Raw genomic sequence first — 223,192 nt, forward strand, 5'->3', positions numbered from 1 at the left:
CAGGCCGCCGGCGCCGATCACCGCGGCGATGGTCATCACGCCGATGTTCATCACCACGGCGGTGCGTACGCCGGCGAGGATCACCGGCACCGCGAGGGGAATGTCGACCATCCGCAGGCGTTGCCAGAAGGTCATGCCGATGCCCTTGCCGGCCTCGCGGATGCCCGCTTCGACGCCGGTCAGGGCGAGGTAGGTGTTGCGCAGGATCGGCAGCAGCGAATAGAGGAACACCGCGGTGATCGCCGGCAGCGGCCCGAGGCCCTGGCCGAATACCGAGTAGACCGGCATCAGCAGGCCGAACAGGGCGATCGAGGGGATGGTCAGCATCACCGTGGCGGCGCCCTGCAACGAGCCGGCCAGCCACGTGAAGCGGGTCATCAGCACGCCCAGCGGCACGCCGACGAGGATCGCCAGGCCTACGGCGACCAGTACCAGCAGCAGGTGCTGGAGGGTGAGCTGGCCGACCTGGGACCAGTCGAGATGGGAAAGCACGCTGAAGAAGTCCATTACTGGCTACCTCCCTGGCCGGCCTGGCCGTCGTCGAGCAGGTGGTGTTCGCGGAGGAAGTCGGCGGCGACCTTCTGTGGCGTCTGCTGCTCGATATCGACCCGCGCGTTGAGCGCCTGCATGGTGGCGTCGTCGAGCCGCTCGATGATCGGATCGAACAGCGTGGCGAACTCCGGATGGCGCTGCATGACCTCCTTACGCACCACCGGGGCGGCGTTGTAGAAGGGGAAGTACTGCTTGTCGTCCTTCAGCACGCGCAGCTTGAAATCCTTCAGGCGGCCGTCGGTGGTGTAGACGAGGCCGAGGAACACCTGGCGGTTCTTCAGCGCGGTGTAGACCAGCCCGGCGTCCATCTGGCGGATGTCGTTGCGGGTGAAGTGCAGGGCGTACAGCTCGCTCATGGGGCCGAGGCCGTCGGGGCGGCCGGCGAACTCCGGGTCCATGGCGAACAGGTGGGTGCTCCCGGGCTCGGCCTCCTGCTGTTCGGCGAGCACCCGCGCGAGATCGCTGACGCTCTGGATGCCCAGGCGCTCGGCCTGTTCCTCGGGCATGGCCAGGGCATAGGTGTTGTTGAAGCGGGTCGGCTTCAGCCAGACCAGGCCCTGGGCTTCGTCGAGTTGCTTGACCCGGCGGTAGGAAGCCGCGGCGTCGAGCTTCTCGTCGATGTGGTTGTAGACGATCAGCGACGAGCCGGTGTACTCCCAGACGATATCCAGTTGGCCGCTTTCCTGGGCGGCGCGGGCCAGGGTGCTGCCCAGGCCGGTGGTGACCGTCACGTCGTAGCCGCGCTTCTGCAGGAACTGCGCGGTGATGGCGGTGAGGATGCGCTGCTCGGTGAAGGTCTTGCCGCCGATGCGCAGGGTTTCCGCCTGCGCCAGGCCGGCGGCGAACAGGCCGGCGCAGGCCAGGCAGAGTGAGCGGATCAGTCGGTTCATCAGGCCTCCTTGGCGGTCAGGCCGCGTTCCAGGAACATGCGGCTGAACAGCACCACCAGGGCGTCCAGCAGCAGGGCGAGGAGCGCCGTGCAGGCGGCGCCGAGCAGCAGTTGCTGGTGGTTGTTCAGGTAGATGCCGGGGAAGATCAGGCTGCCCAGGCTGTTGGCGCCGATCAGGAACGCCAGCGGCGCGGAGCCGACGTTCAGCGCCAGGGCCACGCGCACGCCGCCGACGATGATCGGCACCGCGTTCGGCAGTTCCACCCGCAGCAGCACCTGGTTGGGCGTCATGCCGATGCCGGTGGCGGCTTCCTTCAGCGCCGGCGAGACATTGCGCAGGCCCTCGTAGGTGTTGCGCACGATCGGCAGCAGCGAGGCGAGGAACAGGGCGAGGATTGCCGGGCCGTTGCCGATGCCGATGATCGCCAGGGCGATGGCCAGCACCGCCAGCGGCGGGATGGTGTTGCCGACGTTGAACACCTGCATCAGGCGTTCGGCCTGGGCCTGCATGCCGGGACGGCTGAGCAGGATGCCGGCCGGCACGCCGACCAGCAGGGCGGCCGCCATCGAACTGAAGACCAGCACCAGGTGGGCCTGCAAGTAGAACAGCAGGTCCTCGCGGTAGTGGAGGATGGTCGCGGGGGTGATCCAGTGGATCAGCAAGGCCAGTACGGCGGCTGCGGCGCAGAGGCCGAGCAGGGCCTTGCCACAGGTTTTCACCATGGTCGGGACTCCCTTCGGAATGAGCGTTGGCTACGCTGTCGGGCGCTTCGTCGAAGCGCGGAAACAGGCCGGAAATCAAAGGCTTCGGATGGGCACCGAATTGCCGACCCTGAAAGGGTTGACCGTTCGTCGTTCGCGGAGGTTCAACGAAACGGCCATGCTTGTGCCATGACCGGGCCTGGGCAAGCGGCCGCAGCCGCCGTCTCGCCTGGGCTGGCGGCGAACGAAGAAATTTTCCCGGGGGAGCGGGCGAGAAGGGCGTTGCCGCGTCGGCGGCGCGCCATGCACCGTATCGGTGCGATCGACGCCCAGGGCTTTTCTGCGGTTATGATGCGGGTTCCGAAATTTTCTCGGGCTTTTCCAGACATTCGCACCCCACGGTTCACGGATCGGCCTTTTGGGGTAGGTGTTTTACCTTCTGCTAAGGGAGTACCCCGCGTCATGCTCGATCTCGTCGCGGCATTCATTGCCTTGACCACCTTGCTCACCTACGTCAACTACCGCTTCATCCGCCTGCCGCCGACCATCGGCGTGATGGCCACGGCGCTGGTGTTCTCGCTGATCGTCCAGGGTCTGTCGGAACTGGGCTATCCGATCCTCGAGGTGGAGATGCAGGAAATCATCCGCCGCATCGACTTCTCCGAAGTGCTGATGACCTGGTTCCTGCCCGCGCTGCTGTTCGCCGGCGCACTGCACGTCGACCTCTCCGACCTGCGCAGCTACAAGTGGCCGATCGGCCTGCTGGCCACCGCCGGGGTGCTGATCGCCACCTTCGTCATCGGTGGCCTGGCCTACTACACCTTCCCGCTGTTCGGCTGGCAGGTGGATTTCATCTACTGCCTGCTGTTCGGCGCGCTGATCTCGCCGACCGACCCCATCGCCGTGCTCGGCATCCTCAAGTCCGCCGGCGCGCCGAAACCGCTGGCGACCACCATCGTCGGCGAGTCGCTGTTCAACGACGGCACCGCGGTGGTGGTGTTCGCCATCATCCTCGGCATCCTCCAGCTCGGCGAGGCGCCCACGGTCAGCGCCACGGCGATCCTCTTCGTCCAGGAAGCCATCGGCGGCGTGCTTTTCGGCGCGGTGCTCGGCTACGGCGTGTTCGTGATGATGCGCGGCATCGACCAGTACCAGGTGGAGGTCATGCTGACCCTCGCCCTGGTCATCGGCGGCGCCGCGCTGGCCGCGCGCCTGCACGTATCGGCGCCGATCGCGATGGTGGTGGCCGGGCTGATCATCGGCAACCACGGACGCCACTACGCGATGTCGGACGAGACCCGGCGCTACGTGGACAAGTTCTGGGAGCTGATCGACGAGATCCTCAACGCCCTGCTGTTCGCCCTGATCGGCCTGGAGCTGCTGCTGTTGCCGTTCTCCTGGCTGCACGTGGCGGCGGCCTTCGCTCTCGGCGGCGCGGTGCTGGTCTCGCGCCTGCTCACGGTGGGGCCGGCGATCCTGGTCCTGCGCCGTTTCCGTGGCGCCAACCGGCAGGTACCGGCGGGCACCATCCGCATCCTGGTCTGGGGCGGGCTGCGCGGCGGCGTCTCGGTGGCGCTGGCGCTGTCCCTGCCGCTGGGGCCGGAGCGCGACCTGATCCTCAGCCTGACCTACATCGTGGTGCTGGTATCGATCCTGCTCCAGGGGCTTTCCATCGGCCCGCTGGTGCGTCGTATCTACGCCGGCCAGCCGCTGGAGAAAAGCGAGGGGGCGCACTGAGCGCGGCCTTCGCAAGGCGAGCGCCCGCCGTCATGGCGGGCGTTTTCGTTGGCGGCCATCAGGCGCTGTCCTGTGGCGCTTCGTTGCGATGGGTGCCGCGCAGGTTCATCGCCGCCAGGCAGACCTGCAGCAGGATCAGCGCATAGGCCTGGGCGTACAGGCCCCAGGCGATCCACAGCAGGTTGCTGGCGAGGAACACCCAGAAGCCGACCTTGCGTCTTCGCCGGTGCGCCGACGCCACCAGCCAGGCGGCCACCACCGTGACCAGCATGGCGGGCCATTGCAGGTAGTCCAGCCAATGCATGCGCGCATCCTTTTTCCGACCTTTGAGGGGTCAGACCAGCCCTGGCGCGGCAAAGTGCGGTCGGATCGGATAGCCGTGCAGCAGCGACCTGACCCGTTCCTCGTCGAGCGCCCCGTTGAACTCGGCGCCCAGGGCTTCGCGGTGGATGCCGGTGGCGCCCAGCCAGAGGGTATCGATGCGCGCGGCGAGGGCGCCGGGGACGTCGGTCACCAGCGAGTCGCCGACGAACAGGATGTGCCGCGCGCCGCGCGCTTCCAGTTGCCGCTGGGCGATGCGGAAGGCCGCCGGGTCGGGCTTGCCGTACCAACTGACCTGGCCGCCTTCCTCGCTGAACAGCTCGGCGAGCATACCCGCGCCGTATACCGTGCGGCCGCCGGAAACCACCACGCGGTCCGGGTTGGCGCAGAGGAACGGCAGGTCGGTGGCGCCGCGCAGGGGCGCGAAGCGCTGTTCCAGTTCTTCCTGGGGAAAGCTGCCGACGCCGACGATCAGCGCCGCCTGGGCGATGTCGTCGACGAAGCGCTCGCGGATTTCCGCCGGCCAGCTCTGCTGGGCCAGGCCGACGCCGGCCAGGTAGATGCCGCCACGCCGGTAGTCGGCGGTTTGCAGCAGGGCGTCGATGGTCAACTGGCCGGAGGTGGTGATGCCGGCGAACCAGTCGCGCTGGATGCCCAGGCGCTCGAGCCCGGCGCTCATTTCCACCACGCTGCTGGACGAGTTGCTGAGGAACCAGACCGGGCGGCCTTCGGCGTGCCGCCGGGCGAGCCAGGCGAGGGCGCCGGGGAACGCCTCGGCGCCGTCCATCACTACGCCCCAGAGATCGAGAAGGAAGCCGTCATAGTCGGCGCAGAGCGCTTCCAGTTGCGCATGGTCGAGCAGGCGGGTGCTGGTGGCGGCGCTGAAGCGCGGGGAGGTCGGGGCATCGCTCATGGGAGTCTCGTCGCGGCTGTCGAAGTGGGCCGCCGCGTGCGGCGGCGAGCCCCAAGGGTGCCAAACTTGCGTGACGGGACCAAGCCTTTCGGCCCTGCGCGTGTTTACGGCCGGTCGAGCGCCTGGGCCATCCACTCGCGCACATGGCAGAGGGCGAAGCGCGATGGGCTGCATTCGCCGTTGGCCATCGCCAGGCGCAGGCCGTCGACGTCGGCGCCGCGCACATAGGCGCTGGCGTCGCGCATGTCGTCCTCGTCGCCGAACCCGCCGCGCTGCATTTCCTCCAGCGCGGCCTGCTTGTCCCAGCCCTGCACGACGATGCGGTACATGGCGGCGAACAGTCCGGTGCGGTTGTTACCGTGCTTGCAGTGCATCAGTACCGGGCCTTCGCGCTCGGCGGCCTGCAACTGGCGGAGGACGCTGAGCACCTCGGCGTCGTCGACCCGGTCGGCGTGGGTCGGCAGGCTGACCACCCGCACCGGAGCCTGGCCCAGCCAGGCGCGGTCGTCGTCCTTGATGAAGCTGACCACCGTCTTCACCTGCAGGCGTTGCAGCAGCGCGACGCTCTGTGCGTTGGGCAGCGCGCTGCGATAGAGGGTGGGGCTCATGCGGTAGAGGTTGATCGACGGGTCGACCGCTTGCGCCCAGGCTGGCGAACGCGGGGCGGCAGTCTCGGCGGCATGCAGCGGGCCGCCGAGCAGGAAGGCGCCGAGCACGGCGGCGAGGAGCAGGCGGAGCCAGGCGAGCGGTGAACGGTGCATGTCGGCCTCGTGCGGTGGGTGGCCAACACTAGGCGAGGGCGGGTCAAGCCGAGCTGAAGAGAATGTGAAGAATTCGTTGAGGCAGCTTCACCCGTCACGCAGGAAGAATCCATAGACCCTGCCGGAGAAGAACACCAGCAACAGCGCCGGATAGCACAGGTAGTGCAGCACCACGATGAGCAGTGCCGCCGGGCTGGGATCGCCTTTCAGCGAGGCGAGGCCGACCAGTAGCAGGTAAAGGATCCCGAGCACTCCGCCATACAGGGCGACCAGGCGCAAGCGCTCGCCCCAGGTCGGCCAGCGCCGCTGCGCGCGGGCGAACCACCAGGCCAGGCCGCCGGCGACCAGCGCGGCGATCAGCAGGCTGGCCGGCAGGCCGCCGAAGCGGACCACCCCGCGCAGCAGCACGTTGAGCAGGATCGCCGCGGCGATCCCGGCCAGGGCGTAGTAACGGATGGGTACGGCAAGGCGGTCGCCCATAGCGGTATCTCCTGGCGGTTTCAGAGGCGCGTGTCGAGGCCGAAGCGCTTCTTCAGCAGCCGCTCCAGCAGGCCGCGCGGCATCCAGCGGGCCAGCGCCGGCAGGGCCCGGCTGCCATTGCCGATGCGCACCAGCGGCGGGCGCGGACGGCGCTGCACGGCGGCGAGCAACTGGCGGGCGAAGTCTTCGGCGGGCGTGGGATTGTCCTGGGATGCCGCGGCGCGCGCCTGGATCTGCCGGCGCAACGGCCACCAGGGCGAGCGTTCGTCGACCACGCTGTCCATCTCGCGGCTGGCGCTGGCGCCGAAGTTCGAGGCGATGGCGCCCGGCTGCACTTCCAGCACCTCGACGCCGAACGGTGCCAGTTCCAGGCGCAGGGCATCGCTCAGCGCATGCACCGCGGCCTTGGAGGCGCAGTAGGCGCCGGCGAAGGGCGTGACCAGCACGCCGGAGACGCTGCCGACGTTCACCACCAGGCCGGACTTGCGCCTCAGTAGCGGGAACAGTGCGCGGGTCACGCCGACCACGGCGAACACGTTGGTCTCGAACTGCCGGCGCATGGCGTCGACGCCGCCGTCCAGCAGCGGACCCATGGCGCCGTAGCCGGCGTTGTTGACCAGGACGTCGAGGCCGGCGGCTTCGACTTCCAGCTCCTCGGCCAGACGGGCCAGCGCGGCGGCGTCGTTGACGTCCAGTTGCACCGCCTGGAAGCCGGCCTTGGCCAGGGCGCGCACGTCGTCTTCCTTGCGTGCGCTGGCCCAGACCCGGTAGCCGGCGCGCTGGAAGGCGTCGGCGAGGGCGCGGCCGATGCCGCTGGAGCAGCCGGTGACGAAGGCGACGGGTTGGCTCATGGGGCGGCGTTCCTTGGCTGGGAGTTGGAAGGAGGGCGGCCTACCGTACTGGATTCGCCGGCCGCGGAAAACCGCCCGAAGGCTCGGTCAGGCGTCCTTGCGCGCGATCCGCAGCGCCAGCGGCATGCGAACCCTGCGTGTCGAGGTCGGCTCGCCCCAGAGCGCGGCGACCCGTTGCAGGGCCTGGCGCACGAAAGCGTTGCCCTGCGCCTCGCGGCACAGGCGGCTGGCCGACCAGGTGGCCATGTAGTCGAACAACCGGGCCAGGCTCCATTGTTGCTCAATGACGAAGGCCGGCGCGGGGAGTTCGCCCAGCGGCAGCTCGACATCCCGGTAGGCGTTCCACAGCAGGCGGTTCTGTTGCGCCCAGTACGGGCCGATCGGGCGCAGGTATTCCTCGTCGATGGCGGCATCGATCTGCGCGTCGATGCTGAACCAGCCGTAGCCCCAGGCGGCGAATACGCCGCCGGGACGCAGCACGCGCAGCAGCTCGCGGTTGAAGCGCGAGTGGTCGAACCAGTGCCAGGCCTGGGCTACGCAGACCAGGTCGAAGGCGGCGTCGGGATAGTCGGTGGCTTCGGCGTCCTGCACGCTGTAGCGGATACCCGGATGGACAACGGCGTGTTCGATCTGCTGCGCGCTGGTGTCGCTGGCGAGGACTTCGCCGAAGTGCTGCGCCAGGCCGAGCGCGGCCTGGCCGGTACCGGTGGCGCAGTCCCAGGCGCGCCGGCGCTGGCCGCAGAGCCCGGCGAGATGGCGGTAGAGCGCATCGGGATAACGCGGGCGGGCGCTGGCGTAGGCAGCGGAGCCCTGGTCGAACAGACGGCGGGTTTCCATCGGGTCCTCCCTCGGTCAGTTGCCGAAACGCCCGTCCAGGCGTTCGGCGCGGAATTCCAGGGTGCTGGCGCGATAGCCCGGACGCAGCGGCGGCAGCGGCAGGCAGTCGTGCCAGCTGTCGCCGCCGAGCAGGGCGTTCGGCGCCCGGTAGCGCGGGCTGTCGAAGCTGGTGTCGGCCAGGTTGACGCTGTCGCCGGGGCGGTAGGCGGCGATCCTCCAGCGTAGCTCCAGCAACGGACGGTCGCTGCCGTTCTTCAGCTCGACCGCCAGCGGCCGGTCCACCGGACAGCGTTCCGGCGCATAGCTCAGGCGCAGTTCCTGGCGTTGCAGGTGGCGGCTTTCGTCGTTGTCCTGCCAGATCACCCAGGCCGCCACCAGGCCCAGCCCGGCGAGAGCCGCCAGGGAGACCGGCAGGGCCTTGGCCGGGTATCGGACGAGGAGGATGACCCAGGTGAGAACCAGCAGCGCACCGATCAGCATTGAAATGTCCTTTCTTCGAAGCCGAGGGGACATCCTAGCGCACTGCTGCGTATCGCAGGCGGTACGGGCTCGCTTACGCGGCGGAGGCGCCGCGATATGCGCGAGGGAGGCCGAAAGGCGGGGATGCGGGTTTCGGCAGGATAGCCGCCGCCCCCGGCCGCGCCGTCATTCGCAGCGGCGCTTGCCGCCCGGCGTCAGCAGACGCTCCAGCTCGACGAACAGGCGCTCGGCGTCCTGCGCCTCGCAGTCCTCGCCGTAGCGCTTCTTCAGGCCGTGTTCGCTGAGGGTCAGGTGCAGGGTCGGGACTACCTCGTGGCGCGCCAGGCAGCCTTTCACGCAATGCAGCGGGCAACCGTCGAGGGCCAGGATCGGTCGCCCGGAGCGGGCCCGGCGGACCAGCAGCGGGACGTCGCCGCCGACTCCGGCGATGCAGGACATCTCCGCCAGCCGGGCGCGATCCAGGCGCAGCGCGAGATCGTTGGCCAGTTGCGCCACGTTGGAGCAGCCGGAGCAGGCGTAGACCAGGGGAAGGGGATCGTCGGGGCTGCGTTCGAACATCATGACGGGCGCCTCGTGGAAGGAAGCCGCCAGTATCGACGCAGCGCCGCGGTGGATTTCTTGACCGGAATCAAGCCCGCGCGCGGCTTACACCAGGTCGTTCTCCACCGCCCACACCGCCGCCTCGACCCGCGAACGCATGCCGAGCTTGTGCAGCACCCGCTTGACATGGACCTTCACCGTGCCTTCGGTGATGTCCAGCTTTCGCGCGATCATCTTGTTGCTGTAGCCGTGGGCGATCTGGCGGAGGATCTGCCGTTCGCGCTCGGTCAGCTCGTCGAGGCTCTTCGAGCGGTCGTCGCCCCGCAGGGCCTGGGCGAGGATCTGGGTCAACTGCGGGCTGAGGGTCATCTGTCCGGTGGCGGCCTGGCGGATGTGCTCGAGCAGGCGCTCCGGCTCCATGTCCTTGAGCAGGTAGCCGTCGGCGCCGGCGCGCAGGACGTTGACCACGTCGCCCTTGTCGTCGGACACGGTGAACACCACGATGCGCGCGTCGACTCCGGCCTCGCGCAACGCGCGCAGGGTGTCCAGGCCGTTCATGCCCTTCATGTTCAGGTCCAGCAGGATCATGTCCGGGTCCAGCTCGGCGGCCAGGCGCAGGGCCTCCTCGCCGCTGCCGGCCTCGCCGACCACGCTGAGGTCGTCTTCCAGTTCGAGCAACTGGGCGACGCCCTTGCGCATCATCGGATGGTCGTCCACCAGCAGCAGGCGAACCGGTTCGTCGGCGGTGGCTGGCATGTCCGTCATGGGGTCGGCTCCTTGGCGGCGGAGGGTTGCAGGGCGGTCGGCACGAAGCTGAAGAGCACTCGCGTGCCGTGGGGCGCGCGCGCTTCGAAGCGTAACTGGCTGCCGAGGGTCTGGCCGCGCTCCTGCATGATGGTAAGCCCATAGTGGCCGCTGCGGTTCTGCTGCGGATCAAAGCCGACGCCATCGTCCTCTACGGCGATGCTCACCTGGCCGTCGGCCTGGCTGCTCAGGCGCACCCAGGCCCGTTGCGCCTGCGAATGGCGAACCACGTTGGAGAGCGCCTCGCGGACGATCTGCAGGACGTGGATTTCCTCGTTGGGGCTCAGCGGCACGTGTTGCAGGCGGTTGTCCAGTTCGATCGCCACCTCGCCGCGCTCGCCGAACTCGGCCACGGCGTTCCCCAGCGCGGCTTCCAGGCTCGGCTCGTCGAGGCTGAGGCGGAAGGTGGTGAGCAGTTCGCGCAGTTGCCGGTAGGCGCCGTTGAGGCCTTCGCGCAGTTCGTCGAGGGTGTCCTCGATCTTCTCCGCCGGCGCCTCGCGCTTGAGCAGGGTGCCCAGGCGGCTGACCTGGATCTTCAGGTAGGACAGCGACTGTGCCAGCGAGTCGTGCAGTTCACGGGCGATGGTGCCGCGCTCGGCGAACAGGGCCAGGCGGCTTTCCTGTTCCTGTTGCAGGGACAGGGCGAAGGTGCGGGCGATGTTGTCGCAGAAGGTCTCGATCAGTTGCTGCTGCCAGTTCTCCAGGCGGCCGCTGCGGCTTTCGATGAACAGTTCGCCGAAACGGTGGCCGGCGATGGACAGGGGCTGCATCAGCAATGGCTGGGCCAGGGACGAGGGTTGGTCGCAGGCGCTGGCCTGCTCGCGGCAGCTACCGCAGTCGCCCTGCAGGCAGAAGTCCGCCGGGCGCTCGGTGGTGGTCAGCGAACTGTAGGCGCGCTCGACCCCGTCCTTGTTCAGGCAGAGGGTCACGCGGCCGGCGTCTAGCACTTTCTCCAACTGGTTCAGCAGCGGTTGCAGGGTGCGGCTGTCGTAGGGGTTCTCGCCCAGCCGGCGGGCGCTGGCGTAGAGCAGTTCGAGGCGCTGGTGGCTCTGCGAGAGGGCGCGGGTCTTGTCCTCCACGCGCTCTTCCAGGTCGCCGTAGATGCTCTTCAGCTCGCCGGCCATCTGGTTGAAGCGCTCGCCCAGTTGCGCCAGTTCGTCCTCGCCGCTGTAGGTGACCCGCGCGTCCAGCTCGCCGCGGCCCAGGCGGCGGGCGGTGCTGGTGAGTTCGCGCAGCGGGCCGATGACGTGGTAGCTGAGGTCGTAGAGGGTGACGAACACCACCAGCAGGCTGAGGAACAGGCACAGGCCCTGCACCGTGCTGAGCAGTTGCGAGCGGCGCTCGGCCTTGGCCTGGAGGATGCCGACGAAACGGTCGATGTCGCCGACGTAGGCGTCCAGCACGGCGCGTCCGGGCAGCGCGCGCGGGTCCAGGCGCGCCAGGCCCTCGCGCAGCTCCTGGTGCAGCTGGCGGATCGGGTCGTCGGCGTCCTGGCGTTGCAGCAGGCGGCGGATGTCGCCGCTGTCGAGGCGTTCGCCGAGGGTCCCGAGCAGCGCCTGGCGGCCTTCCAGGCTGGGCTCCAGGGCGACCCGGTAGGTGAGCATGCGCAACGAGCCGGCGTGGTTGATCACCGCGGCGTCCTGGTGCGTGTAGTCGGCGAAGAGCAGGGCGCTGAACATCCCGATCAGCGCCAGCGATACCAGCAGGGTGAGGTAGCAGCCGAAGCGGACTACCAGGGAGCGGCGCAGGATCGGCTTTCCGGCCCTGTCACTACCTCCAAAGAATCTGTCCCGCTGGTCAGCGTCCGGCGCGGTCGCCTTGTTCATGTAAAAAGCCTTTTAAAACAGTGGGTTGCGCAATAATTCAGACCATACCTCTTTCGAGGTAGGGGCGCGCATCTAGGCACGGAACGGCCGGTATTTCATTGATTCCTATCAAATTTGCATAGGAACACCTTCCCTAGGCTCTCGCTGAACGCTGTCCGTGCAGAGAGTTTAGCCATGGCTTCCCTACGTCAGAAACAGTACTCCGTCCTCGGCATGAGTACCTTGTCCTTCGCGGTGAATTTCGCCGTGTGGACGATGTTTTCGATCATCGGCATCCGTATCAAGGACGAGCTTGGCCTGAGCGAATCCCAGTTCGGCCTGATGGTCGCCCTGCCGATCCTCACCGGCTCCCTGGTGCGCCTGCCGCTGGGCCTGATCACCGACCGCTTCGGCGGCCGCATCGTGTTCTTCATCCACATGCTGCTGGTGGCCATCCCGATCTACGGCCTGGCCTTCGCCAGCCAGTACTGGCACTACCTGGTGCTCGGCCTGTTCGTCGGCCTGGCTGGCGGCTCCTTCGCGGTCGGCATCGCCTACACCTCGGCCTGGTTCGAGAAGGAGCGCCAGGGCACCGCGATGGGCATCTTCGGCGCCGGCAACGCCGGCGCGGCGATCACCAACCTGGTGGCGCCGATGATCGTGGTCGCCTTCGGCTGGCGCATGGTGCCGCAGGTCTACTCGGTGGCCATGCTGGTCACCGCCGTGCTGTTCTGGCTGTTCACCTGGACCGATCCGGCGCACCTCAAGGGTGCCGCCGAGGCCAGCCAGCGGCCGAGCCTGGCCAAGCAACTGGCGCCGCTCGCCGAGCTGCGCGTCTGGCGCTTCGGCCTGTACTACTTCTTCGTCTTCGGCGGCTTCGTCGCCCTGGCCCTGTGGCTGCCGAAGTACTACATCGCCGAATACGGCCTGGACCTGAAGACCGCGTCCTTCATCACCATGCTGTTCACCCTGCCGTCCGGCCTGATCCGCGCCCTCGGCGGCTGGTTCAGCGACCACTACGGCGCGCGCTCGGTGAACTGGGGCGTGTTCTGGGTCTGCCTGGTGTGCCTGTTCTTCCTCTCCTACCCGCAGACCACCATGACCATCCACGGCATCCAGGGCGACCTCAGCCTGGGCATCGGCCTGAACGTCTGGCTGTTCACCTTCCTGGTGTTCGTCGTCGGCATCGCCCAGGGCTTCGGCAAGGCCAGCGTGTACCGGATCATCCACGACTACTACCCGAGCAACATGGGCACCGTCGGCGGCATGGTCGGGGTGATCGGCGGCCTCGGCGGCTTCTGCCTGCCGATCCTGTTCGGCTACGCCGCCGACCACATCGGCGTGCGCTCCTCCTGCTTCATGTTGCTGTTCGGCCTGACCGTGGTCTGCATGGTCTGGATGCACTACGCGATCAAGCAGCAACGCCGCATCGACGGCCAGGCCGCCTCGGCCGACGTCGACCTTCCTCCCACCCTTCCCACCCACTCCTGAGGTAATGCCGTCATGGGCATGATCGCCAATACCCAACTGAAAGCCGCACGGGGACCGCTGCTGCTCGACTGGCGCCCCGAGGACCCCGAGTTCTGGGCGCGCAACGGCAAGCGCATCGCCAGCCGCAACCTGTGGATCTCGATCCCCGCGCTGCTGCTCGCCTTCGCCGTGTGGATGATCTGGAGCACGGTGACCGTGCGCCTGAACAGCGCCGGCTTCGCCTTCAGCAACGACCAGCTGTTCCTGCTCGCGGCGCTGCCGTCGATCTCCGGCGCCACCCTGCGGGTGTTCTATTCGTTCATGGTGCCGATCTTCGGCGGCCGTCGCTGGACCGCCCTGAGCACCGCCTCGATGCTGATCCCGTGCATCTGGCTGGGCTTCGCCGTGCAGGACCCGAGCACCCCGTACTGGGTGTTCGCCCTGATCGCGCTGCTCTGCGGCTTCGGCGGCGGCAACTTCGCCTCGAGCATGTCCAACATCAGCTTCTTCTATCCGAAGAGCCAGCAGGGCACCGCCCTCGGCCTGAATGCCGGGCTCGGCAACCTCGGCGTCTCGGTGATGCAGTTCGCCGTGCCGCTGGCGGTGGCCGGCGGCCTGTTCGGCGCCTTCGGCGGCGAGCCGCAGCAGCTCGGCGACGGCGGTCGCCTGTGGCTGCAGAACGCCGGCTGGATCTGGGTGCCGTTCATCGCCGTGGTATCGGTCGCGGCCTGGTTCGGGATGAACGACATCGCCGACGCCAAGGCCTCGTTCCGCGACCAGGCGGTGATCTTCAAGCGCAAGCACAACTGGCTGATGTGCTGGCTGTACGTGGCCACCTTCGGCTCGTTCATCGGCTTCTCGGCCGGCTTCGCGATGCTCAGCAAGACCCAGTTCCCCGACATCAACCCGCTGCAATACGCCTTCCTCGGTCCGCTGGTGGGCGCCCTCAGCCGGCCCCTGGGCGGCTGGCTGGCGGACAAGTTCGGCGGCGCGCGGATCACCCTGTGGAACTACGCACTGATGATCGGCGGGGTGTTCACGGTGATCGCCTTCCTGCCGGGCGACGGCGGCCAGGGCAACTTCTTCGGCTTCCTTGGCGCCTTCATCCTGCTGTTCTTCTTCGCCGGCATCGGCAACGGCTCAACCTTCCGCATGATCCCGGTGATCTTCCGCAACGAGTGGGCCCGGCGGGTGCGCGACGGCCAGGCCGACGAAGCCGGCGCGGCGCGCAACGCGAGCATGGAGTCGGCCGCGGTGATCGGCTTCTCCGCCGCCATCGGCGCCTTCGGCGGGTTCTTCATCCCGAAGGCGTTCGGCACCTCGCTGCACATGACCGGCAGCGCCGAGGGCGCCCTCTACGTGTTCATCGCCTACTACCTGAGCTGCATCGTCGCCACCTGGTGGTGGTACGCGCGCAAGGGTGCGGAGAGTCCCTGTTGAGTCCGTCGGCAGCAGCCCGCGGCAACCCCTGATTAGCGTTGTAACGCCCGGCACAGACCGGGTGAGGAGATCAAGATGAGTCACCTGCTCGACCGCCTGCAGTTCTTCAAGAAGAAGCAGGGCGAATTCGCCGATGGCCACGGCGAGACCAGCAACGAGAGCCGCGCCTGGGAAGGTGCCTACCGGCAGCGCTGGCAGCACGACAAGATCGTGCGCTCCACCCACGGGGTGAACTGCACCGGCTCCTGCTCCTGGAAGATCTACGTGAAGAACGGCCTGATCACCTGGGAAACCCAGCAGACCGACTACCCGCGCACCCGTCCGGACCTGCCCAACCACGAGCCGCGCGGCTGCCCGCGCGGGGCCAGCTATTCCTGGTACATCTACAGCGCCAACCGCCTGAAGTACCCGAAGGTGCGCAAGCCGTTGCTCAAGCTCTGGCGCGAGGCGCGGGCGCAGCACGGCGACCCGGTGAACGCCTGGGCCAGCATCGTCGAGGACGCCGCCAAGGCGAAGAGCTACAAGAGCCAGCGCGGCCTGGGCGGCTTCGTCCGTTCCAGCTGGGACGAGGTCACCGAGATCATCGCCGCGGCCAACGTCTACACCGCCAAGACCTACGGTCCGGACCGGGTGATCGGCTTCTCGCCGATCCCGGCCATGTCGATGGTCAGCTACGCCGCCGGCGCCCGCTACCTGTCGCTGATCGGCGGGGTCTGCCTGAGCTTCTACGACTGGTACTGCGACCTGCCGCCGGCCAGCCCGCAGATCTGGGGCGAGCAGACCGACGTGCCGGAGTCGGCCGACTGGTACAACTCCAGCTACATCATCGCCTGGGGCTCCAACGTGCCGCAGACGCGGACCCCGGACGCGCACTTCTTCACCGAGGTGCGCTACAAGGGCACCAAGACCGTCTCCATCACCCCGGACTATTCCGAGGTGGCCAAGCTCACCGACCTCTGGCTCAACCCCAAGCAGGGCACCGACGCCGCGCTGGGCATGGCCTTCGGTCACGTGATCCTGAAGGAATTCCACCTCGACCGGCCGAGCGCCTACTTCGTCGACTACTGCCGCCAGTACACCGACATGCCGATGCTGGTGTTGCTGGAAGAACACGCCGGCGGCGCGTTCAAGCCGACCCGCTACCTGCGCGCCGCCGACCTGGCGGACAACCTCGGCCAGGACAACAACCCCGAGTGGAAGACCATCGCCTACGACGAGCGCAGCGGCGGGCTGGTCTCGCCCACCGGCGCCATCGGCTATCGCTGGGGCGAGTCAGGCAAGTGGAACATCGCCGAGCTGGACGGCAGGAGCGGTGACCAGACGCGCCTGCAACTGTCGCTGCTCGATGGCCCGGAACATGCCTGCGAGGTGGCCTTCCCGTATTTCGCCGGGCAGGAGCACCCGCACTTCAAGGGCGTCGCCAACGACGAGGTACTGCTGCGCCGGGTGCCGTTCCGCGAGATCGTCGCGGCGGACGGCAAGCGCCTGCGGGTGGCCACCGTCTACGACCTGCAGATGGCCAACTACAGCATCGACCGCGGCCTGGGCGGCGACAACGTGGCGACCTCCTACGAGGACGCCGACACGCCCTATACCCCGGCCTGGCAGGAGCGCATCACCGGCGTTCCGGCGGCGCGCGCGACGCAGGTCGCCCGCGAGTTCGCCGACAGCGCCGACAAGACCCGCGGCAAGGCGATGGTGATCATCGGCGCGGCGATGAACCACTGGTACCACATGGACATGAACTACCGCGCGGTCATCAACATGCTGATGATGTGCGGCTGCATCGGCCAGAGCGGCGGCGGCTGGGCGCACTATGTCGGCCAGGAGAAGCTGCGCCCGCAGACCGGCTGGGCGCCGCTGGCCTTCGGCCTGGACTGGAGCCGGCCGCCGCGGCAGATGAACGGCACCAGCTTCTTCTACCTGCACAGCTCGCAATGGCGCCACGAGAAGCTGTCGATGCACGAGGTGCTGTCGCCGCTGGCCGACGCCAGCCGCTTCGCCGAACACGCCCTGGACTACAACATCCAGGCCGAACGCCTCGGCTGGCTGCCGTCGGCGCCGCAACTGAACCGCAACCCGCTGCGCATCGCCGCCGAGGCCGAGGCCGCCGGCCTGCCGGTCGCCGACTACGTGGTGCGCGAACTGAAGAGCGGCGGCCTGCGCTTCGCCAGCGAATCGCCGGACGATCCGCAGAACTTCCCGCGCAACATGTTCATCTGGCGCTCCAACCTGCTGGGCTCCTCCGGCAAGGGCCACGAGTACATGCTCAAGTACCTGCTCGGGGCGAAGAACGGGGTGATGAACGATGACCTCGGCAAGGCCGGCGGTCCGCGTCCCACCGAGGTCGACTGGGTCGACGACGGTGCCGAGGGCAAGCTCGACCTGGTCACCACCCTGGACTTCCGCATGTCCTCCACCTGCATGTACTCGGACATCGTCCTGCCGACCGCTACCTGGTACGAGAAGGACGACCTCAACACCTCCGACATGCACCCCTTCATCCATCCGCTGTCGGCGGCCACCGATCCGGCCTGGGAAGCCAAGAGCGACTGGGAGATCTACAAGGCCATCGCCAAGAAGTTCTCCGCCGTCGCCGAAGGCCACCTCGGCGTGGAGCAGGACCTGGTCACGGTGCCGCTGCTGCACGACACCCCCACCGAGCTGGCGCAGCCGTTCGGCGGCGACGGCCATGACTGGAAGAAGGGCGAGTGCGAGCCGATGCCGGGACGCAACCTGCCGACGCTGCACCTGGTCGAGCGCGACTACCCGAACGTCTACCGCAAGTTCACCTCGCTCGGTCCGCTGCTGGACAAGCTGGGCAACGGTGGCAAGGGCATCGGCTGGAACACCGAGAAGGAAGTGAAGCTGGTCGGCGACCTCAACCATCGCGTCGTCGAGAGCGGCGTCAGCCAGGGCCGGCCGCGCATCGACAGCGCCATCGACGCCGCCGAGGTGGTCCTCGCCCTGGCTCCGGAAACCAACGGCCAGGTCGCGGTCAAGGCCTGGGAAGCGCTGTCGAAGATCACCGGCCGCGAGCACGCCCACCTGGCGCTGCCCAAGGAAGACGAGAAGATCCGCTTCCGCGACATCCAGGTGCAGCCGCGCAAGATCATCTCCAGCCCGACCTGGTCCGGCCTCGAGGACGAGCACGTCAGCTACAACGCCGGCTACACCAACGTCCACGAGCTGATCCCGTGGCGCACCATCACCGGTCGCCAGCAGTTCTACCAGGACCACCCGTGGATGCAGGCGTTCGGCGAAGGCTTCGTCAGCTACCGGCCGCCGGTCAACACCCGGACCACCGAGAAGCTGTTGAACAGGAAGCCCAACGGCAACCCGGAGATCACCCTGAACTGGATCACCCCACACCAGAAATGGGGCATCCACTCCACCTACAGCGACAACCTGCTGATGCTCACCCTGTCGCGCGGCGGTCCGATCATCTGGCTCAGCGAGCACGACGCGGCCAAGGCCGGGATCGTCGATAACGACTGGGTCGAGGTGTTCAACGCCAACGGCGCGGCGACCTGCCGCGCGGTGGTCAGCCAACGGGTCAAGGACGGCATGGTGATGATGTACCACGCCCAGGAACGCATTGTGAACGTACCCGGCAGCGAGACCACCGGCACCCGTGGCGGCCACCACAACTCGGTGACCCGCGTGGTGCTCAAGCCGACCCACATGATCGGCGGCTACGCCCAGCAGGCCTGGGGCTTCAACTACTACGGCACGGTCGGCTGCAACCGCGACGAGTTCGTCGTGGTGCGCAAGATGAGCAAGGTCGACTGGCTGGACGAACCCCGCCACGGCGGACTCGGCGGCGACGCCCTGCCGCAACCGCTGCCCCAGGACATTTGAGGAGAGACGCCATGAAAATTCGTTCGCAAGTCGGCATGGTGCTGAACCTCGACAAATGCATCGGTTGCCACACCTGCTCGATCACCTGCAAGAACGTCTGGACCAGCCGCGAAGGCATGGAGTACGCCTGGTTCAACAACGTCGAGACCAAGCCCGGGATCGGCTACCCGAAGGAATGGGAAAACCAGGAGAAGTGGAAGGGCGGCTGGGTGCGCGCGGCAGACGGTTCGATCCGCCCGCGCATCGGCGGCAAGTTCCGCGTGCTGGCGAACATCTTCGCCAACCCGGACCTGCCCGAGATCGACGACTACTACGAACCGTTCGACTTCGACTACCAGCACCTGCATACCGCACCCAAGGCCGAGCACCAGCCGGTGGCGCGCCCGCGCTCGCTGGTCTCCGGGCAGCGCATGGAGAAGATCGAGTGGGGCCCGAACTGGGAGGAGATCCTCGGCACCGAGTTCGCCAAGCGGCGCAAGGACAAGAACTTCGACCAGGTCCAGGCGGACATCTACGGTGAGTACGAGAACACCTTCATGATGTACCTGCCGCGCCTCTGCGAGCACTGCTTGAACCCGGCGTGCGTGGCGTCCTGCCCGAGCGGGGCGATCTACAAGCGCGAGGAGGACGGCATCGTCCTGATCGACCAGGACAAGTGCCGCGGCTGGCGGATGTGCATCTCCGGCTGCCCGTACAAGAAGATCTACTTCAACTGGAAGAGCGGCAAGTCCGAGAAGTGCATCTTCTGCTACCCGCGCATCGAGGCCGGCCAGCCCACCGTCTGCTCGGAGACCTGCGTCGGGCGCATCCGCTACCTCGGCGTGCTGCTCTACGACGCCGACCGCATCCACGAAGTGGCCAGTTGCGAGAACGAGCGCGAGCTGTACGAGAAGCAACTGGAGATCTTCCTCGATCCGTTCGACCCGGCGGTGATCGCCCAGGCGCGCAAGGACGGGGTGGCCGACAGCGTCATCGAGGCGGCGCAGAAGTCGCCGGTGTACAAGCTGGCGATGGACTGGAAGCTGGCCCTGCCGCTGCACCCGGAATACCGCACGCTGCCGATGGTCTGGTACGTGCCGCCGCTGTCGCCGATCCAGAACGCCGCCGCCGAGGGGCACATCGGCAGCGACGGGGTGATCCCGGACGTCGAGTCGCTGCGCATCCCCGTGCAGTACCTGGCCAACCTGCTCACCGCCGGCGACACCGCGCCGGTGCTGCTGGCGCTCAAGCGCCTGCTGGCGATGCGCGCCTACAAGCGCGCCGAGCACGTCGAAGGCCGCCAGGACCTGGAGGTGCTGGCCAAGGTCGGGTTGAGCGTGGAGCAGGTGGAGGAGATGTACCGCTACCTGGCCATCGCCAACTACGAGGATCGCTTCGTGATCCCCAGCGCGCACCGCGAGGAAGCGCTTTCCGATGCCTTCGCCGAGCGTTCCGGCTGCGGCTTCAGCTTCGGCAACGGCTGTTCCGGCGGCAGCAACTCCGCCGTCAACCTGTTCGGCGGCAAGCCGACCAACCGCCGCGACGTGATCCAGGTCGTGCAGATCCAGGAGTGAGCGCCATGAACGATCACAGCCAACTGTTCCGCCTGCTCGCCCTGCTGCTCGACTATCCACGCGCCGAGCTGCGCGAGGAGAGCCTCGGCCTGCATGCGCTGATCCGCACCTGCGAACTGCCGGAAGCGCTGCGCGACGGCCTCGCGGCGCTGCTCAACGAGCTCTGCCAGGGCGACCTGCTGGACGTCCAGGCGCGCTACGACGGTCTCTTCGAGCGCGGCCGCTCGGTCTCGCTGCTGCTCTTCGAGCACGTCCACGGCGAGAGCCGCGATCGTGGCCAGGCGATGGTCGACCTGCTCGACCGCTATACCGGGGCTGGCCTGCAGATCGACGTACCGGAGCTGCCGGACTACCTGCCGCTGTACCTCGAATACCTGTCGCTGCTGCCGTTCGCGGCGGCCAGCGAAGGGCTCGCCGAAGTGGCGCACATCCTCGGCCTGCTGGCGCTGCGCCTGGAGGAACGTGGCAGCGCCTACGCGGCGATTTTCGAGGCGTTGCTGGAACTCGGCGGCGAGCGCCCGGACCTCGGCGCGTTGCGTCGCGACCAGGCCCAGGAACAGCGCGACGACAGCCTGGAGGCCATCGACCGGGCCTGGGAGGAAACCCCGGTGAGCTTCACCGACCCTGCCGGCGGTTGCCCGTCGAGCAGCGGCCGCCGTCCGACGGCGTCCACCGAACAACCATTGCAATGGGTCGCCCAGCCGGTACCGCAGATGCAGTACCGCGCGGCCCGCGAAGGAGTCTGAGCATGTCGACCAATCTTCTGTTCTTCGGGATCTATCCCTATGTCGCGCTGCTGATCTGCCTGGTCGGCAGCTGGGCGCGCTTCGACCTCTCGCAGTACACCTGGAAGGCCGGTTCCAGCCAGATGCTCAGCAAGAAGGGCATGCGGGTATACAGCAACCTGTTCCACGTCGGCGTGCTGTTCATCCTCGCCGGCCACTTCGTCGGCCTGCTGACCCCGGCCTCGGTCTACCACCACCTGATCAGCACCGAGAACAAGCAACTGCTGGCGATGGTCTCCGGCGGCTTCTTCGGCGTGCTCTGCTTCATCGGCCTGAGCGGACTGATCCTGCGCCGCCTGACCGACGCGCGGGTGCGCGCCACCGGCAACGCCTCTGACCTGATGATCCTGCTGGTGCTCTACGCCCAGCTGATCCTCGGCCTCTCCACCATCGTCGCCTCGACCCATCACATGGATGGCTCGGTGATGGTGATGCTCGCCGACTGGGCCCAGGCCATCGTCACCCTGCGTCCGCTGGCGGCGGCCGAAGCCATCGCGCCGGTGGGCCTGGTCTACAAGCTGCACGTCGGCCTGGGCCTGACCCTGTTCGTGCTGTTCCCCTTCACCCGCCTGGTGCACATCGTCAGCGCGCCGGTGTGGTACCTGGGCCGGCGCTACCAGATCGTGCGCCAGAAACGTCCTGCCTGAACCCTGGGCGGCCGGCGCATCCGGCGCCGGCCCGCCGAACCGAGGTGATCGATCATGAGTTGCTCCCACTACGAAGAACGCGTCGAGAAGGTCGAACTGCCGCAACTGAAGGTCAACGGCGTGGCCATCGGCGAAGACCTGCTGGCCCGCGAGCTGCAATACCACCCGGCGGACAGCTACGCGCTGGCGCTGGAGGCCGCCTGCCGTGCGCTGATCGTCCGCCAGTTGCTCCTGCAACGGGCCGACGCGCTGGGCATCGAGGCCCGCTGCGAAGACGGCGAGACGCCGGAGGAAGCGCGCATCCGCCAATTGCTGGAGGAAGAGGTGCAGGTCCCGGAAGCCGACGAAGACGCCTGCCGGACCTGGTACGCGGCCAATCCGGGGCGCCTGCTCGGCCCCTGGCGCCTGCAATTGCGCCATGTGCTGCTGGCCTGCGCGCCGGACGACCTGGAAGGCCGCGAGACGGCGCGCAAGCAGGCCGCGGAGCTGCTCGACGAGTTGCGCGGGCATCCCGAGCGCTTCGTCGACCTGGCCCGGCGTTTCTCCGCCTGTCCGTCGAAGGAGGCGGGCGGCGACCTCGGCTGGATCGAGCCGGGGCAGACCGTCCCCGAATTCGAGAAGCGCCTGCTGCGCCGCGCGCCCGGGCTGCTCGAGCATCCGCTGGAAAGCCGCTATGGCCTGCATGTGGTGGAACTGCTGGGGCGCGAGGGCGGCGAGCCGCTCGACTTCGACGCGGCCCGCGCGCAAATCGCCGCGCACCTGCAAGCGCAAGTGTTGCAGCGGGCCGTGGGGCAGTACATCGGCGTGCTGGCGGGAGACGCCTGCATCGAGGGCTTCGCCTTCGAGGGCGCGGATGGGGCGCTGGTGCAATAGGTTTCGGCGCCGTTGTTTCCCTCTTCCTCCCGCACATCAATCGGAGTACCCAGGACATGACCGACTGGATCGATGGCCAAGGCCGACAGATCGACTACCTGCGCCTGTCGGTCACCGACCGTTGCGACTTCCGCTGTGTCTACTGCATGGCCGAGGACATGCGCTTCCTGCCGCGCCAGCAGGTGCTGACCCTGGAGGAGATCGAGCGGGTCGCCCGGCTGTTCGTCGCCGGCGGTGTGCGCAAGCTGCGCCTGACCGGCGGCGAGCCGCTGGTGCGGCCCGGCATCGTCGGCCTGTGCGAGCGCCTGGCGGCACTGCCGGGGCTGCGCGAACTGTGCATGACCAGCAATGGCTCGCAACTGGTGCGCTACGCCCGGCCGTTGTACGACGCCGGCCTGTCGCGTCTCAACATCAGCCTCGACACCCTCGATCCGCTGCGCTTCCGGGCGATCACCCGCAACGGCGAGCTGGACAAGGTGCTGGCCGGCATCGACGCCGCCCAGGCCGCCGGTTTCCGCCGGATCAAGCTGAACGCGGTGGTGATGAAGGGGCGCAACGCCGATGAGGTGCCGGCGCTGGTGGACTTCGCCATCGCCCGCGGCCTGGATATCAGCTTCATCGAGGAGATGCCGCTTGGCCAGGTCGGCCGCGAACGTGGCGAGAGCTTCTGCTCCAGCGACGAAGTACGCGCGCTGATCGCCCAGCGCCACGCCTTGCTCGACAGCGCCGAGCAGAGCGGCGGGCCGGCGCGCTACGTGCGCCTGGTTGAGCATCCGCAGATACGCATCGGCTTCATCTCGCCGCACTCGCACAACTTCTGCGCCACCTGCAACCGCCTGCGCCTGACCGTCGAGGGCCGCCTGCTGCTGTGCCTCGGCCACGAGCATTCGCTCGACCTGCGCGCGCTGCTGCGCCGCCACCCGCTGCACGACGGGCCGTTGCTGGAAGCGATCGGCGAGGCGCTCCAGCGCAAGCCGGCGCGCCATGAATTCAGCGCCGCCGGCGAGGTGCAGGTGCTGCGCTTCATGAACATGAGCGGCGGCTGAGGCGACTCAGGGCGTAGCCAGCGGGCCTGGTGGCAGGCGCACCACCTCGAGGCCGTCGAGCCACTTGACGTGGCGCGGGCCGCTGCGCAGATCGCTTGTCGAGACCAGCGCCAGCGGGCCTTCGCCAGGATCCAGGGCGAGGCCGTTCTTCTGGTAGGCCACCAGGATATCGTCGCCGGCCTCGCTGTTGTACAGCTCGCCCCAGGAAAACACCACGGCATAACCGTCCCTGGAACTGCGCGCGACCACATAGCTGCGCCGCGCGTCCTGGTGGCCGGGCATGTCCAGCCCGGCCTGGTCCAGCACGTCGCTCAGGCGCACCCCCCGGTACTCGCGCTCGGCGCCGACCTGGGCGCCAGACTGGCAGACCATCGCCAGCTTGCCGCTGTCTTGCGCCGGTAGCTGGCGTAGCGCGGCGAGGTCGAGGCGCAGCTCGCGCTGCACCGCGCCGTACACGTGCAGCGAGGCGTCCGCGGCGACGCCGAGGGCGGGCAGGGCCGTGCACAGGGCGGCCAGTGCGAGGCGTTTCAATAGCGGTATTTCATGCCGAGCCATAGGGTGCGTCCTTCTTCGATGAATCCTTCGTTGTAGGCGTATCGGCGATCCGCCAGGTTGTTCAGCGCCAGGCTCAGGGCCAGTTCGCGGCTGGCCTGGTATTCGCCATGCAGGTTGAGCAGCGCGAAGCCGGCGGCGCGCCGGCTGCCGCCGGTATCGCTGTAGGTCCGGGAACGGGCTTCGCCGCTGAGCACCAGGTGCAGCGGCTCCAGGGCTTGCCAGTCGGCCCAGGCGAACAGTTTGTGGCGCGGCAGGCCGGTGACCACGCCGGCCTCGCTGCTGCGCCAGTCGCTGTCGATCCAGCTGTAGTTGGCGCCCAGCTCCAGGCGCTGCGCAGGCCTGCCGCGCAGGCCCAGGTCGAGGCCCTGGTAGACGATCTCGCCGACATTGCGGTTCTGCGCCAGGTTCGGCCCGAGGTCGGTGGCCTGGATGGCATCGCGCACCCGGTTGTGGAACAGCGCGAGGTCCAGCGTGGTGTCCTGGCCGAAGGCGCGGCGGTAGCGCAGTTCGACCAGGCGCGCGCGCTCCGGGTCGAGGTCGGGGTTGACCAGCACGGTCTGGCCGACGGCGGGGCGGAAGGTGGTGTAGCGGTCCTTGAGGGTGGCGAAGCGGCTACGGTCGGCCAGGTTCAGCTGGACTTCGCTGGCTTCGTCGAGCGGATGCACCAGGCTCCATTGCCAGTTGAACGCCTCGGCGTCGTTGTCCGGGTATTCCTTCTCGCTGGTCCGGCCCTGGCGGTCGGTCTTGTACTCCCGTGCCTCCAGGCTTTCCCGCCAGTCGTAGCTGACCCCGAAGATCATCCGCGTGGCCGCGTCGAGGGCCCACTGGTATTCGCTGGAGAGCGACCAGGTGCGGTCTTCGAAGCGCCCCCAGGGTCCGCGGTCCTGGCGTTCGCGGTGGACGTCCTGCTTCCAGTGCAGGGCGAAGGCCAGGCTGTCGTCCTCGCGCAGGCCCTGGCTGAGTTCCACCCCGGCGCCGTCGGACCAGTCGTCGTACTGGCTGCGACTGCCCTTGCGGGCCTCCAGGTCGGCGCGACTGTTGTACTGCTCCAGGGTGTTCTGGAAGGTGTCGCGGTAGAGGCGCGTACGCAGGCGCGTGCGTTCGCCGAGCTGGGTGCTGGAGTTGAAGTACAGGCCTTCCTTGTTCCAGTCCGGCCAGCGCCAGTAGCGGCTCTGGAACGACGGATCGCTGCCGGCGTAGGGTGGCGACTGCTTGTCGCCGTCCTGCTTGAAGTAGGTCAGCACGTATTCGTCGCTGGCATTGGGCGTCAGGCCCAGCTTCAGGGTGCCGCGGGCGTCGCGGCTGGCCGAGTTGGCGCGTTCGCCGTGGCTACCCAGGTCGTCGCTGTCGCGCAGGCCGCCGGGGAGGGCGCGGGCGTCGCGGTCGAGCCAGGCGCCGCTGGCCTGGAAGAAGCCCTGGCGGCCCTTGCCGCCGAGGGAGAAATCCGCCGCCCGGCCGACCCGCCCTGCGTCGCGCGCCCAGCCCTGGCTGAGGCCGAAGCCGGCCTCGAAGGGGCGGGTCGGGCGACGGGTCGCCAGGTTGATCGCCCCGCCGAGCATGTTCGGCCCCTGCAACAGCGAGGCGTAGCCCTTGGACACTTCGATGCCGGCCAGGTCCGAGGTGAGGAAGCGGCCGAGGTCGATGTTGCCGTCGTAGGGCACGTAGACCGGCACGCCGTCGATGAACAGCGGCACCTGGCGCGAGTCGAAGCCGCGTACGCTGACCTGGCGTTCGTTGCGGTTGCCGCCGCCTTGCAGGTAGACGCCGGGGAGGGTGTTCAGCGCCTCGCCGACGTCGCGGCGGTCGAAGCGCTGGAAGTCTTCGCGGGCGACGCTGTCCGGCGGGCTGAGGGAATTGCCCCAGGTGCTGACTTCCATGTCGGGAAGCGCGATCGGCGTCTCCGCCTGGGCAGTGGCAGCGCCCAGCAGGGACAGTGCCAGGCTGGGGACCAGCCGGTTGGAAAGAAGGTTTTGCATGGTAGCGGCGATCTCGTTATGTATTTTTTTACATAACGATCTATGAAATATTCATCAGGGTAAATACCCATTAAGAGCAATTCGGAATTATTTATCTATATAGCGAATTCGGAAGGGCGGCGGCGGGACGAAAAAATCCCCGCGGCATGAGCGTGACGCGGGGATCCAGGCGTAAATAGAGCCTTAACCGTGATAGCTGAAATGGAGCAAGGGGGTGATGTCTGCGTAGCGGAACACCTCGCGGGTGGCTGTGTATGGCTCAAGACTAAGTCCCGCGGGCCGGCGGGCCTATTCCTCGAAGGAGGTAAGGAGGGGTAGCGGAGGAGGGACGGCGATTGACGATGTATACTTTTTGGTCCAGATTGGACGAAAAGTATAAAAGCGGATCACCGTCTGTTTCCCGCCCGGGCCGCGGGCGCACCTTCGTCACCCCTGGAGTCGTCCATGATCAAGTCGCTGAACACCAAGAACCTGCTGGGAGGCCTGCTGCTCGGCGTGCTCGCCAGCGGATCCGCCGTCGCCGCCGATGGCAACCTGCGAATCGGCATCGAGGCCGCCTACCCGCCGTTTTCCTTCAAGACCGCCGAAGGCGAACTGGCCGGCTTCGACTACGACATCGGCAACGCGCTGTGCGCGCAGATGCAGGTGAAGTGCCAGTGGATCGAGCAGGAGTACGACGGCCTGATTCCCTCGCTGAAAGTTCGCAAGATAGACGCCGCGCTGTCCTCCATCACCATCACCGAGGAGCGCCGGCGCTCGGTGGACTTCACCCACAAGTACTACTTCACGCCGGGCCGCCTGGTGATGAAGGAAGGCGCCCAGCTCGACGACAGCTTCAGCCAGTTGGCCGGCAAGCGCATCGGCGTGCAGCGCGGCGCTACCGCCGACCGCTTCGCCAGTGCGGTGCTGGCCAAGGTCGGTGCCGAAGTGGTGCGCTACACCAGCCAGGACGAGATCTACCTGGACCTGGTGGCCGGCCGCCTCGACGCCACCTTCGCCGACTCCATCCCGTTGCAGACCGGCTTCCTCGATACCCCGCGCGGCAAGGGCTACGCCTTCGTCGGGCCGGAGTTCAAGGACCCGAAATACTTCGGCGAGGGCGCCGGGATCGCGGTGCGCAAGGGGGACGCCGAGCTGGTCGGCAAGCTCAACGCGGCGATCGACGCGATTCGTGCCGACGGGACCTACAAGCGCATCGAGGGCAAGTACTTCAAGAGCGACATCTACGGCGACTGACCGCTCGCCGGCGGCGGCTGCCGTCAGTCGCCGCCTTCCTTCAGCTCCTTGAGGTGCTTGTAGACCGTCGCCCGGCCCATGTTCAGCACGTTGGCCACATAGTTGGCGGCGCTCTTGCCCTTGAACGCGCCCTCGGCGTGCAGGGCCAGGACCAGTTCGCGCTTGTGCTCGCGGGTCAGCAGGTTCAAGCCGAGCTGGCGCTGCCGCAGCCAGCCGTGCAGGAAGGTGTTGATGCGCTCCTGCCAGTCGTCGCGGAACAGCGCGTCCGGTTGCGGGATCAGCTTGCTCGGCGAGAGGAACAGGTCGAGCGCCGCCTTGGCGCTCTCGAACAGGCTGATATTCAGGTTGATGCACAGCACCGCCAGCGGCTGGCCGGCGGCGTCGAGCAGCACGGTGCTGACCGAGCGGATCTTCTGCCCGTCCCAGTTGAGCTTCTCGTAGGGACCGATGTTGCGCTCGTCGCTATCGCCTTCGAGCATGTCTTCCAGCGCCGAGTCGTCGCCGACCTCGCGCTTGGACAGGTTGTTGGCGATGTAGTCGACCCGCTGGCTGCGCAGGTCGTGCAGGACCACTTCGGCGTGGGGGAAGAACAGGGTGGCGATGCCGTCGGCGATCGCCCGGTAGTTCTCCAGGCTGGGGTCTTGGCTCGGGCTCATGCGCAGGAACTCTCGTGGGACGGCGGGCGAGGCGAGTGTGCCGCAAACCCGCCGCCGGGTCATCAGGGAGACAGGCGGCGCGGCGACAGCATCGCCTCGTCCAGGCCGTGCTCGCGCAGGTGCGCCGGCAGCGGCTGGTGGCGGATCAGCGCGGCGCTGGCCTCGCCCATCGCCGCCGAGGTCTGGATACCGTAGCCGCCCTGGGCGGCGACCCAGAAGAAGCCTTCCGCATCGGCGGCGTAGCCGGCCACCAGGTCGCCGTCGGCGACGAACGAGCGCAGCCCTGCCCAGGTGTGTTCCGGGCGGCGAATGGTGAGGGTGGTGGCTTCTTCGATCAGGTACATGCCGGTGGCGATGTCCAGTTGCTCGGGCTGCACGTCGTGGGCCTCGACCGGATCGGCGTTGGCCGGCGAGCCGAGCAACATGCCAGCGTCCGGCTTCAGGTAGAAGGATTCGTCGAGGCTGACCAGCATCGGCCAGTCGTGGCAGTCGATGCCCGGCGGCGGGGCGAAGATGAAGGCCGAGCGGCGCTTGGGTTGCAGGCCCAGCGGGCGGACGCCGGCCAGCCCGGCGATGGTGTCGCACCAGGCGCCCGCGGCGTTGACCAGCACCGCCGCGCGGTAGCTGCCGGCGGCGCAGCGGACTTCCCAGGCGCCGTCGACCCGGCGGATCTCCAGCGCTTCGTGGTTGCACAGGACCTGCCCCTGGTTGCGGCGGATGCCGCGCAGGTAGCCCTGGTGCAGGGCGTCGGTATCGATGTCGGCGCCGGTGGGGTCGTAGGTGGCGCCGAAGACCTTGTCGCGACGCAGCACCGGCACGATCGAGCAGGCCTGTTCCGCGTCCAGCAGGCGCATCTGCGGCACCAGCGCCTTGCCGCTTTCGTATTGACGGCGGAGTTCTTCCGGATCGTCGCTGAAGTCGACCACCATTTCCGGACGCGGGCTGAGCAGCTGATGCTCGCAGAAGCCGGCCGGCGGGTTGTCGAAGAAGGCCCGGCTGGCGGCGGTGAGCGCGCGCACCTGGGGTGTGCCGTAGGCCACCGTGTAGTGCGCGGCGGAGCGGCCGGTGGAGTGGTAGCCGGGCTGCGCCTCGCGCTCCAGCACCACGACCCGGCCGTGGGCCGACAGCCAGTAGCCGGTGGATGCGCCGGCGATGCCGGCACCGATGACGAGGTAATCCGCTTCGATCATGCTGCTCTCCTGCATCGCGCGATCAGCCTGCCTGGCGCAGGCGGTAGAGGGCGTTGGCCAGGGCTACGTCTTCCAGGCCCAGGCCGATCGAGCGGAAGAACGCCGGGCGCCGGTATTCCGGACGTGGCGCCTGGCCGCCGAGCAGCTCGGCGAGGTCGCCGCGGATCGCCTCGGGGCTCCAGCCATGCTGTTCGGCGGCGATCAGCATCTCGCCGGCGGAGCCTGGGGTGGTGTGCCGGTAGTCGCAATAGACGTCCATGGCCGCCAGGCTTTCCGCCGGTACCTCATGGGCGCGGGGCGCGTTGGTACTGATCGAGGTGACCAGCGCCGGGCGCTCGAGTTGGCGCGGGTCGATCACCGCTCGGGCCGAGGAAGTGCAGAGCAGGATCACATCGGCTTCGTCCAGCGCTTCCTCCAGGCTGCCGGCGGCTTCGGCGCGCGGGTCGATGGCGCGCAGGCTTTGCAGGCGGCGCTCGTCCAGGCACGGCGAATGGACTCGCACGCCCTGCCAGTCACGCAGGCCCTTCACGTATTGCAGGTGGGCATGGGCCACCGGTCCGCTGCCGATCAGAGCCAGGCGGCCGGCTTCGGCCGGAGCCAGGGCATCCACCGCCACCGCGGTGGTGGCGGCGGTGCGCGCGGTGGTCAGCCGGGCGGCATCGCAGAGCAGCAAGGGCTGGCCGGTCTGCATCGACATCAGCAGGGTCCAGGCGGTGACCAACGGGCCCTGTTCGCGGACGATGTAGGGCGAAGTCTTGACCCCGTAGACCTGTTCCTGGGCGAGCACGCCGAGGTAGTTGATGAAGTCGCCGCGACCGGCGGGGAACTCCACCAGTTGCTGGGCCGGCTGGAGCGCCTGGCCGGCGGCCAGGTCGAGGAACAGCTGGCGCATGGCCTGGAGGACGTCGATACGGGCGAGCAGTTGCTCGGCTTCGGCCTGCTGGACGATCAGGGGAGTGGCGGCGCTCATGCGATCTCCGGAATGGATGTAAACAATTTGTCCATTCTGGACTTTAAGGTATTGCCGGGCAAGCGCCGACCCGCCTCGATGACCGACGGCGGCACCTGCGTGTCGCAGAAACGAAAAAGGCGAAGCCGGATGGCTTCGCCTTTTTTCTCCACGCCTGCGTTCAGTGCTTGCGCGGTACCGGCTTGAGCAGTTCGGCCGGCGGCATCTCGCAGGTGATCTTGCGGCCCAGCAGTTCTTCGATCGGCGGCAGGGCGAAGGCATCGTCCTCGCCAGCGAAGCTGATCGAGGTGCCCGAGGCGCCGGCGCGGCCGGTACGACCGATACGGTGCACGTAGTCGTCCGGGTCCTCCGGCAGGGTGAAGTTGATCACATGGCTGATGCCGTCGATGTGGATGCCGCGGCCGGCCACGTCGGTTGCCACCAGGACGCGGATCTTGCCTTCGCGGAAGCCTTCCAGGGTGCGGATGCGCTTGTGCTGCGGCACGTCGCCGGACATCTGGGCGGCGCTGATGCCGTCCTTGGTCAGGCGTTCCTCGATGCGGCGGACTTCGTCCTTGCGGTTGGCGAAGACCATCACCCGTTCCCAGTTGTTCTGTGCCACCAGGTTGTACAGCAGCTTGTACTTGTCGCTGCCGGCCACGGCGTAGACATGCTGCTCGACGGTGTCGCTGGCGACGTTCTCCGGCTCGATCTCGACGATCGCCGGATCGACGGTCCACTGCTTGGCGAGGTTCATCACGTCGTCGGTGAAGGTCGCCGAGAACAGCAGGGTCTGGCGTTCGCCCTTGTGCGGGGTCTGCCGGATGATCTGCCGGACCTGCGGGATGAAGCCCATGTCGAGCATGCGGTCGGCTTCGTCGAGGACCATCACCTCGACCATGTCCAGGTGCACCTCGCCGCGCTGGTTGAAGTCCAGCAGACGGCCGGGGGTGGCTACCAGGATGTCGCAGAAGCGCGCTTCCAGCTGCTTGAGTTGCTTGTCGAAGTCCATGCCGCCGACGAAGGTCATCACGTTCAGCCCGGTGTACTTGGTCAGCGCCGCGGCGTCCTTGGCGATCTGTACCACCAGTTCGCGGGTCGGGGCGATGATCAGCGCGCGCGGCTCGCCCATGTAGCGCTCTTTCGGCGGCGGGGTCTGCAGCAACTGGGTGATGATCGAGATGAGGAACGCGGCGGTCTTGCCGGTACCGGTCTGGGCGCGGCCGATGGCGTCCTGGCCGCGCAGGGTGAAGCCCAGTACCTGCGCCTGGATCGGCGTGCAGTAGGGGAAGCCGAGGTCATGGATGGCGTGCATCAGGCTCGGGGCGAGGTTGAAGTCGTGGAAGCGGGTCTTGCCTTCCTGCGGTTCGACCACGAAGTCTTCCAGCTTCCAGTTGTCCACCGGCTTCGGCTTGCGTTCGCGGCGCGGCTTGTCGCTGCGCGGCTTGGCGTCCCGGCCTTCTTTGGCGGCGGGTTTGGCGGGCTTTTCGCTTTTCTCGGCCTTTTCAACGGCGCGCGGGGCGCCGGACTCGTTGTCGGCGCGCGGGGCGCGCGGTTTGCGTGGGCGTTTCTCGGTCGGCTTTTCGCCGGTGGGGGCGGTACCTTTCGCGGTAGCGCCGGCAGGGCCTTGCGGGACCGGGGAGGAACCGCTCTGCGGCTGGGTTCCGTCGGCCTTGCCGAAGATTTTCTTGAGTGCTTTGAGCACGGCGATCTCGTAGTGGTTAAGGAATGAACGGGCGCCAGTGTAAAGCATGTTGCCAGCGGGGAGAAATCCATGCTTGGCCGGTCACCTCCAGGCTTGGCCGGACGGGGCCTGGAGGCGGCTGCGCGAAGCTCCCGGGGCAGCCTCCGGGAGGGCTCGTACGCGCGACCGGCGGCGCGCTACAAAAAGACAACGGTAGGGCGACGACGGGGGTGGCATCTTCGGGACGGTGCCGGAGCGATCCGGCGAGTGTCCGCCCACTCACCAACGGAAGAACAAGAAAACCATGAATCCGTCCCCATCGATCGCCGGGCTGAGCGATATCGAAGCCCTGGAACGCGTGCCGCTGGAACAGCGCGACCTGCCGTCCAGCACCTACGAACTGTTGCAACGCTCGGCCCAGCGCCACGGCCAGCGTATCGCCCTGAGCTGCCTGCTGCATGGCAGCGCCGCCGAAGAACCGTTGCGGATCAGCTATGCCGAGCTGTTCGCCCGCGTCACCCAGACCGCCAACGCCTTGCACCGGCTGGGCCTGGAAAGCCACCAGGCGGTGTCCTTCCTGCTGCCCAACCTGCCGCAGACCCACTACGTGATCTGGGGCGGCGAAGCTGCCGGGATCGTCAATGCGATCAACCCGCTGCTCGAGCCGGAGCACATCGCCGAGCTGATCCGCGCCTCCAACACCCGGGTGCTGGTGACCCTGGCGCCGTTCCCCGGCACCGACCTGTGGCAGAAGGTCGCCGGCCTGCGCGCGCAGCTGCCGGAGCTGTACGCGATCGTCGTGGTCGATCCGGCCAACCTGTTGCCGGCGCCGCAGCGCGAGGCGCTCAAGGCCCAGCGCGGGCCGCTGCCGGAGGGCGTGCTGGACTTCGATACGCTGATCGCCGACTGCCCGGCAGACCGCCTGGAGAGCGGACGGGCGATCCATCCGGACGACGTCGCTTCCTATTTCCACACCGGCGGCACCACCGGCACGCCGAAGCTGGCGCCGCACAGCCACTTCAACGAGGTGGCGATGGCCGAGATCATGGGCCTGAACGCCGACTACGGGGTGGACGACGTGCTGCTCTGTGGCCTGCCGCTGTTCCACGTCAACGGCGTGATGGTTACCGGCCTGGCGCCCTTCCATCGCGGCGCCCAGGTGCTCCTGGCCGGGCCCCAGGGCTACCGCAATCCGACCCTGATCCAGGACTTCTGGAAGCTGGTGGAGCGCTACCGGGTCACCAGCTTCAGTGGTGTGCCGACCATCTACGCGGCGTTGCTGCAGGTCCCCAGCGATGGCCGCGACCTGTCCAGCCTGCGTTTCGCCCTGTGCGGCGCGGCGCCGATGCCGGTGGAGCTGATCCGCCAGTTCGAGGCGCGTACCGGGCTCAAGGTGATCGAAGGCTACGGCCTCACCGAAGGTACCTGCGGCACCAGTTGCAACCCACGTGGCGGCGAGCGCCGGCCGGGTTCGATCGGCCTGCGCCTGCCGTATTGCCAGGTGAAGGTCGCGGTGCTCGACGGCGAGGGCAATTACCTGCGCGATGCCGCGCCGAACGAGGTGGGCAACCTCTGCCTGAAGGGCCCGACGGTGTTCAAGGGCTACCTGCAACAGGACCGGAACCGCGATATCTGGGTCGGCGATGGCTGGTTCAATACCGGCGACCTCGGTCGTATCGACGAGGACGGCTACATCTGGCTCACCGGGCGCAGCAAGGACCTGATCATTCGCGGTGGCCACAACATCGACCCACAGATGATCGAAGAAGCGCTGCACCGGCATCCGGCCGTGGCCCTGGCGGCGGCGGTGGGCAAGCCGGACGCCAAGGCCGGCGAGCTGCCGGTGGCGTATATCCAGCTCAAGCCCGGCGCCAGCGCCAGCGAGGAAGAGCTGCTGGAACACGCCAGCCGCCACGTACCGGAGCGCGCGGCGGTGCCCAAGGATGTCTGGCTGATCGAGAGCATGCCGGTCACCGCGGTGGGCAAGACCTTCAAGCCGGCGCTGCGCCTGGACGCGATCCGCCGGGTGCTGGAGGAGGAAAGCCGGAGGATCGCCGAGGATATCCGCGTGGAGGTGGTCGCCGACGAGCGCCACGGCCAGCTCGCCCACCTGCACGTTCCCGCGCTCGACGAAAGACGCCGGGCGGCGCTGGAAGAGCTGCTCGGCGGCTACGCGCTGAACTACCGGCTGCACGCCGTCTGAGAGAAGCTGCGCGCGTCAGAGGCGCTTGCGCAGCCAGGCGCCGATGTCGTGGATTTCCTCCAGGGACACCTCGTGGCCCATCGGGTAGTCGTGCCAGCCCACCTCCACACCCTGCGCCTGCAAGGCGTCATGGGCCGCGCGGCCGAGCGCCGGGTCGACCACGTCGTCCTGGCTGCCATGCAGGTGCAGGACCGGAATCCGCTTGTGGCGCTCGTCCAGCGCCAGGTCGTCGAAGGTCGGCGCGTAGGTGGATAGCGCCAGCACCCCGCCGAGCGGCTGGGCGTAGCGGCGGAAGGCGGTATGCAGGACCACCGCGCCGCCCTGGGAGAAACCGGCGAGGATGATCCGCTCGGCGGCGATGCCCTTGGCGCGCTGTTCATCGATGAGGGCGATGACCTGGTCGGCGGAGGCGTTCAACTGGTCTTCGTCGATGGCCCGCGCCGGACTGAAGGCAAGGATGTCGTACCAGCTCGGCATGACCCAACCGCCATTGACCGTCACCGCCTGGCTCGGCGCCTGGGGAAGGATGAAGCGGGTGCTCGGCAGGACCACCTGCAGGGCTTCGGCCACCGGCTTGAAGTCGGTACGGTCGGCGCCCAGGCCGTGCAGCCAGATGATGCAGGCGTCGGCATTCGGGGCATCGAGGATCAGGGGTTCGCTCATAACGGCTCCAGGCAGGGGGCATATGCGTTCGGAATGGGAGGACCATTCGACAACAGGCGCTTTCCCGCTCGCAAGTCGGCCAGATTGTCGCAGATCATGCATTCGCCAATTTCCCGCGGATGCGCTTTGCTAAGGGAAGTGCGCCGGGCACGCCGTTCGTCGCCCGCCGCCGTCGCACCGCCGGCTGCCCCTGCCGGTGCCGCGGCGCTTGCGGTTACAGTGCGGCGACCGGCCCGGGAAGCGACCGGCGCGGGGCCGGCGGTTCACCCAGGGGCGGCGAAGGGAGTGGCGAACAGATGACAATAATGAAAGGTACCTGGCTGCTGCTGGCCGCCGTCTGCCTCGGCGCCAGCGCCACGGCCGAGGCCGGTGCGACGCTGGATGCGGTGAAGCGCAAGGGCTACGTGCAGTGCGGCGTCAGCGACGGCCTGCCGGGGTTCTCCTACGCCGACGCCAAGGGCCGTTTCAAGGGGCTCGACGTCGACATCTGCCGGGCGCTGGCCGCCGCGCTGTTCGGCGACGCCGGGAAGGTGCGCTTCACCCCGCTGTCCGCCACCGAGCGGTTTTCGGCGTTGCAGTCCGGCACGGTCGACCTGCTGTCGCGCAACACCTCATGGACCAGCTCGCGGGATACCGCGCTGGGCATCCACTTCACCGGCGTCACCTATTTCGACGGCCAGGGCTTCCTGGTCAATCGCAAGCTCGGCGTGTCCAGCGCCCGCGAACTGAAGGACACGACGGTGTGCATCCAGTCCGGCACCACCAACGAGCTGAACGTGGCGGACTACTTCCGGGCCCACGGCATCCGCTACAAGGCGGTGCTCGACGACAGCTACGAGAAGAGCGCCCGTGCCCTGGAGGCGGGGCAGTGCGACGTGCTCAGCTCCGACCAGTCGCAGCTCTACGCCCAGCGCCTGAAGCTGGCCAAGCCGGACCAGTACGTGGTGCTGCCGGAAGTGATCTCCAAGGAGCCGCTCGGCCCGGCCGTGCGGCAGGGCGACGAAGCCTGGTTCAACATCGTCCGCTGGACCCTGTACGGCCTGCTCAACGCGGAGGAGCTGGGGGTCACCTCGAGCAACGTCGAGCGCCAGGCCAGGGACAGCCGCAACCCGGACGTCGCCCGCCTGCTCGGCAGCGAGGGCGACGCCGGCAAGGACTTGCAACTGCCGCGCGACTGGGTGGTGCAGATGGTGCGCCAGGTCGGCAACTATGGCGAGATCTTCGCCCGCAACGTCGGCGACGGCAGCCCGCTGAAGATGCCGCGCGGCCTCAACGCGCAATGGAATCTCGGCGGCCTGCACTATGCGCCGCCGATCCGCTGACCGGCGGGGGCTGGCTGAACTCTCGCCAGCACCGACAATCCGATAACAGACAGACGCACCGGTGCCGGTGCACTATAGAGCGACGCGTCATGCCGAACACCGAACAAGAGAATTGCCCGTGAACCTATCGATGACTCCCATCAACAAAGCCAAGGCCTGGGGCGTCCACGCCGTCACCGCCAGCGGCGTGATCCTGGCCTTGCTGGCCCTGCTCGCGCTGGTCGACAACAAACCCCAGGCCTGCCTGCTCTGGCTCGGCCTGGCCCTGCTGGTGGACGGCCTCGACGGCACCCTGGCGCGCAAGTACGAAGTCAAGGAAATGCTGCCGCATTTCGACGGCTCGGTGCTCGACCTGGTGATCGACTACCTGACCTACGTGTTCATCCCGGCCATCTTCATCTACCGCTACATCCCCCTGCCGGAGCATTTCGAACTGCTGGCGGTGGGCGTGATTCTGGTTTCGTCGCTGTTCTGCTTCTGCAACGTCAACATGAAGAGCACCGACAACTACTTCGTTGGCTTCCCGGCCGCCTGGAACGTGGTGGCGGTGTACTTCTACGTGCTCGACCTGCACCCCTGGGTCAACCTCGCCACGGTGCTGGTGCTGGCTGCCCTGACCCTGACCCGGATGAAGTTCCTCCACCCGTTCCGCGTGCGCCAGTTCATGCCGTTGAACATCGCGGTGACCTTCGTCTGGCTGATCAGCAGCGGTCTGCTGATCGTCCAGCAGCCGGCCGACCTGCCGATCCTGCTCGGCCTGTGGTTCGCCGCCTCGGCCTATTTCGTCGGTATCTGCCTCTGGCGCAGCGCCCGCGAGTGGTTCGGCTGAAACGACCCGGCGCGACGGCGTTCCCGCCTGGGGACGCCTGGCAAGTCCCTCTCATCGCAAGGAACCCCGCATGGCCCACCCCAACGCCGAACTGATCGAGCGCTTCTACCAGGCCTTCCAGCGCCTCGACGGCGAGGCCATGGCGGCCTGCTACGCCCCCCAGGCGACCTTCCACGACCCGGCCTTCGGCGAACTGCGCGGGCGCGAGGTGGGCGACATGTGGCGCCTGCTGACCAGCCGGGCGCGGGACTTCCGCCTGGACTACGCGAACGTCCGCGCCGACCAGAACGAGGGGCGTGCGCAATGGGTGGCCCACTACCTGTTCACCCAGACCGGGCGCAGGGTGGAGAATCGCATCGAGGCCCGTTTCCGCTTCGCCGACGGTTTGATCGTCGAGCATCGCGACCAGTTCGACCTGTGGCGCTGGAGCCGCCAGGCGCTTGGCGCCAAGGGCCTGCTGCTGGGCTGGGCGCCGCCGGTGCAGCGGGCGATCCGCGGGCAGGCGCGCAAGGGCCTGGCCGCCTACCAGGCTGCCCATCCGGCGGCCGGCTGAGGCTGTCGGTGGCCGAAGCGCGGATAATCTCCTAAGCTCGCCGCGGACAACCCGCAGGACGCCGCGATGATCACGCTCTTCCAGTTCCCCGCCGCATTCAACGTACCCAATGCCAGTCCCTACTGCCTGAAACTGGAAACCTGGTTGCGCCTGGCCGGCCTGGAGTACCAGGTGAAGGTCGTCAGCGACCCACGCAAGGCGCCCAAGGGCAAGCTGCCCTACGTGCGTATCGAGGGCGAGGCGATCGGCGACAGCGAGATCGTCATCCGTACCCTCGGCGAGCGCTACGGGGTCACTCTCGACGCTGGCCTGGACGCCCGGGGCAAGGGCTGGGCACGGGCGATCACGCGCCTGTGCGACGAACACCTGTACTACCTGATGCTGTATTTCCGCTGGTTCGACGAGGACAGCTGGCGCGTGCTCAAGCCGGTGTTCTTCGGCTCGCTGCCATTCGGCGTGCGCGACGCGGTGGCCTGGGCCATGCGCCGCAAGGTCCGCGCTACCCTCAGGGCGCAGGGACTCGGGGTCCACGGCAGGGACGAACTGCTGGCCTTCGCCCGCGACGACCTCGATGCCCTCGACGGCCTGCTTGGCCAGGTCCCGTACTACGGCGGCGAACATCCGTGCAGCGCCGATGCTGCCGCTTACGGTATCCTCGCCAACCTCATCGAGGCGACCCTGGATACCCCGCTCAGCCATGTGGCGCGAGGCTATCCGCGCCTGGTGGCGTATTGCGAGCGGATGCGGGAGCGGGTCTGGAGTGAGTGAGGCGACGGCCGCCACGGCGGCGATCGGGAAGTGTTGGTCGGTCTACCTGGTGAGGGCGGAAAACGGCGCGTTGTACTGCGGCATCAGCGACGATCCGCTGCGCCGCTTCGACACTCATTGCAGCGGCAAGGGCGCGCGGTTCTTCCATTCCAGCCCCGCCCGCGCGCTGGTCTACGTCGAGGCCTGCGCCAGCAAGGGCGACGCCCTGCGCCGCGAGCGGGCGATCAAGGCCCTGAGCAAGCGCGCCAAGGAGCGCCTGTTGGTCGGCGTACCGGTGTTGCGCGAGGTCGGCGAGCCGGCAATCTAGGACGTTCATCTGCGGTCATGGGGTATTCGTGGGTTACCTGAAGAATCATTGGTGGAAACGCTGGATCCGCCGCCGCGGCTGCAAGCTGGCCGGCGGCCCGGCCAGTGTCGGCAAGCGCACCACGCTGGTGCTCGAGGAGCAGGTCGAACTCGGCCACCTGCGCATCGTCCCGCCGAGGCTGGAGATCGGCGCCTACAGCTATGTGCGCAGCGGCACCGACCTGTCCCTGGTGGCGTCCATCGGGCGTTTCTGCTCGATCGGCTCGGACTGCTTCATCGGCCAGGAAAAACATACCCATCCCAGCGACTGGGTGAGCAGCCACCCCTTCCAGCACACCGGCACCGCGCTGCGCTACGAGCCGGCGCTGAGCTACGCGGAAATCGGCCACGACGTCTGGATCGGACACAGCGCGATGGTGATGGAAGGGGTCAAGGTCGGGACTGGGGCGATCATCGCCACGCGCGCTGTGGTCACTCGCGACGTGCCGCCCTATGCCATCGTCGCCGGGACTCCGGCGCAGGTGATCCGCTACCGGCATCCGCCGGAGATCATCGAGGGCCTGCTCGCCTCACGCTGGTGGGAGCTGGATAGCGCCTTCCTCACCGGCCTGCCGCTGGACCGACCCCGGGAGTTCCTCGCCGCCCTGGAGGCGCGCGAGGCGCCGCGTGCGGCGTACCGGCGGATGACCATCACCCGCCAGGGGTGCCGGCTGGATTGAGCGCGCCCATCGCCAGGCCCATCGGGCCAGGCGATGGGGTGCCCTTCATGTCCCGGATTGTCATAGGCGCGTTTTCCCAGCCGCGCTAAGCTGGTGCCTCACATCCGCCCGGAGGCGCCCATGTCAGAGCTGATCCTGCATCACTATCCCACTTCGCCCTTCGCCGAGAAGGCGCGCCTGCTGCTCGGTTTCAAGCAACTGTCCTGGCGCTCGGTGATGATTCCGCCGGTGATGCCCAAGCCGGACCTGGTGGCGCTGACCGGCGGCTATCGGAAGACCCCGGTGTTGCAGGTCGGCGCCGATGTGTATTGCGATACCGCGTTGATCGCCCGTCGCCTGGAGCAGGAAAAGGCGGTCCCGGCGCTGTTCCCCGAAGGCCAGGAGATGGTCGCCGCGAGCTTCGCCCAGTGGGCCGACGCGGTGCTGTTCCAGCACGCGGTAAGCCTGGCGTTCGCCCCGGAGTCCATCGCCGTGCGCTTCGGCAAGCTGCCGCCGGAATTCCTCAAGGCCTTCATGGCCGATCGCAGCCAGCTATTCAGCGGCGGCAGCGCCGGCCGCCTGCCGTTGGAACAGGCGCGCCACCAGTGGCCGGCATTCATGGCGCGACTGGAGCGCCAGTTGTCGCGCGAGGACGGCGATTTCCTGTTCGGCGAAGCGTCCGTCGCCGACTTCGCCGTGGCGCACTGCCTGTGGTTCCTCAAGGGCACGCCGGTCACCGCGCCGCTGGTCGACGATTACCCGCAGGTGCAGGCCTGGTTGGGCCGGGTGCTCGGCTTCGGCCATGGCGCGCCAGCCGAGATGAGTGCGGAGGAAGCCCTGGAGGTGGCTCGCGGCAGCCAGCCCGCGGCATTGCCGGACGAATCCTTCAGCGACCCCAACGGTTTCCGGCCCGGCCAGGCGGTCGCCATCGCCGCCACCGACTACGGTGTCGACGCGGTACAGGGCGAACTGCTCTTCGCCGGCAGCGAGGAACTCATCCTGCGCCGCGAAGACCCGCGGGCGGGTACCGTGCATGTGCATTTCCCGCGCCTGGGCTTTCGCATCGAGGCGCGTTGAGGCATGCCGGCGGAGACCCCGCCGCCGCGCCCGGACGCCGATCCGCCGCAGTGCGCGTTGCCCGAGGCGAGGCCGGACCGCGACGCTGGCACCAAGCTGCGCGCCGCGGTGCTCGGCGCCAACGATGGCCTGGTGTCGAACCTGTGCCTGGTGATGGGCGTGGCGGGTGCGAGCATGGCGCATTCGTCCATCGTCCTCACCGGGATGGCCGGACTGGTGTCCGGGGCCTGCTCGATGGCCCTCGGCGAGTGGCTGTCGGTGACCAACGCCCGCGAGATGGCGAGCAAGCGCATCGCCGAGGAAGAACGCTTGCTCAGGCTCTGCCCGGACACCGAGACCCAGGAACTGATCGATATCTTCACCGCCAAGGGGCTGAGCGAGGTGTCCGCCCGGCGCGTGGCCCTGCAACTGATGAACGACGGTCGTGGCGCGCTGGACACCTTGTCCCGCGAGGCCCTCGGCATCGATCCGACGGAGTTGGGCGGCAACCCGTGGAACGCGGCGGGTACGTCGTTCCTGCTGTTTTCCCTTGGCGCTCTGGTGCCGGTGGCGCCGTTCCTGTTCCTTGACGGTGCCGCGGCGCTGGTCGCAAGCCTGCTGTTCAGCCTGCTTGCGCTGCTGTTCAGCGGCGCGGTCACCGCCCGTTTCACCGGGCGGCCGCTGGCGTTCTCGGCGTTGCGCCAGGTGCTGGTCGGTACCCTTGCCGCGGCCTTCACCTATGGGTTGGGTACCGCGCTCGGCGTGGGCCTGGGCTGAAAGTCCTTCGCCTGCGGGGGACTCCGTTTTACACTGCGACACCCGGCCGGCGTGGCCGGGACCAGGAAAAACCGACCAGGGAGTGGCCATGAACGCCTACGACATCGAAATCGTCAACGACGCCGCGCACGCCGGCGAAGCCAACCACGGCTGGTGCTTCGGCCTGCCGCCGGGCATCCGTCCGGAGCAGTGGCCGCTGGATCCGGACACCGGCTATCCGCTGATGCACGGCTTCACCCTGCTGCTGCCGGAGGACTACCGGGTGCATGGCCCGGAGATCGTCGCGCTGAGCTTCTTCTCCCTCGCCCCGGACCAGAACGACGGTGGACCGACCAGCGTCGACGGCATTCGCGAGATGCTCATCGATCCGCCCGCGCAACCGCCGGCCGACGCGGAACTGCGGCCGTTCTGGGAGGCCGGGCGCAATAGCCATCCGCGTCTGCACCGGATGGAGGACATCCTCGGCGGTGCCTATGCGTTGATCCTGCTCGACGCCGCTGAATTCAGCGGCGCGCCCTGCCAGCCGCCGGCGCTGCCGGCGGGCAACCCGCTGCTGGCGCAGACCGAGCCGCCGCAGTGGCTGGAGGCTGGTTCGGCGGCCAGCTTCGTGCCGGACTGGGCGGAGGACGACTACTACCTGCTGCGCGCCCTCGGTGGTCGCCCCGCGGCCGGCCACCAGCAGCGCTACCCGCTGCGCTGGACGGCGCGGGCGCAAGACCCCAACGCCGGGGTGGTGCCCAGCGAATACGGCGACGGCGGCTACCAGCTGCCGCACTACTGGCTGGACGGCAAGATCGAGCGCGACAACTACCGCGAGCATCCCTGGGTGGAAGGGCACCTGCCGAACCATATCGGCGGCACCATGCGTCCGGTGCAGGGTGTGCCGGAGATGAGTCCCTTCTACGTAGAGTTCGAGGAATACCTGGGCGGCTACAACTTCGGCGGCGGCAACGCCCAGCTCGATTTCCGCGACATGCGCTTCGACTGGGCCTGCGGCTGAGGAGGGAAAGGGAGCGCCGGCGGCGCTCCGGGGCGGCGCGGGTCAGTCCATGCGCCGCTTGAGCTGGTCCTTCAACTGGGTCGGCAACTGGCGGATGATCAGCATGTCGCGCTCTTCGTCGTATTCCACCTTGGAGCCCAGCAGGTGCGCCTCGAAGCTGATCGACAGGCCTTCGGCGCGGCCGGTGAAGCGGCGGAACTGGTTGAGGGTGCGCTTGTCCGCCGGGATTTCCGGCGACAGGCCGTAGTCCTTGTTACGGATGTAGTCGTAGAACGCCCGCGGTTGCTGGTCGTCCATCAGTTCCGAAAGCGCGTCGAGGGTCATCGGCTCGCCGATGCGCGCCTGCGAGGTGGCGTAGTCGACCAGCGTCTCGGTCTTCTCGCGGGCCTGTTCCTCGGCCATGTCCTCGCTTTCCACGAAATCGCTGAAGGCTTTCAGCAGGGTGCGCGTCTCGCTCGGCGAATCCACCCCTTCCTGGCAGCCGATGAAGTCGCGGAAATAGTCGGAGACCTTCTTCCCGCCCTTGCCCTTGATGAACGAGATGTACTGCTTCGACTGCTTGTTGTTGCGCCATTCGGAAATATTGATCCGCGCGGCCAGGTGCAACTGGCCGAGGTCCAGGTGGCGCGACGGGGTGACCTCCAGCGACTCGTTCACCGCCACGCCTTCGCTGTGGTGCAGCAGGGCGATCGCCAGGTAGTCGGTCATGCCTTGCTGGTAGTGGGCGAACAGGACGTGGCCGCCGGTGGAGAGATTGGACTCCTCCATCAGCTTTTGCAGGTGCTCGACCGCTTCGCGGCTGAAGCCGACGAAGTCGCGGTCGCCCTCCAGGTACTCGCCGAGCCAGCCGCTGAACGGGTAGGCCCCGGACTCGCCCTGGAAGAAGCCCCAGGCCTTGTTCTTGGCGTTGTAGCTTTCGTTGAGGTCGGCCAGCAGGTTCTCGATGGCCTGGGAGTCGCCCAGCTCGGCGTCGCGCGCGTGGAGCACGGCCGGGGTGCCGTCGGGCTTCTTCTCGATCAGGTGGACGATGGCGTGATGGATCGGCATGTCAGGTTCGACCTTTCAGGTAATCGGCGGCGCCGCGCAGGTTTCCGCGACGCTGCGGGACACGCCGCTGGCGCGCCCGCGGATCGGCCAGTTTACCCGAGGTTGCCGGCTTCTGCCTGCGTCGCCTGGCGTTCCTGCAGACCGTGCAGGCGCTTGATCACGAAGTTCAGGTGCAGGTGCAGCTCGTACAGCTCGTGGTAGTAGGAGAGCGGCACCTCCACGGTGTTCAGCTCGCTCTCCAGTTTCTCCAGCCGCTCGATCTCGCTTCTCAGTTGCTCGGCGTCGGTGCCGCTGTCGAGCTTGCGGTCGATGTCGCGGATGTAGCGGTACCAGCGGTAGATGCGCGCGCGGATGCGCCAGCGATACAGCGGGCCGATGGACTTCATCAGCGGGATGAGGATGGCGATGAACGGGATCAGCAGGATGATGTAGCGGTCCGCCAGGGAGGCGATGCGGAACGGCAGGTAGCGCTGCAGCAGCGGCAGGCCGCTCTTGTAGTAGCGCTCGGCGTCCTCGTGCAGGCGCAGGGTGCGCGGCTCGGCGCTGGGGAAGGCGCCGGGCTTGTCGAGCAGGCTGCCGTCCTTCATCACCTCGCGCGCGGCTTCCAGTACCAGCGGGATCAACGCCGGGTGGAAGCGCTCGTTGATCACCAGGGTGGCCACCGGCGACAGGGTGCTGATGTTTCGTTCCGGCACGTTGCGCGGCAGGTTGAGCAGGCCTTCGCCGACCTCGACCCGCTTGAGGAACGGCAGGCGCGCCTCGTAGGCGGCGCTGCGGCGGAAGTTGACCAGGCGAAGCTGGTCGTTGTCGGCCAATTTCTGGATCGCCGGGTTCTCCGCCGGCCCGACGATGAACGCCGCGTCCAGCTTGCCGGCCAGCAGGTCGTCGACCACCGCGTTGCCGCCGCGGGCTTCCCAGGTGATCGGATAGTGTCCCGGGGCGATGTCGTTGGCCTGCAGGATCGCCTCGGTGGCGGCGCGGGTGCCGCTGCCGTCGCTGCCGATGGCCAGGCGCAGGTGCAGCAGGTCGCTGAGCTGGTCGATGTGCACGTTGCTGCGGTGGAACAGCCAGAGCGGCTCCTGGTAGACCGCGCCGAGGGTCTGCAACTGGCGCGCCTGCCCGGCTTCGAGCTGGCGCTCCTGGCCGCTCTGGACCAGGGCGATGTCGACCTCGCCGGTGCCGAGCAGGCGCTCCAGGTTGTCGCGCGAGCCGGCGCTGGGCACCAGCTTCAGTTCGAAGCCCTGCTCCTTGAGCTTTTCCCGGAGCTTGCCGGCGAACACGGCGTAGCCGCCGCCCTCGGCGCCGGTGGCCATGGTCGCGCTCATCGGCGGCGGCGGGGCGACGAAATAGAACACCGCGGCGACCAGGGCGGCGATCACCGGGATCAGCCAGAGGTTGGCGCGGATCAGGATGGCGAGGTCCTTGAGCAGGTGCTTGATGCGATTCATGAGCGGTCCTTGTGCTGCTCTCCAGAAGGGTATGGCGGATGCGGGCGGGCGTACTCCTCAGCGTAGCCGAGGGTCACCGGCGGTCCGTGCGGAACTGCCGGCAGAGCACCCGGTGGCGATGCCGGAAGATGCGGGTGAGGAACCAGCGTACCAGCCCGGCGGCGAATAGCGGGCGCACGGTCAACTGGTCGACCAGCAGGCATTCCCCGGCCTCGCCCGGAGCCGGCAGGATGCGTCGCTCGTGGCGCCAGAGGCGCATGCCGGTCATCGGCGACTGTTCGATGAAGCCGCGGCCGGGCGTCAGCTCCAGCAGGGTCAGTTGCGAAGTGCCCAGCGGCAGCAAGCCGAACAGGCGCATGTGGCTGCGGAACAGCGGGCGCCGGGGCACCACCTCCAGGTCTTCGAGGCTGTGGATACCGGGCGGTACGCTCATGCTCAGCAACGGGCGTATCTCGCGGAGTATCCCGTCAACCGAGGTGATCCACCGCCAGAGCTGTTCGGGGCTGGCCTGCAGGCGCGATTCGAAATGCAGGCTGATATTCATCGCAGGCTCCTGCTAGGGTTGTGGGAGGACGCGCTGTCCATGGCGCCCGTGCCGTGCAAGCCTAAGACAGACGAACCGAGACGTCGAACCGAAGGAGGACGCCATGCTGATCCGCGCCGCAACCTCGACCCTGCTGGTGGTCGATATCCAGGAACGCCTGCTGCCGGCCATCGACGACGGCCCGGCGCTGGTCGAGTACAGCCAGTGGTTGTTGCGCGTGGCCCGCGCACTGGGCGTGCCGGTGCTGGCCAGCGAGCAGTACAGCAAGGGCCTGGGGCCGACGGTGGCGCCCCTGCGCGATGAGCTGGACGCCACGCAGATCCTCGAGAAGCTGGACTTCTCGGCCGCCGCCGACGGCGCCCTGCTGCGCGCGCCCGGCGGCGACCGCCGGCAGTTCGTGGTTTGCGGCAGCGAGGCGCACGTCTGCGTGCTGCAGACCGTGCTCGACCTGCTTGGCCGTGGTCGCGAAGTGTTCGTCGTGGAGGAGGCGATCGGCTCGCGGCGGCCGAGCGACAAGGCGCTGGCCGTGGAGCGGATGCGCCAGGCCGGGGCGATGATCGTGTCGCGGGAGATGGTCGCCTTCGAATGGATGGAACGCGCCGGCAGCGACCGCTTCCGCGAGATCAGCCGCAACTTCATTCGCTGAGCGGCGGTTGCTCGGCCTGGTAGCGCCGGGCCTCCTCGCGCAGCCAGTCGGCGAAGGCCTGGTGGCGGTCGCTCGGCGGCTCGCGCTGCGGCCAGACCAGCCAGTAGGGATAGGGGTAGGGCACGCGGATGTCGCCCAGTTGCACCAGGCGGCCCTCGGCGAGGGCGCCGGCGACCAGGCTGCGACGCTCCAGGGCGATGCCCTGGCCCAGGCGCACGGCTTCCAGCAGCAGGTTCGAGTCGTTGATCAGCAGTCCGTGCTGCGGTTCCGCCACGCCGGCACGCTGGCACCAGAGTGCCCAGGATTCGGTGGAGCGCAGGGTAGGGCAGGCGACGATCTCGCTCGGCGTGCGCGGCAGGCGGCCGCCGTTGAAGTCGGGCGCGGCGACCATCAGCAACTCGTCGTCGAACAGGCGTTCCCGACCGACCCCTTCCCAGTCGCCCTTGCCGATGCGTACGCCGAGGTCGGCCAGGCCCTGGCGCAGGTTCTGCACGTCGAGACTGGCCACCAGCCGCACGCGACAGTGCGGATGGCGCTCGCGAAAGCGCGGCAGGCGCGGCAGCAGCCAGTTCAGGCCGAAGGACGGCATCACCGTGACCACCAGCTCGCCCTCCCGCGGACGCGCCCGCACCACCCGCGTGGCGTCGGCGATCTCGCCCAGAGAGGCGCGTACCTGCAGGGCGTAGAACCGGCCGTTCTCACTCAGGCGCAGGCCGCGCCCCTCGCGGACGAACAGGGCCAGGCCGAGGAGGTTTTCCAGCAGCTTGATCTGCTGGCTGATCGCCGAGTGGGTGACGTGCAGCTCGCTGGCGGCCTGGCTGATGCTGCCGAGCCGGGCGACCGCTTCGAAGCTGCGCAGCGCGGTGAGGGGAGGGAGGTCGCTCATGTAAGTTTTTCTAAAGGGTTCGCTGAATTTATCTCGATATTTTTCGCGTTGTGCAACGACTAGAGTGATTTTCCCAGGCGTCGCCCTCTTAGCGGCGCTTAATCATCGACAAAGGATGCCGCGATGCAACTGATCGGTATGCTGGATTCGCCTTTTGTGCGCCGGGTCGCCATCGCCCTGCGCCTGCTGGACCTGCCCTACGAGCACCGGCCGCTGTCGGTGTTCCGCAATTTCGAGGCGTTCAGCCTGTTCAACCCGATGGTCAAGGCGCCCACGCTGGTGCTGGACGATGGCACCGTGCTGATGGACTCCAGCCTGATCCTCGATTACCTGGAGTGCCTGGCCGGCCGCGAACGCAGTCTGCTGCCGCAACGGCCGCAGGCCCGTGCACGGGCGCTGAGTCTGATCGGCGCGGCGCTGGTGGCCTGCGAGAAATCCGTGCAGATCTACTACGAACTGAACCTGCGTCCCGAGGAACGCCGCCATGGCCCCTGGCTGGAGCGGGTGGAGGGGCAGTTGCTGGCGGCCTACGACTGGCTGGAGGCAGCGCTGCGCCAGGAGCCGCTGGCACGCGACGGCGGCATCGAGCTGGTCGGGGTGACTGTTGCAGTGGCCTGGCGCTTCAGCCAACTGGTGGTCGCGGAGCGGGTCGCCGCCAGCGAATACCCGGAACTGGCAAGCTATTCGGATTATGCGGAAGGGTTGCCGGTGTTCCTCGAGACGCCGCCGGTCTGAGCCCGCGAGGGGCCAGGCTGGCGCCCCTCGAACGGCTCGATTCCGCCTGCGCCCGGCCTCGGTTCGTCGGCTGGCCGCCCCGACCTGGGTGCTGCGGGTCGGTACCGGGCACATGCCGGGGCGGGCCGCGATCGGGGCCCGTTCCGCGCCGTGGCGTCAGCGGGCGAACGCCTGTGCGGGATCGACCGACGGCTCGACCGCGATCGCGATTTTTCCCCGGATGCCATTGTCGCGACTCTCCAGGCGGGCGTGGGCGAGGGGGATGTCGGCAAGCGAATAGACGGCGCCGACATGCGGGCGCAACCGGCCGCGCTCGACCAGGGCGCTCAACTCGTCGAGCTTGCCGCGGTTCTGCCGGGTGAAGACGAAGTGATAGCTCGCGTTCCGGCCCCAGGCCTGGAGGAGGTTCTGCGGCTGGGCGAGGTCGACGATGCTGACCACGCGGCCGAGCTGCGCGAGTACCTCGGGGCTGCGCGACAGGGTGTCGCCGCCGATGCTGTCGAACACCACGTCGACGCCGTGGCCTCCGGTTTCCCGCAGGATGGCCTCGACGTAGTCCTGCTTCTGGTAGTCGATGAGCACATCGGCGCCCATCTGGCGGGTGAACTCGAAGTTGACCTCGCGCACTGTGGTGAAGACCCGGGCTCCCATGGCCTTCGCCAACTGGATCGCGACATGCCCGACGCCGCCGGCGCCGCCATGCACCAGGATGCTTTCGCCGACCCTCAGCGCCGCGCGTGTGACCAGCGCTTCCCAGGCCGTGCCGCCGACCAGGCTGAGGCTCGCCGCCTCCAGGTGGCTCAGCGCGGCGGGCTTCCTGCCGATGATGCCTTCCGCTGCCAGGTGGTACTCGGCATAGCTGCCCTGGCCTTCGAAGATCTGCGGGGTGTACCAGACCTCGTCTCCCGGTGCGACGGCGGTCACTCCCGGCCCTACCGCTTCGACGACGCCGGACACGTCATGCCCGGTGATGGCCGGAAGCGCTACCAGGTCGGGGTAGTCGCCGCGACGGACCTGGTAGTCCAGCGGATTGATCGAGGTCGCATGGACCCGCACCAATACCTGTCCCGCCTGCGGCACCGGTTTGGGCACTTCGCGCAGCTCGAAGGATTCCGGACCGCCAAACGCCTTGAGTATCAACGCTTTCATTGCATATCCTCGTTTCGGTAAAAAGGGATATCGGGAATTTTCGATATATTGTGGTGTAGAAAGAACTACAGTTCCGCGCCGATTAGCTCGACGAGGGCACGGATATTCGCTTCGTTGCGCTTGTAGTAGGTCCATTGGCCGATCCGCCTGACTTCGACCAGGCCCGCCCGTTGCAGGATCGCCAGGTAATCGGACACGGTCGACTGCGACAGGCCGACGCCCTCCTGGATACTGCTGACGCAGACGCCCACGGTGTCGACGTCGCCCTCGTCCTGCGGAGGAAAGTTCTTCGCCGGGTCCTTCAGGCCTTTCAGGATTTCCAGGCGTGTCCGATTCGACAGGGCTTTGAATGTTTCGAGCAGGTCCATGGCGGCGAGGATATCGGGAATTTCCGATTTGTCAATCCGGGACGACGGAGACCTGCCGTCGCTGTTGACCTCAAGTTAGGTTCAGGTCCTAGAGTGCCATCCGGCGTTCCCGCCGTTCCTCCCGATCAGCGCAGGCCCTGCGCTCGTTGGCGCCGGAAGGGCGTCGAGCGACGACCGCCCGTACTCTGCAAAGGACCCGGAATGGACACCCAGACTTCATTGATGATCTTCCAGCTCACCTGCTGCCTCGGCTTCGCCCTGTGGCTGAGCCTCGCCCTGATCAACAACCTGCAGGCCTTCGCCAGCTCGGTGGGGGCGATCGGCGTGACTATGTCGATGGCTCCCCTGGCCCAGCCGCCCGCGATCGACATGCCCTTGCTGGCGCGGGCGGTGCGCTCGCCGCTCATGCACCGCCTGGCCTTGTCGATCATCGTCGCGCTGCAGGTCGCTGCCGTCGTCACGGCCTGGACCGGCTGTTACGAACTGCTGTTCGGCGCCGGCCTGGAGACGGCCCGGCCCTGGCTCAACCTGGCCCTGAGCGCGGCCCTCGGCTTCCTCTTCGGCATGCTGCTGGGCGGGCTCTGGTTCGGCTATTGGATCCGCCAGGAGGGATTGCAACTGACCCACCTGCTGCTGGTGGTCTGGGTGCTGGCGAACTTCTTCGTGCTCAACGTCCGCTGAAGCTGACGGGGACTGCCGGTACGAGGGCGCAGGGCGCGAGGACGGCGACGGTGGAGCGAGCCGGACGCCCGTCGATAGCGCGAAGTCGCATCTCGCTCCTGCCACCCGGTCCCTCGGCTCCCCTCTGTTCGCACGCGCTGCATGGGCTGACGCAGCTGGAACTGCCCCCGGGCAGTGGCAGCCGGCTGCCTCGAGGACAGGTGCTCCGGCTGGCTCGGCATGGTCACTGGAGTTCAGCCCCGGGGTTCTTCGAGGAAAGCAGAACCTGCGGCATCGGCTCCTTTCGCCCGACTGGGCTCAGCGCAGCTCTTCGGCGGCGGCGACCAGTTGTTCGAGTTGATGGTGGATCTGGGCCCTGTCCAGCAACTGCAAGGGCTGGCGGTTCCAGAGCAGCCGTTCGCCGCTTTCGGGGTCGCGGCCCAGGATCGGCTTGCAAGGGTCCTGGCTGAACAGGTTCTGCTCGCTGGCCGTAGCGTCTCCTTGTCCTTCCAGGCGGGTGAACATCAACAGGTGATCGGTCGGATGTTCTGCCAGATGGCAGAGATGCGGGCCCACCTGCAGGCTGAGTACGCTCTCCTCGTCATTGGGCGTCGGGAGATCGAGAGCGAGAAAAAGCTGGTGGATGGTGGCGCGGTAGAGTGGATTCATGGCGTGTTCCGAGTCACTGGAGGCAGCCATTAGAGCAGTGCCAGCCCGGAGAAACTGTTAATCGGGGTTCTCTTTTTTTAGGTTTTGCCGCTGCCGATTCCAGTGGAAAAACGGTGGCCGATCCTGATAGGCGATGGGGTGTCCGTTTTTGGGCTCGGCAGCGGAGCCGGGTGGCGAGGCGTGCTGGCTATTCGCCCAGTGGTTCCAGGAGGGCTGCTGTCCAGCGCTCCTTGCGCCAGGCCCGGCGCTGCTTCTTGTCGAGGTAGGTCCAGGCGACGAAGCGACTCTGCTTCTGTCCCTGGGCCATGTCCACCACGCGGATATCGCTGGCGCCCAACGTCTTCAGGCGCTCCTGGAGGTTCGGCAGGTTGCTCGCCTTGGACACCAGGGTGGTGAACCAGAACACCTGCGTGGCGAACGCCCGGCTTTCCTCGGCCATGCTGGCCAGGAAGGCCGCTTCGCCGCCCTCGCAGTACAGCTCGGCGCCCTGGCCGCCAAAGTTCAGTAGCGGCAGGGTACGGGTCGGGTCGAGCTTGCCGAGGTTCTTCCACTTGCGCCGGCTGCCGCGCGTGGCTTCGTCCAGCGAGGCGTGGAAGGGCGGGTTGCAGAGGGTCATGTCGAAGCGCTCATCGACGCCGATCAGGCCCTGGAATATCTGCCTGCGATCAGGCTGCCGGCGCAACTCGATGGCAGCGGCGAAGCGTGGGTTGGCGGCGAGGATCGCAGCGGCCGAGGCCAGCGATTGCGGGTCGATGTCGGCGCCGACGAAGCGCCAGCCGTATTCGTGGTGGCCGAGCAGGGGGTAGATGCAGTTGGCTCCGGTTCCGACGTCCAGCGCACGCAGGCTGGGACCGCGTGGAATCAGGCCATCGTGGCTGGCGCCGAGCAGGTCGGCCAGGTAGTGCAGGTAGTCGGCGCGACCGGGAATGGGCGGGCACAGGTAACCATCGGGTATATCCCACTCGCGTACGTCGTAGAACTGTTGCAGCAGCGCGCGGTTGAAGGCTTTCACCGCCGCCGGATCAGCGAAGTCGATGCTCTGCCTGCCGTACGGATTGAGGATGACGAAGCGCTCCAGTTCCGGGCTGCCGGCGATCAGGCGCGGAAAGTCGTAGCGTCCCAGGTGGCGATTGCGCGGGTGCAGCGGGCTGGCGCTCTTGCGCTCGGCGTCGGGATGCGGGCTGGTCGGGCGGGGCATGTTCTCGGTTTCCGTGACGGCGAGGCGGGCATTATTCACATCCGCCGGAGGCTGGCCAGTGTTTCTGCCGAGCGGCGCGCTCCTGGCCCGGTCACAATGGAAACAGCCACGGAATCACCAGCACGCAGACGAACATCACCAGCAGGGTAAATGGCACGCCGATCCGGACGAAGTCGCCGAAGCGGTATTGGCCAGGGCCCAGCACCAGGGTGTTCACCGGCGAGGAAATCGGCGTCATGAAGGCTGCCGAGGCCGCCACCGCCACCACCATGGCGAAGGGGTAGGGCGAGGCGCCGATCTGGTTGGCGGTGGCGATGGCGATCGGCGCCATCAGCACCGCGGTAGCGGTGTTGGAGATGAACAGGCCGATGGCCGCGGTGAGCAGGAACAGGCTGGCCAGCAGCACGCGCGGGCCGGCGTCGCCGAGGGCGTCGACCAGCAGCGAGACCACCAGGTCGATACCGCCGGTCTTCTGCAGGGCCAGGGCGAAGGGCAGCATGCCGACGATCAGGACCAGGCTTTGCCAATGGATGGCGCGGTAGGCGCCGTCCATGTCGATGCAACGGAACAGGCCCATCAACAGGCAGCCGACCAGCGCCGCGACCACGTTGGGAACCACTCCGCTGACCATCAGCGCCACCATCACGGCCAGGCTGAGCAGGGCGTGCGGCGCCTTGCTCAGGGCCGGCGCCACCTCGTCGATCTCCGCCGGCAGGCTGAGCACCAGGAAATCGCGGTTGCGTCCCTGCAACTGGCGGATCGCCTTCCAGGCGCCGATCACCAGCAGGGTATCGCCCAGGCGCAGCTTCTCTTCCAGCATGCCGTCGGTGAGCGCTTCGTGGTCGCGACGCAGGCCGACTACGTTGAGCCCGTACTGCGAACGGAAGCCCAGCTCCAGGACGCTCTTGCCGAGCAGGGTGGAGTCCGGCGGCAGAGTCACCTCGGCCATGCCGACCTCCCGCGACTGGTCGATGAAGTAGCTGGCGCGGAACGGCAGGCGCACCAGGTTCAGCTCGGCGCAGCGCCGGTCCATGTCCTCCGGAGGGGCGAAGACGTCCAGCAGCAACACGTCGCCCGCCTTCAGCTCGGTGCTGCCGCCGACCTTGACCACCTCGCTGTGGAACTTGCGCACCCGCTCCAGGCCGACCACGTTGGCGCCCAGGCGGGTGCGCAGTTGCAGTTCTTCCAGGGTGCTGCCGATCAACGGCGAGCCGAGCTGGACCTGCAGGCGCCGTTCGCGGCCGGCCAGGCGATAGTCGCGGATCAGGTCGCGCAGGGTCCGCCGTGCCTTCGGCGCGCCGACTTCCGCCGGGCTGGCGGCGTTCAGCCAGTTGCGCGTGAGCAGCATGTAGGCTACGCCGATGGCGAGCACCATCAGGCCTATCGGGGTGAAGGCGAAGAAGCCGAAGCCGGCATGACCCTCGCGCGCCAGCTCGCTGTTGACCACCATGTTCGGCGGTGTGGCGACCAGGGTCATCATGCCGCTGATCAGTCCGGCGAAGGCCAGCGGCATCATCAGCCGGCCCGGAGGGATCTTCAGCTTGGCGGCGATGCTCAGGACCACCGGGATGAAGATCGCCACCACCCCGGTGGAACTCATCACCGAGCCCAGCCCGGCCACCGCCAGCATCAGCAGTACCAGCAGGCGCGCTTCGCTGCTGCCGGCGCGGGCGATCAGCCAGTCGCCGACCTGGTAGGCCACCCCGGTACGCACCAGGCCTTCGCCGATCACGAACAGCGCGGCGATCAGTATCACGCTGGGATCGCTGAAGCCGGCCAGGGCTTCGTTGAGGGTAAGGGTTCCGCTGACGCTGAAGGCCATGATCACCAGTAGGGCGATCACGTCCAGGCGCAGGCGGTTGTGGATGAAGAGGGCGACGGTGGTGGCGAGCAGGCCGACCACCCAGAGCAGTTCGAGGTTCATGCGGGCATCTGAGCGGGAGGATGCCTGCGAGTGTGGCAGACGGACGCGGATCGCGCCTTGATCTGCTGCAGGTCGACGGCGCCTCCCCGCTTCGCAGCGGAGAGGCGCCGTGGCCCTGTCAGCCGAGGAGGAGGGCGTCGTCGGCGAGCTTCTCGCCGCGCACCTTCTCGAACATCGCCAGCAGGTCCGGTACGTCGAGGCCCTTGCGTTGCTCGCCGGAGACGTCCAGCACCACCTGGCCCTGGTGCAGCATCACCGTGCGCTCGCCCACGTCCAGCGCCTGGCGCATGCTGTGGGTGACCATCATGGTGGTGAGTTTCTTCTCGGCGACGATCCGTGCGGTGAGATGCAGGACGAAGTCGGCGGTGCGCGGGTCGAGCGCCGCGGTGTGTTCGTCGAGCAACAGGATGCGCGACGGCTGCAGCGCCGCCATCAGCAGGCTGACGGCCTGGCGCTGGCCGCCGGAGAGCAGGCCGATGCGGTCGCCGAGGCGGTTCTCCAGGCCGAGGCCGAGGGTCGCCAGGCTTTCCCGGAAACCGTCGCGCATCGATGCCTGCACCGCCCTGCCGAGGCCGCGACCGGTACCGCGACGCTGCGCCAGGGCCATGTTCTCCTCGATGGTGAGGTCCTCGCAGGTACCCGCCATGGGGTCCTGGAACACCCGCGCGACGCGGTTGGCGCGGGCCCAGACCGGCTTGCGGGTGACGTCTTCGTCGTCGATCAGGATCTGCCCGCTGTCGATCGGCAGGTCGCCGGATACCGCGTTGAGGAAGGTCGACTTGCCGGCGCCGTTGGAGCCGATCACGGTGACGAACTGGCCGGCCGGGATGTCCAGCGACAGGCCGCGCAGGGCGCGGGTCTCGATGGGGGTGCCGGGGTTGAAGGTGATCTTCAGGTTCTTCGCGCTGAGCATGGTCAGGCTCCCTTCTTGCCGAGCAGGCGTTTCTTCATCATCGGAATCACCAGGGCGATGGTGACCAGCACCGCGGTGACCAGGTTCAGGTCCTGGGCCTGCAAGCCGATGAAATCGCTGTTCAGCGCCAGGGCGATGAAGAAGCGGTAGACGATGGCACCGAGGATCACCGCGAGGGTCGCCAGGATCAGCCGGCGCGAGGGCAGGATGCTCTCGCCGACGATCACCGCGGCCAGGCCGATGACGATGGTGCCGATACCCATGGAGATATCGGCGCCGCCCTGGGTCTGCGCGAACAGCGCGCCGGCCAGCGCCACCAGCGCGTTGGAGATGGCCATGCCGAGCAGGATCATGCCGCCGGTGTTGACCCCCTGGGCACGGGCCATCCGCGGGTTGGAGCCGGTGGCGCGGATCGCCAGGCCTTTCTGGGTGGTGAAGAACCAGTCCAGCAGCAGCTTCGCGGCGATCACGATGAACACCAGCAGCAGCGGGCGGAACACATAGTCGCTGAGCCATTCCGGCTGCAGCAGGGTGAACAATGTCGGCTCGGCGATCAGCGGTACGTTGGGCTTGCCCATGATGCGCAGGTTGATCGAGTAGAGCGCGATCATCATCAGGATGCTGGCGAGCAGGTCCATGATCTTCAGCTTGACGTTGAGCAGGCCGGTGGCCAGCCCGGCCAGTGCGCCGGCGGCGGTGGCCGCCAGGGTCGCGCTGTACGGGTCCCAGCCAAGGGCGATGAGGGTCGCGCAGACCGCGCCGCCGAGCGGGAAGCTGCCGTCCACCGTGAGGTCGGGGAAGCGCAGCAGGCGGAAGGAGATGAACACGCCGAGTGCCACGAGGCTGAAGATCAGGCCGATCTCCAGGGCACCGAACAGGGAAAACAGAGACATGACTTCGTAACCGAGTGCGTGAAGGCAGGATTATCGTGCCGTCCGGCCACGGGCGGGACGCCCGCGGCCGGCGGCCGCTTTTTTTACTTGATGACTTCCGCGGCCGACTTGAGCAGTTCGTCGGACAGGGTCACGCCCTGCTTCTGCGCGGCCCCGGGATTGACGAACAGCTGCAGGTTGTCGCTGGTCTCCGGCTTGATCTCGCCCGGCTTCTCGCCCTTGAGGATGCGCACCACCATGCGGCCGGTCTGCTTGCCCATCTCCTTGTAGTTGATGCCAAGGGCGGCGATGGCGCCGCGCTTGACGCTGTCGGTGTCGGAGGCGATCAGCGGGATCTTCGCGTCGTTGCCGACCTTGACCAGCGCCTCGTAGGCGGACACCACGTTGTTGTCGGTGTTGGTGTAGATCGCGTCGACCTTGCCGACCAGGCTGCGCGCCGCCGAGCTGACGTCCACCGAACGCGGGGCCGAGGCTTCGACCAGGCTCAGGCCCATCTTCGGCAGCAGCTCCTTCAGCTCCTTGACCACCACCACGGAGTTGGCTTCGCCCGGGTTGTAGACCATGCCGATGCGCTTGGCGCCCGGCACCACTTTCTTGATCAGCTCGATCTGCTTGTCCAGCGCGAGCATGTCGGAAACCCCGGTGACGTTGGTGCCGGAGGCTTCCCAGCTCGGCGTCAGGTGCGCGCCGACCGGGTCGGTGACGGTGCTGAAGACGATCGGGATGCTCTTGGTCGCGGCCACCAGCGCCTGGGCCGACGGAGTGGCGATGCCGACGATCACGTCGGGCTTGTCGCCGATGAACTTGCGGGCGATCTGCGCGGCGGTGCCGGTGTTGCCCTGGGCGCTCTGGTACTGCCACTTGAGGTTCTTGCCGTCTTCGTAGCCGGCCTCCTGGAGGGCCTCCTTGACCCCGTCGCGAGCGGCGTCCAGCGCCGGGTGCTCGACGATGGCGGTCACGGCCACCGACTTCTGCTCGTCGGCGTTGGCGCCGAAGGACAGGGCCATGCCAAGGGCCAGGGCACTGAGGGGCAACCATTTATTCTTATAGGCCTGCATCATGCGGCGATCTCCTGATTGTATTGGCGCGCTGTAGCGAATTGTTCTGATTGGGCGGTGCGGGTACAGCGTGGCCGAAACATCGCATTTTTCGCGCAAGTCGTCAGCAGGTTTGATGTTTTTTCTTGCGGTGGGATTACCGCTGGGGGTGATCCGGGTAAGGTGTCGGCGTCGGGCCGTGACCGAAAGGAGGCGACATGCTCACGACCATCGGCCGTTTTTCCCATCCCCTGGAGGCGCAGATCGCTCGCGCCCGCCTGGAGGCCGCTGGAATTCCGGCGTTCGTCGCCGACGAGCACACCATCAACATGCAGTGGCTGTACTCCAACGCACTGGGCGGCGTGCGCCTGCAAGTGCCCATGGTCTGTCGCGAAGACGCGGTGGCGCTGCTGGCCACCGATGAAAGCGATGCGCTGCGGGCCGAGCAGGGCAGCAGCGAGTTCCAGTGCTTGCGTTGTGGCAGCGACCAGGTGGCCTGGAAGGTGGACGGCCGCCGCCTGGCCTTCCTTGGGATCCTGCTGCTCAACGTACCGCTGTGGCCGATCCGGCGTCGGTTGGTGTGCGAGGTCTGCGGTTTCCGCAGCGAAGTACCGATGCCTCTAAGCGAGTGAAAGCAAAACGCCCGCCTCTGGGAGGCGGGCGCTGGAGTTAGAGCGCGGCGATCTTTTGCCGTTGCTCGGCCAGCTTGGCCAGGGCCTGTTCGGCCTCGGCGAGCTTGGCGCGTTCCTTCTCGATCACGTCGGCCGGGGCCTTGGCGACGAAGCCTTCGTTGGACAGCTTGCCGCCGACGCGCTTGACCTCGCCTTCCAGGCGCTGGATCTCCTTGTCCAGGCGCCCCAGTTCGGCGCTCTTGTCGATCAGGCCGGCCATCGGCACCAATACTTCCATGTCGCCGACCAGGGCGGTGGCGGACATCGGCGCTTCCTCGCCGGCTTCCAGCACGCGGATGCTTTCCAGCTTGGCCAGTTTCATCAGCAGCGGCTCGTTGTCGGCCAGGCGGCGGTGGTCGCTGGGCGAGGCGTTCTTGAGGATGATGTCGATGCGCTTGGCCATGGAGATGTTCATCTCGCCGCGGATCTGCCGCACGCCGAGCATCAGCGCCTTGACCCATTCGATGTCGCCTTCGGCGGCGGCGTCGATCCTGCCTTCGTCGGCCACCGGCCAGGGTTGCAGCATCAGGGTCGGGCCTTCCTTGCCGGCCTGGCCCTTGATGCGTTGCCAGATTTCCTCGGTGATGAACGGCATGAACGGGTGCGCCAGGCGCAGGGCCGTCTCCAGCACGCGGATCAGGGTGCGACGAGTGCCGCGCTGGCGCTCGATGGGGGCGTTCTCGTCCCACAGCACCGGCTTGACCAGCTCCAGGTACCAGGCGCAGTACTCGTCCCAGATGAACTCATAGAGGGCCTGGGCGGCCAGATCGAAGCGGAAGGCGTCGAGCTGGCGGGTGACTTCCTGCTCGGTGCGCTGCAACTGGGAGATGATCCAGCGGTCGACCGAGGACAGCTCGACCGGCTCGCCGTTGACCCCGGTGTCCTGGCCATCGGTGTTCTCGATGACGAAGTTGGCGGCGTTCCAGATCTTGTTGCAGAAGTTGCGGAAGCCTTCGACGCGGCCCATGTCGAACTTGATGTCGCGGCCGGTGGAGGCCAGCGAGCAGAAGGTGAAGCGCAGGGCGTCGGTGCCGTAGCTGGCGATGCCTTCGGGGAATTCGGCGCGGGTCTGCTTGGCGATCTTCTCCGCCAGCTTCGGCTGCATCATGCCGCTGGTGCGCTTTTGCAGCAGGGTATCGAGGTCGATGCCGTCGACGATGTCCAGCGGGTCGAGCACGTTGCCCTTGGACTTGGACATCTTCTGGCCCTGGCCGTCGCGCACCAGGCCGTGGACATAGACGGTCTTGAACGGGATCTGCGGGGTGCCGTCGGGGTTCTTCACCAGGTGCATGGTGAGCATGATCATCCGCGCGACCCAGAAGAAGATGATGTCGAAGCCGGTGACCAGCACGTCGGTGGGGTGGAAGGTCTTGAGGAACTCGGTCTGCTGCGGCCAGCCGAGGGTGGAGAAGGTCCACAGGCCGGAGCTGAACCAGGTGTCGAGAACGTCTTCGTCCTGGCGCAACTCGACCTCGTTGCCGAGCTTGTGCTTGGTGCGCACCTCGACCTCGTCGCGGCCGACGTAGACGTTGCCGGCCTCGTCGTACCAGGCCGGGATGCGGTGGCCCCACCAGAGCTGGCGGCTGATGCACCAGTCCTGGATGTCGCGCATCCAGGAGAAGTACATGTTCTCGTACTGCTTGGGCACGAACTGGATACGGCCGTCTTCCACGGCGGCGATGGCGTCTTCGGCCAGCGGCTTGGTGCTGACGTACCACTGGTCGGTCAGCCAGGGCTCGATGACGGTGCCGGAGCGGTCGCCCTTCGGTACTTTCAGTGCGTGGTCGTCGACCTTCTCGAGCAGGCCCATGGCCTCGAACTCGGCGACGATGGCCTTGCGCGCGGCGAAGCGGTCCATGCCGGCGTAGCTCTGCGGCAGGCTGGGGTCGAGGTTCGGGTTGACGCTGCCGTCGAGGTGGAACACCTGGGCCTGGGCCAGCACCGCGGCGTTCTTGTCGAAGATGTTGATCAGCGGCAGGTCGTGGCGCTTGCCCACTTCGTAGTCGTTGAAGTCGTGGGCCGGGGTGATCTTCACGCAGCCGGTGCCGAATTCGCGGTCGACGTACTCGTCGGCGATGATCGGGATGTGCCGGCCGACGATCGGCAGTTCGGCGAACTGGCCGATCAGCTTGGCGTAGCGCTCGTCTTCCGGGTGCACCGCGACCGCGGCGTCGCCCAGCAGGGTTTCCGGACGGGTGGTGGCGACCACCAGGTAATCCAGGCCTTCGCTGGTCTTCGCGCCGTTCACCAGCGGGTAGCGCAGGTGCCAGAGGTGGCCCTTCTCGTCGTGGTTTTCCACTTCCAGGTCGGAAATCGCGGTGTGCAGCTTGGTGTCCCAGTTCACCAGGCGCTTGCCGCGGTAGATCAGGCCGTCTTCATGCAGGCGCACGAAGGCTTCCTTGACCGCTTCGGAGAGGCCGTCGTCCATGGTGAAGCGCTCGCGCGACCAGTCCACCGAGGAGCCCAGGCGACGAATCTGCCGGGTGATGTTGCCGCCGGACTGTTCCTTCCATTCCCAGATCTTCTCCAGGAACTTCTCCCGGCCGAGGTCGTGGCGGCTCACGCCCTGGGCGCCGAGCTGGCGCTCGACCACCATCTGGGTGGCGATGCCGGCGTGATCGGTGCCCGGCTGCCACAGGGTGTTGCGGCCCTGCATGCGGCGGTAGCGGATCAGCGCGTCCATGATCGCGTTGTTGAAGCCGTGGCCCATGTGCAGGCTGCCGGTCACGTTCGGCGGCGGGATCATGATGGTGTAGGGCTGGCCTTCGCCGCTCGGAGCGAAGTAGTCGTTGGACTCCCAGGTCTCGTACCAGGAAGTCTCGATGGCGTGCGGCTGGTAAGTCTTGTCCATGCGAAAGGGGACCAAAGCTGAATATGGCTGGGGAAAATGCGAAGAAAGTTCGGGAGTATAGCGGGGATGGCGGCCCGGGGGTAAGGCCGCGGGCCGCGGCGGGCGCCCGCCGCGTCCGGATCAGCCGTTGCGTTGGCCGAGCAGGCGACCCAGGCGGGCTTGCAGGCGGCGGCGCAGTTCGGCTTCGATCTGCGGGGCGAAGTCGTCGATGACTTCCTGCAGGATCAGTTCGGCGGACGCTCGCAACTCGTCGTCCAGGCGCTCCTGTTCGGCGGGCGCCAGCCCTGCCGTGGTAGGTGCCGCGGCCTGCGGCTCTGGCGCGCGCGGGGCGGTACCGGGGGAGACGACGTCGGAGAGCAGGGGAATGTTGTCTGGCTCGAAGGATTCGGTCAGCAAGGGCGGCTCGTTCCGTTCGTAGAGCAGGTCGTGGATCGACTCCAGGTCATCGAGCAACTGCTCCGGGGGTTGTGTCGGTTTGTGGCTGTCCATGGTCGTGCACTTCAGATACGCGGCAGGCGATGGTCCTGTAGAGGATAGCCCTGCTCCCGGTAGAAGCGGAATTTATCCCGTGCCGCCTGGCGGATCGCCGGCTCCTCGACCACCAGTTCGGCCACCCGCGAAAAGTTCGCGACGAAGCCGGGGGCCTCGAGGGTCAGGTTGATCAGCAGGTCGCGATGGTTCCCCGGGGGCTCGCCCAGGCCCAGGGCGACGGGCGCCTCGGCGTCTTCCTCGGCCAGGCTGTGAGGAATGAAGGCCTCGCCGCGGAAGCTCCACAGGCGGCCGTCCAACTCGCTGCGCTGCGCCTCGTCGGCGCAATGCAGGTAGACCTGCATGCCCTGCCGCCAGGCCTTCTCGGCCAGGCGGCAGGCGACCTGCAGGCGCGCCGACGGATCGGCGCTGGGGATCACGTAGAAATCGACCCGGGTCACTTGGCCCGTTCCAGCAGGTACTGGGTCAACAACGGAACCGGGCGGCCGGTGGCGCCTTTGTCCTTGCCGCCGCTGATCCAGGCGGTGCCGGCGATGTCCAGGTGCGCCCAGTGGTATTTCTTGGCGAAGCGAGAGAGGAAGCAGCCGGCGGTGATGGTGCCGGCTTTCGGCCCGCCGATGTTGGCGATGTCGGCGAACGGGCTGTCCAGCTGTTCCTGGTATTCGTCGAACAGCGGCAATTGCCAGGCGCGGTCGTCGGCGAACTCGCCGGCCTTGAGCAGTTGCCTGACCAGCGCTTCGTTGTTGCCCATAAGGCCCGAGGTGTTGCTGCCCAGGGCGACGATGCAGGCGCCGGTGAGGGTGGCGATGTCGATCACCGACTGCGGCTTGAAGCGCTCGGCGTAGGTCAGTGCGTCGCACAGCACCAGGCGCCCTTCGGCGTCGGTGTTGAGGATCTCGACGGTCTGCCCGCTCATGGTGGTGACGATGTCCCCCGGACGGGTGGCTCCGCCGCTGGGCATGTTCTCGGCGCAGGCGAGCAGGCCCACCAGGTTGATCGGCAACTGCAGTTCGAGCACCGCGCGGAAGGTGCCGAAGACGCTGGCGGCGCCGCACATGTCGAACTTCATCTCGTCCATGCCCAGGCCCGGCTTGAGGCTGATGCCGCCGGTGTCGAAGGTGATGCCCTTGCCGACCAGCACGTGCGGGGCCTGGTCCTTCTTCGCGCCGTTGTATTGCAGGACGATCAGCCGCGGCGGCTGGTCGCTGCCCTGGGCGACGGCGAGGAACGAGCCCATGCCCAGCTCGCGCAGTTTCTTCTCGTCGAGAACCTCGACCTTCAGGCTCTTGAACTCCTTGGCCAGGCCCTTGGCCTGCTCGCCGAGGAACGTCGGATGGCAGACGTTCGGCGGCAGGTTGCCGAGATCGCGGGTCAGGGCCATGCCATTGGCGATGGCCTGGGCTTCCTTGCTGCCTTGCTCGACGGCGGCGCTGTCGGCCTTGTCGGCGAGCAGGGTCAGCTTCTTCAGTTTCAGCGGCTCGGCTTTCTGGCTCTTGTAGCGATCGAACACGTACAGGCCGTCGGCCAGGGTTTCCACCAGCAGACGCGCCTTCGCATGGGCATCGCGGCCTTTCACCGCGAGATCGCCGAGGGCCAGCGCGGCATCGGCGCCGGCCAGGCCCTTGAGGGTCGACAGCACGGCGGAGGCCAGCTTGCGGTACTGGCGGTCGCCCAGTTCGCGCTCCTTGCCGGCGCCGACCAGCAGCACGCGCTCGGCCTTGAGATTGGGCAGGCTCTGCAGGAGCAGGGTCTGGCCGACCTTGCCGGCCAGGTCGCCACGCTTGAGCACTGCGCTGATGGCGCCGCCGGTGGCGTCGTCGACCGCCTTGGCGCTGGCGCCGAGCTTGCGGCCTTCGCCTACGGCGAGCACCAGGGTGGCGGTTTTCAGGGTTTCCGGGCGTACGCTTTTAACAAGGAATTCCATGGAAGAGGTCCCCAATACAGACAGTCGGGATGGCGCAAGGGGCGGCATCCGTTAGCGGTAAGCGATTGTTCCGAGCACGATTCGTCCCGAGGACTGACGGTCGCCGCCGGGGCGGTGACGCAGGCAGCGACAGCTTAGTCGTTGCGGCGGGGGTCGTTCCATGCCGAGGATGGCAACCGAGGTTCTACAGCGCCGGAGCCGGGTTGGCGGTGCCTCCCGGCCGTTGCCGCACATGGTCGCACAACTGCGGCGTGTCTGGCACGACTGTGTACGCACGGGAACCCGCGGCCATGCCGCGTCCCTATAATGAACGTTTCGTTCCGCAGGAGTCGCACCGTGCCCGCCAGCAAACCTGTCGCGGATCCCGCCCGGAGTACCGACCCACGCGATTACCAGCGAGTCGGCCGGCCGCTCGGGGTCATGGCCAAGACCTTCCCGGCGGGTTTCGTGGTCGCCGAGCATCGGCACGAGCGGGCGCAGTTGATCCATGCCCTGTCGGGCGTGATCGAACTGCATATCGGTCGCACGCTATGGCTGGTCCCGCCGCAGCGCGCGGTATGGATGCCGGCGGGGATGGCCCACGCGATGCTGGCGCGCGGCGAGGTCCGCTTGCACACCGTCTATGTCCGGCCGCAGTCCTGCCCGCCGGAATTCCCCCGGGTGCCGCGCGGAGTGATGGTCAGCCCATTGTGGCGCGAGTTGATCGTGCGCGCCGCCGGCCTGCCGTTGTTGTACGACGAGCGCGGCCGGGAGGGGCGGTTGATGGCGGTGCTGCTGGACGAACTGGAGTGGTCGCGGGAACAGCCCCTGGCCTTGCCCGACCCCGCGGACCGACGCCTGGGAAGAATCTGCCAGGCGCTGCTGGAGAACCCGGCCGACCCTCGCGGGCTGGAGGAGTGGGCGCGCTACGTGGGGGCGTCCTCGCGGACCCTGGCACGGCTGTTTCTCTCCGAACTGGGAGTGACCTTCGTCCATTGGCGCCACCAGGTGCGCCTAGCCGCCGCCCTGCCACGCCTGGCGGCTGGCGAAGCGGTGGCGCGGATCGCCGTGGATCTCGGCTACCAGACGCCCAGCGCATTCAGTGCCATGTTCCGACGCCTGACCGGGAGCACGCCGAGCCGCTACTTCGCCTTGTCCGATTCGGCGTAGCCTTCGTCCGTTGGCGGACGGCGCCGACGCGGCAGGATTCCTATGCTGGGCCCGTTTCTAGACGACTGCCCCGGGAGGCAAGCATGCAACGACTGAACGTGGAATTCCGCTCCGAGGGTGTCGCCCTGCGCGGCTGGCTGTATTTGCCGGAGGCGCGTGCCGAGCGGCCGGCGATCGTCATGACGCACGGTTTTTCCGGGGTGAAGGAGCAGTACCTGGACCGTTACGCCGAGGTATTCGCCGCCGCCGGCTTCGTCGTGCTCCTCTACGATCATCCGAACTTCGGCGACAGCGACGGCGAACCGCGTCAGGAAATCGATCCGGTGATGCAGCGCCGTGGCTATCGCGACGCGATCACCTGGTTGGGCGCCCAGGCCCGGGTCGACGCCAGCCGCATCGGCATCTGGGGAACCAGCTACAGCGGCGGACATGTGCTGGAAGTGGCCGCACTGGATCGGCGGGTGAAATGCGTGGTGGCGCAGGTGCCGACCGTCAGCGGCCATGCCTCGGCGTTGCGCCGGACCCGCGCCGAGCAGTTGCCGGCATTGCTGGCAAGCTTCGACGCGGACCGCCAGCGGCGCTTCGAGGGCTTGCCGCCGGCGCTGTTGCCGGCGGTCGCCGCGAGCCCCGACGAGCCTTGCGCGATGGCCGGCGCGGACGCCCACCGGTTCTTCACCGACAGCGCGGCGCTGGCACCGAACTGGTGCAACCGGGTGACCCTGCGTAGCGCCGAGCTGGCGCGAGAGAACGAGCCGGGCATTCACATTGGGCGGATCAGCCCCACGCCGCTGCTGATGATCGTTGCCGACCGGGACCTGCTTACGCCCACGGACCTTTGCCTGGAGGCCTACCAGCGGGCGTTGCCGCCCAAGCGGCTGCTGATGCTCGCCGGCGGCCATTTCACGCCGTACATCGAGCATTTCGACGCCACCAGCCAGGCTGCGGCAGACTGGTTCGTCCGTCATCTCGGAGAAGGCGGCGAGCAGCCAGCGACAGTCGTCGAATAAATCGGCAAGCGCTGAACGAGCGTTCGCCTCGACGGTCTATCGGGCTCTTGGTTCGGCCTGCGCAGTGACAGGCCCGCCGAATCGCAGGATAATGCCGGCTATTTTCTCCGCGCCATGCCGCCATGGCCGGAAACGCGTGATGACGGGGCCGACGGGCCCCGTCAGAGCCTGGCAACCCAGGAGTGTCCGGATTGATCGTTTTCCGTTATTTGTCCCGTGAAGTGCTGGTCACCATGAGCGCCGTCAGCGCCGTGCTGCTGGTGATCATCATGAGTGGCCGTTTCATCAAGTACCTGGCGCAAGCGGCGCAGGGGTTGCTCGACCCCGGTTCGCTGTTCCTGATCATGGCGTTCCGGATTCCCGGCTTCCTGCAGCTGATCCTGCCGCTTGGCCTGTTCCTCGGCATCCTCCTGGCCTACGGGCGACTCTATCTGGAAAGCGAGATGACTGTGCTCTCGGCGACCGGCATGAGTCAGAAGCGCCTGCTCGGCTATACCATGGCCCCGGCGCTGCTGGTGGCGATCCTGGTGGCCTGGCTGAGCCTGTTCCTGGCGCCCCAGGGCATCAACCAGTTCGCCCTGCTGTTGAACAAGCAGGATACCCTGACCGAGTTCGACACCCTGGTCCCGGGCCGTTTCCAGGCAATGCGCGACGGTACCCGGGTGACCTATACCGAGGAACTGTCGAAGGATCGCGGCGAACTGGCCGGCATCTTCATTTCGCAGAAGGACCTCAACAGCAGCAACCAGGAACGCGGCATCTCCATCCTGGTGGCGGAGAAGGGCACCCAGAACATCCAGGCGGATGGCAGCCGTTACCTGATCCTGCACAACGGCTACCGCTACGACGGCAATCCCGGGCAGGCCAACTACCGGGCGATCCAGTACGACACCTATGGCGTGATGCTGCCCAAGCCCGAGGCCAGCAGCGAGGTGAGCGAGCGCGACGCGGTGCCCACCGCCGATCTGTTCGGCAGCGACAACCCACGCTACCAGGCCGAATTGCAGTGGCGCCTGTCGACACCGCTGCTGGTATTCGTGGTGACCCTGCTGGCGGTGCCGCTGTCGCGGGTCAACCCTCGGCAGGGGCGCTTCCTCAAGCTGCTGCCGGCGATCCTCCTTTATATGGGCTACCTGGCTCTGCTGATCGCTGTCCGTGGCCAGTTGGACAAAGGCAAGATCCCCATGGCCATCGGCCTGTGGTGGGTCCACGGACTATTCCTGGCGATCGGTCTTCTTCTGTTCTATTGGGAACCCTTGCGCCTGAAGCTGGCGTCCTCCCGTGCCGGTCGCGAGGTGGCGCATGGTTAAGCTCGATCGTTACATCGGTGTCACCGTCTTCGTCGCGATCCTCGCGGTGCTCGGGGTGATCCTTGGCCTGGCGCTGCTGTTCGCCTTCATCGACGAACTCAACGACATCAGCGCCAGCTACGGCATCGGCGACGCCCTGCGCTTCATCTTCCTCACCGCGCCACGGCGCGCCTACGACATGCTGCCGATGGCGGCGCTGATCGGCTGCCTGGTCGGCCTCGGCACCCTGGCCAGCAACAGCGAACTGACCATCATGCGCGCGGCCGGGGTATCCCTGTCGCGGATCGTCTGGGCGGTGATGAAACCGATGCTGGTGCTGATGCTGGCCGGCATCCTGGTTGGCGAGTACGTCGCGCCCTGGACCGAGAACATCGCCCAGAGCGGCCGCGCCCTGGCCCAGGGCGGCGGCGATTCGCAAAGCTCCAAGCGCGGTCTGTGGCATCGCCAGGGGCGCGAGTACATCCACATCAACGCGGTGCAGCCCAATGGCGTGCTGTACGGCGTGACCCGCTACCGCTTCGACGAGCAGCGTGGCCTGGAATCGGCCAGTTTCGCCAAGCGCGCGCGCTTCGAGACCGATCACTGGCAACTGGAAGAGGTCACCACGACCTTGCTGCATCCGAGGGAAAAGCGTTCCGAGGTGGTCAAGCTGCCGACCGAACGCTGGGATGCCCAGCTCAGCCCGCAACTGCTGAACACTGTGGTGATGGAGCCCGAGGCGCTGTCTATCAGCGGTCTCTGGCAGTACATCCACTATCTCGCCGACCAGGGCCTGAACAACAACCGCTACTGGCTGGCGTTCTGGACCAAGGTCCTGCAACCGCTGGTGACCGCCGCGCTGGTGCTGATGGCGATTTCCTTCATCTTCGGTCCGTTGCGCTCGGTGACCCTGGGCCAGCGGATCTTCACCGGCGTGCTGGTGGGCTTCGTCTTCCGCATCGCCCAGGACCTGCTCGGACCCTCCAGCCTGGTGTTCGACTTCCCGCCGCTGCTGGCGGTGGTGATCCCCGCCTCGATCTGCGCACTGGCGGGTGTCTGGCTGCTACGCCGGGCGGGCTGACAGGCCCGGCAGGCCGGGTATGAAAAAAGGCCACCCACGGGTGGCCTTTGTGCTTCCTTGTCGCGTCGGGCTGGAGCCTGGCCGCCGGCGCGACAAAGGCCAAAACAGCGCGTTCTGCGGACCTGTTTCGCTCACTTCTTGTGAGTGTTCTTCGGCAGCCTGACCACCTGGCTCTCCGAATAGCGGTCGTGCCAGGTACGCTTGTCCTTGTCCCAGAGCATCCAGAGGAAGCCGAGGCCGAGGCACAGCCAGGAGGCGATGGCGATCATGAAGCGCAGCAGCGCCTGGAGCAGGCTGATGGCGCTGCCGTCGCGGTTCTGCACGCGCAGTCCCCAGACCTGCATGCCCAGGGTCTGGCCGTTGTGGGTCCAGAATTTGGCGAAGAAGCCGAACAGGGCGAACACCAGCAGGGTCGAGAGCAGCGGGTCGCCGATCAGCGCGCCGCGGTCGGCCAGTTCGCGCAGATGCTCGCTGCCGTAGATCAGTCGAAGGATGCCTTGCTGGTAAACCAGGGTGACCACCATCATCAGCGCCACGCAGAGCAGGAAGTCATAGAACATCGCCGCCAGGCGGCGGACCAGACCGGCAGGGGCATAGTCGCCCTGGGGAGAAAGCATGTGTTTCGGCATCGGCGTGTTCCGTGCGGGGCAAAGCCGGGGATTATACGTCCATCCGCAGCTTGCGCCGCCCACCCGGGCAACGCTTTTCCCCGGCTGTTCTAGTCTTTGCGCAGACCCCAATCATTACGAGTCTTTTCTATGCCGATTCCGGTGAAGCGAGCCAGGAGAAAGGCGCTCCGGCTGTCGTTGTCCGTGCTGGTCGGGGTGATGCCGATCGTCCTGGGGCTGCTCATCCTCTACTGGCAGGCCGAGCGAAGCCTCCAGGAGACGTCCGAGCAGGCAGCCGGGAATGCGGTGCGGCAGTTCGAACGGATGCTCTACAACGCTGCGCTGGCGGCGCGCAAGGTCATGCCGGTGGCGGGGCGCCCCTGTCCCGAGGCCGAACTGGCGCTGCGCGAGCAAGTGGCGATCATGCCGTTCGTACGCTCGGTCAATTTGACGCGCGACAATACGATCTATTGCACGTCGTTGTTCGGCGGCTTCGACGAGCCGGTGCGGATCGAGAACTATGTCGACGGACGCCTCTTGCTGATGCCCGGCAACCAGGTCACGCCGGACGCCGCGCTGCTGGTCCTGCGGGACTCCGACGGCAAGCGCGGGGTATTGGCGGCGATCGACGGGCGCTACTTGAGCTACGTGCTGGACCTCGTCGACCGACGTAGCCGACAGGTGCTGGTGGTCGGTCCCAATTGGCTGGATGCCGAGGGCCGCACCCACCGCGACGCGCCGCCCACCTATGAGGTCGCCGCCGTATCGCTCGCTTCGCAGCGTTATCCGTTGCGGGTGCTGTCGGGCTTCCCCGAGGGCGAGGAATGGCGATCGATCCGCTCGCAGAACCCGGCGATGTTCGGCCTGCTACTGTTCTTCGGACTGCTGGCCGGCACTCTGTGCTACTGGCTATCCAGGCGGGTCGCCTCGCCCAGCAGCGAACTGCGCCGGGCCCTGGAGGCCAACGAGTTCATTCCCTACTACCAGCCGCTGAGTCCCGGCCAGGGCGGACGCTGGATAGGCGTCGAGGTGCTCATGCGCTGGCGTCATCCGCGCGAGGGACTGATCCGGCCCGACCTGTTCATACCTTTCGCCGAGCGCTCGGGACTGATCGTACCGATGACGCGCGCGCTGATGCGCCAGGTCGCGGAAGACCTGGGCGGGCATGCCGGGAAGCTGGAGCCAGGCTTCCACATCGGTTTCAACATCAGTGCCACCCATTGCCACGAACTGGCCTTGGTGGACGACTGTCGCGAGCTGTTGGCGGCGTTTCCGCCCGGGCACATCACCCTGGTCCTGGAACTGACCGAGCGCGAGCTGATCGAGTCGAGCGAAGTCACCGACCGCCTGTTCGACGAATTGCATGCCCTGGGAGTGAAGATCGCCATCGACGATTTCGGCACTGGACATTCCAGCCTGGCCTACCTGCGCAAGTTCCAGGTGGACTGCCTGAAGATCGACCAGAGCTTCGTCGCCCGCATCGGCATCGATACTCTTTCCGGGCATATTCTCGACAGCATCGTCGAGCTGTCCGCCAAGCTCGACCTGGATATCGTCGCCGAAGGCGTGGAGACCCCCGAGCAGCGTGACTACCTGGCCGCCCGCGGGGTGGATTACCTGCAGGGCTACCTGATCGGCCGGCCGATGCCGCTGGAGAGTCTGCTTTCCAGCCTGACTGTGCAGGAAGGGCAGGGGGCTTCCGTCGTCGCACTGCCGGCGGACCGAGGCTAGCGGCTGAAAGTCCCGCGCCAGGGGCGAGCTGCCAGCTTATTCGTCACGGATGAGCAAAAGACCCGCAGACCGAACAGGTGCAAACCGCCCCTGGCGCGACAAGAAGCCCGCATCCGCGGGGCTTCTTTTTGGCGTCGGCTGTGGTAGATTTTTTTCGCCGAGCTGGGAAGACAGCAGCTCGGGTAAAAGGCAGCGTCTCGACTCCAGCGCTGCCTTTTTTTATTTGCAGGCCGGATCAGCCAGATCGCAGACAACAAAAAACCGGCGCGAAGGCCGGTTTCTCTGCTGTCCTGTGCTCCCCTGGAAACGCTTGGGAAGTCAGGATGGTGCCTCGGGAGAGACTCGAACTCTCACTCTGTCGCCAGAAACGGATTTTGAATCCGCCGCGTCTACCGATTCCGCCACCGAGGCAATGGCGGCGCAGTATAGGGAGGCGCCTACCGTTGGTCAATCGGGTTCGTGGCGGGGAAAACACATTTCCGGTAAGCTACGCGGCCTTTCGAGAGTCTCCCCATGCGTGTCGCCGATTTTCATTTCGACTTGCCCGAGGCCCTGATCGCCCGTCATCCCCTGCCTGAACGCCGCGCAAGCCGCCTGTTGGCGCTGGATGGCCCGACGGGAACCCTCGCCCACAGACAATTCGCCGATCTCCTGGACTACCTGCGTCCGGGCGACCTGATGGTGTTCAACAATACCCGGGTGATCCCGGCGCGCCTGTTCGGTCAGAAGGAATCCGGCGGCAAGCTGGAAGTCCTGGTCGAGCGCGTGCTCGACCAGCACCGGGTGCTTGCCCACATACGCGCCAGCAAGGCGCCCAAGCCCGGTACGCGGATCCTCGTCGAAGGCGGTGGCAGCGCGGAGATGCTGCAACGCCACGACGCCCTGTTCGAACTCGCTTTCGCCGAGCCTGTGCTGCCTTTGCTGGAGCGGGTCGGGCACATGCCGTTGCCTCCCTATATCGACCGACCGGACGATGCGGCCGACCGCGAGCGCTACCAGACCGTCTACGCCCAGCGCGCCGGTGCGGTGGCGGCCCCGACCGCCGGCCTGCACTTCGATGAGGCGCTGCTCGAGGCGATCCGCGCGAAGGGGGTGGATACCGCCTTCGTTACCCTGCATGTCGGTGCCGGTACCTTCCAGCCGGTGCGTGTCGAGCGTATCGAGGACCATGTGATGCACCGCGAATGGCTGGAGGTCGGCCAGGACGTGGTGGACGCGGTTTCCGCCTGCCGGGCCCGCGGCGGCCGGGTAGTCGCCGTCGGCACCACCAGCGTGCGCTCGCTGGAAAGCGCGGCACGCGACGGTGAGCTGAAGCCCTTCAGCGGCGACACCGACATCTTCATCTACCCGGGCCGGCCGTTCCATGTGGTCGATGCTCTGGTCACCAACTTCCACCTGCCCGAATCCACCCTGCTGATGCTGGTCTCGGCCTTCGCCGGCTACCCGGAGACCATGGCCGCCTACGACGCGGCGGTGGCGCAGGGCTATCGCTTCTTCAGTTACGGTGATGCCATGTTCATCACCCGCAATCCCGCGCCCCGCGGACCCGAGGACTGATCCATGAGCTTCATGAACTTCGAGCTGCTGGCGACCGACGGCAAGGCCCGTCGCGGCCGCCTGACCTTCCCCCGCGGCGTGGTCGAGACCCCGGCCTTCATGCCGGTGGGCACCTACGGCACGGTGAAGGGCATGTTGCCGCGCGACATCGAGGACATCGGCGCGCAGATCATCCTCGGCAACACCTTCCATCTCTGGTTGCGCCCGGGCACCGAGGTGATCCAGCGCCACGGCGACCTGCACGACTTCATGCAGTGGAAAGGCCCGATCCTCACCGACTCCGGCGGTTTCCAGGTGTTCAGCCTGGGAGCCATGCGCAAGATCAAGGAGGAGGGCGTGACCTTCGCCTCGCCGGTGGACGGCGCCAAGGTCTTCATGGGGCCGGAGGAGTCCATGGCGGTGCAACGCGCCCTGGGCTCGGACATCGTGATGATCTTCGACGAGTGCACGCCGTACCCGGCCGACCATGACGTCGCCAAGCGCTCCATGGAGCTGTCGCTGCGCTGGGCCAAGCGCTCGAAGATCGCCCATGGCGATAGCCCGTCGGCGCTGTTCGGCATCGTCCAGGGCGGTATGCACGAGGACCTGCGCCTGCGCTCGCTGGATGGCCTGCAGGAGATCGGCTTCGACGGCCTGGCCATCGGCGGCCTGTCGGTGGGCGAGCCGAAGAAAGAGATGATCCGCGTGCTCGATTTCCTGCCGCCGCAGATGCCGGCCGACAAGCCGCGCTACCTGATGGGCGTGGGCAAGCCGGAAGACCTGGTGGAAGGCGTGCGCCGCGGCGTGGACATGTTCGACTGCGTGATGCCGACGCGCAATGCGCGCAACGGCCACCTGTTCGTCGACAGCGGGGTGATCAAGATCCGCAACTCGGTACACAAGCACGACGACTCCACGCTCGACCCGACCTGCGACTGTTACACCTGCAAACATTTTTCCCGCGCCTATCTGCACCACTTGGACAAGTGCGGGGAAATGCTCGGTAGCATGCTCAATACCATCCACAACTTGCGGCATTATCAGCGGGTTATGGCTGGTTTGCGCGAGGCAATCCAACAGGGTACATTGGCCGCCTTTGTCGATGCCTTCTATGCCAAGCGCGGCCTTCCCACGCCGCCGCTGGATGCCTGACTTTCCTTTATCCAACTCTATTGCTTTGTGACAGGAGTGCTACATGAGCTTTCTAATTCCCGCTGCCTACGCCGACGCAGCCGCTCCGGCAGCCGCTGGCCCGGCCGGCACCGGTTTCGAGTGGGTCTTCCTGGTTGGTTTCCTGGTCATCTTCTACCTGATGATCTGGCGTCCCCAGGCCAAGCGCGCCAAGGAACACAAGAACCTGCTGGGCAACCTGCAAAAAGGTGACGAAGTCGTCACTTCCGGCGGTATCGCCGGCAAGGTGACCAAGGTCGCCGACGATTTCGTCGTCGTCGAGGTTTCCGACAACGTCGAGCTGAAGTTCCAGAAGGCCGCGATTGCCGCGACCCTGCCGAAAGGCACCCTGAAAGCGATCTGATTTTCACCTAAACACATGACGGGGCGCGCAAGGCGCCCCGCGTCATAACGGGCGGTGTCATGCTCAACAAGTATCCTCTGTGGAAATATCTGCTGATCCTGGCGGTCCTCGCCGTCGGGTTCATCTATTCCGCACCCAACCTCTACCCGGACGACCCGGCGGTGCAGATCAGCGGCGCCAGCACGGCGCTGCAGGTCACCCAGGCCGACGTCGACCGCGCTGCCAAGGCGCTGACCGACGCCGGTATCGCGGTGAAGGCCAACAGCCTGTCGAAGAAGGGCGGCCTGATCCGCCTGGTCAAGCAGGACGACCAGCTTCCCGCCAAGGAAGTGGTGCGCCGGACCCTGGGCGACGACTACGTGGTGGCGCTGAACCTGGCCCAGACCACTCCCGAGTGGCTGCGCAAGCTGGGCGGCAGCCCGATGAAGCTCGGCCTGGATCTGTCCGGCGGTGTGCACTTCCTGCTGGAAGTGGACATGGACAAGGCGGTCGATGCCCGCCTGAAGGTCTATGAAAGCGAAGTGAAGAGCCTGCTGCGCAAGGAGCGCGTGCGCTACCGCAGCCTGCCGATCCAGGATCGCGCGATCCAGCTCGGCTTCACCGACAGCGAATCCCTGGACAAGGCGCGCAGCCTGATCGCCAAGGACTTCCGCGATTTCGAGGTCGTGCCCGAAGAGCGCAACGGCCTGCAGGTCCTGCGCGTCGCCCTGACCCAGGCCAAACTGGCGGAAATCCGCGAATACTCCATCAAGCAGAACCTCACCACCGTCCGCAACCGGGTCAACGAGCTGGGCGTATCCGAGCCGCTGGTGCAGCGCCAGGGCGCCAATCGTATCGTGGTCGAGCTGCCGGGCGTGCAGGACACCGCGGAAGCCAAGCGAATCCTCGGCAAGACCGCCAACCTCGAATTCCGCCTGGCCGCCGAGCCGGACGCCCTGAAGTCCGCCACCGAGACCTTCGAGTTCCGCGAGCCGCGCCGTCCGCCGGTGCCGCTGGAGCGCGGGGTGATCATCACCGGCGACCAGGTCACCGACGCCAGCGCCAGTTTCGACGAGAACGGCCGCCCGCAGGTGAACATCCGCCTGGATGGCCACGGCGGCGAGCTGATGAACCGCGCCACCCGCAACAACGTCGGCCGCAGCATGGCGGTGGTGTTCATCGAGCAGAAGCCGGTGACCCGCTACACCAAGCAGATGGTCGATGGCGTCGAGAAGGAGGTCGCGGTTCCGGCGTTCAAGGAAGAGAAGCAGATCATCAGTCTGGCGACCATCCAGTCGCCGCTGGGCAACCAGTTCCGCATCACCGGCCTCGATGGCCCGGGCGAGTCCTCCGAACTGGCCCTGCTGCTGCGTGCCGGCGGCCTGGCTGCACCGATGTACTTCGCCGAAGAACGCACCATCGGCCCGAGCCTGGGGGCGGACAACATCGCCAAGGGTGTCGATGCGTCGCTCTGGGGCATGCTCTTCGTATCGCTGTTCATCATCGTCATCTACCGTTTCTTCGGCGTGATCGCCACCGTTGCGCTGGCCTTCAACATGGTCATGCTGGTAGCGCTGATGTCGATCCTCGGCGCGACCCTGACCCTGCCGGGCATCGCCGGTATCGTGCTGACCATGGGCATGGCGGTGGACGCCAACGTGCTGATCTTCTCGCGGATACGCGAGGAGCTGGCCAATGGCATGTCGGTCCAGAGGGCGATCCACGAAGGCTTCAACCGTGCCTTCACCGCGATCCTCGACGCCAACCTGACCTCGCTGCTGGTCGGCGGCATCCTCTACGCCATGGGCACCGGCCCGGTGAAAGGATTTGCCGTGACCATGTCGCTCGGCATCATCACCTCGATGTTCACGGCCATCATGGTCACCCGCGCAATGGTCAACCTGATCTTCGGCGGGCGTGACTTCAAGAAGCTGTGGATCTAAGGGGACTGAGATGAATATCAAGATCGGTACCATCAACTTCATGGGCATCCGCAACATCGCGTTTGCCGTCACCCTGATCCTGACCGTCATCGCCCTGGGCAGCTGGTTCACCAAGGGCATCAACTTCGGCCTCGACTTCACCGGCGGTACGCTGATCGAGCTGACCTACGAACAACCGGCCGATCTCGGCAAGGTGCGTGGTCAACTGGTCGGCGCCGGCTACGAGGACGCCGTGGTGCAGAGCTTCGGCGACGCCCGCGACGTGCTGGTGCGGATGCCCAGCGAGGACCCGGAACTGGGCAAGAAGGTCGCTACCGCCTTGCAGCAGGCCGATACCGGCAACCCGGCGAACCTGAAGCGGGTCGAGTACGTCGGCCCGCAGGTGGGTGAAGAACTGCGCGACCAGGGCGGCCTCGGCATGCTCCTGGCGCTGGGTGGCATCCTGCTGTACGTCGGCTTCCGCTTCCAGTGGAAGTTCGCCCTCGGGGCGATCCTCTCGCTGGTGCACGATGCGATCATCGTGATGGGCGTGCTGTCGTTCTTCCAGGTGACCTTCGACCTGACCGTCCTCGCCGCTGTGCTGGCGGTGGTCGGTTACTCGCTGAACGACACCATCGTGATCTTCGACCGGGTGCGCGAGAACTTCCGCGTGCTGCGCAAGGCCAGTCTGATCGAGAACCTGAACATCTCCACCAGCCAGACCCTGTTGCGCACCATCGCCACCTCGGTCTCCACGCTGCTGGCCATCGCCGCGCTGCTGTTCTTCGGCGGCGACAACCTGTTCGGTTTCTCCATCGCCCTGTTCGTCGGTGTAATGGCGGGTACCTACTCGTCGATCTACATCGCCAACGTGGTCTTGATCTGGCTGAACCTGACCAGCGAGGACCTGATCCCGCCGCAGGCCAAGGACACCGTCGACGATCGCCCCTGAGGCGCTCTGGTTCGGCACTCCGGCGCCTGCCGGTCACTCGAGGACTCCCGCTTTTGGCGGGAGTTTTCGTATCTGCGCCAACGAAACGTTTGCCGGGAGCCTGGAACTTGGTGGTTTTTGCCCAGTCCTAGGCAAGGCAAAGGGCGAACATAGCCCGCATTGGATGAAAGCCAGGAGGTACATGTGAACAAGTCGATGCTCGTCGGGGCCGTTCTGGGTGCCGTAGGCGTGACCGCAGGTGGCGCGGTAGCCACCTATAGCCTGGTGGATCGCGGTCCCGACTACGCCGAGGTCGTCGCTGTCCAGCCGGTCAAGGAAACCATCAAGACGCCGCGCCAGGTCTGCAAGGACGTGGCCGTGACCCGCCAGCGTCCGGTCAAGGACCAGCACCAGATCGCCGGTACCGCCATCGGTGCGGTGGTCGGCGGCTTGCTGGGCAACCAGATCGGCGGCGGTACCGGCAAGAAGATCGCCACCGTGGCCGGCGCCGTCGGCGGCGGCTACGCCGGCAACAAGGTGCAGGAAGGCATGCAGGAGCGTGACACCTACACCACAACCGAAACCCGCTGCAGCACCGTGCATGACAGCAGCGAGAAGGTCGTCGGCTATGACGTGAAGTACATGCTCGACGGCAAGGCCGGGCAGATCCGCATGGAACGCGATCCGGGCAGCCAGATCCCGGTCGACAAGAATGGCCGGCTGATCCTCAGCCAGGGCGAAACGCTGCGCTGAGCCTGACTGTCGCAATGATGCACAAGGGCGCCCGCGGGCGCCCTTGTGCATTTTTATGGAGATGAAAAACCCGGCGCCAGGCCGGGTTCTTCGTCAGCGGCGGATCAGCGCTTCAGCGACGGCGGCAGGTGCGGCTGGATGGTGGTCAGCAGTGCCTTGAAGCATTTGGTGTTGCCGGCGACGATGTGACCCTTCTCGAGGAATTCGTGGCTGCCGGTGAAGTCGCTCACCAGGCCGCCGGCTTCCTGTACCAGCAGGGCGCCTGCCGCCATGTCCCATTCGGACAGGCCGAATTCCCAGAAGGCGTCGTAGCGTCCGGCGGCGACGTAGGCCAGGTCCAGGCTGGCGGCGCCGGCGCGGCGGATGCCGGCGGTCTGGCCGACCAGGCTGCGGAACATGTTCAGGTAGTTGTCGAGATTGTCGATCTGGTTGTCGCGGAACGGGAACCCGGTGCCGAGCAGGGCGCCTTCCAGGCTCTTGCGGCCGCTGACGCGCAGGCGGCGACCGTTGAGGGCGGCGCCGCGACCGCGGCTGGCGGTGAATTCTTCCTGGCGTACCGGGTCGAGGACCACGGCGTGCTCCAGGCGGCCCTTGTACTTGCAGGCGATGCTCACGGCGAAGTGCGGTACGCCATGGATGAAGTTGGTGGTGCCGTCCAGCGGATCGATCACCCAGAGGTAATCGGCGCCCTCGCCGCTGCCTTCGATGAAGCCGCCTTCCTCGCCCATGATCGCGTGAGTCGGATAGGCCTTGCGCAGCGCGGCGACGATGGTCTGCTCGGCGGCGCGATCGACTTCGGTCACGTAGTCCTTGGCATCCTTCTCGTTGACCGAGATGACATCCAGGCGTTCGATGGAGCGGAAAATCAGTTCACCGGCGCTGCGAGCGGCGCGCAGGGCGATATTCAGCATAGGCTGCATGGAGAGGTCACCTGGGTCGTTAAAGAAAGCCGGCCATTCTAGCAGAAACCGATGGCGTTTGAAGGGCGACCTGTCGGCCGCATGGTATAAAGCTGACCTCTGCTGTAGGATTTCACACCCTTCAGTAACTTGGCGTTGGAGAGCATCGGCGTTGCTCGACCGTATTCGTGTGGTGTTGGTCAACACCAGTCATCCCGGCAACATCGGCGGGGCGGCCCGTGCCATGAAGAACATGGGCCTGTCGCAACTGGTGCTGGTGCAGCCGGAAAGCTTTCCCCACGGCGACGCGGTGGCGCGGGCTTCCGGCGCCACCGACATCCTCGACGCCGCAAGGGTGGTGGACACCCTGGAAGAGGCCCTGAGCGGCTGCAGCGTGGTGCTCGGCACCAGCGCCCGCGACCGGCGGATTCCCTGGCCGCTGCTGGATCCGCGCGAGTGCGCGACGACCTGCCTGGAGCACCTGGAGGCGAATGGCGAGGTGGCCCTGGTATTCGGGCGCGAATATGCGGGTTTGACCAACGAAGAATTGCAGCGCTGCCAGTTCCATGTGCATATCCCCTCCGATCCCGAGTTCGGTTCGCTGAACCTGGCGGCCGCGGTCCAGGTGCTCACCTACGAGGTGCGCATGGCGTGGCTGGCGGCCCAGGGCAAGCCGACCAAGATGGAAAAGTTCGAGTCCACCTCGATGCTCAACACCGAGCTGGTGACGGCCGACGAGCTGGAGCTCTATTACGCGCATCTGGAGAGGACGCTGATCGATATCGGCTTCCTCGATCCGGAGAAGCCGCGCCACCTGATGTCGCGGTTGCGGCGCCTGTATGGGCGCAGCGCGATCAGCAAGCTGGAAATGAATATCCTGCGCGGGATCCTGACCGAAACCCAGAAGGTGGCCCGAGGCCTGTCCTACAAGCGGAGTGACGACTGATGTTCGAACGTGTGCGTGAAGATATCCAAAGCGTATTCCACCGTGATCCGGCGGCTCGCAACGCACTCGAGGTCCTCACCTGTTATCCGGGCCTGCACGCCGTCTGGCTGCATCGGCTGGCCCACGGCTTGTGGACGTCCGGCTGGAAGTGGCTGGCGCGCCTGGTGTCCAATTTCGGCCGCTGGATGACCGGCATCGAGATCCACCCGGGGGCCAGGATCGGCCGGCGCTTCTTCATCGACCACGGCATGGGCATCGTCATCGGCGAAACCGCCGAGATCGGCGACGACGTCACCCTCTACCAGGGCGTCACCCTGGGCGGTACCACCTGGAACAAGGGCAAGCGCCACCCCACCCTCGGCAACAACGTGGTGGTCGGTGCCGGTGCCAAGGTGCTCGGCCCGTTCACCGTCGGCGAGGGCGCCAAGGTCGGCTCCAATGCCGTGGTGACCAAGGAAGTCCCGCCGGGTGCCACCGTGGTCGGCATTCCCGGGCGGATCATCATGCGCGAGGATACCGAGCAGCAGGCCAAGCGCCAGGCGATGGCGGAGAAACTCGGCTTCGATGCCTACGGAGTCAGCCAGGACATGCCGGACCCGGTGGCGCGTGCCATTGGTCAGTTGCTCGATCACCTGCAGGCCGTCGACGGCCGGCTCGAGGGCATGTGCCAGGCGCTCACCGCCTTGGGGAGCGACTACTGCGCGAAGGATCTGCCGGTATTGCGCGAGGAGGATTTCGCCGGGGTCAAGGACGAGGATGGCAATCCGGCCGCGTAATGCGCGGCCGGCGGCTTTCTGCTAGCATGTAGCGCCCTGAATTTGCCTAATCCTGAGTAATTTGATCGGTCTTATAGTTGACCTAATTACTCGGATAAGAGCATAATCCGCGTCAACCCCGAATGATCCCGATGGGAAAAGCCCATGCGTCTGACCACCAAAGGCCGCTACGCCGTAACCGCCATGCTCGACCTGGCGCTGCATGCTCAGCAAGGTCCGGTCTCGCTGGCCGATATCTCCGAACGCCAAGGCATTTCCCTGTCCTATCTCGAACAGCTGTTCGCCAAGTTGCGCCGTGGCAACCTGGTGACCAGCGTGCGCGGCCCGGGCGGCGGCTACCAGCTGTCCCGCCATATGTCGGGCATCCATGTGGCGCAGGTGATCGACGCGGTCAACGAATCCGTCGACGCGACCCGCTGCCAGGGGCAGGGCGATTGCCACTCCGGCGATACCTGTCTGACCCACCACCTGTGGTGCGACCTCAGTTTGCAGATCCATGAGTTCCTCAGCGGCATCAGCCTGGCCGATCTGGTCAGCCGCCAGGAGGTCCAGGAGGTCGCGCTGCGCCAGGACGAACGCCGTTGCTCAGGCAAGACGCCTCGTCTCGACAAGATTGAAGCGTCCGCCATCGACTGAGCAGGGCGCCAGCCTGTAGGAGTTACCTGATGAAATTGCCGATCTACCTCGATTACTCCGCGACCACTCCCGTCGATCCCCGCGTCGCCCAGAAAATGAGCGAATGCCTGCTGATGGACGGCAACTTCGGCAACCCGGCTTCGCGTTCCCACGTGTTCGGCTGGAAAGCCGAGGAGGCCGTGGAGAACGCCCGTCGCCAGGTGGCCGAACTGGTCAACGCCGATCCCCGCGAGATCGTCTGGACCTCCGGCGCCACCGAGTCCGACAACCTGGCGATCAAGGGCGTTGCGCACTTCTACTCGGGCAAGGGCAAGCACATCATCACCTCGAAGATCGAGCACAAGGCGGTCCTCGATACCTGCCGCCAGCTGGAGCGCGAAGGTTTCGAAGTGACCTACCTGGAGCCGGGCGAAGATGGCCTGATCACTCCGGCACTGGTCGAGGCGGCGCTGCGTGACGACACCATCCTGGTCTCGGTCATGCACGTGAACAACGAGATCGGCACCGTCAACGACATCGCCGCCATCGGCGAGCTGACCCGCTCCCGCGGCGTGCTGTTCCACGTCGACGCCGCACAGTCGACCGGCAAGGTCGAGATCGACCTGGACAAGCTCAAGGTCGACCTGATGTCCTTCTCCGCGCACAAGACCTACGGCCCGAAAGGCATTGGCGCGCTCTACGTCCGGCGCAAGCCGCGCGTCCGCATCGAGGGCCAGATGCACGGCGGCGGCCATGAGCGCGGCATGCGTTCCGGCACCCTGGCCACCCACCAGATCGTCGGCATGGGCGAGGCGTTCCGCATCGCCAAGGAAGAAATGGCCCAGGAGAACGCCCGCGTGCTGGCGCTCCGCGACCGCTTCTTCGCGCAGATCGACGGCCTGGAAGAGCTCTACATCAACGGCAGCATGACCTCCCGCGTCCCGCACAACCTCAACGTCAGCTTCAACTACGTCGAGGGCGAGTCGCTGATCATGGCGCTCAAGGACCTCGCGGTCTCCTCCGGTTCGGCCTGTACCTCGGCGTCCCTGGAACCGTCCTACGTATTGCGCGCCCTGGGCCGCAACGACGAACTGGCGCATAGCTCCATCCGCTTCACCTTCGGTCGCTTCACCACCGAGGAAGAGATCGACTATGCCGCGAAGAAGGTGGTCGAGGCCGTTTCCAAGCTGCGCGAACTGTCGCCGCTGTGGGATATGTACAAAGAGGGCGTCGACCTGTCCCAGGTCGAATGGCAGGCGCACTGAGCGCCTCGTGCCCCGGAAAACGTGAGGATTAGCCATGGCATATAGCGAAAAGGTCATCGACCACTACGAAAACCCGCGCAACGTCGGCAAGCTCGACGCTGCCGATCCCAACGTCGGCACCGGCATGGTCGGCGCGCCGGCCTGCGGCGACGTGATGCGCCTGCAGATCAAGGTCAACGAGCAGGGCGTGATCGAAGACGCGAAGTTCAAGACCTACGGTTGCGGTTCCGCGATCGCCTCCAGCTCCCTCGCCACCGAGTGGATGAAGGGCAAGACCCTGGACGAGGCGGAAACCATCAAGAACACCACCATCGCCGAAGAGCTGGCCCTGCCGCCGGTGAAGATCCACTGCTCCGTTCTCGCCGAAGACGCCATCAAGGCCGCCGTTCGCGACTACAAGCAGAAGAAGGGTTTGCTCTAAGCCGCTCGTGACGAGTAAGGAGTTGCAATGGCCATCAGCATGACCGAAGCCGCCGCCAAACACGTGCAGCGCTCCCTCGAGGGGCGCGGCAAGGGCGAGGGTATCCGTCTTGGCGTGCGCACCACTGGCTGTTCCGGGCTTGCCTATGTCCTCGAATTCGTCGATGAACTGGCGGCCGAGGACCTGGTCTTCGAGAGCCATGGCGTGAAGGTCATCATCGACCCGAAAAGCCTGGTCTATCTCGATGGCACCGAGCTGGACTTCACTCGCGAAGGGCTCAACGAAGGCTTCAAGTTCAACAATCCCAACGTTCGTGGCGAATGCGGCTGCGGCGAAAGCTTCAACGTCTGAGGCCGGCGTGGGTAAACCCTGTCATTTCGCCCAGTTCGACCTGCAACCGGCTTTCCTGGTCGATCTCGACGAGCTCGGCCAGCGCTATCGCGAGTTGGTGCGCAGCGTCCATCCCGACCGTTTCGCCGATGCTCCCGAGCGCGAGCAGCGTCTCGCCCTGGAGCGCGCGGCGCAACTGAACGAGGCCTACCAGACCCTGAAGAGCGCTCCGCGCCGGGCCTTGTACCTGTTGACCCTGAGTGGTCACGAGTTGCCCTTGGAGGCTACGGTGCAGGATCCGGAGTTTCTCCTGCAGCAGATGCAGCTGCGCGAGGAACTGGAGGAGTTGCAGGACAGCGCCGACCTGGCCGGCGTGGCGACCTTCAAGCGTCGGCTCAAGGCCGCCCAGGCCGAGCTGGAGCGCGAGTTCGCCGCGTGCTGGGACGATGCGCAGCGCCGCGAAGAGGCCGAACGCCTGGTCCGTCGCATGCAGTTCCTCGACAAGCTCGCGCAGGAAGTGCGCCAGCTGGAAGAGCGACTCGACGATTAATCCCTGCGGCCCCCGGGTCGCACCCCATAGTTAAGACAGAGCATGGCCCTACTGCAGATCGCCGAGCCCGGTCAGAGTCCCAAGCCCCATGAGCGTCGCCTGGCGGTTGGGATCGACCTGGGTACCACCAATTCGCTGGTCGCCGCGGTGCGTAGCGGCGTCGCCGAGCCCTTGCCGGATGCGCAGGGGCGCCTGATCCTGCCTTCCGCGGTGCGTTATCACGCCGAGCGGGCGGAAGTGGGTGAGAGCGCCCGCGCGGCCGCCGCGAAGGATCCCTTCAATACCATCATTTCGGTCAAGCGTCTGATGGGGCGCGGCCTGGAGGACGTCAAGCAACTGGGCGAGCAATTGCCCTACCGCTTCCGCCAGGGCGAGTCGCACATGCCCTTCATCGAGACCGTACAGGGGCTGAAGAGTCCTGTGGAAGTCTCGGCGGACATCCTGCGTGAGCTGCGCCAGCGCGCCGAAACCACCCTCGGTGGCGAGCTGGTGGGTGCGGTGATCACTGTGCCGGCTTATTTCGACGACGCCCAGCGCCAGGCTACCAAGGATGCCGCGCGCCTGGCCGGACTGAACGTCCTGCGCCTGCTCAACGAGCCGACCGCCGCCGCCGTGGCCTACGGCCTGGACAAAGGCGCGGAAGGCTTGGTGGCCATCTATGACCTGGGTGGTGGAACCTTCGACATTTCCATCCTGCGCCTGACCCGCGGTGTCTTCGAAGTCCTGGCCACCGGCGGCGATACGGCCCTGGGCGGCGACGACTTCGACCATGCCATCGCTGGCTGGGTGATCGAGCAGGCTGGCCTTTCTGCCGATCTGGACCCGGGCAGCCAGCGGCAGTTGCTGCAAATCGCCTGTGCGGCCAAGGAGCGTCTTACCGACGAGGCGTCGGTCCGGGTCGCCTACGGCGACTGGAGCGGCGAGCTGAGCCGGGCGACGCTCGACGAGTTGATCGAGCCGTTCGTCGCTCGCAGCCTGAAGTCCTGTCGCCGAGCGGTGCGCGACTCCGGTGTCGATCTGGAAGAAATCCGCTCTGTGGTGATGGTCGGTGGCTCGACCCGCGTGCCCCGTGTGCGCACGGCGGTTGGCGAGTTGTTCGGCTGCGAGCCGCTGACCGATATCGATCCGGACCAGGTGGTCGCCATCGGCGCGGCCATCCAGGCCGATGCCCTGGCCGGCAACAAGCGCGGCGAGGAATTGCTGCTGCTGGACGTCATTCCGCTGTCGCTCGGCCTGGAAACCATGGGCGGGCTGATGGAGAAGGTGATTCCGCGCAATACCACCATCCCGGTGGCGCGCGCCCAGGAGTTCACCACCTACAAGGACGGCCAGACGGCCATGATGATCCACGTGCTGCAGGGCGAGCGCGAGCTGGTGAAGGATTGTCGTTCGCTGGCGCGCTTCGAGCTGCGCGGCATTCCGCCGATGGTGGCGGGCGCGGCGAAAATCCGGGTGACCTTCCAGGTCGACGCCGACGGCTTGCTCGGCGTGTCCGCACGCGAACTGAGTTCCGGCGTCGAGGCCAGCATCCAGGTCAAGCCGTCCTATGGGCTGACCGACGGCGAGATCGCGCGGATGCTCAAGGACTCCTTCGACTACGCCGGCGACGACAAGGCTGCCCGCGCCCTGCGCGAACAGCAGGTCGAGGCGCAGCGGCTGCTGGAGGCCGTGCAGTCGGCGCTGGACGTCGACGGCGAGCGGCTCCTGGACGAAGAGGAGCGCCTGGCCATCGCGGCGCAGATGGACACCTTGCGTGAACTGGCCGGTGGTAGCGACACCGCGGCCATCGAGAACCAGATCAAGCGCCTGTCCCAGGTGACCGACGCTTTCGCCGCACGGCGGATGGACGCGACCGTCAAGGCCGCGCTCTCCGGCCGCCGGCTCAACGAAATCGAGGAATAAGCGAAGATGCCGCAGATCGTGATTCTGCCCCATGCCGACCACTGCCCCGAGGGGGCGGTATTCGAGGCGAAGCCCGGCGAAACCATACTGGATGCCGCGTTGCGCAATGGCATCGAGATCGAGCATGCCTGTGAGAAATCCTGCGCCTGCACGACCTGCCACGTAATCGTCCGCGAAGGCCTCGACTCCATGGAGCCGTCCGACGAACTCGAAGACGACATGCTGGACAAGGCCTGGGGCCTGGAGCCCGATTCGCGGCTATCCTGCCAGGCAGTGGTGGCCGACGAAGACCTGGTGGTCGAGATTCCCAAGTACACCATCAACCAGGTGTCGGAAGGCCACTGAGCCCGGCGGTAGAGAGGAGCGTGCAATGAGCCTGAAATGGACCGATGTGCTGGAAATCGCCATCCAGCTCGACGAAAGCAAGCCGGAGGTCGATCCGCGATACGTCAACTTCGTCGATCTGCGGCGCTGGGTGGTGGAACTTCCAGAGTTCTCCGACGATCCTCAGCGTAGCGGGGAGAAAGTCCTGGAGGCCATCCAGGCCGCCTGGATCGAGGAACGGGACTAGCCATAGGCCCGCCCTACGCATTTGCCGGGAACCCGCGTATAATTCGCGGGTTTTATTTTAGGTAAGGCCTGAAATCGTCCGCGGGCGCATTCCAGGCTAGGCGCGCCGGGCCCGATGCCAGGCGCAGCCACGCTGATTCCGGCCCTTTCGGGCCGTTTTCGTCAGCGTCCTGAACGAATCACGGCGTCCCGCCCCGCTGGCGGGGCCGCCCATGCTAGACAACCTTGTTTCGGAGTTTTACCAATGGCACTGCAACGCACCCTGTCCATCATCAAGCCGGACGCCGTTTCCAAGAACGTGATCGGCGAAATCCTGACCCGCTTCGAGAAAGCCGGCCTGCGCGTCGTCGCCGCTAAAATGGTTCAGCTGTCCGAGCGTGAAGCCGGCGGCTTCTATGCCGAGCACAAAGAGCGTCCGTTCTTCAAGGACCTGGTTTCCTTCATGACTTCCGGTCCGGTTGTAGTCCAGGTCCTGGAAGGCGAGGACGCCATCGCCAAGAACCGCGAGCTGATGGGCGCCACCGATCCGAAGAAAGCCGACGCCGGTACCATCCGCGCCGACTTCGCCGTCTCCATCGACGAGAACGCCGTCCACGGTTCCGATTCCGAAGCTTCCGCCGCTCGCGAGATCGCCTACTTCTTCGCGGCTACCGAAGTCTGCGAGCGCATTCGCTGATCGAGCGTGGGTGAGGGTGAAGCCATGACAACGACCACCGCCGGCAAGGTGAACCTGCTGGGCCTGACCCAGCCGCAGCTGGAACAGTTCTTCGAGTCCATCGGCGAGAAGCGTTTCCGGGCCGGCCAGGTCATGAAGTGGATTCACCACTTTGGCGTCGACGATTTCGACGCCATGACCAACGTCGGCAAGGCCTTGCGCGAAAAGCTCAAGGCCTCAGCCGAGATACGCGGTCCCGAGATCGTCAGCCAGGACATCTCCGCCGACGGCACCCGCAAGTGGGTGGTCCGGGTGGCGTCCGGCAGTTGCGTCGAGACCGTGTACATCCCCCAGGGCGGACGCGGCACCCTGTGCGTGTCCTCCCAGGCGGGCTGCGCCCTGGATTGCAGTTTCTGCTCCACCGGCAAGCAGGGTTTCAACAGCGACCTCACCGCCGCCGAGGTGATCGGCCAGGTGTGGATCGCCAACAAGTCGTTCGGTACCGTTCCGGCCAAGATCGACCGCGCCATCACCAATGTCGTGATGATGGGCATGGGCGAGCCGCTGCTGAACTTCGACAACGTGGTCGCCGCCATGAACATCATGATGGACGACCTCGGCTACGGTATTTCCAAGCGCAAGGTGACCCTGTCCACCTCCGGCGTGGTGCCGATGATCGACAAGCTCGGCGAGGTGATCGAAGTGTCCCTGGCCCTGTCGCTGCACGCACCGAACGACGAGTTGCGCAACAAGCTGGTGCCGATCAACAAGAAGTATCCGCTGGGCATGCTGCTGGATGCCTGCCGCCGGTATATTTCCCGGCTCGGCGAGAAGCGCGTGCTGACCGTCGAGTACACCCTGCTCAAGGATGTCAACGATCAGCCCGAGCATGCTGAGCAGATGATCGCATTGCTGAAAGACACGCCTTGCAAGATCAACCTGATTCCGTTTAATCCATTCCCGCACTCCGGCTACGAGCGCCCGAGCAACAATGCCATCCGGCGTTTCCAGGACATGTTGCACAAGGGCGGCTTCAACGTGACCGTGCGTACCACCCGCGGCGACGACATCGACGCGGCCTGTGGCCAGCTGGTCGGCCAGGTCATGGATCGTACCCGCCGGAGCGAACGTTATATTGCCGTGCGCCAACTGGCCGAGTCCGAGTCGGCGGCGAATCGAAATTGAGTGAGAGGAGGGTTCCGATGACTGTACGCGCCGCGCTGGTGTTCCTGTTGGCAGTTGGGCTGACAGGCTGCGTGACGAGCGGAGATCAGAATCCCCTGAAAACCGACAAGGGCCGTGACGAGGCGCGCAATGCCTATATCCAGCTCGGCCTCGGCTATCTCCAGCGGGGGAACACCGAGCAGGCCAAGGTGCCGCTGCGCAAGGCCCTCGAGATCGACCCTTCCAGCGCCGACGCGCATGCCGCGCTGGCGGTGGTGTTCCAGACCGAGATGGAGCCCAAGCTGGCCGACGAGGAGTACCGCAAGGCGCTCGCCAGCGATAGCCGCAATGCCCGGGTACTGAACAACTACGGCGGTTTCCTCTACGAGCAGAAGCGCTACGAGGAGGCCTACCAGCGTCTCCTGGAGGCCAGCCAGGATACCCTCTATCCCGAGCGCTCGCGGGTCTTCGAGAACCTCGGCCTGGTTTCGCTGCAAATGAAGAAACCGGCCCAGGCCAAGGAGTACTTCGAGAAATCCCTGCGTCTGAACCGTAACCAGCCCAGCGTCGCGCTGGAGATGGCCGACCTGCTCTACAAGGAGCGCGAGTACGTGCCGGCTCGCCAGTACTATGATCTCTTTGCCCAGGGCGGCGGGCAGAACGCCCGCAGCCTGTTGCTGGGCATTCGTCTCGCGAAGGTCTTCGAGGACCGCGACACGGCCGCCAGCTATGGCCTGCAGTTGAAACGCCTGTACCCAGGCTCTCCCGAATATCAGGAATTCCAGGCGGAAAAATGATGAAAGCGCCGCAGCCCGAAGTCGTAGCCACCGCTTCCCGTCAGAACCCCGGGGAAACCCTGCGCCAGGCGCGCGAGCAGAAGGGCTTGTCGTTGTCGCAGGTGGCCGGGCAACTGAACCTGACCGAGAATTCGCTGCGTCAGCTGGAAAACGGCGCGTTCGACAAGCTGCCGGGGCACACCTTCTCGCGCGGCTACATCCGCGCCTACGCCAAGCTCATGGGCCTCGACCAGGCCGAGCTGGTCAACAGCTTCGACCATTTCACCGGCACCAATGCCAGCGGCAGCACCGTACAGAGCCTGGGACGGGTCGCCGAGCCGGTGCGCCTGTCGCGCAACGTGCTGCGTATCGTCAGTCTGTTACTGCTCGCCCTGCTGATCGGCTTCGGCTACTTCTGGTGGCAGGAGCATTCCGCGCGCACGCCGGAAACCGCCGGTCTGAGCCTCGAGCATGTCGAAGTGGAAAGCGCCGACGGCACCACCGAGATCCATACCCTGGACGAGCCTGAAGACCAGGCGGTGATCGAAGCGCAGAAGGAAGGCGAGCAAGCGCCCGCCGAGGTTTCTCCGGAAGTCGCCGCCCAGGCCGAGGGTTCGCCGCCGGTGGCGAGCGAGGGCGCGCAGGTTCCCGCCGCTCCGGCCCAGGGCACCCCCGCCGCGCCCCAGCAGCCCGTTACCGCCGCGCCTGCCGGCACGGCTCCCGCTCCCGGTACTGCTCCAGCCGTTCCGGCGACGGCCAGTCCGGCCGCCCCGCCAGCGCCGAGCGAACCTGCCGCCGCGCCCGTGGTGGCAGGCGAGGGCCAGGGGGTGGTCAAGGTACAGTTCGTCGCCGATTGCTGGACCCAGGTCACCGACGCCAACGGCAAGGTCCTGGTCAGCGCGCTGAAGCGCAAGGGCGACAGCCTGGAACTGGCCGGCAAGGCCCCGCTGGAGCTGCGCCTCGGTTTCGCTCGCGGCGCCCAGGTCAGCTACAACGGCCAGCCGGTGGACGTGACCCCCTTCGTCCGCGGCGAAACGGCCCGTCTGAAGGTAGGACAATGAGCATTCATAGCGCTTCTCCGATCATTCGCCGCAAGTCTCGGAAAATCTGGGTCGGCAACGTCCCGGTGGGCGGCGATGCGCCGATCGCCGTGCAGAGCATGACCAACACCGAGACCTGCGACGTCGCTGCCACCGTCGCGCAGATCCGCCGCCTGGAAGATGCCGGCGCGGACATCGTGCGGGTTTCCGTCCCCGACATGGACGCCGCCGAGGCGTTCGGCAAGATCAAGCAGCAGGTCAACGTGCCGCTGGTCGCCGACATCCACTTCGACTATCGCATCGCCCTGCGCGTCGCCGAGCTGGGAGTGGACTGCCTGCGCATCAATCCGGGCAACATCGGTCGCGAGGACCGGGTCAAGGCCGTGGTCGACGCCGCGCGCGAGCGCAACATCCCGATCCGTATCGGCGTCAATGCCGGTTCGCTGGAAAAGGACCTGCAGAAGAAATACGGCGAACCGACCCCGGAAGCCCTGCTCGAATCGGCCATGCGCCACGTCGATCATCTCGACAAGCTGGACTTCCAGAACTTCAAGGTCAGCGTCAAGGCCTCCGACGTCTTCATGGCCGTCGCCGCCTATCGCCTGCTGGCCAGGCAGATCGAGCAGCCCCTGCACCTGGGCATCACCGAGGCCGGCGGCCTGCGCTCCGGCACGGTGAAGTCGGCGGTGGGGCTGGGCATGCTCCTGGCCGAGGGAATCGGCGACACCATCCGGATTTCCCTGGCTGCCGATCCGGTCGAGGAGATCAAGGTCGGTTTCGACATCCTCAAGTCCCTGCACCTGCGCTCCCGTGGCATCAACTTCATCGCCTGCCCGAGCTGTTCGCGGCAGAACTTCGACGTGGTGAAGACCATGAACGAGCTGGAAGGGCGCCTGGAGGACCTGCTGGTACCGATGGACGTGGCCGTGATCGGTTGCGTCGTCAACGGTCCGGGCGAAGCCAAGGAGGCCCATGTCGGCCTCACCGGCGGCACTCCGAACCTGGTGTATATCGACGGCAAGCCGTCGCAGAAACTGACCAACGACAACCTGGTGGACGAGCTGGAACGGCTGATCCGCCAGAAGGCGGCCGAGAAGGCCGAAGCCGATGCGAGCCTGATCGCCCGCGGCTGACCCGTTTAAGGACCCTACGTGAGCAAGTCCCTGCAAGCCATTCGTGGCATGAACGACATCCTGCCGGAGCAGACTCCGGCCTGGCGCTATCTGGAACGCACCTTCGCCGGCCTGCTGGACGGCTACGGCTACAGCGAGATCCGCCTGCCCATCCTCGAGTTCACCGAACTCTTCGCCCGCGGCATCGGCGAAGGCACCGACGTGGTCGACAAGGAGATGTACACCTTCCTCGACCGCAACGGCGAATCCCTGACCATGCGTCCGGAAGGTACCGCCGGTTGCGTGCGCGCCGTGCTGGAGCACGGCCTGAGCGGCGGTGGCCAGGTGCAGAAGCTCTGGTACACCGGGCCGATGTTCCGTTACGAGAAACCGCAGAAAGGTCGCTACCGGCAGTTCCACCAGATCGGCGTGGAAGTCTTCAACCTGCCCGGTCCGGACATCGACGCCGAGTTGATCATCCTCACCTGGCGTCTGTGGCAGAAGCTCGGCATGGCCGAAGCGGTGACCCTGCAGCTCAATACCCTCGGCTCCAGCGAGGCCCGCGCACGCTATCGCGAGGCCCTGGTGGCCTATCTGCAGGAGCGCTTCGAGCAACTCGACGAAGACAGCCAGCGGCGCATGACCACCAATCCGCTGCGAATCCTCGACAGCAAGGTGGAGAGCACCCAGGCGTTGCTGGTCGGCGCGCCGACCCTGCACGACTATCTCGACGAAGAATCGATCGCCCACTTCGAGGGTCTCAAGGCCCGCCTGGATGCTGTCGGACTGCGCTATGAAATCAACCAGAAGCTGGTGCGCGGCCTGGACTATTACTGCCGCACGGCTTTCGAGTGGGTCACCGACAAGCTTGGCGCCCAGGGCACCGTTTGCGGCGGTGGCCGCTACGACGGGCTGGTCAGCCAGTTCGGCGGCAAGCCGACCCCGGGTGTCGGTTTCGCCATGGGCGTGGAACGCCTGGTGCTGCTGCTGGAGACCTTGGGGGTGATCCCCGCCGAACTGAACCGTCCGGCCGACCTCTACGTCTGCGCCTTCGGAGAACCGGCCGAGCTGGCCGCCCTGACCCTGGCCGAACAGTTGCGCAGCGCCATTCCCGGCATACGCCTGCTGGTCAACGCCGGCGCCGGCAGCTTCAAGAGCCAGTTCAAGAAGGCCGACAAGAGCGGCGCGCGCTTTGCCCTGATCCTCGGGGAGGACGAGGTGGCCAATCGCGTGGTAGGTTTCAAGCCCCTGCGTGACGAGGGCGAGCAACAAAGCATTGCCTGGGATGCTCTGCCCGAGCACCTGGCAGCCTGTCTGGCACAGGCTTGAGAACATAAAGAATAGGAGTGATTGGGGTGACATCGCGTACCGAAGACGAAGACCTGGCGCAGATCAAGGACTGGTGGCAGCGCAACGGCAAGCCCCTGGTCACCGGCGGCATCCTCGCGCTGGCAGTGGTATTCGGCTGGCAGGCCTGGCAGAAGTACCAGACCAACCAGGCGCAGGGCGCCTCGATCGTCTACCAGCAACTGATCGAAACCGCGCTGAATCCGGCCGGCCAGCCGGATCCGGCGAAGGTGGCGGAGCTGGCCGGCAAGCTGAAGAGCGAGTTCGGCGGCACCCATTATGCCCAGTACGGCAGCCTGTTCGTGGCCAAGGTCGCGGTCGACAGCGGCAAGCTGGATGACGCCGTTGCCGAGCTGAAGGCGGTCATGGACAAGCCGGCCGACGCCACCCTCGGCGAACTGGCGCGGCAGCGCCTGGCCCGGGTCCTGGCGGCCCAGGGCAAGGTCGAGGAAGGCCTGAAGCTGCTCGATGGCGACGCCGACAAGGCCTACGTCTCTACCCGCGAGGAGCTCAAGGGCGACCTGCTGGTGCAGCTCAAGCGCACCGACGAGGCACGCGCGGCCTACGAGAAAGCCAAGCAGTCGCTGCCCGAAGACGGTGCCGGCGATGCCCTGCAGATCAAGCTCGACGACCTGTCCAAGGGAGAGGCCTGAGATGGTGCAATGGAAACACGCGGCGCTGCTCGCCCTGGCCCTGGCGGTCGTGGGTTGCAGCAGCAACAGCAAGAAGGAACTCCCGCCCGCCGAACTGACCGACTTCAAAGAGGAAGTCGTGTTGAGCAAGCAGTGGAGCCGCTCGGTCGGTGATGGCCAGGGCGACCTGTACAACCTGCTCGAACCGGCCGTCGATGGTTCCACCATCTACGCCGCGTCCGCCGAAGGGCGGGTGATGGCGATCCAGCGCGAAACCGGCGACGTGCTCTGGAAGAAGGACCTCGAGCGTCCGGTTTCCGGCGGTGTCGGCGTTGGCTACGGCCTGGTGCTGGTGGGTACCCTGCGCGGTGACGTGATCGCCCTCGACGAAGCCACCGGCAAGAAGAAGTGGACCAAGCGAGTCAACAGCGAAGTGCTGTCGGCGCCGGCCACCAACGGCGACGTGGTGGTGGTGCAGACCCAGGACGACAAGCTGATCGGCCTCGATGCGGCCAGCGGCGACCAGCGCTGGATCTACGAAAGCACCGTGCCGGTGCTGACCCTGCGCGGCACCGGCGCGCCGCTGATCGCCGGCAATATGGCCCTGGCTGGCCTGGCCAGCGGCAAGGTGGTGGCGGTCGACGTACAGCGCGGCCTGCCGATCTGGGAGCAGCGGGTAGCGATTCCCCAGGGGCGTTCCGAACTGGATCGCGTGGTGGACATCGACGGCGGCCTCCTGCTGTCCGGTGACACCCTCTACGTGGTCAGCTACCAGGGCCGTGCCGCGGCGCTGGATGTGAACAGCGGCCGCCTGCTCTGGCAGCGCGAAGCGTCGAGCTACGTCGGCGTCGCCGAAGGCTTCGGCAATATCTACGTCAGCCAGGCCAGCGGTTCGGTGGAAGGCCTGGATTCGCGCGGCGCCTCTTCGCTGTGGAACAACGACGCCCTGGCGCGTCGCCAACTGTCGGCTCCGGCGGTGTTCTCCAGCAACGTGGTGGTCGGCGACCTGGAAGGCTACGTGCACCTGCTGAGCCAGGTGGACGGTCGCTTCGTCGGTCGCGAGCGGGTCGACAGCGATGGCGTGCGGGTTCGTCCGCTGGTGGTCGGGAGCTGGATGTACGTGTTCGGCAACGGTGGCAAGCTCGTCGCCTACACCATCCGCTAGACTGGGTTTCAAGTGTCCGGCCGCTGCCGTCCGACGTCAGCGGCCTTTGTGTTTTCTGAATTCTCGTGGAGAGCCGCATGGTTCCCGTTATTGCCCTGGTGGGTCGCCCGAACGTCGGCAAGTCCACTCTGTTCAACCGCCTGACCAAGTCGCGCGACGCCATCGTGGCGGAGTACGCAGGCCTGACCCGCGATCGCCAGTACGGCGAGGCGCGCTGGCAGGGCCGCACCTATATCGTCATCGATACCGGAGGCATCTCCGGCGATGAGGAAGGCATCGATGCGAAAATGGCCGAGCAATCGTTGCAGGCCATCGAGGAGGCGGATGCCGTCCTGTTCCTGGTCGATTCGCGCGCCGGCATGACCGCCGCCGACCAGATGATCGCCGAGCACCTGCGCAAGCGGAACAAGCGCAGCTTCCTGATCGCCAACAAGGTCGACACCATCGATCCCGATCTCGCTCGCGCCGAGTTCAGCCCGCTGGGCCTGGGCGATGCGTTGCCGATCGCCGCCGCCCACGGTCGCGGCATCAACCATATGCTGCAGGAAGCCCTGGGGATCTTCCCCAAGGACAACGCGGAGGAAGAAGGCGAGGGCGAGCCGGCGAGCGAAGAGGTCGCCGAAGGCGAGGAACCGACCCGGATTCCCGGTCCCAGCGAGAAGGACGGGATCAAGATCGCCATCATCGGCCGGCCCAACGTGGGCAAGTCGACCCTGGTCAACCGCATGCTCGGCGAAGAGCGGGTGATCGTCTACGACCAGGCCGGCACCACCCGCGACAGCATCTACATCCCGTTCGAGCGCAACGAGGAGAAGTACACCCTGATCGACACCGCTGGCGTGCGGCGCCGCGGCAAGATCTTCGAGGCGGTGGAAAAGTTCTCGGTGGTGAAGACCCTCCAGGCGATCCAGGACGCCAACGTGGTGATCTTCGTCATGGACGCCCGCGAAGGGGTGGTCGAGCACGACCTCAACCTGCTCGGCTTCGTCCTCGAGACCGGCCGTGCCCTGGTCATCGCCCTGAACAAGTGGGATGGCATGGAGGCGGCCGAGCGTGACTACGTGAAGACCGAGCTGGAGCGGCGCCTGCTGTTCGTCGACTTCGCCGACATCCATTTCATTTCGGCCCTGCATGGCACAGGCGTCGGCCATCTCTACAAGTCGGTCCAGGAGTCCTTCCGTTCGGCGGTGACCCGCTGGCCGACCAGCCGCCTGACCAGCATCCTCGAGGACGCCGTGCAGGTGCACCAGCCGCCGATGGTCAACGGTCGCCGGATCAAGCTGCGCTACGCCCACCTGGGCGGCGCCAACCCGCCGCTGATCGTGATCCACGGCAACCAGGTGGACGCGGTGCCGAAGGCCTATACCCGCTACCTGGAGAAGACCTACCGGCGGGTATTGAAGTTGGTCGGCACGCCGATCCGCATCGAGTACAAGGGCGGCGAGAACCCCTACGAGGGCAAGAAGAACTCGCTGACCGCGCGCCAGGTCAACAAGAAGCGCCGGCTGATGTCGCACCACAAGAAAGCCGAGAAGAAGAAGAAGGACAAGCGCCGCTGAGGGGGGCGTTTCCTTCGTCGAAAGGCCCGGCGGGTATCCCTGTCGGGCCTTTTTCATTGGCCGCGGCTGTAGAACCAGGCCGTCGGCGTTGACCGCCGATGCCCTGTCGTGGCGACGAATGATCGCGAGGCGGTTATTCGTCCTGCGCCATCGCCTGGCGCATATTCCCCTCTGTCCTGAAGCGGCCACGGTTTTTTCTAAGGCGTGCCCCTGCAGCGTCGCTCCCGGATCGGCTATCCTGCCCTGCCACCCGTCTGGCCGGGCTGTCGTCCGGCGAGTCTCTGCAGGAAGTCCCGATGATTCAGAGCAAGCTGCCGAATGTCGGCACCACCATCTTCACCCGCATGTCGCAACTGGCCGCCGAGTGTGGCGCGATCAACCTCTCCCAGGGCTTTCCCGATTTCGACGGTCCGCCGGAGCTGCGCGAGGCGGTAGGCCGGCATATCGCCGCCGGGCACAACCAGTACGCGCCGATGACCGGCTTGCCGGCCCTGCGCGAGCAGGTGGCGAAGAAGATCGAGCAGTTCTATGGACGCCGGGTGAGCGCCGACAGCGAGGTGACCATCACGCCGGGGGCGACCGAGGCGATCTTCAGCGCGATCCAGGCGCTGGTCCATCCGGGCGACGAAGTGGTGGTACTCGACCCGTCCTACGACAGCTACGAACCCTCCGTGCAACTCGCCGGCGGGCGTTGCGTGCACGTGCCGCTGGCGCTGCCGGACTTCTCCATCGACTGGCAGCGCATGGCCGAGGCCATCGGGCCGCGTACCCGGCTGGTCATCATCAATACCCCGCACAACCCCAGCGGCGCGCTGATCGACCGCGAGGAACTGGACCGCCTGGCCGCGCTGATTCGCGACCGGGATATCTACCTGATCAGCGACGAGGTATACGAGCACCTGGTGTTCGACGGTGTCGCCCATACCAGCGTGCTGTCCCACGACGAGTTGTATCCGCGCTCCTTCGTGGTCAGCTCGTTCGGCAAGACCTACCACGTCACCGGCTGGAAGACCGGCTACGTGGTCGCGCCGCCGGCGCTCAGCGCGGAGCTGCGCAAGGTCCACCAGTACGTCAACTTCTGTGGCGTCACGCCGCTGCAATGGGCATTGGCGGACTACATGGCCGGCCATCCCGAACATTTGCGGCAATTGCCCGGTTTCTACCAGGCCAAGCGCGACCTGTTCTGCGACCTGCTGCTGGACTCTCGCTTCCGTTTCACCCGTGCGCCGGGCACCTACTTCCAGTGCGTGGACTATTCGGCCGTCCGTCCGGACCTGGACGACGTGGCCATGGCCGAGTGGCTGACCCGCGAACACGGAGTGGCGGCGATCCCGGTTTCGGTGTTTTATGAAAAGGCGCCGGACGCCATGCGGCTGGTCCGGTTCTGTTACGCCAAACGCGAGGAGACGCTGCGTCAGGCAGCGGAAAAGCTATGCGCGATCTGACGGTTCTGCCGGACCTGGACATCGCCCTGGTCCAATCCTCCCTGGCCTGGCACGACGCCCAGGCCAACCGCGAGCATTTCGCCGCCCTGCTGGAGAGCGCCGCCGGCGCCGACCTGGTGGTCCTCCCGGAGATGTTCACCACGGGTTTCAGCATGGCTTCGGCCGAGCAGGCCGAGCCCGAGCTGGGGCCGACCCATGCCTGGCTGCTGGAGCAGGCCCGGCGCCTTGGTGCAGTGGTCACCGGCAGCCTGATCGTCCAGCTCGCCGACGGCAGCCATCGCAATCGCCTGCTCTGGGCGCGCCCGGACGGCGAGATGCTGCACTACGACAAGCGCCATCTGTTCCGCATGGCCGGCGAACACGAGCACTACAGTCCCGGCGAACGCCAGGAACTGTTCGAACTCAAGGGCTGGCGGGTGCGCCCGTTGATCTGCTACGACCTGCGTTTCCCGGTGTGGAGCCGCGACCCGCACGACACCGACCTGTTGCTCTACACCGCCAACTGGCCCGCGCCTCGTCGACAGCACTGGAACCGCCTGCTGCCGGCGCGGGCGATCGAGAACCTTTGCTACGTGGTGGCGGTGAACCGTATCGGCGAAGACGGCAACGCCTTGCGCTACGCTGGGGATAGCCAGGTCCTGGACTTCCAGGGCGACAGCCTGTTCAACGCGGCGGACGCCGACGGCGTGTTCCGCGTCCGGCTGGACGCGGCGGCACTGGCGGCCTATCGCCAGCGTTTCCCGGCCTACATGGACGCGGATCGCTTCGAAATCCATCCTTGAGTGCCGGAACGTCCGCTTCCGGTCGATGTCCGAGGCCATGACCCGGCGCTGCGCATGATGGCGCAGTGCCGGGAATGGAGTTACCCGTATCCCGCGGCGCCGCGCCGTGGGCATCAGATCAGGAGGAAGACCAATGGGACTGCTCGATTCGATTCTCGGTTCGGCGCTGGGTGGCTCTGAAGGACAGGGAGGTGCTCGCGATCCGAAAGTGGCCCTGTTGATCGGGCTGGTGACCATGCTGATGTCGCGCCAGGGCGGTGCGGCACAGGGCGGTGGCGATGGCGGTGGTCTGCTCGGTTCGCTGGGCAGCATCCTTGGTGGCGCCGGCGGCGGGGCTGCAAGCGGCGGGCTGGGTGGCGTCCTCGGCGATCTGCTCGGTGGCGCCGCGGGCGGTGCCGGGCAGGCGGCGCCGGGCGTGGAGGCCGGCTCCCTGGGCGGACTCGGCGGACTCGGCGGATTGTTCCAGATGCTCCAGAACGCAGGCCTGGGCGATGCCCTGAATTCCTGGATCGGCGCTGGGCCGAACCAGTCGGTGTCGGCGGCGGACATTTCCCGCGCCTTCGGCGACGGTCAGTTGCAGCAACTGGCGGACTCCGCCGGAGTCAGCCAGGGCGAGGCGGCCGAACACCTGAGCAGCCTGCTGCCGGAACTGGTCAACAAGCTGACGCCGGACGGCCAGGCGCCGCAGGGCGACCTGGACATCGGTTCGCTGCTGGCGCGCTTCAGCTAAGGCTTTCCCGTCGATGCGGGGCGGATAGCCGCGATACGGTTATCCGCTCTACGCAACGGGGCGAGGCCGCCCTCGACGGCAGGTCGGTCAATAGGCGCTGGCGCTGTCCAGGCGGTGGATCGCCTGTTCGTCGAGCTTCAGGTGGGTGGCGGCGATCAGGTCGTCGAGCTGTTCCAGGCTGGTGGCGCTGGCGATCGGCGCGGTCACCGTCGGGCGAGCGATGAGCCAGGCCAGGGCGACCTGGGTCGGGTTGGCGTTGTACTGCTCGGCCACTTCGTCGAGCGCCGCGAGGATGGCCACGCCGCGCTCGTTGAGATAACCCTTCACCTTCTCCCCCCGGGCTCGCCCGGCGGTGTCGGCCTGGCTGCGGTACTTGCCGCTGAGGAAGCCGCTGGCCAGCGAGTAGTAGCTGATCACCCCGATACCGAGTTCTTCCACTGTCGGCTCCAGGTTGGTCTCGTAGTCGGCGCGATCGTACAGGTTGTATTCGGGTTGCAGGCTCTGGTAGCTCGGCAGGTGGAGCCGGGCGCTGACCTGGCGTGCCTCGAGGAGGCGCCGGGCGTCGTAGTTGGAGGCGCCGATGACCCGCACCTTGCCTTTCTTGATCAGTTCGCCATAGGTGGAAAGGGTTTCCTCCAGGTCGGTGTGGGGATCGTCGGTGTGCGACTGGTAGAGGTCCAGGTAGTCGGTCTGCAGGCGTCGTAGCGAGCGCTCCAGGGCCTGCTCGATATAGGCGGCGGAGAGGCCTTTGTGGCCATTGCCCATGTCCATCCCGACCTTGCTGGCGATCACCACGCGGTCGCGTTTGCCGGTGCGTTTCAGCCACTTGCCGATGAGGGTTTCCGACTCGCCGCCCTGGTGCCCGGGAACCCAGCGCGAATAGACGTCGGCGGTGTCGATGCAGTTCAGGCCGGCGTCGAGCAGGGCGTCCAGCAGCCTGAAGGAGGTGCTTTCGTCGGCAGTCCAGCCGAAGACGTTGCCGCCAAATACCAGTGCCGGTATCTCCAGGCCGGAGTTGCCGAGTTTGCGTGTGGTCATGCGTCATCCCTCCTGAGTGCGGTCCTGTGTGGGCGCTTTCGTTCGCACGTCTTGCTGTGACTCCCGGCGGGCGCGGAATGTTCAGCCGGCGCGCAGCGTCCTATAGACTCTGCCGGTTGCCGGGATTTTCCAATGCCGGCCCTGGTAAAGCTTCAGTAAATATCCGCAGGGAGCACACGCATGAACAGCGACACCGAGAATCCGTTCCGCCCACCGGAGGCCCGCCTGGACGAGCCTGACGCCACCCATGGCGAGCCGCTGTACAGGCTTTCCGCGATCGGTCTGGGTACCTTCATCGGCACGCCCCTGGCCGGTGCCTTCCTCGCGGCGGTGAATCTCCGTCGCCTGGGACGGGCGCAGGAAGTCGGGAAAACCTGGCTGGTCGGCCTCTGCCTGTTTGTCCTGCTGCCGGTCCTGGGCGCGATACTGCCGGAGAACATCCCCTCGATCGGCTTCACGGTGGCGCAGATATTCGGCATGGTCTACTACGCCAAATCAGCCTTCGGTCCGGCCCTGGACAGCCACAAGGCAGCGGGCGGAGCGTTCATTTCCAACTGGCGGGCGGCGGGGATCGGCCTGCTGTTCATGTTGGTGGTCCTGTCGGTAGCGATCCCGGTGGTGATGCTGGTGGTGTGAGGGGCAGCCCGCGCTTTGCCTTATCATGAGTTCTTTATCCGCGATGACTGGCCATGACTACACAACGCTACCTGCTCGATGAACTGGAAACCGCCGACATGCTCGAGATCGACGGTCTGCACGCCTGGCGCTTCGAACTCAACGAGAACCTGCTGGACCAGGCGGACCTGGCGGCGGAAGCCGACCAGCCGTTCGCCAGCGAAGACTGGGTGCTGGCGGTGGAAAGCCTGGATGGACGCACCCGTCGCGAGTGGCGTTTTTCCTACAACGCGGTGATGGAAGCCGAGCCCCAGGCCGATGGTGAGTCCTGGCGCCTGACCACAGGGGAGGGGGCGTACCAGCTCCGTTGCCTGGGAGCGGTCAGCGCCAGCGGCGAGGATGAGTGAAGCGACTGAGCTGAAAGATGCCCATGAAAAAAGGGAGCCGCCTGGCTCCCTTTTTTCCCTTCCGTGCCGGTCAGGCCGCCTTGGCCTCGGCCTGGGTCACCGCGCGGTTCAGCGCGCTGAACAGGGCGCGGAAGCTGGCGGTGGTGATGTTCTCGTCGATGCCGATGCCGTGCAGCGGGCGCTGGCCCTCCAGGCGGATCTCGATATAGGCCGCGGCCTTGGCATTGGCGCCGGCGCCGATGGCGTGCTCATGGTAGTCCATGATTTCCGCCTTGACCGGCAGGGCGGCCACCAGGGCTTCCAGCGGTCCCTTGCCGATCCCGCGCCAGTGCTGCTTCTCGCCGTCGAAGGAGACTTCCAGGTCGACGGCGCTGGTGCCGTTCTCTTCCTGCAGGCGATGGCTGGCGAGGACGTAGGGCGAGGTTGCCTTGAGGTATTCGTTTTCCAGCAGCGAGTAGATCTGTTGTGCGGTCATTTCCAGGCCGAGACGGTCGGTCTCGCCTTGCACTACCTGGCTGAACTCGATCTGCATGCGCCGCGGCAGGCTGATGCCGTACTCCTGTTCGAGCAGGAAGGTGATGCCGCCCTTGCCGGACTGGCTGTTGACCCGGATCACCGCTTCGTAGTCGCGGCCGATGTCGGCCGGATCGATCGGCAGGTACGGCACTTCCCAGATCGCGTCTTCCTTCTGCTGGGCGAAGCCTTTGCGAATGGCATCCTGGTGCGAGCCGGAGAAAGCGGTATGGACCAGGTCGCCGACATATGGATGGCGCGGGTGGACCGGCAACTGGTTGCACTCTTCGACCACCTTGCGCACCGCGTCGATGTCGGAGAAGTCCAGTTGCGGATGCAGGCCCTGGGTGTACATGTTCAAGGCCAGGGTCACCAGGTCGACGTTGCCGGTGCGCTCGCCGTTGCCGAACAGGCAACCTTCGACGCGGTCGGCGCCGGCCATCAGGCCCAGCTCGGTGGCGGCCACGCCGGTGCCACGGTCGTTGTGGGTGTGCAGGCTGATGATCACGCTGTCACGCTTGTCGACGTGGCGGCCGAACCATTCGATCTGGTCGGCGTAGACGTTCGGCGTGGCGCACTCCACGGTGGCCGGCAGGTTGAGGATGATCTTGTTGTCCGGGGTCGGTTGCCAGACGTCGATCACCGCGTTGCAGACCTCCACCGAGAACTCCAGCTCGGTAGAGCTGAAGATTTCCGGCGAGTACTGGAACGACCACTGGGTATCCGGTTGCTCGGCGGCCAGCTTCTTGATCAGTTTCGCGGCGTTGGTGGCGATGTCCACGACGCCCTGCTTGTCCTGGTTGAAGACGATGCGGCGGAACGACGGGGCGGTGGCGTTGTAGACGTGGACGATGGCCTTCTTCGCCCCGCGCAGGGATTCGAAGGTGCGGGTGATCAGGTCTTCGCGGGCCTGGGTCAGCACCTGGATGGTGACGTCGTCCGGGATGTGGTTGCCTTCGATCAACTCGCGGACGAAGTTGAAGTCGGTATCGGAAGCCGACGGGAAGGCCACTTCGATCTGCTTCAGGCCGACCTGCACCAGGGTCTTGAAGAACCGCATCTTCTTCGCCGCGTCCATCGGTTCGATCAGCGACTGGTTGCCGTCGCGCAGGTCGGAACTGCACCAGATCGGCACCTCGGTGATGGTCTTCGACGGCCAGGTGCGGTCGGGCAGATTGATGGCCGGGAATGGGCGGTATTTCTGCGAAGGGTCTTTCAACATGCTCATGGGGCTAATCCTTTGGAGTCGGTTCCTGGGCCGGCGGGGCCAGGCGAACGCAGTGACGAGATGAAGAGAAGCGTCGCTCAGCCACGCAGTCGCGGGCTGACCAGGCACAGGCAGGCGTGTTGGCGGAGCAGGATGAGGGTGTGTGGTGTTTTCATGCGTACCACACTAGTGAGACTGCATTTGAATGGCAAGCATTAAAGGAAAATTAGTAGAATTTCCCATTTGTGCGGCTTTTGTGGGTTTTTATTCTTTCTCGGCGGTGAAAGCTTGTCCTCGATTGCGCCGCCGGCACGCTCTCCGCAATGGAAAATTCTGCGGCCCCATGCCGCAGAAGAGCCAGCCGCCCTTGTGCGATCATTTCGTTCCCCGTGCCTGGGGCGTATAACGACAGGCGCATTCTTCTTTTCGGCATGACCCGGCGCGAGCGGCCATCCGGCCCGCTACGCGGTGGTCTTCATTCAAGACGGCGGGAGTCGCAGGTGGCGACCACTCTGAAACGACAAGGCATCGGTGCATGGCTGGCTCTGTTCGCCATGCTGATGATCTTCGTCGGGCCGTTGATCTCCCAGTCGATGCCGATGGACCACCCGATGCCGATGGGCGTGGGGATGGGCCACGAAGGCATGTCCCACGAGAACATGGACCATGGCGACATGGCCCATGCCGGCTGTTCCGATGCCCAGCGCTCCGTCGTCCATGCCGGCATGCCGGGGATGGGCGGCGAGGAAGGCAATCGCCTGGCCAGCGACGTGCTCTGGGAGAAGTGCGGTTATTGCAGCCTGTTGTTCCACAGCCCGCCGCTCACCGAAGACGCCTGCCTGGCGCTGTTCTCCGTTCCCTTCGCGACGGCGCCCGCCGTCGCTTTCCTGAACGAGGCGTTCGTCGCCTCGCCGGTGTTTCCCGGCGCCCGTACCCGTGCGCCGCCGTTCCTGATCGCCTGACCTCTTTCAATCCGATAGCCGCCGCTTCCTGGGGGCACCGGCGCGTCTTCGCCGCGCCGGTGACGCGAGCCTGGCCGGGTGCCTGCTCGCCGTGGGGGCGGGGCGGAAGTCACATAGATCATGGAAAAACGTATGTCTACTCAACAACGAGCGGCCGGCGACGCCTGCCCGACCGCCGCTTTCAGCTTCGACCCTGCCCGTCTCGCACAACGCCGCCGCTGGGCGGGAGCCTTCGCCGCACTGTGCGGCCTGGCCCTGTCTCCTTCGGCGCTCCTGGCCGAGGAGCACTCCCAGCACCAGGATCACGCCGTGGAGCTGGCGCCGAGCGTGGTCACCGGAGTCGCCCAGAGTTCGCCGCTGACCATCGTCACCAATCCCAAGGAGCCGCGCCAACCGGTGCCGGCCAGCGATGGGGCCGACTACCTGAAGACCATTCCCGGCTTCGCGGTGATCCGCAACGGCGGCAGCAACGGCGACCCGGTGCTGCGCGGGATGTTCGGTTCGCGCCTGAACATCCTCACCAACGGCGGCATGATGCTCGGTGCCTGTCCGAACCGGATGGACGCGCCGACCTCCTACATCTCGCCGGAAACCTACGACAAGCTCACCGTGATCAAGGGCCCGCAGACGGTGCTCTGGGGGCCGGGCGCGTCGGCCGGGACGATCCTCTTCGAGCGTGAGCCGGAGCGCTTCGGCGAACTCGGCTCGCGGGTCAACGCCAGCCTGCTGGCCGGCTCCAACGGCCGCTTCGACAAGGTGCTGGACGCCGCCGCCGGCAACCGGCTCGGCTACCTGCGCTTCACCGGCAACCACGCGCAGTCCGACGATTACGAGGACGGCGCCGGGAATACCGTGCCGTCGCGCTGGAAGAAGTGGAACGGCGACGTCGCGGTCGGCTGGACCCCCGACGAGGACACCCTGATCGAACTCACCGCCGGCAAGGGCGACGGCGAGGCACGTTACGCCGGGCGCGGCATGGACGGCTCGCAGTTCAAGCGCGAGAGCCTGGGCCTGCGCTTCGTCAAATCGAACGTCAGCGATGTGCTGGAGAAGGTCGAGGCGCAGGTCTACTACAACTACGCCGACCACATCATGGACAACTTCCGCCTGCGCACTCCCGACCCGTCCAGCATGATGCCCATGCCGATGGCGTCCCAGGTGGACCGACGCACCCTCGGCGGTCGCCTGGCGGCCACCTGGCGCTGGGACGACTTCAAGCTGGTCACCGGGGTCGACGCCATGCGCAACGAGCACCGCGCGCGCGGCTCCAAGTACGACATGATGACCGACTACTACACCGACGCCGACCAGTTCCCCTGGAGCAAGGACGCGGTGTTCCACAACTACGGGGCCTTCGGCGAACTGACCTGGTTCGCCGCCGAGCGCGACCGGCTGATCGGCGGGTTGCGCCTGGACCGCGCCTCGGTCAAGGACTACCGGCAGACCCTGAAGTCCGGGCACATGGGCCACGCCATGGCCAACCCGACGGCCAACGACACCCGCGCCGATACCCTGCCCAGCGGCTTCGTGCGCTACGAGCACGACCTCGCCGACTCGCCGACCACCCTCTACGCCGGCCTCGGCCATGCCGAGCGCTTTCCCGACTACTGGGAGCTGTTCTCGCCCAAGCGCGGGCCGAACGGGTCGGTCAACGCCTTCGACAAGATCAAGCCGGAAAAGACCACCCAGCTCGACTTCGGCCTCCAGTACAACGGCGACAAGCTGCAGGCCTGGGCCTCCGGCTACGTCGGGGTGGTCCAGGACTTCATCCTGTTCAGCTATCGCGAGGGCATGATGGGCTCCTCGACCCAGGCGACCAACGTCGACGCGCGGATCATGGGCGGCGAGCTGGGCGCTTCCTACCAGCTCACCGGCAACTGGAAGACCGACGCCAGCCTGGCCTATGCCTGGGGCAAGAACAGCTCGGACGACCGCGCGCTGCCGCAGATCCCGCCGCTGGAAGCGCGCTTCGGCCTGACCTACGAGGAAGGTGACTGGAGTGCCGGCAGCCTGTGGCGGGTGGTCGCGCCGCAGAATCGCATCGCCAGGGACCAGGGCAACGTGGTCGGCAAGGACTTCGACAAGAGCGCCGGCTTCGGCGTCTTCTCGCTCAACGGCGCCTACCGGGTGACTCGCAACGTCAAGCTGAGCGCCGGTGTCGATAACCTGTTCGACAAGGATTACACCGAGCACCTGAACAAGGCCGGCGACGCCGGCTTCGGTTTCTCCGCCAACGAAACGGTTCCCGAGCCGGGCCGGACCTTCTGGACCAAGGTCGACTTCAGCTTCTGAACCTTGAACGAGGCCCCGTCCAGCGGGGCCCGCCTTGCCTACGTGCGCTCCGATGAGGTGATCCATGCAATCGAACGAAAAGAACGGCCGTGACTTCTACGCGCTGGCCTGGCGCTGGCATTTCTACGCCGGCCTGTTCGTCGCGCCCTTCATGATCCTGCTGGCGCTGACCGGAATCGTCTACCTGTTCAAGCCGCAACTGGATGCGCTGCTCTATCCGCAACTGCTGCGGGTCGAAGCCGGTGCGCAGATGCGCAGCGCCGACCAGTTGCTCGCCGGGGTGCGCCAGGCGCACCCGCAGGCCGCCGTCAGCCAGTACCTGCCGCCGAGCGAGGCGGGGCGCAGCGCGCAATTCGTGATTGGCGAAGAGGGCAGGCAATGGAACCTCTTCGTCGATCCCTACAGCGGACGCGAACTCGGCCGCCAAGATGCACAACTGAATCTCCAGGCGGTGGCCCGGGCACTGCATGGCGAGCTGATGGTCGGGACCGTCGGCGACCGGCTGATCGAGCTGGCCGCCGGCTGGGGCATCGTCCTGGTGGTCTCCGGTCTCTATCTGTGGTGGCCGCGCGGGCGGGCGGCGAGCGCGCTGTTCTGGCCGCGCCTGCACCTGCGCGGACGACCGCTGTGGCGAGATTTACATGTGGTCGCCGGTTTCTGGGGCAGCCTGCTGTTGTTGTTCATGCTGCTCAGCGGGATGACCTGGACCGGCTACTGGGGCAAGCAGTTCGCCGATGTCTGGAACCGCTTCCCGGCGGCGATGTGGAACGATGTGCCGACCTCCGACATGCAGGCCGGTAGCCTCAACAGCGCGTCGCGCCAGCAGGTGCCCTGGCCGCTGGAGAACACTCCGCTGCCGCGCTCGCAGCCGCCGGCGGCCGACGCCCATGCCGAGCATCGCGGGCATTCCGCCCAGGCCGGGCACGCGATGCCGATGGACATGCCGATGCCGGCGGGCATCCCTCTGCAAAGGGTGGTGGATATCGCCCGCGAGCGCGGCGTGGCGGCGGGCTACGGGATCGCCCTGCCGAGCGGGATGGAGGGGGTCTACACGATTTCCGTGTTCCCCGACGATCCGCGCCACGACGCCACCCTGCACATCGACCAGTACAGCGGCAAGGTTCTCGCCGACGTGCGTTGGCAGGACTACAACGCGGTGGCGAGGAGCGTGCAGATGGGCGTCGTGCTGCACGAAGGCAAGCTCTTCGGCCTGGGCAACCAGTTGCTGATGCTCGCGGTCTGCCTGGCGATCCTGCTCAGCTCGGCGAGCGGCCTGTGGATCTGGTGGAAGCGCAAGCCGGCCGGACGCCTTGGCGTGCCGCCGCTGCGCCACGAGCTGCCGCGCTGGAAGACCGGCATCGCCATCATGCTGGCGCTGGGCGTGGCCTTCCCGTTGGTGGGGGCCTCGCTCCTGCTGGTCTGGGCGCTGGACTGGCTGGTGCTGTCGCGGCTGCCGGCGGTTCGCCGGGTCCTGGCTTGAGACCTGCTGCCCGGCGCTCAGTCGAGGTCGAGCTGGCGGGTCTTCCAGAGTGCCGCCAGCAACAGCACGCAGAGCAGCGCCTCGGCGCCGAGCCAGAGGAAGGTGGTTAGCGCCGGCGAGGCGTCGATCAGCACACCGTAGAGACGCGCCGCGCCGCCGCTGGCGATCACCGCCAGGGCGGCGAGCAGGCCGATCACCAGGTAGCGGGGGCGCAGGGCGGCATAGCCGAGCAGCAGGCCGATGCCGAAGCTGGTGCCGCCGTAGCTGGCGCGCAGGTCGGTGAGGGCGGCGGGGGTGAGCGGTTCGCCGCTGGTGAGCAGGGAGGCGAGCGGGCCGGGGAAGAAGACGAAGCCCAGGCCGAGGACCACGAACAGTGCCGAGCACAGCCAGAGCAGGCGAAGCGGGTGAGTCATGCGGTGTCTCCCTTGGTCATGAAAGGGGCGCATCGACGCGCCCCCTGTTCCTTCTGACCTCAGCCGGCGCCGCGTTGCTCACTTCTCAGGGCTGGAAGGCACCGATGAAGATCGCCGGGTCGACCCGCGCGTCGTTCAGGCTGACGTTCCAGTGCATGTGCGGTCCGGTGGCCCTGCCGGTGGCGCCGACCTTGCCGAGTACGCCGCCGCGCGGCACCTGCTGGCCGAGCTTCACGTCGATCTTCGACAGGTGGCAGAACATGCTGATGAAGCCCTGGCCATGGTCGACGAACACCGTCTTGCCATTGAAGAAGTAGTCGCCGATGAGGATCACCTTGCCGGCCGCCGGCGCCTTGATCGGCGTACCGGCCGGTACCGCGAAGTCTAGACCGGAATGCGGGTTGCGCTCTTCGCCGTTGAAGAAGCGGCGCAGGCCGAAGGGGCTGGAGAGCGGACCGTCGACCGGCTTGTCGAGCATCAGGTTGCTGGGCAGGCCGGGACTGAAGCGGCGGTAGGCGGCGGTCTGCTCGGCGAGTTCGCGCTCGATGCGCTTGAGGTCTTCCGGCAGCGGATTGACCTGGCGCTTGTTCTTCAGGGTGATGCGCTGCTCGCGGTAGTGCTTGCTGCCGACGCTGAAGCGTTCCTCGTGGTTGCCGGTCGCCGCCCGCACTTCCAGCTTCTGCGGGCCTGGCTTGGTGCTCAGCGGGATGCCGACCACGGCGATCCAGCGGCGGCCTTCCTCGCGCACCACCAGCACCGGCTTGCCCTGGTAGAAGGCCCGCGGCGGCGGGCCTTCCTCGCCGAGGTCGACCACCGCCACCCCGCCGGGCACCGGCTTGTTCAGCAGGCGCATGATGAAGCTGTCGGCCTGGGCGGGCAGGGCGCAGAAAGCGGCGAGCAACAACGTGGAAACGAAGGCTAGGGTGCGGGGCATCGGCTTCTCGACTCGTCGGGCGTCAAAGCCGTCTATGCTGGCGGAAGAGCGCGGCGGGGGAAAGCCCGCAAGGGTTGCAAACGTTTTCACCTGCGGCACTCTGTCGCGCCCGGCGTTTTTACTTTTGCCCCGCGCTCAGGCATAAAGGGCCCATTCTCCGGAGAACCGACGATGCCCCTGTCACGGCGCCCCGTGGCCTGGCTCGCCAGCCTGGCCGTGCTGATGAACCTGTTCGTGGTGCCGCTTTCGCAGGCGCTGACGACGCAGGAGCGCGCCTCGTTGCTGCTCGGCGGCTTCTGCAGCACCTCGTCCGATTCGCTGCTGCGCCTGAAGCTGAGCGCCGCGTTCAAGGACATCGATCTTCCCGACGACCACGAAAGCCTGGCCCCGCACCTCTGCTGCTGCGCCGGCGCCGCCGGCACGCCCGGACTGGTCGCCTCCTGGCCGGCATTGCCGCTGGCGCCGCTGGCCAGCCCGGCCCGCAACGCCTTCTCCGCCATCGACCTGCCTCCCCTGCGCTATTGGCGCCTCGCCAATCCGCGCGCCTCTCCTGTCGCCTGACTCCTCCCCCGCGCCTTCGACAACCTGGACCTTCGGGTCGGGGCAGGTCGCGGCGCAATACCCTAGCTTCCCCCATGGAATCGCCGGTCCGACGGAAAAAGACCGGTCATACGCTACTGGAGAGTCACCATGCGCACATCCTTCTTCGCTGCCGCGGCCCTGCTGGCCGTTTCCGCTTTCGCCCAGGCCCACGAGTACAGCGCCGGCCAACTGCACATCGAGCATCCCTGGGCGCTGGCCCTGCCGCCGACCTCGCCGAACGGCGCGGCCTACTTCGTGGTGCAGAACCACGGCAAGGAAAACGACACCCTGCTTGGCGCTGACACGCCGCGCGCGGCTTCCGCCGAGGTGCACGAGCATGTGCACAAGAACGGCATGATGAGCATGCAGAAAGTCGACAGCGTCGACGTCGCACCAGGCAAGGACCTGCGCTTCGCTCCCGGCGGCTACCACCTGATGCTGATGGGCCTGAAGCAGCCACTGGTGGCCGGCGAGCGCTTCCCGCTGACGCTGCATTTCCGCAAGGCCGGCGACGTGCCGGTGGAAATCGTCGTCGAGTCCAAGGCGCCGGCCGAACAGGGCGGGCACGAGCAGCACGGCCACTGAGCGCCGTGTCGAGCAGGGGCGCCCGGCGCCCCGCCTTTGCGTGCGAGGTTCAGAGCATGAACAGCAACAGATATCCCTTGCCGGCGCAGACCGGCCTGGTGGTGGCTCCCAGCCTGCCGCCGAAGAACTCCACCCTGCGTCCGGACCAGCTCAACAAGCGCCTGAGCAGCGCCTGGCACCATCTCTACGACCTTTGCCCGGAACTGCTGAAGATCGATCCGCCGGATGGCCTGACCATCCTCCGCGGTTTCCTGCAATGGGCGGCCGAGCAGAAGGCCGCCTGGAACTGGGCGATGCACCTGCGCCTGTACTGCTGGCTGCTGCAGTCGCCGTTCGGCGCCAAGGTGACCGACGAGCACCTGGAGGTGCTGATGGACGCCTCCGCCGCGCGTTGGACGGTGGACGACACCAGCGCCAACCGCGGCATCCTCCTGGCCAGCCAGGGCGGTGCGCACATCACCCAGGACTGGAAGGCGCCGCAGGCCGGCGCCGGCACGCGCGTGCCGCTGGAGCGCCTGGACCTGCCGGCGCCGAACTGGACATTCGCCTATTGCGCGGTGCCTGACCCGCGGCTGCGCGAGTTCCCGGGCTGGAAGCCGTTGCCGGCGCGCGGCTCGCTGGTCGGTTGAGCGCTCGCCGCCCCGCGTACGGGGCGGCGCCGTTTCAGCGGTTGGCCAGGGCCCGCTGGTTGGAGTCGTAGATGTTGTCGCGTTCCGGAACGTGCCGGCCGGCGAGGCTTTCCAGCCATTCCTCGGTGCTGAGCACGGCGGCGAAGGAGGACTGCAGGACGATGCCGAAGATCCGGTGGATCTCTTCCGCGCTGGCCTGGCCGGCGCGGTTGCGGTAGGGCACCGAGCCGCTGGCGTCGTGCAGGTATTCCACTTGCCAGCCTTCGTGGATCGCCTGGCGGATGGTCGAGTCGTCGCAGTGCTGGGTCATGTAGCCGACCACGGCGAGGGTGTCGATGTCGCGCTCGCGCAGCCAGTCGGCCAGCCCGGTGCCGACGAAGGAACTGGCCAGTTGCTTTTCCACCTTGTGCTGGTAGGGCCGCGAGGCGACCACCTCGTGCAGCTCGGCCTGCCGGCTGCCGCGCGCGAACAACGGCGAGTCCGCCGGCGCCAGGTGCTGCACCACGACGATCGGGATGCCCGCCGCGTGGGCGGCATCCATGGCGGCGCCGATACGTTCCAGCGACGATTGGATGGCGGGAAATTCGATACGCAGGTTGCCGCTGACGTATTCGTTCTGTACGTCGATGACCAGCAAGGCGCGTTTGGGTTGACGTGCGGACATGGCGTTTCCTCCTGAGTGGGTGAGGCGGATTCTGGTCCCGGCGCGGCGTAGCGAGTGAGTGGCCTGAGAGACAACTTTCGCTAGAATCGGGCCAACCCGCTCATACCCACCGAGGTGCGCATGTCCCGCCAGTCCGTGGCCGTGGTGGCCTTCGACCGCATCAGTCCGTTCCACCTGTCGGTGCCCTGCCTGGTGTTCGGCCAGGAGTGCTACGACCCCTGCGCGCAGGCCTTCGACCTGCGTGTCTGCGCCGCCGAGCCGGGCCGGCTGCGAACCACGGTGGGGTTCACCATCGAGGCCGAGGCCGGGCTGGAAGCGCTGGCCGAGGCGCAGACCGTGATCGTGCCGAGCTGGCGCGATCCACACGAGCGTCCGCCACAAGCGCTGCTGGATGCGTTGATCGCGGCCCGTGCACGCGGTGCGCAACTGGTGGGCTTGTGCCTGGGGGCCTTCGTGCTGGCCGAGGCCGGGTTGCTCGACGGTCGCCGCGCCACCACCCACTGGATGTGGGCGGAGGATTTCGCTGGGCGCTTCCCTGCGGTGCGGGTGGAGCCCGACGTGCTGTACATCGAGGACGACGGCCTGCTGACCTCGGCAGGCACCGTCGCCGGCATCGACTGCTGTCTGCACCTGGTCCGCCAGCGGCTCGGTGCGCAGACTACCAATCACCTGGCCCGGCGCCTGGTGGTGGCGCCGCATCGGCAGGGCGGCCAGGCCCAGTTCATCGAGCAGCCGCTGCCGGACAGCGCCCAGGACGGCCGTCTCGGCGAGCTGCTGGTGTGGCTGCGGCAGAACCTCGACCAGGCGCACAGCCTGGACAGCCTGGCACAGCGGGTGCTGATGAGCCGGCGGACCTTCACCCGGCATTTCCGCCAGCTCACCGGCACCACCGTCAGCCAGTGGCTGCAGGCCGAACGCCTGGCCCTGGCCCAGCGCCTGCTGGAAACCACCGAGCATTCGGTGCAGGCGATCGCCGGGCTGGCCGGCTTCGGTTCGGCGGTGTCGTTGCGCCAGCAGTTCTCCGCCGCGTTCGGCCTGCCGCCGCTGGGCTACCGGCGCGCCTTCGCCTCCTAGTCCGCCGGAGGGCGCTTCTGCAACTGCTGGCGCCAGAGCGCGTCCATCGCCTGCAACTGCACCGGGCCGAACAGCGCCTGCGTCGCGCCGGTGTGCCAGGCCCAGAGCTGGTCGCCGAAATCGTAGTGCCACCATTCGCTGGGCAGGTTGCTGAAACCGACGTCGAGCATCGCGTGATAGAGCAGGCGACGGTGATCGCGGACGCGTCGCTGGCGCGTGTCGGGCTCCGCCAGGCGTTCGAAGTAGGCGGTGTAGGAGGCCGGCACGGCTTCGTCGAAGGCGCTGCCCATGTCCAGCCAGCGGCCCTGGGCGTCGCACAGGGTGACGTCCACCGCGCCGCCGGTGAGATGCGGGCTGGGCGCCTCGCGGCTGCTGCTCGGCGGCGAGACGAACTGGCGGGTGAGCCGTTCCAGCTCGGCTTCGCCGGCCCGTGGGTAGTGCGCGGCCAGGGCGCTGGACAGGCTGTCGTAGAGATACTGCTGCACGGCGAACGGCCGCCAGGCGTCCAGCACCACCAGGCGCACGCCGCCGGGGAGGGCGGCGGCGACCCGCAGGAGACGCTCGAAGACCTCGCCGCGAGCGTGGCACTCCGGGATCGCGTGAGGAATGCCGAGCTTGTGGTAGGCCGGCCAGACGCTGAAGTCACGGCTCAGCCCGAGCGCCTCCAGCGGCGTGCCGGCATCGACGATGGGGATGCCGGCCACGGCGTGCCAGTCGGGCTCCGGGAGAACGGGGATGGCTTGGGTGAAGTCGGTCATGGTGTCAATTGAGCAGGCGTGGCAGCCACAGGGTCAGGGAGGGGAACAGGATCAGCAGCGAGAGTACCCCCAGGGCCAGCAGGATGAACGGCCAGATACCCTTGAACATTTCCAGGATATCGAGGCGGCTGATGGTCGCCACGATGAACAGGCAGGCGCCCATTGGCGGGGTGATCAGGGCGATGGTGATGTTCAGGGTGAAGATCAGCCCCAGGTGCACCGGATCCACGCCGGCGGCCAGCGCCACCGGAGCGACTATCGGTGTCAGCAGCATCAGTACCGAGACCTCCTCCATGAGCATGCCGCAGACGAAGATCACCGCACTGATGATGAACAGCATCAGGGTCGGCGAGTGGCCGAACGGCTCCAGCAACTGGGCGAACTCGCTGGCGACCTGGGCGTAGTTGAGCAACCAGTTGACCACCGAGGCGGCGGCGATGATCACGTAGATGCTGGCGGTCAGGCGTACCGTCTCGCGCAGCGAGTTCCACAGCCCGACCAGGCTCAGTTGGCGCTGGAGCAGGCCGACCAGCGCCACGTAGAGGGCGATCAGGGCGCCCGACTCGGTGGGCGTGACCAGGCCCAGGACGATTCCGGCGACGATGATCACCGGCGCGATCAGCGCGGTCAGGGCGCCGGACAGTGCCGCCAGGATCTCGCCCCAGGCCGGTGCCGCATGGCGCGCCTGCAGCCCGTTGCGGTAGGCGTACACCGCGTTCAGCAGCATGAAGGCGGCGGCCAGCAGCAGGCCGGGAATCACCCCGGCGAGGAACAGCTCGCCCACCGAGGTGTTGGTCAGCGAGGAGTAGAGGATCATGAAGATGCTCGGCGGGATGATCGGACCGATCAGCGAGCTGCCCGCGGTCAGCCCGGCGGCGAAGCGCCGCGAGTAGCCTTCCTTTTCCATGGCCGGCACCAGCAGGGTGCTGAGTGCCGAAGCGTCGGCCGCGGCGGACCCGTTGACCCCGGCGAAGAACACCCCGGCGACCACGTTGACGTGGCCGAGGCCGCCGCGGAAGTGGCCGACCAGGGCGTTGGCCAGGCGCATCAGGCGCGGGGTCATGCCGGAATGGTTCATCAGGTTGCCGGCCAGCACGAACAGCGGGATCGCCATCAGCGAGAAGATGTCCATGCCGCCGAAGAAGCGCTGCGGCAGGGTGTTGGCGAACAGCGCCGGGTCGACGAAGAGGAACCCCACCAGTGCGGTGAGCAATAGGCAGAGGAACAGCGGCAGGCCGAGCAGGAGGTTGACCACGAAGGCCGCGATCATGGCGATGGCCATCATGCCTGCGTCCCTCCCTCGACGGTGGTGCTGGCCGGCTGCCGCGGCCAGGGCCCCTGGAGCAACAGCATGAGGGTCAGCAGGCCGAAGCCGAGCGGCAGGCTGAGCAACGGCCAGGTGCGGCTGACGCCCAGGCCGAGGCTGCGGAAGCGCCCGGCGTTCAGCGCGTAGCGGGTGCTGACCCAGGCAGCGAAGGCGAAGAAGGCCAGCGCCAGCAGCCACTGGTAGAGCCTGAGGACCTGCGCCAGGCGCGGCGGCAGGCGTTGTTCCAGCAGGTTGACGCGCATGTGCCCGCCTTCCATCCATACCGCGCCGAGCGCCAGCATTACTGCGCCGATGATGAGGTAGCGGGCCAGTTCGTCCATCCAGATCGGCGAGCTGCCGAGCAGGTAGCGGGCGAACACGCCGTAGATGAGCAGGACCAGGTCGAGCAGCAACAGCAGCGTGGCGAGGTTCAGCAACGCGGCGCGCATGCCCTTGAGCAATGACGGCATGGGAGGTACTCCGGAAGTCGGACAGGCGCGCCCGACCGACGGCAGCGGCCGTCGGGGGCAACGCGCGAAGGTCAGGGGGCGGTGGCGAGACCGGCGTCGCGGAAGGCCATCTCGGTCCAGCGCGGCTCGATGTCCTGGGTCTTCAGCCAGGCCAGGTAGGACGGCTGGCCTTTCTCGCGGAAGGCGGCGAGGTCATCGGCGGACGGCTGGATGATCTGCATGCCCTTTTCCTTGAGGAACGCCAGGTCGTGCTCCTGCTGGGCGGCGACCGCCTCGCGGTTCAGCCGGGTGGCTTCGGCGGCGGCGTCGAGCAGGGCCTGGCGCGCCTTCGCCGGGAGGCTGGCGAGCAGATCGCCGTTGGCCACCAGGAACTGGTCGGAGTACTGGATGTTGGCCAGGGTCAGGTACTTCTGCACCTGGTAGAGGCTGCCGAGGATGATGTAGGAGGTCGGGTTCATCTGGCCGTCGGCGACGCCGGTGCGCAGGCCCATGTACAACTCGGTCCAGGGGATCGGCGTGCCGGAGGCGCCGAAGGCTTCGTAGAGCGCCACCTGGCTGGGATCCATGGCGCGGAAGCGCAGGCCCTGGAAGTCCGCCGGGCCGTGGATCGGCTTCTTGCCGTTGGTGAAGTTGAGGAAGCCGCCTTCCTCGACCACCGCCAGCAGCTCGGTGCCGGTGCGCTCGCGGAAGGCCTCGCGGGCGGCCTTCCAGTAGCTGCCGCTATCGAAGAAGGCGTGGGCCGCGGCGGCGTCCTTGAACATGAAGGGCGTGGCGCTGACGTAGATCTCCGGGAACAGCGGGGCGATCCCGGCGAAGGAGGCGATGTTCAGGCCGGGGCCGGTCATCACCTGTTCCATGCGCTGCTCCTCTTCGCCGAGCATGCTGTTGGGGTAGAGCTTGAACTGCAGTTCGCCGCCGCTCTTTTCCTCGGCCAGGCGCTTGAGGTTGCTGGCGAACAGGTGCACCAGGTTCTTCTCGCTGTCGGCGGCGCCGTTATAGCTCAGGTTGAGGGTGGTGGCGGCCTGGGCGAGGCTGCCGCCCAGGCCCAGGGCGGCGGCCAGCAGTCCGGCGGCGAAGCGGCGGGCGAGGCTGCGGCGCGGATTCGTGTGCATGTTGTTTTCCTTATGGCAGTCCGAACGGTCGAGGGATCGGCGGCACTTCTTGTCGGGGCGCGGGGCCGGGTGCTCGCACGAAAGCGAAGCAACGCTAGCCGTTGTCTCGTTGACTATTCAAGTCCGGACGTGATGCGAAAAAGACAACGCCTCAGCGCTGCGAGAGCCCGGGCGCGTCGCCACTGAAGAAGCGCATGCCACGGCGCAGGTGTTCCAGGCAGGCGATCGCCGCCACGGTCAGCTCGCGGCCCTTGTGGCTGACGATCCGCGCGCGGGCGTCGCGCAGCGCCGGGTGGGCCAGCGGCAGGCAACGGATATGCCCGGCCTCGATCTCGTGGCTGACCGTCAACTCCGGCATGAAGGCCACGCCGATGCCGGACTTGACGAAATTGGTCAGCACCGCCACCGAGTTGGTGCGCAGCTTCGGCCTTAGCTCGATGCGCTCCAGTTGGGCGGCGATCACCGCCAGTTGGCCCATGCCGGTGCTGTTGTGGATCAACGCCAGCGACTCGTTGCGCAGCGCGCGCATCGGCACCGCGCCGCGGTGTCCGGCGAGGGCATGGTTGGCGGGGATGATCAGGTCGAGGGGCTGGCGGGTGTCGACGTGCACGTCCAGTTCGCCGTCCTCGACCGGGGCGTAGACCAGGGCCAGGTCGACGGCGTCTTCCTTGACCAGCGCCACGCCTTCGTTGGCCCCGGCCATGCGGACCTCCAGCTCGATGCCGGGGTAGCGCAGGATGAAACTCTGCAATGGCTGGGAGATCAGGTCGGCGATGAAGCCCTCGCCGACCGCCAGGCGCACCTTGCCCTGGCGCAGCCCCTGCAGGGCCGACAGACGCGACAGCACGCCCTCTTCGTTGGCCCGTTGCTGGCGGTAGTGCGCCACCAGCAGCTCGCCGGCCTCGGTAGGCGCCACGCCCTGCGGGGTGCGTTGCAGGAGGCGCACGCCGAGATGTTCCTCCAGGCTGGCGAGCTGCCGGCTGATGGCCGAGGGGTCGATGTTCAGGTGCTGGGCGGCGCGGCGAAGAGAACCGTGGTGGATCACCTCGTTGAGGTAGGCCAGGGCGCGCTGGCTGAGGCGGATCATCGCGGCTCAGTCCAGCAGCGACAGGGTCACCGGCGTCCGGTGGTTGTCCTCGACCCGCACCTCCAGTTCGCCTTCCGCGAGGCGCGCCTTCAGGCGCTGTCCCGGCTGGGTCTGGCCGGCATCGCGGATCGCCCGGCCACGCTCGTCGAGGAGGATGCTGTAGCCGCGGCCCAGGGTCGCCAGCGGGCTGACCACGTTGAGCGTCTGCGCCAGTCCTTCGAGGCGCTGACGACGATCCTTCAGTACCTCGCGGGCGGCGCGCGGCAGGCGCGCGGCGAGGCTGTCGAGCTTCTGCCGGAGCAGCGCCAGGGTGCGGCCCGGATGCTGTGCGGCGAGACGCGTCTCCAGGCGGACCAGGCGTTCGTGGCGGACCGCCAGCTGGCGCTCGAAGGCACGGCGCAGGCGCATGTCCAGGTCGTCCAGGCGCTGCGCCTGCTGGCGCAGGCGTTCGCCGGGATGGCGCAGGCGGCGGGCGACGCCTTCCAGGCGCAGGCGTTCGCGCAGCAACTGGTCGCGCATGCGCAGCACCAGGCGCCGGCGCAGGCCGTCGAGACGCTGCTGCAGGTCGCCGGCGTTGGGCGCCAGCAGTTCGGCGGCGGCCGAAGGCGTCGGGGCGCGCACGTCGGCGACGAAGTCGCTGATCGATACGTCGGTCTCGTGGCCGACCGCGCTGACGATCGGCGTGGTGCAGGCCGCCACGGCGCGCGCCACCGCTTCTTCGTTGAAGCACCAGAGGTCTTCCAGGGAACCGCCGCCCCGGGCCAGGATCAGCGCGTCGAAGCCTTGCCGGTCGGCCAGTTGCAGCGCGCGGACGATCTGCGCGACGGCCTCGCGGCCCTGCACTGCGGTGGGCACCAGGGTCAGCTCGACCTGCGGTGCGCGGCGGCGGAACACGCTGATGATGTCGCGGATCACCGCCCCGCTGGGCGAACTGACGATACCGATGCGGCGCGGATGGGCGGGCAGCGGACGCTTGCGTTCGCTGGCGAACAGGCCTTCGCCGGCGAGTTTTTCCTTCAATGCCTCGAAGGCCAGGCGCAGGGCGCCGTCGCCGGCCGGCTCGACGGTATCGGCGATCAACTGGTAGTCGCCGCGTCCCTCGAACAGCGAGATCTTCCCGCGCACCTTTACCGCCAGCCCGTCGCGCAAGGCCTGGCGTACGCGCAGGGCGTTCTGCCGGAACAGCGCGCAGCGGATCTGCGCGTTGCTGTCCTTGAGGGTGAAGTAGACATGGCCGGAGGCCGGCCGGGCGAGGTTGGACAGCTCGCCCTCGACCCAGACCTGCGGGAACATGTCTTCCAGCAGCAGGCGGGCGCGCTGGTTCAGTTGGCTGACGGTCAGCACCTCGCGATCGAGGCCGAGCCGTTGGAAGGGATCGTTACGCATGGGCGGCATGATAAGGCGGCGCACCGGGATGTGCGATCAATCCTTGGCTTCGTTCGGCAGATTCTCCAGGAAATATTCGACGAAGCCTTCCACCAGGGGGCTATCGTCGCGTCGCCAGGCCAGCGCCACCTCGCTGTATGCCTCGGCCTCGGCCAGAGACATGAAGCGCACGGCGGGCGGTGCGATGGCGCGCATCGAGGCGGGCACCAGGGCGACGCCGAAGCCGGCCTCGATCAGTTGCAACTGGCTGGTCTTGCGCGACAGCGCGCGCGCCGGGCGTGGGTAGAAACCGGCGCCGAGGCAGAGTTCGGCGGCGCGATAGCTGAGGCCGCCGCGTTGCAGGTGGGGAATGGAGACGAAGGTTTCTCCGGCCAGGGCGGCCAGGGCCACGGGGGCTTCACGGCGGGCCAGCGGATGGTCGGCGGCGAGAGCCAGGAGCAACGGCTCGCGGTACAGGGCGCGCAGGTGCAGCCGGGGATGCTGGCGCAGCACCGGCAGGCGCAGCAGGCCAAGGTCCAGGCGTCCTTCGGCGAGATCGGCGAGTTGCTGCTCGGAGGATTGCTGGGTCAGTTCCAGGCGGACGCCGCTCTGCGCCGCGAGGTAGCCGCGCAGCGCCGCTTGCAGGCCGCCCACCAGCGGCACCGAGCTGGAGTGCCCCAGGCGCAGCAGGCCATGGCCGCCTTCACCGACCTCGCGAGCCAGGCGCCGGGCGGCCTCCAGGTCGCCGAGCAGGCGCTGCGCGCGTGGCAGGAAGGCGCGACCGGCCGGCGTCAGCTCGACCTGGCGCGGACCGCGGCGGAGCAGTGGGGTGCCGATGCTGTCCTCCAGTTCGCGCACCTGCCGGCTGAGCGCCGACTGGGCGACGAACAGGCGTTCGGCGGCACGGCTGAAGCCGCCGGACTCGACGATTTCGACGAAGTAATGGAGTTGCCGCAAAGAGATCATCGGAAGATTCCCCATGCCTTTTCGAGATGGCTACAGGGCTCGGATTGTATTGGCTGGCGCGCCGTTGCGCTCGCTAGAGTGCGCAGGTCGTCGTTCCGGGAGTCGCCATGTCCTCGCTCGATCCGTCAGTCCTGTTCGCCGCCCTGCCGTTCAGCCTATGGCAATGGCTGCTGGTTGAACTGGCCATCGTCCTCGCCTATGTGGTGTTCGGCATCGCCGGCTTCGGCACCGCGCTGGTCGCCGGCCCGTTGCTGGCCGGGGTGCTGCCGCTGTCGCAGATCATTCCGCTGCTGGTCCTGCTGGATTTCAGCGCGTCGTTCGGCAACTGGCTGCCGGCGCGGCGGCAGATCGCCGTCACTGAGCTCAAGCGTCTGCTGCCCTGCATGTTGCTGGGCTGTGCGCTCGGGGCGTACGGACTTCTGGCGCTACGCGCGGAGCTGCTGATGCTGGCCCTCGGCGTGTTCGTCAGTTTCTATGCGCTCTACGCGCTGTTCCTCCAGCCACGCGGCCAGCCGCGCTGGCGGGCGACCTGGGCGTTGCCGTTCGGTGTCTTCGGCGGGCTGTTCGGCGCGTTGTTCGGCAGCGGCGGCTTCCTCTATTCGCTGTACCTGAACGGACGCCTGGCGAGCAAAGAGCAGATGCGCGCCACCCAGAGCGCGTTGATCGGCTGTAGCACCTTCGTCCGCCTGGGGCTGTTCCTGCTCGGCGGGCTGTATGCCGCGCGCGAGCCCTGGCTGCTCGCCGCCTGCCTGCTGCCGGGCATGGCGCTGGGCCTGTGGATCGGCCGTCGGGTGACCCTGCGTCTGTCGCGTGAAGCCTTCGTCCGCCTGGTCACCTGGCTGGTGCTGTGCAGCGGCCTGGCGCTGGTCGGGCGCTACCTGGCCGCTTGAAGCGGCTGCGCCGGGCACAGGCCGAACTGTGCGGCCAGCTCTTCGAGGCGCTGGCGCTGGAAGTCGCGGAACGCCGCGTTGGGCTGCTGCAACTCGATGAAGTCGCGCAGCGGGTCGCGCACCGCGCTGCGCACGCCGCTGAGTTCTTCGATCACAGCCAAGCCGCAGAACGGCACGTAGGCTTCCGAGTAGCCGCCTTCGTGGACCACCACCAGGCGTCCGCCGGCATGCCGCTCGGCCGCGTCGCAGACCATCGCGGTCATCGCCCGGAAGCTGTCGCTGTGCAGTTGCATGCGTGCCAGCGGGTCCACCGCGTTGGCGTCGAAGCCACTGGCGACCACGATCAATTGCGGGCGGAAGCGCTCCAGCGCTGGCAACACGATGCGTTGCATGGCCTGCATGTAGGCGTCGTGACCGCCGCCGGGAAGCAGCGGCACGTTGAGGTTGAAGCCACGACCGCGATCCTCGCCGATGTCTTCGGCGCCGCTGTAGCCAGGCGGGAAGCAGCCGTCCTGATGCAGGGAAATGCTCAACACGTCGTCGCGCCGGTAGTAGATCGCCTGGGTGCCGTTACCGTGGTGCACGTCCCAGTCCAGTACCGCGACCCGCTCGACGCCGTGGCGCGCCTTGGCCGCCTCGATGGCCACGGCGATGTTGGCGAAGAAACAGAAGCCCATCGCCTGGTCCGGCAGGCAGTGGTGACCTGGCGGCCGCGACAGCGAGTAGGCGTTGTCCGCCTCGCCGGCGAGCACCACGTCCAGCGCGGCGATGGCCAGGCCGGCGGAGAGCCGGGCGATCTCGTAGCTGCCCGGGCCGATCGGCGCGTCCTGGCCGAGGCTGCCGCCGCCGGCGTCGCTCAACGCCTTGAAGCGTTCCAGATAGTGCGCCGGATGCACGCGCAGCAGGTCCTCGTCGCTCGCCGGCGGTGCGCTGCGCAGTTGCAGGCGGGCGGTCAGGCCGGACACGTCGAGCAGGCTTTTCAGCCGGCGCTTGGTTTCCGGTGATTCGGCGTGTCCGGCGGCGGCAGGCGGTTGCACCCAGCCGCCGACCGGCAGGGTCAGCGCGTGCGGGCCGGCGGCGTGCCAGAGGCAGAGTTCGTCGAAGAAGAAAGCGGTACGTCGGGTCATGGCGGGTATCCGTGGTTCGAGAAAGGGTTTCAGCGTGGCCGGCAGGCCAGGGCCAGCAGCAGCGAGAGGCCGGCCAGGCCGGCGGCGATCGGCAGCAGCGGGAGGAAACCGCCGCTGCTTTCGATGAGTCGTCCGGCCAGCGCCGGGCCGATGGCCAGCCCGCCGCCGATGACCAGGTTGGAGGCGTTCATCAGGCGGCCGGAGCGGTCCAGATCGGCGAGGCAGGCGAGGATGAACGGCAGGGCGAAGGTCCAGGTGAACTTGAACAGCAGCGCGGCCAGGGCGAAGCGCGCCAGCGGTGGCTGGCCGATCAGCAGGAGGATCGCCGCGGCCATCGCCAGGTAGCCGCCGAGCAGCATCAGGTCGCGCGGCAGGCGGTTGCCGATGAAGGAGGCGCAGGCCGCCCCGGCGATGCCCATCAGGGTGGCGACGGCGAGTACCTCGCCGCTGGCGCCGGCACCGATCCCCGCGCCTTCGGCGATGGCGCCGATGAAGGTCCAGACGCCGCTGAGGCTGATATAGAAGGTGAGCACGGCGAGGATACCCAGCCCGACCCGCAGTCGCGAGTGAACCGCGCCGGTACTGGCGCGGGCTTCCGCTGGCGGGCTGCCACTGGGGAAGGCCCGCGACAACGGTAGGGCGAGGCCCATCAGGCCGGCCAGCAACAGGTAGCAGGCGGCCAGGCCGAAGCGTTCGAACAGCGCCGGCAGCAGTGCCAGGCCGACGGCGCCGACCACCAGTTGGCCCATCACCCAGAGCCCGTAGACCCGGCTCGGGGTGGCGGTGCTGGCGGCGCTGGACAGGCAGAGGATCATCAGCGAGCCGCCGGCGAGGGCGCTGCAGAAACGCAGGGCGAGCAGCAGCGGGTAGCTGCCGGCCAGCGCCGAGGCCAGGTTGGCGGCGATGAACAGCAGGCCGGCGAGCAGCGCCGCGTGGCGCCAATCGACGCGTTTCAGCCAATGGAAGGCCGGCAGCGTCGCCAGGCTCATGGCGCCTAGCTCCACCGAAAACAGGTCGCCGACCCGCGCCGGGCTCAGTTGCCACTGGGCCGCCAGTTGCGCGGCGACGGCGGGGGCGGTCATCAGGATGGTCGGGGTGATCGCGGCGAACACCACGATGGCCGCGAGCAGCGCGAGGTTGCCGGACGCCGGAGAGGCGCTGGCGAGAGTCTTGTCGGAAGCGCTCATGGCTGCGCCTCCTCAGAACACATGGACCAGGCGCAACAGGGCCTGGCTGCCATGGAAAGCATTGTCGGTGGCGACGTTGCGCGAGAGACCGAACATCAGGCTGTTGCGCCGGTCCAGCCAGTGGCCTAGCTCGAAGCCGAGTTGGGTGTAGCGCTGGTGGGTGTCGTCGAGGGTATGGCCCTGCAGCTTCAGTTCGCCGCCATCGGCGTGCACCAGCTTGAGGGCGCCGTAGGTGCTCTGGCTGAAGTCGTAGGAGGCGAAGGCCTGCAGGCGATAGAGCGGTTTCTGTTCCAGGTCGCTGCCGAAGTAGTCGTCGTTCTTCGCGTAGAACTGCGCTTCCAGGTTGGCTTCCAGCACCCAGTCGCGGCCGATGCCCTGGGTGTAGTTGTAGACGAAGGTGGCGCCCCAGCGGTTGGCGCCGGGCGAGACATCGGGGTTCTTCGCGTGGTACTCGCCCAGCGGCAGGGTGATCAGGGTCAGCAGGCCGCTGTAGCGGCGCTGTTCCGGGTCGTTGACGAAAAATAGGGTGCCGCCGACCTGGGGATCGCCGAAACCGGTCTCGCCGGTATGCCCGACGCTGCCGGGCAGGCGCGCATCGATGTCGACGAAGGGAATGATGAACTGCGGCGTGCAGAGAGTGCCGCAGATGTCGCTGAAGAACACCTGGCGGTAGGCCACCGCGTTGGTCTTCAGTTCGGCCATGCCGTTGCGATCGGCCGGCCCGTGGAACTCATGGGCGCGGGTCGCCGGCAGGTAGAGCACGCCGAGCGTGGTGCCTGCTGGGGCGCCGAAGAAGTCGCGGGCGTTGAGGTCGGCGGCGCCGGCCTCGGCGCCCAGCAGGAGCTGGATGCCGAGCAGCGTGAGGGCGCTGGCGGTCGGTGCGGCCATCGAGGCGGTGCGGTGGGTCATGTGTCGGTCTCCCCGGTCGTTGTGTGCCCGGCGTTCGTCGCGCCGGTGGTGGTTGCGCCTTTTCGCAGGCGAAAGGGCGCCCATGCCGCCCTTGGCGGGGCGGTCGAAGCGGTGATGGCAGGGGTGGAGGGCTGTCAGCCAGGCGGGAACTGGTGCAGCAGGTGGGCGATGCTCGCCTTGTCGTTGACGCCGAGCTTGGAATAGATGGTGCGTATGTGATGGCGCACGGTGTTCGGCGCCAGGCCGAGGTCGCGGGCGATCTGCTTGTAGGTCTTGCCTTCGCTGAACAGCAGGGCGACGTCGCCTTCGCGATTGCTCAACTGTTCGATCGCGCTCGGTTGCCGCGCGGTGAGCAGGTAGAGGTCGCCGACCTGCCGCGAGTCGATCACCAGGCGCGCATCGCGATAGCCCTGCGGGCTGGTTTCCTCCGGCAGCTGCGGACCGGTCCAGCCCGGCCAGGCGCCGAGCAGCAGGTCGACGAAGCCGCGTTCGGCGCAATGCAGCACGCCGTAGCGGTCGCATACCGCCATGGCCAGAGCCTGGCGTTCGAGGGATTCGCGCAGGGCCACCAGGGTACGGATCTGGTTGGCCGAGACGGCCGCGGCCAGGTGCGCCGAGAGTTGCCCGAGGAGCAGCTTCTCCTGGTCCGCGAAGGGCGGGCCGCCAGGCGTGCGATAGAGGGCGACATGGTCGCTGAGGCGGGTGATCGGATCGACGTGGATCACGCAGAGCAGCTCACCGATGTCGTGACGCGCGCCAAGCCAGCGCAGCCCGGCGGTGGCCTGCATGTCGACGGCCACGGCGGTGCCCGGGCGGGCGTGTACCAGGCCGACGGTGATGTCGTCGTGGCTGATCGATTTCCAGTCCTCGACATAGTGCTCTTCGAGGTTGAACAGGTGTGCGCTGTGCTCCACCGGCACGCCGTCGATCAGCGCCGCGCGGCCCCACCAGGCACGCTGGAACGGCACCAGTTGCTGCAGACGTTCCAGCGCGGTGCGATGGAAACGCTCCAGGGTCTTGTCGCGCGCCAGCCGGTTGATGTCCAGCACGGCGGCGCCGAACGCCGCGAGCAAGGCTGCGGATGACGAATGCGGGTCAGTGCTCCCTTTCATTCTCTCCCCCGTCCCACTTTTATAGTTCTTGGAATCGGCGTCCCGCCGCCTGGGCGGTCGCTGGGTGACGTACGCAGTATCCGGCCATCCGCCGCCGCGCTGCCATCCTGCAAATGCGGGATAGGACAGGCGGAACGGGACCTGGCGGGCGCCTTGCAAGATATTTGCCCATTCGCCGTTTTCGGCGATCAACTGCGTTGAGCGGAAGCGCGTGGCTGGGTATAATGTCGCGCTTCCATTTTTCCCGTCTGGGAGCGCCCGCCATGCTGCGAATCAGTCAAGAAGCCCTGACTTTCGACGACGTCCTTCTGATCCCCGGTTATTCCGAAGTCCTGCCCAAGGACGTGAGTTTGAAAACTCGCCTGACCCGCGGCATCGAACTGAACATCCCGCTGGTATCCGCCGCGATGGATACCGTGACCGAAGCCCGCCTGGCCATCGCCATGGCCCAGGAAGGCGGCATCGGCATCATCCACAAGAACATGGGCATCGAGCAGCAGGCCGCGGAAGTCCGCAAGGTCAAGAAGCACGAAACGGCCATCGTCCGCGACCCGGTCACCGTGACCCCCTCGACCAAGATCATCGAACTGCTGCAGATGGCCCGCGAGTACGGCTTCTCCGGTTTCCCGGTGGTGGAGCAGGGCGAGCTGGTCGGTATCGTCACCGGTCGCGACCTGCGGGTGAAGCCGAACGCCGGCGATACCGTCGCCGCGATCATGACCCCGAAGGACAAGCTGGTCACCGCCCGCGAAGGCACCCCGCTGGAAGAGATGAAGGCCAAGCTCTACGAGAACCGCATCGAGAAGATGCTGGTAGTCGACGAGAACTTCTACCTGCGTGGCCTGGTGACCTTCCGTGACATCGAGAAGGCCAAGACCTACCCGCTGGCGTCCAAGGACGAGCAGGGCCGCCTGCGCGTCGGTGCCGCCGTCGGCACCGGCGCCGATACCGGCGAGCGCGTCGCCGCGCTGGTCGCCGCCGGGGTCGACGTGGTGGTGGTGGACACCGCTCACGGCCACTCCAAGGGCGTGATCGAGCGCGTGCGCTGGGTCAAGCAGACCTTCCCGGACGTCCAGGTGATCGGCGGCAACATCGCCACCGCCGAGGCCGCCAAGGCCCTCGCCGAGGCTGGCGCCGACGCGGTCAAGGTCGGCATCGGCCCGGGCTCGATCTGCACCACCCGCATCGTCGCCGGTGTCGGCGTGCCGCAGATCTCCGCCATCGCCAACGTCGCCGCCGCCCTCGAGGGCACCGGCGTACCGCTGATCGCCGACGGCGGCATCCGCTTCTCCGGCGACCTGGCCAAGGCCATGGTCGCCGGCGCCTACTGCGTGATGATGGGCTCGATGTTCGCCGGTACCGAGGAAGCGCCGGGCGAGATCGAGCTGTTCCAGGGCCGTTCCTACAAGTCCTACCGCGGCATGGGTTCGCTGGGCGCCATGTCCGGCTCCCAGGGCTCGTCCGACCGCTACTTCCAGGACGCCTCCGCCGGCGCCGAGAAGCTGGTGCCGGAAGGCATCGAGGGTCGCGTGCCGTACAAGGGCGCCCTGTCCGCCATCGTCCACCAACTGATGGGCGGCCTGCGCGCCGCCATGGGCTACACCGGCAGCGCCGACATCCAGCAGATGCGCACGCAGCCGCAGTTCGTCCGGATCACCGGCGCGGGCATGGCCGAGTCCCATGTCCACGACGTCCAGATCACCAAGGAAGCCCCCAACTACCGGGTTGGTTGAGGCTGATTGAAATGAGTGCTGCACGGGGCTGTTCGATTCAGCCCCGTGTCGTTTTCGAATTCCGTAGCGAGAGATGGCCATGTCCCAAGACATTCACGCCCACCGTATCCTGATCCTCGATTTCGGCTCCCAGTACACCCAACTGATCGCCCGCCGCGTGCGCGAGATCGGCGTGTATTGCGAAATCCATCCCTTCGACATGAGCAACGAGGCGATCATCGCCTTCGCGCCGCGCGGCATCATCCTCGCCGGCGGTCCCGAGTCGGTGCACGAAGCCGACAGCCCGCGCGCGCCGCAGGCGGTGTTCGACCTGAAGGTGCCGCTGTTCGGCATCTGCTACGGCATGCAGACCATGGCCGAGCAGATGGGCGGCAAGGTGCAGGGCTCCGACCTGCGCGAGTTCGGCTACGCCCGCGTCGACGTGGTTGGCAAGGCGCGCCTGCTGGACGGCATCGAGGACCACGTGGACGACGACGGCGTGCTCGGCCTCGACGTGTGGATGAGCCACGGCGACAAGGTCACCGAGATGCCGGCCGGCTTCCACATCCTGGCCAGCACCCCGAGCTGCCCGATCGCCGCCATGGCCGACGATGCCCGCGCCTACTACGGCGTGCAATTCCACCCGGAAGTCACCCACACCAAGCAGGGCCTGCGCATTCTCTCGCGCTTCGTCCTCGACATCTGTGGTTGCGCCGCGCTGTGGACCCCCTCGAACATCGTCGACGACGCCATCGCCACCGTGCGCGCCCAGGTCGGTTCCTCCAAGGTCCTGCTCGGCCTCTCCGGCGGCGTGGACTCCTCGGTGGTCGCCGCGCTGCTGCACAAGGCCATCGGCGACCAACTGACCTGCGTGTTCGTCGACAACGGCCTGCTGCGCCTGCACGAAGGCGACCAGGTGATGGCCATGTTCGCCGAGAACATGGGCGTGAAGGTGATCCGCGCCAACGCCGAGGACAAGTTCCTCGGCCGCCTGGCCGGCGTCGCCGATCCGGAAGAGAAGCGCAAGATCATCGGCCGCACCTTCATCGAAGTCTTCGACGAAGAAGCCACCAAGCTGCAGGACGTGAAGTTCCTCGCCCAGGGCACCATCTACCCCGACGTGATCGAGTCGGCCGGCGCCAAGACCGGCAAGGCCCACGTGATCAAGTCGCACCACAACGTCGGCGGCCTGCCGGAGGACATGCAGTTCGAACTGGTCGAGCCGCTGCGCGAACTGTTCAAGGACGAAGTGCGCAAGATCGGCCTGGAGCTGGGCCTGCCCTACGACATGGTCTACCGCCACCCGTTCCCCGGCCCGGGCCTGGGCGTGCGCATCCTCGGCGAGGTGAAGAAGGAGTACGCCGACCTGCTGCGCCAGGCCGACCACATCTTCATCGAGGAACTGCGCGCCTTCGACTGGTACCACAAGACCAGCCAGGCGTTCGTGGTGTTCCAGCCGGTGAAATCGGTCGGCGTGGTCGGCGACGGCCGTCGCTACGCCTGGGTCGTCGCCCTGCGCGCGGTGGAGACCATCGACTTCATGACTGCACGCTGGGCGCACCTGCCCTATGAACTGCTGGAGAAGGTCTCGAACCGCATCATCAACGAGATCGCCGGTATCTCCCGGGTCACCTACGACGTGTCGAGCAAGCCGCCGGCGACTATCGAGTGGGAGTGAGTTGACGTCCTTCGGGGACTATCGCCAGCTATCGAAAAACTGCCGTAACGTGTTGATTTTCAAGTGGATACGTCGCGGCAGCTATCGGTGACTATCGCCGGCCAGCAGAACGGGTTGGCGGTGAAAGTGGCGGTAAGAACCGGACGCCGGATTAAGACCCTCCCGTTCACTATTCGGACCAAAGCCGTCTTTGACGGTAAAAGTCTCCTCGGGAAAGCTTGTTTCATGCGGCTTTCCGAGCATCAGCAGGTCTCCTGGCCCCTGACGGTAAAAGCCGTCACGAACAGGAGGAAAAACCTCGATGCTTACCGACACCGCACTGCGCAACCTCAAGCCTAAGTCCAAGATTTATAAGGCTTCTGACCGCGATGGGATGTACGTGACGGTATCGCCTACCGGTACCGTCACCTTCCGCTACGATTACCGTCTCAACGGGCGCCGCGAGACGCTGACCATTGGCCGCTACGGTCCGGCGGGCATTTCGTTGGCATTGGCTCGCGAAAAGCTGATCGACGCCAAGAAGGCCGTCGCCCAGGGCAAGTCCCCCGCGCTGGAGAAGCAGCGCGAGAAGCGCCGGCTGACTGCCGCGAAGACCTTCGGCGACGTGACCGCGAAGTGGCTGGAAGGTGCCCGGATGGCCGATAGCACCAAGGCGATGCGCAAGCACATCGTCGATCGGGACATCCTGCCGGTCTTCCAGAACCGACAACTTAACGAAATCACTGCCGATGACCTGCGCGCCCTTTGCAGCAAGGTGAAGGCACGTGGTGCGCCCGCCACTGCGGTACATATCCGCGACATCGTGAAGCAGGTTTATGCCTTCGCCATCCTGCATGGCGAGAAGGTGGACAATCCCGCCGACGGCGTCGGCGCGGCGTCGATCGCGACCTTCGTGCCGAAGGATCGGGCGTTATCGCCGCTGGAAATCCGGTTGATGGCACGGCAGATGGAATCGGTAGCCACCTATCCGACCATCCGGCTGGCACTACGCATGATCTTGCTGACGCTAGTGCGCAAGAGCGAACTGATCCAAGCCACCTGGGATGAGGTCGATTTCGAGAGCGCGACCTGGACGATACCGAAGCAGCGGATGAAGGGACGCAATCCGCACGTGGTCTATTTGTCGCGCCAGGCACTAGATATCTTTGTGGCGTTGCATACCTGCGCGGCTGGCTCCAAGTTCGTGTTGCCGTCCCGCTACGACGCCGACCGTTGTATGTCGAACGCGACCTTGAATCGGGTCACGCAGATTGTTGCGGAGCGTGCGAAGGCGGCTGGTCTGCCGCTGGAGTCGTTCACCGTCCACGACCTGCGCCGTACCGGCTCGACACTGCTCAACGAAATCGGTTTCAACCGCGATTGGATCGAGAAGTGCCTGGCACATGAGGAGGGGCGTTCCTCGCGTTCGATCTACAACAAGGCCGAGTATGCCGAGCAGCGACGCCACATGTTGCAGGAGTGGGCCAACATGGTCGATGCCTGGATCGAGGGCCAGACCTACGTGCCGAAGCTGATGCCAGAAAACGTCGTCGTTCCTACGTTGAGCGCAACGGTCTGAAAGATCGGCAAGGTTGTCACTTGACAACCTTGCCGATCATCCTCATACTGGAGATCACTGATGACCCGTTCCTCTCATCCGAAGAAAGAGGTCGAGGAAGCTCTCAGGCACGCCGAAGGGCAGGGCTGGCGCGTCGAAGTCGGCGGGAGCCACGCCTGGGGGCGGATTTACTGTCCGTACAAGGACGAGGAATGCCGCTGCGGCGAGTTCTGTATCACGTCGATATGGAGTACGCCGAAGAGCCCTGGCAACCACGCCCGCGCATTGCGGCGTGTCGTGGACAACTGCACCACGCATCGCAAGCAGCGCGAGGCTGATGACGATGCCAAGGAGTAGCACGATGGAATACACCTTCACCTTGAAGTACCAGCTTGCCGACGACGACCGCGACCCAGACGCGCTGGTCGAGCGCCTGGGCGAGGTCGGCTGCGACGATGCCTTGGTCGGCATCGGTCAGCCAGGTCGCCTGGCGCTGGAGTTCACCCGCGAGGCGACCGACGCGGAGGCTGCCGTGCGCAGTGCGTTGGTGGACGTGCGCAGCGCCGTACCGTCGGCCAAGCTGATCGAAGTCGCACCGGATCTGGTCGGGCTGACCGACGTGGCCGATATCGTGGGTGTTTCCCGGCAGAACATGCGCAAGCTCATGCTGGCGCATCCGGGCAGCTTTCCTGCGCCGGTGCACGAGGGCAGTGCGTCGATTTGGCACCTGGCCGACGTACTGACCTGGTTACAGGCCAAGGGCAGCTATTCGCTGGCCAAGGACGTGCTGGATGTGGCGAGGGTAGCCCTGCAGGTCAACGTGGCGAAGGAGGGCCAGCGGTTGTCGCGATCGGCGTCCAAGGAACTGCAGGCTCTGGTCGGATGAGGCACATTGCCGGAATCATCCTTCGCTCGAACCCGCCCGAACAGGGCGGGTTTTTCGTAGGTGGACATCTGGTTTCGAGCTGCTGCCGCGTGGGGCTTGTTTGCGTTCTTCGATCCAGGCTTCCACTTCGGCCAGGTCCCATACGACGCAACGAGGCGTCAGATTGAAGCGACGCGGGAATTCGCCGCGGCGCTCCATTTCATAGATTGTCGTTTCAGCCAGAGGAACGATCTGCCGCAGCTCCTGACGGCGGATGGTCCGGCGAAAGGGCAAAACGCCGGACTTCGGAAACTGTGGGAGTTCCCCATAGGCGGCCGAGCCGGGCAGCGGAGCGGCTACGGGGCTCGCGGATTCTTGGGCTCCGCCCATTTTGGGTAACGGGGTATTCTCCATATCGCACTCCATGAGTGTTGATGCCGCAAACCATGAAGCAATGGTGGCTTTCATTGGCTATCGGCGAAACTCGTTGGGGCGAAGCGGGGCGTATTAATGAATAGATAACTACAGGAAGAGCAGGGACATGGCAACGGTGATGGTTTCTCCAATCCATTTTGAGGATTACAGCGGCATCCAGTTCGAGCGTCTTGTCTTTGCATATCACGTGCGTGCAGGTTGGCGTGACCTAATCTGGCGTGGACAATCCGGGGGCGACCAAGGACGAGACATCACGGGCGTTGAACCTTTTGATGACCAGCCGGCCCGCAAGACCATCATCCAATGCGCGAACAGGGACACACTGACCTTGGCGAAAGCCAAAGGCGACATGACCAAGGCGGTCAAGGTCGCAGGCGGGATGCCCGATGCCTTCAAATTCGTTTCTCGTGGCGCTGTTTCGGACACCAGCCGAGGCAGGATCGAGCAGGCTGCTGCGTCCCTTGGTGTGGCCCATGTGACGATCTGGTCGGCCGTGGAGTTCGAGGAGAACCTGCGGCTTCGCGCGGAGTACCTGCTGCACCGTTTCGTTCAGGGCATCGAGTTTCCTGATGCCGAGACGGACATCCGCAAATTCGTTGACGACTTCCCCAATCTCTCGGATGACGATGCGCTACAACTGATGGCAGCCGTATTCGATCGGCCGGCTTTTCGCACGCCATTTCAACAGGAAAGCTCCCTGCCTGCTTTTCAGCAGGCGATTGAGGACACCATCGGCGCATTGAACACTGGAGTATGGCGGACTCGGGAAGGGGACGAGATCAGGCGCATTCCGTCGATTCACCATCTTCGAGATCAACGCATCCGGACTGTGTTGGAAAAAGTCGTTCGTCAGGTCGACGAGCTGCGACGTGTCTTTGTGACCCGTCTTAAGGAAGGAGAGATCAGGCACTGCGAGTGTGGACAGCCGGATTGCCCTACATACATGCTCACGCATCGAGTTGCCGATGAACTGGACCAAGCCAGAGAGAAAACCCTGGCGACATTTCGATCGGTGTACCTGTCCTTCAATGTGAGTCTTCGATAGGCGGCCCCGTAATGGCATTGTCAGAGGATCAGATTCAATACCTCAACCGTCAGCCACCAGGCGAGGCTGTGGCGCGTGCGTTGTCCGAACTATTAGTCAATGACCCAGACTTGCTCGGCATCGACGCTAACGAGCGATCCATCACCTTTCGCTTCGCGATGTATCTACAGCAGTGTTTCGCCGGTTGGACCGTGGATTGCGAATACAATCGAGATGGCATTGAGCCGAAGAGGCTTGGACATCTGGAGCTGTACCCGGACAGCGAAGATGACGAGGCGAAGACGGTATTCCCAGACGTGATAGTTCATCGACGCCAAACGAAAGAGAACTATTTGGTCTTGGAGTTCAAAAAATCTACGAGCCGCGTTGATCGACAGATCGACCTTCGAAAGCTTCGAGGATATAAGCGGCAACTAGGCTACGAGCACGCCCTGTTTGTGGAGGTCGGGACTGCGGGAGAAGCGATCATCACGGCACTTGAGTGGGCCTGAGTGCGGAAGAGAAAGAACCCATGACACCTATTGCACCGTTCAGCTCGCAGCACCTCGAAGCCGCTTGTCTCGTCCTTGCTGATACCGAGCGCGGTTTGAGCGGAACTCAGATCGAGCGATTGCTGCAGGAGATAGATGTTGCGGACACGTCGCCAGGCATGACGAAATGGAAGCGACTGTTCAATGCGCTGGCTGGTGCGCAGAATCGGCATCAGCTCGGCAATCATCTCATCATGTTCATCAACCGAGCGATGAACCCGGTGAACTATGCCCGTGATGCCGCGGCGTTTGCATGGCGACGAGACGAACTAAACGTTGTCCTGGCCTTCTCCGGCTTCTACGTTCGTGAAGATGGCAAGGTAGCGCATGCCGATAAGGCAACAACGCTTGATGCCGCGCGCGCTCGTGCGGGAAGACTCAAGGCCGCGCTGGAAAGTCGCATGGTGCATGCGGAAGTGCTGAACTACTGCCGCGCGGAGTTGCTAGACGAGAATTACTTCCATGCGGTGTTCGAGGCAACGAAGGGCGTTGCACAGCGGATTCGCCAGCTGTCAGGTCTGAACGGCGATGGCGCTGAGCTGGTGAACAAGGCATTCGCAGGCCAGCAGCCCATCCTGGCCTTGGGGCCGCTCACCACGGAGTCCGAGAAGAGCGAGCAGAAAGGCTTTGCCAACTTGTTGATCGGTCTGTTCGGGGCCGTGCGCAATCCGCTTGCCCATGCACCCAAGACGAACTGGCCTATGTCCGAACAAGACGCACTGGACATCTTGACCCTGGTATCGCTAATTCATCGCAAGCTGGATGGTGCCGTGAAAGCAGTTGGTATCTCGCCATAAGTTAAAGGCAAGAAGGGATTCAAGTATCGTCGTCGCGTCCACGAATCCAGTCGTGATCGGGGATGATCAGTGAGCCAACAAGGCCACTTGTCCTCTGTGCTAGGCCCTGTTCGTGCTGCGAGATCGAAAGCGCAAGCATTTGGATGGCCGACCTGGCAACACGCAAAGCGCGCAATACTTCCTGAGTGAACGGTTCCCTTCGGTGATGTTCGATTTCAGGCGCCTGTCTGCTTTGCGTTGGGTCGCCAATGTCATGAAGTACCACGAATCGATGCGTGCCGGCGTTGCGAAGGTCTTTTTGAGAACGCAAGATGCCCACGCTGCTGTCATAGTCCTCGGCAAGCTCCACAAGGCCATAGAGAGCGCTGACGCCCCCGCGAATTGCCTTCTCCACCTTCTCGGCAAGTGGGGACACGCCAGTGGTCTTGTCAGGCTTTCCTCGCCACAATTTTCCGAAGTAAACCTTGTCTGGCGATTGCCCAAGCTCAAAGTAATGGTTCGCTGTTACGGCGATCTTGTCGAGCAGATCGAGAGCCGTGCGGTGTGCCAAGATAAGTGCAGACGCATCCGGGCCATAGGTGGCGTAGTCAAGAGTGTCCCCAAATCGCCCCGTCGTTGGCCACACGTCTTCGTCCATAGCCCGCCATAGCAAGTCACGCGCGAGGATGAAGTCGCTCTTCAGCACGTTGAACATGGCGAAGACGGGCGGTGGTGTCCCGCCGGCACCTGATTCTCGCTCCAGAATCCCGGGAAGCATGAGCCAGTCCAGCTTGCCCATGGTGGGGTCGACGAGTTCCACGGCTGGCGCAAGCGTTAGGCGCTCACGCTCGACCCAACTGATGAATGGATCTTGATGTTGTGATCGCGGTGGTGGATCTCCCAATTCGCTTGCGAACGCAGCGATCTGTTCTGCGGCCTGTTCGCCAGCATATTGGATGACTCGATCCCGATGCCGATCCGCAATCTTGGCCAACATGATCGCCTCGGTGCGTGTAAGTTCTGAGCAGCCGCCGCGCGCATAAAGCCATAGGAGATTGCGGGCCGCGGAACTTGCAGCAACCCCGTTTTCTGGATCGATTTCTAGCGCTGCAAGCCAACCATCTTGAGCTTCGCCAAGCCGATAGCTGCTGCTGAACTGATTGGCAAGATTTGTCCAAGCCTGAGTTCGCAGCGCAAAATCGGCATCCGTGTTCTGCGCGACCTTCCAGAAGCATCTTCGCGCTTCTGCGCGAAGCTCTTTAGACGATTCCAGATGGTCCAACCAACTGTCGTTACGAGGTGGGAAGCCTATCGCGGCGACCAGGCCGTTTGCTAGGTTGTAGGTGAGATCAGCAGTTGGAAATAGGGCGTGGAGTTCACGAAACAGCGTGATTCCTTCTTCAATCGCATCCTGTTGTTGAGTCAATGCGCCGCCATCTACCAGGATGGCGGCGCGCAGCCCCATCATATTGAATCGCTCATTAGTAGCGAGATCGAGATTGATCTCCCTGGCCTGTTTCACCGCCTCGGCTGGGTTGCTGTTCAGTAAGGTGTTCAGTCGAGCGGACTGCTCGTAGAACCTATCCAACATTGAGGACATAGTGGGACCCTATCAACGGCAGTAGACACCGCGCATGCTTGCCTGACGGAGCCGCGAACTGTCGCTCGTAAGGCTTGTTGTTGGACCTTGTGTATTCAAGTCAGGAGGTTCAAGTTTGTGATGTACGCACGAGATGGTTCTTGAGTAAGAACCAGCACATGTTGAGTGCAAAGGAGCGGCCAAGCCGAGTCATCTGATCTTCGGGGATTCCCACCGGGCGGTGAGCGCCTGGGCTGAGAAAACCGAAAACACCAGCCAAGCCTTTTTCCTCCTCTGTCGTGATCTCACCGCTAATGCGCAGGAACGCAAGCACCTCGCCCCACTTCGATGGGTTGTAGGTGGCTGGAGCCTGCCCCTGCGAGGCAACGTGCGCAGCTATGTCGCCGGCCAAAGTCTCCAGCGCCACCCGGGCGTTCACAAGCGACGCGTTGTAGTCGGGCGGTGCTGCCCGAAACGCGCCAGCCGAATCGTTGATCTTGGCGATGATCTCTTGCGCACGAGGAGCTCCGGAATTCTGTAGCGCAATGATCAGATCATCCTCCAAGGGGGCCGCATCTGAAATCGACGGATCGGTTTGGATGAGCTTTCTGTCCTGGATGATGTAGCCATCCAGCAGGAGGCATTGCGCCAGATCGTGCTGGCGCTCGTCGAATCGATACTTCGGATTGACTCTGGCGCGCAGATCGCCCGAAGTCGCAACAACCTCCGCCAACACCAGCATCAGCGTGCGGTCATCGAGGGCGCGTAGCGTGTTCAGCAACCCGTACAACAGTTGCCCTTGTGAAAGTGATAGATGCTGGACACCGTACTTGCCCAAAAGCACGATTGAAGTCATCGGCTCCTGCAGCTCCAGGAATTGGGCGAACGAATAGCGAGTTCTTTGTCCGATCATGCTGCCTCTCGAAAATTGCAGATGGGCGTAACCAGCTTGGTCTTTCCCAGGTCCTCACAGCTTGGCTGAGTCGGACGCTCTAGGTTTCAATCAAACTGGCACTCATCCAAATCGGATGCCAAACAGCCCGCCATCCTCCGTTGCGTCTGTCAGCCGCGTCGGAAGTACATAGTCGTTTAGATCGAAGCCCTCGATGGTCTCCTTGAAGGCATCGTCTTCATTCATCGTAACGATGTATTGAAAACCAAGCTCCTGCGCGATCTCCGAGCCTAGGCGCAAAGCACTGATGACCTGGCGGCCGTCGACGCCATCGAATAGATGGCTGTCATGGATCAAGAACCCAGGCCCGATCTTTCGGCCGGCGCACAGTCGCATGAGCATCATGTCGAAGCAGAATATCTGCATGTTCTTGATACCCTTGCTGCGCTGCCCTTGCATCGGAAATTTGAAGATCGGACCATTCGAGGTCTCATCGACCGTCATGCTGCCGGCTGACTCATACAGTCGTTGAGATGTCTCCTCGAAGGCGACGATGGCCTCCGCGAGTCGGTCCTTCTGTTCCGTAAAGTCGCGCCGCAAGCGGATCGTGAGCCGGTTGCGCTCGATTTCCAATTCGTTCTTTGTGCCTTCGAGCTGCTCCGCAGCCTCAAAGCGTTGTCGCAGCGATTCCACTTCAGACTCCAGCCGCCCCAGTTCGCCCTGCAGCTTGAGGAACTGTTCGAGTGCGCCATGACTCTTGAGAATGCCAAGAATCTCGCCGCGCCGCTGATCGAGTTGCGCCTTCTTACTGTCTCGCAGTTCGATTCGCAGCCTCGCAGCTTCGAGTTCACTGGACAGATAGTCTTTACGATTGCGAACCACTGAGTCGTGGAAGCTTTTAACATCCTCGTAGCGACGCTTGACCAGGCCCGGTAGTACGACGCCTGCTTCCTGATAGACCGCCTGAAGATCTTCATGGTCTGGCGGAACCTCAGAGGCCAGCGCGCCTTCCAAGTCGCGAATAGCAGAGAAGTCGATGGTATTGGCGTTGGCCAGTTCGTTGAGCTGGCGGGTCAAGCTGGCGCTTTCGACTTCCAACTCCCGGTACTCCGGCAAGACCTGAAAAGATTCGACTTCCACATGAAGTTTCTTGAGACGAGCTTCCTGAATGGTTAGCTCCGTACGCAAGTCGGCGGCCTTGCCGATGATTGAACCGAAGGCACCGTTCCCAGCCGCCTTCTTCAACTCTTCGAGGGTCTTTTCCCGATCGCGCACGGCTTGCCAATCTCGGGCAATCTGCCAGTCCAGTCCGAGCAGGAACATCAGCGCCATCTGCACGTCGCCAGTTCCCTGCATCGCGGCCTGCTTTTCCGGCGTTGTGAAGGCTCCGCTTGCCTGTCGGCGTACAAAATAGGCAAACAGCGACCGGAAAGAGGGTGGCTTGCTGCCTGCGGTTTCAAGGCTGCTGAGGCCAAACATCTGTTCGCCCAGGAACGTACACCACTCGGTGGCCGAGAACTTGACCTTCCCGGCAGGCGGAGCCGTCACAAAGATTTTGGCTTTGGAGCCGCCGCTGCGCTCGACGACCGTACGCTCCGACTTCAAATCAAAATCCATGCCGAAGGTCTGTTCCACCAGCTCCGGTGTGCGAAAAATCGACTCCGGGCCAGCATCGGCGCCGAGCAGAAAATGCACTAGCTCAATGAAACTAGTTTTTCCGGCGCGATTGCGCGTTTGCTTGGTAGTTGCCCCTTCGGTCTTTTGGGCCAGCAGTACGTTCAGGCCGGGCTTCAGTTCTCCGAGATTCTTGAAGCTGGGTAGCGTGCTGAAGATGTGGTGAATCACGCTGTCCTCCTTGCCACCAGTCCACTTTCGAGTTCGATGGTTCCCAGGGCATAGAGGAGGTCGAGGGCTAGCAGAAACCAGTCATAGGTGATTCGTCGAGGCATTGCGGCCGGCCCAGCGTCATGCCTGTTCAAGTCCTCCCAAAGCGCGGAGACGGTCTTAGGGCGTGCGAGGAACGTCAGCACATGCGCGCCGACGGTCAGTAGCGCGCGATCCTGCGGTAGATGCTTGGAGGGCAGAATCATGCCGCCCCCAGTGCTTGAGCATCTTCAAAGATCTCGCACTTGTCGAATAGATATGCCATCACCGCCAAAACCGCCGCCTTGTGGGCGGGTGTAGTATTCACCGTTCCGCCAGCCCATGTTTCTAGGCGGCCGAATATTTCATCAGGATGGAGCGGTGGAACGCTGTCCCGCAGTCGCACATATTCGCGCTTGAACGCCTGCGCGATCTGTTCGCCGTAAGTAGGGTTCTTCCAATTATTGAAGAATTGTGCAACCAGCGGCGACTTCTGCATGCCGATTTTCAGGAAGTCGGCAACAGCCTGAGATAGGAGGTTCGCCTCGATCTTTCCGCGAGACACGTCCTTTACCTCACTCGTCGTGGGGGCTGGGGTGATGCTGATATGGGTAAGCACCGCGGCGAGGTCGCTGAAACCTAGATTGACGTTCGCTTCCATCGTAAGCGATGGACCAAACCACGACTCAAGGTCCTCAAGGCTCAGCTGACGGAACTTCGCCAACATCTCCTCGTACCCACAGTGTCCGATTTTGATTTTCGGGTTGTCTTGGCCGAGTTTGGCCAGGGCTTCGATGATGTGAGGACCTAAACGCCCATCAGGAGCGTTATGAACAAAGGTCCATTCATCGAAATGTTCTTCCCAATGTTCTTTGGCTCCGTCGAAGTCCTCGTTGACCTTCTTAATGGCTTCGGCTGCGGTCAGCTCATTGGGGGCATAGCTCTGGTACAGGATTCGCTCAGAAGGCAGATATCCGTCGTTCTTTCGGTCTCCAACATTGCCCCAGGGCCGGCACGCCATGAAGTCGTTGGGGTGCACCTTCGACATCAGTTTCTCGAACAGACGTTGAAACCCATCCCCCTTGGATTCCAAGAAGGCGATGCGAAAGTCCTTTTCGTAGTTGAGCTGCTGTATGCGATCCATGCCTTGGGCTCTAGCCTTAATATTTTTGGAGTTGTTCAGGCAGAAGCTCATCGCTTCTTGGTTTCGGGCTGGGCTTGGGCACGATTGATATCGAAAGGAAGTGCCTTGTCGGCTGCAATGCGCGTGAGCAGAACACGAATGGCGTCCGAGACGGATAAGCCCATGCCAGCCAACACGCTCGTGGCTTCCTCTTTGATATGCCCATCAATTCGGGCGCGCACGACATCACTGCTGTTGGCCATCAAATGCCTCAAACTTTGTTGTAGCTACATTGTGCCTCATTTGGGCCTAGGTGTCATTGGCCGTTTTGCAACATGAGTCGCCGTCGGCGGCGCGGCCGCTATTAGTCGGGGAGGGGCGTCATCACGATGCCAGCGGCAGGATGGAGAGGCTGCAAGGTTGTTGTACTTGTTGGGGCGGCCTTGCTGTTCCCTTCACAGTATCACGGCGTTCTCGCCGTCACCGGCCATAAAGCGGCCGGCCGCGCTCTCGTGCTCCGCATCGAGCCTCGCTACGCGAGTCTCGCCCCTGACGGGCTTCCATCGTTCCCTCGCTCCGCTCGGCTGACGCCTCCGGCCCGGCTTCCAGCTTCGGGCCTGCGCGCTTCGCTTGCGTGCGGTCTGCACATCGAGGGGGCCGTTGCCATATTCAGCCGTCTCCCCTGACTTCATCACCTTGTCCGCGACTGTGGCCCACGTCCGTGTGCCGTCAAGGCGCGCAGGGCCGTGTCCTCGGCTACGCCTGCGGGCCGCACCAACCCCGCGCTTTTCTCCTTGACGGCCCCCGTCCGCGCGCTCCTGACCGTCGCGGGCGATGAACTCAGGAAACACGGTGGCAACAGGGCCAACCGGGTTCCTCGTGCCAACCGCACAGAACAGCCGAAAGGCTGGGCTCCGAATCTAGAAATCCGGTGTGCGGTTTGAACAGCAAACCCTTTTCGTCAGGAGAAAGACCATGCAACTCGCTTCCCGTTTCGCTTCTCGTTCCCCGGTGCTGCGTTCCGACCATCCGCTTTCGGACAACGAGATCCGCGCCGTTGCGCCGTCCATCTTCGCGGACGCCGCGCATGAAAGCCGTTCAGAGCGGTACAGCTACATCCCCACCGCGACCGTGTTGCAAGAACTGCGCGGCGAAGGCTTCGAGCCGTTCATGGTTTGCCAGACCCGCGTGCGCGCTGACGACCGCCGCAACTACACCAAGCACATGATCCGCCTGCGCCATGCCAGTCAAATCAGCGGACGTGAAGCCAACGAAATCATTCTACTGAACTCACATGACGGCACGAGCAGCTATCAAATGTTGGCCGGAATGTTTCGGTTCGTCTGCCAGAACGGCCTCGTTTGTGGCGACACCGTGGCGGACGTGCGCGTCCCCCACAAGGGCGACGTAGCTGCCCATGTCATCGAAGGCGCTTACGAAGTCCTGCACGGCTTCGACCGGGCACAGGAATCCCGCGATGCCATGCAGGCCATCACGCTGGACCCCGGGGAATCGGAAGTGTTCGCCCGCGCTGCACTGGCGTTGAAGTACGACGACAAGCCCGCGCCCATCACGGAATCGCAAATCTTGCTGCCGCGCCGTCATGACGACAGCTACCGCGACTTGTGGAGCGTGTTCAACCGCACCCAAGAAAACCTGACCAAAGGCGGTCTGTCTGGGCGCAGTGCCAACGGACGCCGCCAGCAGACCCGGCCGGTGCAGGGCATCGACCAGAACATCCGCCTCAACCGCGCTCTGTGGCTGCTGGCTGACGGCCTGCGCCAATTGAAAGTCTGAATCCCCACGTGGCAGGGGCAGGCAGCAGCCCTTGCCGCTTCTTTCGCCGCTGCATCCTATGCAGGGATTCCGAGGTCGGCCAAGTCTCCTTTCGGAAGCGGGCGGCCCCTGCGTCCTAGGCTTGTCGTGAATCCTGGCGGGCACGGCTGCGCCTTGGGCTTCATGGCGGCAACCCTCCAGCGAAAACAATTTCCCCCTGCGCTGCGCGCATTCCTCGCGGGACAAATTCTTTTCGCTTCCTGGTGCTCCACGGTGTTGCGCTCGCTGTGCGGTGCAGCCAGCCCAGCCCCGGCCAGTTCACAACAAGGACGCGATGGGCGCGACCTTGTTCAACCTGAAAGGAGAACATCATGGCTAACATCGGCACCTTCACCGTAGTGAACGACGGCTTCACCGGCACGCTGCGCACCTTGACGCTCAACGTCAAGGTCAAGCTGGTTCCCAACGACAAGAGCGACAGCGAGAACGCCCCGACCTCCGCCTCCAGGCGGCGGGGCACGACATCGGCGCGGCGTGGAAGAAAGTCAGCGAGGCCAAGCGAGAGTACCTGTCCGCGACCCTCGACGATCCTTCGTTCCCAGCAGCGGTGTATGCCCGCTTGATCGAAGGCGAGGACGGCACGCACGACCTGATCTGGTCGCGCAGCAAACCGCAGGAGGCTTAATAGCCGCCCACCGCGCCCCGTCCACTGCGTCGAGGCGCCACCGTCACCACGACATCTTGTTGGCGTAACGCTTGAAGCTTTCCACAAAAAGCTCAAGAAAGCGGCGACTGTTTTTTGCGAAACCAGCGTTGAGCAGGGCGAGAATCGTCGCCTCTGACTGAAGCTCATGAATGAGCCCTGTGGCAGAAGACTCATGCCATCCCGCGCGTCCGACTGGCATTCTGGCGAAGAGCCCATGTGGGGTGCTGGCAACTGCTTGTTCCAAGCTCGCTTCCTCGTTTTCCTCAAGGAATGCCAGGGCCGCCAGTATTTCAAATCGCTCAAACGTCAGTTCAAAATCAGATGAAACACCAGCAAAGCTGGCTCGCCAAGCCGACATGACATCATGCAGGTGATCGCTGAGGGCAGTCTTTCGGCGATCAAAACCGTCCAACTGCTTCCAGACGTCCTGTTGTTCTCCCTTCCATGCCCATAGGAACAGCACGGATACCACTCTTCGGGGTTCATGGTATTCCCTCGGCCAGGGGGCAACTAGAAGATCATGAAGCGTGTTCCAGCGTTGCGAGCGCGTCAGTCCAATTCCATAGGCGGTGAACACCAGAACGGCGGGATAGGAGCGAAGTCCTAGCCAGACGGTGAGGCCATTTCCGATCTTTTCTGCTTGACGATAGATGCCCTTTAATATGTCAAGCATCAATGGCAGCTCGGCACCATCTCCCCATCGTCCGAGTACACCGGCCATGCGAGCGAGTGGCTCTGTCAGAGCCTCATATCGCTGTACCCTGGACCGAAACTCTTCCTGGTTCCATTGCCCATGTGGCGCGAATTGATTGTCATCGAGCCTCGTTAGCAACCGTTCTGTTTCTTGCGAAAACAGCTCGTCTAGCTGTATGCGGTATTCTGGCTTGGCGAGGTAGCGTTTAGCGCTGTTGACGAGCAGTTCAACGCTTAAGGGATTCTGGCGTTGGCTCTGTTCAAGGGTCTCTACACGTTGCTGCAATGTCTCGAAGAATTCGTCAGCACTCGAGATTGGTATTGTCTTGGCACTGCGATGTGCCACCAGTTCGCTGGCTCCGGTTCCTAGCGATCCGCGAGCGGTCCAATAGACGGAATAGCGTCGGTTCGGTGTGCGTAGAAATGCGGCACGCAAGGCATGATCCCATTCGCCTGACCAGCCGCTAATGATCAACCCATGCTCATCAAGAATTCTGTCCAGCAGCCTGTCATAGCTTTCAGGGTAGGTGCTCAGTTCCTGGTCGGTGTTCAGGATGCGCGCGTCCTTATAGTCGCCATGTAGCTTGAGAAGATAACAGCGGCTATGAGTCAGCGGCTCCGCGCCAGCAAGTGCGTCCGCAGAAGCTACGACTGTCGGCTCGACTCCTTGCTCACGCAGCGCATTCTCCATGAGCCGGTCAAAATTGGTGGTGATGATGACCCGTATGTGGCCGGAGCGAACCAGTTGCGCTATCGCGTGGTGTGCCTTCGTGGGAACCTTGCGGCCTTCCTCGCGGTCCTGCGCGTCCGGTTCTATGTAGCGATGCAGGATTGCCCTCCGTTCATCGGGTGAAGTAGCAATCTCTTCCAGCAGCACGGAATAGTTGGGCTCCTGGCCTGTCGTGTCCCGATACCACTGCGCCCAATCGGACTGTTCCTCGATGCCTTGAGCTGCTGCAACACGGCGCACCAGATCCAAAGTGATTTCCCAGCCAGTGGGGATCTCCGCAGAACGCGACAGGCCCGACCCCAGAAGAACCGCGAAGACTCCTTTGTTCTCGTAGACGGAAAAGGCAAGCTGAGTGATGGGGTCGTTTTGAAGAAGTGTCATTAATTGGAAGTCCTTTTCAATAGCTCAAGCTCCTGCCGGACCTGCGCCAGCAATCGATCGATCTCGGTTGAATTGTTGCCGGCATAGGCCAGTGTCAGCAGCGCGAGTGGATGCACTTCCATGACCTCGCACAACTCGGTCAGTTTGTGCATGGTCGGGCTTTTCTGGCCGCGCTCCAGCGAACTCATATAGGTACGGCTCGATACCTCGGAGAACGCTTCTTGGCTCAGGCCGCGCGCTTTCCTAACCGTCCGTATCGCTGTTGCCAATGAGTGTTTCGCAGCCACCTGTGGTTTCCCCTAGAAAACCAAGATGACAGCCGATTGCATCCTATAGGGCTACAATCTATAGTGTTCATTCTATGGCAAGAGTGCCCATGTTCGTGCCTTTGCGGAAACCCGCATCGGCGGATTTGGACTGAACCAGAGAGTCGCATCCGTGTCTTTCCTGACCTGCACAATTCCGCCTTCACGTTTCCGCGCGTGTACGAATTTAATGGTATGCGCATCTGCGCTTGCACATGAAAACACGAACCTGGTTTGGTGGGGCCGTGCTTCGGTGGAAAATCGTATCTGTGCAATCTCGGCTTTGCGGGTTTCTGATCATGACCCAGCCGCTGACCACGCTTGAGGAGCGCGCGCAACTGCTCGCCAACGGCGCGGCACGCGCCGCTGGCCAGACCTTTGATCCGCTACCGGTGGTGCGGCTTTTCACGCCGGATGCGTACGCGATCTGGCTGCTGGCCGCGCTCGACCCGGCCGATCGCGACACCGCGTGGGGATTGATCGGCCTCGGCATCGGGATGCCGGCGCTGGGGACGGTGAAGCTGTCCGACTTGGCCAGCATCGTCGGGCCGCCTCAGCGGTCCGTCCTGCGCGATCAGTATTTCCGCGCAGCACGGCCGCTATCGGAGTATGTACAGCTTGGGCAGCGCGATGGCTCGATTCCCGACTAATCGCAGCGCATGGTTCCGTGGCGGTGCGGCATCCAGATACAGGGCATTGCGGCGCATTGTGTCTTTCTCGGTCCGATTCAAGACGACCACGGTCTGAATCGACACTCTTGCACCAAGCGGGTGCGAGCCTGATCGAAAGAGACATGATGCGTGGTACGACTTGCGGCAGGGTGTCCGGTGCTGCGCGCCATTTTTGAGCGGTGCAGCCGCCGCACTCGGACGATCCATGCAAGGCTTCGGAGCGAATCTGCCTTGATATCGATCATCGCCGTTTGACTCTGCGCTTTCCAGATGGCGCTTTGATGTCGTAGCTCTTTCGACGCCCGTGGCGACGTTCCTTCTCAACAGGGAGGTTGCGTCATGGCTTATCGAAGCGCCGATGCCTGGTATCCGACCGCCGCGTATCTTTACGTGCTGCACCTGGACGGCCTCGCGCTGGCCTGGGAATACCTGCGCCGAAATCCCGACTACCGCCTCGACTGGCTGCGCCGTCGCCGACGACCGGACGCGGCGCAGGCTTGGGGCCTGCGCCTGCTGGAAGACCCGTCCCTGGATGCGCGCGACGCGCATCCCGCCTGGTTCCCCGATCACGATGGCGTGGTGCAGCTTTATCCCGATGCCGACCCGCCGCCCGATGCTCACGCCTTCGAGTTCTGGCGCGTCCCTGGCCGCAAGCACCTGATCCACGATGGCAAGCGCCTGGTGCTGGTGTCGCACTGGCCCGGCTGCTGCCTACGTCTGGCTCTTGCGCCGGGCCTGGAGGAAGGCATGACCTATCTCTACGCCACCCGCGCCTGCGCCACGCCCTGCGCGCGCTATCGCACGCTCGCCGCCGAGCTGGACGCTCTCGCCGCAGCCACGGTGGCCACGCCTGCAGCGGCGGCCCGTTCCCGGCCCACGCCGGCCGCGGTGCTGGAACTGCATACGCTTCAGGCGCTCGACGCGACTCTGGCGGGCGCGTCCTTGCGCGAAGTCGCCGAAGGGTTGTTCGGCGCGGATGTCGCTGCAGCCGATTGGCACAAGGACAGCGCCTTGCGCGCCCGCGTACGGCGGCTGGTGCGCCGTGGCGATGCGCTGATGCGCGGCGGCTATCGCCGCCTGGCACAGCTTCCGCTACTGCCGTTGCAGTAGGGGGACGTTTCGCGTCCCCCGCAGATCGTCCCTTAGCAAGCAGCCTCGCTTTCTTGAAAGTGCCTCTATCCGGCCGTGTGGTGTGGCCGGGCTTGATGGAGGTACATCCCATGCGACCCGCTCCCTTGAGGCCTGCCGCCGCTGCTGTCGCTGCGCCCGCGCAGCCCCAACGCTACCTGACTAACGACGAAGCCGCCGACTACCTGCGCTTGTCGCCGCGCACGCTGGAGAAACAGCGCGTGATCGGCGGCGGCCCGAAGTTCCGCAAGTTCGGCCGTCGCGTCATGTACGCGGTGTCCGACCTCGATGCCTGGGCCGATCAGCGCAGCTACGAGGCGACTTCCGACCCGGAATATGCCGAACGCCACGCGGGTGACTACCGTGATGGTCGCTGATCGCTGGCGCGTGGGTGGCCGTCGCCATGTCCAGCCCGCCAGGGCAAGCCTTGCAGCGCGAACAGCTCGACCTGTTCCGCGCGCTGCCGGGCGACATGGCTCCCCGCGACAGCCAGGATTTGATGGCCTTTCCGTTCTTCTCGCTGGCGAAGTCGCGGCGCACAGCGCCGATCGACTTCCGCGCCGGCGGCATCACCATCCGCGTGGAGGGTACGCAGGAGCACGGCATCGCAACGATATGGGATGCCGACCTGCTGATTTGGGCCGCCTCGCAGATCGTGGAGGCACGCGACGCGGGCATCTGCCCGTCGCGCTGGATACGCGCCACGCCCTACGAGATCCTGCGCTTCATCGGGCGCGGCACGTCCCTCAACGACTACCTGCGCCTGAAAGCCGCGCTCGACCGGCTGCAATCGACCACGGTGGCCACGTCCATCCGCGAAACCACGGGAAGGCGATTGCATCGCTTCTCGTGGATCAACGAGTGGAAGGAACTGGCCGATGCCAGCGGCGTGCCGCTGGGCATCGAACTGATCCTGCCGGACTGGTTCTATGCGGGCGTGCTCGATGCCGCCCTGGTGCTGACCATCGACCCAGCCTATTTCCGCTTGAAGGGCGGCATCGAACGCTGGCTGTACCGCCTGGTGCGCAAGCACGGCGGCAAGCAGCCGGGCGGCTGGCAATTCGACTTCCGGCACCTGCATCGCAAGTCGGGCAGCGCTGCGCGCTTCTCCGACTTCGCCTACGACCTGCGCGCCCTGGTGGCGCGGCAGTCGTTGCCCGGCTACGTCCTGGGCATCGAGCGGATGCCGGACGACGGAATGGAGCTGCTGACGTTCCGGCCCGTGCTGCACACGGCACGGGGATAACTCGGGGAAAAGGTGTGGACGGCCTCGTGCTATCAGGAGTACCGGGTATCGTGCTATCGGGAGTACGCCTATCGTGCTATCAGGAGTACGAAAACGCCGGAAAGCCAATAACGGCGCGGGTTTGTGGCCCCTCTAACTTCCCTAACAAGAAATACATAACTTCTAGTAGAAGCGCGCCGTTTCGGTGGACAACCGAGAAACGGTACGGCGAACAGCGTTTTGCACGGCAGGCAACGCCTGGCTTTCCAGTCTGGAGGGCCACGCCATGATCGTCGCCCTGCTAAACCAGAAAGGCGGCGTGGGCAAGACCACGCTCGCCACCCACATCGCCGGCGAACTGGCGCTGCGCGGCCAGCACGTCGTTCTGCTCGATGCCGACCCGCAGGGTTCATCGCTGGACTGGACGCAACGCAGAAGCCAGCAAGGCTTGCCACGGCTGTTCAGCGCCGTGGGCCTTGCCCGCGAGACGCTGCATCAGGAAGCGCCAGAATTCGCCAGGCGGGCCGATCACGTCGTCATTGATGGGCCACCTAGGATTGCCGCCTTGGCGCGCTCCGCGCTGCTGGCTGCTGAGCGCGTGCTGATCCCGGTGCAGCCCAGCCCCTACGACTTGTGGGCCAGCGCCGAGATGGTCGCGTTGATCCGCGAGGCGCAGGTGTTCCGGCCTGCGCTGCGCGCGGCTTTCGTCATCAACCGGCGCGTCAGCACCACCATCATCGGCCGCGAGGCGCGGCAATCGCTGGCCGAACAGCCGCTGCCTGCGCTGCACAGCGAAGTGCGCCAGCGCATCGTGTTCGCCGACAGCGTGGCCGCTGGCCGGCTCGCACGCGAGACAGCGCCCGGCAGCGCCGCCGCCCGCGAAATCACGGCCCTGGTGGACGAACTACTGCGGTGGCCGACATGACAGCCAAGCAGCCACCACGCGGCAAGCGCGTCGGCATCGGCGCACGTCCGCCCGCGAATCCGCACGCCGAGGCGTGGATTCGCCAGGGCGACGCCGATGCACTCAATAAAGGCGACCTCTACACTGCCCGCCTCACGCTCGACATTACGCCCGCCATGCGGGCGCGCATCAAGGTGTCGGCCTTCACGCGAGGCGTGACCGTGGCCGATCTGCTGCGCGGCCTGCTGGAGCGGGAGTTTCCGCCGGAGAGCACACCATGACCGCATCCGCTTTGCCTGCCGCGAACGCGGCACCGGCTACGCCGTTGCCTGCGCTTTCGACACTCGCCGGACAGGCCAGCATCGTGCCGCTGACGCGCGTTTCTCTGGTATACCTCGAACACCGCTTCAAGCTCTACCTGCGCTTCGGCGAACCTGCGCACACGCTGTGCCTGGACGACTGGTGGCGCTGCGCGGTATTCCTGCCGGGCGCGATGCTCTGCCGCATCCGCTGGCAGGCCAACGACTACGGCACGATTCGCTGGCAGCTCATGGTGATGCAGACTTGCACTCCACTGGACGCGGCGCAGCGCATCCCCGGCGTGCAGCCGGGCGCACGCTTGCTGCTGCACGCCGAAGGCGATGCCAATGTGCGCGCCATGCTGGAACGTATCGGCGGCATCGAGGCGCTGGGCATCGCTGCCATCGACGTGTCGCCCGCGTACTGGTGCACGCTGGGCAACCGCCTTGCGGCGCGCTTGGCGCTGCCCGAATACACCGCCGAGCGGCACGCCGCCTGGCTGGCCGGGAAGGTGTTGCTATGACTGCCCCAAGCAGCACGGCCAGCACCACAGGCACCGCGACGCGTCCTCGCTCGCGCCTGCGCGCTCGCATCGTCGTGGCGACACTGGCCGCGATCGGCTTCGCTGCGATGGCCTTGGCGGCTTTCGTGTCGCCGCTGCCGCGCCTGACCTACAACCCGTCCGACAGCGTGGCGGTCGGCTGGTATCGCATCGACCCGTTCGATCCGCGCACCGCCTCACTGCCACGTCCGTTGCCCGTGGACAGCATCGTGCTGGTGCCGCTGCCGGCCAGGGCCGCCTTGCTGGCTGCACAGCGCGGCTACCTGCCGACCCGCGTGCCGCTGCTTAAACGTGTGGGCGCAGTCGCGCCGCAACACGTCTGCATCGTTGCCGGTCAGGTACGGATTGACGGCGTGCCATCGGCCGCCGTTCTTCCGAACGACCGGTTGGGTCGGCCGCTGCCGTCCTTGCAGCTTTGCCGCCGTCTCGAACCGGGCGAACTGTTCCTGTTGAGCATGACCAATCCGGCATCGTTCGACAGCCGGTATTTCGGCCCGGTCAGCGCATCTGCCGTGATCGGCGTCGCGCGCCCGATCTGGCTGGAGTCACGCCCATGATGGTCGCCGATTCGCTGCACGTTGCCGTGCATCTCATCGTGCCATCGGGCGTGTCGTTCCGCTGGCTGCTGCAGTGTCGCCGCGCCTGCCGTGGTGGTGCATTCGCACTGCACAACGCGCTGCATCCGGCGCAGCCGTCCGACGTGCAGGCGTCTTGCCTCGAATACGCCGGGCCTGCGGCCATTGGCGCGTTCGCCGGCGGGCTGGCTGCAAGCAGTGCAGCGCTGCCGGGGCGCCGACGCCCGGAGCGACAGCGAAGGGCAAAGGCGGAAGGCAAGACAAAAGGACGCGGCACCGGGCCGCGTCGAAAGGCAGTCTGCACATGGGGGTGGTGCGGCACGGAGCGGCTTTGCCGCCGTGCCGCGTTCGGCGCGAAGGTCGCGCCAATACAGGCATGTCCGCGTGCTTCGCACGACCGGACACGCCAGAGCTTGCAGGGAGAACGGCGATGACCGACCGCCGCGACGACGATTTCCGCGTGCGCCCCAGCGCCCCTAAGAACCGGGGCAAAGGCCAGGGGCAGAGCTTCGTTTCCGAGGTGCTCAAGCAGGCCGGCAAGGCCAGCAGCGGCAAGTCCTCGATGCGCCATTCCGCAGCCGGTGGCAGCGGCGCACGCGCCGGCCAGCGCCCCGGCTCGCGCCTGGGGCGCGGCCACACAGCGGCGCGCTTCGCCGGGGCGAAGCTCACGCCCATGTCGCGGCGCGTGACCATCAAGACGCTGCTGGTCAATCACCAGCGGGCCAGCCCGCAATCGCTCGCCAAGCACCTGCGCTACGTCGAGCGCGACGGCGCGGGCCGCGATGGCGAACCGGGCCGGGCCTACGGGCCGCAGACCGCCGAAGACGACCTGGACGCCTTCAAGGAACGCTGCGCCGATGACCGGCACCATTTCCGCTTCATCGTCTCGCCCGAGGACGGGGCCGAACTGGACGACCTGCGCACCTACACCCGGCATCTGGTGGATCGCATGGAAGCCGACCTGGGCACGCGGCTGGATTGGGTGGCGGTGGATCACTGGAACACCGACAACCCGCACACCCACCTGATCGTGCGCGGGCGCGACGACACCGGCAAAGACCTCATCATCGCCGGCGACTACATTGCCCACGGCTTCCGCCATCGCGCCGCCGAACTGGCGACTGAATGGCTGGGGCCGCGCACCGAACTGGAGATCCAGCAGACCTTGGGGCGCGAGGTGGAACAGGAGCGGTGGACGAGCTTGGATCGCACCTTACAACGCGAGGCTGGCGAGGATGGCCGGGTGCATGTCGAACGGCTCAACGAACCCCGCTTGCAGCGCCAACGCCTGCTGCTGATCGGTCGCCTGCAACGCTTGCAGCGCCTGGGCCTGACCGACGAGGTGCAGCCCGGCGCCTGGGCCGTCCATACGGACGCGGAGAAGACGTTGCGCGCCTTGGGCGAGCGCGGGGACATCATCCGCACCATGCAGCGGGCCATGAGCGGCGAGCCGCGCGACCTGGCCGTGTTCGAGCCGGGCGAGAATGGCCGTACCCTCATCGGCCGTGTGGCCGCGAAGGGGCTGGCCGACGAGCTGCGCGACCGTGGCTATCTGGTCATCGACGGCGTGGATGGCAAGGCCCACTACGTCGCGCTGAACGCCCGCGACGAGCTGGCGAACTACCCCACCGGCGCGGTGGTGGAGGTGAAGAGGGCGGCCGACGTGCGCGCCGCCGATAAGAACATCGCCGCGCTGGCGAGCGATGGCCTGTACCGTGCCGACCATCACCTGGCCATCGAACAGGGCCGGGCCACGCCCGGACGCGACCCGCAGGAAGTCGTCGCTGCTCACGTCCGGCGGCTGGAAGCCCTGTGCCGGGCCGGCATCGTGGAGCGCGTGGCCGAAGGGCTATGGAAGGTGCCGGACGACCTGGCCGAGCGTGGCCGCCAGTACGACGCGCAGCGCCTGGGCGGCGTGGCGGTGGAACTTAAATCGCACCTGCCCATCGAGCGGCAGGCCCGCGTCATCGGTGCGACCTGGCTTGACCAGCAATTGATCGGTGGTGGCCGAGGGCTGGGCGACCGGGGCTTTGGCGGCGATGCTAAGCAAGCCATGCAGCAGCGTGCCGACTTTCTGGCCGAACAAGGGCTGGCCGAACGTCGCGGGCGGCGCGTGATCCTCGCCCGGAACCTGCTTGGGACACTGCGGAGTCGGGAGCTGGCACAGGCCGGGAAGGACATTGCTGCCGAAACCGGCCTGGAGCATCGCCTGGTGGCCGATGGCCAGCGCGTGGCCGGCATCTACCGGCGCTCCGTCATGCTGGCGAGCGGGCGTTACGCCATGCTCGATGACGGCATGGGGTTCAGCCTGGTGCCGTGGAGGCCAGTGATTGAGCCGCGCCTTGGGCAATCTCTTAGCGCCACCGTCCACAGCCATACCGCGTCTTGGCATCTTGGCCGAGAACCAGGAAGGTAGTTGAATCAGCTAGCCCAAGGTGAGGGACGTGCTACATGCAGCTCGGCTGGCCCTGACTTCGACGCTCTGCAGCCTCACCGACTTCTGGAATTCGGCGCAGACCAGCATGTTGGATGTAGGGCCCTTTGGCACGCTGATGCAAGACGCAGTGTGTTCCATTGCGATTGGCAGGATTTAGCGATTCTCCGTCAGTTGTTAATAACAATCATTCGCATTGAAAAAATACGATAGAGGTTCTACGGCTGCGCGTATCGAACACCCGGCCTGAAACGAACTCTGTCAGGGCAATGTCGTGGCTCGTGCACGTCTTTTCTATTTGTTTGGATTCCTATGCATCGCGTCGCTATTCGTCGGTGTGAAGCAATTGTCGTGGGGGCAGGCTTATACGCTGTCCGATGATGCTTGGCTAACACTGACAGTGAGTCGTATTCCACGCTTGGCAGCGCTCATTCTGACCGGAGTGGGACTGTCTATTTGCGGTGTGATTCTGCAGCAGATTGTTCGGAACAAATTTGTAGAGCCTGCGACGTCTGGTGGTTTGGACGCGGCGAAACTGGGAATTCTGCTCTCGTTGGTGTTGGCGCCAGGGCTGGGAACCATGGGCAAGATGCTGTTCGCGCTCTTGTTTTGCTTCTCGGCGAGCATGCTCTACGTCGCAATCATCCGGCGCATAAAGTTCAAGAACACGGTATTGGTTCCCGTCGTGGGGTTGATGTACGGCAGCGTCTTGAGTGCCGTCGCGGAGTTTTATGCCTATCGCCACAATATTGTGCAGAGCATGCAAGGCTGGCTATTGGGTGATTTCTCAAAGATCATCCAAGGCAATTACGAGATCATCTATTTAATCCTCCCCATCGTTGCGCTCACCTACCTGTTCGCACATCGTTTCACTGTAATGGGGATGGGGGAAGACGCAGCAACCAGCTTGGGCTTGAGCTATTCGCGGACTGCGGCATTGGGCTTGCTGCTGGTGGCCGTCACCGTCTCTGCCTGCGTCATTGCCGTAGGGGCCATTCCCTTCGTCGGTTTGGTGATCCCCAACCTGGTGGCGCTGCGCTGTGGAGAGAACCTACGCCGAACCCTGCCTATCGTGGCTCTGGCGGGTGCGTCACTTCTGCTTGTGTGCGACATCGTTGGCCGTCTTCTGATCTTTCCGTTTGAAGTGCCGATCGGCATGACGGCAGGCAGCCTGGGCGGCTTGCTGTTCCTTGTGCTCCTGCTGGGGAAACTCAAATGATGCGCATGGCCAACAGGTACGGGCTTTGGACGCTGGTCATCGCGGCTGCGTTGATCTTCATTTTTGTGCAATCGGGTTTCGATTTCGGCTATGTCATCCCTAAGCGGCTGAACCGCTTGGCGACCATCGTGATCGGTGGCATCTGTGTCGCGGTTTCCTCGATCATATTTCAGACCATCGCAGGCAACCGAATACTCACCCCCGCTGTAATGGGATACGAAGCGGTTTACCTGCTTCTTCAATCGTTGCTGATGCTGATCGTGGGCGGGCATGGGTTGATCGCCATTGGCCGCAACGAGGGCTTCTTTCTATCGATCGCCTTCATGTTGGCTTATTCGTGGGTCGTCCATCGCTATTTGTTCAGAGATGGCAAGCGCAACGTGTACTACCTGTTATTGCTTGGTCTGGTGCTGACCATGGTGTTCAGCACGATTATCCAGTTCGTCCAGCTCAAGATCAGCCCGGGGGACTTCGGCATCGTCCAAGGGTTTATCTACGCGTCGTTCAACAGGGCGCGGCCAGAGCAACTGGTCTATGCGGGGGTTCTGGTGGCCGCGATAGCCATTGTGTTGGCCAAGACGCTTCCTTCTTTGGACGTTCTAGCGCTTGGGCGCGAGCAATCCGCGTCACTGGGATTGGACTACAAGCGGAGCGTGAGGCTCTACCTGGCCCTCACTGCCGCTCTGGTGGCCATCTCCACCAGCCTGATTGGGCCGACAGCCTTTATGGGGATCTTCGTCGCCAACATTACGTACTCGTTGACCAGATCGACATGGCATCGCCTGACGCTACCAACCGGATGCGCGGTCGCGATCGGAATTTTCATAGTCGCCCAACTCCTGGTCGAGCACGTTTTCAATTACACAACCACCGTCAGCATCCTCGTCAACCTTGTTTGCGGGGCCTACTTCCTCATGCTGACGGTGCGTACGCGAGGTGGCGCATGATCGCGACAGAAGGCCTTTGCAAGGCATACAACGGCAACTGGGTGCTGTCCAAAGTCAGCACCCAGTTTCCTGCAGGAAAACTGACCTCTCTTATTGGCCCGAACGGCGCAGGGAAAAGCACCCTGTTGATGCTGGTCGCCCGTCTGCTGGAGCCCACCAGTGGCGCAATTAGGATCGGCGATAGGCCTGTGTCAGATTTCCGCCCGCGGGACTATGCAACACGTGTCGCTACGCTGCGTCAGGCACCTGATATCAACCTTCGCCTGACAGTCGAAGAGCTGGTGGCTTTCGGGCGTTTTCCCTATACCCGCGGCTCACTCGATGCCCGTGACCACAGCGAGATCGACCAAGCCTTGGCCTTTCTCTCTCTTGATGGGTTGAGAGAGCGCTACATCGATGAACTCAGTGGCGGCCAACGTCAGATGGCGTTCTTGGCGATGACGATTGCACAGCAGACCGACTGCCTGCTGCTCGATGAGCCGCTCAACAACCTGGACATGAAGCATTCCGTACAGATCATGCAGGCCCTTCGCCGTCTGTGTGACGAACGCGGCCGCACGGTGGTGATGGTGGTTCATGACATCAATTTCGCTGCCAACTATTCGGACCACATCGTGGCGATGAAGTCCGGGTCCGTTTGCTTCAGCGGCCGGGTTGCCGAGGTCATTTCAGAGGACAGACTACGAGAACTGTTCGAGTTGGATTTCGAAATCACGCGTACCGCTCGTGGGTGCGTGTGCAATTACTTCAAACCATCAGGAGAATCTAGATGAAGTGGAACAAAGGTAAGGAACGATGGGCGACAGCTCTGCTCTTGCTTTTGGTTGCCGCGTTGCAGGGCTGCGATCAGAAGCACGAGCAATCGGCGCACGGGGAAGCGCCGGCTGTGACAGCCCAGCAACAGGTGGTTGCTGATACAGACTCCATAACGGTCGTGCACGAATTGGGTACTGCCATTCTCAAGTCCAGGCCGACGCGCGTGGTTCCCTACGACATGAGCGTGCTCGACTCCCTCGACCAGCTTGGCATTCCGATCGTCGGCATGCCTAAGGACTATGTTCCTCGCTTCCTCTCGAAGTATCAGGACAACCCGGCGATCCAGGATGTGGGTTCGGTGTTGCAGCCGAATTTCGAGCAACTCCATGCGGTGAAGCCTGACCTGGTGTTGATTTCTCCTTTGGAAGCAGGCAGCTATCAGGAGCTTTCGCAGATCGCGCCAACGATCTACTTCGATGTGGATTACATGAATCAACACGGCGACTACATCGGGGGCGTCAAGAAGCAACTCATGACGTTGGGGCATGTGTTCGGGGTGGAAGACCAGGCGCGCAAGAAGAGTCTTGAAATCGATCAGAAGGTTGAAGAGGCACGCGCCACAATCAATGGTCGTCCCGAGAAGGCACTCATCGTGATGCACAACAACGGTGCCTTCACTGCCTTTGGCATTCAATCCCGATACGGATTCATCTTCGACACCCTCGGTGTCAAGCCTGCCAGCCAGCACATCGAACCTGGACTGCATGGTCAGCCGATCTCGAACGAGTTCATTCACGATGCTGATCCCGACATCCTCTACGTCGTCGATCGGACCGCCGCTCACGACCGCAAGCCGGTGGATCCCAAGGCGCTCGACAATCCGCTGTTGCGGCAGACAAAGGCATGGAAGACCGGCCATGTGGTCTTCGTGAATCCGGATGTTTGGTATCTCACCGGCGCCGGTGTCACTTCGCTGGAAATGCTCATCGATGAGGTCCTGAAGGGATACTCCGGCGGTTAGGGCTGCGTCTTCGCATTCTCTCCAGCGGCGCGGCAATACCCAGCGCCTACCACGCTGACGGCAACGAACGGGAGTTAGGTTCGCAAGTGCCGTTGCGTTTCTGAATTCGAGGAGTTTATTGAAATGGCTATTCATCGCCAGGGGCCCGCTTGCGCCCGGAAAAAGTACCGAAACCAAATGACGTGGCTCTGCGCGTTGTTCCTACCGACCGTGCTGCCTGCATATGCCGGGCCCATGGAAGCGGAGGAGCCCGCCTCGGCATCGTCGCAGTCCAAGGAGGACGGCAGAGGTGTCGCGGTCTTGCCCGCTGTGACGGTCTCCGCGCAGAGACCAGGCTCCGACACCGAAGGAACTGGCTCATACACCACCGGCACAACGAGAGCGGCGACCGGGCTGAGCCTTTCGCCAAGAGAAACCCCGCAGTCGGTTACCGTCGTGACGCGCCAACGCATGGACGATCAACAACTGAATTCAATCAAAGACGTGTTGGAGAATACGACCGGGATCAGCTCCACCACATTGGACACGGAGCGCGTTTCTTACTATTCGCGTGGTTTCAGTATCGACAGCTTCCAGTACGATGGCGTGCCCACGACATACATTCCCGGATCGTTCCTGCCAGGTGAGGGAGTGCTGGACACGGCCTTTTACGATCGGGTCGAGGTGGTACGTGGCGCCACTGGTCTGCTGCAAGGGGTCGGCGATCCGTCAGCCTCGGTCAACCTCGTTCGCAAGCGGCCTTTGCGTGAGTTCTCTCTGACTGGTTCGCTGGGGGCTGGTTCTTGGGACAACTATCGTGGAATGCTGGACGTATCCACGCCGCTTACCTCCACCGGCAATGTCCGCGCGCGGATGGTGGGTGCCTATCAGGATCGCAATTCCTTCCTCGACTATTACCAGCAGCGCCGGCAGGCCTTCTACGGTGTGGTCGAGGCAGATCTGACGTCGAGCACGACCCTGAGCCTGGGCCACGAATACCAGGACAGCGATCCCAAGGGGATTACCTGGGGTGGCCAGCCGCTGTTCTATTCCGATGGTTCGCGCACCGATTGGTCCCGGACCAAGAACACTGCGCCGCGTTGGAGCCATTGGGGCAATCGGATTAATACGACCTTCACGCGCTTGGAACATGAGTTCGATAACGGATGGAGCGTTCGCGCCAACGCGGAGCACCGACGTGTGGACAGCTCAAGCGAGCTGTTCTCGATGAATGGCTATCCAGATCGCGCCTCAGGGGAAGGCTTGTGGCCGATTGCCCTGGGAGGCCGCAGCAATAGCCGGCAGAACAATTTTGATGTTATGGCCTCTGGACCGTTTGCGTTGTTCGGGCGTGATCACGAACTGATGGTAGGTGCGTCAACGTCCCGGCTCCGTGCACATGACAACTCTGCTTTCATCTTCCCGACGGACCCTATCGGTAGCATCTACGACTGGAGTGGAAACTATCCAAAGCCGGATTTCGCCAGCTTCCCGCACGACGCATCCAGTACGACTATCAAGCAGAGCGGCCTCTATAGCGCGGCCCGCTTCTCGTTGGCTGATCCGCTCAAGCTGATTGTCGGTGCTCGGCTGAGCAACTATGAAATGGAGCGGGACAGCAGCAGGGGGGAGCCATTTCACTATAAGAAGGACAACAAGCTGATCCCGTACGCGGGGCTGGTCTATGACATTGACGACACGTACTCGGCATACGTCAGCTATACGGAAATCTTCAAGCCACAAACCGACCGTGACCGCAACGACAAGGTGTTGGGGCCGACCAAGGGCAAGAACACGGAAGTCGGCATCAAGGGGGATTATCTGGACGGTCGCCTGAACGCGTCCATCGCGATGTTTGAAGCTCGCCTTGACGGGGTGCCGCAGATCGACAGCGGCCATTTGCTGCCCGACGGCTCTCAAGCGTATTACGCCGCCAACGGCACCAAATCGCGAGGATTCGACATCGATGTCCAGGGCGAGATCATGCGTGATTGGAACCTTTACGCGGGCATTTCTCATTTCACTGCATCGCAAGGCGACGGCCAGCGCTTGAGCACGCAGATCCCTCGAACGACGGCGCGCCTGTTCACCACTTACCGGCTGCCGGGTGACTGGAATCGCTTGACGATCGGCGGTGGCGTGAACTGGCAGAGCCGCTTTTATGGGACGGCGACGGGACCTCAAGGGGAAGTCCAAGTTGGTCAGGCTTCTTATGCGCTTGCCACGGTGATGGCACGCTACGACGTCTCGAAAAGCACCAGCATCACGGCAAACATCAACAACCTGTTCGATCGCAAGTACTACACGATGACCGGCTTCTACAACCACTATCTGTATGGCGAACCTCGCAACTTCATGGTGAATATGACGTACAAGTTCGAGTGATCCGGATGCCCCTATTGCTCGTCGGCTTGCGTGATATCGGCGAAGTAGCGCGCAGGGGGCTTTCCGACCGCCTTCTTGAACATGGTAATGAAGGCGGTGACCGAGTCGTAGCCCAATTGGTCCGCTACTCGCTGCACCGTCTGCCCGGAGGAAAGCTGGCGCATGGCAACGATCAAGTGCAGTTGCTGACGCCAGCGGCCGAACGTCAGGCCTGTCTCCTGTTGGACGAGGCGGGCTAGCGAGCGTTCGCTCATGGCGACCAGCTTGGCCCAATCGGCAAGTGTCCTTCGATCCGCCGGATCGTCCGAGAGCATCTTCGCGATTTTGCGCATCCGCGGTTCGCTCGATGTTGGCAGGTATAGCTGCTCGACCGGCATTTGTGCGAGTTCCTCCAGAAGCACGACGGCCTTGCGTCCCACTCGGCTGTTTGGAAGGTATTCGGGAGCCTGGTCAGCCATGTGCAGCACCAACTCGCGCACCAGGGGAGTGATGGAGAGCGTGCAGCATTGGTCCGGCAATTGCGCTGCACCTGGTTGCACGAAGAGGTAACAAATCCGTGCGTTTGCGGTGGCGCGAACACTGTGGGGCATTTGTCCTGGAATCCACACGGCGCATCGCGGAGGGACCATCCAAATAGCATTAGGTACTTCGCAGGTCACGCCACCCTTCAGAGCAAGGACCAGTTGTCCTTGTCGATGTTGATGTACCGGGACTTCGCTCTTTTGCTCGGCGATGTCCACACGCATCCCCACTACCGGGCCGCGCACCTTGGTTTCGTCGAAGTTTTTCAACGATGGTTCTAGTGATATGGCCATTGGAATTACATTGGCTGAATTTAGCGATCTATTGTCATTCTAGCTAAATTCATATTTATGTCCAAGCGATAGATTGCGGTACTGGTTGTCTGTTTTTTGGAGTTATGAATGAGTAATCGTGATGCAGCCTTGGCGGTTGCCCGACCAGCTTTGCTGATAGCAGGGCTCCTTTTGATCGCGACGAACCTGCGTGCGCCAATTACGGGCGTTGCTCCCGTTCTGGAGACACTGCAGTCGGCGTTTGCGCTGTCGCCCGCGCAAGCGGGGCTCTTGACGACGCTACCGTTGCTAGCGTTCGGCATCATTTCCCCATTTGCCGCGATGTTCGCGAGGGAGTACGGCCTGGAGCGTTCACTGTTCGGGGCGCTGCTACTGATCGCTGCCGGCGTGGTCGTTCGATCTATTGGATCTGTGTGGACCCTGTATCTGGGCACGGCCACCATCGGTGCCGGCATTGCCGTGGGCAATGTACTGCTCCCAAGTTTGGTCAAACGCGATTTCCCGGCGAAAGTGCCCACCATCATGGGGGTCTGCTCCATTGCAATTGGCGGCGCAGCCGCGTTGGCATCCGCCAGTGCCGTTCCACTGGGAAATGCATTCGGATGGCAAGGTGCGCTTGGCGCCACGGCTGTCTTTCCGCTGGCTGCCGCCCTGGTGTGGACCAGCCAACTGAGCGGTCATACCGCGCCGGCCAAGGGAACCGCATCGGCTCCTCATGGTGGACGGGTATGGCATTCCCCGTTGGCGTGGCAGGTCACCTTGTTCATGGGCATCAATTCACTGGTGTACTACGTCCTGGTCGCGTGGCTACCGTCCGTTCTTACTTCCTCGGGAATTGCTCCAGAGGTCGCCGGCTCGCTTCACGGCGTCATGCAACTTGCTTCAGCCGTGCCTGGTCTCTTGCTTGGCCCCATTGTCAGTCGCATGCGGGATCAAAGGCTGGTCGCTGCCACCATGGGCGGGTTGATGACCGCGGCCCTTCTCGGATTTTGCGTGGCGCCGTCCTGGGCCTCCTTGTGGGCGTTCTGCTTCGGTCTGGGCTCCGGCGGCGGCGTATTGCTGGCGCTGATGTTCATGGGCCTGCGGGCTAACAGCGCCCATCAGGCCGCTTCGCTTTCAGGCATGGCCCAGTGTGTTGGCTACTTTCTGGCTGCATGCGGTCCGGCGCTTGCGGGAAAGTTCCACGACCTTACCGGTAGCTGGACCGCCGTGCTGTACATCGGCGCGGTCCTCTCGATCGTCATGGTGATCTTTGGTTTGCTCGCAGGTCGTTCTCGAACGATCGGGGGTGAGCATCCGACCGTTCGTCATTGATGTTTTCGTATACGCGGTCCGTGGCTATCTGAGGGCGGCCCGTGCTTTTGGAAATTGCAGGTTTGCGAGATAACGAAATGAGCAACAAGACGACCTTTCTGAATATCTCCAGCACCTCCGCTGATTGGCGTGGGCTGGCTCTTTCCAACTTCGGGCTCTCGCCGTTCGTGCTTGACGACATGCTGTTCGCCTCCGTTGAGGGCTTCATCCAAGGTATCAAGTTTGCGGAGAACGATCCGCGCCGTCTGCAGGCGTTTCAGTTGAGTGGATGGGAGGCCAAGCACCTCGGCGATCAAGCGGATCGCAGCGGCGCCTACTGGAGCGGCCAACGCTTGGCCTACGGATCGACGCAGCATCATCAACTTATTGAAGCGGCTATTCGGGCGCGAATCGATCAATCCATAGGATTGCAGAGGGCGCTGCTGTCCACGAATGGGCTGGAGCTGGTCCACGATACCGGGCGGGAAGAAGCATCGACGACATCTCTGCCAGCTACCGTTTTTTGTCGAATTCTGACTGCTATTCGGGAGGAACTGTTGCGTGCACGTTCGACAGTGCTGTGATTCCCCGACGTGCTCGGGTAGTCAATCATTCAAAGGAGCAAACTGGCTATGAACCTTAACCCTCAGGACTTCCTGGTGCATGACATTAGCCACCATCCAATGGTCGTCTTCAGGAACGACTCTGCAAGACCTGGCTACGCAAAGCAATGGGAGGTGGAAACTGTTTCTCTTATTGGGCAAGGGGCCCCCTTCGTCATTGTGTATGACCAGCTTCGGGGCGATGAAGATCACGAGGATCGCAAGCATAGGGCACTTTGGCTCAAGCAGAACAAGGCAGACATGAGCCGTGTGTGCAAAGGATTCATCAGCATTGAGCCTGACCCTGTGCGCCGAGAGGAGGCAAGGCAGATGGGGGCGATGCTGGCAAAAGCATTCGGCATCCAACATGAGGGAGTCGAAACGTGGGAGGAAGCTCGAAAGCTTGTCCACTTCTGGATCTCCGAGCCATGCTTAGGTAGTTAGTTTCCATGGACCTGCGGCACCTACGATGTTTTCTCGCCGTGGCCGAAGAGCTGCACTTTGCACGTGCAGCAGAACGGCTGCACATCGAGCAGTCGCCACTGTCGCGGGCGATCAAGGAGTTGGAAGAAGAACTGGGCGTCGTGCTGTTTGCCCGCACCACGCGCAGCACGCGGCTGACCCGTGCCGGAAAACTGTTCTTGGAGCATGTGCGTCGCGTGTTCTCCGCATTGGAGCAGGCACGCGACAGCGTGAAAGCCGCGGCCAATGGTTTTCATGGGCAGTTGCGCGTGGCCTTATCCGACGGTATTACACCGTCGCGCCTTCCTGCTTTGCTTGCACTCTGCCGTCAGGAAGAGCCCGAAGTTGAAATCCGCTTCTTCGAGGTTCCGCTCTCGCAGCAGATCAAGGGGTTACACGACGACCTATATGACGTTGGGTTTGCGCAGTCCGAAGATGTGGGCGATGGCATCGTCACCATGCCTGCTTGGAGCGATGCGCTCATGGTGGCGGTGCCCGCACGACATCCGCTGCTGGCCCACAAGCGCATTCCGCTGGACGAGTTGCTGCGTTATCCGCTGGTCTTGTGCGATCCGCAAGCGTGCGAAGGTCATGCAAAGCATGTCGAGCGCGTTCTGCGCCGGGCGGACATGGAGCCGCTTATCGCTGAACGAGTTGCAACGTGCGATCTGATGATGGCATTGGTATCGGCGGGCTTTGCACTCGGACTTACGGGCGAGACGCATATTGCCACGAGCCGTGAGTCGGGCGTGGTGGCTCGACCACTGGCTTCGCGCGTGCCGCCACTGACGACCTATCTGCTGCGTGTCGAAGGCGAGCCGTCCGATGAACTGGCGCACTTCATTGAGCGCGTGCAGGCCATCGAATCGCCGGACTTCCCTAGGCCTACGCTGGGTCGCGATGCTGATCCACCAGAGGTACTCAAGCCATGAGAAAGATCATCCCATACTTGCTGATGGCCGTGTTGACCGCCTGCGGCCAATCCGAGGCACCGCAGAAAGCCGCCGATTCGGTGGGAAACATCCCAACGGTGGAAGAACTGGCAGCCAATCCCGAACGGCTCAAAGAGTTGCGTCAGCAATGCAAGACCGATCGCCCCAAGCTGGGCGACATGCTCTGTAACCGAGTGGCCGAAGCCACGCGCAAGCGATTCTATGGCGATGGCAAGGTGCCTTATACGCCACCGGAGAATCCGCCCAAGCTCTGATCGTAGGCGAATCGCCACGAAACTTCCGACCTCTTGCTCGACACGCCGCAATGCGCCATCGCTTGCGGCGTTTTTTCTGCCTGCGCCCCTGCGCGAAATCTTGCTTTTTACTCGACCTTTCTTCCGATAACGGTCTTTGACCGGCACCGACCCGGCACTGATCCTCGCGCTATGCGGCACGTCCTTGTGCCGCGTGTGAGCGAGGAATCAGCGCAGGAGAAATCGGAGGCCAGTCATGCAAGGTCAGGGCGTGCTGTTCGGGCAGATCGCCGCTGTTTTCAGCATCGTGATCGCCGGCGTATGGAGTGCAACGCAATGGACAGCCGCCGCCCTGGGCTATCAACTACGCCTTGGCTCGCCGTGGTTTGATTTCTTCGGCGCGCCGGTCTATCACCCGTGGCGGCTGTTCGAGTGGTGGTTCTTCTTCGATGCCTACGCGCCGCATGCCTTCGACATTGGCGGGGCCATCGCAGGCGGCAGCGGCCTTGTGGCCGTGGTGGTCGCCATTGCCATGTCGGTGTGGCGCTCGCGCCAGGCCAAGCTGGTCACGACCTATGGTTCGGCGTGCTGGGCCGAAGCGGATGACATTCGCAAAGCCGGGCTGACGCAGCCGATCGGCGTCTTCCTCGGCAAGTATCGCAACGAGTATCTGCGACATGAAGGCCCGGAACACGTCCTGACCTTCGCGCCCACGCGCTCGGGCAAAGGCGTCGGCTTGGTCGTCCCGACATTGTTGTCCTGGCCGGCTTCGGCCGTCATCCACGACATCAAGGGCGAGAACTGGCAGATCACCGCGGGCTGGCGCAGCCGGTTCAGCCACTGCCTGCTGTTCAACCCGACCGATGCGAAGTCGGCGGCCTACAACCCGCTGCTGGAAGTCCGGCGCGGCGCGCATGAGGTGCGCGACGTGCAGAACATCGCCGACATCCTGGTCGATCCCGAAGGCGCGCTGGAGAAGCGCAACCACTGGGAGAAGACTTCGCACGCGCTGCTGGTTGGGGCCATCCTGCATGTGCTCTACGCGGGAGAGGACAAGACGCTGCGCGGCGTCGCCAACTTCCTGTCCGACCCGGCCAGCCCGTTCGAGCTGACCTTGCACCGGATGATGACGACGAAGCACCTGGGCGATGCACCGCACCCGGTTGTCGCGTCCGCTGCGCGCGAAGTGCTGAACAAGTCGGACAACGAACGCTCGGGCGTGTTGAGCACCGCCATGTCGTTCCTCGGCCTGTACCGCGACCCCACGGTGGCCGAAGTCACTTCGCGCTGCGACTGGCGCATCGCCGACCTGATCGCGTCAGAACATCCGGTGTCGCTCTATCTGGTGGTGCCGCCGTCGGACATTTCGCGCACCAAACCGCTTATTCGCCTGATCCTCAACCAGATAGGTCGGCGGCTCACCGAATCGCTCGACGGCAGTGATGGCATCGAGCGCCGCCACAAGCTGCTGCTGATGCTCGACGAGTTTCCGGCGCTGGGCCGCCTGGACTTCTTCGAGACGGCGCTTGCCTTCATGGCGGGCTACGGCATCCGCAGCTTCCTGATCGCACAGTCGCTCAACCAGATCGACAAGGCCTACGGCCAGAACCATTCGATTCTGGATAACTGCCATGTCCGCGTGACGTTCGCCACCAACGATGAACGCACGGCCAAACGGATCTCCGAAACGCTTGGCACCGCCACCGAACTGCGCGCACAGCGCAACTATGCCGGGCACCGATTGGCCCCGTGGCTCGGGCACCTCATGGTGTCGCGGCAGGAAACCGCACGGCCGCTGCTGACGCCGGGCGAAGTGATGCAGCTTCCGACCGACGAAGCCGTGGTGATGGTGTCCAGCGTGGCACCGATCAAGGCGAAAAAGCTGCGCTACTACGCCGACGCGAATTTCAAGAGCCGCGTATTGCCGCCGCCCGCGCTCGCGGCCGGGCAGTACGCCGATGCGCCACCAGCCCGGCCCGACGACTGGAGCGGCCTGGCGATCCCAGCCGTGCCAACGGCCCCGGCTGCGGGCCTGTCCAGCGACGCCGCAGGCACCGCCGACGACGGTGGCCCGCGCCGCCAGCCAGAGCTATCCGAAGTCACCGAATACAGCCCCGAGGCGCAGCCCGCCGGCAACGACCTGGCACTGCTCGATGACGACGACGACCTGCCGCTGCCGCTTCCCGGCCAGCTCGACCCGGCCATGCAGCGCACGGCCCGGCTGGCTTCCCTCGACCCCAACGACGGAATCGACTTATGAGCCAATACCGCCTCAATCTGTTCATCCAGCCCGAGCACGCCAAGCGCCTCGAAGAACTGGCCGCCAAGAAAGGCGTGTCCAAGTCGTCCATCGTCGCGGCGGCGCTCGCGTCCTGGCTGTCGCCCGATGCCGGCGACCAGCGCGAGGCGGCCATTGCCAAGCGGCTGGATCGCCTGTCGCGGCAGGCCGAGCGCATGGAGCGCGACCAGAACATCCAGATCGAAACGCTGGCGCTGTTCATCCGCTACTTCCTGACCGTCAGCACGCCAGTTCCCGAGGCCCATCAGGACGCGGCACGCGCCCATGGCCGGGCGCGCTTCGAGCAGTTCGTTGAACAGTTGGGCCGCCACCTGCTGCGCGGCCGCAGCCTGGTGCGGGACGTGGTGGAGGAACTGCATCCCGATCCGGTGCGAATGGATGACGCGGCGGCGCTGGCTGAAGCGCAGGAGCGTGCGTCATGAGCGCCGTTCCGCAAACCCCGCCCGAACGCTCATCTGCCGCGGCTTCGCTGGATCGCCGTATCCAGATGCTGCGCACGGCAATGGGGCCGGTCATCGCCGCCGCGCTGGCCGACCCGGACGTGGTGGAAATCATGCTCAACCCCGACCGCACCCTATGGGTGGATCGGTTGTCTTCGGGCCGCACGCCGCTGGGCGTGGAGCTTTCCGAAGACGATGGCGAGCGCATCATCCGCCTGGTGGCCGCGCACGTCGGCGCGGAAGTGCATCGCGGTCGACCATTGCTGACCGCCGAGTTGCCCGAAACCGGCGAGCGGTTCGAGGGCATATTGCCACCGGCCGCGCCCGGCCCGGCCTTCGCGCTGCGCAAGCGCGCCGTGAGCATCATCGGCCTGGATCGCTATGTGGCCGACGGCATCCTGACCACTGGGCAGGCCGAGTTCCTGCGTCGCGCCGTGCGCGAACGGCAGAACGTCCTGATCGCTGGCGGCACCAGTACTGGCAAGACCACCTTGGCGAATGCGCTGCTGGCCGAGATCGCTGCCACCGGCGACCGCGTGCTGGTGCTCGAAGACACCATCGAGCTGCAATGCGCGGCCCGCGACCATGTGCCGCTGCGTACCCGCGCGGGCGTCGTCTCGATGCAGGAACTGGTGCGCGCCACGATGCGCCTGCGCCCCGACCGGGTGATCGTCGGCGAAGTGCGCGGCGGCGAAGCCCTCGACCTCATCAAAGTGTGGGGCACCGGACACCCCGGCGGCATCGCCACCATCCACGCTGGTTCCGCGCTGGGCGCGCTGCTGCGCCTCGAACAGTTGATTCTTGAAGTGGCGGTGAACCCACCGCGTGCGCTGATCGCCGAGGCGGTCAACGTCGTGATCCACATCGCCGGGCGTGGCCGCAAGCGCCGCGTCGAAAGCATCGCCCGTGTCGTCGGTTTCGACGGCACCGGCTACCGCCTGGCGGACGCGCTGGAAACACCGTTTCCCGAGCTGATGCCGGTTCCTCTCGCAGCCGATGCCGCTACGCCTTTGCCAGCCCCTGACCAACCTGGAGAACTGCCATGACGCAGATGCACGCTTACGCTTTCCGCTTTTCCGTAAATCCGCTTCCCCATCTGTCCAGCCTCGCGCAGCTGCGCAGCCTGGCCCGCCCTGCGGGACAAGGACTGCTGCTGGCCGCGCTGCTGCTGTTCCTGGCCGGAACGGCGCAGGCCGCCGGTTCCTCAATGCCGTGGGAAGGCCCGCTGCAATCCATTCTGGAGTCGATTCAGGGGCCGGTGGCGCGCATCGTCGCGGTCATCATCATCATCGCCACGGGCCTGGCGCTCGCCTTCGGCGACACGTCGGGCGGCTTTCGCAAACTCATCCAGATCGTCTTCGGATTGAGTATCGCGTTCGCCGCGTCCTCGTTCTTCCTGTCGTTCTTCAGCTTCTCCGGCGGGGCGGTCGTATGAGCGGGCCGGACAGCTTCGCGGCCGGCTTCGAGGTGCCGCTGCATCGCTCGCTCACCGAACCGATCCTGATGGGTGGTGCGCCGCGCACTGTGGCGATTGCCAACGGCACGTTGGCCACCGCTGTCGGGCTGGGCCTTCAACTCTGGATTCCCGGTGTCGTGCTCTGGATCGTCGGTCACTCGCTGGCCGTGTGGGGCGCGCGTGTCGATCCGCAGTTCATGCAGGTCTTCGCTCGGCACATCAAGCACAAGCCGTTGCTGGACGTGTAGGGGGATGCCGCCATGCTGAACCTTGCCGAATACCGCCAGCGGCCCGCCTTGCTGGCCGACTGGCTGCCCTGGGCCGGACTGATCGCGACAGGCGTGGTGCTGAACAAGGATGGTTCGTTCCAGCGCACGGCGCGCTTTCGCGGCCCTGATCTGGACAGCTCCACGCAGGGCGAACTGATCGCCACTACTGCGAGGCTGAACAATGCGCTGCGCCGGCTGGGTTCAGGCTGGGCGCTGTTCGTGGAAGCCGAGCGCCAGCCGGCGGCGGACTATCCGCACTCCGATTTCCCCGAACCGCTGTCGTGGCTGGTGGACGAGGAACGTCGCGCCGCCTTCGAGGAATCAGGCAATCACTTCGAGAGTACCTATCACCTGACGCTGGCCTACCTGCCGCCCGAGGAGTCCCGCGCCCGTGCGGCCAAGCTGCTTTATGAGCACGCGCCGGGCGATGGTGTGGACTGGCGCGGCCGGCTCGATGCCTTCGTGGCGGAAACGGATAGGGTCTTTAACCTGCTCGATGGCGTGATGCCGGAAATCGCCTGGCTCGATGACGCGCAGACGCTGACCTACCTGCACGCCACGGTTTCGGCGCGGCGCTACCGGCTGGCCGTGCCCGAGGTGCCTTTCCACCTCGACGCGCTGCTAGCCGATTCCGCCCTGGTTGGCGGCCTCGCGCCCATGCTGGGCGACCAGCACTTGCGCATGGTGTCGGTGCGGGGCTTCCCGACCTCGACCTGGCCGGGCCTGCTGGATGACCTCAACCGCCTGGGCTTTGCCTATCGCTGGAGTACCCGGTTCCTCTGCCTCGACAAAGCCGAGGCGGAAAAGGAGCTGGGCCGCCTGCGCCGCCAATGGTTTGCGAAACGGAAGAACGTCATCGCGCTGCTCCGCGAAACGATCTTCCAGCAGGAAAGCCCGCTGGTCGATACCGATGCCAGCAACAAGGCGGCCGACGCGGACGCCGCCATGCAGGAGCTGGGCAGCGATCAAGTTGCCTTCGGCTACCTCACCGCTACGGTGACGGTGCTCGATGCCGACCCGGCCGTGGCCGACGAGAAGCTGCGCATGGTGGAGCGCGTGATTCAGGGACGCGGCTTCGTGACCATCCCCGAAACGCTCAACGCCGTGGATGCGTGGCTGTCATCCATACCGGGCAATGCCTATGCCAACGTGCGCCAGCCCATCGTCTCGACGCTGAACCTGGCGCACATGATGCCGGTGTCCGCCGTGTGGGCCGGGCCGGAGAAGAACGCCCACCTCGACGGCCCGCCGGTAATTGTCACGCGCACCGATGGCGCAACGCCGTTTCGGCTGGTGACGCATATCGGCGACGTGGGGCATACGCTCGTCGCCGGCCCGACCGGCATGGGCAAATCCGTCCTGCTGGCGATGCTCGCCTTGCAGTTCCGTCGCTATGGCGGCTCGCGCATCTTCGCCTTCGACATGGGGCGCTCGATGCGCGCCACCATCCTCGGCTTGGGCGGCGAGCATTATGACCTGGGCGCAGATGGCGGCATTGCCTTCCAGCCGCTCGCCCGTATCGACGTCGAAGGCTATCGCACCTGGGCTGCCGAATGGATCGAAGGCCGATTGCTGCATGAAGGCGTGACCGTCGGCCCGGACGAGAAGGTGGCCATCTGGTCGGCACTCGGCAGTCTTGCCGGTGCGCCGGTGGAACAGCGCACGATGACGGGCCTTTCGGTGCTGCTGCAATCGAACGCGCTACGGCAGGCGTTATCGCCCTATGTGCTGGGCGGCGCGCACGGCAAGCTGCTGGACGCCGACCGTGACAGGCTCGGTAGCGGAGACGTGCAGGGCTTCGAGATGGAAGAACTCATGCATAGCCCAGCGGCCGTGCAAGCGGTGCTGCGCTATCTGTTCGCCCGCTTCGATGCGCGTTTCGACGGTGCGCCCACGCTGCTGTTCCTCGATGAAGCGTGGCTGTTCCTCGATGAACCGTCCTTCGCGGCGCGCATCCGGCAATGGCTAAAGACACTGCGCAAGAAAAACGTGTCGGTTATCTTCGCCACGCAGAGCCTGGCCGACATCAAGGATTCGACCATCGCGCCCGCGATCATCGAAAGCTGCGCGAGCCGGATTTTTCTCCCTAACCCGCAGGCGACCGAGCCGCAGATTCGCACGATCTACGAAGGCTTCGGGCTGAACTCGCGGCAAATCGAAATCGTCGCCACCGCGCAGCCCAAGCGCGATTACTACTACCAATCGCGCTTGGGCAATCGCCTGTTCGACCTCGACCTTGGGTCGGCCGCGCTCGCCTTCGCGGGCGCATCCACACCGCAAGACCAACGCGACATAGACCGCATGCTGACGCAGGCCGGCGCTCCCGGCTTCGCCGGCGCGTGGTTGCGCCATCGCGGCCTCGATTGGGCCGCCGACCTGCTGCCGTCCTCACCGGCGGCGGCTTCTTTTCTTTCCCAACCACGACAGGAGAACCTGCCATGAAGACCCGTGTGCTTTCCGTTTCGCTCGCCGCCGCACTGTCGGTGGCCCTGCTGGCCGTGCAGCCCGCATCGGCGCTGACGGTGTTCGACCCGTCCAACTTCGTGCAGAACACGCTCACCGCCGTTCGCACGCTGGAGCAGATCAACAACCAGATCAACCAGCTCCAGAACGAGGCGCAGATGTTGATGAACCAGGCCAGGAACTTGGCAAACCTGGACTTCAACATCGTCAACCGGCTGCGCTCGACGCTCGCCACCACTGAGCGCCTGATCGCTGAGGCGCGCGGCTTGACCTACGACGTGCAGAGCATGGATGCCACGTTTGCCCGCCTGTACCCGGAGCAGTACGCCGCCACTATCAGCGGCGACCACATGGCGCAGGACGCCCGCGAACGCTGGCAGAACACCTTGAACGGTCTGCACACCGCGATGCGGATGCAGGCGCAGGTGTCGCAGAACCTGGCGCAAGACGAAAGCGCACTGGCCGATCTCGTGAGCCAAAGCCAATCGGCCACGGGTGCGTTGCAAGCCATGCAAGCGACGAACCAGCTCCTCGCCTTGCAGGCCAAGCAGTCCATCCAGGCCCAGCAACTCCAGATCACGCAAGACCGGGCGGCCTCGCTGGAACTGGCGCGGCAGGCGGCGGCCACCGAGCGCGCCCGCGAAGTGCGGCGGCGTTTCATGGGCACCGGCACGCCGTACACGCCGCAGTCCGTCAACTTCTACAACAACTGACGGGAGGCGGCCATGCGATGCGTTCCTGTCCTGCTGGCCGTGCTGCTGACCGCGCGCGGCCAGTCGTCTGACCAGCAAAGGGCCGAAGACCTGGCTGCCACCTTGGCCACCGATCCCGTGCGGCTCAAGGCACTGCGCGCCCAATGCGCAATCGACCTGCAAGCCATGGGCGAAGACGCCTGCCGCGCCGCCGCCGAAGCCTTCCGGCGGCGGTTCTTCTCCGGCCAGACCGGGCCTGACGAGTACCGGACGCTTGCCGAACTGCCGCCGATCCCGGCGAGCTTCGACACGCCCGCCGACGACACGCCGGAAGGCGATGCGCCGCTCGCCGCTAAGGAGGACGGGCCATGAATGACGTGACGATCATCGACAGATTCCTCGATACATTCTCGCGCTACATCGACTCGGGTTTCGGGCTGCTGCAAGGCGAAGTGGCGTTCCTGACCGCCACGCTCATCGTCATCGACATGACCATCGCCGGTCTGTATTGGGCAATGAGCCATGCGACCGGCCAGGGCGAGGACGTCATCGCCAAGCTGCTGCGCAAGGTGCTCTACGTCGGCGCCTTCGCCTACATCATCGGCAACTTCAACTGGCTGGCCAGCATCGTCTTCCGGTCGTTCGCTGGTCTGGGCATCACCGCCACCGGCTCGGCCATCACGATGGAGAACTTCTTGCAGCCGGGCAGGCTGGCGAAGACGGGCATCGACGCGGCTGCGCCGATTCTCGATCAGATCGGCGACATGGCCGGCTTCCCCGAAGTGTTCGTGAACCTCGACCCCATCGTGGTGCTGTTCATCGCCTGGCTGGTGGTGATCCTCTGCTTCTTCGTGCTGGCGGTACAGCTTTTCATCACGTTGATCGAGTTCAAGCTGACCACGCTTGCCGGCTTCGTCTTGATTCCGTTCGCACTCTGGAACAAGACGAGTTTCCTGGCGGAAAAGGTGCTCGGCAACGTGGTGTCGTCGGGCATCAAGGTCTTAGTGCTGGCCGTCATCGTCGGCATCGGCTCGGGCCTGTTCGCGGAGTTTCAGGTTCATCCCGACGAGCCTTCCATCGACCATGCGCTGGTCGTGATGCTGGCCTCGCTCGCGCTGCTGGCGCTCGGCATCTTCGGCCCTGGCATCGCAACCGGCCTGGTTTCCGGTGCGCCGCAGCTAGGCGCGGGCGCGATGGCCGGGGCTGCGGTCGGCGCGGTCGGCACCGGCGTTGCCATCGGTGCCGCCGCGACCAGCGTGGGCGGTGCGGTCATGGCAGGCGCACGCATGGCCCCGGCCGCCGCCAAGCTGGCCGGCAGCGGCGCACGCGCGGCCATGTCGGCGGCCAGCAGCGCCAAGTCGGCATTCCAAGCAGGTTCCGCCGCTGCAGGCGGCGGGACTAAGGGTGCGGCTGCTGGCCTCGGCAACGTCGCCAAGACCGGCGCGCAGGCGGCGGGCCGCCGCGCTGCATCGGGCGCTTCCGCTGCCGGGCAGAAGGTGGCCGATTCCTTCCGGGCTGGATGGAACGGCGTGGATGCCGGCGCTGCCGATTCCGGCCAGGCCGCCACAGGCGAAGGCGAAGGCAGTGCGCCGAAGCAGGAGCAACCCGCCTGGGCCAAGCGGATGCACCGCCGCCAGCAGATCACCCATGCCGCGACCACCGCCGCCCACACGCTGCGCGGTGGCGACAGCGGCGGCTCCGGGCAAGGCCCGAGCCTGCGCGATTTCGATACCTGACCACCAAGGAGAGCCCCTATGCGATTCAAGCGACCGCAGGTGCGCTATGCCGATACGCCGCAACCTGCCACCCCGTACCAATCCGCCGCGCAGGTGTGGGACGAGCGCATCGGCTCGGCCCGCGTCCAAGCCAAGAACTGGCGATTCATGGCCTTCGGCTGCCTGACGCTCGCGCTGCTGATGGCCGGCGGCCTGGTGTGGCGTTCGGCGCAATCCATCGTCACGCCCTATGTCATCGAAGTCGATCAATCGGGGCAGGTACGCGCCGTGGGCGAAGCCGCCACGCCGTACCGGCCCGCCGATGCGCAGATCGCGCACCACCTGGCGCGCTTCGTGACGCTGGTGCGCTCGTTGTCCATCGACCCCATCGTGGTGCGGCAGAACTGGCTGGATGCCTACGACTACACCACCGACAAGGGCGCGGCGGTGCTCAACGACTACGCCAGCAAAAACGATCCCTTCGCCCGCATCGGCAGGGAGTCGGTGACGGTGCAGATCACCAGCGTGGTACGCGCCAGCGATGCCTCGTTCAACGTCCGCTGGACGGAACAGCGGTACGTCAACGGCGCACCGGCTGGCACCGAACGCTGGAACGCGGTGCTTTCCACTGTCCTGCAAACCCCGCGCACCGAACAGCGCCTGCGCAAGAACCCGCTGGGTATCTACGTCAATGGCCTGTCGTGGAGCCGCGAACTGGATTCTTCCGAAGGAGCCAAGCCATGACTGCACTTTTCCGTAAACCCGTCTTGCCGTTGATCCTGCTGGCCCTTTCGGGTTGCGCCTCGCAGGGCAAGCCGCCGCCATCCATCTCACTCGATGAGCCGGTGCAGGCGCAGCCGCTGCCGGAGCCACCCGCGCCGGTGGCTGTGGTCGCCGTGCCCGAGCCGCTGGCGCTGCCGGCACAGTTGAAGCCGCTGCCCGAGGTGGACGCGGCCCCGGCCGCGCCGGAGCCGACCGACGAGAAGGTGCGCGTCTCGCGTGCGAATGCCGAGGCGCGCATCGCGCCGACCCGCGAGGGCTACGTCAACGCGATTCAGGTGTGGCCCTTCACCGATGGCGCGCTCTATCAAGTCTATGCGTCCGTGGGCCGCGTGACCGTGATCGCGCTACAACCCGGTGAGGAACTGGTAACGGTGGCCGCAGGCGATACTGTGCGCTGGATCGTTGGCGACACGTCCAGCGGCAGCGGCGACGCGCTGCGCGTCAATGTGCTGGTCAAGCCCATTCGCTCGGGCCTGAAAACCAATCTGGTCATCACCACCAACCGCCGGACGTACCTGCTGGAGCTGACATCGACGGAAAAGGCGTGGATGGCTTCGGTGTCCTGGGACTATCCGAAAGACCGGATGCTGGCCTTGCAGCGCCAGGCGCAGGCGGCCAGCGCCGCCGCTCCGGCCGATACCGGTCTCTCGCTGGAGAAGATCCGTTTCCGCTACGCGGTCAGCGGTGGCAATCCGCCGTGGAAGCCGCTGCGCGCCTTCGATGATGGCGAGAAGGTTTATATCCAGTTCCCCGCCGGCATCGCCCAAGGCGAGCTGCCGCCACTGTTCGTGATTGGCGCGCAGGGCGACGGGCAACTGGTGAACTATCGTTTCCGCCCGCCGTACTACATCGTGGATCGGCTGTTCGGCGCGGCCGAACTGCGCCTGGGTGGTGATGGCGGCGACGTGGTGCGTATCGAACGCACGGATGGCGTGGCGCGGAGGAACTGACCATGAGCCAGGACGATACCCCCGACCTCGCCACGCCGCAGGCGGGCAAGGTTGCGCCCGAGGCGGTGGCGCTACGCGCGCAACCGCGCCCGGTCACGCGCCTGAACCGGCGCACGCTGGCCATCCTCGCAGGCGGCCTGTCGGTCGCCGTGCTCGGCGCGCTGATGTGGTCGCTGCAACCGCAGCGGCGCGTTGCGGGCGAGCAGAACGAGCTTTACAACGTCGATCGCGTCTCGAAGTCGGAAGGGCTGGACGCGCTGCCGGCCGACTACTCGAAGCTGCCGCCCCTGCCAACATCCGTGCCGGAGCTGGGGCCGCCGCTGCCGGGCGATCTTGGCCCGGCCATCGTGAAGTCGCAGCAGCCGGTGACGGCCGCTTACGCGGCCCCCGGCCACGATCCGAACGACGCGCTGCGCAAGGAGGCAGAAGCGGCGGCGGCTTCGTCGGTGTTCTTCCGCTCGGGTTCGCAGCAGGCCGCGCCGGTGGTGCAGACGCAGGTGGCCGCTGCGCCGGGCTTTGCTGCCAATGCAGCGTTCGATCCGATGGCTGCCGGGCCGGCCTCGACGGCGGCCCAGCCTGCCGACCCCACCGCCGTGCAGAACCGGCAAGACCAGAAGGAGGCGTTCCAGAAAGCCGGAACCCCGGAAACTCGTAATTCCGGCAATCTGACACTGCCGGCTTCGCCGTATCAGGTCATGGCCGGAACGGTGGTCGCCGGTGCCTTGGTGACAGGCATCAAGTCGGACTTGCCGGGCGACGTGATCGCCACGGTGACGGAGCCGGTCTATGACACGGCCACAGGCAACTTCCTGCTGATCCCGCAGGGTTCGCGCATCCTGGGCAAATACAACAGCCAGGTCAGCTACGGGCAGACCCGCGTGCAGGTGGTGTGGAACCGGATCATCCTGCCGGATACGTCCTCGCTCACGCTCGACAACCTGGCCGGCACCGACCCGGCCGGCTATGCCGGCCTGGAAGACGATGTGGATTGGCATTGGGATCGCATCTTTGCTGGCGCGGCGCTGACTACGCTACTGGGCGTCGGCGCCGAGTTGGCTGCGCCGGAGAACCGGCAGGACGGCGATCGCGTCATCATCGCCGGCCGCGACAGCGCCCAGGACAGCATCAATCAGGTCGGCCAGGAGATGACGCGGCGCAACCTGAACATCCAGCCCACCTTGACGCAGCGCCCCGGCTTGCCGGTACGCATAATCGTCAACCGCGATCTGGTGCTGAGGCCGTACCAGCCGCTTTTCTTCAACCGGGGGACTTCACGATGACGACGCGCAAGCTGCGGCTGGGGCCGCTACCGAAGACGGAATCCACGAAGCTGACCTTCGCGTGCCCGGCCAGCCTGAAGGCCGACCTCGACCGTTACGCCGCGCTACACGCGCAAGAGCATGGCGAGGCGGTCGATGCAGTGACGCTGGTTCCGCACATGCTGGAGGCGTTTATGGCAGGGGATCGTGGTTTCAAAAGGGGAGGGCAGGCAGCGTCGAAGCCGTCGACGAAGTGAGGCTTAGAGGAAGACTGCTGCGCTTGTCTGCGCTATCCTTGAGGGCGATTGACAATGGAGTTGCCAGAGTCGTCGCCCGTCAAATTCTTCGATCTTCCGCACCAGGCAAAGCTCTTTTCGGATGACGGTAAATTCGACGGTAGCGGCCCATGTCGATCATCGCAAATCCCTTTAAACACGCGGGCTTGCGAGACCTATTGATGATCGAGTGGGAATGATCGGCTCGCGCCGATGAGAGGAAAGGGCAGCTTCGGCTGCCCTTTTCGTTTGCTCCGGATCAGCAAAGAGGCAGTTGCACGGAGCGATGGCTCGCCTTCGCGGCTGGGAAATGAGAAAATCTATCATTTCCCAGCCGCAGTACCCGCGAAGGTGAAGGCTCCATGACATTTACCCGTAGACAAGTGCTCGGCGGCCTCGCCGGGCTGGCGGTAGTCGGCCTCGGCGCCGGCGGCGCGCGCCTCTGGCTGGCGCGTCCGCAGGTGGCGCAGGAGTACGACTACGAACTGATCGCCGCGCCGCTGGATCTGGAGATCGTCCCGGGCTTCAGCAGTCCGGCGCTGGCCTATGGCGGCCAGTGCCCCGGCGTGGAGTTGCGGGCGAAGCAGGGCGAGTGGCTGCGGGTGCGCTTCACCAACAGGCTGGACGAACCGACCACCATCCACTGGCACGGCATCCGCCTGCCGATCGAGATGGACGGCGTACCGTACATTTCCCAGCCGCCGGTGCAGCCGGGCGAGAGCTTCATCTACCAGTTCAAGACCCAGGACGCCGGCAGCTACTGGTACCACCCGCACCTGATGAGCAGCGAGCAGCTCGGCCGCGGACTGGTCGGCCCGCTGATCATCGAGGAGCGCGAACCCACCGGGTTCCGCCACGAGAAGGTTCTCTGCCTGAAGACCTGGCACGTGGACGAGCAGGGCGCCTTCACCCCCTTCAGCGTGCCGCGCCAGGCCGCGCGAGAAGGCACCCGCGGGCGCTATTCGACGATCAACGGCAAGCATGTGCCGACCATCGACCTGCCGGCCGGGCAGATCGTCCGGGTGCGCCTGCTGAACGTCGACAACACCGTCACCTACCGTCTCAACCTGCCCAACGGCGAGGCGAGGATCTATGCCATCGATGGCCATCCGGTGGAACCACGCGGCTTCGAGGGGCAGTACTGGATCGGCCCCGGGATGCGCCTGGAGCTGGCGCTGAAGGTGCCGGAAGCGGGCACCGAGCTGTCCCTGCGCGACGGGCCGGTACGCCTGGCGACGATCCGCAGCGTGGCCAGCGCCGAGGCACCTGCCGGCGACTGGCCGAAGCCGTTGCCGGCGAATCCGGTGAGCGAACCGGACCTGGCCAATGCCGAGAAGATCGGTTTCCGTTTCGAGTGGGTCGGGGCGATGTCCGATACCAGCGGCAAGAATCCCTATCCGTCGTTCTGGCAGATCAACGGCAAGGCCTGGGAAGGCGGCGAGGAGCACAAGCACAACGCGCCGCCGCTGGCCAAGCTCAAGGAAGGCCAGAGCTACATCTTCGAGCTGCGCAACATGGCGCAGTACCAGCACCCGATCCACCTGCATGGGATGGCCTTCAAGGTGCTGGATTCGGATCGCCGGGAGATCATCCCGTACTTCACCGACACCTACCTGCTGGGCAAGAACGAGACCGCCCGCGTCGCGCTGGTGGCGGACAATCCGGGCCTGTGGATGTTCCACTGCCACGTCATCGACCATATGGAGACCGGCCTGATGGGGACCATCGCGGTCGGCGAGGCCTGGTGCGGGTGACTAAGCTGATCAGCAACGGCAAGGGCTACCCGACGGTAAAAGGCGTGCGTCCGATCATCGATCGCAGCCGGGACCCGCATTTCATGCGCGAGGCCCTGGCAGAGGCGGAAAAGGCCGCGGCCCTCGGCGAAGTGCCGGTGGGCGCGGTCCTGGTGCGCGAGGGCGAGATCATCGGGCGGGGCTTCAACCGGCCGATCAGCAGCCACGATCCCAGTGCCCACGCCGAAATGCTGGCGATCCGCATGGCAGCGGCGGAGGCGGGCAACTACCGGCTGCCAGGCAGCACCCTGTATGTGACCCTGGAACCCTGCAGCATGTGTTCCGGACTGCTGGTGCACGCACGCATCCAGCGCCTGGTGTACGGCACGGTCGAGCCCAAGTCGGGCGCAGTGGAAAGCCGTGGGCGATTCTTCGAGCAGGAGCATCTCAACCATAGGGTCATGGTCGAGGGCGGCGTGCTGGCGGAAGAATGCAGCCAGGCGCTCTCGGCGTTCTTCCGCGCGCGGCGCGAAGCGGCGAAGAAGCCTCGCGAAGACTGACGGATGTTTCTCTTTTCGAACGCTCCGGCTGAAACGTTAAAGCACGCCCTGGCGCCTTCCTCTCCTTCAAAAGCCATCTGCATCAATTATTTATCCGGATATTTCGGACGATCGGCATAGGCGTAAAGTCGTAGTCGCCGCGCGCTTCCTTCGTCGAATTGTGTGATATTTTGCACGGCCGCTTGAGCAAGCGGCCCGCAGGCAATGGCTTCAGGTGAGAGCGAGCCCGCCTGCGGATACCCCCGCCGGACCGCGCAGCCGAAAAGCGCGGCCGGTCCGGAGGCGTCCGCGATTCCCGGCCCAGCATTGTCCTCGAAGAAGGCCATCGGTACGGCGGTCCTGGCCGCCTCCCGCACAATGCCAATTCGAAATGCAGGGAGTTGTTGTCATGAGTGATACCCGGGTCCAGCAGTATCAGGATCACGCCGGGGCGGAAGCCGTCGATTCCTCGGGACTGGAGGTCAAGCGCCTGACGTTCCTCGAGGCGGTGGCGATGATCGTCGGAACCAACATCGGCGCAGGCGTGCTGTCCATGGCCTACGCCAGCCGCAAGGCCGGCTTCATGCCATTGCTGCTCTGGCTGGCGGTGGCCGGCCTGTTCACCACCATTTCCATGCTCTACGTCTCGGAAACCGCCCTGCGCACGCGCACCCACAACCAGTTGAGCGGCCTTGCCCAGCGCTATGTCGGCTCCTTCGGCGCCTGGGCGATTTTCCTGTCCGTGGCGGTCAACAGCATCGGCGCACTGATTGCCTATATGAGCGGCAGCGGCAAGATCCTCAGCGCCTTCTTCGGCATCAGCCCGGCCCTGGGCAGCGTGCTGTTCTTCATTCCGGCCGCCGGCGTGCTGTACCTGGGACTGAGCGCCATCGGCAAGGGCGAGAAGTTCATCAGCATCGGCATGGTCAGCATGATCCTGATCCTGGTGGCGGCCACCCTGCTCAACGACAACACCGAGTTCGCTTGCCTGCTCGAAGGCGACTGGATCTACATGGTCCCGGTATTCAACATCGCGGTGTTCTGCTTCTCCGCCCAGTACATCGTCCCGGAGATGGCCCGTGGTTTCAGCCACGCCCCGGAGCGCCTGCCGAAGGCGGTGATCACCGGGATGCTGACCACCTTCGTCCTGCTCAGCATCGTGCCGCTCTCGGTGATCGCCCTGACCGGCCTGGAGAACCAGTCCGAAGTCGCCACCCTGGCCTGGGGCAAGGCGCTCGGCGAATGGGCCTTCTTCACCGCCAACACCTTCGCCCTGTGCGCCATGCTGACGTCCTACTGGGGCCTGGGCGGTAGCTTCCTGACCAATATCTTCGACAAGTTCCACAAGCTCGGTCCGGAGAACCGGCCGAAGACCCGCCTGCTGGTGCTGGCGATCGTCGCGCTGCCGCCGTTCGTCCTGGCCTACAGCGGGCTGGTCGGCTTCGTCAACGCGCTGTACTTCGCCGGGGCCTTCAGCGGAGTGATTCTCTCGATCATGCCAATCCTGATGCTGCGCTCGGCGCGCAGGAACGGCGACTTCGAGCCGGCCTGGAAATGCGGCTGGATCGCCCATCCGGCGATCCAGGCGGTGATCGTGACGATCTACCTGGCCAGCGCCGCCTACGCCATTTGCAGCGCCATGAACCTGCTGCCGGCCGGCTGGTAGGTCATCGCTGCCGGAAGAGGCCGCCATTAGGCGGCCTTTTTCATGGGATTTATTTTATCCGGATAATATTGTCGCTCTATTTATATCCGGGTATTATTCGGGCGTTCCATCCATGGGAGCCTGTCATGGCCAATGATCCATACATCCAGTCCTTCACCTGCTTCGACGGCACGCGCCGGCTGCTGACGGCGGCGCTGCCGGAGGTCGCGCTGGCCTTGAAGCAAGCGGTCGCCGGCGGTGCTGCCGGGCCGCTGCTGGTGTTCGACAATGCCACTGGGCGCTCCGTCGATCTCGATATCCGCGGTTCCAGCGAGGACCTGCTGGCGCGCCTGGTCGGCGCAGGCGAGCGGCAACCGGCGGAGGAGGCCGCGCCGCGTGGGCGCGGGCGGCCGAAGCTGGGCGTGGTGGCGCGCGAGGTGACCTTGTTGCCGCGCCACTGGGAATGGCTCGCCGCGCAGCCCGGGGGCGCCTCGGTGGCGCTGCGCAAGCTGGTCGAGGAGGCGCGCCGCAGCCAGTCCGGGCGTGCGCGGCAGGCGCAGGAGCGCGCCTACCATTTCATGAATGCGATGGCCGGCGACCTGCCGGGCTTCGAGGAGGCGACGCGGGCGCTGTTCGCCGGGGATCGCGAGGGCTTCGCCGAGCGGATCGCCGGCTGGCCGACCGATGTGCGCGAGCACGCCGCCTGGCTGGCAAGCGACGGAGAATCCTGAGGGGAGGGGGCGGCTAGAGTTTCTCGTCGCCGCTGTCTTCTTCCGGGCGCGTCTTGTTCACGCCGGGCAGGTGCAACCCGCTCTCGGCGATCTGGCTGCCTTCCATCTGCGGCTGGGTCACCCAGGTGAGGATGTCGTAGTAGCGCCGCACGTTCTGTACGAAGTGCACGGTCTCGCCGCCGCGCGCATAGCCGTAGCGGGTCTTGGCGTACCACTGCTTCTGCGCCAGGCGCGGCAGCATCTTCTTCACGTCCAGCCACTTGTTCGGGTTGAGGCCTTCCTTCTCGGCCATCTTGCGCGCGTCTTCCAGGTGCGCGCCGCCGATGTTGTAGGCGGCCAGGGCGAACCAGCTGCGGTCCGGTTCCTTGATGCTCTCGGGCAGTTCGCTGCGGATCTGCACGAAATACTTGCTGCCGCCCTGGATGCTCTGCTTCGGGTCGAGCCGGTTGGACACCCCCATCGCCTGGGCGGTGCGGTTGGTCAGCATCATCAGGCCGCGCACGCCGGTCTTGGAGGTAGCGCCGGGCTGCCACAGCGATTCCTGGTAGCCGATGGCGGCGAGCAGGCGCCAGTCGGTATCCAGCTGCTTGCCGCTCTGCTTGAAGTGGCTTTCGTAGCGCGGCAGGCGTTGCTGCAGGTGCTGGGCGAAGGTGTAGGCGCCGACGTAGCCGAGTACGTCGACATGCCCGTAGTAACGGTCCTTCAGGCGTTGCAGCAGGCCTTCCTTCTTGGCCTGGTCGAGGAACGCGTTGACCTCGTTCATCAGGCTGTCGTCGTCGCCCCCCGGCAAGGCCCAGGCCAGCCCGCGGGCTTCGCCGAAGTCGAAGGCGACGCGGACGTTGGGGAAGTACACCTGGTTCATCGCCAGTTCGTTGGAGTCGACCAGGGTCAGGTCGATGTCGCCGACGTCGACCATGCGCAACAGGTCGACCACTTCGACAGCATCGGATTCTTCGTACTTCAGTTCGGGATACTGCTTCTTCAGCTCGGCGAGCTGCTCCGCGTGGCTGCTGCCCTTGAGCACCATGATGCGCTTGCCGACCAGGTCTTCCGGGCGGGTCGGGCGCTGCTGGCCGTTGCGGTAGATGATCTGCGGGGTGACGTCGAGGTAGGTGTGCGAGTAGCGCACGCTGGCGTCGTCTTCGCGTCCCGGGGTCAGGCCGGCCGCGGCGAGCGCCGGGCCGCCCTCGCGGGAAAGCTGGGCATAGAGGTCGTCGAGGTTGTCGGCGGTCTCGATCTTCAGCTCGACGCCGAGACGCTCGGCGAAGCGCTTGGCCAGTTCGTATTCGAAGCCGGTTTCGCCGTTGCGGTCCTGGAAGTAGGTGGCCGGGCTGTTGCGGGTGATCACGCGCAGTACGCCCTCCTTCTGCACGCGCTCCAGGGCGGTAGGGGCTTTCGCCTCGCTACAGCCCGCAAGCAGCAGAAAGATGCCGGTCGCCAACAGCCAGGCGGCGCAACGTAAGCGGTACGCGGTCAGGGCAAACATCGGCGCAGTATACGCAAAGGCGAGACGGCGCCATATCTCGACAGCCGGGACCTTCTCTGCTATCGCCGGGATACCGTTCGTCCGCCGTTTCGCTTGCCCCGTCGCAGAGCGCTGCGGCGCCGTTCTCGAAGTGCTTCGAAGCGGGCCGCCGCGGATCCGATGGAGGGCTATGCGATAGCCATCGGCGCGGGTGCCGCCGGACGGTGCTTTACGGTAGAATGCACGGCCTCTGCGGGCCGGCCCGGCCGGCCCCCACACCTTCCCGTCTCCAGAGGCTGTTCCGACAATGCTGATCCTGCGCGGCGCTCCCGCCCTTTCCGCTTTCCGCCACGGCAAACTGCTCGAGCAACTGACCCAGCACGTACCTGCCGTTACCGGGCTGTACGCTGAGTTCGCGCATTTCGCCGACGTCACCGGCGCGCTCACCGCCGACGAGGAGCAGGTGCTGGCGCGGCTGCTGAAATACGGCCCGAGCGTGCCGGTGCAGGAGCCCAGCGGCCGGCTGTTCCTGGTGGTCCCGCGCTTCGGCACCATCTCGCCGTGGTCGAGCAAGGCCTCCGACATCGCCCGCAACTGCGGCCTGGCGAAGATCGACCGGCTGGAGCGCGGCATTGCCTACTATGTGCAGGGCGAACTGTCCGAGAGCGATGCCCAGCAGGTCGCCGCCCGCCTGCATGACCGCATGACCCAACTGGTGCTGGACCGCCTGGAAGGCGCCGCCGAGCTGTTCAGCCATGCGCAGCCCCGCCCGCTCACCGCCGTCGACGTGCTTGGCGGCGGTCGCGCCGCGCTGGAGAAGGCCAACGTCGAGCTGGGCCTGGCCCTGGCCGAGGACGAGATCGACTACCTGCTGAAGAGCTTCGGCGAACTGGGGCGCAACCCGCACGACGTCGAGCTGATGATGTTCGCCCAGGCCAACTCCGAGCATTGCCGGCACAAGATCTTCAATGCCAGTTGGGACATCGACGGGCAGGCCCAGGACAAGAGCCTGTTCGGCATGATCAAGAACACCTACGAGATGAACCGTGAAGGCGTGCTGTCCGCATACAAGGACAACGCCGCGGTCATCGTCGGCCATGTCGCCGGGCGTTTCTTCCCCGATCCGCAGACCCGCGAATACGCCGCCAGCCGCGAGCCGGTGCAGATCCTGATGAAGGTGGAGACCCACAACCACCCGACCGCCATCGCGCCGTTCCCCGGTGCCTCCACCGGTTCCGGCGGCGAGATCCGCGACGAGGGCGCCACCGGCCGCGGCGCCAAGCCGAAGGCCGGCCTGACCGGCTTCACCGTGTCCAACCTGCAGATCCCCGGTTTCGAGCAGCCCTGGGAAGTGCCCTACGGCAAGCCTGAGCGCATCGTCACCGCGCTGGACATCATGGTCGAGGGCCCGCTGGGCGGCGCCGCGTTCAACAACGAGTTCGGCCGTCCGGCGCTGACCGGCTACTTCCGTACCTTCGAGCAGAAGATCGCTACCCCTCACGGCGAGGAAGTGCGCGGCTACCACAAGCCGATCATGCTCGCCGGCGGCATGGGTAACATTCGCGACGAACACGTGCAGAAGGGCGAGATCAGCGTCGGCGCCAAGCTCATCGTCCTTGGCGGCCCGGCCATGCTGATCGGCCTGGGCGGCGGCGCCGCCTCTTCGATGGCCACCGGCGCCAGCTCCGCCGACCTCGACTTCGCCTCGGTGCAGCGCGACAACCCGGAAATGGAGCGGCGTTGCCAGGAAGTGATCGACCGCTGCTGGCAGCTCGGCGAGCGCAACCCGATCAGCTTCATCCATGACGTCGGTGCCGGCGGCCTGTCCAACGCCCTGCCGGAACTGATCAACGACGGCGGCCGCGGCGGTCGCTTCGAGCTGCGCGCGGTGCCCAACGACGAGCCGGGCATGAGCCCGCTGGAAATCTGGTGCAACGAGTCGCAGGAGCGCTACGTGCTGTCGGTGGACGCCGCCGACTTCGAGACCTTCAAGGCCATCTGCGAGCGCGAGCGCTGCCCGTTCGCGGTGGTCGGCGAGGCCATCGAGCAGCGCCAGCTGACCGTCGCCGACAGCCATTTCGACAACAAGCCGGTGGACATGCCGCTGGAAGTCCTGCTCGGCAAGGCGCCGCGCATGCACCGCGCGGTCACCCGCGAGGCCGAGCTGGGTGACGATTTCGACGCCGCCGGGCTGGAGCTGCAGGAAAGCGTCGAGCGCGTCCTGCGCCATCCCGCCGTGGCCAGCAAGAGCTTCCTGATCACCATCGGCGACCGCACCATCACCGGGCTGGTGGCCCGCGACCAGATGGTCGGGCCCTGGCAGGTGCCGGTGGCCGACTGCGCCGTCACCGCCACCAGCTTCGACGTCTACACCGGCGAGGCCATGGCGATGGGCGAGCGCACCCCGCTGGCGCTGCTGGACGCCCCGGCTTCCGGACGCATGGCCATCGGCGAGACGGTCACCAACCTGGCTGCCGCGCGTATCGGCAAGCTGTCCGACATCAAGCTTTCCGCCAACTGGATGGCCGCCGCCGGCCACCCCGGCGAGGACGCGCGCCTGTATGACACGGTCAAGGCCGTGGGCATGGAACTGTGTCCGGAACTGGGCATCACCATCCCGGTGGGCAAGGACTCGATGTCCATGAAGACCCGCTGGCAGGACAATGGCGAGGACAAGAGCGTCACTTCTCCGGTCTCGCTGATCGTCACCGGCTTCGCTCCGGTCGCCGACGTGCGCCAGAGCCTGACCCCGCAACTGCGCCTGGACAAGGGCGAGACCGACCTGATCCTGATCGATCTCGGCCGCGGCAAGAACCGTCTCGGCGGCTCGATCCTGGCCCAGGTCCACGGCAAGCTCGGCCGCGCCGTGCCGGACGTCGACGACGCCGAGGACCTGAAAGCCTTCTTCGCGGTGATCCAGGGGCTCAATGCCGACGGCCATATCCTCGCCTACCACGACCGTTCCGACGGCGGCCTGATCACCAGCGTGCTGGAGATGGCCTTCGCCGGTCACTGCGGCGTCGAGCTGAACCTCGATGCCCTGGCCGATAGCCGCGAAGAGTTGGCGGCCGTGTTGTTCAGCGAGGAACTGGGCGCGGTGATCCAGGTTCGCGAGGGCGCCACTCCGGAAGTCCTCGCGCAGTTCAGCGCCGCCGGTCTCGACGACTGCGTGGCGGTGATCGGCCAGCCGGTCAATGGCTACGAGATCAACCTGAACTACAACGGCGAGACCGTCTACAGCGCCCAGCGCCGCATCCTGCAACGCATCTGGAGCGAGACCAGCTACCAGATCCAGCGTCTGCGCGACAACGCCGACTGCGCCGAGCAGGAGTTCGACGCGCTGCTGGACGAAGACAACCCCGGGCTGTCGATCAAGCTCAGCTACGACGTCAACGACGACATCGCCGCGCCCTACATCAAGAAGGGCGTGCGGCCGAAAGTGGCGATCCTCCGCGAGCAGGGCGTCAACGGCCAGGTGGAGATGGCCGCGGCGTTCGACCGCGCCGGCTTCGCCGCGATCGACGTGCACATGAGCGACATCCTCGCCGGGCGGGTCGACCTGGACGCCTTCAAGGGCCTGGTGGCCTGCGGTGGCTTCTCCTACGGCGACGTGCTCGGCGCCGGCGAGGGCTGGGCCAAGTCGATCCTCTTCAACGCCCGCGCCCGCGACGGCTTCCAGGCCTTCTTCGCGCGCAAGGACAGCTTCGCCCTCGGCGTCTGCAACGGCTGCCAGATGATGTCCAACCTGCACGAGCTGATTCCCGGCACCGAGTTCTGGCCGCACTTCGTGCGCAACCGTTCCGAGCAGTTCGAGGCGCGGGTGGCGATGGTCCAGGTGCAGGAGTCGTCGTCGATCTTCCTGCAGGGCATGGCCGGTTCGCGCCTGCCGATCGCCATCGCCCATGGCGAAGGCCATGCGGAGTTCGAGTCGGAGGAAGCGTTGCTCGAGGCCGACCTTTCCGGCTGCGTGTCGCTGCGTTTCGTCGACAACCACGGCAAGGTCACCGAAGCCTACCCGGCCAACCCCAACGGGTCGCCGCGCGGCATCACCGGGCTGAGCAGCCGCGACGGTCGGGTCACCATCATGATGCCGCACCCCGAGCGGGTGTTCCGCGCCGTGCAGAATTCCTGGCGCCCGGACGACTGGCAGGAAGACGGCGGCTGGCTGCGCATGTTCCGCAACGCCCGGGTCTGGGTGGACTGATCCGGCATGGCGGGCGATGCGGACTCCAGCTCGTCGCCCGACCTTCTTCCCGAGGTTCGCCGGGTCTCTCCCGGCGACACCTTGCGGCTCTGTACCTGCGGGGCTTCGGCTTCGCTTCCCGACTGTCCCGCCGACTGCCGCAACGGTCTGACGCTCCACGCGACCCGCGAGCGCCTGTTGCTGTTGTGCCGCTGCGGGCGCTCTGCCGACCTGCCGTATTGCGACGGTAGCCATGCGCCTTCCGCCTCCGGGCTGAAGGCCAGGTGGCGGCGTTTCCGCGGCTGAACGTAAATCTGTGAACGCCCGCACGAAGGTGTTGTGACGGGCGAACAAATGTTGCGCTTATCTGTCGTAAAGACAGCGTCAAATATTCATCATGTCAAGGCAAAGTGCCATTATTTGGCGTCGGCAGTCGCACAACCACCGACCGCCTCGTGCAGCATTCGATTCGTGCGGAGAAAACGATGTACAAGCTGTGTTTCTATGTGCCTGAGAGCCATCTGGATGTCGTCAAGCAAGCGGTGTTTGCCGCGGGTGGCGGGCGCATCGGGGCGTACGACAGTTGCTGCTGGCAGTCCCTTGGCCAGGGCCAGTTCCGGCCCCTGGACGGTAGCCAACCCTACCTGGGCCAGGTCGGCCAGGTCGAGCACGTGGCGGAGTGGAAAGTGGAGCTGGTGGTGGCCGACGAGCTCATCCACGCCAGCGTCAAGGCGCTGAAGGCGGTGCATCCCTATGAGACCCCGGCCTACGAGGTCTGGCGCCTGACCGACATGGTCTTCTGAGTTTTCCTCGGACAAGCAAGAAGGGCGGCCAGTGGCCGCCCTTTTCGTTATCCGCCTCACGGGGAGAGCCCGACCCGGGGCTGTGGCGTGGCGCGAACAACCGTCTCGCGATTATCGAACCCGAGCGTGGGAGCTGTGGCGTAGGGCGGATAACCGCTTGGCGGTTATCCGCCGATTGGCCGAGGTCCAGCCCTCCTGCCGTCAGCGCCGCAGCAGCGGTTGCAGGGCCTGGCTCAAGGCCGCGGCGCGGGGGCCCACCAGGATATGGCAGATGCCGCCGGCGAGGGAACTGACGCCCTGTCCGCCGAGACGACGCAGTTGCTCGGTGGCCAGCTTGCGTTCGTCCGCCACGCTGACCCGCAGGCGGGTCAGTGCGACGTCCCGTACCTCGCGCAGGTTGCCGGCGCCGCCGAGGGCGCCGAGCCAGGCCTGGGCTTCGGCGGCGTCGACGGTGGCCTGCATCGACACCACCTCTTCGGCTGTGTTCGGACTGCCCAGCGGCGGTACGGCTTCGCCCGGTTGCGTATCGAAGGGCAGGGCGCGGCGGATCTCGTCGGCGATGCTGTCGGCCTGTGGGCCGACCACCACCTGCAGGCTGCCGGCCTTGCCCGGACGTACCACGGCCATCGCACCGAGGGCCTTGAGCTGGGCGTCCGAGGCCTTGTCGCGGTCGACCAGGCGCAGACGCAGGCGCGTGGTGCAGGCGTCCACCACTTCGAGGTTGGCTGCGCCACCCAGGGCGCGGATGAATGCCGGGGCGCGCTCGGCTTCGGTGTTGTCGCCCGATTCGCTGCTCGCGTCGTCTTCGCGGCCCGGGGTCTTCAGGTTGAAGCGGCGGATGCAGAAGTCGAACACCAGGTAATAGATGCCGGCATAGAGCAGGCCCAGCGGCCAGAGCATCCAGCCGTGGGTGGAACGGCCCCAGCCCAGGGCGAGGTCGATGGCGCCACCGGAGAAGGTGAAGCCGAGGCGGATGTCGAGCAGGTCGGTGAGGGCCATGGACAGGCCGGTGAGCAGCGCATGCAGCAGGTAGAGCAGCGGCGCGAGGAACATGAAGGCGAACTCCACCGGCTCGGTGACGCCGGTGAGGAAGGCTGTCAAGGCCATCGACAGGAGCAGTCCGCCGATCAGCTTGCGCCGCTCCGGACGGGCGTTGCGGTACATCGCCAGGCAGGCGGCGGGCAGGCCGAACATCATCACCGGGAACATCCCGGCCATGAACTGGCCGCCCTTCGGGTCGCCGGCGAAATAGCGCGCCAGGTCGCCGGTGACGACGCGCCCGGTTTCCGGGTCGGTGAAGCTACCGAAGACGAACCACACCAGGTTGTTGAGGATGTGGTGCAACCCGGTGACGATCAGCAGGCGGTTCAGCACGCCGAAGGCGAAGGCGCCGAAGCTGCCGCTTTCCAGCATGAGTTGGCCGAGGCCGTTGATACCCTGTTGCAGCGGTGGCCAGATCACCCCGAACAGCAGGCCCAGGCAGACCGCGCTGATCCCGGTGGCGATCGGCACGAAGCGGCGGCCGCCGAAAAACGCCAGGTATTCCGGCAGCTTCACGTCCTTGAAGCGGTTATACAGGGCGCCAGCCACCAGGCCGCTGATGATGCCGGAGAGCACGCCCATGTCGATGCCCGGATCGATCACCTTGAGCACCGAGATCATCACCAGGTAGCCGATGGCGCCGGCCAGGCCGGCGGTGCCGTTGTTGTCGCGAGCGAAACCGACGGCGATGCCGATGGCGAAGATCAGCGCCAGGTTGGCGAAGATCGCCTTGCCGGCGTCGTGGACCAGCGGAATGTCGAGCAGGTCGACGTCGCCCAGGCGCAGCAGCAGGCCGGCGATCGGCAGGATCGCGATCGGCAGCATCAGGGCTCGGCCCAGGCGTTGCAGGCTTTCGATCAGGAACGGGGGCATGGCGGTGGTCTCCGATTGTTCTTGTCAGGCCAGCGGCCAGTGTTGCAGGCAGGCGTCGCGCACCGCCCGGGCGCTGCCCAGGTCCAGCAGCGCCTGGGCGTGGCGGCGGCATTCGGCGGCGTCGAGCTGGCGCACCCGGGTCTTGATCTCGCCGACCAGGTTCGGGCCGACGGACAATTCCTCGACCCCGAGGCCGACCAGTACCGGTGTCGCCAGCGGGTCCGAGGCCAGCGCACCGCAGACGCCGACCCAGCGACCGTGGCGGGCTGCTCCGGCGCAGGTCTGGGCGATCAGCCGCAGCAGGGCCGGGTGCAGGGCGTCGATGCGGTCGGCCAGGCCGGCGTGGCAACGGTCCATGGCCAGGGCGTACTGCGACAGGTCGTTGGTGCCGATGGAGAGGAAGTCGGCGTGTTCGGCCAGTTGATCGGCGAGCAGGGCGGCGGAAGGCACCTCGATCATCACCCCGAGTTCGGGCAGGCGCTCGATCCCCAACTGCGTGGCCAGCTCGCCGAGGCGGCCACGGATGGCGCGCAGTTCATCGACCTCGCTGACCATCGGCAGCAGTATCCGGCAGCGTTCCAGTGGTTCGACCCTGAGCAGCGCGCGCAACTGCTGGTCGAGCAGCTCCGGGCGCGCCTGGCCGAGGCGGATGCCGCGCAGGCCCAGTGCTGGGTTTTCTTCCACCGGCAGCGGCAGGTAGTCGAGGTGCTTGTCGCCGCCGACATCGATGGTGCGGATGATCACCTTGCGCTGGCCCATGGCGTCCAGGACCTCCTGGTAGGCGTTGCGCTGCTCCTCTTCGTCGGGCGCGGCGCGGCGCTCGAGAAAGAGAAACTCGGTGCGTAGCAGGCCGACCCCGTCGGCACCGTAGGCGAAGGCTTCGGCGGCCTCGCGCGGCGAGGCGACGTTGGCGCCGATCTCGATGCGCCGGCCGTCGCGGGTGAGCGCCTCGCGCTGCGCATCGGCCTGCTGGCGGCGGCGTTGTTCCTCGCGCTGCGCCACTTGCAAGGCGACCTGCTCCAGGCGTCGAGCGTCTGGGCTGAGTTCCAGCCGGCCCTGGCCGGCGTCCAGCACCACCTGCCGGCCTTCCTCCAGCTCCAGCAGCCCGGCGCCGAGCGCCACCAGGCACGGCAGGCCCTTGCTGCGGGCGAGGATGGCCACGTGGGAGGTGGCGCCGCCTTCGGCCATGCACAGGCCAGCCGCGCCGGCATCCACCAGCGGCGCGAGGTCGGAGGGGGTGATCTCCCGGGCGGCGACGATGGCGCCAGCAGGCACCCGCAATGGCGCGGTGTCGCCGAGCAGTACCCGCAGCACGCGTTTTTCCAGGTCGCGCAGGTCGTTGGCGCGCTCGGCCAGCAGCAGGTTGCCCAGCGCCTGGAGAATCTCGCACTGGGCCTGGATCGCCCGGTGCCAGGCGTGGGCGGCGCCGACGCCCTGGTCGATCAGCATGTCGGCGGCGTCCAGCAGACCCGGGTCTTCCAGCAGCGCGAGATGCGCGGAAAAGATCGCCGCTTCGTTCTCGTCGCCGCCGAGCCTGGCCTGCTGCAGGCTCCCCTGTACGTCGTCGCGCACCCGTTGCAGGGCCTGGTCCAGGGCGAGGTGCTGTTCCTCGGGACGATGCCGGCCGTCATCCGCCGGCAGGCTGATGGCGCCGAGCCGCGCCAGGGGACCGCTGGCCAGGCCGGGCGAAGCGCAGACGCCGGCCAGGGTACCGGCGACAGCCGCAGGTCGCGCCGCCTCGCCCGGGGCGATGGCGCGCGGAGCCTCCTTCGGAGCCCCCGCGGTGGCGCTGGCGAGGGCCGCGAGCAGGGCGCCGAGGGCCGCCTCGCTGTCTTCGCCGCGACAGATCACCTCTACCTCGTCCTGTTCGGCGACCCCCAGGCCCATGATGCCGACCAGGCTGTCGACGCTGGCCACCTGCCCGGCGAAGTGCAGTTCGGCCTGGCTGGAAAAGCCCTGCGCGGTCTTGCGTAGCAGCGCTGCCGGGCGTGCGTGCAGACCGCCATGATGGGCGACCCGCGCCCGCCCGCGAACCTGGCGCTGCGCGGAGCCTTCGCCAGGCGCGGGATTGGCCGGACGTTGCTCGGCCTTCTCCGGACTCAGTTGCAGGAGCGGCGCGCCGACCTCCACCGGGTTGGTGGTCAGCGGGCGTACCTGGAAGCCGTCGCCGTTGGTCAGGATCATCACCGTGATCAGACTGCGGCTGCCGCGGGCGACGCGGTCCAGGTCGAAGCGCAGCAGCGGCTGGCCCTCGATCACCCGCGCACCTTCCTCGACCAGCGCTTCGAAGCCCTCGCCTTGCAGCTGTACGGTGTCGAGGCCGACGTGCAGCAGCAACTCGGCACCGTTGTCGGCGCGCAGGCTGAGCGCGTGGCGGGTTCGCGCCAGGTGGCTGACCAGCCCGGCGCAGGGCGCGTGCAGGCAGTCGTTGAGTGGGTCGATGGCGATGCCTTCGCCCAGGGTGCCGCTGGAAAACACCGGGTCGGGTACTCGGTTGAGCGGCATCACGGGGCCGCTCAGGGGCGCTTTGAGGGCGAGATTCTTGTTGTTCATGGGCGCGCGCTCAGGCTCAGTGGGTTCGGGTGACTTTGCTCAGGTGCCGTGGCTGGTCCGGGTCCATGCCGCGGGCTTCGGCCAGGCCGGCGGCCATGACGTAGAAACTCTGGATCGCCAGGATCGGATCGAGCGCCGGATGCGCGGCGCGCTGCAGCGGCAGGTCGCGTTCGGCGATGTCGTCCGGGGCGGCGAGCAATACCTGCGCACCGCGCTGGCGCATATCCTCGGCGAGCGCCAGCAGGCCTTCCTGCTCCGGGCCGCGGGGAGCGAACACCAGCAGCGGATAGCGCTCCTCGACCAGCGCCATCGGTCCATGGCGGACCTCGGCGCTGCTGAAGGCCTCGGCCTGGATCGCCGAGGTTTCCTTGAATTTCAGCGCGGCCTCCTGGGCGATGGCGTAGCCGGCGCCGCGACCGATCACCATCAGCCGCTGGCAGTCGCGCAGGGCCTCGATGGCCGGCGACCAGTCGAGCCTGGCGGCCTGCTCCAGCCCGGCCGCCAGGCCCTGGCCTGCGGCCAGCAGGGCATTGTCGCGCTGCCAGTGGGCGAGCAGGCGGGCGCTGGCGCTGAGCGTGGCGATGAAGCTCTTGGTCGCTGCGACGCTGCGCTCGCTGCCGGCGCAGAGCGGCACGACGAATTCGCTGGCGGCTTCCAGCGGCGAATCCTCGGCATTCACCAGGGCGATGCCCAGGGCGCCGCGTTCGCGCAGGATGCGCAGGCTGTCCACGAGGTCGGGGCTCTGCCCGGACTGCGAGAAAGCGAAGACGGCCTGCCCGGCGACACGCAGCGGCGAGCGGTTCAGGGTCACCACCGACATGGGCAGCGAGGCCACCGGCAAGCCGGCGTGCTGCATGGCCAGGTAGGCGAAGTAGCTGGCGGCATGGTCGGAGCTGCCGCGCGCGACAGTCAGTGCCAGGTTCGGATCGACCTCCCGCAGACGCTGGCCAAGCGCCGGCAGGCAGGCGTCGAGCACGGCCAGTTGACGGCTCGCCACCGTGGCGGCGGAGAGCGCTTCCTCGAGCATCAGCGAAGTCATTCGAGTTCTCCTTCCACCATCACGGCGTCGAGTTCCAGGGAGCGATCCAGGCGCACCACATCGGCCCAGGCTGCGGGCGCCAGGCGGCCGCGCTCGGCGAGGCCGAGGTAATCGGCGGGGAATTGCGAAAGGCGTTGCGAGGCTTCGGCCAGGGGCAGGCCGATCTTCACCAGGTTGCGCAGCGCCTGGTCCATGGTCAGGGTGCTGCCGGCCAGAGTGCCGTCGGGCAGGCGCACGCCGCCCAGGCACTTGGTCACCGTGTGGCTGCCGAGCTTGTACTGGCCGTCGGGCATGCCGGCGGCGGCGGTGGAGTCGGTCACGCAGTACAGGCACGGGATCGAACGCAGGGCCACCCTGATGGCGCCGGGATGGACATGCAGCAGGTCGGGGATCAGCTCGGCGTAGCGTGCGTGGGCCAGGGCCGCGCCGACGATACCCGGTTCGCGGTGGTGCAGGCCGGTCATCGCGTTGTAGAGGTGGGTGAAGCTGCTGGCGCCGGCTTCCAGTGCGGCCACGCCATCCTCGTAGCTGCCCAGGGTATGGCCGATCTGCAGGCGTACGCCGCGCTCGGCGAGGGCGCGGATCAGCGGCCGGTGTCCGGCGATCTCGGGGGCGATGGTGATCACCCGGATCGGCGCGCGGCGCAGGTAGTCCTCGACTTCCTCGAGCACCGCGGCATGGGCGAAGTTGGGCTGCGCGCCGAGCTTGCCGGAGTTGATGTAGGGGCCTTCCAGGTGCACGCCGAGTATCCGTGAACCGCCCTCCAGCGAGCGGCGGCAGTAATCGCCGAGCTGGCTGAGGATGTCGGCGATCTCCTCGCGCGGAGCGGTCATGGTGGTGGCCAGCAGCGAGGTCGTGCCGAAGCGCCGGTGGGTGCGGGCGATGGTGGCGAAGGCGTCGCCGCCTTCCATGATGTCGCGGCCGCCGCCGCCGTGCACATGCAGGTCGATGAAGCCTGGCAGCAGGTACGGATCGGCGTTGTCGGCCGGATCGCAGGGCTCGCCTTCGATCCGCTGGATACGTCCGTCCTGGATGTGCAGGCGGCCGAGGACCCAGCCTTGCGGGGTGAGAATGTTGCCTTCGAGCATGGCGGCTCCGTGTCGGTCAGCGTCGCAGTTCGGCGACGAAGTCGTAGTAGTCGTTGCGGCAGTAGGTGTCGGTCAGCTCGATCGGGGTGTTGTCCTCGAGGTAGCCGATCCGGGTCATCAGCAGCATCGCGGTGCCCGGCGCGATGCCGACCAACGCGGCATCGGACGCGGACGCGTTGATCGCGCGCACGTGCTGGAGGGCGCGGACCACCGGGCGACCGATGCCGTCCAGGTATTCGTAGAGGGAATCGCCGACCGCTGTCGGATCCGGCAGCAGGCGTGCCGGCAGGGTGCTGTTCTCGATCGCCATCACCGTGCCGTCGGCCTTGCGCAGGCGCTTCATGCGCGCGACCTTTTCGGTCGGCGAGAGGCCGAGGCGGATCAGTTCGTCGTGGGTGGGCAGGGCGATGCCGCGCTCCAGCCAGGTGGAGCCGGGGGTGAAGCCTTTCAGGCGGAGCATCTCGCTGAAGCTGGAGAGACGCGACAGCGGTTGTTCGAGACGCGGCGTAATGAAGGTGCCGGAGCCCTGGTTGCGGCGGATCAGCCCCTGCTCGAAGAGTACTTCGAGGGCCTTGCGCGCGGTGACGCGGGAAATGTTCAGGGTTTCGCTGAGGTTGCGTTCGGAGGGCAGCGCTTCCTCCGCTTTCCACTGGCCGGCATGGATCGCGCTCTCGAGATTGCGCGCCAGCTGCAGATAGAGGGGGGTGGGTTGCGCCTCGTCGGGACGCAGGGCCAGGAGCAGGTCGTGGGCTGTCTTCATGAGAGGTTCCGATGCGGATTGTGTTGTTGTCGCCCGGTAATGCTGGGAAAACTAATACCACTTGAATACCACGTCAATGCCAGTTGTGCGTCGCGCACGCGTCAGCCAGCCGTCCCGTCGATTGACTTGGCCTGAGTAAGGGCTGCAAGGGTTTGACGGATAAAAGAAAACGCCGCCGGAAAATCTCGCGGCGGCGTTCCTGGTGTGGCTGACGGCTGACGAGTGGTATCAGCCTGGTTCTGTCAGGGGCGGATCTCGATCAGCGTGCCGTCTTTCACCACGCTCCAGACTTCGCGCATGTCGGTGTTGTTCATGGCGATACAGCCATTGGTCCAGTCCAGGGTGGAGAAGTACCACTCCGGGTATTCGTCATCCAGCGGGGTGCCGTGGATCATGATCATGCCACCGGCCGGCAGGCCCTTTTCCCGGGCCTTGGCCACGTCGCGGGCGTTGGGGTAGGAAATGTGCATGGAGAGGTTGTAGTTGTTGCTGGTCTTGCGCCAGTCGATCCAGTAGAAGCCTTCCGGGGTGCGGTTGTCGCCTTCGGCCAGCTTCGGGCCGGTCGGGCGCTTGCCCAGCGAGACACGGTAGCTTTTCAGGACGTTGCCTTTGTTGAGGAGCAGCAGTTTTCGCTCGGACTTGAGCACCAGGACCTTGTCCACCTTGCCTTCCAGGCTCGGCGCGGCATTGGCCTGGGTCAGACTGGCGAAGGTCAAGCACAGCAAAGCAAGCAACCAGCGCATGGAAGTGAAATCCCCGATGTTCCCTTGAGCCGCAACGGCGGCGGTGTTCGAGTGTTTGGCGTTCAGTCTTTCTTATAGGAAGCCAGCATAGGTGCAATGGCTTCGTTGCGCACCGGGAAGCAGCCTTCGCGGCGGTCGCTGAAGTAGCATTCTAAGGTACGGCCGATGGTCGGAAAAGCCAGCTCCGACCAGGGAATCTCCGCTTCGTCGAAAAGCCGCACCTCCAGGCTTTCATCGCCGGCGGAGAAATCCAGGTCGAGCAGCTCGGCGCGGAAGAACAGGTAGACCTGGCTGATGTGCGGCAGGTCGAAAAGGGTATAGAGCTGCAGGTCGCCGATCCGCGCGTTGGCTTCTTCCTCTGTCTCGCGGGCCGCCGCCTGGGCGAGGGTCTCGCCGTTCTCCATGAAGCCGGCCGGCAGCGTCCAGTAGCCCAGGCGCGGCGCAATGGCGCGACGGCAGAGCAGGACCTGGCCGTCCCACACCGGCAGGCTGCCGGCGACGATACGCGGGTTCTGGTAGTGCACGGTGTGGCAGGCGTCGCAGACGTAGCGCAGGCGGTTGTCGCCGTCCGGGATGCGCTGGACCACCGTGGCGCCGCACAGGCTGCAGAATTTCATGCCAGGTTCTTCTTCGGGGAAAGGCCTATCTTGCTCGGCTGGCCGGGAGGCGACAAGGCCCCGTGCGGGAGGGGTGGGCTGGCCGGGGCTTTCGTGCCATGATCTCGGGGAAACGACAAGACCTCGGAAACCCCGGCAGTATGAACTGCACGCTCGACGAGCTGCGCCAACGCATCGAGGCGCACCGCCCCCGCCAACTGGATACCGACCAGCGCTTCCCCCAAGCGGCCGTGCTGGTGCCCATCACCCGCAGCGACGATCCGGAGCTGGTGCTGACCCTGCGCGCCGCCGGTTTGTCCACCCATGGCGGCGAGGTCGCCTTCCCCGGCGGGCGGCGCGACCCGGAAGACGCCGACCTGGTGCGCACCGCCCTGCGCGAGGCGGAGGAGGAGATCGCCTTGCCGCCGGGCCTGGTGGAAGTGGTCGGGCCGCTGAGCACCCTGGTCTCGCGGCATGGCATCGAGGTCACTCCCTATGTCGCCTTCATTCCCGACTTCGTCGAGTACCAGCCCAACGACGGCGAGATCGCCGCGGTGTTCAACGTGCCGCTGAGTTTCTTTCGCGACGACCCGCGCGAGGTCACCCACCGTATCGACTACTTCGGCCGCAGCTGGTACGTGCCCAGCTATCGCTTCGGCGAGTTCAAGATCTGGGGCCTGACGGCCATCATGGTGGTGGAGCTGGTCAACCTGCTGTACGACGACCCCATCGACCTGCACACGCCGCCGGCTTCGTTCATCAAACTGAGTTGACCGACGGGGCGCAGACCCCGGCCATGAGGAGATCGCGATGAAATACCGCCTGGGCGATGCCCGCGTCGAAACCCATCCCGACAGCTGGATCGCGCCCAGCGCAGCGGTGATCGGCAAGGTTCGCCTGGATGCCGGCGCCAGCGTCTGGTTTGGCGCGGTGCTGCGCGGCGACAACGAGCTGATCCATATCGGCGAGCACAGCAACGTCCAGGACGGCTCGGTGATGCACACCGACATGGGCTATCCGCTGACCCTCGGCAAGGGCGTCACCGTCGGCCACAACGCCATGCTGCATGGTTGCAGCGTGGGCGACTACAGCCTGGTAGGGATCAACGCGGTGATCCTCAATGGGGCGAAGATCGGCAAGTACTGCATCATCGGCGCCAACGCGCTGATTCCCGAGGGCAAGGAGATTCCCGACGGCTCGCTGGTGATGGGCTCGCCGGGCAAGGTAGTGCGCGAGCTGAGCGAGCCGCAGAAGAAGATGCTCGAGGCCAGCGCCGCCCACTATGTGCACAATGCCCGCCGTTACGCCCGCGACCTCGTCGAGGACCCGGCGTGAACGAGCGACCGGTGGCTTCGCCCTGCGTGCATGTCTGCGCGCTGGACGAGCAGGACATCTGCATCGGCTGCCAGCGCACGGCGGCCGAGATCACCCGCTGGGGCCTGATGAGCAACGACGAGCGCCGCGAGGTGCTCGGTCGCTGTTTCGAGCGCGCCAAGGCGCAAGGGCTGGTCAGCGGTTCCGCCTGAAGCGGATTCCGTTTTCTTTCATTTCCGAGGTTCTTCCATGACCCGTATCGGTACCCCCCTGTCGCCGAGCGCGACCCGCGTCCTTCTCTGTGGCTCCGGCGAGCTGGGCAAGGAAGTCGCCATCGAGCTGCAACGCCTGGGTTGCGAAGTGATCGCCGTCGATCGCTATGGCAACGCGCCGGCCATGCAGGTGGCGCATCGCAGCCACGTGATCAGCATGCTCGACGGCGCCGCCCTGCGCGCGGTGATCGAGCAGGAGAAGCCGCACTACATCGTGCCCGAGATCGAGGCCATCGCCACCGCCACCCTGGTCGAGCTGGAGGCCGAAGGCTACACCGTGGTGCCCACCGCCCGCGCCGCGCAACTGACCATGAACCGCGAGGGTATCCGCCGGCTGGCTGCCGAGGAACTCGGCCTGCCGACCTCGCCCTATCACTTCGCCGATACCTTCGAGGACTACCGCCGTGGCGTCGAGCGCGTCGGCTACCCCTGCGTGGTGAAGCCGATCATGAGTTCGTCTGGCAAGGGCCAGAGCGTCCTGAAAGGCCCCGACGACCTGCAGGCGGCCTGGGACTATGCCCAGGAAGGCGGGCGCGCCGGCAAGGGCCGGGTGATCGTCGAGGGCTTCATCGATTTCGACTACGAAATCACCCTGCTCACCGTGCGCCACGTCGACGGCACCACTTTCTGCGCGCCGATCGGTCACCGCCAGGTCAAGGGTGACTACCACGAGTCCTGGCAGCCGCAGACGATGAGCGCGCAGGCCCTGGCCGAGTCCGAGCGGGTCGCCCGGGCAGTGACCGAGGCCCTCGGCGGACGCGGGCTGTTCGGCGTCGAACTGTTCGTCAAGGGCGACCAGGTGTGGTTCAGCGAGGTGTCGCCGCGACCGCACGATACCGGCCTGGTGACCCTGATTTCCCAGGATCTTTCCGAGTTCGCGCTGCACGCGCGGGCGATCCTCGGCCTGCCGATCCCGGTGATCCGCCAGCTCGGCCCGTCGGCCTCGGCGGTGATCCTGGTGGAAGGCAAGTCCCGGCAGGTCGCTTTCGCCAACCTCGGCGCCGCGCTGAGCGAGGCGGATACGGCGCTACGCCTGTTCGGCAAGCCGGAAGTGGATGGCCAGCGGCGGATGGGCGTGGCCCTGGCGCGCGACGAGTCGATCGACGCCGCCCGCGCCAAGGCGACCCGGGCCGCCCAGGCGGTTCGCGTCGAACTCTGAGATGCGCCGGCTGGCAACGCTGGCCTGGTGGGCGGCGGCTCTGCCGTTGCTGCCGCTGGCGGTGCCGCTGGCTATCCGCACCCGCCGCCGAGCCTTGCGCCTGGCGCCCGCGGCGGGACCTCGCGAAGGGCTGGTCGGTGGGTCCGGTGCCGAAGAGCCGCTGCGCTTGCTGTTGTTCGGTGAGTCGACAGTGGCCGGGGTCGGCGCCAGTTGCCTGGACTACGCCCTGGCCGGCCGCCTGGCCGCGGCGCTGGGCGAGCGTCTGCGCCGCCCGGTGGCCTGGCAGGCGCTGGGCGAGAACGGCATCACCAGCGGCGAGGCGCGCGAACGCCTGCTACCGCAGGTGGCGGGACGTTTCTTCGACCAGGTGATCCTGGTCTTCGGCGTCAATGACACCACCAGCCTGCGCTCCCTCGAACGCTGGCGTGCCGACTGTGCGGCCCTGATCGAAGGCTTCCAGGCGGCCGGCGCGCAGGTGACCTGCACCGCGGTGCCGCCGCTGCGGCATTTTTCCGCCTTGCCCGGGTTGCTGCGGGCCCTGCTGGGGTGGCGCGGGCGGTTGCTCGACGAGGCGCTGCGCGATCTCGCTGGCGCGACCGGCGCCGGCTACTGCCCGATCTCGCTGGACCTGCTTCCGGGCTACCTGGCCATCGACGGCTTTCATCCGTCGCAGCTGGGCTACCAGGTCTGGGCCGGGGCCCTCGCCGACTGGTTGGCGGCGAGGGAGAAGGGCGGCGTCGCGGTAGCCTGAGCGAGACTCAGGACACTGCGCCGAGGTCGTTGTCGCGGGTTTCCTTCAGGCACAGCACCGCCAGCAGGCTGAGCAGCGCCGCTGCGGAGACGTAGCCGCCGACCCAGCCCAGGCCGCCGATGCCGACCAGCTTCTGGGCTATATAGGGCGCCACCGAGGCGCCGAGAATGCCGCCCAGGTTGTAGGCCGCCGACGCGCCGGTGTAGCGCACGTGGGTGGGGAATATTTCCGGCAGCAGCGCGCCCATCGGGGCGAAGGTGACCCCCATCAGGAACAGCTCGATGCAGAGGAACAGGGCGACGCTGAACGTCGAGCCCTGGCTGAGCAGCGGCTCCATGGCGAAGCCGGAGGCGATCGCCGCCAGGCTGCCGAGCAGCAGTACCGGCTTGCGTCCGAAGCGGTCGCTGAGCCAGGCCGACAGCGGCGTGGCGGCGGCCATGAAGAGCACCGCGAGGCACAGCAGACCAAGGAACTCCTCGCGGCTGAAGCCGAGGCTGGCCACCCCGTAGCTCAGCGAGAACACCGTGGAGATATAGAACAGCGCATAACACACCACCATCGCCAGGGCGCCGAGCAGGGTCGGCCGCCAGTGCTGGGCGAACAGCTCGGCGATCGGCAGGCGGACCCTCTCGTGCTTGGCCATGGCCTTGGCGAACACCGGGGTTTCCGCCAGCTTCAGGCGTACGTAGAGGCCGACCACGACCAGCGCCGCGCTGAGCAGGAACGGGATCCGCCAGCCCCAGTCACGGAACTGCTCCTCGCTGAGCAGCATCGCCAGGGCCAGGAACAGGCCGTTGGCGGCGAGGAAGCCGATCGACGGGCCGAGCTGGGGAAACATGCCGAACCAGGCGCGCTTGCCGGCCGGCGCGCTCTCCGTGGCCAGCAGCGCGGCGCCACCCCACTCGCCGCCGAGGCCGAGGCCCTGGCCGAAGCGCAGCACGCAGAGCAGCAACGGCGCCCAGTAGCCGATGCTGTCGTAGCCGGGGAGGACGCCGATCAGTGTGGTGGATACCCCCATCAGCAGCAGCGAGGCGACCAGGGTTGACTTGCGCCCGATGCGGTCGCCGAAGTGGCCGAACAGCGCCGAGCCCAGCGGGCGAGCGAGGAAGGCGATGCCGAAGGTGAGGAAGGCGCTGAGCATCTGCGCGGTGCCGGATGTCTGCGGGAAGAATACCGGACCGATCACCAGGGCGGCGGCAGTGGCATAGACGTAGAAATCGTAGAATTCGATGGCGGTGCCGATGAAGCTGGCGACTGCGACCCGGGTGGTCGAGTTGGCCGGTTCCGGAGCGGCGTCGGCGGCGAGGGTGGCGGCGGTCATGGTGGGAAGGTCCCTGGCAGTCGGGGCACGACGGAGTGCTTCCGTGCGGCCGGATGGTTATGGCCAGTGCGCCGATGCGGCGGCGCGGCGCCCGGGTGGGGCGGACGAGATCGGTCGCGCAGGGAGGATGGGGCTGCGCGCCGTGCGCCGGCTGGTACCGTCGGCATCGGGGCCGGGCGGGCAGGCGGGACTGGCGGGTGACTGGCCGGGGCTCGGGCTGCGGGTAGCGGCGGAACCGGCGGCAGGGCTGGATAAGCTGGGGTCGATTATAGAGCGCCGCAGGGCGGGTTCGGCAATCCCGGATCAGACGCTGGCGTCGCTTTCGACCAGCGGGGTCAGCGCGCGGGGATGCCAGGCGCGCACGCTTTTCACACGGTTTTCCGCCGACTGCTGGATTTCCAGGCAGTAGGGGCCGATGCGCAGGCACACCGCGCAATCGGGGATCTGCTCCAGGGCTTCGGTGACCAGGCCGTTGAGGGTCTTCGGGCCGTCGCAGGGCAATTGCCAGCCAAGCGACTTGTTCAGCTCGCGCAGGTTGGCGCTGCCGTCGATGACGAAGCTGCCGTCTTCCTGGGCCTGGATATCCGGGTTGTCGAGGCTGTCGAGGTCGTTGAAGTCGCCGACGATCTCTTCGAGGATGTCCTCCAGCGTGACGATGCCGATCACCTCGCCATATTCGTCGACCACCACGCCGATACGGCGCTTCTCCTTCTGGAAGTTCACCAGCTGGGTCGACAGCGGCGTGCTTTCCGGCACGAAATACGGCTCCATGCAGGCCTGGCGGAGATTCTCCTTGGTCAGGCGGCCCTGGGTCAGCAGGCGCGCGATCTGGCGCATGTGCACGACCCCTTCGATCTGGTTGACGTCGTCGCGGTAGACCGGCAGGCGGGTGTGGCTGGTGGTGCGCAGTTGCTCGACGATGACCTCGAGTTCGTCGTCGAGGTCGATGCCTTCGATTTCGTTGCGCGGGATCATCAGGTCGTTGACCGTGACCTTCTCCAGGTCCAGCAGGCCGAGCAGCATGTCATGCCGGTTGACCTCGCTGGCCTGGGGATTGTCGGCCGGATGCAGGGCCTCTTCGTCGCGGCTGCGTCCGCTGTCGTCCTGTTCCGCCGCGGCGACGCCGAGCAGGCGCAGCAGCGCGTTGCTCAGCAGGGTCAGCAGCCACAGCAGGGGCCAGCACAGGCGCTGCAGGATCAGAAGCGGCAGGCTGAGCGGCAGGGCGACGCGTTCTGAGCGAAGGGCGCCGTAGCGGCGCGGCAGCAGGGCGCCGAACAGCAGCAGGAGCAGGGTCATGCCGGGGATGGCGACGGCCAGGCCGATGACGCCCCAGTGGTGCAGCGCGGCCCAACTGGCCAGGGCGGCGGCGCTGACGTTGACCAGGGTGCGGCCGAACAACAGGGTGCCGCGCAGGCGGTCGTCGTGCAGCAGCAGCCAACTGCTGCGCCGGGCCCCGCGCAGGCCTTGCTTGGCCTGTAGGCGCAGGCGGTAACGGTCGAGGTTGAGCAGGGCGGTCTCGACGCAGGAGAAGAACGCCGAGCAGGCGACCAGGAGAACCAGCAGGCCGACCAGGTACCCGGGGTGCAGCTCATCCATGAAGGAGGCCCATCAGATGTGCAGGATGAATTCCCGCACCAGCTTGCTGCCGAAGTACGCCAACATCAACAGGCAGAAACCGGCCAGGGTCCAGCGGATCGCCTTGTGGCCCCGCCAGCCGAGCTGGTGGCGACCCCAGAGGAGCACGGCGAAGACCACCCAGGCGAAGCAGGACAGGATGGTCTTGTGCGCCAGGTGCTGGGCGAACAGGTTGTCGACGAACAGCCATCCGGACAGCAGCGACAGCGAAAGCAGCGACCAGCCGCCCCAGAGGAAGCCGAACAGCAGGCTTTCCATGGTTTGCAGGGGCGGGAAGTTGCGAATCAGCCCGGACGGATGCTTGTGCTTGAGGCGGTAATCCTGGAGCAGCAGCAAGAGCGCCTGGAACACCGCGATGGTGAGCAGGCCGTAGGCCAGGATCGAGAGCAGGATGTGGGCCAGGATGCCTGGTTGTTCGTTGATCGGCTCGACGGTGCCGTGGGGGATGAGTACCGCCAGCAGGGTGGTGAGGGCGCCCAGCGGGAATAGAAGGAGGAGCAGGTTCTCCACCGGTATCCGCAAGGTCGCCAGCAGGGTCAGGAGGATTACCGCGGCGGCGATCAGGCTGGCGGCGTTGAAGAAGTCCAGCACCAGGCCGGCCGGGGTCAGCAATTGCTGGTAGAGGCTGAAGGCGTGGGCGACCAGTGCCAGGAGTCCGAACAGGAGCAGCAGGGGTTTGCCCGGCGCGGTGCGCTTGGACACACAGGCACCCTGGTAGGCGGCGGTGCCGAGATAGAGAACAGCAGCGATGAGGCTGGGCAGCAGGGGATGCATAAGTCCTTGTAATCGCGGGCCCGAAAGGATGGGAGTTTGGCATAGATCGAGCGTCGCGAGAAAGCCGTTGCGAACAGTTCTCTCGTACCTGTGGCCGGGTTGGCGGACCGCCTGCCGCGGGCGCCGCGACCTCATGGTCCGGCGGTCGCTTCGGCAAAGACGGAACGCATCGGCAAATCAAGGACTTGAGGCTGGCCTCCGGTCGTCGCCGGACACACACTCCGTCTTTCATCGCGTGTCCCGCGACGCGCTCTTGGTTATAATCCGCCGCTTGCCGCAACCCCCGTGGAAGGATCGCGCATGTTCGAAAACCTTACAGACCGCCTCTCGCAGACGCTTCGCCATGTCACCGGCAAGGCCAAGCTGACCGAGGACAACATCAAGGACACTCTGCGCGAAGTGCGCATGGCCCTGCTCGAGGCCGACGTGGCCCTGCCGGTGGTCAAGGACTTCGTCAACAAGGTCAAGGAGCGCGCCGTCGGCACCGAGGTCTCGAAGAGCCTGACCCCGGGACAGGCGTTCGTGAAGATCGTCCGCGCCGAACTCGAGGAGTTGATGGGGGCGGCCAACGAGGACCTGGCGCTGAGCGTCGCGCCGCCGGCGGTGATCCTGATGGCCGGCCTGCAGGGCGCGGGCAAGACCACCACCGCGGGCAAGCTGGCGCGCTTCCTTAAGGAACGGAAGAAGAAGTCGGTGATGGTGGTTTCCGCCGACGTCTACCGTCCCGCCGCGATCAAGCAGCTGGAAACCCTGGCGGGCGAGGTCGGCGTAACCTTCTTCCCTTCCGACGTCAGCCAGAAGCCGGTGGCCATCGCCGAGGCGGCGATCCGCGAGGCGAGGCTGAAGTTCATCGACGTGGTGATCGTCGATACCGCAGGCCGCCTGCACATCGATGCCGACATGATGGACGAGATCAAGCAGGTGCACGCGGCGATCAAGCCGGCGGAAACCCTGTTCGTGGTCGATGCCATGACCGGCCAGGACGCCGCCAACACCGCCAAGGCCTTCAATGACGCCTTGCCGCTGACCGGCGTGGTCCTGACCAAGGTCGACGGCGACGCGCGTGGCGGTGCCGCGCTCTCGGTGCGGGCCATCACCGGCAAGCCGATCAAGTTCCTCGGCATGGGCGAAAAGAGCGAAGCGCTCGATCCGTTCCATCCCGACCGCGTGGCCTCGCGCATCCTCGGCATGGGCGACGTGCTCAGCCTGATCGAACAGGCCGAGCAGAACCTCGACCGCGACAAGGCCGAGAAGCTGGCGAAGAAGATCAAGAAGGGCAAGGGCTTCGACCTGGAAGACTTCCGCGACCAGTTGCAACAGATGAAGAACATGGGCGGCCTCGGCGGGCTCATGGACAAGCTGCCGATGCTCGGCGGGGTCAACCTGGCGCAGATGGGCAATGCCCAGGGCGCTGCGGAGAAACAGTTCAAGCAGATGGAGGCGATCATCAACTCGATGACGCCCGGCGAACGGCGCGATCCGGAAATGATCAGCGGCTCGCGCAAGCGCCGCATCGCCCTTGGCTCCGGTACCCAGGTGCAGGACGTTGGCCGGCTGATCAAGCAGCACAAGCAGATGCAGAAGATGATGAAGAAGGTCACCGCCAAGGGCGGCATGGCCAAGATGATGCGAGGCATGGGCAGCATGTTCCCGGGGGGCATGCCCAAGCTTTGATCGGACGCGCGGCCGCTGGCCACGCCGGCGGTTCCGCGCCGTCGGCCGGCGGGCGGACCGCGCGCTTCTCGCGCTCTCCGCGCCGGCCGATGGGTGGCCGAAAAAGAGATTTGCAAATTCCCCGATAATCCTTAGAATATGCGGCCTTTCGGGCCGTGGGCCCAGCGTGCATTCATTTTGCAAGCACCGACTACAGGAACGAAGTTCACATGGTAACCATCCGTCTTGCTCGTGGCGGCTCCAAAAAGCGCCCCTTCTACCACCTGACCGTGACCAACAGCCGCAATGCGCGCGATGGTCGCTTCGTCGAGCGCATCGGTTTCTTCAACCCGGTTGCGACTGGTGGCGAAGTGCGTCTGTCCGTCGACCAGGAGCGTGCTACCTACTGGCTCGCCCAGGGTGCACAGCCGTCTGAGCGCGTTGCTCAGCTGCTCAAGGACGCTGCCAAGGCAAACGCCTAAGCCGTCATGAGTGAAATGCCGACACCCGCCGACGACCTGGTCGTGATCGGCAAGATCGTTTCGGTGTACGGCATCCGCGGTGAGGTGAAGGTGTATTCCTTTACCGACCCGTTGGACAACCTGCTGGACTATCGCCGCTGGACGCTCCGGCGCGACGGCGAGATTCGGCAGGCCGAGCTGGTCAGGGGGCGCCTGCATGGCAAGGTCCTGGCCGCCAAGCTCAAGGGGCTCGACGATCGCGAAGAGGCCCGCACCTTCACCGGTTACGAGATCTGCATCCCGCGTAGCGAGTTGCCCTCTCTCGAGGAAGGTGAGTACTACTGGCACCAGTTGGAAGGCCTGAAGGTGATCGACCAGGGCGGGCAGTTGCTCGGCGTGATCGACCATCTGCTGGAAACCGGTGCCAACGATGTCATGGTGGTCAAGCCCTGCGCGGGCAGCCTGGACGACCGCGAGCGCCTGTTGCCCTACACCGGGCAATGCGTGCTGTCGATCGACCTGGCCGCTGGCGAGATGCGGGTGGACTGGGACGCGGACTTCTGATCATCCATGGACAAGCGTTTGTGGGTGGGCGTCGTCAGCATCTTTCCGGAGATGTTCCGCGCGATCAGTGACTATGGCATCACCAGCCGTGCGGTAAAGCAGGGGTTGCTCACGCTGACCTGCTGGAATCCACGGGACTACACCGAGGACCGCCACCAGACGGTGGACGACCGGCCCTTCGGCGGTGGCCCTGGCATGGTGATGAAGATCAAGCCTCTGGAGGGCGCGCTGGCGGATGCCAGGCAAGCCGCCGGGGGCAGGAAGGCGAAGGTGATCTACCTTTCGCCGCAAGGCCGCCAGCTGACGCAGGCGGGCGTACGCGAACTGGCCGAAGAGGAAGCGTTGATCCTCATCGCCGGGCGCTACGAAGGCATCGACGAGCGCTTCATCGAAGAGCACGTCGATGAAGAATGGTCGATCGGCGATTATGTCCTGTCCGGCGGTGAGTTGCCGGCCATGGTGCTGGTCGATGCAGTGACGCGGTTGCTGCCCGGTGCATTGGGTCATGCAGATTCCGCCGAGGAGGACTCCTTCACGGATGGCCTGCTCGACTGCCCGCACTACACCCGACCCGAGGTGTATGCGGACAAACGTGTTCCTGAAGTGTTGCTCAGTGGCAACCATGAACACATCCGGCGTTGGCGTTTGCAGCAGGCCCTTGGGCGGACCTGGGAACGACGCGCCGATCTTCTGGATAGCCGCTCGCTTTCTGGAGAAGAGCAGAAGCTGCTGGCGGAATACATCCGTCAGCGGGACGATAGTTAACGTATCGATGGCTGGCCGATTGCCGGTCTTAGGAGCACAGCATGACCAACAAGATCATTCAGCAGATCGAAGCTGAACAGATGAACAAAGAGATCCCGGCGTTCGCCCCCGGCGACACCGTGATCGTCCAGGTCAAGGTGAAGGAAGGCGACCGTCAGCGTCTGCAGGCCTTCGAAGGCGTCGTCATCGCCAAGCGCAACCGTGGCCTGAACAGCGCCTTCACCGTGCGCAAGATCTCCAACGGCGTGGGCGTGGAACGTACCTTCCAGACCTACAGCCCGATCGTCGACAGCCTGAGCGTCAAGCGTCGCGGCGACGTGCGCAAGGCCAAGCTGTACTACCTCCGCGCCCTGTCCGGCAAGGCCGCGCGCATCAAGGAAAAACTGGTCTAATCCGGTTCTTCTCCGAGAAAAGCAGCCCGAGGGCTGCTTTTTTCATGTCTGGCGTTCGTCTTTCCGGCGGCGCTTCCTACTGCCCACGGCAGCGCATAACCAGTACAACATCCGCGGCACCCAGGCAGCCACTCCATCCGGTATTCGTGGCATGACCCCCAGAGAGCAAGAAATCCTGCGTCGCACCGAGCTTTCCGAAACCCGTGTGACCAAGGCGGTATTCCCGCCCACCACCAATCACCACAACACCCTGTTCGGCGGGACTGCGCTGGCCTGGATGGACGAGGTCTCGTTCATCACCGCGACCCGTTTCTGCCGCCTGCCGCTGGTGACCGTCTCCACCGATCGCATCGACTTCAACCACCCGATCCCGGCGGGCTCGATCGTCGAACTGGTCGGCCGGGTGGTCAAGGTCGGCAACACCAGCCTCAAGGTGGAGGTCGAGGTGTACCTGGAAAGCATGTACGCCGACGGTCGCGAGAAGGCCATACACGGCCTGTTCAGCTTCGTCGCCATCGACGACGAAAAGCGGCCGGTTCCGGTCCTGCCGGGGTTCCCGGCCAGCCAGGCGGCTTGAGCCAGGCGGAAAGAAGGCACCCAGGGGTGCCTTTTCCATATCCCCGGACGATCCGGCCCTGGGTTGGGGTCAGGGCCGCAGGCTGATCTTCAGGGAAGCCTGGGACAGGTCGATCTGTTGCAGGCTGACGCTGCCGAACGTCTGCTCGCGCGGCGCGCCGGCAATGCGGATATTGTCGAAGCGCACCTCGCCGATACTGCTCGGCAGGCGCAGGTTGACCGAGCCGTCGGGGTTGAGCGTGCTTTGCGTCTTGCCGGTTTCGTAGCGAACGTCGCTCATCGAGGTTTCCGCCTCCAGGCTGTCGAGCACCGGCATCACCAGCTTCGCCAGTTGCTTCACCGCGGCCAGGCCGTCGCCGCCCTCGGCCTTCAGGAACAGGCCCTCGAGGCTTTCGTTGAGGCCCTGGGCGTTGACGTTGCTCATCTCGACGTCGGTCAGCGGACGCAGGTTCTTCGGCAATTCCTGGCGGCTCATGGCCGCTGGCGGCTGCATGCGCTGGATGTCGGCGCTGGCCATCTGGAACGGACTGAGCAGGGCGGCGACCAGGGTCGCGGCCAGGCGCAGGTTGGTCTGCTTCTTCAGCGCCTTCTTCAGTTGCCGTTCGCTCAGCAGGCCCTGCTCGATCAGGGTTTCGCCCAGGCGCTTGTGGTTGCTCAACTGCGCCTGGATCGCGGCGTCCAGTTGGGCGGCGCTAATCAGCCCCTTGTTGATCAGGATCTGGCCCAGGCGGGAATGTTGTTGATTGGACATGGTCATGGCCTGATGAAAAAAGAGGATGATGGCTAGATGCAATCATCCTCTTCGTGGGCTTCGTTTGTCACCCAACCTTGGATAGGGTGACGACGGTCTTTCGTCGGTTCGTTGAAGTCTAGTCGGCGATTTCCGTGGCCTGCGACTTGCTGACTGACGGTTCCGCCTCGATCAGCGACAGCAGCGTCCAGCCGGTGCCCGGCGCCAGCGTGGACTGTGGCGTGGCGACGTGCATCCTGCCGTTTGGATCGCGGGCGAACAGCAGGATCGCGGACTCGCCGTGCAGCGCCTGGTAGTCGTTCCAGCCGAAGGTGTCGGTGAGCAGGGTGGTGCGGATTTCGGCGCCGCGCGACAGCAGGCTGGCGAACTGCGCGTAGGTCAGCGGTCGCTGGCCAAGCGGGCGGCCACGGTGTTCGTCGCTGGAGCGGTGCTTGTCGGTACGCTTGGCTTCCTGGCTGGTCGGCAGGCCGAACAACTGGCGATGGCCGAACTCGTGGCGGAAGCGCATGGCCGCCAGGGTGTTCAGCTCGCCGGCCGGAGAAACCCCCAGCAAATGCCCGATGCCGACCAGGTCGAGGTGGGCTTCGGCGTGCTGCGAGGTGGGATTGCCGAAATAGGTGGGCAGGTTGTCCATGCGGGCGGCGCGGATGTTTTCCCAGCTCGAATCAGTCAGCAGCACGCGGCTGCCGAGGCTCTTCAGGGCCTTGCCGATGGCGCGCCCGACCGGATTGGCGCCGACGATCAGGTAGCCGCTGGGCGAGGGCTCGGCGACCTTCAGCAGGCGCGCCAGGGGGCGGGCGGTGGCGCTTTGCAGAACCACCGTGCCGATGATCACCAGAAAGGTCAGCGGCACCAGCAGCGCCGCCTGGGCATGGCCTTCGGCGCTCAGGCGGATGGCGAAGATCGCCGAGACCGCCGCGGCGACGATCCCGCGCGGGGCGATCCAGCTGAGCAGGGCGCGCTCGCGCCAGCTCAGCGGCGAACCCCAGGTCGACAGCGCCACGTTCAGCGGCCGGGCGACGAACTGGATCAGCAGCAGCACCAGCAGCGCCGCCGGGCCCAGGCCGAGCAGGGCATTGATGTCCAGGCGCGCGGCCAGGAGGATGAACAGGCCGGAAATCAGCAGGACGCTGAGGTTTTCCTTGAAGTGCAGGATCTGCCGTACGTCGACGCCCTTCATGTTGGCCAGGCCCATGCCCATCAGGGTGACGGCGAGCAGTCCGGATTCGTGCATCACCCGGTTCGAGGCGATGAATACGCCCAGCACCGCGGCCAGCGTCGCCAGGTTGTGCAGGTAGTCCGGCAGCCAGTGGCGGCGCAGGACGATGCCCAGCGCCCAGCCGCCGAGGATGCCGAACAGGCTGCCGCAGAGGATCACCCCGCCGAAGGTCTGCAGGCTATGCAGCCAGCCGTCGCCTTCGCCGCTGGAGATGATGAAGCTGTACACCACTACCGCCAGCAGGGCGCCGATGGGATCGATGACGATGCCTTCCCAGCGCAGGATGTTCGCCACCGCGGCCTTGGGCCGGACCACCCGCAGCATCGGGACGATCACCGTGGGCCCGGTGACCAGGGTCAGGGTGCCGAACAGCAGGGCCATTTCCCAGCTGAAGTCGAGCAGGTAGTGGGCGGCCAGGGCGATCACGCCCCAGGTCGAGAGCGCGCCGATGGTCACCATTCGGTGCACCACGGTGCCGATTTCCTTCCATTCGCTGAAATGCAGGGTCAGGCTGCCCTCGAAGAGGATCAGCGCCACCGCCAGGGATACCAGCGGGAACAGCAGGGGGCCGAACATTTCGTCCGGATCGAGCCAGCCGAGCAGGGGGCCGGCGACGATCCCGGACAGCAGCAGGAAAAGAATGGCTGGCAGGCGCAGGCGCCAGGCCAGCCATTGACTGAGCAGGGCGGCGGCACCGATGCCGCCGAGGGCGAGCAGGATAGCGTTCTGGTCCATCGAGGATTCCTTGTCAGCGTCGCTCCGCTCGTCCTGAGCCGGGGCGAACCATCGAGCCACATGGCTCCGCTTTTTCCCGCGGGCACGGGAAGCCGGCCGACCTCCTGTCGACCGGCCTGACTAACCATTACGTGGCGATGACGGCCAACGCTCGCGATAGCGCCCAGGCTATGAAAGACTAGCCGCGCTTTCATTTGGTTCGCAGCCTTCATCCATGAGTACCCTCGAACATCCCCTGATCGACCGTTTCCTCGATGCCCTGTGGCTGGAAAAAGGCCTTGCCGACAACACCCGCGAGGCTTATCGCAACGACCTCCAGCAGTTCAACGCCTGGCTCGATGGCCGCGGGTTGCGCCTGGAGGGCATCGGCCGCGACGCCATCCTCGATCACCTGGCCTGGCGCCTGGAACAGGGCTACAAGGCTCGCTCGACCGCGCGCTTCCTCTCCGGCCTGCGTGGCTTCTACCGCTATTGCCTGCGCGACGGCCTGATCGCCGAGGATCCCACCTTGCAGGTGGACCTGCCGCAACTGGGCAAGCCGTTGCCGAAATCCCTCTCCGAAGCGGACGTCGAGGCATTGCTGGCGGCGCCGGAAGTCGACGACCCGCTGGGCCTGCGCGATCGCACCATGCTCGAAGTGCTGTATGCCTGCGGCCTGCGGGTCAGCGAACTGGTCGGCCTGACCCTGGAGCAGGTCAACCTGCGCCAGGGCGTGGTCAAGGTCTTCGGCAAGGGCAGCAAGGAGCGCCTGGTGCCGCTCGGCGAGGAAGCCATCGGCTGGCTCGAACGCTACCTGCGCGAGGCCCGCGGCGACCTGCTCGGCGGGCGGCCCAGCGACGTGCTGTTCCCCAGCCTGCGCGGCGAACAGATGACCCGCCAGACCTTCTGGCATCGCATCAAGCATCACGCGCAGGTGGCGGCGATCGGCACGTCGATTTCGCCGCACACCCTGCGCCACGCCTTCGCCACCCACCTGCTCAACCATGGCGCCGACCTGCGGGTGGTGCAGATGCTGCTCGGCCACAGCGACCTGTCGACCACCCAGATCTATACCCATATCGCCCGGGCCCGCCTCCAGGATCTGCACGCACGCCACCACCCGCGAGGCTGACGCTTTGTCCGAAAAGTCCGTACCTATCCGAAAAGAGGCGCTTTCGTAGCGTTCTGCGACAAGCGTCGGGCCCGTCGGGATAGCGGTCTATGGTAGGCTTCGCCGACCGCACGACAGGAGTGACACATGCGCGTGACCCGTTTTCTGGCTGCTGCCGCCCTCGGCCTGATGAGTACCCTGGCCCTGGCAGACAATGCCGATCAGAACATCCGCAAGACCCTGCAGGCCCTGCAACCGGACCTGCCCATCGACTCCATCGCCAGCAGCCCGCTGCAGGGGCTCTACCAGGTGCAGCTGAAGGGCGGCCGGGTGCTCTACGCCAGCGCCGACGGCCAGTTCGTCATGCAGGGCTACCTCTACCAGGTGAAGGACGGCAAGCCGGTCAACCTGACCGAGAAGGCCGAGAGCCAGGCGATCGCCAAGGCGATCAACGGCGTGCCCGCCAGCGAGATGGTGGTGTATCCGGCCAAGGGCCAGGCCAAGGCGCACATCACGGTGTTCACCGATACCACCTGCCCGTACTGCCAGAAGCTGCATGCCGAGGTGCCGGACCTGACCGAGCAGGGGATCGAGGTGCGCTACATGGCGTTCCCGCGCCAGGGGCCGCAGTCGGCGGGCGACAAGCAACTGCAGGCGGTCTGGTGTGCGAAGGAGCCGACCAAGGCGATGGACGCCATGATGAACGGCAAGGAGATCAAGTCTTCCGAGTGCAAGAACCCGGTCGACAAGCAGTTCCAGATGGGCCAGATGGTCGGGGTGCAGGGAACGCCGGCGATCGTCCTCGCCAACGGCCAGTTGCTTCCCGGCTACCAGCCGGCCAAGCAGTTGGCCAAGCTGGCGCTGGAGGCCAAATAGCGCCGGGTCTGCCGAACAATTGACTAATAAAGAGCCGCTTCGTAATGTGCGGCTCTTTTGTTTTCATCATTGGCGATTTCCGTCGCCCGCTGGCGGAATCCATCGCCAGGATGTGTCGTGGCCCGTACAGTGGTCGCGTCAACCTCGATTCGATCGGGGAACCATAGCAGGCCGGCGCGTCCGGCCGTCGTAGGTGAGATGGGGAGTTCCAGCGTGAAACCGGTCAAAGTAGGCATCTGTGGGTTGGGGACCGTCGGTGGCGGTACCTTCAATGTACTCGAACGCAACGCCGAGGAGATTGCCCGCCGTGCCGGGCGCGGTATCGAGGTTGCGCAGATCGCCGCCCGCCGGCCGAACCCGAAGTGCGATACCGGTGCGACCCCCATCACCGCCGATATCTTCGACGTAGCGTGCAATCCCGAGATCGACGTGGTCGTCGAGTTGATCGGCGGCTACACCCTGGCCCACGAGCTGGTGCTCAAGGCCATCGAGAACGGCAAGCACGTGGTCACCGCGAACAAGGCGCTGATCGCCGTGCACGGCAACGAGATCTTCGCCAAGGCCCGCGAGAAGGGCGTGATCGTCGCCTTCGAGGCCGCTGTCGCCGGCGGCATCCCGGTGATCAAGGCGATCCGCGAGGGGCTGTCGGCCAACCGCATCAACTGGCTGGCCGGGATCATCAACGGTACCGGCAACTTCATCCTCAGCGAAATGCGCGAGAAGGGCCGTACCTTCCCCGACGTGCTCGCCGAGGCTCAGGCCCTGGGCTATGCCGAGGCCGACCCGACCTTCGACGTGGAAGGCATCGACGCCGCCCACAAGCTGACCATCCTCGCCTCGATCGCCTTCGGCATTCCGCTGCAGTTCGACAAGGCCTACACCGAAGGCATCTCGAAGCTGACCAGCGCCGACGTCAACTACGCCGACGCCCTCGGCTATCGCATCAAGCACCTGGGCGTGGCGCGTCGCACCGAGAGCGGCTTCGAGCTGCGCGTGCACCCGACCCTGATTCCCTCGGATCGCCTGATCGCCAACGTCAACGGCGTGATGAACGCGGTGATGGTCAACGGCGACGCCGTCGGCTCGACCCTCTACTACGGCGCCGGTGCCGGCATGGAGCCGACCGCTTCCTCGGTGGTGGCCGACCTCGTCGACGTGGTCCGCGCCATGACCTCCGATCCGGAGAACCGCGTACCGCACCTGGCGTTCCAGCCGGACGCGCTGTCCGACCACCCGATCCTGCCGATCGAAGCCTGCGAAAGCGCCTACTACCTGCGCATCCAGGCCAAGGACCACCCGGGCGTACTGGCCCAGGTGGCCACCATCCTGTCCGAGCGCGGCATCAACATCGAATCGATCATGCAGAAGGAGGCCGAGGAACAGGACGGCCTGGTGCCGATGATCCTGGTTACCCACCGGGTCATCGAACAACGCATCAACGATGCCATCGCCGCCCTGGAAGCGCTGGAAGGCGTGTCCGGGCCGGTGGTCCGCATCCGTGTCGAACAACTGAATTGATCGAACGCCGGGCGCCGTTCGCGGGCCCGCGTCAACAGCGAAGGTTTTGAACATGCGTTACATCAGCACCCGCGGCCAAGCGCCCACCCTGAACTTCGAAGATGTCCTCCTCGCCGGCCTGGCCAGCGACGGCGGCCTCTACGTCCCGGAAAACCTGCCACGCTTCACCCTCGAGGAGATCGCCTCCTGGGTCGGCCTGCCCTACCACGAGCTGGCCTTCCGGGTGATGCGCCCGTTCGTCGCCGGCAGCATCGCCGATGCCGACTTCAAGAAGATCCTCGAGGAAACCTATGGCGTCTTCGCCCATGACGCAGTGGCGCCGCTGCGCCAGTTGAACGGCAACGAATGGGTGCTGGAGCTGTTCCACGGCCCGACCCTGGCCTTCAAGGACTTCGCCCTGCAACTGCTCGGCCGCCTGCTCGACCATGTGCTGGCCAAGCGCGGCGAGCGCGTGGTGATCATGGGAGCCACCTCCGGCGATACCGGCTCCGCGGCCATCGAAGGCTGCCGCCGTTGCGACAACGTCGACATCTTCATCATGCACCCGCACAACCGCGTGTCCGAGGTGCAGCGCCGGCAGATGACTACCATCCTCGGCGACAACATCCACAACATCGCCATCGAAGGCAACTTCGACGACTGCCAGGAGATGGTCAAGGCCAGCTTCGCCGACCAGGGCTTCCTCAAGGGTACCCGCCTGGTAGCGGTGAACTCGATCAACTGGGCGCGGATCATGGCCCAGATCGTCTACTACTTCCATGCCGCGCTGCAGCTCGGCGCGCCGCATCGCTCGGTGGCGTTCTCGGTGCCGACCGGCAACTTCGGCGACATCTTCGCCGGCTACCTGGCGCGCAACATGGGCCTGCCGGTCAGCCAACTGATCGTCGCGACCAACCGCAACGACATCCTGCACCGCTTCATGAGCGGCAACCGCTACGACAAGGACACCCTGCATCCCTCGCTGTCGCCGTCGATGGATATCATGGTCTCGTCCAACTTCGAACGCCTGCTGTTCGACCTGCACGGCCGCAACGGCAAGGCCGTCGCCGAACTGCTGGATGCCTTCAAGGCCAGCGGCAAGCTGTCGGTGGAAGACCAGCGCTGGACCGAGGCGCGCAAGCTGTTCGACTCCCTGGCGGTCAGCGACGAGCAGACCTGCGAGACCATCGCCGAGGTATACCGCTCCTGTGGCGAGTTGCTCGACCCGCACACCGCCATTGGCGTGCGTGCCGCCCGCGAATGCCGGCGCAGCCTGAGCGTGCCGATGGTGACCCTGGGCACTGCGCATCCGGTCAAGTTCCCCGAAGCGGTGGAGAAGGCCGGCATCGGCCAGGCGCCGGCGCTGCCTGCGCACCTCGCCGACCTGTTCGAGCGCGAGGAGCGCTGCACCGTATTGCCGAACGAGCTGGCCAAGGTACAGGCTTTCGTCAGCCAGTACGGCAATCGCGGCAAGCCGCTCTGAGCCTGTCGTGAAGGGAAAAAGCCCGCCTTGATGGCGGGCTTTTTCATGTCTTCTCAAAGGGCGGCGGCGAGTTTGTTGCGCGAGGGGCGGAGCAGTCTCAGCGGATCGTTGAACTGGATGTCGCTGGCCAGCTTGTAGTAGCGCCCGACGAAATAGTCGCGGGCCTGGGCATCGTTCTTTCCCTGGTACAGCGCCCAGGCGACGCTGATGCCGGCGAACTCGTTGTACTCGATCTGTCGCAGCGGGCTGAAGTGGGTCGCCGTGGTGGCCGTGGCGCCCCAGGCGGGCACGTCGCGGATCAACGGGCCCTGCCAGAGGATCGGCCAACTGAGCGGCGGCACGACCACATCGGCCAGTCCGGTCAGCAGCAGGGTCGGGGTCTTTACCGTGGAACCGATGGCCAGGGGGCCTGGCTCGATCGGCAGGGCGCCGACCAGCTTCAACCGTGGCTCGATGAGTTGCAGGGCTTGTGCAGAGAGGCTGGCGCTCTGCAGCGTGGCCTGGCCGCCGGCGGAGTGCCCGGCGACCAGCGTCCGGGAAAAGTCGGCCCGGCCATGCAGGGCCGAGGCCGGGTCCCTGTCCAGTTTCGCGACCTCGAGGATGCCGAGGGCGTGCATCAGCGGGAAGGAGTTGATGAAGTCGGAAGAGATCACCACGATGAAGCCGTGGCTGGCCCATAGCTTCATCAGTTCGTGATAGTTGCCGGCGTTGGAAAGTATGCCGCCGACGAAGGTGATGACCGGAAGCTTGGCGTCGGACGCGGCGATGTCCGCCGGATAGTAGACGCTGGTACTGATCGGGCTGGCGAAGCCATAGGGGAAAGCCTCGTTGCAGTGGATCGAGCCGTCCAGCAGGACGATCCTGGCGATGGTCCCGACGAAGCCACGGCAATCGGCGAGCACGGCGGTGCTGGCGATCTCGGTGTCGGCGACCGGACGCGCGTACTGGTCGTTGGCCAGGCCGACGGCGCCGAACAGCAGTGAGCCCTGTGCCGTGCCGGCGGCGAATGCCAGCGCGAGGATGAAGGCGCGCCAGGCGCCGCAGGGGGATGCGAAGGCAGTCATGAGATCCTCGCTGTTCGACACGCAGGGGGAAGTCTCGTTGTTACTGCCTGACGGACGCGCCGGATACTGCAATTTCAAGCAGGTGAAGGCGTTGCGCGAGGGTGGGATGGTTGGAGTTTTTCCCGGTGCTTTCCTTATAGCGGGCTGATCGTTGCGTTGGCCTGGCTCAGCTCGAATGGCTATTTGCGCCGGCTCGTGGCCTTTCGCCAGATGCTGCCGTTAGTCCGGTAAATGCTTGCATCGACGAACCCTATTCGCGTTTTTTCGGTCTTTGACGAGTCTTATCGTCGAAACAGGAGACCTGATTTGGACAGCCTGAAGCAACGACTGGCCGATGCCTTCGCTCCCCATCCCTTCACCCTCAGCCAGCCCCGGCCCGATGGCGGACGGGTGGTCACGCTGGTCGATCCGCAGGGGGAAACCCTGTTGCAGCGGGTCATCGCCAAGGTGCAGTTGAACGACGAAAGCTATCTCGAGGATGCCGTGCAGACCATTCGCCGGGAATTGCAGGTGCTGGTCGGGCGGATGGAGGAAGACGTGCTGGCGACCTTCCGCGAGCGGGATCACGTGCTGCTGTATTCGTCGCGCTAGCGCCGTCTCGTTCGAGGGCGCGTTGCGCATCGGGCGGTCAGGCGAAGGCGCGCGCCGGTGCAGCGGCTCTTGCCGGATGGCGCCATGCTCGTGGAAGCGTGCGGATAACCCCTCTCCCTGGCTGGATAGGGGAGAGGGGCCGCCCTGTCCGCGGAGCACCGATGAAGGGCTCCGCGTACCGTTCAGATGGCGCCTTCCCGGCGCAGGGCGGCGATGCCCTCGCTGTCGTAGCCCAGCTCGGCGAGCAGGGCATCGGTATGCTCGCCCAGTTCCGGGCCTACCCAATCCGCCGAGCCTGGCGTGGCGGACAGCTTGGGCACGATGCCAGGCATGCGGAGTGGCTTACCGTCCGGCAAGCGTGCCGAGAGGAACATCTCGCGGGCAAGGAATTGCGGATCGCGGAACATGTCTTCGGCGGAGTAGATGCGGCTGGCCGGGACTTCGGCTCGCGCCAGCACCGCCAGCACTTCCTCCAGGGGCTGCGAGGCGACCCAGCGGTCGATAACCCCATAGAGTTCGTCGCGGCGCGCATCGCGCCCGTCGTTGCTGGCCAGTCGCGGGTCGCTGGCCAGGTCGTCGCGGCCGATGGCATGCATGAAGCGGCGGAAGATCGCGTCGCCGTTGGCGCCGATCTGTACGTGGCGGCCATCGGCGCTGGTGTGGATGGAGGAGGGGGTGATGCCTGGCATGATGTTGCCGGTGCGCTCGCGGATGAAACCGAACACGTCGAATTCCGGAACCATGCTTTCCATCATGGCGAAGATCGCCTCGTAGAGGGCGACGTCGACCATCTGTCCCTCGCCGCCGTTGACCTCGCGGTGTCGCAGCGCCATCAGCGCGCCGATCACGCCCCACAGGGCGGCGATCGAGTCGCCGATGGAAATCCCGGTGCGAACCGGCGGGCGGTCCTCGAAGCCGGTAATGTAGCGCAGTCCGCCCATCGACTCGCCGACCGCGCCGAAGCCCGGCTGGTCCTTGTAGGGACCGGTCTGGCCGAAGCCCGACAGGCGCACCATCACCAGGCGCGGGTTCAGCGCGTGGAGGACATCCCAGCCCAGGCCGAGCTTTTCCAGTACGCCGGGGCGAAAGTTCTCGATCAGGATGTCGGCATCGCCGAGCAGGCGTTTCAGGATCGCCTGGCCCTCGGCGTGCTTGAGATTGAGGGTCAGGGATTTCTTGTTGCGTGCCTGAACGAACCACCACAGCGAGGTGCCTTCGTAGAGCTTGCGCCACTTGCGCAGTGGGTCGCCGCCGTCGGGCGACTCGATCTTGATCACTTCGGCGCCGAACTCGGCGCAGATCCGCGAGGCGAAAGGGCCGGCGATCAGGGTGCCAAGCTCGACCACCTTCAGGCCGGCCAGCGGTTTGGGCGAATGTTCCATGCGGTGTCCGTCAGGCTGCAGTGTGCGCATAGCCTAGAGCATTTGCCGGCGGTGCGGGCGGGTGCCGCGGTAGGGTGAGACGTTTCCCGTTTTTTCCCGATATGCCCGGCGGTCCTTCAATTCCTTTTGCATAGAGGGTTTAATGCGGGAGTCGATACAGGATGTAGCGCGCCAGACACCGAGCCAGGGAGGCCCCTCGTGCCATTTCTTTCTCTCTTTCCTCCCCGTGTTTCTTTTCCATGCTCCGGCCGGCCCGGCGTAGATATGCGCGTGCGTTGGATTTTATTACATGTGAGCTGTTGAAATCTTACATGTGATCTCGTAGTGTGAGTCCATGCAACGGAAATCATCAGCCCATTATCAGCGTGTCTTTCGCCAGCGCCTGCGCGAGCAGGGCCTGGTGAAGAAGGAAGTCTGGATCTTGCCGGAGAACGCCGCGGCGCTCGCCGGCATCGAGCGGATGCTGCGTCGCCCGGCTGCCGGAGCGGCTCATTTGGAGAAGGAGGAAGACATGACGGAAGCCCGGGTATGGAACGCTCGCTCGCTGGCCGAGGCCCTGAGCGGCACCGAGCTGTTCAGCAGCGGCGAGGCCCAGATCGAGCTGATCGAGGGGGCGGAAGCGAGTCTCTACGTGATCATGCGCGAATACGGCGACCTGCCGGTGTTCGTCGCGCCCCAGGGCGAGCAGATCATCGTCGAGGCGCTGCTCTGGCCGGAAAGCGACGTTACCGACGCGACCGCCTTCAACGAAGAGGTCCTGCTCAGCCGGCAACTGTTCCCGCTGTCGAGCATCGGCCTGCTCAACCTGCCGGGCGAGGAGCGCTGCTACAGCATGTTCGGCGCGTTGAGCACGACTTCGTCGCTGGCCAGCGTGCTGCACGAAATCGAAACCCTGGCCGGCAACGTGATCCGCGCCACGGAAGTCTACGCCGGCTACCTGAAAGCCCGGGCCTGAGGGAGGACACCATCATGACGGTATGGAGCAAGCTGCTGAGCGCCCTGCGCGGCGGAGCCAACGAGGTTGGCGAGGCGATCGTCGACAGCCAGGCGCTGCGCATCCTCGACCAGGAGATCCGCGACGCCGACGTCGAACTGCGCAAGTCGCGGGAAGCGCTGGCCTCGATCATGGCCCGCCACCGCCTGGCCCAGGAGCGCGTCGAGAAGGGCGCGGCCCAGGTCGCCGAGTACGAGCAATACGCGATCAAGGCACTGGAGGCCGGCAACGAGGAGCTGGCCCGGGAGGTCGCGGAGAAGATCGCGACCCTGGAGAACCAGCTCGAGGGCGAGCGTGCCCAGGTCGCGGAATTCGCCGCCAGCGTAGCCCAGTTGCGCAAGTCGGTGAGCCAGGCCGAAGGCAACATCCGCCAACTCAAGCAACAGGTGGATACGGTCAAGGCCACCGAGAGCGTGCAGAAGGCGCAGATGGCCGTTGCCCAGCGCTACGGCAACTCGAAGAGCAAGCTGCAGACCGCGGTGGACTCCCTGGAGCGGATCAAGCAGCGCCAGGCCGAACGCGCGGCGACCATGGATGCCGCGGCCGAACTGGCCAGCGCGGCGGCGCCGGACGATGCGCTGGACGCCAAGCTGCGCGCGGCCGGGATCAAGGCCTCGGGCAACAGCGTGGATGGCGTGCTGGCGCGCCTGAAGGAAAAGGGCAAGGCCTGATAGGCCCGCGGCCCGGCGAAGGCGTCCGGGCCCGTTTTTCAGGGATAGAGCGACAATGGAAGGTTTCCTGCAGACGGCGCTGTCGTTCCCGACCGTGCTGTTCAGCTTTCTTCTGATCCTCGCGATCATCTACTGGGGCATCGTCGCCCTGGGCATGGTCGAGATCGATGTGCTCGATCTCGACGCCGAGTCGGTCGTCGATGGCGCCGGCCAGGCCGAAGGCCTCGCCGCGCTGCTGGCGAAGCTGAAACTCAACGGCGTACCGGTCACCCTGGTGCTGACCCTGCTGTCCTTCTTCGCCTGGTTCCTCTGTTACTTCGTCCAGTTGTGGCTGCTCAGCGCATTGTCGCTCGGCTGGCTGCGCTACCCGTTGGGCGCCGTGGTGGCGGTGGGCGCGCTGTTCCTGGCGGCGCCGCTGGCGGCCACGCTGTGCCGGCCGTTGCGGCCGCTGTTCCGCAAGCTGGAAAGCACCAGCAGCAAGTCGGTGCTGGGCCAGGTCGCGGTGGTGCGCAGCGGGCGGGTCACCCTGCAACATGGCGAGGCGTTGCTGGAAGACGGCGGCGCCGGGCTGATCTTGAAAGTTCGTGCGGAAGAGAACAAAGGCTTCAAGCGCGGCGATCGCGTCGTGCTGCTGGAGTACCTGGAGGCGGAGCACGCCTATCGGGTCGTTACCGAGGAAGAGTTCCGCGGTATCTGACCCGGGCTCGGTGAGAATCAAGGAGAACTGCTGCTATGGATATGACGTCGCTGATGCCCCTCCTGCTGGGAGTGGGCCTGGTCGTTCTGCTGGTCGTGGGCCTGCTGGCCCTGTTCAAGGCCTTCTACATCAAGGTCCCGCAAGGCACCGCGCTGATCGTCAACGACATGTCGTCGACGCCCAAGGTGCATTTCACCGGTGCGCTGGTCTATCCGGTGATCCACCTGAAGGAGTTCATGCGCATCTCGCTGATCACCCTGGAGGTCGACCGGCGCGGCAAGGACGGCCTGATCTGCCGCGACAACATGCGCGCGGACATCACCGTTGCCTTCTACCTGCGGGTCAACGAGACCCAGGACGACGTGCTCAAGGTGGCCAAGGCCATCGGCGTCGACCGTGCTTCCGACCGTTCGGCGGTGAACGAGCTGTTCAATGCCAAGTTCTCCGAGGCGCTGAAGACCGTCGGCAAGCAGTTCGACTTCGTCCAGCTGTTCGAGAATCGCCAGGACTTCCGTGACCGCATCATCGAGGTGATCGGCAACGACCTGAACGGCTACGTCCTGGAAGACGTCGCCATCGACTACCTGGAGCAGACCGCGAAGAACTCGCTGGACCCGAGCAACATCCTCGATGCCGAGGGCATCCGCAAGATCACCGAGCTGACCGCCACCCAGAACGTCATCACCAACGAACTGGAGCGCAACGAAGAGCTGGCGATCAAGAAGAAGAACGTCGAGACCCGTGAGGCTGCCCTGGCCCTGGAGCGCCAGCAGGCTGACGCCGAGGCCCGGCAGAAGCGCGAGATCGAGACCATCCGTGCCCGCGAGGAAGCGGAAACCGCGCGGGTCAAGGAAGAAGAGCGGCTGAAGGCCGAGCAGGCGCGGATCCAGGCGCAGCAGGAAATCGACGTGCGCACCGAGAACCACCAGCGCGAGGTCGAGGTGGCGCAGCAGAACCGCCAGCGCGCGGTGGTCATCGAGGTGGAGAAGGTCACCCGCGCCAAGGACCTGGAGATCGTCGCCCGCGAGCGTGAGGTGGAGCTGCAGAAGATCGAGAAGGAAAAGGCGCTGGAAGAGCAGCGCAAGAACATCGCCAATGTGATTCGCGAGCGCGTCGCGGTGGAAAAGACCGTGGCCCAGGAGGAGGAGCGGATCAAGGAGGTGCGCGAGGTTTCCGAGGCCGAGCGGGTCAAGCAGGTGATCCTGCTGCAGGCCCAGGCGGAAGCCGAGCAGGAGCTGGTACGCCAGGTCAAGCAGGCGGAAGCCGACGAGGCCCGCTCCAAGCACAAGGCGGTGGAAATCAACACCATGGCGCAGGCCGAGCTGGAAGCGGCGTCGAAGCAGGCCGAGGCGAAGAAGCGTCTGGCCGAGGGCATCGAGGCCGAGCGCGCAGCGCCGGGCCTAGCCGATGCGCGGGTGCTGGAAGTCACCGCTGCGGCTAAGGAAAAGGATGGCTTGGCAGCGGCGCGGGTACGTGCCGAACAACTGATCGCCGAAGCCAGGGGCGACGAGGAGCGCGGCCTGGCCGACGCCCGGGTGCTCGAGGCGCAGGCCGCTGCCAAGGAGAAGGACGGCCTGGCCGAAGCCAAGGTGCTGGCCGAGAAGCTCGGCGCCCAGGCGCGCGGCGAGGAGCAGCTCGGCGCGGCCAAGGCCAAGGCCACCAAGGACCAGGGCAGCGCGGAAGCGGAAGTACTGCTGCAGCGCCTGAATGCCGAGGCCGAGGGGCTTGGCAAGAAGTTCGGCGCCCTGGATGCCCTCAGCGACAGCGCTCGCCAGCACGAAGAGTTCCGCATGCAGCTGGAGAAGAGCTTCGAGGAGGCCATGGCGGCCATCGCCGCGAACAAGGACATCGCCAAGGACCAGGCCGAGGTGCTCGCCACCGCGCTGGGCAAGGCGAACATCGAGATCGTCGGCGGCGAGGGCGACTTCTTCAACTCCTTCGCCAAGTCGCTGTCGGTGGGCAAGGCCATCGAAGGTGTGGTCGGCAAGAGCCCGGTGGTGCAGGACGTCCTCGCCCGTCTGCTCAACGGCCGTGGCGCAGCCGCTGCGGTGGTGCCGGAACGCAAGAGCGGCCACGAGAACGAGCCGGCGGCGGAAGTCTGAGCCGACCCGCAGCTTCCTCCGCCAACTGCGGAGGCGTTCCGCCCGCGCCCTGAGCGGCGCAGCACCTGGCGTGGCCTGTTGGCTGCGCCCGGGGCAGGCCGCTCGGGCCGGTTTCCATCGATGACCGCCGTAGACCCAGGAAGACCAGGATGTCGGACACTCAAGCCGCAACTCCCGCGCAGGACGTATTGGACAAGGCCGTTGCCGAGGGCGGCGCCTACGAGGTGCTGCACAAGCGCCTGCTGGAGCAGGGCCAGCGCCTGCGGCAGACCGCCGAAAGGCTCAACGCCAGTCGCCTGGAGGAGTTCGGCGACAGCCAGATGGATGTGATCGGCCGGGTCCGCATCCGTACCGAGAACAACTGCATCGCCCGCGATATCGTCCAGGTCGGCGATTGCCTGCTGTTCGGCTACAACGTGTTCATCGGCCTGCGCAAGGAAACCGGCGTGGCCGACGTGTTCTCCCTCTACCGCCTGGTGGAGGGCAGCGAAGGCTACGAGGCGGAGCCTGTGCCACTGGGGGACAGCTTTCTCGCCGCGCCGGGCTTCGTCAACGACTTCAACGAGCTTTACACCTACTACAAGAACACCCGCCTGCTGCAATTGGCGATCCGCGACGGCAAGCTGCTGGCCAGCTTCCAGATCGGCGAGCGGATCACCGACATCCGCGTGTTCCGCTGGTCGATCTCCAGCGACGGCAGCGAAGTCCGCTACATCGACAACCGCGGCGAGCGCGACATCGCCTTGCCGGCACCGTTCGACTTCGAATGGCAGCGGGCTACCCGCGAGATGGTGGTGGAGGGCCGTTTCCCGCACCTGAACATCCTCGACACCCTGTTCGTCGAGACCATCGGTGGCGACCTGACCATCAAGGTCGAGAACAACACCGAGGTCGGCCTGGGCATCTATCGCGAAGAGGTGATGGACAAGACCCAGTCGCTGGACGACGCGCAGGTTGAATTCGCCCGCCTCGGCAGCCTGCTGCTGCTCAAGGTCCTGCCCTATCGCGAAGAGCAGTGGCGCTACCTGGTGTTCAACAGCCTGACCGGCAAGGTCGAGCGCATCGACGCCATCGGCCTGGCCTGCATCCAGTTGCCGGAGGACCACGGGATCATCTTCCCCGGCGGCTACTACCTGCAGAACGGCGAGTACCGCACCTTCGAGCAATCCATGGAAGGCATGCGCTTCAAGCGCTCGGTACGCTCGCCCAACGGCGAGGACGTGCAGTACGTTTTCTACCATCCCGAGCAGGGGCGGAACGTGCTGCTCACCTACAACCTGATCAACCGCCAGTTGCAGAATCCGCTGTTCGGCCACGGCTACGCGCGCCTGGAGGACGGGCGCATGGTGATCTTCGCCGCCGAAGGCGAGGAACCGACCCGCATCCATCCGATGCAGGTCTGGCAGACGCCGTTCTGCACCGAGGAGTACGCGGCCCGCCAACCGGCGCGTAGCGGTTTCCTCGGGCGGATCGGCAATGCCGAGCTGGTGCGCGGCGTCTCCGACCTCTACGACCTGTGCCGGGAGATCGAGACTCCGGCGGTTTCGATCCAGCGCTACTCGCTGCTGTGCCAGAACACCCAGCGCCTGTTCGACGTCTACCACTGGCTCGGCAGCGACCAACTGGACGGCTTGGCGCCGCTGTTGCGCGAAGTGGCGGCGACCGCCGAGCTGGTGCTCGACGAATACGAGAAGGTCGAGAGTATCCGCCGCCAGTCGGCCCAGGCGATGGTCGACGCGGAGGAGCGGCACAAGGCGCTGCTCTCCGGCTTGCTGCCCGACGGCTGGGACCGGGTGCAGCAGTTCGTCGACGGGCTCAACGGCATCACCGCCCAGCGTGGCTTGCTGCTGACCATCCGCGAGTACCGCTACATCGACGTGGCGCGACTCGACGCCATGGAGGCCGAACTGCTCGCGGCCCACGAGCGGGTGGCCGCCGCCACTGCGACCTTCCTCGCCAGCGAACAGGCCCTGCAGCCCTTGCTGGAGCGCCTGCAGAGCCTCGATGGCGAGGCGCAGAAAGCCGAGACCGTGGCCCAGCTCGGCGAGCCGCTGGCGGCCCTGGAGGCGATGGCTGGCGACCTCGACATGCTGTCCTCGCTGATGGCTTCGCTGCGCATCGACGACGCGACCCAGCGGACCCGCATCATCGAGTCGATCTCGGAGATCTACGCCCGCCTGAACCAGGCCAAGGCGCGCGCCGAGCAGCGGCGCAAGGGGCTCGGTTCGAGCGAGACCGTGGCCCAGTTCGGTGCCCAGTTCAAACTCTTCGGCCAGGGCATCACCAACGCCCTGGCCCAGGCCCAGGACCCCGAGCGCTGCGACGAGCAACTGTCGCGCCTGCTGGTGCAACTGGAGGAACTGGAAAGCCAGTTCGGCGACCATGAGCAGTTCCTCGGCGACATCCTGGCCAAGCGCGAGGAGCTGCTGGAAACCTTCGAGGCGCACAAGCAGACCCTGCTCGACGAGCGCCAGCGCAAGGCCCAGGGATTGCTCGACGCCGCCCGGCGAATCCTCGACAGCCTGCAACGACGCACCGCGCGCTTCACCCAGGCGGAGGAACTGAACGCGTTCTTCGCCGCCGACCCGCTGATCCTCAAGTTGCGCGAACTGGCCGAACGTCTTCGCGAATTGAAGGACAGCGTCAAGGCCGACGACGTCGAGGCGCGCCTGAAGGCCGCGCGCGACCAGGCGGTCCGCGCATTGCGCGACAAGAGCGAGCTGTTCGAGGAGGGCGGCGACGTCATCCGCCTGGGCCCGCGCCACCGCTTCAGCGTCAACACCCAGGAACTCGACCTGACCCTGATGCCGCGCGGCGACGCGCTGTACCTGCACCTGACCGGCACCGATTTCCTCGAACCGCTGCAGGACCCGCGGCTCGATGAGTTGCGCGGGTTCTGGCAGGTGAACCTGGAGTCCGAATCGGAGACGCTGTACCGCGCCGAATATCTCGCCGGCGAAGTGCTCGCCGCCGCCGACGCGGGCCGCGATGGCTTCAGCCTGGAGCGCTTGCAGGCGCTGCTGGCGCAGCCGGACGAGCTGGCGCGGGCGATCCGCGATTTCGCCGCGCCGCGCTACAAGGAGGGCTACGAGAAAGGTATTCACGACCACGATGCGGCGGCGATCCTGGTTCGCCTGCTGCCGTTGCGCGAGAGCGCCGGACTGCTACGCTACGCGCCCTCGGCGCGGGCTTTCGCCAGCCTGTTCTGGAGCCGCCGGCGCGAGGAGCGGGAGGTCGCCGGCTGGCCCGAGCGGGCACGCAGCAGCCGCGGCATCCAGCAGATGTTCGGTCGTGACGACGGCCTGCTCGCCCTTCGCGGCGAAGTGGCCGCGGCGATGCGTGCGCTGCTCGCCGAACAGCCCATCGCGCTGGACCCGCAGCATATCGACGAGGCGGCCGAGTACCTGGTCTGGGAATTGTCCGCCGAGCGTCCCGAATTCATCTTCAGCAAATATGCCCGGCAATTGCAGGAAGGACTCAAGCTGCGCCTGCAAGGCGCGCGTCTATGGGACGACTACCGGCAGACCCTGGAGCGCCTCGACGAGCGGCCCGCCGCCCAGTGGGAACTGGCCGGCAACTGGCTGCGCGGACTATGTGGCGACGCCGAGTTCCAGCCGCTGGCGGCCTACCTGGACGAGGCGGTGGCGCTCTCGTTGCTGGACGAGGAGATGCCACGACGGATCACCGAGGTCGACCTGCGCTTCCAGGTCGACGGCCTGATGGGCGAGCATCCGCGCATCGTCGAACGCGGCCTGGCGCTGGCGGTGGACGACTTCTTCGGCCGCCTGCGTCGCCATCGCCAGCAATTCCTGCCGGGGCTGCGGCGCTACCAGGCGCTGCGCCAGGAGATCGTCGAACACGAGCGCGAGGCATTGCGCCTGGCCGAGTTCAAGCCGCGACCGCTGTCCTCGTTCGTTCGCAACAAGCTGATCAATGACGTCTACCTGGGTGTCATCGGCGACAACCTGGCCAAGCAGATGGGGACGGTGGGCGAGAACAAGCGCACCGACCTGATGGGCCTGCTGATGCTGATCTCCCCGCCAGGCTACGGCAAGACCACCCTGATGGAGTACGTGGCGCACCGCCTGGGGCTGATCTTCATGAAGATCAACGGTCCTGCCCTCGGCCACGAGGTGCGCTCGCTCGACCCCGGGCAGGCGCCGGACGCGACTTCGCGGCAGGAACTGGAGAAGCTCAACCTGGCGCTGGAGATGGGCAACAACGTGATGCTCTATGTCGACGACATCCAGCACACCCATCCGGAGTTCCTGCAGAAGTTCATCTCCCTCTGCGACGGCACGCGCCGGGTGGAAGGGGTGTGGAAGGGCCGGACCAAGACCTACGACATGCGTGGGCGGAAGTTCTGCGTGGTGATGGCGGGCAACCCCTACACCGAGTCCGGCGAGGTCTTCCGCATTCCCGACATGCTCGCCAACCGCGCCGACATCTACAACCTCGGCGACACCCTCAGCGGCATGCAGGAGGCGTTCTCCCTCAGCTACATCGAGAACGCCCTGACCTCCAACCCGGTTCTCGCGCCGCTGGCCACCCGCGACATGGCCGACGTCTATCGCTTCGTCGCCAAGGCCGAGGGCAAGCCGTTCTCCAGCAACGAGTTGGCCCACGGCTACAGCGGTGCCGAGATCAACGAGATCAGCAGCACCCTGCAACGCCTCATGCAGGTGCGCGACGTGGTGCTCAAGGTCAACCAGCAGTACATCGCCAGCGCCGCCCAGGCCGACCAGTACCGCAGCGAGCCGCCGTTCAAGCTGCAGGGCAGCTACCGCAACATGAACAAGATGGCGGAGAAGATCTCCGCGGTGATGAACGATGCCGAGCTGCTGCAACTGATCGCCGACCACTATCAGGGCGAGTCGCAACTGCTGACCACCGGAGCCGAGGAGAACCTGCTGAAGCTCGCCGAACTGCGCGGCAACCAGAGCCCCGAGCAGGCCGAGCGCTGGGCGCAGATCAAGCGTGACTTCCTGCGCAACAAGTCCATGGGCGGCAGCGACGCCGACGTCGGCGGACGGCTGGTGGCGCAGCTCAACGATCTGGTGGAAAGCGTCCGTGGCCTGGCTCGCGAACCCCAGCCGGTACAACCGGCGCCCTGGGACGAGTTGCTGGCTGGATTGCGCCAGCTCGGCCAGGGCGCGCCGGCGCTGAACGTCGAGGTGACGGCGCCTGCGCAGCCGGGCGTGCAGCAGGTGCTGGA

217 protein-coding genes, 1 tRNA gene and 1 pseudogene (2 of these 219 running past the window's edge) are annotated in these 223,192 nt (G+C 65.8%); 138 read left to right on the forward strand and 81 right to left on the reverse strand.

The annotated features are described in order from the left end of the window. The 3 genes in view from VQ067_RS05510 to VQ067_RS05520 are tightly spaced (each overlapping or abutting the next) and all read right to left on the reverse strand, a layout consistent with a single transcriptional unit that may run on beyond the window. A protein-coding gene (locus VQ067_RS05510; protein WP_033991326.1) for an ABC transporter permease crosses the window boundary here: on the reverse strand, positions 1-507 show its 5' portion. Its footprint begins 156 nt before the window's first position; the window shows 507 of its 663 coding nt (coding positions 1-507); it begins with the start codon at positions 505-507; its stop codon lies off the left edge, out of view. Beyond that, positions 507-1,442, reverse strand: coding sequence for a glycine betaine ABC transporter substrate-binding protein (locus tag VQ067_RS05515; protein ID WP_003105663.1), 936 nt, complete (start codon positions 1,440-1,442; stop codon positions 507-509). The genes VQ067_RS05510 and VQ067_RS05515 overlap by 1 nt, the downstream gene beginning before the upstream one ends. Next, the gene (locus VQ067_RS05520; protein ID WP_003092982.1) at positions 1,442-2,164 is read right to left on the reverse strand and encodes an ABC transporter permease; all 723 of its coding nucleotides are present in this window, start codon (positions 2,162-2,164) and stop codon (positions 1,442-1,444) included. The genes VQ067_RS05515 and VQ067_RS05520 overlap by 1 nt, the downstream gene beginning before the upstream one ends. Before the next feature lie 441 nt (positions 2,165-2,605). Here VQ067_RS05520 and VQ067_RS05525 point away from each other — a divergent pair, with 441 nt between their 5' ends. Continuing rightward, the gene (locus VQ067_RS05525; RefSeq protein WP_003092979.1) at positions 2,606-3,880 is read left to right on the forward strand and encodes a cation:proton antiporter; all 1,275 of its coding nucleotides are present in this window, start codon (positions 2,606-2,608) and stop codon (positions 3,878-3,880) included. Positions 3,881-3,938: 58 nt separating this feature from the next. On the opposite strand, the gene VQ067_RS05530 is transcribed toward VQ067_RS05525, so the two are convergent. The 10 genes from VQ067_RS05530 to narX all read right to left on the reverse strand — a co-directional run bounded on the left by VQ067_RS05530 (position 3,939) and on the right by narX (position 11,693). Further along, positions 3,939-4,184: a YgjV family protein gene (locus VQ067_RS05530; RefSeq protein WP_003092978.1), complete on the reverse strand. Its 246-nt coding sequence runs from the start codon at positions 4,182-4,184 to the stop codon at positions 3,939-3,941. Between the two features lie 30 nt (positions 4,185-4,214). Further along, positions 4,215-5,114: a TIGR01459 family HAD-type hydrolase gene (locus VQ067_RS05535; RefSeq protein WP_033991743.1), complete on the reverse strand. Its 900-nt coding sequence runs from the start codon at positions 5,112-5,114 to the stop codon at positions 4,215-4,217. Positions 5,115-5,218: 104 nt separating this feature from the next. Continuing rightward, positions 5,219-5,875 carry a tyrosine phosphatase TpbA gene (gene tpbA, locus VQ067_RS05540; RefSeq protein ID WP_003111594.1) on the reverse strand — a complete coding sequence of 219 codons (657 nt, stop codon included), beginning with the start codon at positions 5,873-5,875 and terminating at the stop codon, positions 5,219-5,221. A gap of 87 nt (positions 5,876-5,962) precedes the next feature. Beyond that, positions 5,963-6,355, reverse strand: a complete 393-nt coding sequence (locus tag VQ067_RS05545; RefSeq protein ID WP_015502405.1) for a hypothetical protein — start codon at positions 6,353-6,355, stop codon at positions 5,963-5,965. A gap of 20 nt (positions 6,356-6,375) precedes the next feature. Further along, a complete protein-coding gene (locus VQ067_RS05550) occupies positions 6,376-7,206 on the reverse strand; it encodes an SDR family oxidoreductase (protein WP_023125347.1) in 831 nt (276 codons plus the stop codon). Positions 7,207-7,293: 87 nt separating this feature from the next. After that, positions 7,294-8,043 (reverse strand): class I SAM-dependent methyltransferase, encoded by a 750-nt coding sequence (locus VQ067_RS05555; protein ID WP_003092974.1) that lies wholly within the window; start codon positions 8,041-8,043, stop codon positions 7,294-7,296. Positions 8,044-8,058: 15 nt separating this feature from the next. After that, positions 8,059-8,523, reverse strand: a complete 465-nt coding sequence (locus VQ067_RS05560; RefSeq protein ID WP_003092973.1) for a hypothetical protein — start codon at positions 8,521-8,523, stop codon at positions 8,059-8,061. Positions 8,524-8,688: 165 nt separating this feature from the next. Then, positions 8,689-9,084 (reverse strand): anaerobic/virulence modulator AnvM, encoded by a 396-nt coding sequence (gene anvM / locus VQ067_RS05565; protein ID WP_003092971.1) that lies wholly within the window; start codon positions 9,082-9,084, stop codon positions 8,689-8,691. Positions 9,085-9,168: 84 nt separating this feature from the next. After that, entirely contained in the window at positions 9,169-9,828 is a 660-nt protein-coding gene (gene narL, locus VQ067_RS05570) for a two-component system response regulator NarL (RefSeq protein ID WP_003092968.1), read from the reverse strand. After that, positions 9,825-11,693 (reverse strand): two-component system sensor histidine kinase NarX, encoded by a 1,869-nt coding sequence (gene narX, locus VQ067_RS05575; protein ID WP_003092966.1) that lies wholly within the window; start codon positions 11,691-11,693, stop codon positions 9,825-9,827. The genes narL and narX overlap by 4 nt, the downstream gene beginning before the upstream one ends. Before the next feature lie 174 nt (positions 11,694-11,867). On the opposite strand from narX, the gene VQ067_RS05580 reads away from it, so the two are divergent. The 8 genes from VQ067_RS05580 (at position 11,868) to moaA (ending at position 23,347) form a co-directional block, all read left to right on the forward strand. After that, positions 11,868-13,163, forward strand: a complete 1,296-nt coding sequence (locus VQ067_RS05580; RefSeq protein ID WP_003129535.1) for a nitrate/nitrite transporter — start codon at positions 11,868-11,870, stop codon at positions 13,161-13,163. Positions 13,164-13,175: 12 nt separating this feature from the next. After that, positions 13,176-14,582: a nitrate/nitrite transporter NarK2 gene (gene narK2 / locus VQ067_RS05585; protein ID WP_003092963.1), complete on the forward strand. Its 1,407-nt coding sequence runs from the start codon at positions 13,176-13,178 to the stop codon at positions 14,580-14,582. 75 nt (positions 14,583-14,657) lie between these two features. Continuing rightward, the gene (locus tag VQ067_RS05590; protein ID WP_003092960.1) at positions 14,658-18,443 is read left to right on the forward strand and encodes a nitrate reductase subunit alpha; all 3,786 of its coding nucleotides are present in this window, start codon (positions 14,658-14,660) and stop codon (positions 18,441-18,443) included. Between the two features lie 11 nt (positions 18,444-18,454). Then, positions 18,455-19,996 carry a nitrate reductase subunit beta gene (narH, locus tag VQ067_RS05595; protein ID WP_003092958.1) on the forward strand — a complete coding sequence of 514 codons (1,542 nt, stop codon included), beginning with the start codon at positions 18,455-18,457 and terminating at the stop codon, positions 19,994-19,996. 5 nt (positions 19,997-20,001) lie between these two features. Continuing rightward, positions 20,002-20,742: a nitrate reductase molybdenum cofactor assembly chaperone gene (gene narJ, locus VQ067_RS05600; RefSeq protein ID WP_003092956.1), complete on the forward strand. Its 741-nt coding sequence runs from the start codon at positions 20,002-20,004 to the stop codon at positions 20,740-20,742. A 2-nt stretch (positions 20,743-20,744) separates the two neighbouring features. Beyond that, positions 20,745-21,428: a respiratory nitrate reductase subunit gamma gene (narI, locus tag VQ067_RS05605; RefSeq protein WP_003092953.1), complete on the forward strand. Its 684-nt coding sequence runs from the start codon at positions 20,745-20,747 to the stop codon at positions 21,426-21,428. Between the two features lie 54 nt (positions 21,429-21,482). Further along, the gene (locus VQ067_RS05610) at positions 21,483-22,301 is read left to right on the forward strand and encodes a peptidylprolyl isomerase (RefSeq protein ID WP_003159377.1); all 819 of its coding nucleotides are present in this window, start codon (positions 21,483-21,485) and stop codon (positions 22,299-22,301) included. Positions 22,302-22,357: 56 nt separating this feature from the next. Further along, complete coding sequence (gene moaA, locus VQ067_RS05615) at positions 22,358-23,347, forward strand: GTP 3',8-cyclase MoaA (protein WP_009877501.1); 990 nt, start codon at positions 22,358-22,360, stop codon at positions 23,345-23,347. A 6-nt stretch (positions 23,348-23,353) separates the two neighbouring features. On the opposite strand, the gene VQ067_RS05620 is transcribed toward moaA, so the two are convergent. Continuing rightward, positions 23,354-23,902, reverse strand: coding sequence for a molybdopterin-dependent oxidoreductase (locus VQ067_RS05620; protein WP_023097257.1), 549 nt, complete (start codon positions 23,900-23,902; stop codon positions 23,354-23,356). Next, positions 23,875-25,878: a TonB-dependent receptor plug domain-containing protein gene (locus tag VQ067_RS05625; protein ID WP_003129557.1), complete on the reverse strand. Its 2,004-nt coding sequence runs from the start codon at positions 25,876-25,878 to the stop codon at positions 23,875-23,877. Before VQ067_RS05625 ends, VQ067_RS05620 begins: the two co-directional genes overlap by 28 nt. A gap of 444 nt (positions 25,879-26,322) precedes the next feature. On the opposite strand from VQ067_RS05625, the gene VQ067_RS05630 reads away from it, so the two are divergent. After that, complete coding sequence (locus VQ067_RS05630; protein ID WP_023095238.1) at positions 26,323-27,114, forward strand: ABC transporter substrate-binding protein; 792 nt, start codon at positions 26,323-26,325, stop codon at positions 27,112-27,114. 23 nt (positions 27,115-27,137) lie between these two features. Here VQ067_RS05630 and dauR read toward each other — a convergent pair whose 3' ends face one another. The 4 genes from dauR to rhlB all read right to left on the reverse strand — a co-directional run bounded on the left by dauR (position 27,138) and on the right by rhlB (position 31,614). Beyond that, a complete protein-coding gene (dauR, locus tag VQ067_RS05635) occupies positions 27,138-27,770 on the reverse strand; it encodes a transcriptional regulator DauR (protein ID WP_023095239.1) in 633 nt (210 codons plus the stop codon). Between the two features lie 62 nt (positions 27,771-27,832). Continuing rightward, positions 27,833-28,960: an FAD-dependent catabolic D-arginine dehydrogenase DauA gene (gene dauA, locus VQ067_RS05640; RefSeq protein ID WP_033991040.1), complete on the reverse strand. Its 1,128-nt coding sequence runs from the start codon at positions 28,958-28,960 to the stop codon at positions 27,833-27,835. Between the two features lie 22 nt (positions 28,961-28,982). After that, positions 28,983-29,930 carry an NAD(P)H-dependent anabolic L-arginine dehydrogenase DauB gene (dauB, locus tag VQ067_RS05645; protein WP_033991041.1) on the reverse strand — a complete coding sequence of 316 codons (948 nt, stop codon included), beginning with the start codon at positions 29,928-29,930 and terminating at the stop codon, positions 28,983-28,985. A 160-nt stretch (positions 29,931-30,090) separates the two neighbouring features. Continuing rightward, a complete protein-coding gene (gene rhlB, locus VQ067_RS05650) occupies positions 30,091-31,614 on the reverse strand; it encodes an ATP-dependent RNA helicase RhlB (protein ID WP_023980190.1) in 1,524 nt (507 codons plus the stop codon). Between the two features lie 283 nt (positions 31,615-31,897). On the opposite strand from rhlB, the gene VQ067_RS05655 reads away from it, so the two are divergent. Beyond that, positions 31,898-33,796 (forward strand): acyl-CoA synthetase, encoded by a 1,899-nt coding sequence (locus VQ067_RS05655; protein WP_023097261.1) that lies wholly within the window; start codon positions 31,898-31,900, stop codon positions 33,794-33,796. Between the two features lie 15 nt (positions 33,797-33,811). Here the strand turns inward: VQ067_RS05655 and VQ067_RS05660 are convergent, their stop codons facing one another. After that, on the reverse strand, positions 33,812-34,459 hold the full coding sequence (locus VQ067_RS05660) for an alpha/beta hydrolase (RefSeq protein WP_003129570.1): 648 nt from the start codon (positions 34,457-34,459) through the stop codon (positions 33,812-33,814). Between the two features lie 296 nt (positions 34,460-34,755). Between VQ067_RS05660 and VQ067_RS05665 the strand changes: the two genes are divergently transcribed. The 9 genes from VQ067_RS05665 to VQ067_RS05705 all read left to right on the forward strand — a co-directional run bounded on the left by VQ067_RS05665 (position 34,756) and on the right by VQ067_RS05705 (position 41,768). After that, positions 34,756-35,781 (forward strand): amino acid ABC transporter substrate-binding protein, encoded by a 1,026-nt coding sequence (locus tag VQ067_RS05665; RefSeq protein ID WP_023095241.1) that lies wholly within the window; start codon positions 34,756-34,758, stop codon positions 35,779-35,781. Between the two features lie 112 nt (positions 35,782-35,893). Then, entirely contained in the window at positions 35,894-36,610 is a 717-nt protein-coding gene (gene pcsA / locus VQ067_RS05670) for a phosphatidylcholine synthase (RefSeq protein ID WP_003105024.1), read from the forward strand. A 70-nt stretch (positions 36,611-36,680) separates the two neighbouring features. Further along, on the forward strand, positions 36,681-37,163 hold the full coding sequence (locus VQ067_RS05675) for a nuclear transport factor 2 family protein (protein ID WP_003092923.1): 483 nt from the start codon (positions 36,681-36,683) through the stop codon (positions 37,161-37,163). 66 nt (positions 37,164-37,229) lie between these two features. Further along, entirely contained in the window at positions 37,230-37,931 is a 702-nt protein-coding gene (locus tag VQ067_RS05680) for a glutathione S-transferase C-terminal domain-containing protein (protein WP_003092922.1), read from the forward strand. After that, on the forward strand, positions 37,924-38,238 hold the full coding sequence (locus tag VQ067_RS05685; RefSeq protein ID WP_003119275.1) for a GIY-YIG nuclease family protein: 315 nt from the start codon (positions 37,924-37,926) through the stop codon (positions 38,236-38,238). Before VQ067_RS05680 ends, VQ067_RS05685 begins: the two co-directional genes overlap by 8 nt. 28 nt (positions 38,239-38,266) lie before the next feature. Further along, entirely contained in the window at positions 38,267-38,956 is a 690-nt protein-coding gene (locus VQ067_RS05690) for a CatB-related O-acetyltransferase (RefSeq protein ID WP_003092917.1), read from the forward strand. A gap of 120 nt (positions 38,957-39,076) precedes the next feature. Next, the gene (locus VQ067_RS05695; protein ID WP_003137812.1) at positions 39,077-40,012 is read left to right on the forward strand and encodes a glutathione S-transferase family protein; all 936 of its coding nucleotides are present in this window, start codon (positions 39,077-39,079) and stop codon (positions 40,010-40,012) included. 3 nt (positions 40,013-40,015) lie between these two features. Then, on the forward strand, positions 40,016-40,768 hold the full coding sequence (locus VQ067_RS05700; RefSeq protein WP_031638721.1) for a VIT1/CCC1 transporter family protein: 753 nt from the start codon (positions 40,016-40,018) through the stop codon (positions 40,766-40,768). Between the two features lie 88 nt (positions 40,769-40,856). After that, a complete protein-coding gene (locus VQ067_RS05705) occupies positions 40,857-41,768 on the forward strand; it encodes a hypothetical protein (protein WP_003092910.1) in 912 nt (303 codons plus the stop codon). Between the two features lie 42 nt (positions 41,769-41,810). Here the strand turns inward: VQ067_RS05705 and yejK are convergent, their stop codons facing one another. The 3 genes from yejK to VQ067_RS05720 all read right to left on the reverse strand — a co-directional run bounded on the left by yejK (position 41,811) and on the right by VQ067_RS05720 (position 44,807). Beyond that, complete coding sequence (gene yejK / locus VQ067_RS05710; protein WP_033991042.1) at positions 41,811-42,815, reverse strand: nucleoid-associated protein YejK; 1,005 nt, start codon at positions 42,813-42,815, stop codon at positions 41,811-41,813. 92 nt (positions 42,816-42,907) lie between these two features. Continuing rightward, on the reverse strand, positions 42,908-44,263 hold the full coding sequence (locus VQ067_RS05715) for a TAXI family TRAP transporter solute-binding subunit (RefSeq protein ID WP_003111143.1): 1,356 nt from the start codon (positions 44,261-44,263) through the stop codon (positions 42,908-42,910). Positions 44,264-44,336: 73 nt separating this feature from the next. Further along, positions 44,337-44,807 carry a hypothetical protein gene (locus tag VQ067_RS05720; RefSeq protein WP_009313437.1) on the reverse strand — a complete coding sequence of 157 codons (471 nt, stop codon included), beginning with the start codon at positions 44,805-44,807 and terminating at the stop codon, positions 44,337-44,339. Positions 44,808-44,910: 103 nt separating this feature from the next. Here VQ067_RS05720 and VQ067_RS05725 point away from each other — a divergent pair, with 103 nt between their 5' ends. Continuing rightward, on the forward strand, positions 44,911-45,453 hold the full coding sequence (locus tag VQ067_RS05725; RefSeq protein WP_009313438.1) for a hydrolase: 543 nt from the start codon (positions 44,911-44,913) through the stop codon (positions 45,451-45,453). On the opposite strand, the gene VQ067_RS05730 is transcribed toward VQ067_RS05725, so the two are convergent. Next, positions 45,443-46,339 carry a LysR substrate-binding domain-containing protein gene (locus VQ067_RS05730; RefSeq protein WP_003100573.1) on the reverse strand — a complete coding sequence of 299 codons (897 nt, stop codon included), beginning with the start codon at positions 46,337-46,339 and terminating at the stop codon, positions 45,443-45,445. The two genes, VQ067_RS05725 and VQ067_RS05730, sit on opposite strands and share 11 nt — an antisense overlap. A gap of 123 nt (positions 46,340-46,462) precedes the next feature. Here VQ067_RS05730 and VQ067_RS05735 point away from each other — a divergent pair, with 123 nt between their 5' ends. Continuing rightward, a complete protein-coding gene (locus VQ067_RS05735; RefSeq protein WP_003118301.1) occupies positions 46,463-47,074 on the forward strand; it encodes a glutathione S-transferase in 612 nt (203 codons plus the stop codon). A 156-nt stretch (positions 47,075-47,230) separates the two neighbouring features. Here the strand turns inward: VQ067_RS05735 and VQ067_RS05740 are convergent, their stop codons facing one another. Both VQ067_RS05740 and VQ067_RS05745 read right to left on the reverse strand, forming a co-directional pair. Beyond that, positions 47,231-48,223, reverse strand: coding sequence for a zinc-dependent alcohol dehydrogenase family protein (locus VQ067_RS05740; RefSeq protein WP_033991044.1), 993 nt, complete (start codon positions 48,221-48,223; stop codon positions 47,231-47,233). A 65-nt stretch (positions 48,224-48,288) separates the two neighbouring features. Then, entirely contained in the window at positions 48,289-48,591 is a 303-nt protein-coding gene (locus tag VQ067_RS05745; protein ID WP_003092893.1) for an ArsR/SmtB family transcription factor, read from the reverse strand. A 201-nt stretch (positions 48,592-48,792) separates the two neighbouring features. Here VQ067_RS05745 and VQ067_RS05750 point away from each other — a divergent pair, with 201 nt between their 5' ends. After that, positions 48,793-49,272, forward strand: coding sequence for a DUF2165 family protein (locus tag VQ067_RS05750; protein ID WP_033991045.1), 480 nt, complete (start codon positions 48,793-48,795; stop codon positions 49,270-49,272). 297 nt (positions 49,273-49,569) lie between these two features. Here VQ067_RS05750 and VQ067_RS05755 read toward each other — a convergent pair whose 3' ends face one another. From VQ067_RS05755 to VQ067_RS05780, 6 genes are all read right to left on the reverse strand, one after another. After that, positions 49,570-49,920 (reverse strand): CesT family type III secretion system chaperone, encoded by a 351-nt coding sequence (locus VQ067_RS05755; RefSeq protein WP_003092889.1) that lies wholly within the window; start codon positions 49,918-49,920, stop codon positions 49,570-49,572. A 187-nt stretch (positions 49,921-50,107) separates the two neighbouring features. Beyond that, positions 50,108-51,118, reverse strand: a complete 1,011-nt coding sequence (gene rlmF, locus VQ067_RS05760; RefSeq protein WP_033991046.1) for a 23S rRNA (adenine(1618)-N(6))-methyltransferase RlmF — start codon at positions 51,116-51,118, stop codon at positions 50,108-50,110. A 91-nt stretch (positions 51,119-51,209) separates the two neighbouring features. Beyond that, positions 51,210-53,042, reverse strand: coding sequence for an SLC13 family permease (locus tag VQ067_RS05765; RefSeq protein WP_003092885.1), 1,833 nt, complete (start codon positions 53,040-53,042; stop codon positions 51,210-51,212). A gap of 118 nt (positions 53,043-53,160) precedes the next feature. Next, complete coding sequence (locus tag VQ067_RS05770; RefSeq protein ID WP_003159390.1) at positions 53,161-53,955, reverse strand: ABC transporter ATP-binding protein; 795 nt, start codon at positions 53,953-53,955, stop codon at positions 53,161-53,163. Positions 53,956-53,957: 2 nt separating this feature from the next. Then, entirely contained in the window at positions 53,958-54,848 is an 891-nt protein-coding gene (locus VQ067_RS05775) for an ABC transporter permease (protein WP_015502418.1), read from the reverse strand. A gap of 83 nt (positions 54,849-54,931) precedes the next feature. Further along, positions 54,932-55,909, reverse strand: coding sequence for an ABC transporter substrate-binding protein (locus VQ067_RS05780; protein ID WP_003100588.1), 978 nt, complete (start codon positions 55,907-55,909; stop codon positions 54,932-54,934). A gap of 194 nt (positions 55,910-56,103) precedes the next feature. Here VQ067_RS05780 and VQ067_RS05785 point away from each other — a divergent pair, with 194 nt between their 5' ends. Next, positions 56,104-56,517, forward strand: coding sequence for a putative signal transducing protein (locus VQ067_RS05785; protein WP_033939632.1), 414 nt, complete (start codon positions 56,104-56,106; stop codon positions 56,515-56,517). A 37-nt stretch (positions 56,518-56,554) separates the two neighbouring features. Here the strand turns inward: VQ067_RS05785 and VQ067_RS05790 are convergent, their stop codons facing one another. The 4 genes from VQ067_RS05790 to VQ067_RS05805 all read right to left on the reverse strand — a co-directional run bounded on the left by VQ067_RS05790 (position 56,555) and on the right by VQ067_RS05805 (position 61,820). After that, entirely contained in the window at positions 56,555-59,407 is a 2,853-nt protein-coding gene (locus VQ067_RS05790) for a valine--tRNA ligase (RefSeq protein WP_033939629.1), read from the reverse strand. A 120-nt stretch (positions 59,408-59,527) separates the two neighbouring features. Further along, positions 59,528-59,896 carry a hypothetical protein gene (locus VQ067_RS05795; RefSeq protein ID WP_023119472.1) on the reverse strand — a complete coding sequence of 123 codons (369 nt, stop codon included), beginning with the start codon at positions 59,894-59,896 and terminating at the stop codon, positions 59,528-59,530. Between the two features lie 11 nt (positions 59,897-59,907). Next, positions 59,908-60,336, reverse strand: coding sequence for a DNA polymerase III subunit chi (holC, locus tag VQ067_RS05800; RefSeq protein WP_015502422.1), 429 nt, complete (start codon positions 60,334-60,336; stop codon positions 59,908-59,910). After that, positions 60,333-61,820, reverse strand: coding sequence for a leucyl aminopeptidase (locus VQ067_RS05805; RefSeq protein ID WP_033939621.1), 1,488 nt, complete (start codon positions 61,818-61,820; stop codon positions 60,333-60,335). Before VQ067_RS05805 ends, holC begins: the two co-directional genes overlap by 4 nt. A gap of 336 nt (positions 61,821-62,156) precedes the next feature. Here VQ067_RS05805 and VQ067_RS05810 point away from each other — a divergent pair, with 336 nt between their 5' ends. From VQ067_RS05810 to lptG, 4 genes are all read left to right on the forward strand, one after another. Beyond that, positions 62,157-62,969: an AraC family transcriptional regulator gene (locus tag VQ067_RS05810; RefSeq protein ID WP_033939619.1), complete on the forward strand. Its 813-nt coding sequence runs from the start codon at positions 62,157-62,159 to the stop codon at positions 62,967-62,969. A gap of 83 nt (positions 62,970-63,052) precedes the next feature. Next, entirely contained in the window at positions 63,053-63,976 is a 924-nt protein-coding gene (locus VQ067_RS05815; RefSeq protein ID WP_003115256.1) for an alpha/beta hydrolase, read from the forward strand. A 191-nt stretch (positions 63,977-64,167) separates the two neighbouring features. Further along, on the forward strand, positions 64,168-65,286 hold the full coding sequence (lptF, locus tag VQ067_RS05820; RefSeq protein ID WP_003092864.1) for an LPS export ABC transporter permease LptF: 1,119 nt from the start codon (positions 64,168-64,170) through the stop codon (positions 65,284-65,286). After that, a complete protein-coding gene (gene lptG, locus VQ067_RS05825; RefSeq protein WP_003092863.1) occupies positions 65,279-66,346 on the forward strand; it encodes an LPS export ABC transporter permease LptG in 1,068 nt (355 codons plus the stop codon). Before lptF ends, lptG begins: the two co-directional genes overlap by 8 nt. Before the next feature lie 131 nt (positions 66,347-66,477). Here lptG and VQ067_RS05830 read toward each other — a convergent pair whose 3' ends face one another. Then, on the reverse strand, positions 66,478-66,975 hold the full coding sequence (locus tag VQ067_RS05830) for an RDD family protein (RefSeq protein WP_003092862.1): 498 nt from the start codon (positions 66,973-66,975) through the stop codon (positions 66,478-66,480). A gap of 129 nt (positions 66,976-67,104) precedes the next feature. On the opposite strand from VQ067_RS05830, the gene VQ067_RS05835 reads away from it, so the two are divergent. Then, a complete protein-coding gene (locus VQ067_RS05835; RefSeq protein WP_033991047.1) occupies positions 67,105-68,685 on the forward strand; it encodes an EAL domain-containing protein in 1,581 nt (526 codons plus the stop codon). A gap of 324 nt (positions 68,686-69,009) precedes the next feature. On the opposite strand, the gene VQ067_RS05840 is transcribed toward VQ067_RS05835, so the two are convergent. Next, positions 69,010-69,096: transfer RNA gene (locus VQ067_RS05840), tRNA-Leu, on the reverse strand. A 102-nt stretch (positions 69,097-69,198) separates the two neighbouring features. Here VQ067_RS05840 and queA point away from each other — a divergent pair. The 6 genes from queA (at position 69,199) to VQ067_RS05870 (ending at position 75,340) form a co-directional block, all read left to right on the forward strand. Next, positions 69,199-70,242, forward strand: a complete 1,044-nt coding sequence (gene queA / locus VQ067_RS05845) for a tRNA preQ1(34) S-adenosylmethionine ribosyltransferase-isomerase QueA (RefSeq protein WP_003110922.1) — start codon at positions 69,199-69,201, stop codon at positions 70,240-70,242. Positions 70,243-70,254: 12 nt separating this feature from the next. Continuing rightward, a complete protein-coding gene (gene tgt, locus VQ067_RS05850) occupies positions 70,255-71,373 on the forward strand; it encodes a tRNA guanosine(34) transglycosylase Tgt (RefSeq protein ID WP_074241265.1) in 1,119 nt (372 codons plus the stop codon). Positions 71,374-71,416: 43 nt separating this feature from the next. Beyond that, positions 71,417-71,755 (forward strand): preprotein translocase subunit YajC, encoded by a 339-nt coding sequence (gene yajC, locus VQ067_RS05855; protein WP_003092856.1) that lies wholly within the window; start codon positions 71,417-71,419, stop codon positions 71,753-71,755. 59 nt (positions 71,756-71,814) lie between these two features. After that, positions 71,815-73,677, forward strand: coding sequence for a protein translocase subunit SecD (gene secD, locus VQ067_RS05860; RefSeq protein WP_003110921.1), 1,863 nt, complete (start codon positions 71,815-71,817; stop codon positions 73,675-73,677). Positions 73,678-73,687: 10 nt separating this feature from the next. Then, entirely contained in the window at positions 73,688-74,608 is a 921-nt protein-coding gene (gene secF / locus VQ067_RS05865; protein WP_003092852.1) for a protein translocase subunit SecF, read from the forward strand. A gap of 183 nt (positions 74,609-74,791) precedes the next feature. Next, positions 74,792-75,340: a glycine zipper 2TM domain-containing protein gene (locus VQ067_RS05870; RefSeq protein ID WP_003092848.1), complete on the forward strand. Its 549-nt coding sequence runs from the start codon at positions 74,792-74,794 to the stop codon at positions 75,338-75,340. A 104-nt stretch (positions 75,341-75,444) separates the two neighbouring features. Here VQ067_RS05870 and suhB read toward each other — a convergent pair whose 3' ends face one another. After that, complete coding sequence (gene suhB / locus VQ067_RS05875) at positions 75,445-76,260, reverse strand: type III secretion system regulator SuhB (RefSeq protein WP_003092845.1); 816 nt, start codon at positions 76,258-76,260, stop codon at positions 75,445-75,447. Between the two features lie 151 nt (positions 76,261-76,411). On the opposite strand from suhB, the gene trmJ reads away from it, so the two are divergent. The 22 genes from trmJ to VQ067_RS05985 all read left to right on the forward strand — a co-directional run bounded on the left by trmJ (position 76,412) and on the right by VQ067_RS05985 (position 96,021). Beyond that, positions 76,412-77,185 (forward strand): tRNA (cytosine(32)/uridine(32)-2'-O)-methyltransferase TrmJ, encoded by a 774-nt coding sequence (gene trmJ, locus VQ067_RS05880; RefSeq protein WP_003092842.1) that lies wholly within the window; start codon positions 76,412-76,414, stop codon positions 77,183-77,185. Further along, a complete protein-coding gene (cysE, locus tag VQ067_RS05885; protein ID WP_003092839.1) occupies positions 77,185-77,961 on the forward strand; it encodes a serine O-acetyltransferase in 777 nt (258 codons plus the stop codon). Before trmJ ends, cysE begins: the two co-directional genes overlap by 1 nt. Positions 77,962-78,105: 144 nt before the next feature. Further along, a complete protein-coding gene (gene iscR, locus VQ067_RS05890) occupies positions 78,106-78,597 on the forward strand; it encodes a Fe-S cluster assembly transcriptional regulator IscR (protein WP_003092836.1) in 492 nt (163 codons plus the stop codon). A 29-nt stretch (positions 78,598-78,626) separates the two neighbouring features. Next, on the forward strand, positions 78,627-79,841 hold the full coding sequence (locus VQ067_RS05895; protein WP_003092832.1) for an IscS subfamily cysteine desulfurase: 1,215 nt from the start codon (positions 78,627-78,629) through the stop codon (positions 79,839-79,841). A gap of 34 nt (positions 79,842-79,875) precedes the next feature. Then, positions 79,876-80,262 carry a Fe-S cluster assembly scaffold IscU gene (gene iscU / locus VQ067_RS05900; protein ID WP_003092829.1) on the forward strand — a complete coding sequence of 129 codons (387 nt, stop codon included), beginning with the start codon at positions 79,876-79,878 and terminating at the stop codon, positions 80,260-80,262. A gap of 27 nt (positions 80,263-80,289) precedes the next feature. Further along, positions 80,290-80,613 carry an iron-sulfur cluster assembly protein IscA gene (gene iscA / locus VQ067_RS05905; protein WP_003100617.1) on the forward strand — a complete coding sequence of 108 codons (324 nt, stop codon included), beginning with the start codon at positions 80,290-80,292 and terminating at the stop codon, positions 80,611-80,613. Between the two features lie 7 nt (positions 80,614-80,620). After that, on the forward strand, positions 80,621-81,142 hold the full coding sequence (gene hscB / locus VQ067_RS05910; protein WP_003092824.1) for a co-chaperone HscB: 522 nt from the start codon (positions 80,621-80,623) through the stop codon (positions 81,140-81,142). A 42-nt stretch (positions 81,143-81,184) separates the two neighbouring features. Then, a complete protein-coding gene (gene hscA / locus VQ067_RS05915) occupies positions 81,185-83,044 on the forward strand; it encodes a Fe-S protein assembly chaperone HscA (protein ID WP_003092822.1) in 1,860 nt (619 codons plus the stop codon). A 6-nt stretch (positions 83,045-83,050) separates the two neighbouring features. Further along, positions 83,051-83,389, forward strand: coding sequence for an ISC system 2Fe-2S type ferredoxin (gene fdx, locus VQ067_RS05920; RefSeq protein ID WP_003092818.1), 339 nt, complete (start codon positions 83,051-83,053; stop codon positions 83,387-83,389). A gap of 25 nt (positions 83,390-83,414) precedes the next feature. Beyond that, positions 83,415-83,615, forward strand: coding sequence for a Fe-S cluster assembly protein IscX (iscX, locus tag VQ067_RS05925; RefSeq protein WP_003092814.1), 201 nt, complete (start codon positions 83,415-83,417; stop codon positions 83,613-83,615). A 243-nt stretch (positions 83,616-83,858) separates the two neighbouring features. Next, positions 83,859-84,290 carry a nucleoside-diphosphate kinase gene (gene ndk / locus VQ067_RS05930; RefSeq protein WP_003092811.1) on the forward strand — a complete coding sequence of 144 codons (432 nt, stop codon included), beginning with the start codon at positions 83,859-83,861 and terminating at the stop codon, positions 84,288-84,290. A gap of 24 nt (positions 84,291-84,314) precedes the next feature. After that, positions 84,315-85,454 carry a 23S rRNA (adenine(2503)-C(2))-methyltransferase RlmN gene (rlmN, locus tag VQ067_RS05935; protein WP_033991049.1) on the forward strand — a complete coding sequence of 380 codons (1,140 nt, stop codon included), beginning with the start codon at positions 84,315-84,317 and terminating at the stop codon, positions 85,452-85,454. Positions 85,455-85,471: 17 nt separating this feature from the next. Further along, positions 85,472-86,230 carry a type 4a pilus biogenesis protein PilF gene (gene pilF / locus VQ067_RS05940; RefSeq protein WP_340080808.1) on the forward strand — a complete coding sequence of 253 codons (759 nt, stop codon included), beginning with the start codon at positions 85,472-85,474 and terminating at the stop codon, positions 86,228-86,230. Beyond that, positions 86,227-87,270 (forward strand): RodZ domain-containing protein, encoded by a 1,044-nt coding sequence (locus tag VQ067_RS05945; protein WP_015502427.1) that lies wholly within the window; start codon positions 86,227-86,229, stop codon positions 87,268-87,270. The genes pilF and VQ067_RS05945 overlap by 4 nt, the downstream gene beginning before the upstream one ends. Beyond that, positions 87,267-88,382: a flavodoxin-dependent (E)-4-hydroxy-3-methylbut-2-enyl-diphosphate synthase gene (gene ispG, locus VQ067_RS05950; RefSeq protein ID WP_003092800.1), complete on the forward strand. Its 1,116-nt coding sequence runs from the start codon at positions 87,267-87,269 to the stop codon at positions 88,380-88,382. The genes VQ067_RS05945 and ispG overlap by 4 nt, the downstream gene beginning before the upstream one ends. An 18-nt stretch (positions 88,383-88,400) precedes the next feature. Continuing rightward, entirely contained in the window at positions 88,401-89,690 is a 1,290-nt protein-coding gene (gene hisS / locus VQ067_RS05955) for a histidine--tRNA ligase (RefSeq protein ID WP_023434849.1), read from the forward strand. 26 nt (positions 89,691-89,716) lie between these two features. Beyond that, complete coding sequence (locus tag VQ067_RS05960) at positions 89,717-90,361, forward strand: YfgM family protein (protein ID WP_003137855.1); 645 nt, start codon at positions 89,717-89,719, stop codon at positions 90,359-90,361. Position 90,362: 1 nt separating this feature from the next. Next, positions 90,363-91,505: an outer membrane protein assembly factor BamB gene (bamB, locus tag VQ067_RS05965; protein ID WP_003092789.1), complete on the forward strand. Its 1,143-nt coding sequence runs from the start codon at positions 90,363-90,365 to the stop codon at positions 91,503-91,505. Between the two features lie 77 nt (positions 91,506-91,582). Beyond that, positions 91,583-93,064 (forward strand): ribosome biogenesis GTPase Der, encoded by a 1,482-nt coding sequence (gene der / locus VQ067_RS05970; RefSeq protein ID WP_003092786.1) that lies wholly within the window; start codon positions 91,583-91,585, stop codon positions 93,062-93,064. 296 nt (positions 93,065-93,360) lie between these two features. After that, positions 93,361-94,509 carry a pyridoxal phosphate-dependent aminotransferase gene (locus VQ067_RS05975; RefSeq protein ID WP_023434847.1) on the forward strand — a complete coding sequence of 383 codons (1,149 nt, stop codon included), beginning with the start codon at positions 93,361-93,363 and terminating at the stop codon, positions 94,507-94,509. Next, positions 94,497-95,291, forward strand: coding sequence for an amidohydrolase (locus VQ067_RS05980; RefSeq protein ID WP_003092781.1), 795 nt, complete (start codon positions 94,497-94,499; stop codon positions 95,289-95,291). Before VQ067_RS05975 ends, VQ067_RS05980 begins: the two co-directional genes overlap by 13 nt. A gap of 133 nt (positions 95,292-95,424) precedes the next feature. Continuing rightward, positions 95,425-96,021, forward strand: a complete 597-nt coding sequence (locus VQ067_RS05985; RefSeq protein WP_033991050.1) for a YidB family protein — start codon at positions 95,425-95,427, stop codon at positions 96,019-96,021. 87 nt (positions 96,022-96,108) lie between these two features. On the opposite strand, the gene VQ067_RS05990 is transcribed toward VQ067_RS05985, so the two are convergent. Next, positions 96,109-97,059 carry an aldo/keto reductase gene (locus VQ067_RS05990; RefSeq protein ID WP_003129791.1) on the reverse strand — a complete coding sequence of 317 codons (951 nt, stop codon included), beginning with the start codon at positions 97,057-97,059 and terminating at the stop codon, positions 96,109-96,111. Between the two features lie 180 nt (positions 97,060-97,239). On the opposite strand from VQ067_RS05990, the gene VQ067_RS05995 reads away from it, so the two are divergent. Together VQ067_RS05995 and VQ067_RS06000 are read left to right on the forward strand one after the other, a co-directional pair. Then, the gene (locus VQ067_RS05995) at positions 97,240-97,695 is read left to right on the forward strand and encodes a hypothetical protein (protein WP_003107363.1); all 456 of its coding nucleotides are present in this window, start codon (positions 97,240-97,242) and stop codon (positions 97,693-97,695) included. Between the two features lie 53 nt (positions 97,696-97,748). Beyond that, positions 97,749-98,081 carry a DUF5629 family protein gene (locus tag VQ067_RS06000; protein ID WP_003092770.1) on the forward strand — a complete coding sequence of 111 codons (333 nt, stop codon included), beginning with the start codon at positions 97,749-97,751 and terminating at the stop codon, positions 98,079-98,081. A 70-nt stretch (positions 98,082-98,151) separates the two neighbouring features. Here the strand turns inward: VQ067_RS06000 and leuA are convergent, their stop codons facing one another. Further along, entirely contained in the window at positions 98,152-99,822 is a 1,671-nt protein-coding gene (gene leuA / locus VQ067_RS06005; protein ID WP_003092766.1) for a 2-isopropylmalate synthase, read from the reverse strand. Between the two features lie 479 nt (positions 99,823-100,301). Here leuA and VQ067_RS06010 point away from each other — a divergent pair, with 479 nt between their 5' ends. From VQ067_RS06010 to VQ067_RS06020, 3 genes are all read left to right on the forward strand, one after another. Further along, positions 100,302-100,763, forward strand: a complete 462-nt coding sequence (locus tag VQ067_RS06010) for a DUF2946 domain-containing protein (RefSeq protein WP_003092760.1) — start codon at positions 100,302-100,304, stop codon at positions 100,761-100,763. Between the two features lie 120 nt (positions 100,764-100,883). After that, entirely contained in the window at positions 100,884-103,055 is a 2,172-nt protein-coding gene (locus VQ067_RS06015; protein WP_074241037.1) for a TonB-dependent copper receptor, read from the forward strand. A 64-nt stretch (positions 103,056-103,119) separates the two neighbouring features. Beyond that, positions 103,120-104,535 carry a PepSY-associated TM helix domain-containing protein gene (locus tag VQ067_RS06020; protein WP_003092750.1) on the forward strand — a complete coding sequence of 472 codons (1,416 nt, stop codon included), beginning with the start codon at positions 103,120-103,122 and terminating at the stop codon, positions 104,533-104,535. A gap of 17 nt (positions 104,536-104,552) precedes the next feature. Here VQ067_RS06020 and VQ067_RS06025 read toward each other — a convergent pair whose 3' ends face one another. Next, entirely contained in the window at positions 104,553-104,948 is a 396-nt protein-coding gene (locus tag VQ067_RS06025) for a DUF4345 domain-containing protein (RefSeq protein WP_003129796.1), read from the reverse strand. An 85-nt stretch (positions 104,949-105,033) separates the two neighbouring features. After that, on the reverse strand, positions 105,034-105,882 hold the full coding sequence (locus tag VQ067_RS06030) for a M23 family metallopeptidase (RefSeq protein ID WP_003092745.1): 849 nt from the start codon (positions 105,880-105,882) through the stop codon (positions 105,034-105,036). 171 nt (positions 105,883-106,053) lie between these two features. On the opposite strand from VQ067_RS06030, the gene VQ067_RS06035 reads away from it, so the two are divergent. The 3 genes from VQ067_RS06035 (at position 106,054) to VQ067_RS06045 (ending at position 107,678) form a co-directional block, all read left to right on the forward strand. After that, complete coding sequence (locus VQ067_RS06035) at positions 106,054-106,443, forward strand: DUF2946 family protein (protein ID WP_003129797.1); 390 nt, start codon at positions 106,054-106,056, stop codon at positions 106,441-106,443. Positions 106,444-106,572: 129 nt separating this feature from the next. Beyond that, entirely contained in the window at positions 106,573-107,049 is a 477-nt protein-coding gene (locus VQ067_RS06040; RefSeq protein ID WP_003109794.1) for a copper chaperone PCu(A)C, read from the forward strand. A 56-nt stretch (positions 107,050-107,105) separates the two neighbouring features. Continuing rightward, positions 107,106-107,678, forward strand: coding sequence for a putative natural product biosynthesis protein (locus VQ067_RS06045; RefSeq protein ID WP_003122107.1), 573 nt, complete (start codon positions 107,106-107,108; stop codon positions 107,676-107,678). A 34-nt stretch (positions 107,679-107,712) separates the two neighbouring features. On the opposite strand, the gene VQ067_RS06050 is transcribed toward VQ067_RS06045, so the two are convergent. Continuing rightward, positions 107,713-108,342: a cysteine hydrolase family protein gene (locus VQ067_RS06050; RefSeq protein ID WP_003105389.1), complete on the reverse strand. Its 630-nt coding sequence runs from the start codon at positions 108,340-108,342 to the stop codon at positions 107,713-107,715. A gap of 120 nt (positions 108,343-108,462) precedes the next feature. Here VQ067_RS06050 and VQ067_RS06055 point away from each other — a divergent pair, with 120 nt between their 5' ends. Further along, complete coding sequence (locus tag VQ067_RS06055; RefSeq protein ID WP_003137870.1) at positions 108,463-109,416, forward strand: GlxA family transcriptional regulator; 954 nt, start codon at positions 108,463-108,465, stop codon at positions 109,414-109,416. On the opposite strand, the gene VQ067_RS06060 is transcribed toward VQ067_RS06055, so the two are convergent. From VQ067_RS06060 to VQ067_RS06090, 7 genes are all read right to left on the reverse strand, one after another. After that, positions 109,413-110,174, reverse strand: a complete 762-nt coding sequence (locus tag VQ067_RS06060) for a M15 family metallopeptidase (RefSeq protein ID WP_033991052.1) — start codon at positions 110,172-110,174, stop codon at positions 109,413-109,415. The two genes, VQ067_RS06055 and VQ067_RS06060, sit on opposite strands and share 4 nt — an antisense overlap. Before the next feature lie 4 nt (positions 110,175-110,178). Then, positions 110,179-111,459, reverse strand: coding sequence for a TRAP transporter large permease (locus VQ067_RS06065; RefSeq protein ID WP_003092733.1), 1,281 nt, complete (start codon positions 111,457-111,459; stop codon positions 110,179-110,181). Beyond that, positions 111,456-111,950 carry a TRAP transporter small permease gene (locus VQ067_RS06070; protein ID WP_003092732.1) on the reverse strand — a complete coding sequence of 165 codons (495 nt, stop codon included), beginning with the start codon at positions 111,948-111,950 and terminating at the stop codon, positions 111,456-111,458. The genes VQ067_RS06065 and VQ067_RS06070 overlap by 4 nt, the downstream gene beginning before the upstream one ends. Before the next feature lie 71 nt (positions 111,951-112,021). Then, positions 112,022-113,062 carry a TRAP transporter substrate-binding protein gene (locus VQ067_RS06075; protein WP_033991053.1) on the reverse strand — a complete coding sequence of 347 codons (1,041 nt, stop codon included), beginning with the start codon at positions 113,060-113,062 and terminating at the stop codon, positions 112,022-112,024. Positions 113,063-113,213: 151 nt separating this feature from the next. Beyond that, positions 113,214-114,149 carry a LysR family transcriptional regulator gene (locus VQ067_RS06080; RefSeq protein ID WP_003092728.1) on the reverse strand — a complete coding sequence of 312 codons (936 nt, stop codon included), beginning with the start codon at positions 114,147-114,149 and terminating at the stop codon, positions 113,214-113,216. 6 nt (positions 114,150-114,155) lie between these two features. Then, positions 114,156-115,535, reverse strand: a complete 1,380-nt coding sequence (xseA, locus tag VQ067_RS06085; protein WP_033991092.1) for an exodeoxyribonuclease VII large subunit — start codon at positions 115,533-115,535, stop codon at positions 114,156-114,158. Between the two features lie 36 nt (positions 115,536-115,571). Continuing rightward, a complete protein-coding gene (locus VQ067_RS06090) occupies positions 115,572-116,480 on the reverse strand; it encodes a LysR family transcriptional regulator (RefSeq protein ID WP_003137872.1) in 909 nt (302 codons plus the stop codon). A gap of 107 nt (positions 116,481-116,587) precedes the next feature. Here VQ067_RS06090 and VQ067_RS06095 point away from each other — a divergent pair, with 107 nt between their 5' ends. Then, the gene (locus tag VQ067_RS06095) at positions 116,588-117,370 is read left to right on the forward strand and encodes a sulfite exporter TauE/SafE family protein (RefSeq protein ID WP_019681639.1); all 783 of its coding nucleotides are present in this window, start codon (positions 116,588-116,590) and stop codon (positions 117,368-117,370) included. On the opposite strand, the gene VQ067_RS06100 is transcribed toward VQ067_RS06095, so the two are convergent. The 4 genes from VQ067_RS06100 to VQ067_RS06115 form a co-directional block, all read right to left on the reverse strand. Continuing rightward, positions 117,355-118,497, reverse strand: a complete 1,143-nt coding sequence (locus VQ067_RS06100) for a class II histone deacetylase (RefSeq protein WP_033991054.1) — start codon at positions 118,495-118,497, stop codon at positions 117,355-117,357. The two genes, VQ067_RS06095 and VQ067_RS06100, sit on opposite strands and share 16 nt — an antisense overlap. Before the next feature lie 29 nt (positions 118,498-118,526). After that, positions 118,527-119,684 carry an MFS transporter gene (locus VQ067_RS06105; RefSeq protein WP_003109800.1) on the reverse strand — a complete coding sequence of 386 codons (1,158 nt, stop codon included), beginning with the start codon at positions 119,682-119,684 and terminating at the stop codon, positions 118,527-118,529. 12 nt (positions 119,685-119,696) lie between these two features. Then, entirely contained in the window at positions 119,697-120,593 is an 897-nt protein-coding gene (locus tag VQ067_RS06110; protein WP_003129806.1) for a transporter, read from the reverse strand. A 134-nt stretch (positions 120,594-120,727) separates the two neighbouring features. Next, positions 120,728-121,705: a helix-turn-helix transcriptional regulator gene (locus VQ067_RS06115; RefSeq protein ID WP_003119304.1), complete on the reverse strand. Its 978-nt coding sequence runs from the start codon at positions 121,703-121,705 to the stop codon at positions 120,728-120,730. A gap of 263 nt (positions 121,706-121,968) precedes the next feature. On the opposite strand from VQ067_RS06115, the gene guaB reads away from it, so the two are divergent. The 5 genes from guaB (at position 121,969) to VQ067_RS06140 (ending at position 127,518) form a co-directional block, all read left to right on the forward strand. Then, positions 121,969-123,438, forward strand: a complete 1,470-nt coding sequence (gene guaB / locus VQ067_RS06120) for an IMP dehydrogenase (protein WP_003092702.1) — start codon at positions 121,969-121,971, stop codon at positions 123,436-123,438. 79 nt (positions 123,439-123,517) lie between these two features. Beyond that, positions 123,518-125,095: a glutamine-hydrolyzing GMP synthase gene (gene guaA / locus VQ067_RS06125; RefSeq protein WP_003105901.1), complete on the forward strand. Its 1,578-nt coding sequence runs from the start codon at positions 123,518-123,520 to the stop codon at positions 125,093-125,095. 301 nt (positions 125,096-125,396) lie between these two features. Next, positions 125,397-126,653: a tyrosine-type recombinase/integrase gene (locus VQ067_RS06130; RefSeq protein ID WP_042852612.1), complete on the forward strand. Its 1,257-nt coding sequence runs from the start codon at positions 125,397-125,399 to the stop codon at positions 126,651-126,653. Positions 126,654-126,713: 60 nt separating this feature from the next. Continuing rightward, the gene (locus VQ067_RS06135; protein ID WP_042852613.1) at positions 126,714-126,989 is read left to right on the forward strand and encodes a hypothetical protein; all 276 of its coding nucleotides are present in this window, start codon (positions 126,714-126,716) and stop codon (positions 126,987-126,989) included. Positions 126,990-126,993: 4 nt separating this feature from the next. Then, positions 126,994-127,518, forward strand: a complete 525-nt coding sequence (locus VQ067_RS06140; protein ID WP_042852614.1) for a helix-turn-helix transcriptional regulator — start codon at positions 126,994-126,996, stop codon at positions 127,516-127,518. 15 nt (positions 127,519-127,533) lie between these two features. On the opposite strand, the gene VQ067_RS06145 is transcribed toward VQ067_RS06140, so the two are convergent. Further along, complete coding sequence (locus VQ067_RS06145) at positions 127,534-127,965, reverse strand: helix-turn-helix transcriptional regulator (RefSeq protein ID WP_311057490.1); 432 nt, start codon at positions 127,963-127,965, stop codon at positions 127,534-127,536. A 73-nt stretch (positions 127,966-128,038) separates the two neighbouring features. Here VQ067_RS06145 and VQ067_RS06150 point away from each other — a divergent pair, with 73 nt between their 5' ends. Genes VQ067_RS06150 through VQ067_RS06160 form a run of 3 tightly spaced genes read left to right on the forward strand, consistent with a single transcriptional unit; the run spans position 128,039 to position 130,304 of the window. Then, positions 128,039-128,977 carry a hypothetical protein gene (locus tag VQ067_RS06150; protein ID WP_042852615.1) on the forward strand — a complete coding sequence of 313 codons (939 nt, stop codon included), beginning with the start codon at positions 128,039-128,041 and terminating at the stop codon, positions 128,975-128,977. 11 nt (positions 128,978-128,988) lie between these two features. After that, positions 128,989-129,468 (forward strand): hypothetical protein, encoded by a 480-nt coding sequence (locus VQ067_RS06155; protein WP_042852616.1) that lies wholly within the window; start codon positions 128,989-128,991, stop codon positions 129,466-129,468. Between the two features lie 20 nt (positions 129,469-129,488). Next, on the forward strand, positions 129,489-130,304 hold the full coding sequence (locus tag VQ067_RS06160) for a TIGR02391 family protein (protein WP_042852617.1): 816 nt from the start codon (positions 129,489-129,491) through the stop codon (positions 130,302-130,304). Between the two features lie 19 nt (positions 130,305-130,323). Here VQ067_RS06160 and VQ067_RS06165 read toward each other — a convergent pair whose 3' ends face one another. From VQ067_RS06165 to VQ067_RS06190, 6 genes are all read right to left on the reverse strand, one after another. Continuing rightward, positions 130,324-131,883, reverse strand: coding sequence for an LA2681 family HEPN domain-containing protein (locus VQ067_RS06165; RefSeq protein WP_042852618.1), 1,560 nt, complete (start codon positions 131,881-131,883; stop codon positions 130,324-130,326). A gap of 109 nt (positions 131,884-131,992) precedes the next feature. Then, positions 131,993-132,775, reverse strand: coding sequence for a hypothetical protein (locus VQ067_RS06170; RefSeq protein ID WP_197668861.1), 783 nt, complete (start codon positions 132,773-132,775; stop codon positions 131,993-131,995). Between the two features lie 102 nt (positions 132,776-132,877). Further along, on the reverse strand, positions 132,878-134,599 hold the full coding sequence (locus tag VQ067_RS06175; protein ID WP_042852619.1) for an ABC-three component system protein: 1,722 nt from the start codon (positions 134,597-134,599) through the stop codon (positions 132,878-132,880). Next, a complete protein-coding gene (locus tag VQ067_RS06180) occupies positions 134,596-134,844 on the reverse strand; it encodes an ABC-three component system middle component 6 (RefSeq protein ID WP_042852620.1) in 249 nt (82 codons plus the stop codon). The genes VQ067_RS06175 and VQ067_RS06180 overlap by 4 nt, the downstream gene beginning before the upstream one ends. After that, positions 134,841-135,761, reverse strand: a complete 921-nt coding sequence (locus VQ067_RS06185) for an ABC-three component system protein (protein ID WP_042852646.1) — start codon at positions 135,759-135,761, stop codon at positions 134,841-134,843. The genes VQ067_RS06180 and VQ067_RS06185 overlap by 4 nt, the downstream gene beginning before the upstream one ends. A gap of 47 nt (positions 135,762-135,808) precedes the next feature. Next, a complete protein-coding gene (locus VQ067_RS06190) occupies positions 135,809-136,003 on the reverse strand; it encodes a type II toxin-antitoxin system RelB/DinJ family antitoxin (RefSeq protein ID WP_042852621.1) in 195 nt (64 codons plus the stop codon). A 712-nt stretch (positions 136,004-136,715) separates the two neighbouring features. Here VQ067_RS06190 and VQ067_RS06195 point away from each other — a divergent pair. Continuing rightward, positions 136,716-137,537, forward strand: a complete 822-nt coding sequence (locus tag VQ067_RS06195; protein WP_042852623.1) for a DUF932 domain-containing protein — start codon at positions 136,716-136,718, stop codon at positions 137,535-137,537. 350 nt (positions 137,538-137,887) lie between these two features. Then, a pseudogene (locus tag VQ067_RS06200) lies at positions 137,888-138,201 on the forward strand (DUF736 domain-containing protein). 43 nt (positions 138,202-138,244) lie between these two features. Here VQ067_RS06200 and VQ067_RS06205 read toward each other — a convergent pair. Continuing rightward, the gene (locus VQ067_RS06205; protein ID WP_042852625.1) at positions 138,245-140,026 is read right to left on the reverse strand and encodes an SIR2 family protein; all 1,782 of its coding nucleotides are present in this window, start codon (positions 140,024-140,026) and stop codon (positions 138,245-138,247) included. Continuing rightward, positions 140,026-140,313 (reverse strand): helix-turn-helix domain-containing protein, encoded by a 288-nt coding sequence (locus tag VQ067_RS06210; protein ID WP_042852626.1) that lies wholly within the window; start codon positions 140,311-140,313, stop codon positions 140,026-140,028. Before VQ067_RS06210 ends, VQ067_RS06205 begins: the two co-directional genes overlap by 1 nt. Before the next feature lie 317 nt (positions 140,314-140,630). On the opposite strand from VQ067_RS06210, the gene VQ067_RS06215 reads away from it, so the two are divergent. The 15 genes from VQ067_RS06215 to fhuE all read left to right on the forward strand — a co-directional run bounded on the left by VQ067_RS06215 (position 140,631) and on the right by fhuE (position 154,437). Beyond that, positions 140,631-140,981: a DUF2958 domain-containing protein gene (locus VQ067_RS06215; protein ID WP_042852648.1), complete on the forward strand. Its 351-nt coding sequence runs from the start codon at positions 140,631-140,633 to the stop codon at positions 140,979-140,981. A gap of 360 nt (positions 140,982-141,341) precedes the next feature. After that, positions 141,342-142,112 (forward strand): DUF2285 domain-containing protein, encoded by a 771-nt coding sequence (locus tag VQ067_RS06220; protein ID WP_042852627.1) that lies wholly within the window; start codon positions 141,342-141,344, stop codon positions 142,110-142,112. Between the two features lie 125 nt (positions 142,113-142,237). After that, positions 142,238-142,507: a helix-turn-helix transcriptional regulator gene (locus tag VQ067_RS06225; RefSeq protein WP_425375620.1), complete on the forward strand. Its 270-nt coding sequence runs from the start codon at positions 142,238-142,240 to the stop codon at positions 142,505-142,507. A 26-nt stretch (positions 142,508-142,533) separates the two neighbouring features. After that, complete coding sequence (locus tag VQ067_RS06230) at positions 142,534-143,376, forward strand: replication initiator protein A (protein ID WP_042852649.1); 843 nt, start codon at positions 142,534-142,536, stop codon at positions 143,374-143,376. Between the two features lie 265 nt (positions 143,377-143,641). Beyond that, on the forward strand, positions 143,642-144,280 hold the full coding sequence (parA, locus tag VQ067_RS06235) for a ParA family partition ATPase (RefSeq protein ID WP_042852628.1): 639 nt from the start codon (positions 143,642-143,644) through the stop codon (positions 144,278-144,280). After that, positions 144,277-144,540 carry a hypothetical protein gene (locus VQ067_RS06240; RefSeq protein ID WP_042852650.1) on the forward strand — a complete coding sequence of 88 codons (264 nt, stop codon included), beginning with the start codon at positions 144,277-144,279 and terminating at the stop codon, positions 144,538-144,540. Before parA ends, VQ067_RS06240 begins: the two co-directional genes overlap by 4 nt. Further along, positions 144,537-145,082: a DUF2840 domain-containing protein gene (locus VQ067_RS06245; protein WP_042852629.1), complete on the forward strand. Its 546-nt coding sequence runs from the start codon at positions 144,537-144,539 to the stop codon at positions 145,080-145,082. Before VQ067_RS06240 ends, VQ067_RS06245 begins: the two co-directional genes overlap by 4 nt. Continuing rightward, positions 145,079-145,678 carry a S26 family signal peptidase gene (locus tag VQ067_RS06250; RefSeq protein WP_042852630.1) on the forward strand — a complete coding sequence of 200 codons (600 nt, stop codon included), beginning with the start codon at positions 145,079-145,081 and terminating at the stop codon, positions 145,676-145,678. The genes VQ067_RS06245 and VQ067_RS06250 overlap by 4 nt, the downstream gene beginning before the upstream one ends. Then, positions 145,675-146,130 carry a hypothetical protein gene (locus tag VQ067_RS06255; RefSeq protein ID WP_079383355.1) on the forward strand — a complete coding sequence of 152 codons (456 nt, stop codon included), beginning with the start codon at positions 145,675-145,677 and terminating at the stop codon, positions 146,128-146,130. Before VQ067_RS06250 ends, VQ067_RS06255 begins: the two co-directional genes overlap by 4 nt. Continuing rightward, positions 146,127-148,112, forward strand: coding sequence for a relaxase/mobilization nuclease domain-containing protein (locus VQ067_RS06260; protein WP_042852631.1), 1,986 nt, complete (start codon positions 146,127-146,129; stop codon positions 148,110-148,112). Before VQ067_RS06255 ends, VQ067_RS06260 begins: the two co-directional genes overlap by 4 nt. A gap of 292 nt (positions 148,113-148,404) precedes the next feature. Beyond that, positions 148,405-149,349 (forward strand): ABC transporter permease, encoded by a 945-nt coding sequence (locus tag VQ067_RS06265; protein ID WP_042852633.1) that lies wholly within the window; start codon positions 148,405-148,407, stop codon positions 149,347-149,349. Then, the gene (locus VQ067_RS06270; protein ID WP_042852634.1) at positions 149,346-150,296 is read left to right on the forward strand and encodes an iron chelate uptake ABC transporter family permease subunit; all 951 of its coding nucleotides are present in this window, start codon (positions 149,346-149,348) and stop codon (positions 150,294-150,296) included. The genes VQ067_RS06265 and VQ067_RS06270 overlap by 4 nt, the downstream gene beginning before the upstream one ends. Then, positions 150,293-151,069, forward strand: coding sequence for an iron ABC transporter ATP-binding protein (locus VQ067_RS06275; RefSeq protein ID WP_042852635.1), 777 nt, complete (start codon positions 150,293-150,295; stop codon positions 151,067-151,069). Before VQ067_RS06270 ends, VQ067_RS06275 begins: the two co-directional genes overlap by 4 nt. After that, complete coding sequence (locus VQ067_RS06280) at positions 151,066-152,073, forward strand: siderophore ABC transporter substrate-binding protein (protein WP_042852636.1); 1,008 nt, start codon at positions 151,066-151,068, stop codon at positions 152,071-152,073. The genes VQ067_RS06275 and VQ067_RS06280 overlap by 4 nt, the downstream gene beginning before the upstream one ends. A gap of 123 nt (positions 152,074-152,196) precedes the next feature. Further along, positions 152,197-154,437 carry a ferric-rhodotorulic acid/ferric-coprogen receptor FhuE gene (gene fhuE, locus VQ067_RS06285; RefSeq protein ID WP_197668862.1) on the forward strand — a complete coding sequence of 747 codons (2,241 nt, stop codon included), beginning with the start codon at positions 152,197-152,199 and terminating at the stop codon, positions 154,435-154,437. Between the two features lie 11 nt (positions 154,438-154,448). On the opposite strand, the gene VQ067_RS06290 is transcribed toward fhuE, so the two are convergent. Further along, positions 154,449-155,246, reverse strand: coding sequence for an AraC family transcriptional regulator (locus VQ067_RS06290; RefSeq protein WP_371032335.1), 798 nt, complete (start codon positions 155,244-155,246; stop codon positions 154,449-154,451). A gap of 114 nt (positions 155,247-155,360) precedes the next feature. Between VQ067_RS06290 and VQ067_RS06295 the strand changes: the two genes are divergently transcribed. From VQ067_RS06295 to tadA, 20 genes are all read left to right on the forward strand, one after another. Then, entirely contained in the window at positions 155,361-156,566 is a 1,206-nt protein-coding gene (locus VQ067_RS06295; RefSeq protein WP_052156519.1) for a CynX/NimT family MFS transporter, read from the forward strand. A gap of 77 nt (positions 156,567-156,643) precedes the next feature. Next, the gene (locus tag VQ067_RS06300; RefSeq protein WP_042852638.1) at positions 156,644-157,129 is read left to right on the forward strand and encodes a hypothetical protein; all 486 of its coding nucleotides are present in this window, start codon (positions 156,644-156,646) and stop codon (positions 157,127-157,129) included. Between the two features lie 48 nt (positions 157,130-157,177). Further along, on the forward strand, positions 157,178-157,591 hold the full coding sequence (locus tag VQ067_RS06305) for a hypothetical protein (RefSeq protein WP_052156520.1): 414 nt from the start codon (positions 157,178-157,180) through the stop codon (positions 157,589-157,591). A 5-nt stretch (positions 157,592-157,596) separates the two neighbouring features. After that, positions 157,597-158,541 carry a LysR family transcriptional regulator gene (locus VQ067_RS06310; RefSeq protein ID WP_042852639.1) on the forward strand — a complete coding sequence of 315 codons (945 nt, stop codon included), beginning with the start codon at positions 157,597-157,599 and terminating at the stop codon, positions 158,539-158,541. Next, positions 158,538-158,816: an EexN family lipoprotein gene (locus VQ067_RS06315; RefSeq protein WP_042852640.1), complete on the forward strand. Its 279-nt coding sequence runs from the start codon at positions 158,538-158,540 to the stop codon at positions 158,814-158,816. The genes VQ067_RS06310 and VQ067_RS06315 overlap by 4 nt, the downstream gene beginning before the upstream one ends. Before the next feature lie 235 nt (positions 158,817-159,051). Further along, on the forward strand, positions 159,052-161,055 hold the full coding sequence (locus VQ067_RS06320) for a conjugal transfer protein TraG (RefSeq protein ID WP_042852641.1): 2,004 nt from the start codon (positions 159,052-159,054) through the stop codon (positions 161,053-161,055). Next, the gene (locus tag VQ067_RS06325; protein WP_042852642.1) at positions 161,052-161,516 is read left to right on the forward strand and encodes a ribbon-helix-helix protein, CopG family; all 465 of its coding nucleotides are present in this window, start codon (positions 161,052-161,054) and stop codon (positions 161,514-161,516) included. The genes VQ067_RS06320 and VQ067_RS06325 overlap by 4 nt, the downstream gene beginning before the upstream one ends. After that, entirely contained in the window at positions 161,513-162,580 is a 1,068-nt protein-coding gene (gene trbB, locus VQ067_RS06330; protein ID WP_060853378.1) for a P-type conjugative transfer ATPase TrbB, read from the forward strand. Before VQ067_RS06325 ends, trbB begins: the two co-directional genes overlap by 4 nt. Beyond that, the gene (locus VQ067_RS06335) at positions 162,577-162,969 is read left to right on the forward strand and encodes a TrbC/VirB2 family protein (protein ID WP_042852789.1); all 393 of its coding nucleotides are present in this window, start codon (positions 162,577-162,579) and stop codon (positions 162,967-162,969) included. Before trbB ends, VQ067_RS06335 begins: the two co-directional genes overlap by 4 nt. Further along, complete coding sequence (locus VQ067_RS06340) at positions 162,966-163,238, forward strand: VirB3 family type IV secretion system protein (protein WP_042852788.1); 273 nt, start codon at positions 162,966-162,968, stop codon at positions 163,236-163,238. Before VQ067_RS06335 ends, VQ067_RS06340 begins: the two co-directional genes overlap by 4 nt. Positions 163,239-163,250: 12 nt before the next feature. After that, the gene (trbE, locus tag VQ067_RS06345; RefSeq protein WP_042852787.1) at positions 163,251-165,701 is read left to right on the forward strand and encodes a conjugal transfer protein TrbE; all 2,451 of its coding nucleotides are present in this window, start codon (positions 163,251-163,253) and stop codon (positions 165,699-165,701) included. Then, positions 165,698-166,435: a P-type conjugative transfer protein TrbJ gene (gene trbJ / locus VQ067_RS06350; RefSeq protein WP_042852786.1), complete on the forward strand. Its 738-nt coding sequence runs from the start codon at positions 165,698-165,700 to the stop codon at positions 166,433-166,435. The genes trbE and trbJ overlap by 4 nt, the downstream gene beginning before the upstream one ends. A 12-nt stretch (positions 166,436-166,447) precedes the next feature. Next, positions 166,448-166,786, forward strand: a complete 339-nt coding sequence (locus tag VQ067_RS06355) for a hypothetical protein (RefSeq protein WP_042852785.1) — start codon at positions 166,448-166,450, stop codon at positions 166,784-166,786. Beyond that, the gene (gene trbL / locus VQ067_RS06360; RefSeq protein WP_042852784.1) at positions 166,783-168,150 is read left to right on the forward strand and encodes a P-type conjugative transfer protein TrbL; all 1,368 of its coding nucleotides are present in this window, start codon (positions 166,783-166,785) and stop codon (positions 168,148-168,150) included. The genes VQ067_RS06355 and trbL overlap by 4 nt, the downstream gene beginning before the upstream one ends. Before the next feature lie 18 nt (positions 168,151-168,168). Further along, on the forward strand, positions 168,169-168,873 hold the full coding sequence (trbF, locus tag VQ067_RS06365; protein WP_042852783.1) for a conjugal transfer protein TrbF: 705 nt from the start codon (positions 168,169-168,171) through the stop codon (positions 168,871-168,873). After that, positions 168,870-169,862: a P-type conjugative transfer protein TrbG gene (trbG, locus tag VQ067_RS06370; protein WP_042852782.1), complete on the forward strand. Its 993-nt coding sequence runs from the start codon at positions 168,870-168,872 to the stop codon at positions 169,860-169,862. Before trbF ends, trbG begins: the two co-directional genes overlap by 4 nt. A gap of 2 nt (positions 169,863-169,864) precedes the next feature. Beyond that, positions 169,865-171,142, forward strand: coding sequence for a TrbI/VirB10 family protein (locus tag VQ067_RS06375; protein WP_042852781.1), 1,278 nt, complete (start codon positions 169,865-169,867; stop codon positions 171,140-171,142). Then, positions 171,139-171,378 (forward strand): DUF2274 domain-containing protein, encoded by a 240-nt coding sequence (locus VQ067_RS06380; protein ID WP_042852780.1) that lies wholly within the window; start codon positions 171,139-171,141, stop codon positions 171,376-171,378. Before VQ067_RS06375 ends, VQ067_RS06380 begins: the two co-directional genes overlap by 4 nt. A gap of 380 nt (positions 171,379-171,758) precedes the next feature. Continuing rightward, the gene (locus tag VQ067_RS06385) at positions 171,759-173,150 is read left to right on the forward strand and encodes a multicopper oxidase family protein (RefSeq protein ID WP_003137910.1); all 1,392 of its coding nucleotides are present in this window, start codon (positions 171,759-171,761) and stop codon (positions 173,148-173,150) included. Next, complete coding sequence (gene tadA / locus VQ067_RS06390; protein WP_003092697.1) at positions 173,141-173,689, forward strand: tRNA adenosine(34) deaminase TadA; 549 nt, start codon at positions 173,141-173,143, stop codon at positions 173,687-173,689. The genes VQ067_RS06385 and tadA overlap by 10 nt, the downstream gene beginning before the upstream one ends. An 86-nt stretch (positions 173,690-173,775) precedes the next feature. Here tadA and VQ067_RS06395 read toward each other — a convergent pair whose 3' ends face one another. Further along, positions 173,776-174,015 (reverse strand): hypothetical protein, encoded by a 240-nt coding sequence (locus VQ067_RS06395; protein ID WP_152959661.1) that lies wholly within the window; start codon positions 174,013-174,015, stop codon positions 173,776-173,778. A 62-nt stretch (positions 174,016-174,077) separates the two neighbouring features. Here VQ067_RS06395 and VQ067_RS06400 point away from each other — a divergent pair, with 62 nt between their 5' ends. Both VQ067_RS06400 and VQ067_RS06405 read left to right on the forward strand, forming a co-directional pair. Beyond that, the gene (locus VQ067_RS06400) at positions 174,078-175,334 is read left to right on the forward strand and encodes an aromatic amino acid transport family protein (protein WP_033991056.1); all 1,257 of its coding nucleotides are present in this window, start codon (positions 174,078-174,080) and stop codon (positions 175,332-175,334) included. 125 nt (positions 175,335-175,459) lie between these two features. After that, positions 175,460-176,044: a DUF2239 family protein gene (locus VQ067_RS06405; protein ID WP_003092691.1), complete on the forward strand. Its 585-nt coding sequence runs from the start codon at positions 175,460-175,462 to the stop codon at positions 176,042-176,044. Between the two features lie 13 nt (positions 176,045-176,057). Here VQ067_RS06405 and mltF read toward each other — a convergent pair whose 3' ends face one another. Next, a complete protein-coding gene (gene mltF / locus VQ067_RS06410) occupies positions 176,058-177,530 on the reverse strand; it encodes a membrane-bound lytic murein transglycosylase MltF (RefSeq protein WP_003104806.1) in 1,473 nt (490 codons plus the stop codon). Between the two features lie 286 nt (positions 177,531-177,816). Between mltF and purL the strand changes: the two genes are divergently transcribed. From purL to VQ067_RS06425, 3 genes are all read left to right on the forward strand, one after another. Continuing rightward, positions 177,817-181,713: a phosphoribosylformylglycinamidine synthase gene (purL, locus tag VQ067_RS06415; RefSeq protein WP_003137917.1), complete on the forward strand. Its 3,897-nt coding sequence runs from the start codon at positions 177,817-177,819 to the stop codon at positions 181,711-181,713. Between the two features lie 6 nt (positions 181,714-181,719). Then, positions 181,720-181,998 carry a CDGSH iron-sulfur domain-containing protein gene (locus VQ067_RS06420; RefSeq protein WP_003158782.1) on the forward strand — a complete coding sequence of 93 codons (279 nt, stop codon included), beginning with the start codon at positions 181,720-181,722 and terminating at the stop codon, positions 181,996-181,998. Positions 181,999-182,177: 179 nt separating this feature from the next. After that, the gene (locus VQ067_RS06425) at positions 182,178-182,495 is read left to right on the forward strand and encodes a Nif3-like dinuclear metal center hexameric protein (RefSeq protein ID WP_033991058.1); all 318 of its coding nucleotides are present in this window, start codon (positions 182,178-182,180) and stop codon (positions 182,493-182,495) included. 201 nt (positions 182,496-182,696) lie between these two features. Here VQ067_RS06425 and nagE read toward each other — a convergent pair whose 3' ends face one another. The 7 genes from nagE to VQ067_RS06460 all read right to left on the reverse strand — a co-directional run bounded on the left by nagE (position 182,697) and on the right by VQ067_RS06460 (position 191,209). After that, positions 182,697-184,409 carry an N-acetylglucosamine-specific PTS transporter subunit IIBC gene (gene nagE / locus VQ067_RS06430; protein ID WP_003112082.1) on the reverse strand — a complete coding sequence of 571 codons (1,713 nt, stop codon included), beginning with the start codon at positions 184,407-184,409 and terminating at the stop codon, positions 182,697-182,699. 24 nt (positions 184,410-184,433) lie between these two features. After that, complete coding sequence (gene ptsP / locus VQ067_RS06435) at positions 184,434-186,962, reverse strand: phosphoenolpyruvate--protein phosphotransferase (protein WP_033991059.1); 2,529 nt, start codon at positions 186,960-186,962, stop codon at positions 184,434-184,436. A 16-nt stretch (positions 186,963-186,978) separates the two neighbouring features. Then, positions 186,979-188,001 (reverse strand): SIS domain-containing protein, encoded by a 1,023-nt coding sequence (locus tag VQ067_RS06440; RefSeq protein ID WP_023085501.1) that lies wholly within the window; start codon positions 187,999-188,001, stop codon positions 186,979-186,981. Next, positions 187,998-189,089: an N-acetylglucosamine-6-phosphate deacetylase gene (nagA, locus tag VQ067_RS06445; RefSeq protein WP_003111788.1), complete on the reverse strand. Its 1,092-nt coding sequence runs from the start codon at positions 189,087-189,089 to the stop codon at positions 187,998-188,000. Before nagA ends, VQ067_RS06440 begins: the two co-directional genes overlap by 4 nt. A 16-nt stretch (positions 189,090-189,105) precedes the next feature. After that, complete coding sequence (locus VQ067_RS06450) at positions 189,106-189,849, reverse strand: GntR family transcriptional regulator (RefSeq protein WP_003092669.1); 744 nt, start codon at positions 189,847-189,849, stop codon at positions 189,106-189,108. A 242-nt stretch (positions 189,850-190,091) separates the two neighbouring features. Continuing rightward, on the reverse strand, positions 190,092-190,592 hold the full coding sequence (locus tag VQ067_RS06455) for a L,D-transpeptidase family protein (protein WP_003092667.1): 501 nt from the start codon (positions 190,590-190,592) through the stop codon (positions 190,092-190,094). A 62-nt stretch (positions 190,593-190,654) separates the two neighbouring features. Continuing rightward, positions 190,655-191,209 carry an NUDIX hydrolase gene (locus VQ067_RS06460; protein ID WP_003092665.1) on the reverse strand — a complete coding sequence of 185 codons (555 nt, stop codon included), beginning with the start codon at positions 191,207-191,209 and terminating at the stop codon, positions 190,655-190,657. Between the two features lie 140 nt (positions 191,210-191,349). On the opposite strand from VQ067_RS06460, the gene VQ067_RS06465 reads away from it, so the two are divergent. From VQ067_RS06465 to VQ067_RS06485, 5 genes are read left to right on the forward strand one after another with little or no spacing between them, the layout of a single operon-like run. Then, entirely contained in the window at positions 191,350-191,961 is a 612-nt protein-coding gene (locus tag VQ067_RS06465; protein WP_003092664.1) for a CoA pyrophosphatase, read from the forward strand. Positions 191,962-191,998: 37 nt separating this feature from the next. Further along, positions 191,999-192,523 (forward strand): gamma carbonic anhydrase family protein, encoded by a 525-nt coding sequence (locus VQ067_RS06470; protein ID WP_003092662.1) that lies wholly within the window; start codon positions 191,999-192,001, stop codon positions 192,521-192,523. Further along, the gene (locus VQ067_RS06475) at positions 192,520-192,714 is read left to right on the forward strand and encodes a DUF1289 domain-containing protein (RefSeq protein ID WP_003092660.1); all 195 of its coding nucleotides are present in this window, start codon (positions 192,520-192,522) and stop codon (positions 192,712-192,714) included. The genes VQ067_RS06470 and VQ067_RS06475 overlap by 4 nt, the downstream gene beginning before the upstream one ends. A gap of 37 nt (positions 192,715-192,751) precedes the next feature. Beyond that, positions 192,752-193,933: a formate-dependent phosphoribosylglycinamide formyltransferase gene (gene purT / locus VQ067_RS06480; RefSeq protein ID WP_021265186.1), complete on the forward strand. Its 1,182-nt coding sequence runs from the start codon at positions 192,752-192,754 to the stop codon at positions 193,931-193,933. Between the two features lies 1 nt (position 193,934). Next, a complete protein-coding gene (locus VQ067_RS06485) occupies positions 193,935-194,684 on the forward strand; it encodes an SGNH/GDSL hydrolase family protein (protein WP_003113828.1) in 750 nt (249 codons plus the stop codon). Between the two features lie 7 nt (positions 194,685-194,691). Here the strand turns inward: VQ067_RS06485 and VQ067_RS06490 are convergent, their stop codons facing one another. The 3 genes from VQ067_RS06490 to VQ067_RS06500 form a co-directional block, all read right to left on the reverse strand. Then, complete coding sequence (locus tag VQ067_RS06490; protein ID WP_023874992.1) at positions 194,692-196,005, reverse strand: MFS transporter; 1,314 nt, start codon at positions 196,003-196,005, stop codon at positions 194,692-194,694. Between the two features lie 303 nt (positions 196,006-196,308). Further along, positions 196,309-197,601 (reverse strand): HlyC/CorC family transporter, encoded by a 1,293-nt coding sequence (locus VQ067_RS06495; RefSeq protein WP_003453700.1) that lies wholly within the window; start codon positions 197,599-197,601, stop codon positions 196,309-196,311. 12 nt (positions 197,602-197,613) lie between these two features. Next, complete coding sequence (locus VQ067_RS06500) at positions 197,614-198,414, reverse strand: cytochrome C assembly family protein (protein ID WP_003092649.1); 801 nt, start codon at positions 198,412-198,414, stop codon at positions 197,614-197,616. A 300-nt stretch (positions 198,415-198,714) separates the two neighbouring features. Here VQ067_RS06500 and ffh point away from each other — a divergent pair, with 300 nt between their 5' ends. The 6 genes from ffh to VQ067_RS06530 all read left to right on the forward strand — a co-directional run bounded on the left by ffh (position 198,715) and on the right by VQ067_RS06530 (position 202,826). Beyond that, positions 198,715-200,088 (forward strand): signal recognition particle protein, encoded by a 1,374-nt coding sequence (gene ffh / locus VQ067_RS06505; RefSeq protein ID WP_003092645.1) that lies wholly within the window; start codon positions 198,715-198,717, stop codon positions 200,086-200,088. Positions 200,089-200,297: 209 nt separating this feature from the next. After that, complete coding sequence (gene rpsP, locus VQ067_RS06510; RefSeq protein WP_003109644.1) at positions 200,298-200,549, forward strand: 30S ribosomal protein S16; 252 nt, start codon at positions 200,298-200,300, stop codon at positions 200,547-200,549. Positions 200,550-200,564: 15 nt separating this feature from the next. Then, entirely contained in the window at positions 200,565-201,092 is a 528-nt protein-coding gene (rimM, locus tag VQ067_RS06515) for a ribosome maturation factor RimM (protein WP_003092640.1), read from the forward strand. A 6-nt stretch (positions 201,093-201,098) separates the two neighbouring features. Next, positions 201,099-201,857, forward strand: a complete 759-nt coding sequence (trmD, locus tag VQ067_RS06520; protein ID WP_003119312.1) for a tRNA (guanosine(37)-N1)-methyltransferase TrmD — start codon at positions 201,099-201,101, stop codon at positions 201,855-201,857. Positions 201,858-201,898: 41 nt separating this feature from the next. Next, on the forward strand, positions 201,899-202,249 hold the full coding sequence (rplS, locus tag VQ067_RS06525; RefSeq protein ID WP_003092637.1) for a 50S ribosomal protein L19: 351 nt from the start codon (positions 201,899-201,901) through the stop codon (positions 202,247-202,249). 151 nt (positions 202,250-202,400) lie between these two features. Next, the gene (locus VQ067_RS06530) at positions 202,401-202,826 is read left to right on the forward strand and encodes an acyl-CoA thioesterase (protein WP_003092635.1); all 426 of its coding nucleotides are present in this window, start codon (positions 202,401-202,403) and stop codon (positions 202,824-202,826) included. A gap of 69 nt (positions 202,827-202,895) precedes the next feature. Here VQ067_RS06530 and VQ067_RS06535 read toward each other — a convergent pair whose 3' ends face one another. Both VQ067_RS06535 and VQ067_RS06540 read right to left on the reverse strand, forming a co-directional pair. Continuing rightward, complete coding sequence (locus VQ067_RS06535; RefSeq protein ID WP_003092633.1) at positions 202,896-203,582, reverse strand: hypothetical protein; 687 nt, start codon at positions 203,580-203,582, stop codon at positions 202,896-202,898. Between the two features lie 112 nt (positions 203,583-203,694). Continuing rightward, on the reverse strand, positions 203,695-205,530 hold the full coding sequence (locus VQ067_RS06540; protein ID WP_016562207.1) for a cation:proton antiporter: 1,836 nt from the start codon (positions 205,528-205,530) through the stop codon (positions 203,695-203,697). 214 nt (positions 205,531-205,744) lie between these two features. On the opposite strand from VQ067_RS06540, the gene xerD reads away from it, so the two are divergent. From xerD to thrC, 4 genes are all read left to right on the forward strand, one after another. After that, a complete protein-coding gene (xerD, locus tag VQ067_RS06545; protein WP_003092629.1) occupies positions 205,745-206,641 on the forward strand; it encodes a site-specific tyrosine recombinase XerD in 897 nt (298 codons plus the stop codon). A gap of 126 nt (positions 206,642-206,767) precedes the next feature. Next, positions 206,768-207,496, forward strand: coding sequence for a bifunctional protein-disulfide isomerase/oxidoreductase DsbC (gene dsbC, locus VQ067_RS06550; protein WP_003092626.1), 729 nt, complete (start codon positions 206,768-206,770; stop codon positions 207,494-207,496). A gap of 213 nt (positions 207,497-207,709) precedes the next feature. Then, complete coding sequence (locus tag VQ067_RS06555) at positions 207,710-209,014, forward strand: homoserine dehydrogenase (protein ID WP_003109642.1); 1,305 nt, start codon at positions 207,710-207,712, stop codon at positions 209,012-209,014. 52 nt (positions 209,015-209,066) lie between these two features. Then, entirely contained in the window at positions 209,067-210,476 is a 1,410-nt protein-coding gene (thrC, locus tag VQ067_RS06560; protein ID WP_033991062.1) for a threonine synthase, read from the forward strand. A 53-nt stretch (positions 210,477-210,529) separates the two neighbouring features. Here the strand turns inward: thrC and VQ067_RS06565 are convergent, their stop codons facing one another. Then, positions 210,530-211,540, reverse strand: coding sequence for a poly(ethylene terephthalate) hydrolase family protein (locus VQ067_RS06565; RefSeq protein WP_033991064.1), 1,011 nt, complete (start codon positions 211,538-211,540; stop codon positions 210,530-210,532). Between the two features lie 306 nt (positions 211,541-211,846). Here VQ067_RS06565 and VQ067_RS06570 point away from each other — a divergent pair, with 306 nt between their 5' ends. Then, a complete protein-coding gene (locus tag VQ067_RS06570; RefSeq protein WP_003092618.1) occupies positions 211,847-212,131 on the forward strand; it encodes a DUF3509 domain-containing protein in 285 nt (94 codons plus the stop codon). Positions 212,132-212,313: 182 nt separating this feature from the next. Here VQ067_RS06570 and VQ067_RS06575 read toward each other — a convergent pair whose 3' ends face one another. Continuing rightward, positions 212,314-213,543: a CaiB/BaiF CoA transferase family protein gene (locus tag VQ067_RS06575; protein ID WP_074241033.1), complete on the reverse strand. Its 1,230-nt coding sequence runs from the start codon at positions 213,541-213,543 to the stop codon at positions 212,314-212,316. Between the two features lie 304 nt (positions 213,544-213,847). On the opposite strand from VQ067_RS06575, the gene bacA reads away from it, so the two are divergent. The 5 genes from bacA to VQ067_RS06600 all read left to right on the forward strand — a co-directional run. Beyond that, positions 213,848-214,468, forward strand: coding sequence for a biofilm formation regulator BacA (gene bacA / locus VQ067_RS06580; protein WP_003092612.1), 621 nt, complete (start codon positions 213,848-213,850; stop codon positions 214,466-214,468). A 14-nt stretch (positions 214,469-214,482) separates the two neighbouring features. After that, entirely contained in the window at positions 214,483-215,178 is a 696-nt protein-coding gene (locus tag VQ067_RS06585) for a PspA/IM30 family protein (protein WP_003092609.1), read from the forward strand. 55 nt (positions 215,179-215,233) lie between these two features. After that, on the forward strand, positions 215,234-215,875 hold the full coding sequence (locus VQ067_RS06590; protein ID WP_003092607.1) for an OB-fold-containig protein: 642 nt from the start codon (positions 215,234-215,236) through the stop codon (positions 215,873-215,875). A 35-nt stretch (positions 215,876-215,910) separates the two neighbouring features. Further along, positions 215,911-217,977: a flotillin family protein gene (locus VQ067_RS06595; protein WP_003092604.1), complete on the forward strand. Its 2,067-nt coding sequence runs from the start codon at positions 215,911-215,913 to the stop codon at positions 217,975-217,977. A gap of 149 nt (positions 217,978-218,126) precedes the next feature. Further along, positions 218,127-223,192 carry the 5' portion of a DNA repair ATPase gene (locus tag VQ067_RS06600; protein WP_033991066.1) on the forward strand. 175 nt of this gene lie beyond the right edge of the window, so the window shows 5,066 of its 5,241 coding nt (coding positions 1-5,066); the start codon lies at positions 218,127-218,129; its stop codon lies beyond the right edge, outside the window.

This window comes from Pseudomonas sp. KBN12P06040 (assembly GCF_037574965.1).
Classification (GTDB): Bacteria; Pseudomonadota; Gammaproteobacteria; order Pseudomonadales; family Pseudomonadaceae; genus Pseudomonas; species Pseudomonas aeruginosa.

Excerpts from the sequence above, each read along its gene's own strand:
- VQ067_RS05515 (WP_003105663.1), bottom strand. The coding sequence starts at position 1,442 with ATGAACCGACTGATCCGCTCACTCTGCCTGGCCTGCGCCGGCCTGTTC.
- VQ067_RS05520 (WP_003092982.1), bottom strand. The coding sequence starts at position 2,164 with ATGGTGAAAACCTGTGGCAAGGCCCTGCTCGGCCTCTGCGCCGCAGCC.
- VQ067_RS05525 (WP_003092979.1), top strand. The coding sequence starts at position 2,606 with ATGCTCGATCTCGTCGCGGCATTCATTGCCTTGACCACCTTGCTCACC.
- VQ067_RS05530 (WP_003092978.1), bottom strand. The coding sequence starts at position 4,184 with ATGCATTGGCTGGACTACCTGCAATGGCCCGCCATGCTGGTCACGGTG.
- VQ067_RS05535 (WP_033991743.1), bottom strand. The coding sequence starts at position 5,114 with ATGAGCGATGCCCCGACCTCCCCGCGCTTCAGCGCCGCCACCAGCACC.
- tpbA (WP_003111594.1), bottom strand. The coding sequence starts at position 5,875 with ATGCACCGTTCACCGCTCGCCTGGCTCCGCCTGCTCCTCGCCGCCGTG.
- VQ067_RS05545 (WP_015502405.1), bottom strand. The coding sequence starts at position 6,355 with ATGGGCGACCGCCTTGCCGTACCCATCCGTTACTACGCCCTGGCCGGG.
- VQ067_RS05550 (WP_023125347.1), bottom strand. The coding sequence starts at position 7,206 with ATGAGCCAACCCGTCGCCTTCGTCACCGGCTGCTCCAGCGGCATCGGC.
- VQ067_RS05555 (WP_003092974.1), bottom strand. The coding sequence starts at position 8,043 with ATGGAAACCCGCCGTCTGTTCGACCAGGGCTCCGCTGCCTACGCCAGC.
- VQ067_RS05560 (WP_003092973.1), bottom strand. The coding sequence starts at position 8,523 with ATGCTGATCGGTGCGCTGCTGGTTCTCACCTGGGTCATCCTCCTCGTC.
- anvM (WP_003092971.1), bottom strand. The coding sequence starts at position 9,084 with ATGATGTTCGAACGCAGCCCCGACGATCCCCTTCCCCTGGTCTACGCC.
- narL (WP_003092968.1), bottom strand. The coding sequence starts at position 9,828 with ATGACGGACATGCCAGCCACCGCCGACGAACCGGTTCGCCTGCTGCTG.
- narX (WP_003092966.1), bottom strand. The coding sequence starts at position 11,693 with ATGAACAAGGCGACCGCGCCGGACGCTGACCAGCGGGACAGATTCTTT.
- VQ067_RS05580 (WP_003129535.1), top strand. The coding sequence starts at position 11,868 with ATGGCTTCCCTACGTCAGAAACAGTACTCCGTCCTCGGCATGAGTACC.
- narK2 (WP_003092963.1), top strand. The coding sequence starts at position 13,176 with ATGGGCATGATCGCCAATACCCAACTGAAAGCCGCACGGGGACCGCTG.
- VQ067_RS05590 (WP_003092960.1), top strand. The coding sequence starts at position 14,658 with ATGAGTCACCTGCTCGACCGCCTGCAGTTCTTCAAGAAGAAGCAGGGC.
- narH (WP_003092958.1), top strand. The coding sequence starts at position 18,455 with ATGAAAATTCGTTCGCAAGTCGGCATGGTGCTGAACCTCGACAAATGC.
- narJ (WP_003092956.1), top strand. The coding sequence starts at position 20,002 with ATGAACGATCACAGCCAACTGTTCCGCCTGCTCGCCCTGCTGCTCGAC.
- narI (WP_003092953.1), top strand. The coding sequence starts at position 20,745 with ATGTCGACCAATCTTCTGTTCTTCGGGATCTATCCCTATGTCGCGCTG.
- VQ067_RS05610 (WP_003159377.1), top strand. The coding sequence starts at position 21,483 with ATGAGTTGCTCCCACTACGAAGAACGCGTCGAGAAGGTCGAACTGCCG.
- moaA (WP_009877501.1), top strand. The coding sequence starts at position 22,358 with ATGACCGACTGGATCGATGGCCAAGGCCGACAGATCGACTACCTGCGC.
- VQ067_RS05620 (WP_023097257.1), bottom strand. The coding sequence starts at position 23,902 with ATGGCTCGGCATGAAATACCGCTATTGAAACGCCTCGCACTGGCCGCC.
- VQ067_RS05625 (WP_003129557.1), bottom strand. The coding sequence starts at position 25,878 with ATGCAAAACCTTCTTTCCAACCGGCTGGTCCCCAGCCTGGCACTGTCC.
- VQ067_RS05630 (WP_023095238.1), top strand. The coding sequence starts at position 26,323 with ATGATCAAGTCGCTGAACACCAAGAACCTGCTGGGAGGCCTGCTGCTC.
- dauR (WP_023095239.1), bottom strand. The coding sequence starts at position 27,770 with ATGAGCCCGAGCCAAGACCCCAGCCTGGAGAACTACCGGGCGATCGCC.
- dauA (WP_033991040.1), bottom strand. The coding sequence starts at position 28,960 with ATGATCGAAGCGGATTACCTCGTCATCGGTGCCGGCATCGCCGGCGCA.
- dauB (WP_033991041.1), bottom strand. The coding sequence starts at position 29,930 with ATGAGCGCCGCCACTCCCCTGATCGTCCAGCAGGCCGAAGCCGAGCAA.
- VQ067_RS05655 (WP_023097261.1), top strand. The coding sequence starts at position 31,898 with ATGAATCCGTCCCCATCGATCGCCGGGCTGAGCGATATCGAAGCCCTG.
- VQ067_RS05660 (WP_003129570.1), bottom strand. The coding sequence starts at position 34,459 with ATGAGCGAACCCCTGATCCTCGATGCCCCGAATGCCGACGCCTGCATC.
- VQ067_RS05665 (WP_023095241.1), top strand. The coding sequence starts at position 34,756 with ATGACAATAATGAAAGGTACCTGGCTGCTGCTGGCCGCCGTCTGCCTC.
- VQ067_RS05675 (WP_003092923.1), top strand. The coding sequence starts at position 36,681 with ATGGCCCACCCCAACGCCGAACTGATCGAGCGCTTCTACCAGGCCTTC.
- VQ067_RS05680 (WP_003092922.1), top strand. The coding sequence starts at position 37,230 with ATGATCACGCTCTTCCAGTTCCCCGCCGCATTCAACGTACCCAATGCC.
- VQ067_RS05695 (WP_003137812.1), top strand. The coding sequence starts at position 39,077 with ATGTCAGAGCTGATCCTGCATCACTATCCCACTTCGCCCTTCGCCGAG.
- VQ067_RS05700 (WP_031638721.1), top strand. The coding sequence starts at position 40,016 with ATGCCGGCGGAGACCCCGCCGCCGCGCCCGGACGCCGATCCGCCGCAG.
- VQ067_RS05705 (WP_003092910.1), top strand. The coding sequence starts at position 40,857 with ATGAACGCCTACGACATCGAAATCGTCAACGACGCCGCGCACGCCGGC.
- yejK (WP_033991042.1), bottom strand. The coding sequence starts at position 42,815 with ATGCCGATCCATCACGCCATCGTCCACCTGATCGAGAAGAAGCCCGAC.
- VQ067_RS05715 (WP_003111143.1), bottom strand. The coding sequence starts at position 44,263 with ATGAATCGCATCAAGCACCTGCTCAAGGACCTCGCCATCCTGATCCGC.
- VQ067_RS05720 (WP_009313437.1), bottom strand. The coding sequence starts at position 44,807 with ATGAATATCAGCCTGCATTTCGAATCGCGCCTGCAGGCCAGCCCCGAA.
- VQ067_RS05725 (WP_009313438.1), top strand. The coding sequence starts at position 44,911 with ATGCTGATCCGCGCCGCAACCTCGACCCTGCTGGTGGTCGATATCCAG.
- VQ067_RS05730 (WP_003100573.1), bottom strand. The coding sequence starts at position 46,339 with ATGAGCGACCTCCCTCCCCTCACCGCGCTGCGCAGCTTCGAAGCGGTC.
- VQ067_RS05735 (WP_003118301.1), top strand. The coding sequence starts at position 46,463 with ATGCAACTGATCGGTATGCTGGATTCGCCTTTTGTGCGCCGGGTCGCC.
- VQ067_RS05740 (WP_033991044.1), bottom strand. The coding sequence starts at position 48,223 with ATGAAAGCGTTGATACTCAAGGCGTTTGGCGGTCCGGAATCCTTCGAG.
- VQ067_RS05745 (WP_003092893.1), bottom strand. The coding sequence starts at position 48,591 with ATGGACCTGCTCGAAACATTCAAAGCCCTGTCGAATCGGACACGCCTG.
- VQ067_RS05750 (WP_033991045.1), top strand. The coding sequence starts at position 48,793 with ATGGACACCCAGACTTCATTGATGATCTTCCAGCTCACCTGCTGCCTC.
- VQ067_RS05755 (WP_003092889.1), bottom strand. The coding sequence starts at position 49,920 with ATGAATCCACTCTACCGCGCCACCATCCACCAGCTTTTTCTCGCTCTC.
- rlmF (WP_033991046.1), bottom strand. The coding sequence starts at position 51,118 with ATGCCCCGCCCGACCAGCCCGCATCCCGACGCCGAGCGCAAGAGCGCC.
- VQ067_RS05765 (WP_003092885.1), bottom strand. The coding sequence starts at position 53,042 with ATGAACCTCGAACTGCTCTGGGTGGTCGGCCTGCTCGCCACCACCGTC.
- VQ067_RS05770 (WP_003159390.1), bottom strand. The coding sequence starts at position 53,955 with ATGCTCAGCGCGAAGAACCTGAAGATCACCTTCAACCCCGGCACCCCC.
- VQ067_RS05775 (WP_015502418.1), bottom strand. The coding sequence starts at position 54,848 with ATGTCTCTGTTTTCCCTGTTCGGTGCCCTGGAGATCGGCCTGATCTTC.
- VQ067_RS05780 (WP_003100588.1), bottom strand. The coding sequence starts at position 55,909 with ATGATGCAGGCCTATAAGAATAAATGGTTGCCCCTCAGTGCCCTGGCC.
- VQ067_RS05785 (WP_033939632.1), top strand. The coding sequence starts at position 56,104 with ATGCTCACGACCATCGGCCGTTTTTCCCATCCCCTGGAGGCGCAGATC.
- VQ067_RS05790 (WP_033939629.1), bottom strand. The coding sequence starts at position 59,407 with ATGGACAAGACTTACCAGCCGCACGCCATCGAGACTTCCTGGTACGAG.
- VQ067_RS05795 (WP_023119472.1), bottom strand. The coding sequence starts at position 59,896 with ATGGACAGCCACAAACCGACACAACCCCCGGAGCAGTTGCTCGATGAC.
- VQ067_RS05805 (WP_033939621.1), bottom strand. The coding sequence starts at position 61,820 with ATGGAATTCCTTGTTAAAAGCGTACGCCCGGAAACCCTGAAAACCGCC.
- VQ067_RS05815 (WP_003115256.1), top strand. The coding sequence starts at position 63,053 with ATGCAACGACTGAACGTGGAATTCCGCTCCGAGGGTGTCGCCCTGCGC.
- lptG (WP_003092863.1), top strand. The coding sequence starts at position 65,279 with ATGGTTAAGCTCGATCGTTACATCGGTGTCACCGTCTTCGTCGCGATC.
- VQ067_RS05830 (WP_003092862.1), bottom strand. The coding sequence starts at position 66,975 with ATGCCGAAACACATGCTTTCTCCCCAGGGCGACTATGCCCCTGCCGGT.
- VQ067_RS05835 (WP_033991047.1), top strand. The coding sequence starts at position 67,105 with ATGCCGATTCCGGTGAAGCGAGCCAGGAGAAAGGCGCTCCGGCTGTCG.
- queA (WP_003110922.1), top strand. The coding sequence starts at position 69,199 with ATGCGTGTCGCCGATTTTCATTTCGACTTGCCCGAGGCCCTGATCGCC.
- tgt (WP_074241265.1), top strand. The coding sequence starts at position 70,255 with ATGAACTTCGAGCTGCTGGCGACCGACGGCAAGGCCCGTCGCGGCCGC.
- yajC (WP_003092856.1), top strand. The coding sequence starts at position 71,417 with ATGAGCTTTCTAATTCCCGCTGCCTACGCCGACGCAGCCGCTCCGGCA.
- secD (WP_003110921.1), top strand. The coding sequence starts at position 71,815 with ATGCTCAACAAGTATCCTCTGTGGAAATATCTGCTGATCCTGGCGGTC.
- secF (WP_003092852.1), top strand. The coding sequence starts at position 73,688 with ATGAATATCAAGATCGGTACCATCAACTTCATGGGCATCCGCAACATC.
- suhB (WP_003092845.1), bottom strand. The coding sequence starts at position 76,260 with ATGCAGCCTATGCTGAATATCGCCCTGCGCGCCGCTCGCAGCGCCGGT.
- cysE (WP_003092839.1), top strand. The coding sequence starts at position 77,185 with ATGTTCGAACGTGTGCGTGAAGATATCCAAAGCGTATTCCACCGTGAT.
- iscR (WP_003092836.1), top strand. The coding sequence starts at position 78,106 with ATGCGTCTGACCACCAAAGGCCGCTACGCCGTAACCGCCATGCTCGAC.
- VQ067_RS05895 (WP_003092832.1), top strand. The coding sequence starts at position 78,627 with ATGAAATTGCCGATCTACCTCGATTACTCCGCGACCACTCCCGTCGAT.
- iscU (WP_003092829.1), top strand. The coding sequence starts at position 79,876 with ATGGCATATAGCGAAAAGGTCATCGACCACTACGAAAACCCGCGCAAC.
- iscA (WP_003100617.1), top strand. The coding sequence starts at position 80,290 with ATGGCCATCAGCATGACCGAAGCCGCCGCCAAACACGTGCAGCGCTCC.
- hscA (WP_003092822.1), top strand. The coding sequence starts at position 81,185 with ATGGCCCTACTGCAGATCGCCGAGCCCGGTCAGAGTCCCAAGCCCCAT.
- fdx (WP_003092818.1), top strand. The coding sequence starts at position 83,051 with ATGCCGCAGATCGTGATTCTGCCCCATGCCGACCACTGCCCCGAGGGG.
- iscX (WP_003092814.1), top strand. The coding sequence starts at position 83,415 with ATGAGCCTGAAATGGACCGATGTGCTGGAAATCGCCATCCAGCTCGAC.
- ndk (WP_003092811.1), top strand. The coding sequence starts at position 83,859 with ATGGCACTGCAACGCACCCTGTCCATCATCAAGCCGGACGCCGTTTCC.
- rlmN (WP_033991049.1), top strand. The coding sequence starts at position 84,315 with ATGACAACGACCACCGCCGGCAAGGTGAACCTGCTGGGCCTGACCCAG.
- pilF (WP_340080808.1), top strand. The coding sequence starts at position 85,472 with ATGACTGTACGCGCCGCGCTGGTGTTCCTGTTGGCAGTTGGGCTGACA.
- VQ067_RS05945 (WP_015502427.1), top strand. The coding sequence starts at position 86,227 with ATGATGAAAGCGCCGCAGCCCGAAGTCGTAGCCACCGCTTCCCGTCAG.
- ispG (WP_003092800.1), top strand. The coding sequence starts at position 87,267 with ATGAGCATTCATAGCGCTTCTCCGATCATTCGCCGCAAGTCTCGGAAA.
- bamB (WP_003092789.1), top strand. The coding sequence starts at position 90,363 with ATGGTGCAATGGAAACACGCGGCGCTGCTCGCCCTGGCCCTGGCGGTC.
- der (WP_003092786.1), top strand. The coding sequence starts at position 91,583 with ATGGTTCCCGTTATTGCCCTGGTGGGTCGCCCGAACGTCGGCAAGTCC.
- VQ067_RS05975 (WP_023434847.1), top strand. The coding sequence starts at position 93,361 with ATGATTCAGAGCAAGCTGCCGAATGTCGGCACCACCATCTTCACCCGC.
- VQ067_RS05980 (WP_003092781.1), top strand. The coding sequence starts at position 94,497 with ATGCGCGATCTGACGGTTCTGCCGGACCTGGACATCGCCCTGGTCCAA.
- VQ067_RS05985 (WP_033991050.1), top strand. The coding sequence starts at position 95,425 with ATGGGACTGCTCGATTCGATTCTCGGTTCGGCGCTGGGTGGCTCTGAA.
- VQ067_RS05990 (WP_003129791.1), bottom strand. The coding sequence starts at position 97,059 with ATGACCACACGCAAACTCGGCAACTCCGGCCTGGAGATACCGGCACTG.
- VQ067_RS05995 (WP_003107363.1), top strand. The coding sequence starts at position 97,240 with ATGAACAGCGACACCGAGAATCCGTTCCGCCCACCGGAGGCCCGCCTG.
- VQ067_RS06000 (WP_003092770.1), top strand. The coding sequence starts at position 97,749 with ATGACTACACAACGCTACCTGCTCGATGAACTGGAAACCGCCGACATG.
- leuA (WP_003092766.1), bottom strand. The coding sequence starts at position 99,822 with ATGAGCATGTTGAAAGACCCTTCGCAGAAATACCGCCCATTCCCGGCC.
- VQ067_RS06015 (WP_074241037.1), top strand. The coding sequence starts at position 100,884 with ATGGAAAAACGTATGTCTACTCAACAACGAGCGGCCGGCGACGCCTGC.
- VQ067_RS06020 (WP_003092750.1), top strand. The coding sequence starts at position 103,120 with ATGCAATCGAACGAAAAGAACGGCCGTGACTTCTACGCGCTGGCCTGG.
- VQ067_RS06025 (WP_003129796.1), bottom strand. The coding sequence starts at position 104,948 with ATGACTCACCCGCTTCGCCTGCTCTGGCTGTGCTCGGCACTGTTCGTG.
- VQ067_RS06030 (WP_003092745.1), bottom strand. The coding sequence starts at position 105,882 with ATGCCCCGCACCCTAGCCTTCGTTTCCACGTTGTTGCTCGCCGCTTTC.
- VQ067_RS06035 (WP_003129797.1), top strand. The coding sequence starts at position 106,054 with ATGCCCCTGTCACGGCGCCCCGTGGCCTGGCTCGCCAGCCTGGCCGTG.
- VQ067_RS06040 (WP_003109794.1), top strand. The coding sequence starts at position 106,573 with ATGCGCACATCCTTCTTCGCTGCCGCGGCCCTGCTGGCCGTTTCCGCT.
- VQ067_RS06045 (WP_003122107.1), top strand. The coding sequence starts at position 107,106 with ATGAACAGCAACAGATATCCCTTGCCGGCGCAGACCGGCCTGGTGGTG.
- VQ067_RS06050 (WP_003105389.1), bottom strand. The coding sequence starts at position 108,342 with ATGTCCGCACGTCAACCCAAACGCGCCTTGCTGGTCATCGACGTACAG.
- VQ067_RS06055 (WP_003137870.1), top strand. The coding sequence starts at position 108,463 with ATGTCCCGCCAGTCCGTGGCCGTGGTGGCCTTCGACCGCATCAGTCCG.
- VQ067_RS06060 (WP_033991052.1), bottom strand. The coding sequence starts at position 110,174 with ATGACCGACTTCACCCAAGCCATCCCCGTTCTCCCGGAGCCCGACTGG.
- VQ067_RS06065 (WP_003092733.1), bottom strand. The coding sequence starts at position 111,459 with ATGATGGCCATCGCCATGATCGCGGCCTTCGTGGTCAACCTCCTGCTC.
- VQ067_RS06070 (WP_003092732.1), bottom strand. The coding sequence starts at position 111,950 with ATGCCGTCATTGCTCAAGGGCATGCGCGCCGCGTTGCTGAACCTCGCC.
- VQ067_RS06075 (WP_033991053.1), bottom strand. The coding sequence starts at position 113,062 with ATGCACACGAATCCGCGCCGCAGCCTCGCCCGCCGCTTCGCCGCCGGA.
- VQ067_RS06080 (WP_003092728.1), bottom strand. The coding sequence starts at position 114,149 with ATGATCCGCCTCAGCCAGCGCGCCCTGGCCTACCTCAACGAGGTGATC.
- xseA (WP_033991092.1), bottom strand. The coding sequence starts at position 115,535 with ATGCGTAACGATCCCTTCCAACGGCTCGGCCTCGATCGCGAGGTGCTG.
- VQ067_RS06090 (WP_003137872.1), bottom strand. The coding sequence starts at position 116,480 with ATGATCTCTTTGCGGCAACTCCATTACTTCGTCGAAATCGTCGAGTCC.
- VQ067_RS06095 (WP_019681639.1), top strand. The coding sequence starts at position 116,588 with ATGTCCTCGCTCGATCCGTCAGTCCTGTTCGCCGCCCTGCCGTTCAGC.
- VQ067_RS06100 (WP_033991054.1), bottom strand. The coding sequence starts at position 118,497 with ATGACCCGACGTACCGCTTTCTTCTTCGACGAACTCTGCCTCTGGCAC.
- VQ067_RS06105 (WP_003109800.1), bottom strand. The coding sequence starts at position 119,684 with ATGAGCGCTTCCGACAAGACTCTCGCCAGCGCCTCTCCGGCGTCCGGC.
- VQ067_RS06110 (WP_003129806.1), bottom strand. The coding sequence starts at position 120,593 with ATGACCCACCGCACCGCCTCGATGGCCGCACCGACCGCCAGCGCCCTC.
- VQ067_RS06115 (WP_003119304.1), bottom strand. The coding sequence starts at position 121,705 with ATGAAAGGGAGCACTGACCCGCATTCGTCATCCGCAGCCTTGCTCGCG.
- guaB (WP_003092702.1), top strand. The coding sequence starts at position 121,969 with ATGCTGCGAATCAGTCAAGAAGCCCTGACTTTCGACGACGTCCTTCTG.
- guaA (WP_003105901.1), top strand. The coding sequence starts at position 123,518 with ATGTCCCAAGACATTCACGCCCACCGTATCCTGATCCTCGATTTCGGC.
- VQ067_RS06130 (WP_042852612.1), top strand. The coding sequence starts at position 125,397 with ATGCTTACCGACACCGCACTGCGCAACCTCAAGCCTAAGTCCAAGATT.
- VQ067_RS06135 (WP_042852613.1), top strand. The coding sequence starts at position 126,714 with ATGACCCGTTCCTCTCATCCGAAGAAAGAGGTCGAGGAAGCTCTCAGG.
- VQ067_RS06140 (WP_042852614.1), top strand. The coding sequence starts at position 126,994 with ATGGAATACACCTTCACCTTGAAGTACCAGCTTGCCGACGACGACCGC.
- VQ067_RS06145 (WP_311057490.1), bottom strand. The coding sequence starts at position 127,965 with ATGAAAGCCACCATTGCTTCATGGTTTGCGGCATCAACACTCATGGAG.
- VQ067_RS06150 (WP_042852615.1), top strand. The coding sequence starts at position 128,039 with ATGGCAACGGTGATGGTTTCTCCAATCCATTTTGAGGATTACAGCGGC.
- VQ067_RS06155 (WP_042852616.1), top strand. The coding sequence starts at position 128,989 with ATGGCATTGTCAGAGGATCAGATTCAATACCTCAACCGTCAGCCACCA.
- VQ067_RS06160 (WP_042852617.1), top strand. The coding sequence starts at position 129,489 with ATGACACCTATTGCACCGTTCAGCTCGCAGCACCTCGAAGCCGCTTGT.
- VQ067_RS06165 (WP_042852618.1), bottom strand. The coding sequence starts at position 131,883 with ATGTCCTCAATGTTGGATAGGTTCTACGAGCAGTCCGCTCGACTGAAC.
- VQ067_RS06170 (WP_197668861.1), bottom strand. The coding sequence starts at position 132,775 with ATGATCGGACAAAGAACTCGCTATTCGTTCGCCCAATTCCTGGAGCTG.
- VQ067_RS06180 (WP_042852620.1), bottom strand. The coding sequence starts at position 134,844 with ATGATTCTGCCCTCCAAGCATCTACCGCAGGATCGCGCGCTACTGACC.
- VQ067_RS06185 (WP_042852646.1), bottom strand. The coding sequence starts at position 135,761 with ATGGATCGCATACAGCAGCTCAACTACGAAAAGGACTTTCGCATCGCC.
- VQ067_RS06190 (WP_042852621.1), bottom strand. The coding sequence starts at position 136,003 with ATGGCCAACAGCAGTGATGTCGTGCGCGCCCGAATTGATGGGCATATC.
- VQ067_RS06195 (WP_042852623.1), top strand. The coding sequence starts at position 136,716 with ATGCAACTCGCTTCCCGTTTCGCTTCTCGTTCCCCGGTGCTGCGTTCC.
- VQ067_RS06205 (WP_042852625.1), bottom strand. The coding sequence starts at position 140,026 with ATGACACTTCTTCAAAACGACCCCATCACTCAGCTTGCCTTTTCCGTC.
- VQ067_RS06215 (WP_042852648.1), top strand. The coding sequence starts at position 140,631 with ATGACCCAGCCGCTGACCACGCTTGAGGAGCGCGCGCAACTGCTCGCC.
- VQ067_RS06220 (WP_042852627.1), top strand. The coding sequence starts at position 141,342 with ATGGCTTATCGAAGCGCCGATGCCTGGTATCCGACCGCCGCGTATCTT.
- VQ067_RS06230 (WP_042852649.1), top strand. The coding sequence starts at position 142,534 with ATGTCCAGCCCGCCAGGGCAAGCCTTGCAGCGCGAACAGCTCGACCTG.
- parA (WP_042852628.1), top strand. The coding sequence starts at position 143,642 with ATGATCGTCGCCCTGCTAAACCAGAAAGGCGGCGTGGGCAAGACCACG.
- VQ067_RS06240 (WP_042852650.1), top strand. The coding sequence starts at position 144,277 with ATGACAGCCAAGCAGCCACCACGCGGCAAGCGCGTCGGCATCGGCGCA.
- VQ067_RS06245 (WP_042852629.1), top strand. The coding sequence starts at position 144,537 with ATGACCGCATCCGCTTTGCCTGCCGCGAACGCGGCACCGGCTACGCCG.
- VQ067_RS06250 (WP_042852630.1), top strand. The coding sequence starts at position 145,079 with ATGACTGCCCCAAGCAGCACGGCCAGCACCACAGGCACCGCGACGCGT.
- VQ067_RS06255 (WP_079383355.1), top strand. The coding sequence starts at position 145,675 with ATGATGGTCGCCGATTCGCTGCACGTTGCCGTGCATCTCATCGTGCCA.
- VQ067_RS06260 (WP_042852631.1), top strand. The coding sequence starts at position 146,127 with ATGACCGACCGCCGCGACGACGATTTCCGCGTGCGCCCCAGCGCCCCT.
- VQ067_RS06270 (WP_042852634.1), top strand. The coding sequence starts at position 149,346 with ATGATGCGCATGGCCAACAGGTACGGGCTTTGGACGCTGGTCATCGCG.
- VQ067_RS06275 (WP_042852635.1), top strand. The coding sequence starts at position 150,293 with ATGATCGCGACAGAAGGCCTTTGCAAGGCATACAACGGCAACTGGGTG.
- VQ067_RS06280 (WP_042852636.1), top strand. The coding sequence starts at position 151,066 with ATGAAGTGGAACAAAGGTAAGGAACGATGGGCGACAGCTCTGCTCTTG.
- fhuE (WP_197668862.1), top strand. The coding sequence starts at position 152,197 with ATGGCTATTCATCGCCAGGGGCCCGCTTGCGCCCGGAAAAAGTACCGA.
- VQ067_RS06295 (WP_052156519.1), top strand. The coding sequence starts at position 155,361 with ATGAGTAATCGTGATGCAGCCTTGGCGGTTGCCCGACCAGCTTTGCTG.
- VQ067_RS06300 (WP_042852638.1), top strand. The coding sequence starts at position 156,644 with ATGAGCAACAAGACGACCTTTCTGAATATCTCCAGCACCTCCGCTGAT.
- VQ067_RS06305 (WP_052156520.1), top strand. The coding sequence starts at position 157,178 with ATGAACCTTAACCCTCAGGACTTCCTGGTGCATGACATTAGCCACCAT.
- VQ067_RS06310 (WP_042852639.1), top strand. The coding sequence starts at position 157,597 with ATGGACCTGCGGCACCTACGATGTTTTCTCGCCGTGGCCGAAGAGCTG.
- VQ067_RS06315 (WP_042852640.1), top strand. The coding sequence starts at position 158,538 with ATGAGAAAGATCATCCCATACTTGCTGATGGCCGTGTTGACCGCCTGC.
- VQ067_RS06320 (WP_042852641.1), top strand. The coding sequence starts at position 159,052 with ATGCAAGGTCAGGGCGTGCTGTTCGGGCAGATCGCCGCTGTTTTCAGC.
- VQ067_RS06325 (WP_042852642.1), top strand. The coding sequence starts at position 161,052 with ATGAGCCAATACCGCCTCAATCTGTTCATCCAGCCCGAGCACGCCAAG.
- trbB (WP_060853378.1), top strand. The coding sequence starts at position 161,513 with ATGAGCGCCGTTCCGCAAACCCCGCCCGAACGCTCATCTGCCGCGGCT.
- VQ067_RS06335 (WP_042852789.1), top strand. The coding sequence starts at position 162,577 with ATGACGCAGATGCACGCTTACGCTTTCCGCTTTTCCGTAAATCCGCTT.
- VQ067_RS06340 (WP_042852788.1), top strand. The coding sequence starts at position 162,966 with ATGAGCGGGCCGGACAGCTTCGCGGCCGGCTTCGAGGTGCCGCTGCAT.
- trbE (WP_042852787.1), top strand. The coding sequence starts at position 163,251 with ATGCTGAACCTTGCCGAATACCGCCAGCGGCCCGCCTTGCTGGCCGAC.
- trbJ (WP_042852786.1), top strand. The coding sequence starts at position 165,698 with ATGAAGACCCGTGTGCTTTCCGTTTCGCTCGCCGCCGCACTGTCGGTG.
- VQ067_RS06355 (WP_042852785.1), top strand. The coding sequence starts at position 166,448 with ATGCGATGCGTTCCTGTCCTGCTGGCCGTGCTGCTGACCGCGCGCGGC.
- trbL (WP_042852784.1), top strand. The coding sequence starts at position 166,783 with ATGAATGACGTGACGATCATCGACAGATTCCTCGATACATTCTCGCGC.
- trbF (WP_042852783.1), top strand. The coding sequence starts at position 168,169 with ATGCGATTCAAGCGACCGCAGGTGCGCTATGCCGATACGCCGCAACCT.
- trbG (WP_042852782.1), top strand. The coding sequence starts at position 168,870 with ATGACTGCACTTTTCCGTAAACCCGTCTTGCCGTTGATCCTGCTGGCC.
- VQ067_RS06375 (WP_042852781.1), top strand. The coding sequence starts at position 169,865 with ATGAGCCAGGACGATACCCCCGACCTCGCCACGCCGCAGGCGGGCAAG.
- VQ067_RS06380 (WP_042852780.1), top strand. The coding sequence starts at position 171,139 with ATGACGACGCGCAAGCTGCGGCTGGGGCCGCTACCGAAGACGGAATCC.
- VQ067_RS06385 (WP_003137910.1), top strand. The coding sequence starts at position 171,759 with ATGACATTTACCCGTAGACAAGTGCTCGGCGGCCTCGCCGGGCTGGCG.
- VQ067_RS06395 (WP_152959661.1), bottom strand. The coding sequence starts at position 174,015 with ATGGCCTTCTTCGAGGACAATGCTGGGCCGGGAATCGCGGACGCCTCC.
- VQ067_RS06400 (WP_033991056.1), top strand. The coding sequence starts at position 174,078 with ATGAGTGATACCCGGGTCCAGCAGTATCAGGATCACGCCGGGGCGGAA.
- VQ067_RS06405 (WP_003092691.1), top strand. The coding sequence starts at position 175,460 with ATGGCCAATGATCCATACATCCAGTCCTTCACCTGCTTCGACGGCACG.
- mltF (WP_003104806.1), bottom strand. The coding sequence starts at position 177,530 with ATGTTTGCCCTGACCGCGTACCGCTTACGTTGCGCCGCCTGGCTGTTG.
- purL (WP_003137917.1), top strand. The coding sequence starts at position 177,817 with ATGCTGATCCTGCGCGGCGCTCCCGCCCTTTCCGCTTTCCGCCACGGC.
- VQ067_RS06420 (WP_003158782.1), top strand. The coding sequence starts at position 181,720 with ATGGCGGGCGATGCGGACTCCAGCTCGTCGCCCGACCTTCTTCCCGAG.
- VQ067_RS06425 (WP_033991058.1), top strand. The coding sequence starts at position 182,178 with ATGTACAAGCTGTGTTTCTATGTGCCTGAGAGCCATCTGGATGTCGTC.
- nagE (WP_003112082.1), bottom strand. The coding sequence starts at position 184,409 with ATGCCCCCGTTCCTGATCGAAAGCCTGCAACGCCTGGGCCGAGCCCTG.
- ptsP (WP_033991059.1), bottom strand. The coding sequence starts at position 186,962 with ATGAACAACAAGAATCTCGCCCTCAAAGCGCCCCTGAGCGGCCCCGTG.
- VQ067_RS06440 (WP_023085501.1), bottom strand. The coding sequence starts at position 188,001 with ATGACTTCGCTGATGCTCGAGGAAGCGCTCTCCGCCGCCACGGTGGCG.
- nagA (WP_003111788.1), bottom strand. The coding sequence starts at position 189,089 with ATGCTCGAAGGCAACATTCTCACCCCGCAAGGCTGGGTCCTCGGCCGC.
- VQ067_RS06450 (WP_003092669.1), bottom strand. The coding sequence starts at position 189,849 with ATGAAGACAGCCCACGACCTGCTCCTGGCCCTGCGTCCCGACGAGGCG.
- VQ067_RS06455 (WP_003092667.1), bottom strand. The coding sequence starts at position 190,592 with ATGCGCTGGTTGCTTGCTTTGCTGTGCTTGACCTTCGCCAGTCTGACC.
- VQ067_RS06460 (WP_003092665.1), bottom strand. The coding sequence starts at position 191,209 with ATGAAATTCTGCAGCCTGTGCGGCGCCACGGTGGTCCAGCGCATCCCG.
- VQ067_RS06465 (WP_003092664.1), top strand. The coding sequence starts at position 191,350 with ATGAACTGCACGCTCGACGAGCTGCGCCAACGCATCGAGGCGCACCGC.
- VQ067_RS06470 (WP_003092662.1), top strand. The coding sequence starts at position 191,999 with ATGAAATACCGCCTGGGCGATGCCCGCGTCGAAACCCATCCCGACAGC.
- purT (WP_021265186.1), top strand. The coding sequence starts at position 192,752 with ATGACCCGTATCGGTACCCCCCTGTCGCCGAGCGCGACCCGCGTCCTT.
- VQ067_RS06485 (WP_003113828.1), top strand. The coding sequence starts at position 193,935 with ATGCGCCGGCTGGCAACGCTGGCCTGGTGGGCGGCGGCTCTGCCGTTG.
- VQ067_RS06490 (WP_023874992.1), bottom strand. The coding sequence starts at position 196,005 with ATGACCGCCGCCACCCTCGCCGCCGACGCCGCTCCGGAACCGGCCAAC.
- VQ067_RS06495 (WP_003453700.1), bottom strand. The coding sequence starts at position 197,601 with ATGGATGAGCTGCACCCCGGGTACCTGGTCGGCCTGCTGGTTCTCCTG.
- VQ067_RS06500 (WP_003092649.1), bottom strand. The coding sequence starts at position 198,414 with ATGCATCCCCTGCTGCCCAGCCTCATCGCTGCTGTTCTCTATCTCGGC.
- ffh (WP_003092645.1), top strand. The coding sequence starts at position 198,715 with ATGTTCGAAAACCTTACAGACCGCCTCTCGCAGACGCTTCGCCATGTC.
- rpsP (WP_003109644.1), top strand. The coding sequence starts at position 200,298 with ATGGTAACCATCCGTCTTGCTCGTGGCGGCTCCAAAAAGCGCCCCTTC.
- rimM (WP_003092640.1), top strand. The coding sequence starts at position 200,565 with ATGCCGACACCCGCCGACGACCTGGTCGTGATCGGCAAGATCGTTTCG.
- trmD (WP_003119312.1), top strand. The coding sequence starts at position 201,099 with ATGGACAAGCGTTTGTGGGTGGGCGTCGTCAGCATCTTTCCGGAGATG.
- rplS (WP_003092637.1), top strand. The coding sequence starts at position 201,899 with ATGACCAACAAGATCATTCAGCAGATCGAAGCTGAACAGATGAACAAA.
- VQ067_RS06530 (WP_003092635.1), top strand. The coding sequence starts at position 202,401 with ATGACCCCCAGAGAGCAAGAAATCCTGCGTCGCACCGAGCTTTCCGAA.
- VQ067_RS06535 (WP_003092633.1), bottom strand. The coding sequence starts at position 203,582 with ATGACCATGTCCAATCAACAACATTCCCGCCTGGGCCAGATCCTGATC.
- VQ067_RS06540 (WP_016562207.1), bottom strand. The coding sequence starts at position 205,530 with ATGGACCAGAACGCTATCCTGCTCGCCCTCGGCGGCATCGGTGCCGCC.
- xerD (WP_003092629.1), top strand. The coding sequence starts at position 205,745 with ATGAGTACCCTCGAACATCCCCTGATCGACCGTTTCCTCGATGCCCTG.
- dsbC (WP_003092626.1), top strand. The coding sequence starts at position 206,768 with ATGCGCGTGACCCGTTTTCTGGCTGCTGCCGCCCTCGGCCTGATGAGT.
- thrC (WP_033991062.1), top strand. The coding sequence starts at position 209,067 with ATGCGTTACATCAGCACCCGCGGCCAAGCGCCCACCCTGAACTTCGAA.
- VQ067_RS06565 (WP_033991064.1), bottom strand. The coding sequence starts at position 211,540 with ATGACTGCCTTCGCATCCCCCTGCGGCGCCTGGCGCGCCTTCATCCTC.
- VQ067_RS06575 (WP_074241033.1), bottom strand. The coding sequence starts at position 213,543 with ATGCGCACACTGCAGCCTGACGGACACCGCATGGAACATTCGCCCAAA.
- bacA (WP_003092612.1), top strand. The coding sequence starts at position 213,848 with ATGCAACGGAAATCATCAGCCCATTATCAGCGTGTCTTTCGCCAGCGC.
- VQ067_RS06585 (WP_003092609.1), top strand. The coding sequence starts at position 214,483 with ATGACGGTATGGAGCAAGCTGCTGAGCGCCCTGCGCGGCGGAGCCAAC.
- VQ067_RS06590 (WP_003092607.1), top strand. The coding sequence starts at position 215,234 with ATGGAAGGTTTCCTGCAGACGGCGCTGTCGTTCCCGACCGTGCTGTTC.
- VQ067_RS06595 (WP_003092604.1), top strand. The coding sequence starts at position 215,911 with ATGGATATGACGTCGCTGATGCCCCTCCTGCTGGGAGTGGGCCTGGTC.